Origin of the sequence: Trichocoleus sp. AS-A1, from assembly GCF_039962015.1 — a bacterium.
Taxonomy (GTDB): domain Bacteria; phylum Cyanobacteriota; class Cyanobacteriia; order Cyanobacteriales; family FACHB-T130; genus FACHB-T130.
On record NZ_JAMPKG010000003.1, the window covers coordinates 57,672 to 246,714 of the forward strand.

Consider the following 189,043-nt stretch of genomic DNA (forward strand, 5'->3'; position numbering starts at 1 on the left):
TGGTGCTAGATCCGACAACTGCCTGGATCGACCCATTTATGGCAGAGCCGACCTTAAGCGTCGTCTGTAGCATTATTGAACCCCGGACGGGCCAACCTTACAGCCGCGACCCCCGCACCATTGCTCAGAAGGCAGTAGACTACCTAATTTCTACCGGCATTGGCGATACAGCCTTCATTGGCCCGGAAGCTGAGTTCTTCATCTTTGATGATGTCCGCTTTGACCAAAACCAGCATGAAGGCTATTACCACGTAGACTCCGTCGAGGGACGTTGGAATTCTGGGAAAAAAGAAGAGGGTGGCAACCTCGGTTATAAACCCCGCTACAAAGAGGGTTATTTCCCAGTCGCGCCGACGGATACCTCCCAAGATATGCGGACAGAAATGCTGCTGACGATGGCGAAGTGCGGGGTGCCGATTGAAAAGCACCACCACGAAGTTGCTACCGGCGGACAGTGCGAACTGGGTTTCCGCTTCGCAACTTTGGTGCAAGCTGCTGACTATCTGATGACTTACAAGTACGTCATCAAGAACGTTGCCAAGAAATATGGCAAAACAGTCACCTTCATGCCGAAGCCACTGTTTAACGACAACGGTTCTGGGATGCATACCCACCAGTCGATTTGGAAGGATGGGCAGCCGCTATTCGCAGGCGATAAGTATGCTGGCTTAAGCCAAATGGCGTTGCACTACATCGGTGGCATCCTCAAGCACGCACCGGCGCTGTTGGCTTTGACCAATCCCACAACCAATTCTTACAAGCGCTTGGTGCCCGGTTTTGAAGCACCCGTGAACTTGGCTTACTCCCAAGGAAACCGTTCTGCCTCGATTCGGATTCCGCTATCTGGTACCAATCCTAAAGCGAAGCGCTTAGAGTTCCGTTGTCCGGATGCGACTTCTAACCCCTACTTGGCGTTTGCTGCCATGCTCTGTGCGGGTCTAGATGGTATCAAAAACCAAATTGACCCCGGTGAATCCCTGGATAAGGATATTTACGACCTAACCCCAGAGGAACTGGCGAATGTTCCTTCCACCCCAGGATCGCTCGAAGGTGCCCTGGAGGCGTTGGAAAACGATCACGCTTTCTTGACCGAGACGGGCGTGTTCACCCCAGACTTCATCCAGACTTGGATTTCATACAAGCTCGATAACGAAGTCAACCCGATGCGGCTGCGCCCCCATCCCTACGAGTTCGCTCTCTACTATGATTGCTAATTTCTTTTCTCGCTCATGGGAAGGCAAATTGTGTAGGAACAAAGCTTGACGTTTTTGCTAAGCATTCCTGCCAAATCTAGAGCTTGCCTTTCTTAAAGCGTTCTAAGCTGTGGGGTGGGGTATCCCCTTCCTGGAAAACAACTCATCCCTAGCCCGCCACCCATAAGGGTGGCGCTTTTTCTTGTCCCACTGGAGACAGATGGCAGTTGTCGAAACTGAGTTAACATAAGAAATATGTCTTAACAAAAAGACATATAACCGCGCAGCATTTTCATAGTCGTACTCAGTTTTCAGCACCCATCGTTAGCCTCTATGCAGTCAACCTCAAACCTTGACCCAGCAACTACTATTACTGAGACTTTAACCAAGCTGACCTATCAGACTTTTCAGCAAGGCAAAAATTACTTTGGTTTAGCTCATAAAATATTAAATTCTCAGTTGCTGAATTTAATTTCACCTCCACCGGAGGTGAAAACCAAGCCGATTCCGCCAGAGGTTATACAAAAACTGAAACAAAGGCACGATCGGATTATCGAAGCCGATTGGCAGGATGTTGAGCGAGGTGTATATCCCGCTAGCTTACTGTTTGATAACTCATGGAGCGATTTTTTCCGCTATTATCCGATGGTTTGGCTGGATACGCTGCAAGTGCATCAGCGGGCGAACCAAAAGCGGCATCAAGACTTTTCTCCAAACATTTCTACGGATGGTTATCCAAGCTACTACCTGCAAAACTTCCACCACCAAACTGATGGTTACTTAAGTGACTGGTCCGCGAATCTCTATGATTTGCAAGTAGAAATTCTTTTTGGTGGTACGGCAGATGCGATGCGGCGGCGGATTCTCGCGCCATTGAAACAAGGGCTGAAAGCTTTTGATTCTATTCCACCCAGACAAGTTCGCATTCTGGATGTGGCAAGTGGAACGGGGCGCACTTTGAAATTAATCCGCGGCGCTTTGCCGGAAGCATCTCTGTTTGGAATCGATTTGTCACCCGCTTACTTGCGGAAGGCGAATCAGCTGTTATCGGAAAATCCTGGAGAATTGCCCCAACTCCTACAAGCGAATGCTGAGAAAATCCCTTACGTGGATGAGCATTTCCATGCGGTTACTTGCGTGTTTCTCTTCCATGAGCTTCCAGCAGCCGTGCGTCAGCAGGTGATCGAACAGTGCTACCGAGTCACGAAACCGGGTGGAGTCTTTATTATCTGCGACTCGATTCAGGTCAGCGATGCTCCAGACTTGGTGCCACTGATGGAAAACTTCCCAGAAACATTCCACGAGCCATACTACAAACACTACATCACGGATGATTTGGTGAAACGGTTGGAGAAAGCAGGCTTCGAGAATATTTCAAGTGAAGTTCACTTTATGAGCAAGTATTTGATTGCTCATAAGCCGGGTTCTGAAAAGACAACGGCTTTAGATGGAGAACAAAGCGATCGCCAACTTATGGTTTGAAACACGGTGTCGAGAAGCAACAGACGGCATCAAGGCTAAGGCTCGTTACTAGGATGGATATAGCTGTCCTAGTAACGAGAATCAGAAGAAGCGGCTGAAGGCGATCGCTGTATAAGCGATGATTAAACTACTTAACACTTGAAAATAAAAAACTAATCTTTAGAGGTGTCCTCCAAATGTGCCTCTAGGCGATAGAGTTGGTCTAGGCAAACCGCAAAACGATAAGCAGAAGGTATTATGACCACCAACCAGCCTGCTGTGGAAAGTGTTTCCACCCAAGGACTGTCAACAGAGGATCTAGTTACCAATGAGCTGATTGAGGATGCAACGGTAGTCAACTATGTTGATGTAATTCAAACCGTTATCTCCAGCTTGGATCAGGACGATACGGCAATGGTAAGCCGTGGCGAAGACAGCAGCTATCTTTGGAAATTTAAGTACGGTAGCGTTGAGGTGTTTGTGCAACTCACGGGGATTACCGAGGAGGATACTTTCACCGTTTGGTCTTATGTTCTCAAGCTACCTGCCACGAACGAACCGCTGTTGATGCGGAAACTCCTGGAAATGAATTGGTCGGACACGTTTGAATCGCGTTTTGGCATTGTGGAGAACCAAGTGGCAGTGCTGACATCTCGCACTGTCGCCGAGCTTTCTCCCGGAGAAATTTCCCGCGCTGTCACCGTTGTCGCGACGATTGCAGATAATAACGACGAAGCTTTACAAGCTGAATTTGGTAGTTAGTTATTGGTCATTGGTCATTGATTTTAGGCAAATGACAAATGACCAATAACCGCTACTGGCGTTTGATTCCGCTGCTGGAAGCGTCAGGTCGCGTCCAGATGGCAATCGACCGATGGTTACTCGAGCAGCACCATCTGGGTTTGCATCCTCCAGCCTTACGGTTTTATACCTGGTCTCCACCGGCAATTTCGTTGGGATATCATCAACACCGCTTACCTGCATCTTGGCAGCAGCTGGCTGCGGCGGGTGTAGTGGATTTGGTGCGGCGTCCGACTGGCGGACGAGGGGTGCTGCACCAGGGCGATTTGACCTACATGGTGGTAACGTCAGGACTCGCTGGCAGTCGCATCCAAGCGTACCAGGAAATTTGTGAGTTTTTGATTCAGGGATGGCGATCGCTCGGTCTAGAATTGCACTATGGTTCGGCAGGACGGGGTTACATTCACAATCCCAATTGTTTTGGCACCTCGACGGGTGCCGATTTAGTTTTAGCGGATGGTTCTAAATTAATTGGGAGTGCCCAGATGAGGCGAGGCAATACCATCTTGCAGCACGGGTCGATACGTTTGTCACCAGATGCGACGCTGTTTGAACAAGTGTTTGGCGAGGCGGTAACGCCGGTTAAGCTAGGGATTAACCAGCCGGGAGAGGCGCTAGTTCCAACAGTTGTAGAAGCCTTAACGGTAGCAGCTAGCGATTGTTTTGGTATTGAGATGCTAGTGCAGCCTTTGTCAGAAGAGGAGTGGCAGGAAATTTTAGCGCAGCCAGAATTAACAATTCGCTCACAGAATCAAGATAGATAGTGCTAATGCAACTAACTCTAAGGTCGGATAACTCGGTGCATATCTAGAACTGGCGGGGCAATTTCAGTCTGCGTTAACAGATCGTGAACTTGTCCTCGGTGGTGGGTCTGGTGATTAAAAAAGTGTGCGATCAACAAATCAACTGGATCGATATAAATATTTCCTTGGTTATTGCGGTACTTGATCGTACCGCTCAAGAATTCGTCGTTTAAACTATCTGAGAAGGCTTCGATGCGCTCATCTTCTAATACACGCGCTTTGGTAAGCTTGTCGAAATCCTCATAGAGAATTGCGTCAAGTCCGGTTGAGGGGACTTCTTTGCCCTCAAACCGCGATAACCAGATGCGATCGCCTATCATGATGTGATTCAGCGTCCCGTGAATACTTTTGAAGAAGGCTGGTCTGGTACGTTTACGTTCTACATCGTCCAAACGAGTGCAAACTTCATAAAGTCTGCGATTTGCCAGCGTGTTGTAGCGTGCGAGCAACTGGAAGTGCTGTATGAGCATATTCAGACTCGTTTTCTAGTGTCAATTAATCAGTGGTTGATTTTGCGATCGCTTGTAACTGCAAACTCGGCGGATAGGTGCCCTCTGCCTTAACCCGCTTGATTTCTACTTCCGTAATCAGTAAATTCAGCTTCGATGCAACAGCGCGGACAACATCGCCCCGGTCGATAATACCGGCGACTGTCCCAGCCGGTGAGAGGACAGTAATCCAATTTAACTGCTTGGCTTCCATGCAGTTAATTACTTCTACCAAAGGCATTTTCTCTTCAACAGTGGCAATTTCCGTCAGGGGATGCACAATACTATGCAGATTTTGCGTTTCCCACAGACCGCGCTCTACGAAATGCAAATCTTCAACAGAGACTAAACCGCGATAGCGACCTTCACTCGCCGCAAAGTAAACCGGAAAGTGGGAAGCTTCCAAAATGTACTCATCGGCAAACTGGCGCAAGGTCTTGTTCGCATCCACCACCCGAAATTCTTGGGTCATGGCGTCTTTCGCCACGATCTGAAGCAAGGATTCTTGGAGGGTGGTCATCTGGTCGTAGGAACGGGCGTTGCGAATCCCAAACCAGCCGAGTAAGGAAATCCAGAAGCCACTGAACCACTGATCCTTGAACGTAATAATCGCCACTCCGACAGCGATCGCGCCCCAACCTAAAATTAAACCGCTTTTGGCTGCCCAACGGACGCCCTGAAAGCGGTCTCCGGTGAACTTCCACACGGCTGCTTTCACAACTTGTCCGCCATCTAAGGGGAGACCAGGAATCAGGTTGAATAATGCCAAGACTAGGTTAATCTTTGCCAAGTCTAATGCCATGACCTGCACGATACCGGAGATTGGCAGTCCATGAGCCACTAGGTAAAATAGCGAGTACAGCACTAGGCTGACCGCAGGGCCAGCGATCGCCACTTGAAAGGCTGCTTCTGGGGTTTTGGATTCCCGGTCAATTGCTGCTATCCCGCCAAATAGAAATAAAGTAATCGAATTTACTTCAATCCCTTGCGATCGCGCGACTAAACTGTGACCCAATTCGTGCAGTAAAACCGAACCAAACAGCAATAAAGCCATTAATAATCCCGCACCCCCGCCGAGGACTGGACCCAAGACGGGTGAGAAATCCAGGGCATTCGCAAAGGCGATCAAAGCTAAAATAAAAAACCACGAATAATCTATAAATAGCGGAATTCCGAATAGAGAGCCAACTCGCCAAGCTGCCTGCATCAAACTTTCCCATCTAAATCCTTGCACTTACCAGGATATACGACGGCTCTTGTAGAAGCATGAATGATGGAAAATGAAGCGTGAAGTAGGAGAGTGAGCCTTGCCGACCTTTGGGGTAATTGGTGAGCAGTGTCCACCCTACTAACTTCACTGAAAAGACAGTTATTATCGAGCGAGGGCTTCTAAAGGAGACCCGTATTGGTCAGTCCTAAGATGGCACCTGTTCCCAGGATGTGTCCAAAACTCAAACCCGCAATAAATTGAGCGGCGCTAAAGTTCTTACCAAAACCGGGCAGTGGGAAAGGCAGTTTAGGGCCAACTCCCGGCTTTTGGACAGCGTTGCGGGCCAGAAAAAGACCCAGAATGTTGAAAGCAGTCATGACAATGAATACACCAGGGCCGATTGTTGGTGTTGAAGGAACTGTCTGCTGCAATGCTGCAAGTAAACTTAAGTCAATCAATTTCTTTTCTCCTGCTTTGATAAAATCAGCAACGAAGGGATTATAAAACGCGGAGGGAACTGTTGATTCTTCCTGATGGATGAGCTAAATTTTTAAGTCACCCAAAGCAGAAACAATGGCCTTTTAAAGGGCACCTGCGTTGGTTAATCCGAGGATGACGCCTGTTCCAATAATGTGACCGAAGCTCATTGTCGCTAGGAGTTCAGGCACTGTAAAATTGCGTAACAAAGCGGGTTTAGCCAGGGGCAGGTCTGGCCCTACTCCTGGCTTCTGGATAGCGAAGCGACCGATGGCGATCGCCAACAGGTTGCACAGAATCATCACCAATCCGACCATTGGAGTCCACGATGGGGTCGCGGGAACGGTAGATTGTACGGCGGCGAGTATTGTCAAGTGAATCAAGTTCTTGTCTCCTGCTTGGACACAAATATCAAAACCCAAAGTATTATAGAAACCTCTTAGTAAAAAGTCGGAATTTGTTTTAACAGTTAACAGTTATATTAATTTTTGATACAAATCGAAAAAAATTTAATGCGAGTCAAGATTTGCGGGATTACCAAACCAGATCAAGGGCAAGCGATCGCGCAACTGGGAGCAACCGCCCTAGGATTTATTTGCGTGTCCTCCTCCCCGCGCTACGTGAGTGCAGTTCAAATCCGCTCCGTGATGGAACGCTTACCCGCTGACGTTGAGCGGATTGGCGTCTTTGCCAACACAACGCTAGAAGAAATCTATCAATGTGTCGCCATCGCTAACTTGACAGGCGTGCAGTTACATGGCGGAGAAACACCAGAATTTTGCCGTCAGTTGCGCCAATTGCTGCCCAGCGTGGAAATCATCAAAGCGCTGAGAGTGAAAACTCTAGAGGATTTAACTCAGGCAGATGTCTATGCAGAGTGTGCGAATACCTTGTTGCTGGACGCTTATCATCCCCAAATGTTGGGAGGTACTGGCAAAACGTTGGACTGGAAGAACCTCCAACAGTTCAATCCTAGCTGTCCCTGGTTGCTTGCCGGTGGCTTGACACCAGACAATATTTTGGATGCGATCGCTCAACTGCATCCAAGCGGAATTGATTTATCGAGTGGCGTCGAGCGATCGCCTGGAGATAAAGATTTAAATCGAGTTGCGGATTTGTTTGAGAAACTGCGGGGAACACGGTTCAAGTTGTAGGGAGCTTCGCTCTTTTGGCACGATCGCCTCCTGCTAATGGGTGAACAGATAGAACGAGAGCAAACCAATCCAGTTAGTTTACCCGACTGTGCGAAGTGACAAGCACTTTATTAAAAGTACTTTGGAGATGTAGAACACCAACAACTCCAAAGGAATCCACATCATGCTTGCTAACGAATCCAATCAAACCTTCACCAATCAAGCTCAGTTTAATAAACCCGTTCTAGGGTTAGGCAGCTCTGGATCGGTAGTTAGAGAATTACAACAAATATTAACTGATAGATGCGCTTATTTCGGAGCGATTCACGGAATTTTTAATCAAGAAGTAGAATATGCCGTCATTGTTTTTCAGAATTGGGTTTTCCTCAAAGAAGATGGTATTGTCGGGCCGTTGACTTGGCAAGCACTTTATACAGGCGCTCCAGTTAATATGCCCATGCTGAAGCGCGGAGCTAAAGGTGAAGCAGTAATCACACTTCAGCAGGTGCTATTTGTAGCCGGTGACTTTAATGATGAAATTAACGGTGTATTTGGGCCGCGCACCGATGCTGCTGTTAGATTCTTCCAAAAACGCAACGGTTTATTAGTAGATGGAATTGTTGGTGAAAAGACTTGGTATGCTCTTTCTCAAGTGCGTCAGCAAATGGGGGGATGCTGATTGTAAAACCATTTTGTTCTTTTGTTTGCAACATTTAGACTTCTTAGCCTCCCAATTTATCGGGGGTGGGGGAATTGTTAATGTAGCGCTTCATGAACCAAATGGTATAAAAACCCAATTCATTAACCGTTATAGGGACACGGCAAGGCCGTGTCCCTACTTTAAGAAATTAGGAGTTTTCTCTTTATGAGGAGCGAAATCTCCCTGCTATTACTGCCAACAACGCTTAAAAGAAAGCGGGTTGGTGACGAATTAAATTAAGGAACTCTTCACGAGTTTTTTGCTCGTCCTGAAATACGCCGACCATCGCACTGGTAACAGTCCAAGAACCGGGCTTCTGGACGCCTCGCATTACCATACACATATGGGTAGCTTCCATGACAACAGCGACTCCCTTCGGCTCAAGAATCGTCTGCACCGCTTCAGCAATCTGGCGCGTCAGCCGTTCCTGTACCTGCAAGCGGCGAGAATACATCTCAACAATCCGAGCAAGCTTGCTAAGACCTACCACTTTTTGGTTAGGGATATAGGCGACGTGCGCCTTACCCATAAATGGCAGCATATGGTGTTCGCAAAGACTAAAGACATTGATATCCCGGACAAGAACCATCTCGTTATGACCCTCATCAAAGATAGCTCCGTTGACAAGGTCTTCTAGCGACTGAGTATAGCCACTGGTGAGAAAGCGCATTGCTTCTGCTACTCGCTTAGGCGTTTTGAGTAAGCCTTCCCGTTCCGGGTCTTCACCCACTCCCAGTAGCAGCGTCCTTACAGCACTCATCATCTCATCGTTGAGTTCTTCCGGAGGCGGCTGCAAATTGGGTTCTCTACCATTCATTGTGTTGCGGTCAGGTCGCGGCGGAGCAATTTTGGCGCTCAAATCGCCTGATGGGTTAGAGCCATTAGAACCGTGGGAAGAAGCAGTAGTCATGATTCAGTCTTTGTTAGGGTTTGGAGTGGTTAACGGAGTGATGAGTTCGTTAGGGATTTTTTGAGACTGTTGAGTGATGAATTTAGGTTTAATTCGTCATTCAAAACTTACAACTCATAAAACGCCAGCGTTCGGCATTAAGGTTAATTCCTCAATCACTGCCTGTTCTGGCACGAGAGCCATGTGCAGAATCGACTGGGCAACGATTTCTGGTGTTAACATGGCTGAACGGTTCAGTTCGACTTGAACCGTTTCTGTGTCCCAAATTGGGGTATTGACAGCACCTGGAGAGATCGTCACAACGCGAATGCCTTTGGCACGTTCTTCTGCTGCGAGGGTTTTCGATAAGGCAATCAGAGCCGCTTTGCTAACGTTGTAGGCACCCCAGCCAGGAAAAGGTTGCTGACCGGCAATAGATGCCACATTAATAATTATCCCAGAGCCGCGATCGCGCATCGAGGGCAAAATTCCCTGAATACACTGAAACACGCTGGTGAGATTTAGGTCAATCACTTGTTGCCATTCAGATAAAGGTGTTGACATAATCTCGCCGGTGTAGCCCATCCCGGCATTGTTCACCAGAACATCAATCGAGCCAAAGGAGTCAGCGATCGCGGCGACCTTTTCTCTTACCTGCTCAATATCGGCTAGATCCAGGGCATACGCTTTTGCTGTCACCCCGGTCTTCCGAGCAGCTTCAGCGACAGCCTCTAATTTAGACTCAGAGCGGCTGACTAAAGCCACATGGAATCCTGCTTTCGCAAATGCCAAAGCTGTCGCCTTGCCAATCCCACTACTGGCCCCGGTAATCAAGGCACGCCGTTCGATTGGAGAAGTCATCAATTCTTCCCGTATTTTTTGATTAGGTAGCTATCAGCTCTTTGCTTACTTTTCCTACTTGGTTTGGCTACCCTGTAGGAAAGCAAAATAAGCTTAAGCGATCGCCTAGGAGAACGCTTACTACGTAAAGTTCTCATTGTTTGAGTCGTTGTCTACGATCGATTCGCTGTCGCCGTTAATTGCTTGCCAGCTCATCGCTAATTTCTTAGAAGGCAACTCCTCTCAACTGAGAACTTGTAATAATTTGTTACCTTGTTGATTATACCACTCGTCACAGCGTCTTCTAAGGTCAACCCTCGTTAGGCGGAGATTTCCGTATAAACGCCAATACTCCGAAACTTTTGATAACGTAGCTCCCGCCGCTGTTGAGAGGTCATCTGGGAGAGTTCTTCTAAGTTTTGCAACAGAGCATCTTTTAAGATGGCAGCGGCTTTTAGCGGCTCGCCATGAGCGCCGCCAACAGGTTCGGGCAACAGAACATCGAGAATGCCTAAGTTTTTCAAATCCCAAGCCGTAATTTTTAGTGCTGTGGCTGCTTGGGGAGCTTTGGAAGCATCTTTCCACAAAATTGCTGCACAAGCTTCGGGGGTCGCAACGGTATAAACGGCGTGTTCAAACATTAATAGTCGATCGCCGACGCCAATTCCCAACGCACCGCCAGAACCACCTTCCCCGATAACGGTGCAGAGGATCGGGACATCCAGGCGGAACATCTCCCGCAAATTATAGGCGATCGCTTCTCCTTGTCCCCGTTGCTCGGCTTCCACACCTGCCCAAGCTCCCGGCGTATCGATAAACGTGAGAATCGGCATTCCAAAGCGATTGGCGTGTTCCATTAACCGCATCGCCTTGCGGTAGCCTCCTGGAGCAGGCATCCCAAAATTCCGGGCGACATTATCCTTCGTATCGCGGCCCTTTTGATGACCCAGCATCACAACGGGACGCCCACCCAGACGAGCTACGCCGCCGACTAACGCTGGGTCGTCATTCCCACCGCGATCGCCGTGTAGTTCCATCCATTCATCGCTCATTGCCTGGATGTAGTCTAATGTACTGGGACGCCGAGGATGCCGAGCCAGTTGCAGCCGCTGGGACGGGGATAAACTATTGAAAATCTCCTCACGAAGTTGCACTGCTCGTGCCTCCAACTGACGAATCTGATCGGAGACATCGACGTCCTGATCTTCTGCAAGTTCGCGAATTTGGTCAATTCGTGCCTCTAGTTCGGACAGAGGCTTTTCAAAATCTAGAAGTAACGGCTTGCGCTCAGAAGAAGTTGACATAGTTCCTAGTCAGCGATCGGTGGTCAGTAGTGCAGCGACGAGCATAGGGGGTCGCCCTTACAATGCTCAGTAGTCAGTCAGTTGTCAGTAGTCAGCCGTCAGGAGTTAGGAGTCAAAGAAAGAAGTAACACTAGACAAAAAATAACTAGCCTTTTTCTATCAACTGACAACTGACTCCTGACTCCTGACTAATAAGTCAACAAAGGTCGGAATCCATGCCTTACGGAGGATTCACCGATTTGCTCCATCTTCTCCACGGTAATTTGATTGCGTCCCCAAGAAAAGTTGGTGTGCCACTTTTCAAATTCCAATAGCATCGATTCGGCAAAACAGGCGAATAACTGGCGTCCCGGAGCTTCCATCAAATTGACGATTTTCATAATCCGCCAGTCAATATCCAGGGAATGCTCAACAATCCCCCCATTGACGACATAGACGCCCGGATGCTGAATTTTTGTTGACAGGTTTTTCGGGTAGCCCCCATCAATCAGCAAACAAGGTTTTTTCAAAACCGTGGGATCAATTTCCATCCCTTTGGGCATACTGGCTACCCAAACTACAATATCAGCCAAAGGCAGCGCCTCTTCCAATCCCATGATTTTGCCTCTGCCGAGTTCCGCCTGCAAAGCTTGCAATCGCTCTTGCTTCCGGGCAATCAGCAACAGTTCTGGCACTTCAGTTCGAGCATCTAGCCAACGACAGACAGCGCTGCCAATATCGCCTGTAGCTCCACAAACCGCCACAGTTGCTTTACTGAGATCGATGCCCAGCTCTTTCGACACTTCTTCCAATTGGCGACAGATAATGTAAGCCGTATGGGTATTGCCGGTAGTGAACCGCTCAAATTCCAGTTTGATATTGCGAACCTGCTTACTTTCATGCAGGTTGAATTCTTCAAAAATAATCGAGGAAAAGCCGCCCAGCGCACTAATGTTAATGCCATGTTTTTGAGCATGAGCCATTGCGTTGAGAACTTTCCGGACTGCTGTCTTACCTCTCCCACTGGCCAGCATTTCTGGTACAAAGCAAGATTCCACATACCGACCTTCGATTTTTTGCCCGGTAATGCTGGTGACAGTGATGTGATCGACGATTTGAGGCGGAGCGCTACACCAAAAATCTAGCCCTTGATCGGCATATTCTGGGTAGCCAAGCTCTCTAGCCACAGATTGAGCGTGTTGCAAATTAGTAAGGTGACCGATTAAACCAAACATGAATGGTTCTAACTACGCCTCTGGATAGGAAAGGAAGGTGGAAGGGAAAAAATAGTTAAATACTCTTAACAATAGTACAAAAAATTGCCGCTCTTCTGAGCGGCAGGTTGATTTACATTGATAAATGGCTGTTTTCTTGCCTTCTAGCGAGCGAAAAGCTCGGATCAGACGTTTACAAGCGCGGGTTTTTGTTCGGTTGAGGCTGGCGTAGCGATCGGATCGTAGCCGAGCTGTTGGGTAATCCGTTCTCTGGCTAAAAGGCGGTACTCCCAAAAATGCTCTCCAGCGGCACATAAGCCGAGATACATATTTAGGAATTGAGGCTTTTGGCGTAAAATCAGCCAAAGCTGTCGCCAAAATTGACCGCGAATTTCAGGTCGCCGAATGCCCTGATGCCAAATTAACTGGGCGACTAGCCGCAGTCCTTTGCCAGCGGGGAAGTACATATTTTGCGTTCTTCCTGGCGGTGGAACGATGTTGAGGCATTGATTAAAACAGCGTCTGAGATAGTTCTGGGGTTCGTACATTGTCCAGAAGCCTTCTACATACTCTCTGGCAATGTCTGCTAGAGGTCGGCTGGGCGTAAAATTCATCAAGGAATTCTGATCGCCAACTTCGGTGATGCCAACTCCTTCTAATAAACGCTGCTCTTTTTGGAGCCGAGTCCACAAAGCCGTATTCGGCAAGGCCTGCAAAATGCCGAGCATGGGTTGAGGAATACTGGTTTCTTCGACAAAGGCTTGAATGCGATCGCCAGCACCCGCGCGTTCTCCATCGAAGCCGAGAATAAATCCTGCATAAATTAGCATTCCGGCTTCGTTGATCTTGCGACACGCTTCTAAAAGCGGGTTGCGGGTATTTTGAAGCTTTCGAGTGACTTGCAGGCTGTCTTGATCTGGGGTTTCAATACCGAGAAAGACGGCGTAAAAACCGGCTTTTTTCATCAACTGTAGTAGTTCATCATCCTCTGCTAAATTAACAGAGGCTTCGGTCATGAAGGTGAAGGGATAGTTGTGTTCCTGCATCCAAGGAATCAATTCTCGTAGCAGGCGCTTGACGTTGCGTTGATTGCCAATAAAATTGTCATCGACGATGAATAGGGAACCCCGCCAGCCTAAGTCATAGAGGCTTTGCAACTCTGCCAACACTTGACCCGGTTCTTTGGTACGCGGTTTGCGACCGTAGAGGCTGATAATGTCGCAGAATTCGCAGTTAAATGGGCAACCGCGAGAAAACTGAATTGCCATCATCAAGTAGGCATCTCGCTTCAGTAAATCAAAGCGAGGAAGGGGACTTAGGGTAACATCCGGCTTTTCGATGGAGCGAAAAACACCTTTTTCTTGACCCTGAGCGATCGCTTGCAGAAAGTCCGGTACTGTTAATTCCCCTTCATCCAAAATTAGATAATGTGCTCCAGAGGCGAGAGCGTCTTCAGGAACGGACGTTGGATAAGGCCCTCCAACTGCCACTTTTTTTCCTAACTCGACAGCCTTTTTGATCAAAAAGTGAAAATCTTCTCGTTGTGCCAGCATTGCCGATAGAACAACGATGTCGCACCACTCCCAATCGGCCTCCGTCTCAGTCTTCACATTGCGGTCATAAAACTTAATTTCCCAATCTTTTGGCAACAGTGCTGCAACTGTAATAATTCCCAAGGGAGGAATGACCGCTTTGAGTCCAGCGATTTCCATAAAACGGTCATATGACCAGAAAGACTGGGGAAAAGTGGGGGAGAGTAAAAGCGCCTTCATTGACTCCGTCCTCAAATAGATGACTTGGTTTCAGGCAATTCCCCACTCTTACTCTGCACTACCTGACTTGACATCCCCCACAAGTTATACTAAGCAACTATGCAGCGGCAAGCCCGTAGGCTGACATCCGCATGATATCGCGGGTAGTAAAGCCAATATTGCTCAGCGCTTCGCCGTATTGAATCATGAAGTCTTCAACTAAAGATTCTTTGTCCATTCCCAGAATACTGGCATCCTTTTCGACTTCGTTGAGCATCCGCCAGACGATGGGAAGGTTCTGACGATTGGCTGCTTCAAATTCTGCTTTGGATTCCTCGAAATGGTTTTTCAGCCACACTTCGCCGTAGTTAAGATGGCTGTATTCATCTTTAACAACACCCTCAGTAATTTTACGGGCGAAGTCATCGGCAACGGGGATATATATGTTGTAAGCAGCGATCGCAAAGCATTCGATAATTAATGCTTGAATCAGCAAACAGGTCACAATCCCGCCTTCTGCTGCCGCATCTTGGAAATTTTGGTGCAGTCCGGAGAAGAACTTGCGAGCAAATTCTAAATCTGGCGTCACTTCGAGATTCCGCCCGCAGGCTTCAAATCCTTTCTTGTGACGACTCTCCATTTTGGATAAACGGATCAACTGCTCCTTATCTTCTGGTAGCAATTCTGCTAACTTGATGTAATTCTCATGAGCCTCTTGTTCGCCTTCTATCACAATCGCATTGATGCGGCTGTAGGCGTCCTTGTAGGTTTCACTGTGGAAGTCAATTTCTAGGCTGGTTTCAAGCGACGGCATAAATCTCCTGTCTGCTCCTCACGAATAGGTCGATCCTAGACCGACCTAAATTTCTGTGGAATAGTAACGTAACTTAATCTAATAATTGTACTGTACCTATCCTGGAGCCAAACGGGATCAGTCAATTTAAGTAAGTATTCATGCCTAAGAAAAATCCACAGGGTCGATTGTCAGTCACTCAGCTTTCCCATCTGGCGAACCCGCTATTGCTGTTGCTAGGCGCTTGTGTCGTGCTATTACCGCTTGGGATTGTCTTCGTCACCTCTTTTGACAAAGTGGGTGCGACACCTGGAGGAAGCTTCTTTCCATCTCACCCCAGCTTTGCCAACTACCGCGAAGCTTGGAGGCGCGGTAACTTTTTATTAGCGTTTGCCAATTCAACCCTAGTGGCGCTAGCTGTAACGGGGTTTCAGACGATCACCGCTGCACTCGCCGGTTATGCGTTGGCGCGGCTGAAGTTTCAGGGGCGTCAGGCAATTCTGCTGATTGTCTTGGCTACGCTGGTAATTCCCTTTCAACTGTTGGTAATTCCAATTTTTTTGGTTTTAAAGTGGGGACACTTGATCAACACTTACTGGGCGCTGATTTTACCCACAGCGGCGAATGGATTTGGGATTTTTCTGTTGCGGCAGTATTTTCAAACGATTCCAGTGGAGTTGGAGGAAGCAGCGGCGCTGGATGGGGCAAACCGCCTACAAATTCTGTGGCGGGTGATGCTACCGTTGTCTCGTCCGGCATTGGTGACGCTGTTTCTGTTCACATTTATTGGGGAATGGAACGATTTGTTTAAGCCCCTGATTTTTACAACGCGACCGGAATTGAGGACGGTGCAGCTAGCGTTGGCAGAGTTTCAGGAGCAATTTACGAATAATTGGCCTTTGCTGATGGCGGCTGTTGCGATCGCTACGGTACCTGTCGTGTTACTGTTTCTCGTCGGACAGCGTCAGTTCATTCGGGGGATTGCGGCGACGGGGATTAAGAATTAATCTGACGCTTGCAGGGGATGTCTTCTAGATCCCTACAAGATATTGTGCATATATCCTGTCAATCTTGTTACAGTTTGTCACAATCAGGAGTATGCAGAAACTCGGTATATTTTTAATTGTTTTCTCTTTCCTGCCTTGGGTGGCAATCCTCTTAGTGGTGCCCTTGCTACCGCTAGCGATCGCCCAAAAAGCCATATTGGTTCCGATTCTTGCGGTTGTGGGAGAAATTGCCTTTTGGGTAGGTTTGGTGCTAGTCGGAAAAGAAGCCGCAACCAAATATCGGGCTTACTTGAATCCGGGCGCAATTTGGAGGAAGGTTAAAAAATTGATCCGCCCCAAGAAGAGATCGAATTGACCTATCTTGGGATATCTCTGGAGAACCGCGATTAATCGCCTCTGAAGAAAGCGTTTTAGGCGTTATCTGCGATGACTTTGAGGCGAATCGTGCGATCGCCTTCATCATCCAAACTTACCTCCACGACTTCACCCGCAAGGCGTTCCAGGCAAGAAAGGAGCGATCGCAAATGAGGGCTACTTGCGCCAGTGTCTACATACAGCCTATCGGTCAGACTGCCCAGCCGCTTCCAGGTCATGTAAAATTTGGCAATCGTCTGTTCCAGTTGCGCCGCCTGCTTCACCATATCGGCGGCGGTATTTAGACAACCCAGACGCAAAGCTTCCTCTAATGCCATTTCCACGTCAATAGAGGTGCGCTCAATTGCCTGAACTTGAGCGGCGGCGTCTAAGTATTTAGATAAATTCCGGGCATCTGATGTCACCTGTTTAACCGTATCGACATCGGGGTTCCCGGCGACTTCCTCTTTCAGGGCGCTGATGTGAGATTCTGGTAATTTCTCCATTTCCCGCACCAGAGGAGACAGAAATCGGGGGGGAAGAGAACCCGCAGCGGCCTTTTCCTTGACTTCATCTGGTAGCAATTCTGAATTCATGGCTGTCCATTCGTCGGAGAGTTGCCGCACTTCGCGCCTGGTAATGCGATCGCCTTTATTTGCCGCATCTGTCACCAGTTGTTGGATTTCTGGGGAAGCCTTAGAGGTTTCGATGAAGGCGCGTTTGCTGAAGCTACGAATCGCATCCGGGTCAAGATGCCCCTCTTCTAAAAGGGTATCAGCACTATTTGCCAGTTGAATTAAGGAATATGCTTGACTTTTACTGATTTCCCGTTCTTTCAGCCAATTGAGAAATCCGGTACCGCGTCCGTCACCGCCTTGTTTCTCTCGATCGCGCACGATTCGCAAAATCCGCCCCCGCCAGATTTCTGTCTGCAAGTCGAAGCGATCGCACACCAGCCAAGCATTCTCTACTAGCTTCTGAAACTCAAACTCTGGAATCTGCTCATCCTCTGGATCGGGCAGATCGAAATTTAGATCGACTGGGTTCTGAAGGGCAGCAGCCAGTTCGCTGGGAGATTCGGGTGATTGCACCATTAGTAGCGCTCTATGGGGGTCGATCGCCTTATTATGACACAACCCGTAGCCGCAGACTCTCTAGCACAAAAGCGCGATCGCTGCAACGTTAAAATATAAGCCAAGTCTTACAGAGGTAAATATGTCAACTATCACCGACATCGGGACATTAATTGTGCGTACTCCAGAAACCTGTGGAGGTCGTCCGCGAATTGCAGCGAGGAGAGTTTCTGTTTAAGCAATCGCCCTAATCCAACCAGAGCAACAGCATATTTTAAGTGCAGGTTGCTTGCAGCAAAATTCGCTCAATTGCTACCGTTGCATCTGTGGCTAAGATTCTGGCGTTTATTTTGATTCTTCAACCGGAGGTATAGGGGAAGCTTGAGAAATCACGGTAGCGCCTCGATATTTTAATCCCGATGTCGGTTGAGACACCGGCATATTTTCTGTTTTGCGGACTTTACAAACCTGACCCCGGTATTTTCCTGTAACTTCAACTTCTGCTACTTCAACAGTTGAAGAGGTGGATTCGTAGTTAATCCCGCGATAGCTGAGTTGAGTCTTGTCGTCTTCCTGAAATTCAGGTTGAGGCGCAATCTTAGGCTCAGATTGCGTGTCAAATTGAGCATCGACTACAGGCTGACATTGCTGCAAAAGTCGTCTTGCGCTTAGCAGTACGACCAATAGCAGCAATACCTGAATTTGCCAAGGCGCTACAACCAAACTTACAAATAAACCAACAAGAGAAATTGCGGCGGCGAGATAGGAAATTTCGTCAGCAGAATTTTGAAGGATATAAACAGCTAGCAAGGTAATCGCTAGCGGCATGATGAAAGACAAGGACATATTTATCACTTCTGAAGTTACCTCTGAAACTAGAGTGCGAAGTGTATTTAAAAATATAAGCGAATTATTACTAATCAGCCTACTACTGGTGGATTAATTTGGCTCATCCTTTTGGTTGAACAGTTGAATCCTAAATCGGTCGTATTTAAGAACTGGCTGAGGTTCCAAGCAGAGAAGAAACTATCATAACTGGCGGGAAAGCGATCGCAACCTAACAATACGGCGACACATCTCTCTCATCGCTTGCCTTTGGCGACGGCGCGGACTTTGTTTATATAAGCTAGTAGGTGCGGGATCTCCCTGCACCTAGTGGAGTTTGGAATTAAATGAACAATACTTAGCGTAACTTTACCGCTAAAAACGATACAAAGACTCTGAATTTAGAAAATCTGTATCGCGCATAAACTCAAGAATCTCGGACGCGATCGCATCTGCGTGACTTCCCGCCGCATCATGACCGCAGTTGGGAATAATCTTAAACTTAGAGCTGGGCATACAGGCATGAAGTTTTTTGCCATCAGCAACTGGGAACCATTGATCTTGATCGCCCCAGAGAATCAGAGTCGGACACGCGATCGCACTCAGGTTATCTTGTACGTTACGAATTAAATTCGGTTCATTCTTTACCAATCGCTGAATTTCTTGCGCTGCGTGTTGTAAATCTTCGGCAGTTTTTGTCAAAGCATTCGGAAATTCGACATACGGATAAGTAATCCAGTAAACTTCTTCGGGTGTAATTCGTGTCCAATCCACTACAACTTCCCGACGCCCGAAGGCTACAATTTGCCACAGTAGCGGTGCAAACAGTTGAGTCACGCGCAAGTGATCCGCTATCTTAACTAAATCTAACGGCAAATCTGCTAATAACTGCATCCCCCAAAACGGCAATCGTTTGAGGAAAATCGGTACATTAATTACAACTAATCTATCGAACAAATCTGGATGCGCTTGGGCGGTGGCGAGGGTCACTAATGCCCCCAAAGATAGGGCTACCACAACAGCCGGTTCATCGCATAACGCTCGCACGATCTGCTCTAGTTCGAGCGATTGATGACCGAGTATTTCCGGGTGTGATGGCATCTCGGAAAAACCGTGTCCTTTCGCATCGAAACAGATAACGCGAAAATGTTGTGACAATGGCTCAATCGCGTAACGCCAATTGTAGCTCCAGCTCGCCATTCCATGCACTAAAAATAGCGGTTTACCTGTACCTTTTTCGCCATAAGCAATTTTTACAGGATTCCCGTTAGCATCAGAAATGGTTATCGTTTGACGCCCGTTTGGAAATGTGGCTTCCCACCAGTCTTTCTTACTCATCTGTTGTACAATTCCCTTGAGAATCGAATTCAAGGGTTAGCCAATAAACTTTGCTTGCAAGGAATTAAAAATATCAGATTGGAAAGGAGAAACGAATTAAAGTTTTTAATTTTTAATTTTTATTTAGTTATCGTTTGCCACAGCAGATTCAGGATAAAAAGACTAAAAGCAGCAATGCAAATCACAAAGAGCATCAACCCACCCAACAGCAGAATGATAAACCACCAATCTGCCTTTTGACTCTGCCGAGGAGAAGCGAGATGAGCTTCTAGAAGCATCATGTTTTTAGCATTCGCTTTCCAGGTAGCGTCAAAGAAATCCCCCAACACCGGCACAGTGCCAACTAAAGTCTCAAAAATAATATTTAGCACCATCCGCACCAAAGCTTCTCGTGGTAGACCCAGCAGCGCTGCCTCCAGAACGATATAGCCTGACAAGGCACTTCCTAGTATATCCCCGCCTCCAGGGAGCAGTCCAAGTAGAGGATCGATGCCCACGCGGTAGGAAGTTCCCGGAATCGCGATCGCATTATCCAGAATATAAGTAAGCGATCGCAGGCGCTTAATTCTAGCTGACTTGGCGTCCGTCGATCTTATAGGAGGCTTGGGAGGAGGCTGAGACATCAGAATCGATAATGGGGGAGTGAGTAGCGGATAGGGAAAAAATCGTTACCACCTACTACTGACGGACAAGGAACAAAGCTTCGTCTTGCTATTGGAACGTCTTGCTGTTGGCATTAGTGTTCAACACCTCAAACCCATCCCTTCTGGAGGTACGGAAGACATTTCTTGCTCCATATCCGTTAGCGTTGTCAGCGTTGAGCTAGGAGTTGCAACTTGTTCGATTTGAGTCAACAGGGTTTGCGCTTGTGTCTCTCCCTTATCAGCCAGTTGCTCTAGGTAGAGCTTGAGTTCGTCGGCAAGGGCACTGGGAAGGTACATGGCTACCACTCCGTCTTCCGGTGTGAGCTTCTTTTATGCATCATAGCTTCGTCGGGCACTAGAATTCAGCCCCGATTCTTGCAAGTTAACAACTTGCAAGTTAAATGTTTAAACTAACCTAAAATTTCTCCTCCTTTCAAGCTTTAATCTTCTATTCCCAAAGACGGTTGACATCTATCAGTGTGTTTGATAGCACCTATCTATAGGTTGAGATTGTTTAATAGACGACAGACAGCTTAGAAGAACTCGCTAGAATTAAGAACAGAGGAGGTTCAAAATTTCCCCTCTTTTCACTGTTTCATTTGATCGTGTTGAGTTTGCAATTATCTTTTTATGGAATTAAGTAGCCAGTCCTCTAACTCTTCTGACCAACCTCCTCCGCAAAGGTGGGCAGAGTTACTAGGAACTGCAATTGCTTTGTTGACCTTGACCTTACCTGTGTTTGCGATCGCTCACTACTCTCCAAGCGGCGCTCAAAGCTTGCAGCAGCAAACCAGCTATTCAATCCCGATACCCGAAGACTGACCTTCAAGATACAACAAATGGATATCGCGTAATCCTGGAATCTGGGTAAACAGAAGATTCTGTGTTGACCTTCTTCCCGTAGAATGCTCACAAGGGCTATCTGAAAGGATGAAGGATGAAGGAGGAATATTCTGATTCCTCCTTCAACAACGGGTGCGATTCGTAGCGGCTGTAAAGTAACTACGTTAAGCCTCTACAGCCTTCAAACTGACATCAGGGCACCCCCAATACTTTGTGTTGCTTGGAGAAACTGGAGAAACGTTTTGGATTTAACACGCATTCCTGCTCAACCCAAACCAGGTCTCATTAACGTTCTGGTTGAAATTACCGCTGGTAGCAAAAATAAGTACGAGTACGATAAGGACTTACAAGCCTTTGCCCTAGACCGGGTGCTTTATTCTTCGGTGCAGTACCCCTATGACTACGGCTTCGTACCCAACACCCTAGCAGATGATGGCGATCCCCTGGATGGCATGGTGTTAATGGAAGAGCCAACATTTCCAGGGTGTGTTATTCAAGCGCGACCTATCGGAATGTTAGAGATGATTGACGGGGGAGATCGGGACGAAAAAATTCTGTGCGTTCCCGACAAAGATCCGCGCTATGCCCAAGTCAAATCTCTCAAAGACCTTGCGCCACACCGACTAGACGAAATCGCAGAATTTTTCAAGACCTACAAGAACTTAGAGAAAAAGGTCACAGAAATTCTGGGTTGGCAAGATGTCGATAAAGTGATGCCGCTGGTGGAACAATGTATTAAAGCTGGCAGCAAAGGGTAGGTCTACGAGCGCTAGGTGAGCAAACTAGGAAAAAATTGAGGGATGAAGTGGTTTGAGAACGTTAGAATCAGCTTTAGCTGAGAAAACTTTTCATGCGCCGAACCCTAGTGCTGATAGATACAACATGAGGAAAGTGCAGGCATAGCAGGAGAAGCAATCAGCGCCTTGCACTTTCTCAATGGTGTTAATTACCTTTCTTGTATGCAGCGATCGCTTCTTCTATCAAAAATTCATAGTTGCACGCTTACTAGGGCAAATCTTGACTATGTAGGGAGTATCAGTATTGATAGAACCCTGTTGGATGCCGCAGGTATACTACCTTATGAACAGGTACAAGTCGTGAATGTCTCGAATGGAGAGCGCTTGATTACTTATGCAATCGCGGCACCGGCAAATTCAGGGGCAGTCGAACTCAATGGTGCGGCGGCTCGTTTGGGCATGAAGGGCGATCGCTTAATCATCATGACCTACGGGCAATTTAGCCCAGAAGAACTGAAAACTTATCAACCTAAAGTTGTCCTCGTAGACGGGCAAAATCGGTTAATAGAAGTCCGCCGCTACGACGATCTGCTAAGCGTGCAGCTAACTTCTTGAGCGAATATATGTCTTCAAAAGAACCAGCGGCACCAAATCCTCAAATCTCCAATCCCACAGCAAGTCAGTCAACCCAAGCTGACGCAGAGTTTGTGGTGCAGTTTTGGGGTGTGCGGGGCAAAATTGCCGCCGCTGGCAAGGAGACGCTTCGCTACGGCGGCAATACTCCCTGTGTGGAAATGCGGGTAGGCTCCAAACGATTAATTTTTGATGGCGGCACCGGCTTGCGGTTACTGGGTAATCAATTACTGCGTCAAATGCCGGTGGAAGCTTACGTATTCTTTACCGACTCCCAAAGCGATCGCATTCAAGGCGTTCCTTTTTTCGTTCCTGCCTTTATTAAGGGCAATTGTTTTCATATTTATGGGGCAGCAGGATCTGATGGAGCATCGATTCAACAAAGTCTCAGCGACCAGATGACGCCTCCGAATTTTCCAGTCCCCATACAGGTCATGCAATCAGAACTACAGTTCTACGATCTAACTCCCGGCGAGACGCTCGCGGTAGACGATATCACGATTGAAACCTGTTTAACCAACAATTCCCTGCGGACAATAGGCTATCGAGTTACCTGGCAGGGACGCACGGCTGTTTACGCTACGGGTGCAGACAACGATCCGAATGCCCTTGATGAAAATCTGCTGCACTTAGCCCGTGAAGCCGATTTACTCATTTGCAATGCGACTTCCTCGGAACTAGACCAAGGTTTGGGGGCAAACGGTGAGTCTTCTCATGCAGGTGACTTTGCGATTCAACCCTGCGAAAATCCCTTCTGGCAAACCTGCGTTAAAGCCGCTGATGCGGCTAACGTCAAAAAATTGGTGATGTTTAGCTACGAACCAGACTACAGCGATGACTTTCTCGACCAAGTAGAAGGACAAATCCAGTCGGCGTTTCCGAATGGATTACTCGCCCGTGAAGGAATGATTTTAGCCGTTGAGTAATCGGTCATGAGAGTGTAGAGTTTTGAGCCACAAAAAAGTTCTTAAATTCAAAATTCAAAACTTTTTTCTGGTAATTCAGAGTTTTGATCCCTCTTTTGTTACTTTAGGAAAAGAGGGATGAGTGACAAAAGAGTTCTTAAATTCAAAACTCAAAACTCAAAACTCAAAACTTTTTCCTAATCCTCCTCCTACCGACTACTGAAGACTGAAGAACTTAAAGAAGAAATCACCCGACTAATCTCCTGTAGTTTCTGGGCAACTTGACCGCTACCCAATAAAGTTTCTGCCTGAGTCAAACCGGATGATAAATCTGGGGCGAGACCGCAGTGCCATAGGTAAAAACCACCGTTCCAGATAGCTGCTTGCATAAGTTCGCTCTTGTTACCTTGCAGCACGGCTTGCATTTCTTGTACCAATTCAGTTGCGGAGTCTAGGGCAACTTCCTTTCCCTCAAAGCCGTAGTCACGGGGATGAAGCAGGAGGCGTTGCGGAGACGAACCGGGTTGCCAAGTTCCAATAATCGCCGTGCGATCGCGCGGTAAATCGCAGCTACCTTCTAATCCTTTCACCGCTGTGAAATACTGGGGGTTGCCTCGCAATGCCGAAGAGTCTTGAAACATCCCTTCCGTGGGAGGATGGACAAACCCCGCCACAACGTGAGCTTCCCCTGCATAGGGACACCACATTAACTCCATCGTTGCAAAGGGTGGACGTTTGCCAATTTGGTCGCGGTAGGGAACCAGTCCTGCCGCTTGGGGGAAATGCTTGGGCAAATAAACAAATCCGAGTTGGGTTGCCTCAAACACCTGCTGGACGACAGGGAGGGATAACTCAGCCCAATTGACACCCAACGCCTGCCAAATCTCAATCAGTGGCAAGCCTTCCTTGGTAGGCATCCGGTCGCCCCCGTGCATCACCACCGCCTGTCCAGCGGTTGCCAAGATTAAAGCTGTCAGTGGCGTTATGGGTGCCGTGCGCGATCGCCCATCGTAGGGCGTCCCCAGAACGATAACCGGGCGTTCTGAGCCGATGGGTTGCAGTTTTGGCCCTAGTGCGTCGTAGGCGTCTAGCATCCCTGCCAATTCTTCGCCGATGGGACGCTTAATCCGATGGGCGATCATAAATGCTCCAATCTGCGCTGGTGTTGCTTCCTGTAGGAGCATCATCCGTGTCGCTTCCTCAGCTTCGGAGCGACTTATATTTTCGCCCGTATGGACGCCACTACCCACTTTTCGCAGAATTTCCCTGAACTCATTACTCATAGTATTTTGTCGTAGTCAATCGTTATCAGTTTTTGCGAATGGCTAATTCTCAAAAGATTTTTTGCAATAGCCATTAACCATTAGTTAACAGGTATAGAAGCATCCGAACAGATTATTGTGTTGCCAATCGCTCCTGCAAATTGCATCGGGACTAACTCGCGTACCATCTGGCAAAAGTGCTGAATGGGGGGAATCAGCAAGCGATCGCGCGTTGTTACCATCACGACCTGACGAGACAAGCTGGGATCTCCTAGCGAGTCGGCTAAGTTTGGCGTCCCCGGCGCGGGTGTGGAATCAATGACTCGAATCGCCAGCGTTGCATCCTGGCGAGCATCTACCAAAGCTGACTGGGGCAAAAGGGCAATCAATTCTCCTTGCCGCACGACACCGCGAAAGGCATCAAGCGTATTTAACTCCATCACCGCCTGAAGATTAGCGCCTTGCCGCAAAAATCGCTCTTGTACCAAGCGTTGCATCCCGTACCCATCCTTAAATACCACTTGCGGGTAGTGAACGAGTTCTGACCAGGGCACCTGTTGGTACTTAGTCAGAGGATGATTTGCCGCCATCAAGATTTCGATTCGTTCATTGTATAAGACATCGACCACCATATCCGGGCTAGCCGTTAAAAAGCGGTTATTCATCACGATCGCGACATCAACCATTCCGTCTCGCAAGACTTTGAGAGCGCGATCGCTTCCAAGCGAAGTCACTCGCAGCTGCACCGCCGGGTAATCTCGGCAAAACTGCTGCAACACGGACGGCAAGTATTGGGCGCAAACCGAGTGAATCGCTGCCACACAGAGTTCGGGTTGTTTTCCTGCCAACAAGTCTGCTAATTCTTGCGTGGCTTGTTGCCACTCTTGACAAATTTTGCGGGCGCGGGGCAAAAAGCGTTCGCCTCCGACTGTTAGCTTTGCCTGAGCCGTGCGATGAAACAGGGAAATACCGAGATCCGTTTCCAGAGACTGGATTTGCCTGCTAATAGTGGACTGAGTGAACCCACACTTTCGCGCCGCTTGCTGAAAACTGCCGGTTTCAGCAACTGCTAGAAAGGCTTGCAACTGCTCTAGTCGCATGATATGTAGCCTAAATTACATTTAAAGCCGATGAAATGAATTTAGCGGATTTGCTTAACTGTTTTGGTAGGGCTTGATACAGCAGCTTAGTCAGGGTGGCACAAGCGGGTCTTACCATAGCATGAACGGGAAAACCCTTGGAAATAAATACGATATACGCCAATCGTATACTCAGCGAAGCGATCGCCGACGGCATCGCATCAAAATGAGTGATGAAAAAGATACCCCTTAGCACTCTCTGATGAATCAGCATGAAGAAACAAACCTCGCTCCTAGTCGCCAGCCGAAACCACCACAACTTGCAACTGATCGCACAATTCTTGATTCAGGAAGGATATCCAATCCTCACCGCTGACAGCTTGGAGGAGTTTGAGCAAGCTTTGAGACATTCTGCACAAATCAGTCTCGCTATCGTAGATATCTGTAGTCTAGACAGTCGGATTTGCGAATGGCTGCGGCACGAGGCAATTCCCATTCTGATGCTTTCTAACCAGTCTGGCTCAACGGACTGGCAGTTTACACTGATCGCTGGCGCTGCCGATCATCGGATCAAACCCATCGGTAAAGCAGAACTACTGACGCGAGTTAGTTCGATTTTGAAACACAGATCTAAATTTGAGCTTGGGAAAGCCCGCGACAACCGGCTATTAAAAGCGGCACCCAATTTACAGAAGTCTAACCCAAAGGTAGATGACTTAGTTTTTAGAGACGCGCTGACAGGAATTGCGAATCGCCATCATTTTGAAGAAATTTTAGAACGGGAATGGAGACGTGCGGCTAGAGAGGCAAGGTTTCTGTCGTTGATTATGATTAATCTTGATTTTTTCAAAGCTTTTAAGGATACCTACGGACTTCAGCGAGGCGATTATTGTCTAAGAGAAGTTGCAAAAGCTTTAAGTGCTGCTGTGAAAAGATGTGGAGACGTTGTCGCCCGATATGGGGGTGAAGAATTTGTGACACTTCTCCCCGATACCAATCGCTCTGGGGCGATTGTCGTGGCAGAGGCAATGCGTTTAAATGTGGCAGATGTAAACATTTCCTACGCGAATTCTCCGATTGGCGACCGAGTAACTATAAGTTTAGGGGTTGCCACGTTAATTCCTGAGAGAAATTCCACCCCGCAAGCCTTGATTGCTGAGGCGCAAAAGATGCTATCTGTAGCAAAAGAGGAAGGAAGCGATCGCTTCAAAATTTATCCGATTTCAGGCTAACCTCAAGATCCAAATAACAGAATATTGAGCCATTGTGAGCCATATCACGGCACTTATGACTGAATTACGATAGCACTAGAGAGAACCCAAAACAAAGGGGGAAATTTGAAGGAGCAACCGTTGATTTTGGCGGCAGAGCGAAACCAGCGCCACCTGGAACTTGTGGTTCAATTCCTCGGCAAAGAAGGGGATTGTGTCAAAAGTGCTAACCTTTTAGAGGGACTCGATCTAGCCCTATGCCAGTCAAAAGCAATCGGTTTGGCGCTGGTGGACATAGACGGTTTTTACCGGCGTGTTTGGAAACGCTGCGAACGAATTCGGGATCGGCAAATACCCTTTCTAATACTCTTGCCTAAGCAAAGTGTCGCGATTGAGCAGCAAAACCTAGCTCACGGAATGCAAAGTACATTAGTTAAACCGCTAGTCGTCAAAAAGTTCCTAGGGATCGTTCGCAGTCTACTAAGAGATTAAGTATGAGCCGGATTTTGTTGCTTGTAGAGCAAAAAGAAAACCGCCGCCTGCTCTCAGAGTGGCTTGCTGGGCATCACGAAGTATTGCTACCTGACGAAAAAGAGACGGGGAGGCGAGGAGCTAAGGAGCAGGAACACAACAGAGAAATTTTACTCAATCCTCAGTCTTGTAGAAATGGGATAAATTGGCGTCTTCTCAGTTCTCAGCCGGAACGGGATTTCCCCACCCTGGCTGCGCTGCTCAGCACTCAGCACGGGCAGGGTACTGTTCTACCCTTACCGCTTAGCCCTCAGTCTTTAATCCTGAACACAGCTTTTGACCTATGCGTCTTAGATAGCGTGGCTCTAAAGCAGTTTTGGGAAGAGGTGCAAGCGAGAAAAGCCACTGAATTACCAGTTTTTCTGCCATTTCTGTTGATCGTTCCTCGTCAGGATGTGGGGTTGATGACTCGACACCCGTGGAAGAGTGTTGATGAGTTAGTCACTATCCCCATCGAGAAGATGGAGTTGCAGACGCGGGTGAAGATGTTGTTGCGGACGCGACAACTCTCGTGGGATCTCAAACAGCGCAATGCTGAGTTAAAGGAGACAAATGAGCGCTCGCAACAGGAAATAGTCAAGCATCAGCAAGCAGAAGCCCAACTCCGACAAAGCGAAGAAAAATTCCGGCAATTTCTAGAAGCAGCACCAGACGCGATCGCGATTGTTGGCGCAAGCGATCGCATCGTTCTCGTTAACACTCAAATTGAGAAAATGTTTGGCTATGAGCGCGATGAATTGCTTGGGAATACTCTGGAGATGTTGCTACCCGATTACATCCGGCGCGTACACGATCGAGAATGCACTGATTCCTGTTGTGAACCTCAAGTCCCACCGATGGGAGTGGGGTTTGAGCTATTTGCCCGACGCAAGGATGGCACTGAGTTCCCCGTAGATGTCAGCCTCAGCCACATCGAAACCCCGCAAGGATTTCTCGTTACTAGCATTATTCGCAACATCACCGTTCGCAAGCAAGCAGAAGAAGAAATTCACAAGGCGTTGGAACAAGAGCGACAATTGGGTGAATTGAAATCTCGCTTTGTGTCAATGGTTTCCCACGAGTTCCGCAATCCGCTGACCTCAATTTCTCTGTCTGCCCATATGTTAGAACATTGCTCTAATGAATGGTCTCAGGAGAAAAAAAGCAAATATTTGCTGCGGATTAAAGACATCGTTAGAAATATGACCGACCTGTTAGAAGATGTGCTTTTAATCGGCAGAGCAGATGCCGGGAAATCAGAATTTAATCCAGTCCCCCTCGATCTAACAGAATTCTGCCGTAATTTAGTAGAAGAAATCCAACTGAGTGCTAGCAATCAGCACGAGATAAATTTTGTCAGTAATCAAACGCAATTCAAACTTGAAAATTTCAATACTGATAATTACTCTCTTCAAGGTTATAATCTGGAATGTTTGACCGTCACTGAAAACGAATTTGAGACAATCGTTTCTATGGATGAAAAATTGCTGCGACAAATCCTGAATAATTTGTTATCAAATGCAATTAAATATTCCCCCGAAGGTGGCATCGTTCATTTTGGCTTGACTTGCCAGAACGGAGAGGCAACTTTCCAAATTAGAGATGAAGGAATTGGCATTCCTCCAGCAGATTTAGCGCGGCTCTTTGAAACATTTCATCGAGCCAAAAATGTTGGCAAAATTCCTGGAACTGGCTTAGGGCTGGCGATTGTAAAAAGGTGCGTAGAAATACACGGAGGCAAGATAGCGGTGGATAGCCAAGTTGGGTTAGGAACAACTTTTACCGTAACGCTTCCGTGTGAATAGTTAATAGCGAGTGGTTATTAACTATTCACTGTCCATTCTTTCAAAGCGATCGCGATTCCTTGTTTTAATTCTGGGGTGAGATTTTCGGTGGTAGCGAGTTGCTGTAATTGCTGATAAGCAATGGGAAATTTTTTGAGAGCAGCGATCGCGTGCAGTTTTACCCCTGCATCGGGATCTGCTAACAGTTCAATTAACTGGTTGATCGCAATGGCATCTCCTAACTGTCCCCATGCCATTGCCACCGCTTGTTTAACCTTGGGATCTTGAGCAGTTGAGCTTTCTGATTCAAGTGCTGTCACCAGGATTTTAGCAGCTGTTGGGACTAATTTTGGAGAATCCACTCGCCCCAAAACGGTGACAATTTCCTGCCATAGCACCGGAGACTCAACAGAAAGGGCTTGTTGCAAATACTCCAAGGCGGCTGCTGTTTGGGGGAGCGATCGCACGATGTCTACTTGCAAGCTAAGCGGCGTATTCGGGGAAGCGAGTACCTGAAACAAGGCAGCTGCGGCTTCATCTGTCCCCAGTCGTCCTAATGCGATCGCACTATGCTGACAAACTTCCAAATTAAAGTCAAATAGCAGGGGTTGTAGCTGAGTTACTAGATTCAATTGTTCTAGTAAATCGGAGCGCATCCCCAAGCCAATTACCGCTTCTTTTCTCACTTGTGCGGCTGGATCTTGCAAGGCATCCATCAATACTGGCGGAATCCGGCTGTCGTGAAAACTACCCAGTGCTTCAATCGCAGCGGCTCGAATCGCAGATTGAGGATCTTGAACCACGTTCAGGAGAGGCGCAATGGTTTCGGAACGGCGGATCTGAGCAAGCGATCGCACGGCTAACAGTCGTGTCTCTGACTCTGCTAATAGTTCGGTCAAAGCCTCCACAGCCGGAGAGCCGATATGCGCTAAAGCAGCCGCTGCTGCCACTGTAAGTTCTTCATCCTCAGATGTTCTCAGCAGCTCTACTAAGGCGGTGATGACGGCAGGATTGTCAAATTCTCCCAGAATGCGACCAGCAAACCAGCGCTCCTCCAAGTCGGCGTCTTCGTCTTTCAGAATGGAAATCAAAGGAGCGATCGCGCCTTCCCCTAATTTGGGTAACACCTTCGCCACTTCCCACCGTTCCTGAAAATCCCCTGCATCAAGTACATCTAAAGCCAGATTCAGTAATTGCTCTAAGTAAAGCGAGTTAGAATCTTCTCCTGTTAACGACTCTCCCTGCCTTCCCTCTGCTTTGTTAAGTGGCAGTTGCTGCAAGCATTGGTTTAGCAATGACCAGTTTTTTTGCTGTGCTGCAACCGTAGCCTGCTCTAAAACACTTAATAACATCATTTAAATCACTTTTACTGAATTTTTACCCGACACGCTTAGCCCACACTAGCTAACCTTGTTTCCTAAACTTGGATGCCTTTAAGCTTCACAAGCTAGTTTACCTAGAGTTTAGGTCAGATACCAGATTTGCCGATAAATCCCTATAGAGGCTGTGTTTGCTTTATTTTGACTAATAGAAATTTTCCTCAATCTACTCTTACCCTGGCTTCAAATGCGAATCAAGCATTAATTTAATGCATTAATTTCATTTCCGAATAATTCTATAATTAAAAACATAAATTCAGCCTTTCTCCTCTCTAACTAATTTTTCAAATCAAGATTTGCTAACCACACAGGCTTTTTGAAGGTAGATACTTTTATGAAATTGTTGCCACTCTCTACAATCAATATGGCAATAGATTTCTGCTCTGTTACGGAGCCTCAAAGTCGGCAACTAAACATTTTGGGTAGGATAAACTGATGCTGATAACGGTGGAACTACGTTGGTTTTATCCCGGCACAATCCCCACAGAGATTGAACGCTGGTTCAAGCAAGATAGTCTCGGTGGACAGATAAAGTCACTAGAAGACCGAGAAGACTGGTATTTATACTTACCTAAGAGTAACTACCTGGGTATCAAACTGCGGCAAGGAAAGCTGGAAATCAAGTGGCGTCAAGCCGAATTAAAGGTGCTGCATTTTGGGGAGTTAGCGGCGGGGAAGGCAGAGAAATGGGCAAAGTGGACGTGTGAAGATCCCACTTCAAAATGCTTTATTCCCGCAGAGGTGGCGGGAAAAGAGTCTTGGATGAGTGTGAAGAAGATGCGATCGCAGCGTGTTTACCAAGACTGTGCTGTTGAACTCACTCAGCTAAATATTAATGGCAAGGATTCGTGGAGTTTAGCTTTTGAAGCTACAGGCGAAGATGACAAGCTAATGGATAACCTTGAAACGGTAGCTAGCCAGGTATTTCAAACTTACCAAGGTTCAAAGTTGCAAGGTAAGGATTCTTTCGCTTATCCTAGTTGGCTGTCTGTAGTTGGGGAGTCACGCTAGGGCACTGACCCAATCTATAATCTTTGTTCACTTAACAGGATTAACCGTGGAATCGTAACGCGACGATTGGCAGTAAGCTATTTTACGGCGTTCGTGGCGATTCAACATGGCAACGATTAACGATAACTATCTCAAACTCAAAGCTGGCTACCTGTTTCCCGAAATTGCGCGGCGGGTGAATGCCTTCGCAGAGGCAAATGCTGACGCAAAAATTATTCGCCTGGGGATTGGCGATGTCACCGAACCCCTACCAGAAGCGTGTCGCACGGCGATGATTAAAGCCGTTGAAGATATGGGCGATCGCGGTTCCTTCAAAGGCTATGGCCCAGAACAGGGTTATGCTTGGTTGCGGGAGAAAATTGCCGCCCATGATTTCCAGGCGCGTGGATGCGAGGTTGATGCTTCCGAAATCTTCATCTCTGACGGTTCTAAGTGCGACACGGGTAACATTCTCGATATCTTTGGCGACAATAACGCGATCGCTGTCACCGATCCGGTTTATCCCGTGTATGTAGACACCAACGTGATGGCGGGACACACTGGCGCTGCTAACGATAAAGGCGAGTTTGGCGGCTTGGTGTACATACCCATCACCGCAGAGAACAACTTCACCGCCGAGATTCCTTCGCAGAAAGTTGACTTAATTTATCTCTGCTTCCCCAATAATCCTACGGGAGCAACCGCCACAAAGGAACACCTGAAAGCGTGGGTGGACTATGCAAAAGCTCATGGCTCAATCATTTTCTTCGATGCGGCTTACGAAGCTTTTATAACCGATCCAGAGCTTCCCCATTCCATCTACGAGATTGAAGGTGCAAGAGATTGTGCGATCGAGTTTCGCTCGTTTTCCAAGAATGCAGGCTTTACCGGAACCCGTTGTGCATTGACGGTTGTACCGAAAACGCTGAAAGCCCAAGCCGCCGATGGTTCCGATGTGGAACTGTGGAAGCTGTGGAACCGCCGCCAGTCTACCAAGTTTAATGGCGTGTCCTACATCGTGCAACGCGGTGCTGAGGCGGTTTACTCTGAGGAAGGACAAGCGCAAACGAAGGCGCTAGTCAATTTCTACATGGAAAATGCCAAAATTATCCGCGAACAACTGACGGCGGCTGGATTAGCGGTGTATGGCGGCGTGAATGCACCTTACGTCTGGGTGAAAACGCCTAATGGTTTATCGAGTTGGGATTTCTTCGATAAGTTGCTGCAAACGTGCAATGTTGTCGGAACTCCTGGTTCTGGTTTCGGTGCTGCGGGTGAAGGTTACTTCCGCATTTCGGCATTTAATAGCCGGGAAAATGTGAATGAGGCGATGAAGCGAATTACCGAGAAGTTTAAAGTGTAGGAAGAGCGGGTTTGATCGCTAATTCTTACTTTCTCCGTTAAACTTATCTGTAAGTTACAAAGATTGTGGTGGGCATTGCCCACCATACCCAGTAGCTTAAGATAGCTCTAAATGCTAGGAATTTTTATGCATTTATTACGAATTCAAGTGCCGGATTTTCGTATTTTAAGGGGTGTGGACATTACTTTTGAAAGCGAGTTTGTTCCTACTGTTTTCCCATTGGGTAGCCAAAATGGTGGTGGGAAAAGTACACTTTTACAGTTGATTTTTGTGTTGTTGCGATGTTCGAGTGAATCGAATAAAAAAGTTTTTTTGAATAATATGCTTTATGGATTCAAAATCAACAAGGATTCAAATCAAAAAGTATTAGCAATAATTGATATTCAGCATAATAATAAGACTATACAGCTTGAATTCTCCTGCAACAGAGATTCTTATCTTAAAGATATATTAAACTCGAATGATAAAGGTGAAACAAATGATGATGAATATCTAAGCTTTTCTGCTTCAACAAAATTAGAATCAGTTAAATATAAAATTGCACAAATAGAGAAAGAAATTCGTACTTTAGAGAAAATTATTACTAGATTAAGAACATTTAAAGGAATTCAAAATATTAATGACCGACGGGATCAGATCGTAAAATTAATGGAAGACCTTAATAAAGAGCTTTATTTTAAATTTGTTAGTATGGGAGATGTTAGCATACAATCTATTGAAAGAATTCAAGAAGATCTTCAAGCAACGTTAGATGTATTTAATCTAAATCTTAACAAATTCTCTGAAGAACGTAAAGGACTAGAACGTATTCTGCAAAAAGTTATAAAATATTTCCAATCTAAAAACTTAATCTACATATGTAATTATTCTGCTAATGCAAACGAGGTAGAAGAAGAGGTTTTACTTTGTCATATTAACAACATAGATATGACAGAAGTAGAAGGTTTCTTGAAGGAGCTATCCCAAAAAGTATTTCTTGCAGCTCCTAATAGTCAAGTTTTTCTTTTTCTTTCTCAGGAGTCCAGAAAACTCTTATTCAGAGATCAAAATAGTGGAAATGATTATTATTCACAACTTGAAGACGCGAAATCTGAAATCACAGGTTTTTTTACTTATGATTTTCTTGCTATAGATCTTCTGATCGAATCTTTTAAAGCTGCTCGAGATCGAGATTTTAAAGAAGCTATAGAAACAGGTAATTACGGGAATAGTTATCAAACACTAATAAGAGATTTAAATATGATATTAAATAATAAAAAAATTAATGTAGATACTAATCTATCAGGAGTAACATTTAAATTAGATAAAAATGGGGAAAATATAGAACTTTATCCTGAAGATTTAAGCCACGGGGAGCTAAAAAGGCTTAGTATTTATATGTGGATAAGATATTACAATATAGAAAACGCAATTGTTTTAATGGATGAAATTGAAATTGCTTTTCATCCTGATTGGCAGTATCAAGTAATTGCCGATCTTAAGCAATGGTCGCCAACAAATCAGTATATCCTTGCAACCCACTCATATGAATTATGCCAAGCTGTGACACCTGCTCACGTTAAGGAACTAGAGCCTAAACTCCTAAAACAAGAACCCTAATACCGCATATGAGTTTTAGTCCAGCAGAACTAGAGAAACACTGTCAAACCATTATTGAATCTCCTAGAATTAAGAATAAAATTGTTGTAATATGTGAAGGTGAGATTCAAAAAAATCAGGGTAGACTATCGCCTCAATCATATAAAAACATGGAGCATATGCCAGATGCAAACTTTTATAAGGCATGTGTTCCAAGATGGTGGAGTCAGCAGCGTCCCCAGTTTTTCAACTGTGGAGATCGTAAAGATGTAATAGACACTTATTTCACTCTCTTAAATTTACATACTCAAGACAGTAGTCGTTCCTATTTACATCCCGATAAACTTTTTGCAATTATAGATTTAGATCTACAAATACAAAATTTTGATGGTTACATTTTTGCAGATACAGAAGAAATTTTCCACAATCTTTATAATAAATTCAAAATAAACGATAAAAATGCAGCAGCTCATCGTATATGGGTTACAGGATTAATTCATAAAGAAGCATATTTTTTAATACCTGAACTTCAATCGTTATTCAATAATTTTCCTACTTCTCCACTCTATAAGAAAAGTTCTCTTCTACTTAACGATATATATGTTGATATGGCAGATGCAACTATTAGTGATATTGACTTAAGAAATAACTTAAGAAGAGCATTTGATCGTATTCGTTGTTGTCCTGAATTAGATTGTAGTGACATTGAAGAATTACAAAGTTTATGGAAACATAAGTTTGAAAATTCCAAAGATGAGGCTGAGAAAAATGAGTTAGTTCTGGCTTTATTAACAATTAAAAAAGCTAAGAGTTATTGGAACCAAGTTCAACCCTCTCCTGACTGGACTCGTCCCGCTGAAATATTTAGGGAGCAACTTTTGTTAGAAATAGGAAGATTTTATTCGGAAGAGAGTAGTGACCCCAAATACCACATTCCTTTTTTTTTGAAAACCCTATACGAGTTTGTTTAATTATGCACAGGATAAACAAAGCTCACGAAGCTTGATTTATTAGCTAATTTTAGAACTCCCTCATTCACATTAAGGATTGCAGGTAGCAATGCTGTCACGTAGAGTAAATGTAAACTTTAGTATGGTGCAGCCCTGAATCAAGTCGTCTGAAATTGCGGTAAATGCGATCGCATCTTTAGTGCGATTGCGCCCATAAATTAAAGTCAAGGCGCGATCGCTTAATTAAATGGCGATAAAGATGCGGGCAAACGTTGTCTGAATCAGACCTTGACAACTTTCCACAAGATGAAACCAACTACTGCAACTGCAATTCCACCCAGTTGTAGTACGTTATGCAACACCGCACCTGAAATTCCCAGGAAGACCAGTACAATTGATACTGCGAGCATTCCTAATCCAATAGCGACAAGGATTTTGCCCCATTGAGGAGCTTTGCTATTTTTCGGTTCGTTCATAAGTTAGGAGTGTATGAATATTTGCCTCGTCAAGAGCCTCTAAAAGTCTTGTAAATCTCTGAAAGTATTATATGAGAAAGTGATTCTGCTGCCCATAAATTTGCTACTTTTACTATCAAATTATGATAAGTAAAGCTCAATTAACTGCAAGCTTGAATTGCAACTAACATCCCCACACTACAAAAAGTCAAGACCAGCGCTGTGAGCTTGGAGTAAAGTTGTATGTAAGCGGGAATGCCCTCTCAGGAAGGGTAGGTTGGCAAAGCGTTGCATAACAAATCGCGCAAATGAATAAAGGGAAAAGTGCGATTGCCATTAGGTTGGAGCGAATAGTGACACTGTTTAGTACAGCTCTGAATGAAATTGTGTGCAAGCTGAACACATATAAACAGAATAAAGGTGCGATCGCTTCCGCACGACAACCCTAACCAATTAACTTCTCATTCTCAACCAGCCAAAAATTTGCTCTGCTGTCAATTCAAGCTCAACACCGTCTAACACAGCTAAGCGATCGCTCCCCTAAATTGACGGGATTAATTGTCGGGAAAGTGCGCTCGCAAACTATATCAGGGGGTAGAGCTTGGTGTGGCGGGGTGGTCTACCTTAAGGTTCTATCCAGTTCATGAGAAATTTCTTAGCCTGAACATATAGCCCAATCGTGCATAGAAAAAAAATTTGTATGACAACCGACGTTTCTACTGATATCAACAAGAACAAAGGTATTAATGGATCGCTTTTGACTGGCGCTCTACTGATTGTTTTGGGGATAGTTGCGATCGCTGTACCGAATGTCTCGACAATTGTCGCTGAGACTTGGATTGCTTTGATCTTAGCGAGTGCGGGAGCGACCAAGGCGGTCTATGCCTTTCAAACTCGCGAGCAAGGAGGTTTCATTTGGAAACTCCTGTTGAGCGCCCTCTACATTGCTACAGGCGTGATGCTATTTTTCTACCCCTTAACAGGTGTCCTGACGCTGACTCTGTTGCTAGGTAGCTTTTTGCTGACCGAAGGTGTATTTAACCTGATCCTGGCATTCCGGGTGCGTCCGCAACAGAATTGGACATGGGTGCTGACAGACGGCATCATTACGCTGGTGTTGGGCGCAATGATTTGGTTCCAGTGGCCCTTCAATGCCCCTTGGTTAATTGGAACCCTGGTGGGTGCCAGCGTTCTGTCCACGGGAGTTTCTCGCGTGATGCTATCGCTAAATAAGCGTTCTGCCTTGAATGAGTCTAACCAAGCTGCTTAAGCCTAAAGCGCTGTGGTCTGGTGTAAGGTGGGTAATGTCTTAAGAAAATTGCCCGCAAGTTCCCTAGAAGCGATCGCATCCTGATGGCGATCGCTTTTATCTCAGGAAAAGTGCGATCGCGTCCTTAATTAAAATAATTACTCAAGCGAATCCTGATACAAAGTTTGCAATAAATTTTCTAACTTCTCTTCAGGACAGCACTCAATCAACGCTTCAAAAACTTCTAACAATTTTGCAGCACTTTCTCCCAAAGTGGGACTCAATCCCCAAACATCTTGTACCCAATCTTTAGGACGTTCATCTTCAAAAATTAAGCGTTCTAGAAGTTGCTTTGATTCTGTCTTGGAGGTAGGCATCGGGTTTCGCTGATGGGTAAAAATATCATCAAAATCTCTCCATCATTAAACAGCATATAAGTGATTTGCTCGCCCGCATAGCATGAGCGGGCAGTACCAATCTACTGCTCAGATGATTTCAGTTTGTGCGCCGTTCTCAAAATTTGTCCAGCTAAGATAGCCGCACCGAAGCCATTATCAATATTCACTACGCCCACCCCTGCTGCACAAGAGTTTAGCATTGTCAGGAGTGGCGCAAGTCCGCCGAAACTCGCACCATAGCCGACACTGGTGGGAACTGCAATCACGGGACAATCAGCCAAACCAGCGACGACGCTGGGTAAAGCACCTTCCATCCCGGCAACGACGATTAGCACATTCGCCGATTCAATGACGTGACGGTTACTTAACAGGCGGTGGATACCCGCGACACCGACATCCCAGAGGCGCTGCACCCGGAAGCCACAGAGTTCTGCCGTAACCGCTGCTTCCTCAGCGACGGATAAGTCTGCTGTACCGGCACAGAGGATGCCAATGGTGCCCGAATACTGGGGTTCTAGGGTGGCAGGTGCAATGGCGCAGATTCGCGCCGAAGCGTAATATTGGAGACCTGCTACTTTTTCCTGCAACTGGGCATAGACTGCCGGTTCAATCCGCGTTGCCATAACGATAGGGTTGCGCGATCGCATCGCCTCCATAATCCCCGCAATCTGTTCGGGTGTCTTTCCTGGCCCCCAAATTACCTCTGGAAAACCCGTTCGCAAGGTGCGGTGATGGTCAATTTTGGCAAAATCGCCCACGGGTTCAAAGGCAAAATGCTTGAGTTTGTCTAACGCCGCTTCTGGGCTAACGTCACCAGCGGCAACCGCTGCTAATAAGGATTGCAAAGCTTCAGGTTGAGTCACGGCTTCAAATTAAGAATATAAAAATGCAAACAGAAGAATTGGCAATGTAAATTTTGCCTTTAATCGGTCACTTTCAGCTCATAAACATTCCAGAGGGCACCGCCCAGAGAAGAGTATTTGATCCCGGTAACGCGATCGCGCACGGCTGACATTGACAGCGGGTTGACTAGATAAATCATCGGCAAATATTCCTGCGTAATCCGTTGAGTTTGGGCATAGATTTCTTTGCGCTTGACCTCATCTAATTCTTGGGCAGCTTTAATGTACAGACGCCCAATTTCCGCCTCCCAAGCAGCCACCTCTCGACCCTGAATCGGCTTTGACCCCGATACGGCATCCTGATTGAAGCTGTGTAATCCGCCATCTGGCAACCAGACATTCGCACCATTATGGGGTTCAATGCCCCCGGTAAAGCCGAGCAAATAACATTCCCAATCTAAAGTGTTTGCGAGTTTATCTACAAGCGTGTTGAAGGCAATTGGGGTAAAATCTACTTGAATGCCAATTTTGCTCAAACTTTGCTTAATTTGCGCTCCCAGTGACACGCGGGTTTGATTTTCAGCATTCGTTATTAATGTAAACTGCACCCGATTTCCATCAGCGTCTAACAACTGACCTTGATTATTATATTTAAACCCTGCGCTTAATAGTAATTTCTTAGATTTTTCGGGATTATATTCGTATACTTTCAGACCTTCTGCCGAAGTTATATAGTAAGAGCTTTGTACAGAAATTGGTGAATTTTGCATTTCACCCAGACCGCGCAAAGTGTTGTTAATCATCGCTTGCCGATCGATGGCATAAGCAACCGCTTGTCTGAATGATAGATTATTGAACCAGCGAGATTTAACTGGATCGATCAAAGGGCGTCCGTTCCGGCGTCCTTTATTTAGATTAAAAGAAATAAAAGTCGTGCCCGATCGCGGTCCACCTGTATAAACTGTAAATTTTCCGCGCTTTTCTTCTTGCTTTAAAAGTGGAAAATCTTCTGGACGCAATCGCCCCCACCCGTCAGTCGTATCTAAACCATTAGAGCGGAACTGAAGCAGCTGAGTATCCATATTTTCCGTAATTTGCCACACGATCCGATCGATGTAAGGCAACTGATTGCCTTGTACATCTCGTCGCCAGTAATACGGGTTACGCCGAAATACGACCCGTTCGCTAGTGGTGTAACTTTCTATTTTATAAGGGCCATTAACAATTATTTCCGCTGGATTGGTATCCACTCCCCAGATAGACATCAACCTGGGTTTTCCCTCTGAGTTTTTCGACTTTACCGCGTCCTCAAGGGCGTGTTTTGGCAAAATCACGATCGCATCGTTTTTTGAGCCAGTTGTAGTTCGCAAAAAAGGAGCAAACGGTTCTGGCAGAATAAATTCAACCCGCCGTGCATCTAGCTTTCTGACTTGCGGAAAAGCACCAGATGTGCCAATTTTTAGGCTATCTCTGGCATCGGTAAGAATCTCTTTATTAAGAACCACATCTTCATACGTGAAGACAACATCATCCGCTGTCAGTGGCTGACCATCCGACCATTTCAATCCTTCTCGGAGGGTAAAAACGATTCGCCGTTTATCCTCTGATATTTCCCAAGATTCAGCTAATGCAGGCTCAATTTCACCCGTAACGCTATTTTCAGACGTTAATCCTTCGTAAGTGAATAGAAAAACATGGGGAAATTCTTGATTAAGTACCCAATTAAAAGTTTTGGGATCGCTTAATGTGGCTGTCACCAACTGGGATACTTTCTCATTTGCCTGAGTTTTGAGTAAAGTTGGGTGACAGCCAAATAAAGCAAAAGGAAAAAGCAAAAAGCAAAAAGATAGAAAAAGAGGAAGCAGGAAATTAATCTTTCTTTTCCCTGCGCCCAATTGTTTTTTGCCTTGTTTACGGAATGTTTTTGTTTTCTGCGACTTTGAGTTCATAAAGATTCCAGAAGGCTCCACCAAGGGCAGAGAATTTAACGCCCTGAACGCGATCGCGCACTGCCTCCATTGAAAGCGGATTTACCAGATAAATAAAGGGTAAATTTTCCTGGGTAATGCGTTGGCTTTCGACATATATTTCTCGCCGCTTACTTTCATCAAGTTCGCTGGCACCTTTAATGTAAAGGTTTTCGATTGCCAATTCCCAGTCATCAACCTCCCAACCCTTCAGCGGAGGTTCTCCAGCTTGCGGTCCTAGGTTAAAAGTGTGTAAACCCCCTTTAGTTGTCCAAGTGTTTGCCCCACCATTTGGCTCAATGCCGCCACCGCCAATTTTGCCAATATAGCTATCCCATTTCCGTTGGGTATAAACTTTTTCAATCAACGTATTGAAGTTAATCGCATTAAAGTCTACCTGAATCCCAACTGCGCCAAGGTCTTCTTTAATCTGAGCACCGATAGCCTCCCGCAGCTTATTCCCTGAATTGGTCAGCATACTAAAACGAACTCGATTGCCATCTGCATCGAAAAGTTGACCCTGTGGGTTATATTTAAATCCAGCTTTTCGCAGCAATTCTTTCGCTTTTTGTGGATTATAGTCGTAGACTTTAAGACCCTGTTCTGGGGATAAATAGTAAGGACTTTGCTTATAAATCGGTGAGTTTTGTGGTTCTCCCAGCCCTCGATAGAGATTGTTCAGCATTTTCTGACGGTCAATGGCGTGAGCAACCGCTTGGCGGAACTCACGCTGATTGAACCAGCGAGACTTAATGGGGTCTACGAGAGGCTGATTTTGAGAATTTTTGGCTTTATTTAAATTGAAAACCAAAAAAGTCGTACTGAGTTCGGGGCCACCCGTGTAAATTTTAAATTTTCCCCGGTTTTCTTCTTGCTTAAGGAGAGAATAATATTCTGGCGCGATCCCTAGAGTATCTAAACCGCCAGAACGATATTGGATAAAAGATGTGTCGGTATTTTCGACAATTTGCCAGACAATGCGATCGATATATGGCTGTTGATTACCCTGAGTATCCTTGCGCCAGTAATAGGGATTTCGTCGAAATGTCACCCGCTCGCTAGTTTGATAGTTTTCTAGCTGATACATTCCATTGACAATAATTTTTTTGGGATCGGTGTCGATTCCCCAGCTAGACAGAAACTTGGGTTTTCCATCTGAATCTGTAGTGACAATGGATTCTCGCAGCGCATGAGCAGGTAAAATTGCAAGTCCGGTGTAGCGCAAAAACGGGGCGAAAGGTTCTGGAACTGTAAATTCAACCCGTCGTTCATCAAGTTTACGGACAGTAGGCAGCAGGCGATCTTTGCCAATCTTTAGAATGTCTCTAATATCAGTAGGAATTTTTTCGTTGAAATAGAGTTCATTGTAAGTAAAGATGACATCATCAACGGTCAGTGGTTGACCATCAGACCATTTCAAGCCCTCCCGCATGGTAAAAACAATTCGCTTTTTGTCTGGGGCGACTTCCCAAGATTCAGCTAAGGCGGGTTCAAGTTCACCATTGCCGTTTTCAGTAATTAACCCTTCGTAAATTAAGCTAAAAACGTTGGGTGATTCTTGACTTAGAACATAGTTAAAAGTTTTTGGATCTTGCAGAATACTGTCCACCAACTGCGGCACCTGAGCGGCTTTTGTATTAAATTGATTCAGGCTACAGCTATGGAGCGCGATCGCGCTTATCATCGCCAGTATGAGAGCTAACAAACGACCCCAGATTAGGGGAATAGTAGCAGAGAATTTCATAATTTTTGTCTGTAAGAGTATTAATTAAAACTTAGGGAGTCTGTAGCCAACCGAAGAAATCTTGTGTGCAAGTTAAATACTTAACCACACCAGCATTCTGCAAAGCCGCTTGTACTTGCAGCAGTTTAAATTCTTTGACATTGGCGCTGAGAAACACTTTCCTATCTGTGGGATGCAGGCGTGCATGATTAAGAATGCAGTGCAAAATCAAGTTATCCGTAGGGTCTTTTTCGATCAAACGTGTATCCAAGCTTTCCTGAAGCATATCGCCAGTTAATGGAATCATCTCTGCTTTGGTGTTGAGATGATCGAGGACTTGGAAGAGACGATTTTCGACATCATTTAGTAACGCCTCATTCTCAATTAGGGACTGTTCTAAATGGGAAAGGAGAGACTTGGCGTGGGATGAGGTGACATCTCGACGTAACTGGCTGATTTGATTATTCAGTTCATTCATGAAACGATTGCGGCGCTTTATTTCGTCCTCTAACGCTGAGAGAGATTCCATACAGCAAATACTTGGTATCGCTATCTGGACTGATGCGGTCGGATTCTGTAGCAAAGTATTCGCTTGGGAGTCGCGTCCTGTGGCAATGCTCATCAAGAAATTAGTCTCAACGTAAAGTATCACCAAGAAGCGCCACCTTCAAAGTAAGTCTCTGCATCTTCCAGCGCCTGCAACAAACCGATAGCTGCCAATTCCTCTGATGCTGGCGGCTTTTCCAATTTCCAGTGATAGGCTAAGTCGCGCACCCAAGCTTGCACGAGTGTCGCCAAGTATCGCCCAAATATCCGTTTGCTACTAAATTCGGGGTCGTAATGATTAAGCACCGTAGCAGTCTTAAGTACGCTTACGGGTTCCGATAAATTAGCCCCGTCCCATTGAAAAATCTCAATGTTTTCAAGGTCAGCCAGCATAGCGAAAGGAATGTTCGCGTTTGCAGCTTGCAACTGAAATTTGAGTTGTGCAAGCGCCGATGGATTAGCTTTAACACGATTGCGTTGAGTAGCTTTGACTTCAACTAATAGAACGGTTTGCCCTTCACGGTTGCGGGCAATAATATCAGGACGATATTGCAAAGTGCGATCGCCCTGAGCAACTTCAAATCTTCCAGCTTCCATTGCCTTAATGCTCCCAGCGCGTTGAGAGTCCCTGTCTTATCCGTTTCTCGTTCATTCCTATCCTAGACATTTTCAACCTTTTGACTCGATAGGTTTGAGCCAAGTTAATCAGAAGCTACCAGTAAGGCTACCGCATAAGCTGCGATTCCCTCTTCTCGCCCAACTGAGTCTAACTTTTCATTTGTAGTGGCTTTGATGCCTACTTGGTCGGGTTTTAATTCTAGGACATCGGATAAGCGATCGCGCATCTTCTCAATATGCGGCTTCAGTTTCGGACGTTCTGCCACTACTACTGAGTCAATATTCTCAATTTGCCAACCTCGTTCCCGAATTAGCTGATGCACCTGCTTGAGCAGTTCCAGACTATCAGCCCCTGCCCACTGGGGATCTGTCGGGGGAAAATAATGACCAATATCGCCTAAACTCAGGGCACCGAGCATCGCATCCATAATCGCATGAGTCAGCACATCGGCATCGCTGTGCCCCAGCAACCCTAATTCATGCTCAATCTTCACTCCTCCCAGAATTAAAGGACGCCCAGTAACTAAGCGGTGAATATCGTAACCGTTTCCGATGCGAATCTTAGCCATTTATCCGTTTTCAGCAAAATTTCAGCAAAAATACTTGGCTTGGCGACTCGAAGCCGCAGCTACACAAACGAAGTCCGCGCAACGCGAGACTATAAAATTATTTCGGCTTGAAGCCTGGGTCGGCAGGCTTTGTTTGTATAGCCCCAAACTTACAGTCTGAGGGCATTGAAGGACTTTTGCAAGCGGTAGGACTAAACGCTGCGGCTATATCTGTGCCATCTCCGTGTATTCAGTTAATAGCTCATCGTAGGTAAGGCTATCGGTTTCCGCTTGAGGACTCCATAGCAGTTCAAACACCATCAAGTAGTCAGGGGAGATGGACGCTACTTTCTCTAAAGCTGACTTCAAAGCTTCAGCGGTGCGAATTTCTTCAAATAACGGCTTGTCATCCGCTGTTCCGACGAGCAACGTGACCACAATATAAGCTGCTGGGCCATCATCCAAGTCAGGCATCGCGGGTTTTTGTTGTCTGACTCTGCCACCCACATTTGTAAGGGTTTCCGCGCTAAATTTGCTGCGTTCTTGTATAGAAACTTGGTTGAAAATTGCCTCGGCGTCCTCTCGACTTTTCACCGTCTGCGAACTCGCTAAAACATGAGTCCAATCTTCAGGCGATCGCAATAGTGCCAAAGCTGATTCTTGTAGCAGCTGAATCAACCCCTCGGAAGTATCGGTATCGATATTCAGGCTCAGTTCCGTCAGCTGAGATTGAATGCTTCGAGCTTGAGCCAGCAGTGCCACCTGTATCTTGCTGACCGTAACCGTATCATTCTCTAGCTCTTGAGCCGCACTCCCACCCTTCTTCTTCAAAAAGATGAAATAAGCCCAAAGCCCAATACTCCCAACTGCCAACAACATCAATAAGAAAAGCCAAGGAAAGTCACTCGATGAGTTACTAGCGGTAGAAGAATAGCCAGAATTGGTTGGTACTTGAGCAGGAACAGAATTTGCAGTTCCCGGCGCAGTTTGAGGGTAGGTTGATTGATTCGCCGGAACGTTATTGGGATAATAATTCGGCGGAACGCTGTTGGGATAGGTATAGACGGGCGGCGGTGCAACAGGAACCGGCACGATGACAGTGCTTCCCGGTTGTCTATAGTAAGGTTCATTCCAAGACGAGTTCGGGCGCGTCGGTTGAGTTCTCACTGAGGACGGCGGGGGAGTGGTTCTTTGAAAAGAGCCGCCGCCTGCTCGCCCACCTGTACTGCCCCTACTGGACTGCGACGGTGTAGAGTTTCTGGGAGAGGAGCTACTACCGCTACTGGAGCGACTGGGGCTGGAACTAGAACGTGACGGTGAAGAGCGAAAAGAGCCGCCACCGCTTCGTCCACCACTACTTCTAGCCTCGGCTTCATTGCCAATCTTCAGCCCGGTTTCTTGATTGCCAATGGGCAGATGAATATTCACACTGTTGACTACCGTGAAACTCAGGACTGTAGCCCAAAGCAACTGAAGTTTTACGTTTCGTAGCATTTTCGCAGTTCCATTCTTCTCCTCCACGCTAGCTTTTCCTTGCCGCTATTGTCGAGGTGATAAGGTTGCAGTCAATCTGCTGATATCTTTACATTAATTCATTAAAAGAAGATTTTAGAATTAATTTAGGTTCGGAGTGCTAGATTAATGGCTAGATATCAGAATTCTGGGTGAGTGGACACTTACAATAAAGCGGAGATTATTATGTGAATAAAACCCGGCGGCAAGATTTTCACTGAGTCGAGAAAAAGCTCACGCTTAGGAAAAATAAATTATTTTTTAGTTTAGTTCATTGAAATCAAAGAATACTTAATAATTTATTAAATCTATACATCAAAAATAATTTTCACCTATTATCTTACCAATTCCTGAACTTTTCCTGATAGTCGGATTAGAGTCAGTAAATATTAAAAAATAATTATGATTTTTAAAATCAAGCAACCTCGGAAAATTTTTATTTTCTCTATTCTTGGTTTGGGTCTAGCGGTAGGAGCTTACTACGGCTGGTTTTTTCTCAGAGACTACCAGACCTTGAGGCAGGTGCAAGCAGATCAAAAAAAGATTGCTGCCTATCGCCAAAAGACTCAAGCGATGCCTACAGATCCTCAAGCCTTTCTTAACCTTGGCAATGCCTACATGACATTCTGGGAAAGTTCAGGTAAAGGCATTCGGATCGCTAGCCAGTTACAACAACAATCTTTGGCATGGGAGTGGCTATTCTCTAAACCGGAGATGCTCAGCGAAGCTGTATTAGCTTATAACAAAGCTCTGCAACTTGACCCAACGTTGGTTGATGCCCACTTTGGTCTGTGTTTCGCGTTAGTGGAACAAGGAGAAAGTGCAAAAGCGATCGCACCTTGTCGCAAAGCCGCTGAACAGCAACCCACAAAAGCTAAGAGTCATCTATGGTTGGGGCTTGCTCTCACTTACGAACGTCAATGGGTCGCAGCAGAGGCAAGTTTTCGCAAAACGCTTGAACTAGAACCGAAGAATGACGATGCATACTACCACTTAGGTAACGCCTTGCTGGCACAAGAAAAAACAAATGAGGCAGTAGCAGCTTATCGCCAATCGATTGAGTTAGACCCAAAGGCTAACCTGACATACCTGCGCTTAGGGGATGCTTTGGCTATACAGAAAAAACCAGAAGAAGCGATTGCTGCCTACCAAAAGTCTATTCAGGTTGTACCTAATTACCATCCACCTTACGAAGGGCTGGGGTGGATACTGGCTGAACAAAACCGATTAGATGAGGCGATTGCAGCTTACCGCAAAGCAATTGAAATCTATCCTTCTTATACAGATGCTTATCAAGGGTTGGGACAGGTTCTAGTTAAACAAAACAAATTAGATGAGGCAGTTGCTACTTACCGTAAAGGGATTGAATGGAAATCTAAAAAGAAAGATAAAAATGGTGACATCTATTACCTTTTGGGAATAGCTTTGATGAAACAGAAAAAGTTACCCGAAGCGATCGCAGCTTTTAAGCAAGCCCTAAAACTCAATCCAAATGATGCAGATGCGCGTCAGAGTCTGCGACAGGCAGAGAAACAATTAGCATCTACTCAAGGTAAAAAACAACGATGATTCTTCAATCCATCATCTGCAACGTTGAGAGATTTTGCTTATGAACAAAACATCTATACATTCCTTAAGTGGAGCTGTCCTATTTAGTGGATTCTTGCTCCTGTCCATAAGTCTCTATCCTCAAACTCAAGAAGCTTCCGCCGATGTAACAGATGAGCAGATGTTTGCAACCAAAGCAACTCTCAATCTGGCGATCGCTCCTCAGTTTGATGATGTCTACCCATTTTCTGATGGGCTGGCTAAGGTTGAAAAAGAGGGCAAAAAAGGCTTTATCGACAAAACTGGTAAGTTCATCATTCCTCCCAAATTTAGGGTTGGACCTGACAATGGCGAAGGAGAGGAAGCACCTGATATTGTTGGCTCGTTTTCTGAGGGACTGGTAGATGTGCAACTGGGCGGTTTTACTGGCAAATGTGGCTATTTCAGTAAAACAGGTAAAGTTGTCATCCCGTTACAGTTTGAGCGTTGTAGCGTATTTTCCGAAGGGCTGGCAGCCGTCCGGCAGGGTGGCAAAACTGGCTACATTGACAAAACTGGCAAGTTTATTATTCCTCCCCAGTTTGATGCCCAGATTTTACCCGCTATGCCTTTTTCTGAGGGATTGGCAGAGGTTCAGCAGGGCAAGAAATGGGGCTTTATTAATAAAACTGGCAAGTTTATTGTTCCACCCAAATTTGAGGCGACAGTCGCATATTCTCAGGGTTTAGCAGCCGTCAGACAAGTCAAGAAATGTGGCTATATTGACAGTAAAGGTAAGGTTGCTATCCCACTCCAGTTTAATGACTGTACTCCTTTTTCTGAAGGATTAGCTGCTGTCCAAAAACAGGGAAAATGGGGCTATGTTGATAAAGCAGGAAAGATGATTATCTCTCCTCAGTTTGACCAAGCGATAAATTTCTCTGAAGGACTGGCAGCCATCAATCAGGCGGGTAAATGGGGTTACATCGGTAAAACAGGGAAAATCCTTATTTCACCGCAGTTTGAAGAGACAGACCAATTTGTTCAGGGGCTGGCACCGGCTGCTCAGGGTGGTAAATGGGGTTTTATTGATAAAACTGGCAAGTTTATGATTACCCCTCAATTTGATGTAGCGACGAAGTTTTCTGAAGGTCTGGCAGCTGTTTATCAGGGCGGCAAATGGGGTTTTGTCGCCAATAATCTGCCCTTAAAATAAGCCACATTTGACAGAATAAATGACTTAAAGAGTGATTGAGCGTGACGATCGACAAATCTTTGGCATGGAAGAAACTTTTGTGGCAATGGTTAGTTGCCTGCGTCGTGGCTAAACTGCTGCAAATCATTGTGGACGGAGTTGCCGGAGCGGTTGCATCAGCGACAGGGGGAGGATTCACTGGGGGTAGCACTAGCCTTTTGTTGATCCTCATCGTGTTTAGACTGACCGGCGGTGCTTTAGGCGGAACTGCTCAATGGCTGGTTTTAAGGCAGTGGCTCCCATCTATTCGCTCTTGGGTTCTGGCAACCAGTTTGGGAAGTGCGATCGCCTTGGCGGTAATTAACGGGCTATGGGCAGTGACTCTTATGCCCCCAGCTTCCGGCTTGATAGGTGGCATGATGCCCACGATGTCCGTGCTGCCTCAGTTTTTGTTTGATGGTATCTACGGCATCTTGCTGGGGGTAGCTCAGTGGCTAGTGCTGAGAACAAAAGTGCCGCAAGCAGGTTGGTGGGTGATAATCAGTGGTGCTGGCGCGATCGCAAGTAGTATCGGTATCGATGTGCTGCAAAGGTTTGTCGGCCCGATGGGGATTGATGTCAGCCAGAGTGCTTGGAATCCATTCTTTTGGGCGATCGCATCTGTCAGCGTTGTGCTTTACGCTGCGATCTCAGGCGGGTTTCTGGTCTGGAGTTTGCGTCAGCGGTTCTAGCGAGTAGAAAAGGACTGCACAACACTCTGGACATTATTTTCTAGCCCGTTACTGCTTAAGAAGAAGCGATCGCCATTCAGAACAAATCGATAGATATGGCTTTCACGGAGGGTTGGAGTGTGCCAAAGCATCTGTCCGCTTGTGGCATCGAAGGCATTCACCCGACTATGGTTCTTAGCTGAACCATAGAAACCAAGAGCGCTGACACCTTCGATTTCCATATCAGCCGTGTAAATAATATTGTCTGCCAGAGCGATGGGTCTGGGTTCTTGCCGATCCTGGCGAGATAAGGTAAACTGCCGAAGCATAGCCCCAGTCTGCCGATCCAAAACGACAAATCGCGTACTCGTCTTGGCATCACCATCCCAGATGAAGACTTCGCGATCGCTCGCTAGCTTGGCTTCACCGCCCCGCATCGTATGAGTCCAGCGTTCCTTGCCCGTTTTTAAATCGAGTGCCTTGACCCAACCGGGTTCCTTTCCTGCACGGTCTTTGCTATACACTGCCGGATATACAGTGTCTCCTAAAACTGTGACATCCGTTAGCTCGGCTGAGGTGTTCCAAGTCCAGAGGACTTTTCCGGTAGCGGCATCCAACCCGGTGAGTTGGTATCCTCTTTGCGGTGTACTGGGATTAACTAAGATGGGCAAAAACACTATCCCATTTTGAACCACAGGCGATTTGGAGTCCACACTCTCAAAGGTAGAAACCATACTGTCTTTGGAGGTGACAAACTTCCAGAGCAGTTTATCTGGAGTACGGGCAGAAATTTCGTTGCGATCGCTCTCTACTCCCTGTCTGACATAGCTGTTGAGAATGAAGGCTCCCTGAGATACTCCAATCATTCCCGCAAAGTCTGAATTGTCAAGTGGCAATACTGCTTTTGTCTTGCCTGTGTTGGCATCAAGCGTCACCAGGTTTTTGGGATCGTCAACTAGTGGCAGTAGCCCGAAATCGCTGGCGTAGATAGTATTACCCTCTATAGCAAACACCCTGCCAATCGGCTGCTGGCTCCGCCATTGCACCTTCCCGGTTGCCGGATCGAGTGATTGAAGTGCTGAGGGCTTTGTATTCCCCGTTGGCACCAGCAATCGGTTCTCTGTTGCGATTGGTGCCGTACTAGCGTGTAGGTTTACTGACCACACAGGCTGACGAGTCGATGCCGCACTAATGGCAGAAGCGCTCGCGTGGTAGCCCAGCACCAGCACTACACCTACCAGTACATATTTGAAAAGCTTTTTTAACACCGGGACGACTCCACTTCAACCTGAGAAAATCATAATTTGGAACAAACTAAACCCGGCTGATTTTCTCCATAATTTAAGCTTTTTAGCCTGCAAGCAGTCAGTTGTAAAACTTGAGATTAAGCGATCTCTACCAGGTCACGGTACTCGCTCAAAAGTTCCTCTTGAGTAAGTGCATCAGTTTCTACCTGAGGACTCCAGAGTAGTTCAAACACCATTAGATAGTCGAGGCTGATGGCTGTAACTTTCTCTAAAGCAAGCTTTACAGTATGTGCAGAATTGAGGTTTTCAAATAATGGCTGATCGTCAGCCGTGCCGATTAGCAATGTTACGACGATGTATGCAGGTTGTTCTCCATCTGGATCGAGTTCAACTTGTTGCTGGGTAACTTTGCCATCTACGTTAGAGAGGGTTTCAGCCGTAAATTTGCTACGTTCTTGTAACGAAAGTTTGTTGAAGACTGTTTCAGCTTCCTCCCGACTAGAAACTGTCTGTGAACTCCCCAACACATGAGTCCAGCATTCGGAATTTTCTAGCAGTGCTTGCACAGATGCTTGTAGTAGCTGCATCAACCCTTCCTGGGTTTGAGTATTAGCCGTAAGACTTAATTCAGACAATTTTGATTGAATCGTACCCGCTTGGGCTGTTAGCGCGATTTGTAGTTGGCTAATGGTGACGATATCATTTTCAAGCTCATTCTGATTCATGGTTTTTGGTTTTTGGTTGGAACTGGAATCTTGCAACCAAGCAGCAAATAAATCGGGACGGCGATCGCGCGTTCTCTCGATTTGTCTGTCTCGCCGCCAGCGTTCAATCTCCGCATGATTCCCCGATAGTAAAACATCCGGCACCTTCCACCCGCGAAAGTCAGCAGGACGGGTGTATTGAGGATAATCTAACAACCCCGCCTCGAAACTTTCTGCTTTTAAAGACTCTTCCTTCCCCACCGTTCCCGGTAGTAGGCGAATGGTGCCGTTGAGTAGTGCCAGCGCCGGGATTTCTCCACAAGTCAAGACAAAATCCCCTAAAGATACCTCCCGTGTCACCAAATTCAGCACCCGCTCATCGACACCTTCATAATGACCGCAAATAATTACCAATTGGTCATAATTGGCTGCCAATTCTCGAAACAGCGGTTGCTTCATCGGTTCTCCCTGCGGCGTCATCAGGATCGTCTCGCGTCTGGCTAGAACTGGCAGTGACTCCACAGCACCAAATATCGGCTCTGGCTTCATCAACATCCCTACTCCGCCGCCGTAAGGCTCATCATCCACGCGGCGGTGTTTATCGGTGGCAAAGTTACGGGGATCGATCAGATGCACAGAAGCAATCTGTTTGGCTAAAGCTTTCCCTAACAGTCCCGAACTCAGAGGAGAGGAGAAAAAATCTGGAAAAAGAGTAACAATATCAAATCGCACAGCAGAAGTCGGTGATAGTTAAGTAGTAGGTTGATTTTACCCATTCCCTACGAATTCCTACCGATTACCCACTACCCGGTATCCCTAATCGCAAGATAATGTTAAATATTTTATAAAAAAAGTTGACTCGATCTGGCATTATGCATATAGGATTAAGCCCAAAAGCGACAAGCTATGGGCGATCTGTAACGTTTGTTACTCAACAACCTAGAAAAACAATTAAATTGTTTGGTGATGTTGATGGAACGCCTGCCAGAAAGATTGATAAGGAAATTGAGACGATTGACAAGCGTGAAAATAGAGATTGTCCTGGTGAGCAAGGGGGTTAGAGGGAGTTGAGCAAGAACCATGCATCAGGATAAATTGGCATTCCTATCAACTGGCAGAACGATAGTATTCGATATCACCCTATGCTCAAGAGCAACATGATGCTGCAGTTAGAACCTCAATCCTTAGTACAGAGGATGCCCCAATCAACGAAAACCGCCATCATGGTGATCGGCGGTGCGGAAGACAAAGTTCACGGACGAGAGATATTACAAACCTTTTTTAATCGTGCTGGCTCGACAGATGCCTGTATTGCGATTATTCCGTCAGCATCCAGAGAACCTGCGGTGATTGGCGATCGCTACCTCACCATCTTTCAAGAAATGGGTGCGAAAGTAGTGAAAGTGTTAGATATCCGCGAACGGGAGCAGAGTTACGATCCCTTGATGCAGGAGTACATTGAAGAGTGTACAGGGGTTTTCATGACTGGAGGCGATCAACTGCGACTCTGTGGACTGCTTGGCGAGACGCCATTTATGGAAAGAGTCCGATACCGCGCGCAACTGGGAGAGATTACGCTGGCAGGAACCAGTGCAGGAGCGGCGGTGATGGGACATCATATGATTGCGGGAGGCGGTAGCGGCGAGTCTCCCAATCGTTCCCTAGTCGATATGACGCTAGGGTTAGGGATTTTACCGGATGTGATCGTAGATCAACACTTTCACAATCGCAATCGCATGGCGCGTCTGATTAGTGCGATTTCGGCTCATCCAGACAAATTAGGGATTGGGATTGACGAAGATACTTGCGCCTTAGTGGAAGCGGATGGTCTTTTACAGGTAGTCGGCAAAGGCACCGTGTCTATCGTCGATCCTGGGGAGATATCTCACACGAATCAATCTTTAGTGGGAGCAACCGATCCGATTAGTATTTTCAATCTACGGTTGCATATTCTTAGTTATGGCGATCGCTACCATTTACACCAGCGAGTCATCCTGCTACCCGATGGCTGATGAGTGAATATTACTAGCGGTACTTCAATTCCAAATTTAAAACTTGTCATGATTGCCTTTTTGGCAAAAAACTGTTCGTGGAGAACAGTCTAGTGACTTTTTAAAGCTGGAAACTAGGGAATTGCTTAAAGTAGCAGCGGATTCAGTAAGGGCGAAGCCTTTCTGGCAAAGTTTTCTCTTAAAAGCAGCAGATGTGAAATCGCTTGCATCTTCGTCCCTACCCGCGATTCGACAGCCCACATCCTCTGAATCACCCGCAAAAGTAGCCATGAGAATTTTAAAAATCCAGACATTACGGGGTCCCAACTACTGGAGTATTCGACGGCAAAAATTGGTCGTCATGCGCCTAGATTTAGAAGAACTTGCAGAAAAGCCATCCAATCAGATTCCTGGCTTCTACGAGGGATTAATTCAGGTGCTACCAAGTCTGGAAGAACACTTCTGTTCCCCTGGCTGTCGAGGTGGTTTCTTGAGCCGAGTCAAAGAAGGCACGATGATGGGACACATCATCGAACACGTTGCCCTAGAACTCCAGGAACTCGCTGGGATGCCAGCTGGCTTTGGTCGTACCCGCGAAACAGCCACCCCAGGCATTTACCAGGTGGTCATTGAGTACCACGATGAACAAGCCGGTCGCTATGCCTCCAGAGCCGCCGTGCGCCTTTGTCAGAGTATTGTAGACACCGGCACCTACTCCGCCCAGGAGTTAGCACAGGATCTTAAAGACCTGAGGGATTTCGCACGGGCTGCTGCCCTCGGTCCCAGCACCGAAACCATTGTCAAAGAAGCCGAAGCGCGGGGAATTCCCTGGATGCCTTTAAGCGTTCGCGCCATGATTCAGATAGGGTATGGCGTCTACCAGAAGCGGATGCAGGCAACTTTGAGCAACCACTCTAGCATTTTGGGTGTCGAACTTGCCTCCGACAAAGAAGGCACCAAAAAAATGTTGCGCCAAGCCGGGGTGCCGGTTCCGCGCGGCACGGTAATTCACTACCTGGACGAACTTGAAGACGCCATTCAAGAGGTGGGGGGATACCCAATCGTCCTCAAGCCCCTCGACGGCAACCACGGACGGGGCATTACTATCAATATCACCGACTTCCAACAAGCAGAAGAAGCCTATGATGCTGCCAAGAGTGCTTCTAAAACTCGCTCGGTGATTGTTGAACGCTACTATACTGGAAGCGACCACCGAGTATTGGTGGTCAACGGCAAATTGGTGGCAGTTGCGGAACGAGTCCCCGCCCATGTGGTAGGAGATGGCACATCCAGCATCGAGCAATTGATTGAGCTAACCAATAGCGATCCCCATCGGGGTGAAGGGCACGATAACATCCTCACCAAAATTGAAGTAGATCGCACCACCTTCACGCTGTTGCAACGGCAGGGATATACCTTGGAGACCGTGCTACCCGCCGGAGAGATTTGTTATCTGCGGGCAACCGCCAACCTCAGCACTGGCGGGATTGCAGTTGACCGGACTGACGAAATTCATCCCGAAAATATCTGGCTTTGCGAACGAGTCGCCAAGATTATCGGGTTGGATATTGCTGGAATTGATGTGGTGACATCCGATATCAGCAAACCCTTGCGAGAAATGGATGGGGTGATTGTTGAGGTGAACGCCGCCCCCGGATTCCGGATGCACGTTTGTCCCAGCCAGGGTTTGCCGCGAAATGTAGCTGCCCCAGTGCTAGATATGCTCTTTCCGCCTGGAGCGCCCACTCGCGTTCCCATCATTTCCATTACTGGCACCAACGGTAAAACAACAACGACTCGTCTAATTGCCCACATCTTCAAGCAGACGGGGAAAACGATTGGCTACACGACCACCGATGGCACTTACATTGGGGATTATATGGTGGAACCGGGGGATAACACCGGCCCTCAAAGTGCCCAGCTGATTCTTTCAGATCCCACGGTAGAAGTGGCGGTGCTAGAAACGGCGCGGGGGGGAATTCTCCGCTCTGGTTTAGCTTTCAGTGCTTCTGATGTGGGTGTCGTCTTAAACGTGGCTGCCGACCACCTGGGAATTGGTGATATTGAAACGATCGAAGATATGGCTCATCTCAAGAGCGTCGTGGTGGAAGCGGTGATGCCAGAAGGCTATGCCGTCCTGAACGCCGACGATCCCTTGGTAGCAGCGATGGCGCGGCGGGTGCAGGGACAAGTGGCTTATTTCACCATGAATCCAGAAAATGAGCTGGTGCGAGAACATACCCGTCGGGGCGGTTTGGCAGCGGCTTATGAAAATGGCTATTTGTCGATTTTGAAGGGAGATTGGGTACTACGGATTGAACAAGCGGTGAATGTGCCGCTGACGATGGAGGCACGGGCACCTTTTCAGATTGCCAACGCGCTAGCGGCGAGTTTGGCGGCTTTTGCGGAAGGGGTGAAGATTGAGGAAATTCGTCAGGGCTTAAATACGTTCCGTGCTTCAACTGCTCAGACACCAGGACGGATGAATATGTTCGAGATGGGCAAATATAAGGCTCTGATCGATTATGCTCACAATGCAGCCAGCTATGAGGCGTTAGGTGGTTTTGTCCGCAACTGGCCTGGTGAGAGAATTGGTGTGGTAGGTGGCCCTGGCGATCGCCGCGACGAAGATTTCGTTACTCTGGGCATACTCTCGGCTAATATGTTTGACCGCATCATCATCAAGGAAGATGATGATACGCGGGGGCGTCCTCGCGGTGAGGCAGCTGCCTTAATCTCTCAGGGAATTCAGCAAGAAAAGCCAGATTGCCGGTATGAAACCATTCTGGATGAGACAACCGCCATAAATACGGCGCTGGATCAAGCACCAGAAGGCAGTTTGGTGGTCATTTTGCCAGAAAGCGTCACCCGTGCGATTAGCTTAATTGAGGCGCGTCGTCCTCAAGGGGAAAACGGACATCAGCCGGTTGCACCGTCGATAGAAAATCAAAATAGCTTGAAGGCGTCTGTAGCACAGACCCTTTAAACGCTCATCAGTTATGTATTTGTAGGGACACGGCAATGCCGTGTCCCTACCCGTTATTTGAGGTCTTGATTTTCATCTGATGGTTCCTCGTCCACGCCCCTTACTCCGTCCTTGAAGCCGCGTAAAGTCTTACCCAGCGAACTTCCCAGTTCGGGAATCTTCTTGGGACCGAAAATTAAAATCGCTGCGATCGCGATTACTCCCACTTCAGGCCATCCTAAACCAAACATACCCGTTTCCTGCGAACTATCCACAATCAACTATAGGAGACTATCGAGCGGCTGGAGGAAGATAATCTCTTGTAATGGGTATTTCTAACCATTCGCTAAGTTCTTGGGTTAACCATTCGAGTTCCGCTTCATGGATGCCGCCACTCTCAGCGTTAAGTTCATACTGCCTTAATCCTGCCTCAATAATGATTTTGCCTGGAACATCAACCCGGTTTCCTTCTGAGTCTTTTTTATGGTGTTTCGGGATGTATACCAACCTGTTAATATCCTGTCTCAATGCTGGACGAGGACGATGGAATTTAAATCCAAATATTTCCCATGTCAGTGAAATTTGCTTTTGATTGCTATAAAGCTGCGATCGTCCAAATAACGCAAAGAGAATCTGCCAGCTCATACTCACGCCAGCAAACCAAAAGGGTAGTGAAAACAACACCATAAACAAGTTGAAGCCTAGTGGTGCAAATAGGACAGAGCTTGTCCACACGAAGATGAATGAATTCCAAGCGATCGCAAAAAAGCACAACCCTATCGTAGAAGCAGTAAATCCCTTCGGAGGGATACTAATTTTAATAAAATTTGCATTTTTAGTCAGTGAAATTTTGCTACCAGTTGGTTTCTTGACAACTAGAGGAAAGCTATCTGCTGTTGGATGTTCTTGTTTTAATGCTTGTAGTGCTTCACTAGCAGAAGCCAAGCGTCGATTTAAGCTGGGGTGAGTCATCCGCTTTAACCAATTGATTAAAACAGGACTGAGATTGGCAGTTTTTTCAAATTTAATTTGCAGGTTATCTGTTTGAGGTAAATCAGCAGGATGTTGACCTGTTGCCAGATAAATTAAAGTTGCGCCTAGACTGTAAATATCGGATGCGGGAACTGCACGTCCGCCAAATTGTTCTGGCGGCATATAACCATAAGTTCCTACAACTGTAATTGTCCCGCCTTCCCTGGCGGCGAGAGTCTGCACCGCCCCAAAATCAACTAAATAAACTCCGCCAACATTATTACCAGAACGGCTGGTTAATAAAATATTGCTGGGTTTAATATCTCGGTGGATAACTGGAGGTTGACGACTATGCAAATAGTTGAGAATTTCGAGAATTGCAGTGCTAATTTGCTTGATATCTGCTTCGCTGAAAGTTCGTCCTCCTTTGAGATATTCCTCTAGAGATTTCCCTTCCACGTAGGTTTGGACGAGGGCAAATCCTTTGTAGTTCGGTGAATTTAGCTCAAAAAAATTAAGGTAGCGCGGAATCGCCGGATGTGTCAAAGATTTTAAAGTTTCCGCTTCCCGTTCAAATAATTTAAGGTCATCCCACTCAAAATTGCTGCCAAAAGTCAATAGTTTGATGATTACTAATTGTTGCGTTTTTTGGTCACGCGCTAGGAGTGTACGTCTTCCAGCGCGTTTTCCAAGCTGTTGTTCGATTTGGTAGCGATCGCCAAAGACTTCACCCTTCATACTTATCGCCTGCCCCTAGCTATTAGCTGTTGTTATAACTCTGGGTTATCGCGGGTGGCAAGCTGATATCCTTAACCTACCTGCCTTTATTACTGGATTCTTGTACGCTAAAGAAAACAAATTTTAAAAAAATGCTCGAAACTTCTAAGCCTTCCCTACGCGAACAACAACACCCTCTGATTCGCAATTTAGCGGACACTATCGAGGCAGTTTGGCACCGCCATCTCGACCTTTCTCCCTACCACCTGCCAGAAGAGTTGGGGTATGTGGAAGGGCGATTAGAAGGTGAAAAGCTAACGATTGAAAATCGCTGCTACCAGTCGCCGCAGTTCCGCAAAATGCACCTGGAATTGGCAAAAGTCGGCACAATGCTGGATATTTTGCATTGCGTGATGTTTCCGCGTCCAGAATACGCGCTGCCAATGTTTGGCTGCGATTTAGTCGGGGGACGGGGACAGATTAGTGCCGCGATCGCAGATCTTTCTCCTACAAGCAGCGACCGCACCTTACCGGCAAACTATACCGCTGAACTTCAGGCGCTACCAGCCCTTCAATTTTCCCAACCGCGCGAACTACCCGCTTGGGGCGCAATCTTTTCAGAATTCTGCATCTTTATTCGACCCAGTAATCCAGAGGAAGAAACCCAGTTTCTCTCTCGCGTCGAGGCGTTTTTAGACATTCATTGTGTTAATGCCAAAGCCGCCAAACCCGTTTCTGCCGAACAGCAAGCTGAAATTTTGCAGGGTCAACGCAACTACTGCACCCAACAGCAGCAAAACGACAAAACCCGTCGAGTGCTAGAAAAAGCTTTTGGCGAGGAGTGGGCAGAACATTATATGACGACAGTTCTGTTTGACTTACCGAGTGCTTAATCTGCTAGTAAGATTCCCTCGCCAGATTGATGCCTACCTCTTAAGATTAATTAATAAAAATAATTTCCTTAGAGGCTATGGCACAGGAATCTGGCTCCAAGAATCAACCATTCGTAAAACCTGTAGGGCGGTGGGCGATCGCGGTTGTCGTGGCTGGTGCTTTAGCAACCAGCGGTGTTACCGTTTACAACCTCTATGCCTTGCGAGAGGCTGCTCAGCAGCCGGTGCCAGCAGTAGAGCCGAGTACGCCTCCTAAGCTTGCTGTGACTGCCTTGGGGCGTCTGGAACCGCAAGGGGAAGTGATCAAACTCTCTGCTCCTATGTCGGTTCAGGGCGCTGCTCGCGTGGATCAACTTTTGGTCGGTGAGGGAGATAAGGTCACAAAAGGTCAAGTGGTGGCAATTCTCGACAATCGCGATCGCTTACAAGCAGCTTTGGACAAGGCAAAACAACAAGTCAAAGTCGCCCAAGCCGATCTCAATAAAGTTAAGGCTGGAGCGCAAACCGGGGAAATTACCGCTCAGAAGGCAGCGATCGCTCGCACCCAAGAGGAGTTACGCGGGAGAATTGCCACTCAACAGGCGACGGTAGCTCGCTTAGAAGCCGAACTGCAAGGGGAAAAAAATGCGTCTGTTGCCAAGATTGCCCGTCTGAGTGCCCAGATGGATAATGCGAAAAAGGAGTTTGATCGCTATGAGCAGCTATATCAACAAGGTGCAGTTGGAGCTTCTCTCTTTGACACCAAGCGCTTAGAAGTAGAAACGGCACTTCGGCAACTCAACGAAACTCAAGCCACTGCTAACCAGAAAGTAGCCACCCTGGAACAGCAAATTAACGAAGCCAAAGCCACTGCTAAAGAGACAATCGCCACTCTAGAACAGCAAATCAACGAAGCGAAAGCAACGTTAGAAAAAATTGCGGAAATTCGTCCCGTCGATGTCCAAGCAGCGCAAGCCGAAATTGAGAACGCGATCGCATCCGTCAAACAAGCGCAAGCCGACTTGGAATCAGCTTATGTCCGCGTACCCGTTGCCGGTCAAGTTTTGAAAGTTCATACCCGTCCTGGAGAAACCATTGGTAATAATGGAATCGTCGAAATTGGTCAAACCGATTTGATGGTTGCTGTCGCAGAAATCTATGAAAGTGATATCGGAAAAGTGCGGCTAGGGCAGCAAGCGACGATTAACAGCGAGGGCAATGCTTTTGCTGATGAACTCAAAGGAACGGTCAATCAAATTGGCTTGCAAATTGGGAAAAAAGATATTTTAAATACCGATCCAGCCGCAGATGTAGATGCCAGAGTGGTGGAAGTAAAAATTCGCCTAAATGCAGAGTCCAGCCGCCGCGTTGCCGGTCTAACTAACTCTAAAGTCACCGTCAAAATTCGTATTTAGCTATCTGTACTAATGGCTTTTGAACAATTAGCCATTAGCCCCTTGCCAACAAGTTTTGTAGAATCATGCCAAAAATTCCTCTAGCCTGGTTACAGCTTACCCGTGAAAAAATGCGGCTGCTGGTGGCACTTGCCGGTATTGGTTTTGCTGACATTTTGATGTTTGTGCAGTTAGGGTTTCGCGATGCCCTTTTTCAAAGCTCCGTAAGCTTGCATGAAAATATGCAGGGGGACGTTTTTTTGGTCAGTTCCCAGTCCACGGCTTTGATTGCCATGAAAAGTTTCCCACAGCGGCGACTGTATCAAGCTCTCAGCTTTGACGGAGTAGAATCGGTCAGTCCAGTATATCTTGGTTTTGGCTTGTGGAAAAATCCAGAAAATCGCCGCACTCGCCAATTGATGGTAATTGGATTTAATCCCGCAGCAGAAATTCTAAATTTACCCGAAGTTAAAAATAACCGAGATAAAATTAAACTTCCAGATGTTGTTTTATTTGATGAAGCGTCTCGTCCAGAATTTGGGGCAGTTGGTGATTGGTTTAAGCAGGGAAAAACTGTTGAAACAGAAGTAGAAAGCCGTCGGGTCAAAGTACAAGGCTTATTCACGCTAGGCGCATCATTTGGAGCCGATGGTAATCTGATAACGAGCGATTTGAACTTTTTTCGGATGTTCCCTAGACGACAGAGAGGATTGATTGATATTGGAGTGGTTAATTTAGAAGCCGGTGCGGATGTAAGTCAAGTTATTCAAAATATGAAGGAGTCCTTTAATTTAAAGAAGAATGATGCGAAATGCCAAGACTTAAAAAATATGGATAAAGATTGTACAGATGTACAAATTTTGTCCCATGAAGAATTTATTGAGTTTGAAAAGACATATTGGCAAACCAGTACATCAATTGGATTCATTTTTGGTTTAGGAACCTTAATGGGATTTGTTGTTGGTACAGTTATTGTCTACCAAATCCTATACACTGATGTTGCCGATCATCTAGCTGAATATGCTACGTTAAAAGCGATAGGCTATACGGATTTATACTTACTAATTGTTGTTTTTCAGGAAGCTTTAATTTTATCAGTTTTAGGTTATATTCCTGGCTTTTCGTTAGCGTCAGGGCTTTATATTTTTATAAAAGGCGGTACAAATTTACCGATTGCAATGACTGTTGTTCGAGCAACCGTAGTGTTGCTTTTAACTATTTTTATGTGCTTGATTTCAGGTGCGATCGCAGTCCGTAAGCTCCGAGCTGCCGACCCCGCTGATATTTTTTAAATGGTATTTTTTAACATAGCTAGTTGCTAATTTTAATGAAATAGAAAGATTATGCTGCAAGAACCGATTGTTGCAATTAAAAATCTCAATTATTACTTTGGCAAAGGTTCGCTCAGAAAACAAATTTTATTTGATATAAATCTGGAAATGCAACCGGGAGAAATTACAATCATGACCGGGCCATCAGGGTCAGGAAAAACCACATTATTGACTTTAATGGGCAGTTTAAGGTCTCCTCAAGAAGGTAGCCTGAAAGTATTAGGACAGGAACTAATTGGAGCTTCTAAAAGCCAAATGGTACAGGTGCGGCGGCACATAGGCTATATTTTTCAAGCTCACAATTTGCTGAAGTGCCTAACAGCGCGACAGAATGTACAAATGTCGGTGGAACTGCATCGGGATATTCCGTCACAGGAAGCTGCAACCAGGTCAGCCGCGATGTTGGAAGCGGTGGGGTTAGGCGATCGCATAAATTACTACCCGGAGAATCTTTCTGGGGGACAAAAACAACGGGTAGCGATCGCGCGTGCTTTAGTGAGTCATCCTAAATTAGTATTAGCTGACGAACCTACTGCTGCTTTAGATAGTAAGTCCGGTCGCGATGTTGTCGAGCTGATGCAGCGATTGGCAAAGGAACAAGGATGTACGATTTTGATGGTAACTCACGACAATCGTATTTTAGATGTTGCTGACCGAATTATTCACATGGAAGATGGGCGTCTAGTCCGCGATACAATTATTTCCGAAAAAACGCCTGCTTAAGTCAGATTTCTGAGTGGAAAATCCGATTAAAGTGGGTTGATTTCTCTTGATACACTAGATGGTTTTTGGCGAATGGCTCATTCTACAAAAGGCAATCTTTTCATTTGCCATCTACACTTCAAGAAAGCCTTTTGTTTAGAGATGATTGTAACTAAGCTCATATCTTGCATCAAGCTCTCAGAATAGAATGCTGGGACGATTGCATTCCAAATCTAAAAGCGCGGACTAACCGAAAACAAGGGTTTTGTAACCTGCTCTCGGCAGGTTTCGTTTGCGTGCTTCCTATCGCTGTGCGGTTTCAACTGCCCGGAGCAAGATGTCACTAAAGAATAACTAAGCAGAATCCACCCTGGTTGCTGATGGAAAAAAACTTATTCCTCAACATCCTAGCGCTTCGTGCGAATAGTGACATTGCCACCTTCACTTAATTGTTCTAGCACCAATAGTGGTGTCGGTTTGGCTTTTTGATCCCATTGTAGTTTTGCAAGGCGACCCTGAATTGTGGGTTGCCAAGTATCGTGGTCTTCCGCTGGACTGAGGAATGTTTCAATACAATCAATAATTTGGCTAATCGTAGCAGAAGTCGCTTGGGTAGGTAATTTCATTAACTTGATTTGAATGCGGAAAAGCACCCGCTTAGAGCGCTTCGTACCCTCTCCCGTCTCATAAATGACATCAAAAATCTCATCAACTTGGCGTCCCGCTGTACTGGCAATGCCCACTGAGGCTTGTGATGCTTGGGTAGGACGCAGGGCGATAGTGATTAAGTCTTTTACTCTGACTTTGATTTGATTAACAATGGCAAAGTGAAATACCTCTTCATCCATTCGCATTCTGAGGTAATCCAGGTTGAATTCGCGTGAGTTAACCAAGTCAGGATTGCTTTCCATTCTATGAATAGAGTCAAGCGCCAACTTTAACTTTTTCTGGAGGTCTTTGACTTTAAAATCCTGGATCTTGGCTTTCTTTGCCATCTCATCCTTTTTAAGCTTGACAAATACTGCTCCAGCAATGAGAAGTAACAGCAGTCCTCCGGAAGTGTACATCCAGATGGGCGCAGGTTGAGCGTTGGCGGCTGCGGCTGCTGGTTGGGCGGTTTGAGTTTTTTTGGCAGGGGCTTTAGGTTGAGCCTTCTTGGCAGGGGTTTGAGCCAATCGCAAGTCTACAATAAGGAACGGAGTGGACATAGTCGCTAGCCTAAAAAAATTCATGTCTATTTTCAGGATGCCCAAAAAAGCAGAAATTACAAAGTAAAAAGTATGAAAGATAAATAATCAAGTGTGAAATTCTGTCAAATCCTTTTTCGGAAAGCGGCTCGACTCTTAGTTTAGACCCAAATCACACTTCATTAGAGCTGACTTTAACGTGCTGTTAGCGCAACGGCGCGATCGCGCGGACTAGGCAAAACTACAGAGACTTTCATTGTTGGGTGTGAAGTGCGCTCAGGGGAGCTTTTGCAAAAATACCGATTGGCAAGACTCTCTAAAACTCTTGAAACCCTTGAAAAGTCGTCGCGATCGCCAAAACACCTTCCTCAAGGATCGGTAGCCGGAATTGTTTAGCGATCGCCAAACAGCAATCCCTGTGTTATTCAGTTGCTTCACTGGCAAGATATCAGCTAATAGGGAAAGCAGCCCCAGACTGGGGCTGCTTTCCCTATTGGCTAAGAATGAGAGTATCTAGATTCTGCCCGATCTTATCTTTGGGCGCTGCTGCCAAGCTGATTCCAGGTTTGGATCACCTTCTCTAAAGGTGCAGGCAAACTCCCTTGATTAATCTCGGTGTAGCGAACTGTACCCTTGCGGCTGCTAAGGGTGTAGGTGATGTGATCGGCAGCACCACTGGGTGCTGGGTAACTCAGGTTCTTAAATTGGGCAAATTGCTGCTGTTCTAGCAATTGCTGAAACTGTCGTACCTGTTGCACAGGAATGCGGAGAACGCTACGTTCGGAGTCATTAGCATCGCCGATGCGAACCCGCATCAAGCTTCCGTCATTGAGTAAAACAGTTTCGTAGGTTCTGCCAGCAAAACCGCCACTGGCGATCGCTCGAAACACCACATTTTTATCTAAGGATGGTGGTAGTTCGCTAGTCGGGATTGGCATTGGCTTGAGGATGCCAGCATCGCTTAGTTTACTTGCTGCTTGATTGAACTTAATAATGGAACCATCGCTGTTGGTGTGATAAACCAACAGTTGTAGCTTGCTTTGTACAGTTACCTGCCACCCAGGTATTGCATTAGTAAGACAACTCTCGTTAATACCGCCCAAACCCAGACAGCTATCCCAATTGTACTGTTGAGCTTGAACGATGCTGAGTTCGGTAGTGGGCACTTTGAACTGTCTGGAAGCTTCCCTTAAGACTGCATCTCGAACGGAATTCGGCAAACTCGCGAGTTGATCCACCTTCACGACAGAACCAGCTGCATTCGTGCGATAGACCAAGCGTTTTCCGCTTGCTTCTACCGTCACCTGCCACCCTTCTACTGTCGCTGGCGCACACAAAATATCAGGTGCGTAAATCCCTAGACACGCATCAGGCCAAGTCTTCTGTTCGGCCTGGACGACGCGAATCTGGTTTACCGGCAAACCCAGCTGCGTGGAGGCATCAGAAATCACAGCATTGGCAACAGATTTGGGGAAGTTTCCGGGGATGTTACTGCCAGGAGTATTCGACTTTTCTTGACGTAAAACTTGCCCTGTAGAATTGGTGCGATAGACCCAAGTTTTGTTATTGCTAGACACGACAACACGCCAACCGGGAACTAATGCTTGAGTACAAAATTCACCCGATTTCGGAAGTCCTAAACAGCCATCGTTCCAAGTTTCCTGACTAAACTGAGTAATTTTGAGCTTTCCTGGAGCGATGCCAGTTTGACGCGACAAATCTTGACGAACAGCGTTAGCAATTCGAGGCGGTAAGCGATTAGCTTGCTTACGGTCAAGATTTTGCCCCACTTTCTGGTCTTTAACCTTAACCAGTCTGGTGATAGACTCAGAAAGTCCGGCTGGGGCAGCAAATGCGGTTTGTAACAGTGTCAGACCTGCGCCTAAAGACAGGACGCCAGTTAGAACTAAAACGGCAAAAATTCGCTCGGACTGGTGAACTGTTTCACCGGGGTTTACGGGTTTGGAGTGATTTTTGAAAATCTGTCTCATAGAAACCTCAATAGAGTTGTTTTTGCAAGCGGAGAGCGTGTTAGGTGAGACGAGCGGCACTCCAACGCTCATCGAATGCATATAGCAGATAAAACGCTTGACGCTGCTATCGTGCGAGTTAGTTCCGCTGTTTCGTTCACCTGAATGGGTGATTTTTTACAAGTTTCAGATAGCGATCGCCAGCCAAAAAATTTAACTTCTGCAAAAACAGGTTTCTATAATCGTGTAGGCATTTATTTATTTCAGCAAGGGAGCGATCGCGATGACTGTGTTGGTAGTCGCTACGGGAAATCCAGGCAAGCTGCGAGAGATGCAGAAGTATTTAAGCGGATTTGGCTGGGAATTGACCCTGAAGCCAGAGGAACTGGAGATTGAGGAATCGGGTGACACCTTCATGGCTAACGCTTGTCTGAAGGCATCCCAGGTGGCAGAGGCGACTGGAGAGTGGGCGATCGCAGATGATTCTGGCTTGGAAGTAGACGCCTTAGAGGGCGCACCTGGTATTTATTCCGCTCGTTACGGCAAAACCGACCCCGATCGAATTGAACGCCTGTTGAATGAACTTGGCAACGAACTGAATCGGGAAGCCCAATTTGTGTGTGCGATCGCGATCGCTCGTCCCGATGGCGCGATCGCCCTGCAAGCCGAAGGAGTTTGCCACGGCGAAATTCTCCACGCCCCTCGCGGTACGGGAGGATTCGGCTACGATCCAATTTTTTACGTTCCCAAAGAGCAAATGACCTTTGCGGAAATGACTCCTGAGTTGAAGCGCCAGTGGAGCCATCGCGGTCAAGCTTTTAAAATTCTCTTACCCCAGCTACAGACTTTAAAGACTGAGGGTTAAGTCCAGAAGTTAGAAGTCCAGTAACCAGAAATCAGAATTTTGCGATCGCCAAAAATTCTAATTTCTGATTTTTAATGACTCCTGACCTCTAACCTTGATGACTCAGTCCTCAGTCCTCAGCCCTCAGTCCTCAGCCCTCAGTCCTCAGTCCTGACTTAGACAGCTTCCAGATTCTTTTCCCCCGTCCGAATTCTGATGACCTGCTCTACCGGGCTGACAAAAATCTTACCATCACCGATTTCACCCGTTCGGGCAGCGGCAATGATTTTCTCAATCACCATATCAACCTGGCTGTCTTCAACAACGATCTCTACTTTAAGTTTTTGCAGAAACTCAACCGTGTACTCGGAACCGCGATAACGTTCGGTTTGACCTTTCTGCCGCCCAAATCCTCGGACTTCAGAAACGGTCATTCCCACAATTCCCGCATTGACTAGCGCAATTTTAACTTCGTCGAGTTTAAAAGGCCGGATAATCGCTTCAACTTTTTTCAAGCTTCTAACTCCTCAGTTCGTTCTGGATTTGATCTGTACAATCAATTTGTACAACCAAAGGTACTCGTAAAGCGGCGGCTATGTTTTATCACTGCTCAAACAAAGATTTTTGTATTATATGATACATATTGCTCTTCACTCCCACCAGAGGCATCCATTATGCCAACCCTAACTAAGGGGTTTCTCTGGATATCGCTGACTCGTTACCTTGACAGCGTTTGACTAGACAGCGTTTGACTTGACAGTACAGTGAAGATGCGCGGGTTTGGAAATATTTTCCCCATTTGTATCAAAGCGGTTGTTCCAGGCAGATGCACCCGGTTCTTCCGACTCCTAGCAGAGTTAATCTTTCAGCCGTCAACCAGCAAGCTCAACGACTATTATTCAAAAGCGGACGCACAATCAAAAAGCCAGTGCCAAACGCTGTCGCCACAATCAAAAAGATGACGATGATTAACCACCAGCCACTCACATCTGCGGAACGCTCTGGCTGAGTTGGGCGACGATACCGACCTTCTTCTTGTTCGATTACCAAGCTTTCTGAAAAATCAGGTAGTGGTGCTGGTTCAGCTTTGGGAGGGGGAGGAGGTAGAACTTCCACTGGCGGAGCGATCGCAGCCGAACGAGGAGGACGAGGAGGCTGCGGAGGACGCCGCTTAGGTGTTGCGTTTGATCCAGTCCGAATTTCCGGTTCAATGGGGGGAGGGGGAACTTCAACTCGACCCCCGGACGGAAACGAAGTTACTACCTGTTGTGCGTGCAAAGCTGACTGAACAACTTTTTCGATTTCTTGGCGCAGCTGTTGATTTTCTTTGGCTAACTGCTGATTTTGGGAATTCAGCGAGTCCAGCATCGCTTGCGCTGTTTGTAACTCTGCTGAGAGTTCTTTGTAAACCGAAATTGGCACTGAGGGACGGTAGGTATTCATTGGGCTTTGGGGAGTCTGCTCAGAAATATAAGCATTTTGCATTGGCGAGCGGGTCGAGGGATTAGACATCATGGATTTAGTTTAAGTTTGGTAAGGCAACAATAATGGAAAGTGAGGCGACTCTGACAGCCATTTTTTAACAAATTTGCTATTTAATCAACTAGGAATGTGCCCCAATCGATCTTTACGGTGTCATTGCTATAACCTTTGTATTCTCCGATTGTTTTAATTCTCCGATTGTAGGAGGGGAAAAAAGTGTCCCACTGGCCCTTGACCCTGACCAATGGCTAAAGCGTATTTTAGAGCAGTGGTGACATAATCTTTGGCTTTTTGAACCGCAGACCACCGATCTTTGCCCAAGGCTAGATTAGCCGCGATCGCGCTACTGAGCGTACACCCCGTGCCATGAGTGTTTGTTGTCTCTACAGTAGCGGTCTTTAACGTTTCCAGATGGTGCCCATCAAACCAGATATCGATGCCGCGTAGATTCCCCTCCATTCCGCCTCCTTTCACTAATACAGCCGCACCACCTCCCAAATGATAAATCCGTTGGGCAGCAGAGCGCATATCATCCAAGGTATGAATCGGCAATCCGCTCAGTAATTGAGCTTCGTAGCGGTTGGGGGTCACAATCGCTGCTTTGGGGATTAAGACATCCCGCAACGTTGCCACAGCGTCATTGTCAATCAGTTGGGCACCCGTGCGCGATACCATAACGGGATCGACGACTAATTTGTCCAGTTTGAAAGCTTCCACAGCTTGCGCTACAGCCGCAATAATCTCCCCATTCAGCAACATCCCCGTTTTCGCTGCTTGGACGCCAATATCCGTCACCACAGCCTCAATCTGGGCGACAATTGCTGCTGTCGGTAAAGCATCCACCCGCGTGACTCCCAGCGTATTCTGCGCTGTCACGCAAGTAATAGCACTGGTGCCGTGAACGCAGTGAAAGGCAAATGTCCGTAAATCGGCCTGAATGCCAGCACCGCCGCCGCTATCAGAACCGGCAATTGTGAGAGCAACAGGTACGCTTGAAGGGTTTTTAACGGTCATAGGAATGAGGAATGGGTAAGCGAAATGGGTAATTAGTTAATACCCGCAAATGAAGGACTACTAACAATTACTTTTACTCTAAATTTTGATGAAACCAATCCCAATCTAAATTGAATTGAATGATTAGATTTTACAAATTGCTGCAAATCGAGTGCTGCTCAATTTACAATTTGCTGATCGTCGGCAAATTATTGCAATGCTGCCCTTGAGAAGCGGGTAGAACTGGGTTATGTGCCTAAAGACCTAATTAGAGGAAATATACGATGAGCCGCACTGATTTCCAGTTTAGGAGGGGAAATTCGTGCGGCGTGAGAGCATGGATGTAGCGATCGCTCCTGTAATCAGTCAAGTCTTCCCACTTTTGGGACAGGTAATCATTGAATTCGGAACTTCTACCGAATTCAATCGGCTTCGTGGAAGTTTAGAAGAATTTCGCACCCTGCTAACTAAGGCTGGATTGCCCACGCATCAATTAAAAATTAAAAAGGAAATGTTCCATTTTTAATTTTTAATTCTTCTAGCGTTGCGGACGCCGTCTTTGGAGAAATTCCGGAATATCCAATCCTCCACCTTGTTGTTGAGGTTTAGGCTCAAACGTGGGGGTAGAAGGAGGAACGGGTGACGGTGCAATGGGTCGCTGTGGCTGTCTGGAAGTGCGTGCCTCCCTCGCCGCCGGTGTAGACTGAGTTTCCCCGCTAAATCCAGTCGCAATGACGGTAATTCTTACCTCACCTTGCATCCGGTCATCGATCACTGCCCCGAAAATGATATTCGCATTCGGATCGACCACTTCATAGATTGTTTCGGCTGCGGCATTCACTTCGTGCAGCGTCAGGTCGCTACCGCCGGTAATGTTAAAGACAACCCCTCTGGCTCCTTCAATCGAAGACTCTAGCAACGGTGAGGAAATTGCGGCGACGGCGGCTTCTCTAGCTCTCGATTTCCCAGAACCCACGCCAATCCCCATCATTGCCGATCCCGCATCTGCCATCACGGCTCGGACATCTGCAAAGTCTACATTGACCAGTCCGGGAATCGTAATAATATCCGATATCCCTTGCACACCTTGACGCAGGATATCATCTGCTACTCGAAAAGCATCTTGAACCGGCATGGTTTCTGGAATCACTGCCAGCAGCTTATCGTTAGGGATGACGATGAGCGTATCTACCCGACCCTGCAAAGCGGCAATGCCTTCATCTGCCTGAGAAGTGCGACGGCGTCCCTCAAAGGTGAAAGGACGAGTGACAACGCCCACCGTTAAGGCTCCCATTTCTTTGGCAACTTCTGCCACAATCGGGGCTGCACCCGTACCCGTACCGCCTCCCATCCCAGCGGTAATAAATACGAGATCGGTATTTTCTAAGGCATGAGCGATCTCGTCGCGCGATTCTTCCGCTGCCTTTTGACCAATGGCAGGATTACCTCCAGCACCTAAACCTCGCGTTAACTTCTGTCCCATTTGCAAGCGTTTAGCAGCTGAGGAGTGAGACAGCGATTGGGCATCAGTATTGATTGACCAAAACTCTACGCCGCTGACATCACTGGCAATCATGCGGTTCACCGCATTGCCCCCACCCCCACCAACACCAATGACTTTAATTTTGGCGACGCTACCTAGCACGATGTTGTCACTCCTAGATTCTTCCCTGGGTGTTCCGTTAGCATCGTGATTATGGCCTAAATGTAACACGGTGTTATTAAAAGGATTCGCGCCGTCCACTGCGGGTGAACGACCTGCGTTCCCTGAGGGATTTGAGTTTTGGTGGGCAAGCCCTGGTTTACTATTGAGCGTCATTGCAATAGAAAGGGTCAATAAACAACTTTTTAGTTTAGGTAGCGATATGAGTCAACTATAGGGTAAGTTGACCCTTAAAACCAATGAGAGTCATAGTGCATTGACGTTCTTGAAGAGGTCTGGAGTCAACTGTCTGAAGGCTGATCCTACTAAAAGATGAAGGATATTCGTAAAGTAGATGCGCTCTTGGCAGGATGAAGAATGAATTTAGCTCAAAAGACGCCTTCTGCCTAAAGCCAGAACTCGCGTTCCTTCCAAGCTTATAAGGTTTTGGTTTTTTTGGAAGGGTTGCCTTTTTTCATTTGAATTGCTGGGGATTCGGGGTTTTTGAGGTCAATATAGGCAATTTCGCTGGTTGAAAAATGTGCTGGCAAATCTCGCATTCGATCGAGGACGGTGAGCTGATAGGCAAACCGAGAAGTGTAAGCACCACAATGTACCCATCCTTGCTCGGTTTTCAGAATTAAATTGGCTGGGTTTTGCCAATCAATTTCAAATACTTTGACCGGACTGCGGCTAACGGCTTGGTAAAGTGCCGACCAGTAGGGGCGATATTCATCCCGATAGCCAATGATTTTTAAGGTCGGCAAGGGAATGGTGCGCTCCAGTTCGGTGTAGCTTTCTAAGGGCATCCAGACGCCTTGTTCGTCCAACAATCCCAATCCTGGCTGCGATCGCGTTTTGCTATTTGAGGAGGTTTGGCTGGAAGCAGGAGTCTGGCGCGTGCGCGTGCGGAGGGCGATCGCGACTGGCTGTCGTTCCGTAACTTGTACGGTGAGTCCTGGCGGCAACATTTGCCGGGTAACGGTAGCTTCCTTGATGGCAGGTTGTAATTCCAACTTATCGGCGATGATTTGCGGCTGTAGCCGCAGCAAATACTGAGGGTAAGATAGAGGCAGCAGCGACCGAATCGCTTGGATTGAAAGCGTTTTATTGCCCTCAATCGCAATTTGATCGGGTTTGCGGATTACCCAAGCAGGTAAAGTTGTCACCCAAACTAAACTGCCTGCTAAACCGGCGACGAAGATCGCTCGCCACATCGCTTGAAAAGATTTTATCCGTCGTTGGCGACGTAGTTTTTGACGCCGTTGGCTCAATTCGGTTTGTGATACTGATGCGATGCTTGTCATCCTAACTTCTCAATCGGGAGTTTGTGGTGCTTGAGGTAGACTGCACTCAACACAGCTTGATGGTGGTTCGCCGTAAGTTTAGGCGCGTCCTTCTTTAACTTAAACAGAGCGCTTGGGAGTTCCGACTATCCCCTCCTGACGGGGCTATCGCCCTATGCTCGCCAATCCGCTGACCGGGGAGAAAGTCACGATCGGTTCGCTCGGCAATTTCATCTAACAGGACGTTAACAGAATCTCTTTCTCTTTTCAGTACGGCTCATCAGGAACTGTAGCGGGAAATTCTAACGTCTAAATATTAACGTGACCGGGTCATTATGAACTCTGTTTAGCCTACGGAAAAAGAATTTAAAATTGGGGATCGCTCTTCGCCGCCAAAATCTGGGCTTTTTCCATCGCTTTTTGGCTCACTCGGCACGATTCGGCGAGGCAATCATCGCAATTCGACCTGAATCGAAGCGCATCTGAGAACCAAGCTGAGAGCGATCGCGTTATAGCCGCAAAGTAGCCGGTGGTTATACGACTCAGGGCGAAGCATTCCTCTCAAATCCCCTCAACTCTACCAGGATGTATCTATCTCAGTGCAAGAGGGGTGCGCCCCTCCAGTCCGACTAGGGTCGCTTTAACGGAAGCTGTCTAGCAGTACAAAAATCAGTACAGGGATTGATCTGCATACTCAAGAGGTCGGCATGAAATTGGATTTGGAGAGATTCTATAAGGCTTGTAACCCTGCGAAGACGCTCATCTTCTCTAGGGCGGAAGATCGTCCCTACTATATCGATTTCTCAGCGGTGCGAGGTGGCAAAATTATTGAGGCGGTGGGGCGAACCATTGCCCGGATTTCACCCGACGATCCCACCAGTCAGCTATTTACCGGACACATCGGCTGTGGGAAGTCTACAGAGCTATTTCGCTTGAAAGCCGAGTTAGAACGGCAGCAATTTCATGTGGTTTATTTCGAGTCCAGTCAAGAATTAGACATGGCGAATATCGATATCAGCGATATTTTGCTGGCGATCGCGCGTCAAGTCAGTGAAAGCCTGGAAGAAATTCAAATTCGACTCAAACCGAGTTACTTTTCTAACCTCTTCAACGAGATCAAAGACATCTTGCAGACTCCGATTGATGTCTCCGCTGAAGCCCAATTGTCTGTGGGGATTGGCAAAATTACTGCCAAAACCAAAGATAGCCCTAAGCTGCGGGATCAGTTGCGGCAGTACCTAGAACCCCGCACCGAAGGCTTTTTAAAAGCGATCAATGAAGAAATCCTGAAACGGGCGAACGAAGAACTGAAGCGACGCGGTCAAAAAGGCTTGGTGGTGATTATCGATAACTTGGATCGGGTCGATCCTCGACCGATGCCTTCGGGAGGTACCCTGCCAGAATACCTGTTTATCGACCGGGGCGCACAGTTACGCCGCTTGAGTTGCCATGTCGTTTACACGATCCCCTTGTCCTTAATTTTCTCTAACGATTACGAAGCTTTGAAGAATCGTTTGGGGGGTGGGGTGGCTCCCAAAGTGTTGCCAATGGTGCCGGTGCGGAACCGCGATGGTCGGGATTGCGAGGCAGGAATGACGTTGCTGCGAAAGATGGTGATGGTACGAGCCTTCCCAGAAGCGAACGAACAGCAGCACCTAGAGCTATTGACCAAGGTTTTTGATGCTTCTGAAACGCTGGATCGGTTGTGCCGGGTCAGTGGCGGTCATGTGCGGAACTTACTGGGATTGCTTTACAGCTGTCTTCAGCAAGAAGATCCCCCCTTCTCCCGTGCTTGTTTGGAGAATGTAATCAAAGAATACCGCGATGATTTGGCGCTGGCGATTGACGAAGAAGAGTGGGACTTATTGTTTCGGGTGGTGCAGCAGCAAAATGTGAAGGGCGATAAAGAATATCAGACGCTACTCAGAAGTATGTTTGTGTTTGAATATCGGGATGAGAATGGGCGCTGGTTTGGGCTGAATCCGGCTTTGATGGAGACGCCAAAATTTAAGTCTTTAGTGGCTCTCCACCCCTTAGAAGCGTGAGGTATCGAAGTTTTGTCAGGATCGCGCTCCGATTGTTTTGCGTAGGGGCATGGCAGGGGCATTGCAATGCCATGCCCCTACAGAACGTGAATGCGTGAATGAGTGTAAGTTGATTTAATCCACGTTCCCGATCGGAGAGATCGACTTAAATCTGGGTACGGAGGAGGCGATCGCTTCCTCAACCTGATTACCAGTAGGGGCACGGTATTGCTGTGCCTCTACTCGACATCGTTTTAGATGCAGCCTGTCTGGATTCCCAGCGCGGTAAACTGTTTAAACTAACTGGTAACAGTCCGTCCAGCCCCTGAATCATTAAAAGACAGTGTTCTATGAGTACATTTTTATTGGAAGTCGGTACAGAAGAATTACCTGCAAGCTTTGTGAACGATGCGATCGCGCAATGGCGATCGCGCATTCCTGCCAGTCTTACCGAAAATAGCTTGGATCACGAGGCGATTGAAGTTTATGGCACACCTAGACGCCTCGCGGTGCTGATTAAAGGATTGCCGACTCAGCAACCAGATCGAGAAGAAGAAGTCAAAGGGCCACCCGCGCAGGCGGCGTTTAAAGATGGGCAACCAACAAAGGCAGCAGAAGGGTTTGCGCGGAAGTTGGGTGTGGAAGTCAACGCTTTAGAAATTCGCCCCACCGACAAAGGTGATTTTGTCTTTGTCCGCCAAACTATCCCCGGACGCCCAACTGCTGAAATTCTTACCCAGTTAGTTTCCCAGTGGATTTTTGGATTAGAAGGCAAGCGGTTGATGCGCTGGGGGGATGGGGACATCAAGTTTCCGCGACCGATTGAGTGGTTGGTGGCTTTATTAAATGATGCCGTACTGCCGATAGAGTTAGTCAATGGTTCGGAGACGATTAAGAGCGATCGCATTACACGCGCTCATCGGGTTTTGCACCCCGAATCTGTGACAATTTCTCAGGCAGATGATTATGTCGATTGCTTGCGTTCTGCTTCGGTAGAAGTGAATCCAGAATCGCGTCAAACCAAAATTCAAGAGCAAGTCCAGGCTGCGGCTCAAAAGATGGATGGATACACCGAAATCTATCGAGATTTGCTGCAAGAGGTCACTCATTTAGTAGAGTTTCCCACAGCAGTTGTCGGAAAATTTGATTCTGAGTTCTTGAGCCTTCCGACTGAAGTAATTACCACAGTGATGGTAACTCACCAGCGTTATTTCCCAGTTTTCAAAACTGAACAATCTAAAGAATTACTTCCCTATTTCATCACAATTTCTAATGGCGACCCGGCGAAGTCGGACATTATCGCCGAAGGAAATGCACGAGTAATTCGGGCACGATTAGCGGATGGTCAGTATTTTTATAAAGCTGACTTGTCCCAATCTTTAGAGAACTATTTACCTCAACTGGAAAAAGTAACCTTTCAGGAATCTTTAGGGTCAGTTCGGGAAAAAGTGGAACGGTTGGTTAAAATTGCTGGTCACATTAACGAGCAACTGCAATTAGGAGTGGATGAAAGGAACAACATCGAACGAGCTACCTTGCTATGTAAAGCGGATCTCGTAACTCAAATGGTGGGAGAATTCCCCGAATTGCAAGGCATCATGGGACAGAAATATGCTTTGGCAAGTGGCGAACCGGAGGCTGTGGCAAGGGCAATTATTGAGCATTATTTGCCGCGAGGTGCAGGGGATTCTTTACCCCAAACGATAACCGGGCAAGTTGTCGCTTTAGCGGATAGGTTGGATACTTTGGTCAGTATATTTGGGTTGGGAATGCTGCCCACAGGTTCTTCCGATCCTTTTGCTTTACGTCGTGCAGCGAATGCAGTGATTAATATCACTTGGACAGCAGATTTACCGATTAATTTGTATCAATTGCTGCAAATAGTTTGTGTTGAATTTGTTATTAAATATCCCAAGACGAAATCGAAGGAATTAGTAGGGCAATTGCTGGATTTCTTCTTACAACGCATCCGCAATCTCCTACAAGATGAGCAAAATACTGATTATGACTTGGTGAATGCAGTTCTGGGAGAAAACGATCCGGAGTATACAGAACGAGCGTTAAAGGATTTATTGGATGTACGCGATCGCGCTTTATTCCTCCAGACAATTCGCAATAATGGCAAGCTGAATGAAATCTACGAAACGGTCAACCGTTCGACTCGTTTAGCAGCCCAAGGGGATTTAGATAAAGCCCAGTTGGAACCAAAGACGGTGGTGCGCCCAGAACTATTCCAGAAAGCATCAGAGCAAGCTTTTTATGATGCTTTAGTGCAGATAGTTCCGCAAACTCAAGCATCTCAAGAACAGAGAAATTACCAGCTATTAGTGGATGGTTTGGCAAAAATTGCTCCGACTGTTAGCACTTTCTTTGATGGTGCTGAAAGTGTTTTGGTGATGGATGCCGATCCCAATATCAAGCGCAATCGGTTGAATATTCTGGGTTTGCTCCGGAATCATGCCCGCGTGTTGGCTGATTTTGGGGCGATTGTGAAGAGTTAGTCGGAAGTTAATGGGTTTGATTTTGGGGAGTAAGCAGAAATTAGGAAGAAAAAAAACTGCGAAGGCGCACTAGCGGAGCCATGCGCGTTAGCGCTATAGGGCGCGAAGGAAGAATCAGGAAGGAGGCTATTGGTAGGAAATGAGTTTTTAAATATCGTTATCGCGGTATGATACAGGATTGCTAAACCAGGGACTTTGCACTGCCATTGAGTTTATGCCCATCGCTCATATTATCGGTCTGGGAAAATCGGGAATTGCCGCTGCACGGTTGTTAAAACGGGACGGTTGGGCGGTGACGATTAGCGATCGCAACTCTTCCGAAAATCTCCGCCAAGAACAACAGCAGCTTGCAAACGAGGGAATTACCGTAAAGTTGGGTTATTCCTTGGAACTCAACGGTACCGATTTACCCCAGATGATAGTCGTCAGTCCCGGCGTTCCTTGGGATGCGCCGATATTAGTAGAAGCGAGGAAGCTAGGGATCGAGACAATTGGAGAAATAGAACTCGCGTGGCGACATCTCCAATCTTGTCCTTGGGTAGGCATTACTGGTACTAACGGCAAAACCACCACCACAGCTTTAGTGGCTGCGATTTTTCAAGCGGCTAATTTCCATGCTCCCGCCTGCGGCAATATCGGCTATGCTGCTGGGGAACTAGCGCTGGCGGAAAAGCCTCCAGATTGGGTAATTGCAGAACTCAGCAGCTATCAAATCGAGTCCTCTGCTACAGTTGCTCCGAAAATCGGGGTTTGGACAACCTTTACGCCGGATCACCTCAGCCGTCATAAAACCCTAGAAAACTACTACAACATTAAGGCACATCTACTGAGTCAGTCTCAGCAGCAAGTATTGAACGGAGACGATCCCGAACTGCGGAAAACTGCACGCGATCGCTTTCCCAATGCTTACTGGACAAGTGTGAATAAAGCCGATTTGATTGGGGAGAAAGGTTTCTACATCGAAGACGGTTGGGTTGTAGAGACGCAAATGGAATCTCCACAAGCTGAAAAACAAGGTGAAAAAATCGTGCAAGCATCGGCGTTGCGGATGGTGGGAGAACACAATCTGCAAAATCTGCTGATGGCGGTAGCGGCGGCGAGACTGGCGGGAATTGAGAAAGAGGCAATCCAAGAAGCGATCGCAAACTTCCCCGGCGTTCCCCATCGCCTGGAACACATCTGCACGCTGGCGGGGATTGACTTTATCAACGACAGCAAAGCCACCAACTACGACGCCGCCCAAGTTGGATTAGCTTCCGTTAACAGTCCCGCGATTTTAATTGCTGGTGGTGAAGCCAAAGCGGGTGATGACACCAGTTGGCTAGAGACGATTCAAACCAAAGCCACCGCCGTATTACTCATCGGTGACGCCGCCACTGTTTTTTCCCAGCGACTACAAGACGTTGGCTATTCCAGTTACGAAATTGTACAAACAATGGAGAAGGCTGTCTCTAGAGCGGCTGAATTAGCTCAAGCTCATGGCGCTAAAGTTGTCTTACTTTCTCCAGCCTGTGCCAGTTTCGATCAATACCAAAATTTTGAGCAACGCGGCGACCATTTCCGCCAACTTTGCCTTGAGTTATTGTAGCAATTAGAACTGTAGCATTTAGAACTGTAGCAATTAAACGAGTTCAGCTGTCAATTCTTGAATATATAGCTGATTGCAAGGGATTGTATCCGCTAGACTTGCATCGAATATCATACCCGTATGAATTTCTAGCTGAGCATCCGGTAACGCTTCAAAGAAAAAACGTTCTTTTGGAAAAACAATCCGCTCAAAGTACCAATTTGGGATATTCGCAATCCGAGCGATCTGAATTTGGCTGGTGGAATTGATATAACAGCAGAGAATTCTATCAGACGAATTTGGAGGAAGAGAATCAAGTATCTGAGTCATAACTATCCTACTTCTGTAAGGCTGATGATGAATGAATCTGGCTTTGCCGAAAACTCATACCAATTCGGTTGCTAATTTATAAAGCAGGGAATCGGTAATTTGTAATGTCTTTTCTTTACAGGATAGGGGTAATGCGAAAAGGCTGTCGGGTAAAATCCTGCCTTAACTGGGTGCTTATCCCATCAAGATTAAACTGAGCAACAGTCATTTTGTTATACTCATCTTGCATAAATTCATGCAGCATCCAAAACCATCTATCTCGATAGGGGGTTCCTTCAGTAAATCTTGAAGCAAGTTTGTAAGCATCTCTCATGGATACCAAGAACCCGTATTTATCGATGTCTTCTTCTTTTATACAATTTTTCTGCCAATAGACTGTAAGAGCATTCAGAGTTGCTTCATCAAGTAAATAAATTTCTTCTTTTTGACTCATTTTGTATTGTTCAACAGAATCTGTTGCCCTGAATAAACTGCTGTGAAAAATATCTTAATATTAACCAATTAGATAAATGAAGAAGCAGTATCGCAGATGATTTTTTGAGATCGTTCGCTCAATGTTGGTTGTTTAAGCTTCTTCCCATCTAACGGTCTATGTGAAACCCTGGTTTAGCTTTGACAAGAGTGATTAAATTTGGCATTTCCTGGTAACAATAGCTACAAAACCAGTAAACTTTCCCCAAAGCAGCATGGCGGACTAAGGGCTGGGAACAGCAAGGACAAGAAGGCATTTTTCTTTTCTATTCAAACGCTTTATCTAAAAGTTAACGCCTAAAAGTGAAGAAGTCGGGAAGAAGGAAAGTTAGATTTTGTCAGCGTAACCATGCTTAAGGTCGGGGCGGGCTGTTTTGGAGACGATAACCTACGCCATAAACGGTTTCAATTAAATCAGCGGGTGCGCCCACTGCTTGCAGTTTCCGCCGTAAATGCTTAATGTGAGCCTTGATGGTCTCTTCATGAGGCATTTCTTCAGGCTGCCAAAGGCGTTGGAGAATCTCATCTCGCTTTAATATGCAGCTACCCTTTTTCAAGAACAGTTCTAGTAAGCAACACTCTTTTGCAGTTAAATTCAGAGGTTGACCGGCATAGGTAGCTTCATGGGTAGCTGGATTGAAGTGTAAGTCTCCCCACTTCAACACCGACTGCAAAGCCGAACCCTCTGAGTCCATTACCGTTTTGGCAGAAGCCAATAGCCTTATCAGTTTTTCTCGCTCTTTTCTTAGTTTTCTTAGGCTATTTCGCTGAGTGATTAGGAGCTTTTGTTGCTCAGTTAGTGCTTTTTGTCGCTTTTCATGGTTATTTTGACATGTAATCAAGTTTTTTTGGCTCCTTATCCTCGCTTGTTGTTGTCTTTCACTGGCTTCTGATTGATTAAGAGAGTTATCTGTATCGCTACTATGTGTGAAATTCATTTGTTTTAGGTGTAAACAAAAACGACACTAGCAGAGTAAAAGTTGCATTACAGCTAGAAGATTTATGGCTGTATGGCTGTAACGAACTTCGATTTTTTTAACTTATCTACGATCTATGACATTAGTGCCAACTATGACGTTAGTGCCAAAAAGTGAAAATCTGAGGTCAGGGTAAGATTCAATCGATAGTTTGGGGGACTTCCCTTCCGATGAAGCGATCGCCCTCGTTTCACTGAACGCTACTTAAACCTGAGACTCTTGTTTCAAGCGATAGCCCAAACCATAAACAGTTTCAATCAAATCACTCGGGGCACCAATCGCTTGCAATTTCTGCCGTAAACGCTTGATGTGGGTCTTGATTGTTTCTTCTTGCGGGATTTCTTCAGTGGGCCAAAGGCGGTCGAGAATCGCACTCCGACTCCACACCCGGCGACCATTTCGCACGAACAGCTCGATTAAGCGATACTCTTTTGCCGTCAATTCCAGAGGATGACCGCCATAGGTGACTTCACAGGTAATCGTGTTACAGCACAAGCCTTCCCAGTTAAGGATGGGTGGTACCGTCAAACTACCCCGACGCAGTAAAGCACGGATGCGAGCAAGTAACTCTTGCTTGTCAAAAGGGTAAACAACATAATCATCTGCGCCTGCATCTAATACCATTACCTTCTGAGCAGCGCTATCCTGAGTAGCCACGATGAGGACAGGAGTGCGATCGCCCATGCACCGCAATTGTCGGCAAAAGTCGATACCGTTCAAGTTCGGCAAGCACAAATTCAAGATAATCAAGTCGTAGGGAAAGGTTTGCGATTGCTCCCATCCGGCTTGACCATCAGGGGAAAAATCAACTACATAATTTTGGTCAACGAGCGCTTGGTTCAGGGTTTTAGCAAGGTATTGCTCATCTTCCACTAGCAGAATTCTCATAGGAGCTTCACTGAAAAAGTGAAAAACTAGGGAAAAGTTGGGTGTTTCCCTAGAGTATCACCGAGAAGCTGATTAAAGCATTGCTCTTTAGCATAGGATATAAAAAACGTCAACTATTTTTGGGCAATGCCAGCCGTTATTGCCCGAAATTGCTGCCAGCAGATGGTGAGGAGGTGGATGGCTCCGATTCCAGGCGATCGCTTTCCAAAAGCCGAGCGATCGCGTTCGCAACGAGCTGGGCGGCTCCTTGGAAGAAGGGTCGATCTAAATTGGTCGGCGTATCGCTGGGCTGATGATAGTGGGGAGTCCGCAGATTCGCTGTATCGGTCAACAGCACTGCACCCACTCCCCGATACCAGAACGGCGCATGATCGCTACGCAACACATCGGGGGTCATGAGACCTTTTAAAGGCACGGGTACGGTGAGAACCAGGGGTAAACCGGGTTGAGCGGACTTTTTAAAAGCGTCTAGCAGTGGCAAGTGTTCGGTGTCCCCAACGACCGCTAGAAAGTCGCCTTTATCGCTGGGTGGAGTGATGGGCAAACCAGGGGGAAATTTCTGGCAGCCTGGGGTGTAGCAAGCATAGCCCACCATATCCATGACGATGACGCCGCGCAGGTTATCTAAATTTGTCTGCTTTGCGGCAAAGGCAAGACTGCCCCGGAGTCCCAATTCTTCTTGGTCAAAGAATGCTAATTGTAATGTCTGGGGAGTGGGGAGAGAACTGAAGAGACGAGCCATTTCCAGAATTACGGCAACGCCACTGCCATTGTCATCAGCACCAGGAGAACCGGAAACGGTGTCGTAATGAGCTGCGATGAGAACGGTTCCGGCTTTCTTATCGGTGCCTTTGCGAGTCGCAACGACATTGACGCCGCCCTCGAAAGGTTGTAGTTTGGGCGACCAGCCCGATTTTTTGAGGGATTGGGTGAGGTATTTGCGAGTGCGATCGCGTTCTGTCTGGGTGTAGCGCTGAAAGTTTAATGCGTTGACGTGCGCCATCAGCCGCTTCGGGTCTACATTCGGGGCATTGACGGGTTTCTCAGACGCCACTGCTACATCGAAATGCTGTACTGGAGGTGCTGGAGTGCTTTCTACCCGGCTTTCAATAACTGGTTGCGATCGCTGCTGGAAAAATTCATGGCTGCTGACAGCGACTGCGATCGCGACCAGTGCTAACACCGAGACTATCCATTTCCTCATGTTTCTACCTAAAATTACCGTTTGTTTATCGCCGCCCCCCTTCCAGACCTAGAATAACGACTGAGGGAGTTGGGTCTATTCCAGCTTTCGACCGAACAAGCCGCTGGGGAGGTTCCTAAGAAACAAACATAATGTTGGATTTGTTGCTAGTCATGGCTTTGGGATTTTTGGGGAGTTTTGGTCACTGTGTAGGAATGTGTGGCCCTCTCACCGTAGCGTTTTCCCTTTCCCATCAGCAAAATACCGCTCCCCGCTGGCAGCAGCAACTGTATTTTCACGGGCTATTAAATTTGGGGCGGATTGTTAGTTATACCCTCACGGGTATTGGACTTGGGGCGCTGGGTTCTCTATTAATTGCCGGAGGACAATTCGCTGGAATCGGAAGTGACTTGCGCCGCGCGATCGCTATTTTGACCGGACTGATGCTGATCTGGTTTGGCTTGGCACAGATTAAACCAGATTTCCTGCCTCGGCTCCCGATTTTACATCCCCTCAAGCAAGGCATCTGGCACAATCGTCTGAACGCCGCAATGGTCAAGCTGTCACTGAAATCGAGCCAGCCGCCGCCCGGAGGGGTATCTACAAGCGATCGCCAAAATCGCCTTTCCTTAACACCGGCTTTATTGGGGCTGGTTTGGGGCTTAATTCCCTGCGGATTCTTGTATGCAGCTCAACTCAAGGCAGCGGAAACGGGCAGTCTCTGGATGGGGGCAGCAACTATGCTCGCTTTTGGGCTGGGAACGCTACCGATGATGCTGGGCGTCGGAGTGTCGGCATCTAAATTAAGTGCTGACAAACGCAGCCAGTTGTTTCGGTTGGGCGGTTGGGTGACGCTGACGATTGGTATCCTCACCCTGATGCGAACCGGCGACACAATGGTAGATTACACGGGACACGCGGCGTTACTTTGTTTGATGCTGACTCTGATTGCCCGTCCGGTTAGCCGCTTCTGGGCACAATTGTTACATTACCGCCGCGCCTTGGGAGTGGGAGGTTATGTGCTGTCCCTTGCTCACATTTTTCACATGGTAGAGCATACGCTGAACTGGAATTTCAACGCGGTGTTTTTTATGCTGCCGGTGCATCAATGGGGAGTGGGCGCGGGAGCGATCGCTTTGGCGTTGATGACTCCCGCGGCACTAACCAGTTTTGACCGGATACAGAAATCTTTAGGCAAACGCTGGCGACAGATTCATCTACTGAGCATTCCAGCGTTTCTCCTGTGTGTAATTCATGCGGTGCTAATCGGTTCCCATTATCTCGGTACTTTAGGGGGGACTTGGGCGAATCAGCTGCGGGTAGTCTTACTGGGAATGGTGGCGTTGGCTGTATTGCTGGTGCGAGTTCGCTGGATTTGGTCACTTTTTTCACTTGAAAAGTTATATGTCCCTCCTTCCCAGTCTCGGTAAAAGCTCTTTACAAATTGACCAACCGTATCTTAATCAGAAGGGTTGGGGGAATCGCGGATATTTGTTGCAGACAATAGGTGAAACGGTGTTCTTCCTGACACTACTGGTTACACCCGCGACTGCCCATAAGGTACAGATTGCAGAAGATGTCGGCGGTACCCTGCACATTGAACCCAATGACAACCCCAAAGCTGGAGAACCTTCTCTTACCTGGTTTGCACTTACTCGCAAAGGCGGTCAAGTCATCCCCTTGCAGCAGTGTAATTGTCAGTTAACTGTCTACTCTGAACCCCGCACCCAAAACGCCTCGCCCATCTTGTCGCCCCCGCTAAAAGCCATTTCCGCAGAAGGGTATCAAGGCATTCCGGGTGCCGAGATTGTTTTCCCCAAGCCGGGGACTTATCAGGTGCAACTCAGTGGCACACCTGCATCGGGAGCGAATTTCCAGCCGTTTGAGCTAAAATTTCCCGTTACCGTAGCAGCCGGGACGGCGGTGCCAAAAGCCAGTCAATCTAGCCAGCCATCTAGCCAGGAGCCAGTTCCCGCCAATCGCTCGGCTAGCGCGAATAGCTTGGCATTTCCTAGCGCGATCGCTTTATTCGTCATTCTCGGGCTGGGAATCGCTTGGCTTGTCTGGCGGCGAAGAAAGTAAAGGTGCTGGGAGACATTGCGCCGTGCAATTTTCCTGAATGAAAATCCCACCAGATGCTTCTAAAGCAAGTTAGAAGCATCCGGTGGGACTGAAGATTGACTCTCTTAGTGCATACACTTGGAACCTCACCCCCAAACCCTCTCCGTGAACGGAGAGGGGAGAATATTGAACCCCTCCCCGTTTACGGGGAGGGGCTGGGGTGGGGTTCAACATTCACGGGGAGGGTCTGGAGTGGGGTTCACCTTAATAGGTGCCGTCTTCGTACTCCGGCGCTTTGGTTTTTTCAGGAATGTTTAGGCGGGGTGCTTTGTAAGGCTCTGGCTCCTCAGCATCTTCCCAAACATCTTTCTCCTCGTATGCGTCTTCTTCGTAGTCCTCTTCGTCGTCGTATGGCTCAGATTCCACGTAGGGTCGATCTTCATAGCGAACGCCCCGCGTTTCGGTTGTCGCCTCGCTCCAGTTATCCTCTTCGTCGTCTTCTTCGTAATAAATGGATTCGGCTTGGCGCTTCCGAACTGGCTCTGGTTCTGGTTCGTCCCACTCGTCCTCATCCCAGCGGTTGTCAACGACTGGGGTGGAAGTGCGGAGTGGCGTGACGGTCGGAGTGCGAATGGGGATGCCAGTTCCCAGCTGCTTGTCCGATGCAACCGTCGGCTGGAAGTAAGCTTCCTCGTCTTCCCGTTCCCAAGGCGCTCTGCCAATGCCCAGACGCTCTAAAACGCCCACCGTTAGCTGAACGAGACGCTCTTCGGAGCCTTCAAATACAATTAATCGATTCGGGCCACTGCTGACAATTTCCTCAATCGGCAACTCATAGGTGCTAATCACCTGGTCGGGAATTTGTGGCAGCCCCAAAGATGCCACGATCAATGAGTAAACTTTGCCACTGTCAGGATCGAACTTGAAACTCCGGACTCTCCCTAGAAGTTCGCCCGTTTCCGTAATCACTTCGCTGTTGATCAGGGTGCTGTAGGCATCAACGTCGATATCTTCAATAACGTCGTCATCTTCAACCAAGATCACATCGCCCATCTGACGGATGCTATCAAGGAGCATATACCGGGGCATTCCCGCAATCGAGAGCAGATTGTCTCGCAAACCGAGCGCCACAACCTTGCGCTGATCGATGTCTACCAATAGCTCCTTGACAACACCCACGCGCTTACCAGTGTCGCGGGTGATGACTTGGGTATTTAAAATGTCGGAGCGTTGACGGATTTGTTCAGATGTCATTGGAGGCCGAATCCCGATCTCGAATCCTATTAGTTACTAATACTAATTCAAATCATACAGACTCTTTTTGAGACTGCAATTTTAGTCCCAAAACTTGGGTGTAAGCTCCTCGCGCCTGAGTGACGCCGATCGTGCGTTCAGATGACTCAATCATAGGGCGTCGGAGACTCACAACAATAAACTGCGCCTGCATCGCTTGTTGTTTAATCATTCTAGCTAATCGCTCTACGTTTGCCCCATCCAAAAACATATCGACTTCATCAAAAGCATAGAATGGCGAGGGACGGTAGCGTTGCAGGGCAAAGATGAAACTCAGGGCGGTGAGGGATTTTTCGCCGCCGGACATGGAAGCAAGCCGCTGTACGGGTTTGCCTTTGGGGTGTGCAACGAGGTTTAAACCTCCAACGAAAGGATCTTCAGAATCGTCGAGTTGTAAGTAGCCATCGCCATCGGAAAGTTCGGCAAATATTGACTGAAAGTTTTGATTGACTGCGTCGAAGGCTTCTTGGAAGGCGCGGCGTCGGAGAGTGGTGAAATTTTCAATTCGCAATAACAATTCGGTGCGTTCTGCTTCTAATGTTGCTAATTTCTGAGTGAGCTCCTCTAATCGGGTGGTGGTACGTTCGTATTCTTCTAACGCCAGCATATTGACGGGTTCCATTGCTTGCAGGCGTTTGGCGATCGCTCGCATTTCTTTTTGCAATTGTTCGAGTTGAGCGATTAAGGAGTCAAAGGCGATCGCTTCCGTCTCAGTAGAACCCGGATTGACAAGCATGGGCACTTCTGGCAGCGGATCGGGTAATTCTGCCTGTTGTGCTTCTAGCTGCGGTTGTACGGTGGCTAAGGCTTCCCGGTGCTGTTGTTGGGTTTCTTGGAGTTTTTGCAGTTGCCATTCCAGCTGCTGTTGGGAAAGATGACGCGATCGCAATTCTTGTTCGGCGCGATCGCGTTGTTGTTTAATTTCCCCTAATTTCTCTTCTTGCTGTTTTAATCCGGCTTGGGTTTGGGCAATTTGCGTGCTAAGTTCTTCGGCTTTAGTGTTGAGGGCTGTTAGCTGATTTTGTTGTTCTACCTGTTGCGTGCGATATTCTTGCAAGCGCTGCTGACATTCTTGGATTTTTTCTTGCGATCGCTGTTGCTGATTTTCCAAATCTTTTAATCTTTGCTCAGCAGTACGAAGCGCTTTTTCCCGTTCTTGCAGCTGTTGTTCGCCGGTTTTAATCGTCGCCTGAATTTGTTGCCATTCGCTTGAAGTTTGAGATTGTTCTAATTCCGCTAAAGCTTGCCGCAATTGTTGCAGTTGCGCTTCCTGCGCGGGTAATTCCGTATCCAGAGAGGCTAAGCGAGATTCAGCAGTGTGGAATTCTTGGGTATTTTTAGAAAGAAGCGATCGCGCTTGTTCTGTTTGTGCAATTAAGTTCTTAATTTCCTTTTGCAACTGTTGGCATTGCAGTTCTTGTTCCCGCCGCTTCGCCTTCGCCTCCGTCAATTCTTGACTCAGATGCTTGGTTTTTGCAGTCAAAGAACTGATAATTTCACCACAGCGATCTAAAATTCGCTCAATTTCTTGCAAGCGATTTCTCAACGCCGCTGCTTCCGCTGATTCTGCCGCGTCAGCCGTCCCAAAATGCAGCCCAGAACGTTGATTGCTACTGCCACCCGTCATCGCCCCGCTGCTTTCCAACAGTTCTCCATCAACGGTGACAATCCGGTGCTGCCCCAAGTGACGACGCGCATCACTGAGCGTTTCAAAGACAACGGTGCTGCCGAAGACGTAGGCGAAGATATCCCGATACCGCGCCTCACAATCAATCAAATTCACCGCATAGTCAATAAATCCATTCGCATAACTCAGGGCGACGGTTTGGGAAAATCGCGGCGGCTGAATTTTATTCAGAGGTAAGAACGTGATCCGCCCTGCCCGTTTTTGTTTCAGCAGTTCGATTCCCGCTGCTGCCACGCCATCATCTTCTACTACAAGATTTCCCAGACGCCCACCAGCGGCGGTTTCCAGCGCCAGCTGATAGCGGGGTTCCACGCGCCCTAGCTGGGCAACTAAGCCACAAACGCCGGGTAATCCTGATTGCAGAATCACTTTGGTAGCGAAAGTGCCTTGCGCTTCTTGCTCGGCTTGGGCTTGCGCTTCAAGTTTATCGAGTTGGCGCTGTTTGTCCCGTTGCTCTTGTAGCAGTCGCTTCTGAGTTTCTTGCTGGATTTGTAACTCGTGTTCGGCGGCTGCCAGAGATTTCGCTAAGGATTGGATTTCTTGGGCATAATCATTGAGTTGTATTTCAAAATCAGCTAATCGAGACTGTTTTGTGGTTATTTCTGGCTCAATTGTTTTTAAAAGCTGGTTTTGCTCCTCGATTTGCCGCCCCAAGTTGGCATAACGCTCTCTCAGTTGCGCTTGCTCGGTTCGTTGCGGTTCGACCGTTTGCAGTAAAGTTTCGATTTGGCGATTTAGGGCGGTTTGTTGCTGCACCCAAGCTTCCGAGGCGGCAGCGATCGCGCTGGCGGATTCCCGTCTTTGCTCTAAAACTTGTTGCGCTTCATCCCGTGCGGCACGTAGAGAAAAGAGCGATCGCGTCTCTACATCGTGTTTCTCCTCAGTCAGCTGTTGCAGCGTTTGCTGGTGTTGTTGAAGACTTCGCTCCTCGTGTTCTATATTCGCTGTCGTCGTCCCAAGTGCTGTTTCTAACTCGCGCTGCTGGCGTTGAGCCGCACGCCGTTCCGCTTCCTGAGTGGCGAGAACCGATTGCAAAGCCAGGAGTTCTTCTTCCCCCAGCGCTTTCACTTGGGTATTCAGTTGGTCGAGTTCTGCCGTTGCTTGCTGGATTTGAGCGTAGAGGGCAGTCAGTTGGGTGGTTAACTCAACGGAAGTGCGATCGCCTGCGGCAATTTGCTCTTTGAGGCGTTGCTCTTGTTGTTGAAGACTGCGCCATTTTAGAACGACTTCCCACTGTTCTTTCTGCTGAAGTTCGGCGCGAAGTTTTTGGTATTTTTCAGCTTTGATGCGATCTTGAGATAAGCGATCGCGTTGGGCAACCAGTTCCGCCTCGACGATGCGACAGCTATCTTCCCGCTCTTTAACAGAATCTAGCGTGTTCTTCGCCTGCACAATTTTCCGGTCAAAGGTCGCCACTCCAGCCAATTCATCAATTATTTCCCGCCGTTCTCGCGGGTTCATCGAAATAATCCCAGTGACATCTCCTTGCAACACGACGTTGTAGCCTTCTGGATAAATCCGCAGGCGGTTCATTTGTTCGTGGAGTTCGGTGAGGTTGCAGGATGCACCGTTGATGTAGTAATTCGACGTGTACGTGCCTTGCTGAGTGACTCGCAGTTTCCGCGTCACACTCCATTCTGAGTTATCAATTCTCTCCCTCTTTTTAAGGGGGGGTAGGGGGGGATCGTCACCCACTTTTTCCAGGGTGGGATCGTCAGGATTTTCTCCTTGCCCATTGTGCGTTTCCTCCTCCTCATCTGCGAAAGCATCCGGTACATCAGACAAATCAAACGTCACTGTCACGCTGGTTTCTACCGTGCCGCGATGGGTTTGGTTGTGATTCACCAAATCCGGCAAGCGTTCCGCCCGCATTCCCTTGGAACTGGCAAGTCCGAGGCAAAACAGCAGCGCATCGAGAATATTCGACTTCCCCGAACCATTGGGGCCAGAAACCACGGTAAACCCCGGCAGCAACGGAATTGAGGTGGTGCCACCGAAGGATTTGAAGTTACTGAGTTCCACTCGCTTGACATAGACCATAGGTGCTGGTCAATTAGGCTGTTCGGGTAGGTACAAGTGTATCAGTGTAATGATTCTCAACAGGTTAGCACGGGGATATCGGTCGATGAAAGATGATCGAACCGCAGAGGACGCAGAGGAGGAGAGGGATAGAATAGCGACGAATTTATTTGTGTGAGTATAGTGCGATTATGCCCAGATTAAGCTTGCGATCGCTTGGCATCTAATCCTGGTTATCTCTAAATATGACAACTCCTGACTTGCTTCGGCTACTGCTTTTATTGCTGCTGGGATTACTTGCCGTTATTGGAGGACTTCTGCCTAGTGCATTTGATAAACAGAATTCCTTACGCGGCAAGTGCTTCATCTTTGGATTAGGAGTGTTGTGCGGAGTGCTAGCCCTCATCGGCGGCGGGTTCATCACTACGGCACAGGCAGAGCAAAACGCTGATTGGATTCAGAAGGTTTGCTGGACTTTGGGCTTTGGCTACGTCTTTGCGGTGCCAACGACGCTGTATTTGCTCAGAAGTCGGCAAGGTAATAACGCTGAAACTCCTAGCAGCACTCCAGAGGCAATTTCACAGCGACGGCGGCAGGAATTGCTGGAAATAATGCGAACTGATGTAACAGTGCGGAGGAAAGACTCTCTGCATGACGATCTGTTGATTTCGCTACTGATGGAAGACCAACGGGAAGAGGTAGGACGACCTCCAGAAGTAACGGTGAATGCTAAACCGTCTCCTGATTGGTGGGAGAAGCTACGGAAATTTACACGAGTAACCGCTAAGTCCGAACCGGGCAAAAAGATTATAGATGTCTTTGGGCAAGCTGGCAGATTGCTAATTTTAGGTGCGCCCGGATCGGGCAAAACTACGATGCTGCTGGAACTAGCGCAAGAGTTGATTTTAGTTGCTCAACAACAGCCAGAAAAGCCTATTCCGGTAATATTTGAACTTTCTAGCTGGAAAGATGATAAGCAACCTATTGCTGACTGGCTGGTTGCCGATCTCAAGTTTCGCAATAATATCCCAGAAACAATTTCTCGTGAGTGGTTAGAAACAGGTAAATTATTGCCATTGTTGGATGGTTTGGATGAATTGAAAACTCGCCAGGAAAAATGTATTGAAAGAATTAATAAATTTCTGCAAGCAAATTCTGGTCTTTCTCAGATTGTGGTCTGTTGTCGTGAGGAAGAGTATAAAACAGGCAAAGAAATTTTGACGCTACGGGGAGCAGTTTGTCTGAAGCCACTCGAAGAAAAGCAGATTCAAGGCTATCTGCAACGGTTGCACTGCGGACATCTCTGGCATGGTATCCAGAATGACCCAGATGGTTTGCTAGCGTTGGCAAAAATGCCGCTATTTTTGCATCTCATTCCGGTAGCTTATCCAAATGGTTTAGAAAGCAAAGCTAAACGCTTCAATTCTCCGGCTGAACTCGAAGCATACCAGGAGAAATGCCGCAAAGACTTGTTTGATGCTTACATTAAACGCCGCTTAGAACTGCCTCACGACTGTCAAGGATATGAACCAGAGGACAGTAAACGCTGGTTAATTTGGCTGGCTAAAAACCTAAAAGAGCAGAAGCAGACAGAGTTTATTATTGAAGAAACACAGCAAAATTTCTTAGATAACCATAAACAAAAGTTAGTTAGTGTACTGCTTATTGTTGGGCTATTTAGTGTGTTTAGATTGGAGATGATTAGCATACTTATCTCTTTACTAGTTGTTTATTTACTTGATAATTATATAGATATAAATGTTTTGGATCAAAAACTTATTTTTTGGCTATTTGAAAAAGATGCAAAAAATCAAACAAAATCCAATAAAAAGACTAAAAATTTATTTATAACCTCTGTAATTTTTATTTTAATTACTTTGCCTTTTGTGATGCTAATTGAGGCAGTATTGCTGCTAGCTAAAAGGCAGTTCGTTGAGCCTATAAATTTGGTAATTCATGGGATTGGTATAGTATTAACATGGAGCATTTTCTCTGCTGGTTTACCTGTCATTCAACACTTTGTGTCACGCTTAATCTTGTGGAAGAGTGGGGCGATTCCCTGGAACTATGCTCGTTTTCTCAGCTATGCAAATGAGCGTAGGTTGATTAAACAAGTCGGTGGACGCTATCGCTTCATTCACGACTTGCTAAGAGAACACTTTGCCAAAATGTAACTGTCTATAGCAATTTTATTTAAGTAGAAAGATGCCAACAGTTTATATACCCGAATTTTTGAAAAAGTCGGGTATCTTGCCTTCACGAATTATTTAGGATTACTATATGCCTCAGAATAACCATAGTTGTAAGAAGTGAGAGCGCGGCTTCACCGCAAACTGCGTCCTACGCATCTTCATATCCTCTTCAACTGAGCGCGATCACTTTACCTGTAACCAATTTATAATAATGCCTATAATCCTTATTAAAAATAAACAATAAATCGATGGCTACTAATCTAGATGCAAAAAATCTAACATTGAGAGATGTTCATCGTCTTTTAAAAATTGAGGAGCATTTTAATGCCTCAATTACATCATTACTCACACTGGAACCTTTAACCGAATTTGAACAGCAGGATCTTCTACAAATCCGCAATCTATTCCGCGATTACTACGCAGAAGGAAAAATTTCGGAGGGGCAAGTTAAATTTTTATTCGTCGCTCGGTTGATGTGGTTGGCTGGATTTTATCAGCCAAGCATTAAGATAACGTTAGAAGAGGGTATTGCTGATATTTCCATCGAAGATGAAGAAACCATCATCAAAGGACGGATGGATATCTTAGCAGTCAATAAAACTCAAGCAATAACAACAAATACACTTTTCTGGATTTTAGTGATTGAAGCTAAAAACAGTAGTGTTAACGCATTGGAGGGTTTACCTCAATTGCTCGCTTATGCCTATAAAAGTCTAGAACAGCAACAATCAGTTTGGGGACTGACAACGAATGGAATGGATTATCGTTTTGCGTATCTCCAGCAAGGAACTTCCCCAACTTATCAACTATTGCCAGCACTGAACTTGATTGACTCTGAACCTTCAATCAAGTTGCTGCAAGTTCTGAAAGCAATCTGTAAGTTACAAAACATTACTTCGCCAGTTCCAGCAGGATCTTGAACTATGCTAAACGCGATCGCATCTTTAGACCTCCACAATTTAACGCGATCGCTCCCAGTTATGATGCTTGTATAGAATAACCAGCAACCAGTAACAGCGTGAACTGAGATGACACCGACGCTCTTAAATAACCGCTATCGCATCATTCGGGCGTTGGGGACGGGTGGGTTTGGCGAAACCTTTTTGGCGGAAGACACCTATATGCCCTCCCGTCGTATTTGTGTCATCAAGCAACTGAAACCTGTAGCCAATAACCCCCAAGTTTATCAACTCGTTCAAGAGCGATTTCAGCGAGAAGCAGCCATTTTAGAGCAACTGGGTGAAGGGAACGAACAAATTCCTCGGTTGCACGCTTATTTTGAGGAAAAAGGGCAGTTTTACTTAGTTCAGGAATGGATTGAAGGATTCACCCTGAGTCAAAAATTGCAACAGCAGGGACTTCTGGGCGAAGATTTAGTCAAGGAAATGCTAGCAAGTCTCTTGCCAGTTTTGGATTATATCCACGTCAAAGGAATTATCCACCGAGATATTAAACCGAGCAATATTATTCTGCGACAACAGGATGACAAACCTGTTTTAATCGATTTTGGCATCGCCAAGGAAATCATCGATAGGGTGGTGGATGCCCAAGGCGACATCAGTCAATCAATTGCTGTCGGGACGCTGGGTTATATGCCCCCAGAACAAGCAGCGGGTAAACCTGTCTACGCAAGCGATATTTATAGTCTAGGATTGACTGCGATTTATCTGCTGACGGGCAAACGTCCTCAAGACTTCCAGATTAACCCTCAGACGGGCGAGATGATGTGGGATGCAGACGCCTTAGGATTCAGCCCCAATTTAGTAGAAGTTTTAGATAAAGCAGTGCGATGTCATTCGAGCGATCGCTATCCAGATGCCAAAACCATGCTATCAGCTTTGCAACCTCACGACCAAGCCTTGCCGCACGCCCAAAAGCTTTCCATATCTGATGTAAATACGATTAACTTTGCAGAGATACCAACCTCACCCCTTCCATCTGTTAGACAAGAGAAATCAGAACCTAGAATTCCCCACAGCCGTCAGGAGTATCGCCATCGCCAGATATTGATCAATAAGGTCAAAAATTACTGGATAAAAGGCGTTCTTGAAACTTCCTTACATGGCAAAGCGCTAATAGAACTCGGCTTAGAAAAACGCTTGGATGCAATCGATAGACCTTGGGGGATTGTCTGGGAAACTGCCGACCAACCCAGACAAACTTTATCTAAAAATACTAGAGTCATCGACCTTTTTAATCAGATGGGAGAAGGGCGAACTTTGCTAATTTTAGGCGAACCGGGTGCGGGAAAAACCACAACGCTTCTAGAACTTGCCCGCGATCTCATTGATTTTGCCGAAAAAGATGTCAATCAGCCAATTTCAGTAGTATTTAATCTTTCTGCCTGGACGAATGCCAAAGAAAAAATCGCTGACTGGCTGATTCGGGAACTCAATACTAAATATCAAGTTTCTAAAGAAATTGGGAAGAATTGGATTAAGGAGCAACAACTACTACTGTTACTAGATGGCTTAGATGAAGTCAGTGCCGAACGGCGGGAGTATTGTGTTGAAGCAATTAATCAATTTAGCCAGGAATACGGGCAAACTGAAATTATTGTTTGTAGCCGCATCAAAGATTATGAATTGTTATCAAACCGCCTCCGATTTCAAGGCGCAGTTTTTATCCAACCGCTCACTTTAGAACAAATTTACCAATATCTAAAAAGTACGGGAACAGAACTAGCAGCACTCAACACCGCACTGCAAGCAGATACGACACTGCAAGAATTAGCCAAATCCCCGCTAATACTCAGTATTATGACCCTCGCTTACCAAGGAATGTCAATTACTGACTTACCCGGTCTAAATTTAGAAGAACGCCGCCAACATTTATTTGATAAATATATTCAAAGAATGTTTGAGCGCAGAAGTGGGAATACTCAGTATTCAAAAGAACAAGCAATACATTGGCTAAGTTGGCTGGCACAAAGGTTAGTTGAAAAGTCACAAACGGTATTTTTAATTGAACGGATTCAGCCTAGTTGGTTGCCAACAAACGGGCAAAGAAGAATATATGCTGTTACGCTGGGTTTGCTGATTGGACTGAGTGCAGCATTGGGGGCTGGTATAATTTCTGGGCACGCGGCGGGACTGCAAGTTGGACTAATTGTTGGACTCATTAGTGGGCTATGTGGTTTTCTAGGTGCAGGATTGATTTTTGGGGTGATTAGTAATCAAATCAACCCAGTTGAAACGCTGAAGTGGTCAAGTGCAAAAGCAAAAGATAACCTGAAATCCGGGCTAGTTGTTGGGTTGATTGCTGGGCTAATTTTGGGGCTAAGTAGTGGGCTAGTTTCTGGATTAGTGGTTAATCTCCAGTCAGGGTTGACTGATAGTTTGATTTCCGGGCTACGAGGCGGTCTGGGTGCGTGGATAATTTTTATATTGATGCGTGGGTTGATGGGGCCAGGAATCGAAACCAGTACAGTTCCGAATCAAGGGATTTGGCAGTCAGCAAGAAATGCAACATTCTTTGCAATTGTAGGAATCTTGGGGTTAGAAATCATTGCTGGAGTAATGGGTATTCCCCTCTTTTGGGGACTAATTATTGGGTTATTTTTCGGAATGTTTGCAGCGGGTGAAGCTTGCGTGAAACACTTTACTTTACGAGTTATTCTTTACTCTAACGGTTACATACCTTGGAATTATGCTCGTTTCCTAGATTGGGCGACTGAGCGCATTTTATTACAAAAAGTGGGCGGCGGTTATATTTTTGTTCACCGATTGTTGTTAGAGCATTTTGCTCATAAATCTAACACTCTTAAATAACTTGTACAACCGAGATCCCGGACTTCTTTAAGAAGTCCGGGATCTGAACTGCTGGCGTTGTTTTTCGTTGTTAAAAGCTTAATTATAAAAGGATTAATTTTAAATCATTTATATCTTGACTTCGTAAATAGCGATCGCTTCGTCTTTTCCCTTCACCTTCACTGACTTATCTACCAATCCCAAGTAGAACGATTCTGGATGGTACAAACTATTCACCACTGACTCTGTTACCAAAATATTACAGTTATATTGCTTCGTTAAACCCTCCAGGCGAGAAGCTAGATTCACTGAATCGCCAACCACTGTAGAGTCAATACGGGAAGTAAATCCCACGGTACCCATCACCACCTCACCGCGATGGATACCAATACCGACAGCGATCGCTGGTAAACCTTTTTGCATCCGCGCCTCATTGAAGCGGGAAAGCGTCTGTTGCATCAAAATTGCCGCACGCACAGCGGAATCAGTTCCTTCATCATCGAACAATGCCATGATTGCATCGCCAATATATTTGTCAATAAAGCCACCACTCTCTTCAATCGGCAATCCCATGCATTCCAAGAAATCATTCAAAAACGAAAATGTTTGCTGTGGCGTCATTTGTTCCGCCATTGAGCTGTAACCTCGGATATCGCAAAACAAAATCGTCATCGTTCGCGTTGCCGATACACCCACTTGAATGTTTTCAATTCCCTCTGGTGCAATAACTGCAAGAAATTTGTCCGGTACGAAATGTTCAAACGATTTCAAAGTTTTCTGTAACTTACTAAACGATGTCTGCAATGCGACTGACATCTCGTTAAAAGACTTTGCTAAAGCACCAATTTCATCAGACAAGTTAATTTCCGCACGATGATGCAAATCCCCAGCAGCAATTCTGGCAGCACTTACCTGCAAACGCTGCACTGGATCGCTCAACCGCTTTGCCAAAATATATGCATACACTAAACCAACGAAAAGTCCCACCGTACCCACCAGCAACGCCTGATTTACCGCATAGACAACAGCGCGGTTAATTTGTCGTAGCGACATCCCAATCCGCAACGTGCCGATTTTTTCACCAGATACCATTTGGACATCCGAACTTACCTCTATAATTCGTTCGCCACGCTTCGCGCGTATGCTCTCCAAAAACTTGATATCCCGCAAAGCAAATGTTTCTACAGCAGAAGACTTTTGCGATAAATCTAGGGCGGCATTCGTCACTTTTACTGGCACAATATCTGGAATGTACTGGTTTTGGAAATCGCTAGGAGACGACGCGAGGATCTGATTTTTTTTCCGAACGTCAGAGACGAGAATGTATAGGAAATCCTGATTTTCTTTCATCAGCAAATCCAGATCCACGCGGATTTGACTCCAGTTATCTTCAGAAAGTTCGTTCGCTAAGGCATAAGCTGATAGCTTGACTAAGGACTTTGCTTGACTCTTCTGCTGCTGGCGGTAGAGGTTACTCTCGGTCTCTGCCCAAACCCAAACGATTGAGCCAACTAGCGTGACTATCAACAGCGTTGTCGCAGTCATAATCTGGGTGCGGATTGAGTGGAAAGCAAACACTTTCATGGTGCTTCAGCGCTCGTGATTCTCATTTTTATTACATCCCACTAGCGTCATCTAGCATCCGGTTTAAGTTTTAAAATTGGTAGGTCAGTTTGAGACACTGATATTCTTGGTGTCTGATGACTGTTAATAAGTTATTCTTTCTAGACTCAAGTAGGTTCGCTCTCTAAGTTAGTCTTCTTTTTAGGTTTATTCAACTCTTTGCACTTAGCTTGAGCCTCGTTATATGCCTCCAAATAGTTTTTCCCGCCCATCATCACATTGCCGTAATACTCATGCGGTAAAGCATCATAAACAGGTAGTGCGTCATCTTCTGGATAATCTTCCTGAGCTTCTTCTACCGCTGCAATCAGTTTTTTTATGGTTAAACGTTGTGCCGGAAAGTAGTAGAGTTCTTGAGGATTTTTATTGAAATGTGGCAGAGTTGGATCGACAATACAATTATCCAGCTCCAGCCAACCATGCTCAATTGGTTTGTATGGTTGGTCATCCCAAACTAAAAACCCTTGAACATACATACACTCTTCAGTTAACAAGGCTGCTTTATAGGCATTATCAAAAGGAGTTTTCGCTTTGCTTTTAATGCGTTTAGACAGTTCTACTGAAAGAGTTTCATCTAATGGTTTGCTCATATAAAATCCTTAAAAACAGTTGATATCTTCTGGGAATTTGGTTGTGATAGTTGTGTATTAATTTCTATCAAAAATTGGACAAAATTTCAACCACGAATGTCACCCATCTCTGTTTGCTCAAAGAGAAAGATTTCTCTTCCCTATCTTGACACTTAGAACCAAAAGCGAGTGTCAATGGGCCACCCATTTTTGCGGGGATAGATTCTTGGTTATCGCCCCATCTAGTTGCCAGCAAAATGTCGCAGTCGCGCAGGTCGGCGGCTGCCAAGCGGACTGGATTAGAGGGGTCACGGTAAATGGGTGCCTTCCCTTGAACTGAAATTTCGCCATTAACGGGCAACTGAACACCCGCGAAGGCTAAAACATCGCGCACGCGCACTCCGTGAAGTTTGACTTTGCCAGTAGGCCAGCCCATTCTATACCCAACATTGTCCGAAATTGTGACTTGGGGCAGTTTGTCAAGAGTCGCTAAATCTAGTTCGCGCTTTCCTACACGTAATCTTACGGGTTCAGTACCAATTATCATGTGGCTAACGTAAAATGCCCAAGATAATTCGTTATACTTCTGTTTCAATTCTGGGTATTGTGTATACGGCAATATTAAATAAATCGGACCGCCTTGAGCGCGAGGAATTGGTTTGCCATTTCTGGCGATCGCTAATGTAATCGGGTAGGCAAGCAAATCCTTGACGGCAATTGTCACTTGGTAGCCATCAAAGCAGACAAAGGTAACATCCCTGACATCGGAGGCGATCGCTAACTGTTTTAAGAGGCTAGAGACACGAATGCCGTGAAAGTCAAAAATCTCTTTTGGGTTGAGTACAAAATTCGGATCTGTGGTTTTTACACGCTCGGTTGCCAATGCTTGTAGCTGTTGCCAATTCAATTGCACAGATTCCCTCTGAGCAATTTGCCCCCCAATCTCTAGATTCCATTCAGTTTCCTGTGGCTCTTGGGAATTGGCTTTTACCTTCTGGGCATTGAGAGCGATCGCTTCCGTTCGCCATGTGTCCAATTGCTTGTTTGTTGGCTGATCTGTACAAGCTCCACAAAAGATACTCGCGATCGCTAGCGGCACTAAAGCCAAATTTTTCCCTAGGTTTGGATTCAACCGCATTTAAAAGAATACTTCTTTCGATACTTGGCTGATTAGCGATCGCTCTTACAGGTGCAGCGACTTAATTCTTTTTAACACAGTTAGATCCCTTCATCCGGGAAAATATTAGGTCGGGAAAATATCTAAAACTTATCCGGGGGTTCTCACTCTTAGTGAAATATATACACTCGGAACCTCACTTCCAGACCCTCGACCTCCACGGATTGGGGAGAACATTGATGGCAGGGAGTATTGTACCTTGGGGTGCGGTATGACCGGAAACATCACCTCCAACCCCTGCCTGCTCTTTAGGGAGGCGAGGAAATAGCACCCCATATCACCCAAGGAAATAGCCCCCTCTCCGCCTGCGGAGAAGGGTTGGGGGTGAGGTTCCCCTACTTAAAACTGCCGTAAAAAGCGCAAATCACTGCTGTACATCCGGCGCACATCATCAATTTGATGCAGTACCATCGCAAAGCGCTCAGCACCAAAGCCAGCAGCAAAGCCAGTATAAACTTCTGGGTCGTAACCTACTTTCTTGAGAACATTGGGATCGACCATCCCGCAGCCCATCACTTCTAGCCAACGCCCTTGCCACTGCACATCCACTTCCGCAGAAGGCTCAGTGAAGGGGAAATAACTCGTCCGGAAGCGAATTGGCAACTCTGCGCCGAACATCTCCTCCAAAAACACTTTAATCGTGCCCTTGAGGTCAGTGAAAGTCAGTCCTTCATCTACTGCCAAGATTTCGATCTGATGGAAGACTGCCGAATGGGTCGCATCGACCGTATCCCGACGGTAACAGCGTCCGGGGGCAACAATCCGAATCGGCGGCTCATTTTCTTCCATGTAGCGAATCTGCACCGAAGAAGTATGAGTCCGCAGCAGATTACCATCCGGCAGGTAAAAAGTATCCTGCATATCGCGGGCGGGGTGGTCGGCGGGAGTGTTCAGCGCTTCAAAGTTGTAGTAGTCTGTCTCCATCTCCGGCCCGTTGGCGACGGTGTAGCCGAGTCCGACGAAGATATCCACAACCCGGTCGATCGTGCTGTTGAGGGGGTGCTTACGACCGAGGGGACGGTAAACTCCTGGCATCGTGACATCCAGAGTTTCTGATTCTAGCTTTGCCTGGATTTGTGCTTCCTGTAAGTTTGTCCGCTTGCGATCCAAGTCTTGTTGTAGCGCTTCTTTAACTTCGTTTGCTAAAGCACCAATGCGGGGGCGATCGCTTGCGTCTAATTTGCCTAAACCCCCTAGTACCTTCGAGAGCTGCCCTTTCTTGCCCAGATAGCCAACTCTGAGTTCCTCTAGGCGTTCCAGGGTATCGGCGGCAGCGATCGCTTGAGTTGCTTCCTGTTTGAGCGCGGCTAATTGAGCCTCAAGCTCGTTGAGCATCGTGGTCATTTTAGAGAGGGTCATTTTTAGTGGCAGTAAGCTTGAGTTTAGCGTGATTTTGACTCATCCATCTGCCACAAGCTGCTACAGACTGCGATGCAAATTCATCCACAATAGAGTGAACTCCTCGATAGCACCCCTTGATTGAATTGATGAAATTGCTAATCAGCAACGATGATGGCATCTTCGCTCTGGGCATTCGCACCCTCGCCAATGCTCTCGCAGAAGCCGGTCACGATGTCACCGTAGTTTGTCCCGACCGAGAACGGTCAGCCACTGGTCACGGTCTTACCCTCCACGACCCCATTCGCGCCGAAGTCGTTGACTCGATTTTTCATCCCACAGTTAAAGCTTGGTCTTGTTCAGGAACCCCCTCCGACTGCGTGAAACTGGCGCTAGGTGCTTTGCTCGATGCCCCTCCGGATTTTGTCCTTTCTGGCATTAACCACGGTTCTAATCTCGGCACCGATATTCTCTACTCCGGCACAGTTTCGGCGGCGATGGAAGGCGTGATTGAAGGAATTCCCAGCATTGCTTTTAGCCTGACCAGTTACACTTTAAGAGAATTTCAACCCGCTGCCCGGTTTGCCACAATTCTGCTTTCTCAGTTATCGAAGCAGCCGCTACCAGAGGCAATGTTGCTCAACGTCAATGTGCCGCCTGTGAAGTGGGAAGAGATTGCTGGTGTTGCTCTGACTCGCCAAGGAATTCGTCGCTATTTTGATATCTTTCAAAAGCGAGTAGATCCTCGTGGCAAAACTTATTATTGGTTAGCAGGTGAGGCTTTGGAGGAGGTAGAACAACCAGAAAATCCCCTGTTACCCAGTCATATAGAAACGGATGTTCAGGCGATTCGCAAAAATTACATCACCGTGACACCTTTGCAATACAACCTGACCTATGCCGCGGGGATTAATAGCTTGCAGGAGTGGGGATTAAATTTCCATTTATAGCCATTCTCTATTGAATAGAGTACGGTTTAACCCTATCCCTGCCCTCCCGTAAACACCACTGGGTTCAATATTCTCCCCTCTCCGTTCACGGAGAGGGGTTGGGGGTGAGGTTCCGAGTGTATATATGAAGATTAAGGAATCCTCAATCTTCAACAAAAAGCGAATTATGGCTGCACTACATTTTTCCGCTTTAACGCTCTAGCAGCACCAGCAGCAACCAATCCTAAAGCCATTGCTGTACCAGGCTCAGGCACAGGCTTTGGTGGCTTAGGCTTGGGCTTGCCAGCTAGCTCGTAACTTCCATCCTGAGTTTGAAACTTGATGGGAAAAGAATCTAAAGTAGCAGCGTAATTTACGCCAAAATTTCCGGTAATGTTGACCTTAATCGTATCAGACTTACCGCCTGATTGTAGACCATTTTTAACATCGCCACCATTGCAACCATTTGCTGCGTAGATGCAAACATCAATGTCTTTAAAGCCCCCAGGAAACTGCTGATTACTAGAATTATCAGGCGGCTTACCAGACTTACCAGATTTATTGGCCTTAACAGTTTGAACCTCAGCCTTTTGAACCTCAGCATTGTCAAAAATGCTTCCTGGTTTAATCAATGACACAGAAGTTGCATCAGGAGTTACGCTAAACCCAGTACTGAGTATCGCTGCCTGGAAATTAGCAGAGGTTGTATTAGTGATTTTGACTTCCAAAGATAGCAAATTTTGAGTAAAGTCAAGCACCTTAAAGAGACCTGTGGCGCTTAAATCTACCGGAGTGCTTTTACCATCCGTGTTTTTAGTACCGCTGGCGAGGAACCAGTCAACTAAAAAGGAATTACCAATGTCATCTTTAGTAATACCCACATCGTATAGCTGTTGACCGGCTGGATTTCCCGCTGTACTATCGGCTCCCGTCTTTGTAGTGATTGTGAAGGCGCTAGCAGGGGAGAAGGTAGAAGATGCGGTGGCAATTCCTGCGGTAACTACAACCGAAGCGAAAATCGAAACAGAACGGCTACCAACAGCAGATAAAACAGGTAATCCGATATTTAGTTTTGAGAGGATTTTTGCCATTATATTGACTTCCTGTATTTTTGCCTGATTTATCTAACTAGCCGTAGACATTTTTATGGTGTGTAAATATATGTGTAAGTGATTTCGGTAGATAGTGTCTAGAGTACGGTAGTGGTTTTTACTGACTCTTTAAGAATATAGGGGCTTGCTTTATCAAAACTTCAAAAAGAAAATATGTAATTCTCCGCTAGAAAACAGAGCTAACGGAGAATTACGTAAGTTTTCACTTTTCGGAGAAGTTATTTTTAAGTGATTTACTCCTGTGCAACTGCATACTGAACCAGTTGACTCATGCGCTGACGCAAGGTTTCTAAGCCAAGGCGCTGACTCGCTGAAATAAACACCGCTTGCGGAAATTCTTCCTGTGCCAGAACCAACGTATCGCCATCAACTTCGTCGATTTTATTAAACACAACCAGCACTGGGCCGGGTGTTATAGGCATTTCCGACAAGATAGTCATCACAGAACGAATCTGACTTTGCCACGCCGGATGAGATAAATCCACGACATGAAGCAGCGCGTCAGCTTCCGTCACTTCTTCTAAAGTGGCGCGAAAGGCATCTACCAAAGAAGGCGGCAACTCGTGAATAAATCCCACCGTATCTGTCAGCACAATCTGCTGAGGTTCAGCCGTCACAGCGTCAGGAATCGTTAAGCGTCGCGTGGTGGGGTCGAGAGTCGCAAATAGTTGGTCAGCCGTGTAAACTTCGGCATTCGTCAGTACATTCAATAGGGTTGACTTCCCAGCATTCGTATACCCAACTAAAGCCAGAGAAGGAACTTCCTGATGTTGCCGCGAAAGTCGCAGCCGCGAACGGTGTGCTTGCAGCTGGTTCACTTCCTGTTGCAGTCGGGCAATGCGGCGCGCGATCGCACGGCGTTCGGTTTCCAATTTTGTTTCCCCTGGCCCTCTAGTGCCGATACCGCCGCCTAGTCGGGACATCGCTTGACCTCGACCTGTCAGGCGGGGCAGCATATATTCCAGCTGCGCCAGCTCTACTTGCAACTTACCAGCACCGGATTGGGCGCGTTGGGCAAAGATATCCAAAATCACCTCAGTGCGGTCTACCACTCGAATGCCTGTTTGGACTTCCAAGTTGCGAACCTGAGCGGGTGAAAGGTCGCGGTCAAAGACGATTAGGTTCACTCCGAGAGTCTGGGCGGTGAGGGCAATTTCCTGTACTTTTCCTTCACCCACGACTGTCTGAGGATGGGGACGGGGGCGCTTCTGCTGCATTGTCTCCAATACTTGTCCGCCAGCCGTATCCACTAACCGCGCTAATTCTTGCAACCCATCTTGGAATTGCTGGGGTGTCCTGTCACCCGTCATCAACCCAACCAGCAGCACCCGGTCGTGGTCGATGTCTACTTGCCGAGCAACAAATTCCCGTTGGAACTCGGCTTCTAGTCCATCGACCAGTTCCAGAAAATCCTGGTTCGCCAGCACATCTAGGCTCATCGGCGGCGACAGACTCCAGGGAGTTTCGGGGTGAGGAACTAGGTGAGCAATATAAGTTTCTTTAATATAACCTGTGGCTCCGCCGCCACGACGCTCAAAACCTGTCCCAGTAAGGGATATCACCACTAGCGCATCCAGACGTTGCATTGCCATTGCAGTTAAGGCAGCTTCATTGGGTGCTTCTGGTTTCAACTGGGTGGCGATGCAGCGAATGCCGCTAAGTCGTTCTGCACCGTAGCGAGGCAATTCTAGAGGGGGAATCTGCGTTTGCCTGGGGGTTCCCACTCCTACCCGAATCACCTGTCCCCGGCGATTGATGTAGGCGCACATTGGCTGATTAATTTCCGTGCTGATTGCTGCCAGCCTCTGGGCAAATTCTGGCGTAGTCAGACAATCGCCCGGTAGCCGCTGATGATACAGTCGCTGTAGCTGCTTCAGATGGCTGGACTTAAGACCTTGAAGATTGCCGTAGATAGTCTCGATAGGGATTTTATGCCAGTAAACTGGCTCCTGAATTCGATAACTCTATTTTACCGACTTCATCCCTGATGAAAAGGAGCGGGCAAAGGGACTCTGGAAAGCGGCAATTACGAATGAACAATGACCCATTACCGATGACCCATTACCCATTTCTGAATGAGTTTTCGCCATCGTGGTGTTTTTGGGTTTCCCAAAGCTTTGTCGTAACTAGCGTAAGTTTCTTTATACCGTCCCAACCCATGCAATGCTGCACCTCGGAACGTCCAAGCTTCTTTATCTTCTGGTGCAATTTCTAGCGCCTTGTCGCAGCTAGAGAGAGCTTCTTCATAGCGGTTTAAGTGAATTAGCACAACGCCTCGAAATACCCAAGCAGCGTGGTCTGATGGTGCAAGTTCTACAGTTCGCTCGAAGCAGACCAGTGCTTCTTGATAGCGACCTAAGTTCGCTAGCGCTTCGCCTCGGTTGTACCAGATTTTGTGGTCGCTGGAGTCAACTCCCAGTGCTTGATCGATACTCGCGATCGCTTGCTCGTAGCGCCCTAATCTACGCATAGGTATTTTTACTCTAGAAACTTAGCTTCTGAATGAGTGAATCTATTGTACAAAAATGTGCTTAGTCGTCGAGGGGATGAATGGGAGCGATCGCTAGATCATTCTCTTAGCAACTTGCACAACTTCTCAGCAATTTGAGCCTGTATCTCTAATGACAATATACCTATCTCACGCTGAATCACTGATTTGCGAACAGTCATCAGATGAGCCAACCTAATAGTTGAGGCTTTACGCAACCCACTAGCGGCAAAGTCTGGATGACTTGTATCCAAGAGAATATCAGTTTCTAGCAAATCAGTTGGAATCTGACTGGTGATGAAAGCCAGGATAATGTGATAATATAGCCCGACAGGGTTAGTGAGGCAGACAGCAGGACGCACTTTGGTAGCCGATAAATCATCAAAAGGAAAAGGCACCAAAACTACTTTACCCTTAGTCATTGAATGGCTTGCCATCGGCTAATGTATAAATATCTTCTTCGGCATCTTTTAGGAAATCAAACGCTGGATTAATTGTTGCGGCTCTAAGCCATTCACGCTCGTCTATCTCTCCTTCTTCCCAATCACTTTCTTCCTGAATCAAAGTTTGAAACCGAGCATCTTCTCGAATGCTGCCAAAATCTGAATCACTTTTTGACATTTCCCGGTATTTGTCAGGACTCAGATTAAGGGCTTGTTGCAAGTTTTCGACTGCCTGCTCAACATTTCCCTGTAAAGCATAACAACAAGCCTTGTTATAATAAGCGTCGGCATAGTCAGGTTTGAATTCTAGAGCTTTATCAAAGTTAGCGATCGCTTCGTCTAAGCGTCGCAATTTTAACAGTATAATACCTCGGTATTGCCAAGCCAGGTAAAGGTTGGATTGAATATTCAAGGCTTGGTCATAGCTGGCAAGTGCTTCGTCTAAGTGTTCTAATTGCAGTAATGCATTGCCCCGGTTGTACCAGACTTCTTGAGCGTTAGATTTGATTTGTATAGCTTTGTCGTAACTAACAATTACCTCTTCATATCGACCTAAGCAATATAAAACACTACCCAAGTTATACCAAGCCTCAAACCTATCAGGCTGGATTTCTAGAGCTTTGTTGAAGCTGGCAATTGCTTCTTCATAGTTGTCTATTTTACTCAACGCCACACCTAGGCTATACCAAATCCAGTCATTGTCAGGTTGAATCTCTAGGGCTTTGTTGAAGCTGGCAATTGCTTCCTCATAGCTACCTAGGTTAGTCAAAGTAACGCCCAGGTTATACCAGCTCCAGTAATCCTTAGGGTTGAACTGGATGGCTTTGTTGAAACTGACAAAAGCATCTTCCAAACGTCCTAAGTCAAATAGGGCAATACCTCTGTGATACCAGGCTTCGCTAAAGTCTGGCTGAATTTCCAGAGCTTTGTCCCAACTGACAATCGCTTCGTCAATCCGTCCTAACTCACTTAGCGCAATTCCCCGGTTAAACCAGGCTTCATAGAAGTCTGGTTTAATTGCCAGAGCTTTGTCCCAACTGACAATTGCTTCATCAATGCGTCCTAACTTTACCAGCACAACACCCCGGTTGTACCAGGCGTCGTAGGCATCACGTTTAATTTCTAGAGATTTGTGGTAACTAGCAATCGCTTCTTCAAAACGCTCTTGTTTAAACAGCGCATTGCCCTGGTTATACTGAGTTTCGTCTTTGTCGGGCTTGATGTCTAGAAGTTTTTCAAGTTTAGTGACCACTTCTAAAGGGCGTTCTAAGAGGTTTGTTCTCATTTGGGTATATTTTCTATTCAATTTTTTATAAATTGGTCATATGAGAGTTGATGCACTCGCTCCTAGTTTACCCTCTCTTCTAATAACGTAGCACTCCGCCATTGATTGACGGCACTTTGCAACCTATCTGATAACCAATCATCATACTGAGGATAAACTGGCAAACGCGGTACTAATTCCCAACCCGCAGGTTCTAAAATTTCTTTTAATTGATGATACTGAGGATGAGGATAATCCGGATTTACTTCATCTTTTGGGCCAATCCCTCCTAAATCTCTGGCACCGGCTTCTACACAGGCGAGTAACCAACTCGAATCTGTAACTAAATTGGGGGGAATTTGGATAGTAATGTCTGGGGGGAGGATTTGACGGGCTTTGGCAATAACTTCTGGTAACTGATGGGGGTCAAAAGGTGGGGCGTCAAAGGTTTGTTGAGTGCCGGGACTGTGGGGTTGGAGGATAACTTCTTGTATGTGATTGTAGCGTTGGTGGAGAAGCGCGATCGCTTCCAGTGTTTCCCACCAATCTTGCTCGGTTTCTCCAATTCCCAAAAGCAATCCGGTTGTAAAGGGAATCCGCAATTCTCCTGCCCACTCTAACTGTTGCAAACGTAATTCTGGGATTTTACTCGGAGCGTGTTTGTGGACGGTTTGTAAGAGCTGCGGCGTTAGCTGTTCTAACATCAGCCCCATCGAAACATTAACCTCCTTCAGCTTTTGCATTTCCTCAAAACTCAATGGTCCTGCATTGGTGTGGGGGAGAAATCCCATTGATAGAGCTAGTTCGCAAAGGTCATAAATGTGCTGAAACCATGCCTGACGGCGTGAGGAATGGGGATGCACTTCGCCGCTGAGGATGAGGATTTCGCAGACGTTTTGAGACGCAAGCGATCGCAAGATTCTCTGGGCATCTGATAGGGTGAGCCAAGGACTTTTACCAGGATCGGTGCGGAAGTTGCAGTAACTACAGCGATTAAAACACTCGTAGGTCGGGACAACTGTGTAAGCGGGGCTGTAGGTGACAATGCGGGAAGATGACATAAATTTAGATTTTTAGCGCAACGGTACGCGAAGGTAAGCGCAAAGAAGAGACGCCATAAATGGGCATTTCGACAACTTTGGGAACTTCTGTTGCTCTTTGCGTTGAGAAAGATTACTACAATTCATGTGTTGGTACTGCTACTCCCAGCCATGACTCTGACTCAAGTTTGGGGCGCTCTCCTCATTTTTATTGTCTGTCCTCTCTTGGGCGGATTGCCTCTTATTGCTTGGATTGTTCGCGCCCTGACTGGGCGGCGACTGGCAAGACTCGGCACGGGCAATGTCTCCGTCTCTGCTGCTTTTTACCACGGGGGACGCCTTGCAGGTATTTTGGCGGTGCTGTCGGAAGCTTCTAAGGGGATTGCTGCCGTTTTATTAGCGCGTAGTTTCTTTCCGACGAACCCCGAATGGGAGTTAATCGCGCTGATTGCGCTGGTGCTGGGACGTTATTGGATGGGGCGGGGTGCTGGCACAACCAATGTTGTTTGGGGTATGGTCGTTCATGCTCCGTTGGTGGCAGTCTTAGTATTTGTAATTGGGGGAGTTAGTTTTACACTGGTGCGGGAGAGGAAGCAAGGGCGCATTTTGGTTTTAATTTTGTTGCCCGTATTCATGGCGCTATTGCCCCATCACTCAACAGCGCAAGTTGTCGCCGCGATCGCTCTTAGTGGGATCATCGCCTGGATTTATCAGAAAATCCCCGATGATTTAGACCTTCCATCCGAACAAGCTCAAACTGGGAATAAAGCTGTGTTTCGTTTTTTCCGAGGTGATAAAGCGATTGTTTCTCTCGATCAAGCGCTAGAAGTCAGCAAGGTCGGACAAAAAGCCGCAACGCTATCTCAGCTCAAACGCTGGGGTTATCCGGTGCCGATGGGCTGGGTGCTGACGCCTGGAGACGATCCAGGGGTGATGATTGAGTTTCTCCAAGCTTCCGAACAACAACCCCTCGCGGTGCGTTCTTCTGCTGTGGGGGAAGATTCGGAACAGTCTTCGGCGGCGGGACAATACGCAACGATTTTGAATGTTACAAGTGCAGAAGCGTTGGAGGAGGCGATTACTCGCGTTCTGGCTTCTTACGATAACCCGGCGGCAAAAACTTATCGGCGCGATCGCAATCTCCCAGAAGCTTCGATGTCGGTGTTGATTCAAACACAAGTCCGGGGTGTCTTCTCTGGCGTTGCTTTTAGCCGAGATCCGATTGCCCAACAAGGTAATGCGGTGGTAATTGAGGCATTGCCGGGAGATGCAGCGCGAATTGTATCCGGGCAAGTGACGCCAGAGCAATATCGGGTGTTTGTGGACGATCTCCAGGCGCAGGATGTCGCGTCTTTACCCGTGGAAGGTAGCGGCGATGTCCCTCCGGCGTTGATTCAGCAAGTCGCTTACTTAGCGCGGCAGTTAGAAAGTCAGTATCACGGCATTCCCCAAGATGTTGAATGGAGTTACGACGGGCAAACCCTGTGGTTGTTGCAATCGCGGGCGATTACCACACTGCAACCCATCTGGACGCGCAAGATTGCTGCTGAGGTGATTCCGGGGTTAATTCGTCCGCTGACGTGGTCGATTAATCGTCCTCTGACTTGCGGTGTTTGGGGAGAAATTTTTACTTTAGTTTTGGGCAAAGAAGCCGCTGGGTTAGATTTTAATGAAATGGCGACGTTGCACGCCTCTCGCGCCTACTTTAATGCAACCTTGTTAGGACAAACTTTCCGTCGTATGGGTTTACCGCCGGAAAGTTTAGAGTTTTTAACCAGAGGTGCTAAGTTCTCAAAACCTCCTCTGGCTTCTACGCTGCGAAATGTGCCGGGGTTACTGCGATTATTGGGGCGCGAATTGAGTTTAGAAAAGGATTTTGCGCGGGATGAACGGCGCTTATTCACCCCGATTTTGGAACGGCGATCTGCTTATTTAGATGCGGGACTGGATGCTTCCACTCAAAAGTCTGACGCGATCGCCCTTGTCTCTAAAAATCAACCTGCGGCGCTGCTAGAACAGATAGATACTTTGCTAGAAGTGCTGAAACGGGCGACGTATTACAGTATTCTGGCTCCATTGAGTTTTGCGTTGCGGCAAGCGTTATTCAAGATAAAGGATTCACAATTAGATAACAGCCAAACTCCGGAAGTAGCTTCATTGCGATCGCTCGAAGATATCGCACTGGATGCTCGGAAGTTACTTCCTCATTCGCTACTATCACCTGAAAATTCATCCTCTTTATTTACTATGCTGGCTGAAATGCCAGATGGGCAAAGTATTCTAGAACAGTTCGAGCGATGGCTTGACCGTTATGGATACTTGAGCGATGTAGCAACAGATATTGCGGTTCCCACTTGGAAGGAAGATCCTCATGCGGTTCGGGAATTGCTGACGCAGTTTTTTGGGGAAATAGAACACTCCAAGCGCAGAGAACACAAAGAAAATCGGGGATGGAAAGTTGAGTTGGTGCAGCGACGGCTCAATTTGAAGGGTAAGGTTACAGATATCTATAGTCGCTTATTGGCAGAAGTGCGTTGGAATTTTGTAGCGTTAGAAAAGCTTTGGTTGAACTCAGGTTTACTATCTCAGTCAGGAGATATTTTCTTCTTAGAATTTCACGAAATTAGGCAAATCATTCAACAATCTGACCAACAATTAATCGACCGAGTACCGCAGTTGGTGAAACAAAGGCGATCGCAACTGGAACAAGATAGTCAGATGGCGAGTGCGTCGCCTTTAGTCTACGGTAATGCGCCACCTTCTACATATTTCAACACCGCCAACCGGCAAGTCAGTCAAAAGCGATTGCAAGGCATTGGTGCCAGTCCAGGGCTAGTAGAAGGGAAAGTAAAAGTTCTCCGCAGTCTGCAAGCAATTCCAGATATTGACCGCGACACTATTTTAGTCGTGCCTTACACGGATTCTGGTTGGGCGGCGCTGCTGTCTCGCGTGGGTGGGTTAATTGCAGAAGTGGGAGGGCGTCTTTCTCACGGTGCGATTGTTGCCCGCGAGTATGGCATCCCAGCGGTGATGGACATCCACAACGCCACTCAATTATTAAAAGATGGTCAGAGGGTGCGAATTGATGGTCAGCAGGGAACGGTGGAAATTTTGTAGATTATAAAAACAATAGTCATGAAAATTTATTGATGACAAAAATATAGCAATTCTAAATCATTTCTAAACTCTCTCTTTTTTTCTTTCCTTCGCGCTCTTTGCGTCTTCGCGGTTCGTTAGAAAAGTTTTAATCGCAAATCAAATAGGACTACTATGGTTAACTTCGGTATCAACTCAGCCAGCATTCTTGGGATTGTACTGACACTGTTTGGCCTATTCCTTATATCTTTAGGAATATTGCTTCGCAGACCTTTTCGAGTTGAAAATCTAATTCAAGATAGTGTTCTGGCTTCAGTTTATTTACTGTGCGGGTTAATTCTGTTTTTTCAGGGATGGCGACTCGATCCAATTTTACAGTTTGGTCAAATTCTACTAACCGTTTCCAGTATGTATTTGATTGCCAAAGATATATTCCGCCGTTCTTTAACTTCTAGAGGGTAAATTCATCTTTTATGAACAATCGCGCCAAATTCACTCTAGCCATCGTCCTGGGTTTTTCGTTTTCTGGCATCCAAACATTGTGCTTAGACCAACACCGCTTTGCTAGCGCTCAAGCAAATGCAACAAACTGTCCTTCTTTTGCAGGAAAATGGTTAGTTCGAGTTAAAAATTCTAATCGAACTGTTCTGCAACGGATAACTAGAGAATACCCAAGTATCCAAGTTCGCTCTTGTTACTGGAGAGACACGAATAATCGAGTCGATGGCATCCAAGTTGGCCCATTTCCGACTCCGCAATCAGCAGGGTTATTTTACCAGAAGCTCACTGCTTCTAGAGTTCGTTCGACCGATGTAACCATTGTTCCTCCTAAACAAGTTCCAATCGTTAGACCGAGGAATCGGTAGATATAATTCTTTCAAAACAGACTTAGCTGGGTAGGCGGTACCTCAATCCCATTCCAGGGAAGGGGTGGAACGGGTGCGTTATGTTGTTCCAGCAACTGCTGAAAGTGACGGGCATTTCCGGGCGATCGCTCTTCTAAGGGACAATGCATGAAAAAGTAGATTTTTGTTCCCTGACGCAACCATCCATCCAGCAAACTCACCCACTCTTCCATAAAAGGCTGATTCACCGACTGCTCTGGATGGCTGATAAACCGGATTAAGCTAAAGGAAGCCGTGACAATCGGTTGCACAGGCACGTTGGGTTTTCGCGATTCTGGACACTCTTGAGAATTCGCCGATCCCGTGTAAACAGGGCGAGTATCCAGCAGTACCCGTCCCACACCCAACTGCTGCAAAAGCGCCGTCAGATGGCTACTGTGAGGTTCTTTGAACCAGTCGGAATGACGAACTTCCAGCGCTAAAGGCGCTTCATTGCGAGGCCATGCTTCCAAAAAAGCGGTTAAGTCATCCAAATATGCCGGGGGATAGTTAGGCGGTAATTGGGCAAAAATGGGGCCAAGGCGACTCTCCTCAGGAGATGCTGCACCAACGCCTAAACCTTGCATCTGTTCTAAAAACTTTAATGCCCCTGGAATCGACGGTTGTAGCAAGCCATTGTGCGTCACAGTCCGAGGCAACTTTAGGCAGAATTTAAAACCTGCTGGTGTTTCTTGTGCCCAACGCGCTACAGTATCGGCGTCGGGTACAGCATAGAAAGTCGTATTGCCTTCAACGGCAGTGAAACGCTGACTGTATAAGCGCAGAAAATCTTTAGAACGGCTTCCAGGCGGAAAAAGGTCGCCTATCCAGCCTTTATAACCCCAAACTGCACATCCCAGAAGAAAGCTCATATCTTTAAGTTTCTTTACAATATTAAGGTGTGCTTGTTCTCCTCATGTGAGGAATCCGTTAATTGAGAACCACCTATGTCCTCTTCTAAGACTCCGTTCCCCGAATCGCTTGAAGCCTCTACTTCACCTCAGTCTTCTTCCCCATCATGGCAAATAGAGTTGCTGTATGACGGTGAATGTCCCTTGTGCGTGCGAGAAGTCAATTTTTTGAGGAGACGGGATGCGGGTCGAGGTTTGGTGGCGTTTGTGGACATCGCAGGCGATCGCTATACCCCAGAAGCGCATGGCGGTGTTGATTTTGAAACGGCAATGGGGCGAATTCATGCCGTGCTTCCTGATGGCACGGTCGTCAAGAATGTGGAAGTCTTCCGCCGCGTCTATGAGATTCTGGGGATGGGGTGGATCTATGCGGTGACTAAATTGCCGATTATCGGTTCTATTGCGGATATGCTGTATGAAATTTGGGCTGATTGGCGTCTTGCACTCACTGGACGACCCAATTTAGCCACGATTGTTAGCAAGCGCCAGAAGCGCATTGAATGCGAGATGCAGGGGCGCTGTCGGCTAAATGACGATAACCAACTTTAGTCAATCAGAATAACCCAACTAAAGGAAGTTAACGGCACAAATAGGTCAAGCTAACCTAAAACTAGACTACTTTCGCTAGTAGGGAAAAAAATGCAAGACTCAGCATATACTCTCTTCATTATCTTTGGTTGTATTTGGATACTCATGGGAGTCGCAGCAGTGATTGCACTCCTAAAATCCGAGAATCAAGAGCTTCGATTTGGCAAATGGGGACTAATCGTGGCTCTCCCAATCGTTATCCCGTTTATCCTGGCTCTGCTCTATCAAGTAGCAAGACCATTTATTCTTAAATACCTTTTTTGAAAATTTGCGCTAAATCCTAACATTAATCTTGTGTTAACTGGAAAAGTTGGGTGAAAATGAATAAGCGATCGCTTCTTTTTATGCCGAGTCACCTGTCATCAGATGGAGTGCCAGTTTAAGTCAATAGCAGGGTATGAGAAGCATGGGTTGAGGTTGTTGTCGAAGTGTCCCAGGTCGGCGCGAGGTTTAAGATTCCGGCATTGCAGGAGGATGGGTGTTGCGATAGCGAAGCATTGCTGCGTTAGCGGAGCGGCTCTGAAAAAGCTAGCGCAGATTGGTGCCTGTTGCTGTTTGGGGGGATGAGTACCTATCAGAAAGCTATTTGAGCAAAGTGTTTTTCTTGATTAACGTTCGTGTTCAGGGGCAGCTAGTAACCTTTGCATCCACTCTAAGACCCACATACTATACGCTGCAAGACGGTTGTTATGCGGCGTTTCTTCTTAAGTACTAATTGTTACTATCATCTTCGTCATTGCTTTGAGAATTGCTACCAGAATCAGGCTCATCTGTTTCACTCTCTGCTTTCATATTGTCTTCATCGTTATCTATTTTTTCTTGGCTAGTAGATAATTCGATTTCAGGCATTCGTCTTTTTAGAAGTTCGAGATCGATAGCTGACTGCATTGATTGCATTGTCTTTTTTAGAAGTTCGGGGTCGATAGCTGATTGCATTGCCTTCTTCAGAAGTTCAGAGTCGATAGCTGGTTGCATTGCCTTCTTTATAAATTCGGAGTCGATAGCTGGTTGCATCGCCTTCTTTAGAAGTTCGGGGTCGATACCTGACATCGCCTTCTTTCGAAGTTCGGAGCCGAGACCTGACATCGCCTTCTTTAGAAGTTCGGAGTCGATAGCTGGTTGCATTGCCTTCTTTATAAATTCGGGGTCGATACCTGACATCGCCTTCTTTAGAAGTTCGGGGTCAAGCTGAGGTTTTAATCCATCAATAATAATTTTGATGCTCGGTTGAATCTCTTCAAGTTCTACATCCGATAGCGTAGTTTTTGCTAAACTGAGTACACGTTTTACCTCATCTCTACATTCTTCTATTTTCCCCAATTCATAGCGACGCATCAAGCGATGATGCATTACTTTATTACGAATAGGTATTATTGATTTCTCAATATTTTCCTTAAGTTTAATCCAGGCTTCTTTATCATCAAAGTAATCTGAAAAAACACTATCCCAGAAAGATACAATTTTTCTACGGTTATTAACTTCTCGTTGTACATCTTCAATAGAATTACATACAGAAAGTAATTCAGACAAATCTGTAACAGTAACAGCTTGACTGTCAGACCAAGCTTGAAAGTTGGTCGTAACGATTACTATTAGATCATCAAAAAAAGTAAACTCAATTGGATGGTGAAATTTAACTTGATTTTTTCCTGCTTTTGCTTCAATGTCTCTGACTCTCTTTTGAATGTTCTCAGAAATGAAGGAGTTCCACCAATCGAATCCTAATACATCAATCATGGCTTGACTGATGAAGCTTCTAAGTCGTAATTCAATTTCTGCTAAAACAGGATATGCTTTTGCTCTTAATAAATTTCCTAGTTCATCCTTGGCTCGAAAAGACCATTCCCGCTCAAATTTTAGTTGGTCATGGCAAGTATCGATGATTTCTTCAGTTGAGACAATACGTAAAATTAAATAATTTGCCTTTTCTTGAATATCAAAATTGATATTTTCAAGAAACTTATCTAACGACTGTTTAACATGGTTTTCTAACTGCTCTTTAGAAAATCGCGTTATCTCTATCCAGTATTCAATCGTATAAGTTTTATCACTAGGCATAGGTTTGACTCATGCTATTTTAACTAGTCACATGGAGGCTAAAATAGCCACCTGACTATATATTAGGTGGATTTTGTGGCAGCTTCAACGCAAAATAAGGCATTGAGTGCCTTGCTATTTCTGTATCAAGACGTTCTCAAGGAGATTCTCTCGCAAGCGTTGATGGATGCGTGCGATCGCGGCGTGTGCGCCAAGCGCGATCGCACCTTTAGCAAGCTTCGACACATTCACATAGAGTAGTTGGTTCGGGAATGGGTAAACCCTCTTCTCGCAAACCATCCAAGTGAAAGGTGATCGCTTCTTTTATCTGCTGTTCCATCTCTTCAAGAGTTGCACCTGTCGCCACACATCCTGGTAAATCTGGAACATAAGCTGAATAGTTCCTCTCTAGCTTTTCAATCACAATCGCATAGCGCATTACTCTTCTTCTCCTGTTTCCTTGTCTTCCTTAAGTTGAGCTTGCGTCATTATGCTGTTTAACGTGCCAGGTGCTAGATCGTCAGACGGTTTCCCTGCAATTGTGACTAACCCAGACTTGGTAGATGCTTGAACTGATGATGACTGCTTCTAGTTCTTGCCAGATACCAACCATCTTCTTCTATTAGCTTAATCACTGCCTGAACTTTCATGCTAAGCCTCTAGCACCATTGCACCCTGTCATACTGCCAAAATGCGATCGCGCCAATACCCTTGACGAAAGCAACAATCTGTGGTTTGAAAATGGGGCGAAGGCGATTGCATCTTCCCAGTTAGACTCCACGAGAAAAGAGCGATCGCGTTGAATCTGCTGCCATCCTATACCATAGGCTCAAGTCGCTCAGCCTGTACCTAGAGATCCGTCTATAGTGATCTGCAAGAAAGATTTATGACTAAGTGTTTACAAAGTTTAATAAGATAATCACATACAGAAATAAGTATTTTTTCCTACTGCCATGATTGAGGATCAATTTCCTTGGCTTAGCGCGATTGTCCTGTTCCCACTCGTTGCTGCACTGCTGATCCCTTTTCTGCCGGATAAAGACGGCACGCGAGTGCGCTGGTATGCACTCGGCGTGGGGATCGCAGACTTTATATTGATGTGCTACGTCTTTTGGAAGCATTACGATCCAAGCAGCGCGACTTTTCAGCTTGTAGAGAAATATTCCTGGGTGCCTCATTTAGGCTTGAACTGGGCAGTTTCCATCGATGGAGTTTCAGCCCCGCTGGTGCTTCTGGCAGGATTAGTGACAACACTCTCCATGTTTGCGGCGTGGCAAGTCAATCTCAAACCCCACCTCTTCTATTTCCTGATGCTGGTGCTGTATTCCGCACAGGTAGGGGTATTCGTCGCTCAAGACGTGCTGCTGCTGTTCATTATGTGGGAAGTTGAACTAATTCCCGTCTACCTACTCGTCTCGATTTGGGGTGGGCAGAAGCGTCAGTACGCCGCGATGAAGTTCTTACTATATACCGCCGCCGCTTCCATCTTTATTCTGGTTGCTGGTTTGGCAATGGCATTTTACGGCGATAATCTGACCTTCGATATGGTCGAACTCGGCTTAAAAGATTACCCGCTTGCTTTAGAACTGCTGCTTTATGCAGGATTGCTTGTTGCCTTTGGTGTCAAATTAGCTGTTTTCCCCCTGCACACCTGGCTACCAGATGCACATGGCGAGGCATCTTCTCCCGTATCAATGGTACTCGCAGGCGTACTGCTGAAGATGGGTGGATACGGTTTGATTCGCCTCAACTTAGGACTTCTTCCTGATGCACACGTATACTTTGCACCTGTCTTAGCGATTCTGGGCGTTGTCAATATTATCTACGGTGCCTTTAACTCCTTTGCCCAGACGAATATGAAGCGTCGCCTCGCCTATTCGTCGGTTTCTCACATGGGATTTGTCCTATTGGGGATTGCGTCCTTCACCGACTTGGGAATCAACGGCGCAATGCTGCAAATGATTTCTCACGGTTTGATTGCATCATTACTATTCTTTTTAGCCGGGGTGACTTACGATCGCACTCACACGATGTCGATGAAAGAAATGGGCGGGATTGCTCAGGCAATGCCCACTGTGTTTGCCCTGTTTACAATGGGTGTGATGGCATCAGTGGCTCTACCGGGAATGAGCGGCTTTGCTAGCGAACTGTCGGTTTTCGTCGGTGTGACAACGAGCGATATCTACAGCTCAACTTTCCGCACCGTGACCGTCTTCCTAGCTGCCGTGGGTGTTATCCTGACGCCGATTTATCTGCTATCGATGCTGCGACAGGTGTTTTACAATTCTGGTGAAGTACCGACCTGCGACATTGCACCGACCTGCGACATTATGGATGCAGATTTGCAGAATCAGGGAAATCAGGAGCCGGTTTGCTTTGGTACAAACTGTAGCTTACCTATCGATGCAGCATTTATCGATGCCAGACCTCGTGAAGTGTTTATTGCTGCTTGCTTTCTGGTGCTGATTATCGGTCTTGGCGTATACCCGAATATGGGTATGCAAATGTACGATGTCAAAACTGTTGCAGTGAATGCTCAGGTTCGCCAATCTTATACCCAAATTGCAGCCATGAATCCCCAGATTTATGCGGGAGGATTTTTAGTTCCGAAGGTTGCAGAGTCGGAAGTAAAGCCTGTTTTGGGAATCGTGGAGCGCTATCCAAGGTAAGCGCCGCATGAATAATCCTTTGGTAGCCGATTGTAGGGGCGTTTTGCCTAACCGAGAGGGTTATCAGCTACCAAGGTGTTTTTTTTGGGTGCGCTTGTCGGCTCAAATGCGATCGCCTTTACCTCTGTAGTTCGTTAAAAGTGACACTAATTTGTTATTAGTGTCAAATAATGTGGCAATCGACAGCCTGTCATTTAAAGTTTGATTTTGCCGTAATTTAAAGCCAGGTTTTGCCGCTCCATTCTCTCAAACCCTCTTAAACCCGTTGTATGAATATTCTAGCAAGATAGCCTTTTAAAGTCTGATATTGCCGAACTAGTATTTTTAAAGTTTGATATTGCCGAAATAGACGGGGCTTGTTACGATATTTTTATCGTAAACTTGAAGCGATTTTAGGGAGGATAGCCATGCTCTCCGATGGTGAATTTCAAGCATGGTGCGATCACCTGCAACTCTCACAACAACAAAGAGATTGGGTTAACCAAATTCGCACATCTCCTCCCGTCCGTAAGGTCAAAGGGAGTTCAAGAAATGTTCATGGCCCTTACGCTAGTAAAAAAATGGGCAGAACGATTCAATTTGAATCCCACACCGTTGAATTACCTGCGATCATTCAATTTTATGAAAATGATGACTCAGTTTTAGAATACTGGGATCAACCGATTAAATTCACTATCAAATGCTCACCTCAAGGAAAACAAGCTACTACTATTTCTCATTACCCTGATTTCTTTGTAATGAGAAAGAATCGATGTGGGTTTGAAGAATGGAAAACAGAGAAAAAGCTTGGCAAACTAAGCAAGGAACAGGCTTATCGTTACCAAAACTTGGAAGGAAAATGGGTAGATATCATTGTTCAAGAATATGTAGAAAACTTAGGATATTATTACAGTCTTCGCTCAGATAGTGAAATTGATTGGGTCAAATATCGGAATCAGAAGTATTTACAACCCTACAACCAAGGATATTTAGATCAACAATACATCCTTGATGAACAGGTAGAATTTCATATTAAAGATATTATCATTAATAATCCGGGTATTAACCTGACAAATCTGCTTAAAAAAGCGCAAAATGCCACCATTGACGATATTAATACCTTAATTGCGCTTGAAAAAGTTTATGTCGATTTAAGTGCAGTCGCCTTAGTCGAACAAGATAGAGTACATCTATTCCGTGACCAAGCGACTGTCGAAGCATACATTACTGCTACTCATGATTATAGTGAACCTGTATCTAGCAGTGTGCAGATAGTCGATCTCAAAGTGGGTTCATCATTTCTTTTAGATGGAAAAAGCCTGACTATTGACCATATTGGAGAGAGTAAAATTATTCTCAAAGGAGAACAAGGAATTATTCGTTGGACTCATGCAGAATTTCAACAATTAGTTGAGTTAGGGGAAATTAGTCATCTTCAAACAAAAGAACAGAAAACCTTAGATGAGGAGGGATGGCAACAATACTTTAGAGAAGCCAGCCCTAAAGCTTTAGAAATTGCTAATCAGCGATATCAAGCAATTAAACCGCTTTTAGATGGGGAGTCTTATGATTCTCTGGGTTGTAATGTACCAGAACGAACCTTACGCCAGTGGAAAGCCAAATATCGCAAAGCGAAGCAAGAATATGGAGTTGGTTTGGTAGGTTTAATTCCCCAATATAAAGGTAATCCCACTCCTCGCTATTCTGATGAAGATTTAGAATTCATTGATAAGGTGATAGAAGAACACTATGAAAGCTTTAAACAAAAGAATGCTTGGCAAACTTATCTAATGCTAAGAGATAAATGGGAGGAATCAGGACTCATCTCTCCAATTCCTAGCCATACGTTTTACTATGAAAGGCTAAAGAAACGAAATTCTTATCAACAAACTAAAAGAAGAATGGGACCTCGTGCCGCTAATAGTCTTTTGGGGCCTTGGTTAATTAAACCCACTACCCCCCGTCATGGAGATCGTCCTCTTGAAATTGTTCATATTGACCATACCCAGCTTGATATTCAATGTGTATGTCCATACAGTAAGAAGAACTTAGGCAGACCTTGGGTAACAGGCATGATTGATGCTTACAGTCGCCGGATTTTAGCCTTATATCTAACTTTCGATCATCCGAGCTATCGGTCTTGTATGATGGCTATCCGCATCTGCGTGCAACGGTTTGGGCGATTCCCTGAATGGATTGTTGTAGATAACGGAAAAGAGTTTCAATCTACTTATTTTGAAACTTTATTAGCTCGATTTGAAGCTAGTAAAAAACATCGTCCCAAAGATGTTCCGAAATTTAGTTCGATTATTGAACGTTGGTTTGGGTCACAAAATACGGAATTTATCAATAATTTAAGGGGTAATACCCAAATTATGAAGCACGTCCGGCTCGTTAAGAAAGAAAATAATCCAAAAAATCTAGCAATTTGGAATTTAGAAGAATTATACGATTATTTGGCTTTTGGCTATGCTTATGGAGCTTACGATCGGGCAGAACATCCGGCTTTAGAAGGAATGTCTCCTCAACAAGCCTTTGAATTGGGATTAGCTAAAACGGGACATCGCCCTCATCAATATATCAAGTATGATGAGCAATTCAAAATTTTAACCTTGCCTACAAACAATAAGGGTACCGCCAAAGTTATTCCTGGTAAGGGAGTAAGGATTAACTATCAAGATTATTGGTCGGATGAATTTTACAGTGTGGAAAACCAATCGGTTCCCGTCCGCTATGATCCCCTTGATTATGGTGTTGCTTATGCCTATGTTAATAATCATTGGGTAAAGTGCTTATCTAATTATTATATTAAGTTTCAAGGTTATTCAGAAAAAGCGGTAGAGATAGCATCAACCGTTTGCAGAAGAAAACAACAAAAATATAACCAGAGCCAATATATAGGGTTTAAAGAGATTGTTGACTTGCTGAATAATGCAGAAGAACATGAAGAAATAATGCTACAAATCCGTCGAGATCAATCGGCTAAATTAGTTTATAATTTAATCGAAGGAACTCTTAGTAGCGCTGTTTTAAATCCAGTAGATATTAAACAGCCTTCCGAACCCAAGACTAAAGAGATTGAAGAGACTATTTTCGATAGGGAAGAAGCTGTTTTACAGCCTAGCCTGTCTAGAGAAATTAACCTTGAGAATATTGAAATTTTTCCTAATGAGGAATTATGGTGATGGCTAATAATCGTCAGTTTCCTTTAGAAATTCTTCAACAATCGACGGATAATAAACTTAAATACTTTAAAAATGTGATTATTCCTCATCGCAATATCAGGTTGCTTTTAGAACAGCTACTCAAAAATGCGATCGAACCGGATGATGCTTTAGTATATCTGGTGTTTGGAGTAACAGGCGTAGGTAAATCTCTCTTGAAAGCAGAATTTGAGAAACGATTACTTAAACATTTTGAAGATGAACTTATTTCCAATCCTGGCAGTTTAATTGTAGGGGGAATCGAGGTAGATAGCGCTGAAGGAGGGAAGTTTAACTATTCTGATTACTATATTCAAGTGTTGGAGTCTTTAAAGGAAGTTTTGATTGATTATAAGGAAAATTATGGGATTGATTTAGAAAATGATAACGAAGATAATTTAACAGGAGATCATGAAGGAAAGAACGCTAAGGCTTTGCGCCGAACAATGCAAAAAGTTTTTTTACACCGTCAGTTAAAAGCTTATACCCTCGATGAAGCACAGCACTTATTTGATGTGGCAGGGGGAAGACAAATTAATGTTCAAATGAACTGGCTTAAATCAATTGCTAATAAAACTCAAACAGTTCATATTTTATTTGGAACGTATGAGCTATTAAAATGTCAACAAGTGAACGGTCAGGTAGGAAGAAGAAGTGAAGATTATTATTTACCTCCCTATTATCTAAATAAAGTAGAAGACCAACAACATTTTACTAAGATTATTGGGACGCTACAGCAGCATTTTCCTGTGGAAAATGCGCCCCAATTAGGAGAACATTGGGAATACTTTATGGAATTCTCGATAGGATGTGTGGGAATTCTCAAAAGTTGGTGTTATCGCGCCCTCAAAAATGCGTTAGATGATAAAGCCAAAACAGTGAGAATGAAAGATTTTAAAGCGAGGGAGTTATCCGCAGGAAGACGAAATAAGATTAAAGAAGAGTTAGAAGCAGGAGAAAGACTTTTCGCCAGTTTATATAATGATGGAAACCTCAAGAAGACTGAATCTACTGACAGTTCATCACCCAAGAAAGGTGGAAGGGTTGGGGAGCGTAAGGTAGGTAGGGACTTAATAGGAATCAATCAAGAAGGATGAGTATTTACTCAGAGCTTTGGAGTCCAAAACCTCTAGAAATCCCCCAACGGAGTCGGTTATTTTCTCTTGAACCTGTGGCGGTGGGAACTCCCTACACAGAAAGTCTGAGTAGCTATCTGAATCGTTTAGCGCAAGAGCATTGTTTAACCTCTCAGAAGCTGATTATGGGAGAAATTGCTCCACTTATCCTTAAAGATGAGGATAAATCTGAGCTATTGACAAAAAATTTGAGTCACCTATTGGGAAATAGCGATGCTAAACCAGCCATCAACGGAATGCGGGAAATGACGGGAAAGTTGGTAGCTGTATTAGAAGAGTTAACTATGCGTCAGAATTTACGCTTTTTGACTCTTTTAAGCTGGAAAGGGATGATTTATGACCGAGGGTTATTTCGGAACTATCGCGCTTGGTGTCCTTGTTGTTGGAAAGAGTGGAAGCAGGAGAACAAAACTATCTATGAACCATTATTATGGTCATTTAAGGATGTAGAATTTTGTTTGATTCACAAACAACGATTAATAGAAGAATGTCTTCATTGTGGTTCGCGTTTACCTGTGATGGCTAGGTTTTCACCTGCGGGATTTTGCTCTCGTTGTTATAGGTGGTTAGGACAGGAAATTAAAGGCGAAGAAGAAATAGAGAAATATCGAGTTAATATTCAAGGAATTAGCGAATTAATTGCACTTACTCCCCAATTAGGTTATAAACCCATCCCAATCGAGTTAACCCGAAAATTACAATTAATTTTGTTAGCGTTTGAACAAGTAATTGGTAAGGATTTGAAGTTATTGGGAGATTTAGGGGGAATCATGGAATCGTTGAGGATAGCCTCAACAATAAATCAAAGTCAACCTTATCATTTGGTAAAGTTGATTATTCCTGTGTGCCAGAAAGCAAAGATTAGTGTATCCCAGTTGCTTGGGTCAGATTTTAAGGAATTGGGCAAGATATTGTTCGGGAATTTTAGTCTGGAATTAAAGTTGTAGAAGTTTAGTAAAAATAAGGATTTATGGTTAAAGGAGTTTGGAAGGGAAAAGATCATTGCTTTCCTAGATCCGGTTCCTGCTGATTATGCTTTATTTGTGCAAGGGCAACTTCTCGATATTATTGAAATGAAAAAAATCTCTATTGGCGCACAAAATGTTTTAGAACAAGCGAAACAATACTCAAAGAATGTTTTTGATATTTTATTGTTCTCAATTAGCAACGTCCAAACAATAGGTTGTTTAGGATTGAATACATGATTATGAGCGTGATCGCGCTTGTGAAGTAAAACTCTCGTCTTTTAGGTGGAGGAGAAAGAAAAGTTTTTGAAGGAATTAACTTAAATCGGACTTTTACTTTGGCGAGCGCACTGCAAAACCAGATGCCTATCCAAAGCTTGAGAGCGAGCGCACAGCAAAACCAGAGGCTGAGCTAAAGCTTGGGGACGATCACACCAATTAGAAAACAGTGATCGCGTTCCGAATCAGAAACTTATCCAAAGTGTGGGTGAGATCGTTCAATTCATCCTGGCTGTACACAAACAATAGAGTTCTTAAGTAGACAATAGAGTTCTTTACTAACTGGCACATAAGTATAAGTACTTGAAGCCTACCGCCAGATTAGCTAATTAGCGATCGCTCTTGAAAAGCGTGGACAAAGACTCAGCAATGGAATGCTGATCAGCTTTGTTCGCGTTTTCAGTTTTTAACTACTCTTTTTGGCACACGACTGGAAACCTTAGTCGAGTTGTATAGAATTCATCGGTAGTTGGAGAAGGGCTTTGGTGTTATTTATAGACTTTAACCGAGAATCAGTATGTATCCCTCTTCTGTCACTCTTCGGGAAGGCAATCTCCAGAAGCCTTATCAGCCAATCAATACAAGCTATCCTATTAGAAAAAGCTGGCGGCTGTATTTGTTGTTAGAAAAAAATCTGGCGAGCGCTTTCTATACATAGGCTCTAGAGTTCAAAAATGGCAAATGTTTTCGTAGAGTGACACAAGAGGGATACATCTGTCAGCACCTTTCAAGTGATAGCGTTCTTTGTTAAATTGAGTGATATTTCTCGTGTCCCTTCATAAATTCAGTTCCTATCAATTGAGCTAGCCACTCAGGTTTTAAGACTTGAGCATTTGAACCGTATTGCAGAATTCTTTGGCGGAACCAAAATAGGCAATCTTCTTGCGTCACAATATCAACAAATTTGCCTTGGGGATCTCGATGCTGTACAACCTCCTGGTTACGGCGAGGTTGGTAGGTCGAAAGAGGACCACTCATCCGGTAATAAACTTTCAATGTTGGAAAACTGGAAAAAACCCAACGGATATGAGATGCAGCCCCCACACTCGTGATTCGGTCTACTCGAAATGTAACGTTTTGCTCGATATTTGGTCTTGTCTGGATGTAGCGGCAAGGAAAATCAGGAACAAGAGCAAACAAATAGAGTACTCCGTTATGCAGCCGCAGTTCTGAACGATCCATATCCCAAGTTCGCTCATCCCCCTGGGGATTTTTATAGCGGATGGTGTAGCGGCACTGTTGCTTGAACCGTTCTTGGAGTTGACAAACAATAATATCGAGTTGGTTATCGCAATAATCGACGGGAGGACTGAAGTCTACTTTAACGTTGGGAGGCTGGTCGGTAGGAGATAGTTTGCCGATGCGAATAATCTGACTGGCTTGGGCGGAAAAACCCATGTCTGCTAAAAAGTAAGCCGCCATTGCCAGTGCCTGTCGCTGTTCGGTTGAGAGAATGACGGGGAAGTTAGATTCGAGTAGTTCGTAGGGATGATGAGGAGCGCTTTTGATTTCAAAGCCGCAGCCTCTCAATTGGCGGATGGTACGGGTGAGCTTTTGAACCACATCTCCCGACGCTTTGCCGTGATGTTCTAAAAATTCTGAGAGGAGGTTCCCTAACTCCTCGCGTTTTCTGGGTTGCTCTGCTAGAAGTTTGAGGATTTCTAGAGCGAAGGCAATTTGGTTGTAGTCAGAAGACATAAGTGAGAGGGAGAAAATTAGACGCTAGCCTACGGAAATATTTACTCCCTTAATTGAGATGTTGTCAAATTTTGACTATGACTTTTGAGAAGTGGGTATTACCTTAGGAATATCGAACACAGCTAATAATGAAAATTCAACTACGTCCCCTGTACTCCCAGCTTAATGCTGGCGTTGGGAGTTGCCCACTGGGATGCGATCGCGTTTGTCAGGTTCGCGAACAAGCTCCCAACCTCAGACCGCCTCCCGGTTGTACCTGTCCTCTCTCGTCTCATCAAGTACAGACTTATATTCAAGTTACGCAAGGTGAGGCAGACATCATCTTTAACAAGTCGGCAACGGGAGACGGGAAATCTTTAGGGGCTTCGCTACCCAGTTTACTAGACCCTAACTTTCGGTTCATGGGAAACTATCCCACGATTGAACTGGTGGAAGACCAGACTCAGCAACAACACCATTATCACTCACTCTTTAATTTAGATGCTGAAGAACGCATTGATCGCTTATTTGGCGGAGAGTTGAGCCGCAGAGTCAAAGAAGCAGAGAGTAATCGGTTTCAAGAACTGCTGTTGGCTATTCAACAAAAGCCAATTCTGCTCTCTAACCCTGACATTTTCCATCTAATTACCCACTTTCAGTATCGAGACTCTGCCTATGACAATGCTCTACTGCCACTAATGCTGGCACAGTGGCCGGACTTGTGGGTCTTTGACGAGTTTCACATTTTTGGTTCTCATCAGGAAGCAGCCGTTTTAAATAGTTTGACTCTCATTCGCCGGACACAGCAGCAGCCGAAGCGGTTTTTGTTCACCTCGGCTACACCAAAACCAGATTTTATTGAACAGTTAAAGCAAGCCGATTTCAAGGTTGCAGAAGTCGAAGGAGTCTATGCAAATGTTGACACTTCTGGCTATAGACCAATTCTGCAACCAGTGGAATTAGAGTTTGTGGAACTCAAAGACACTGATGCTTTGAGCTGGTTAACAGATATGGCTCCTCGCATCCAAAAAATGCTGGAGGCAGAATCAGATGGCAGAGGATTAATTATTCTCAATTCTGTTGCCCTTGCAGGTCGAGTTACTCGCCAGCTTCAGGAACTGCTGCCAGGAGTCATTGTTAGAGAAATTAGCGGACGGATTGACCGCCTATCCCGCCAGCAAATTCAAGCGGCTTTGAAGGAAGCCACACAACCCGTCCTTGTGGTAGGAACGTCAGCCGTCGATGTGGGTGTGGACTTTCGGATTCATCTGCTGATTTTTGAGAGTAGCGATTCGGCGACAGTGGTGCAGCGCTTGGGTCGCTTAGGTCGGCATCCTGGGTTTAACACCTACAAAGCCTTTGTCCTGCTTCCGGGTCACGCGCCTTGGGTAATGGCTCGGCTGCAAGAAAAACTGGAGTCCGGTCAAACGGTTGAGCGAAGTCTGTTACAAGATGCGATCGCTTATGCCTTTGATCCACCGCGAGAGTTCCAAGAATATCGTAACCGTTGGGGTGCATTGCAAGCTCAGGGAATGTTCTCGCGTATGGGTGAGGGGAATGCCAAAGTGATGCAATCGGTACGCGATCGCATGACGGAGGATTTGCAGCGTGTTTATTCTCAGAACTTAGAATCCGCTCGTAAGCAGTGGTACAAGCTTGGTAATGATGATGTAGGTAAGGAAGTTCAAAAAGAACTCTTACGCTTCCGGGGCGGCTCAACGCTTCAAGCTGCCGTTTGGGATGATAGTCGCTTCTACACCTATGACCTGCTGAGACTCTTACCTTATGCAACAGTTGAGGTTATTGAGCGAGAGACATTTTTAAATGCAGCTACAAGCACTGGACATGGTGAAGAGGCATTCCCAGACAAGTATATCCAAGTTTATCTTCGCATCCAAAAATGGACAGAAAAACGATTCGATATCAGCCTGCACTGCAACCGAGACAGTCACGAACTACAGCCTTGCCAACTTTCCCTCATTAGTCGCCTCAGCCTAGTAGCGGAACACCTCCAATCGGATGTAGTGACTTGTCTGAGTCGGAAAAATTTACTGACTTATTTAGTTCCCGTCAATCGCAATAACCTTAGTAGCCACTGGGATATCAGCCGTACCCTTCACCTCAGCCCAGTATTTGGATTGTACCGAGTTACGGACGGAGGAGGACAAACCTATGCCTGTGCGTTTAACCAAGATGCGTTGCTGCTAGAAGCGCTCAAGTGGCGTTTGAAAAAATTCTGTCGCACTCAACCCCAATCCTTAATCTTTTAGGGAAAAACTCATGGCAACGTTACTGCAAACACTGCTGGTTGAAACTCTGCCAGCAAATACCGACCCAATTTTGCGCTCGTACATCGAGACAGTACTGCCCGCAATGGAACGAGAATTTGCCTTAATTCCAGCCTTGGGAGGGTCTGAAGAAGCGCACTATCAGCTCTTGTCTAAACTTGGCGACTTCCATGCCAAAGCAAAGGCACAGCGATGGGCAAATCGTGCCGACCAGAATTTATTAGTTCACGTTCTCAATGCCTTACTAACTGCTTGGAACCTGACTCCTTACCTGAGCCAACCCCTATCGGATGTCGAGAAGTATCTGATTTGTTTGGGGCTAACTCTGCACGATTACAACAAATATTGCAGTGGTCAGGGAGAAGAAACTCCCCAGGCTTATGAAGTTCCAACGATTCTCGAACTGTGTCAAACGTTGGGAGAGAAGCTAAATTTTCAGTCCTTTTGGTCAGACTGGCAGCAGTACCTCCCAGAGATTGGCTATCTTGCTCAAAACACTCAATACAAGGCAGGTACTAACGCGATTCCTGCAAACTGGCCGACCTTTACTATTAAAGACCTCCGTCGCCTAGAACTTCCCCTACGCCGACTTCTCGCCTTTGGAGATATAGCGGTACATCTCCAAGACCCAGCAGACATCGTAACTCAGACTGGGGGCGATCGCCTGCGAGAACACCTGCGATTTTTGGGAATTAAGAAAAAGCTAGTCTATCACCGCCTCCGAGATTCATTGGGGATACTCACTAACGGGATTCACAACGCCACAGTCCGCTTTGCTCGTGAGTTGGAGTGGGAACCCATTTTGTTCTTTGCTCAAGGGGTTGTTTACCTGGCTCCCTTAGATACTGAAACACCAGATTGCTCCGAGCTGCAAGAGTTTATTTGGCAGCAAATCAGCCAACTTTTAGGGAGCAAAATGCTCGGTGGAGACATTGGTTTTAAGCGGGATGGGAAGGGGCTTAAGGTGGCTCCACAAACGTTAGAACTGTTTACTCCAGCTCAACTGATTCGCCAGCTTCCAGATGTCATTCAAGCCCGCGTAGCCAATGTCAAAGACCCAGCCACTCCTAAGCGTTTAGAAAAACTGCCCTTAAGTGAAGAGGACAAAAAGTCTCTCACTCGTGATGCCGATATTCGGGCTGACCGTTTAGCAGAATTTGTGTTTCTGACGCAAAAGGAATTCTTTGGCAATAACCCAGAATACATTAACTGGGTTTTAGAAGCGTTAGAACTCCAAGGCAAAATTTCTCCCGAACAAACGCAAGCCCAATCAGGAGGAGTTAATTACGGTTGGTATCATGCCGCTGCTTGTTATATTTCAGTTCATCGCAGTTTGACCCCTGACGAAGTTTCAGAAAAACTCTCCGAATTAGCAGAGAAATTAGCGATTTGGGCAGAAAAAAATGACCTTCTGCCAGAACATCACAGTCCTACTCGCGAAATCTTCTACAGTTATCTAACTGATTATCTAGAAGTCTACGGTTGGGAGAATCAAAACCAAGGGTTTCGGGATGAATTAGCCACTTATACGATTGCCAAAACTAAAGCGGCTAAACAGCCTATCTGTTCTTTGAGTTCTGGACAATTTGATTCTGAAGACCAAATGGATTCTGTTGTTCTGTTCAAACCTCAGCAGTACAGCAATAAAAATTCGTTGGGTGGGAGACAAATCAAACGGGGCATTTCCAAAATCTGGTCATTAGAAATGCTACTGCGTCAAGCACTTTGGTCGGCAAGCGCAGGCAAATTCGAGGAACAGCAACCTATTTTCCTTTATATCTTTCCCGCCTACGTTTATTCTCCTCAAACGGCTGCTGCTATCAGATTACTGGTCAATGACATGAAGCGGGTCAGCATACGGAAAGTGTGTAAGCAGTGGCTGGAAGCGGGGATGCACTACAGCGGATTGCGCTCGCTGGATTGGCGAAAAGCTGATGAGATAGAGGACGGACGTTATCCGAATCGATACTCCAGTGCTGATCTGCCTTTCATGGCTACAATTCCTAAAATTCCAAGAGACAAAACGCTAACAGATGCCTGGATAGAACCTGCTTTTCTCGCATTAGCACTGCCCATACTTTTGGGCGTAAAGGTTGTTGCTACTACCAGCTTTGTCCCACTTTACAACAGCGATAACGACTTTAGGGAATCACTCATTCTGGATGGACCAGCAGGATTTTGGAACTTGCTTTCTTTACCAACTTCCTTGCGGATTCAAGACTTATCTAATGCTCTAGAGCGGCTATTAATCGCCTATAGCCTGCATTTAGACAGCCGTAGTACACGTCAGGATGAGCGTTGGCGAGCGCTAATCGGAACTGTACGAGAAGTGACTACCAACGTGCTGAATGTGTTCGCATTAGCCAATGAAGGATTGCGTCGCGATAAGCGAGAGCGTCCGACTTCAGAAGAAGTTCAACGCTACTGGAAATATGCCCAACTCTGGTTAGGAGTAAATGATGAACATTCAACCGAAGAAACTCAAACCGAAGGAGGAATTTATCTAATGAAATTAATCGAGGGATTAGTTCAGCAATATCGCAGGTTTTACCAAGTCAGAGTTACTGAATCCAGCCATACAATTTTGCTGCCAATTTCTAAAGCTTTGGAAGTAATTCTAACGGTTCCTCAACAAGTTGATTATGAGGACTTGATTTTGCAAGGAGCCGGACAACTTAAAGATGCCTTAGACCGTAGAGAAGTCTACCGTCCTATTTTAATGGACAAATCGGTGGACTACCCTACTCGACAAGCGCAGGAATTAAGGGCAATTCATACCTTCATGAGTACCTGTGTACACGAGCTATTTGGCAAACTCTATAACTACGACCGCGCCCTCCTCCAAGAAAACCGCAATCGCATCAAATCTGGGGCTGAATTTGCCTACCGCTTGCTAGCTTTGCAAGAAAAGCAGTCTCAGTCTGAACAGACCGAATCCACTCAAACCAACAAAAAAGGAGAAGCTGCATGAGCATTTTAGAAACCTTAAAATCCCAATTCCAACCCGCTTTCCCCCGGTTAGCTTCTGGAAAGTACGTTCACTTTATCATGCTGCGTAACAGCCAATCGTTTCCCGTTTTTCAAACTGATGGGGTTCTTAACACAGCACGAACCCAAGCCGGGTTGGAAAACCACGATTATATTAGTCGGCTGGTAATGTTTAAGCGCAAGCAAACCACACCAGAGCGGTTGGCTGGACGAGAGTTACTGCGCTCATTAGATTTGACCAGTGCTAATGGCGAAGATAAGCAAAAGTATTGCGAATATAACGGCCAGGAGTCTTGTAAGAAATGCCCGGATTGCATCATTTATGGTTTTGCCATTGGTGATAGCGGTTCAGAACGCTCCAAAGTATATTCGGATTCAACCTTCTCTCTTTCGTCTTACGAACAATCCCATCGCAGTTTTACGTTCAATGCTCCCTTTGAAGGGGGAACCATGAGCGAGGGCGGTGAAATGCGTAGTGCCATCAACGAACTAGACCACGTTTTGCCAGAAGTGACATTTCCCTCCGTCGAAACCCTGCGTGACCCGACTTATGAAGGCTTCATTTATGTGCTGGGGAATCTGCTGCGGACTCGGCGTTACGGCGCACAAGAATCCCGCACGGGAACGATGAAAAATCACCTAATAGGCATTGTTATGTGCGATGGGGAAATCTTCAGCAATCTGCACTTTACTCAGGCACTTTACGATGCCTTAAAAGGCGACATCAATGCTCCTATCTCTGATATTCGGATTCGGGCGAGTGAGGTGGTAAACAATCTACTGAATGATGAACCCGTGCGTAAAAGTCAAGTCATTGTTGGTGAGCAGTTGGAAGAGTTGCTTGATGAAGCCAGTTCTCTCTATCAAGACGAAGCTCGTTTGCTGTCAACGATGAGTGCCCTCTACGAGCAGACCAAAACTTACTCCGAAACCTACGGAGCGCTCAAGAAAAAGGGCAAGAAATAGTTACCGCTTTTCAACTGGAGGGCAGACATCTCCGAAAAACGCGGGAGATGTCTCCCAGAGAATCCTTTCACAAGAAATGACCAATGACTCTCTACCACTGCACGCTAACGCTCCACGACAACGTGTTTTTTGCCACACGGGAGATGGGTATTCTCTACGAAACCGAAAAGTACCTGCACAATTGGGCAATTAGCTACGCGCTGTTTAAGGTGGAGTACATCCCCCAACCTTATCGCTTGCACGGACAAGCCGCGCAAAAACCTGGGTACTTAGATGCCAACGCTGAGCAAAATCTCCTGTATCTTAATCAGGCAGGAATCTATGTCTTTCCCGCCCAGCCACTGCATTGGTCTTATCAAGTTAATACCTTTAAAGCTGCTCAAGTCGCTTATTACGGCAAGTCCAAACAGTTTGGGGAGAAAGGAGCAGACCGCAATTATCCCATCAATTATGGACGGGCAAAAGAACTCGCAGTTGGCAGTCAATACCGAACCTATATCGTTGCACCTGAACAGCTAAAAATACCCCGTTGGATACGCCTGGGAAAATGGGCAGCGAAAGTTCAAGTTGAAGTGATACCAATTCCTGATTCAGTAATCTCTACCAAGTCCGGAGAGTACATTTGCTCTCATCCATTGAACCCGCTTGATTTACCTGCCAATACCAGACTACTGCTGCACAACCGCATTGTTATGCCACCCGTAAGTCTAGTGAGTCAGGCTCAATTGATGGGTGAGTATTGGGAATCGACGGAGGAAGCTTGGAAGTCACTGCGATCGCAGTGCCCCCAACTACCAGAGCGTATTCGTTTACCAAGGGGAGCATTCTATGGAGCCAGTAATGTCGCTACAGCCTCATAAGCTCGAAACTCTCTACTCCCTAGTTGTAGAGCTAGCGGCTGCCGATAGAGGACACATTCCGCCTACTCTCTCAAGAGCGCTTCACGGCTTGGTGATGAACTGGCTAAACCTGGGAAACCCTCAGATAGCTGAGGAGATTCACAGCAGCCAAGAATCACCTTTGAGTTTATCGAATTTGCTGGGTAGCCGTCGTCCAAGAGGAACGCAGCCAGGGGATAACTTTTACTTCCGAGTCTGCCTTCTTGATGGGAGCCTGATGGAACCGTTGTTGGTGGGCATGGAGAAATGGGGAACGCAACCATTGATTTTAGGTCAATTTGCTTTCGCGCTCCGCAGCATTTACATGCTACCAGGAACACATCGCTTAGCAGGTTCGGCTGACTACAGACTCCTTGCCCATACGCCCCAGACGACAACAGATATCGAATTAAACTTTCTCTCACCCACAAGTTTTAAGCAAAGTCGAGGTATCCAACCTTTTCCCTTACCTGAATTAGTATTTGGTAGCTTGCTTCGACGCTGGAATGCTTTTGCTCCGGAAGAACTGAACTTTCCAGCCGTTGAATGGGAAGGGCTAGTTTCTGCCTACGAATTGAAAACTTACGCTCTCAAAATGGAGGGTGGCTCGGAAATTGGCACTCAAGGATGGGTGCGCTATCGCTTTCCCAATCTAGAACAAGCCAAATTGGCGACAGTCTTAGCGCATTTTGCCTTTTTTTCAGGAGTGGGTCGCAAAACATCAATGGGAATGGGACAGACTCAGCTAGCTACTCATCCTCTTGACAAGGGAAGATAATTTCACGCCACTCAACATGAATGAACAATACAATCTCCCCCTGGCTTATTTGAATGCCTGGGAATATTGTCCGCGTCGCTTTTATCTGGAGTACCAGTTAGGGGAAACAGCCGATAACGAACATATTATTCTTGGTCGTCACCTTCATCGGAATGTGGACTGTGAAGGTCAATCTCTTGAGGGCGATACCCTAGTTTACCGCCAGCAGTGGGTGTGGAGCGATCGCTTGTTGGTCAACGGCATTATTGATGCGGTTGAAGAACGAGACGGTCAACTTGTCCCTCTGGAATACAAAAAGGGTCGGATGGCTCATCATCTCAGCGACCATTTTCAACTTTGTGGAGCGGCTTTGTGCTTGGAGGAGCGCACTGGGCGAACGATTACCTCTGGAGAAATTTTTTACTATGCCAACCGCCGCCGTCAAAAAGTTCCCTTTACGCCCCAGCTTCGTCACGCCACTGAACAAGCCATCCAAGCTGCCCACGCTGCTGTTATCAATTCTATGCCTGCACCGATTGACCATCCCCGAAAATGTCGGGACTGTAGTTTGCAAAATATTTGTCTTCCTAGAGAAATGAAACAACTACGTGCTTAAAGAGGGATTATGTCAGTTCTTTATGTTACCCAGCCTGATGCAGTTTTGAGCAAAACTCATGAAGCGTTCAATGTGGTGCTGAAACAGCCAGATGGTTCGTGGAAAAAACAACCCGTACCAGCTCAAACAGTAGAACAGATAGTCTTGATGGGCAATCCTCAAATTACTGGAGATGCTCTCGTCTATGCTTTGGAATTGGGGATGCCAGTTCATTATCTTTCGGCTTTTGGGAAGTATTTAGGTTCAGCTCTCCCCGGCTATTCTCGTAATGGTCAGCTCAGGCTGGCTCAGTATCAAGTTTATGGAGATGATGGGAGAAGACTAGATTTAGTTAAGGCTATTGTCACCACTAAAATTCACAATCAGTACCAGATTCTCTATCGCTACGGTCAAAAGGATAATCCACTCAAACAGCGCAAACAGTTAGTTAAGGAGCAAACAACCCTCAATGAAGTCCGAGGAATTGAGGGATTATCAGCAAGAGAATATTTCGCTTGTTGGTCAGCTATTTTGGGAGATAAGTGGACATTTACAGGTCGAAATCGTCGTCCACCGACAGACCCAGTTAATGCTCTGTTGAGTTTTGCCTATAGTTTATTGCAAGTCCAGGTAGTGGCAGCGGTACATGTAGCGGGATTAGACCCCTACATTGGCTATTTACACGAAACCACTCGCGGTCAACCAGCGATGGTTTTAGATTTGATGGAAGAATTTCGACCGCTGATTGCGGATAGTCTTATCTTTTCGGTGTTCAGTCACAAAGAGTTGAAGCCTAAAGATTTTACTGAAAGTTTGGGGGCTTACCGTTTGTCAGAGAACGGGCGCAAAACATTCCTTGAAGCCTTTGAGCGGAAGATGAACTCGGAGCTTAAGCATCCTGTTTTTGATTATCGCTGTACCTATCGCCGTGCTGTGGAATTACAAGCTCGGTTGTTGAGCCGCCATTTACAGGAAGGGGTGGTTTACAAACCACTGAGCTTGCGATGAGCAGCCAAACCCTATTTTATTTGGTCGTCTATGACTTACGTGACAATAAGGCAGCAAATAAACGGCGAAAGCGATTGCACGAGCTGCTCTGTGGTTATGGAACTTGGACTCAGTACAGTATTTTTGAGTGTTTTTTAACGGGGATGCAGTTTGCTAAACTCAAAGTCAAGATTGAGAAATTGATTAATCCAATAGAAGACTCCGTGCGGATTTATGTCTTAGATGCAGGTGCTGTGCGAAAGACAATCACCTATGGATCGCAGAAACCTCGACAGGCTGAAACGATCATCTTATGATCGTAGTCAGCGTCAAATCTGACGGGTCAAAGCGGGGGCGAAAATCCTGGGGAGCCGTCAAAACGCTCAGAACCTTGAAAATTAAAGAATTGAGCTTTTTAGGAAATTCCTAACTGTTGCTCGTTACCCCATTTGACAGTTCCAATTTTGGGAGCCGTCAGAATCAGTCCTAGAAATCCCTCCCAGACTGGATTTTAGAGCGCGGGCCTTTCAAATTAATGAACCCCGGCAACGGGATTGAAACACAAAAGGCTTTCTCCTCTCTTGAAGCCAATCTTGACTTTCAAATTAATGAACCCCGGCAACGGGATTGAAACATCAAATGGCAGGCAACCCCATCGGTCGGGCTGTCGCTTTCAAATTAATGAACCCCGGCAACGGGATTGAAACATTAGAGCGCCAGATACTGTAGAGGCTGACACTCTCGCTTTCAAATTAATGAACCCCGGCAACGGGATTGAAACTAGGATTTATCCAATAAATGAATGATAACCGTTTGCCATTCTTTCAAATTAATGAACCCCGGCAACGGGATTGAAACAGTTTTTCGTAAGCTTCATTCAGCTTTTGCATCTTCTTTCAAATTAATGAACCCCGGCAACGGGATTGAAACTCCCCGGCGCTGTAGCTGGAGCGGTTGCCGGGGCAACTTTCAAATTAATGAACCCCGGCAACGGGATTGAAACGTAATTAGCTACTTGCTCCAAGTCAATTCCCTTGGGACTTTCAAATTAATGAACCCCGGCAACGGGATTGAAACCATTTTGATATGTTGTCTTCAGACAAGAATAGGTTTCTTTCAAATTAATGAACCCCGGCAACGGGATTGAAACTGTGCAGATAAACTGCTTTGGGCTGCTGACTTTAAACTTTCAAATTAATGAACCCCGGCAACGGGATTGAAACTTGCGATATTCTTCTCTCTTCCCGATGGCAGCAACACTTTCAAATTAATGAACCCCGGCAACGGGATTGAAACATGCCAGAGTTGTCGCAGATGGCAAGTTTGGAACAGCTTTCAAATTAATGAACCCCGGCAACGGGATTGAAACATTCGGAGAGCCGCCCCTCGCGATAAAAGCCATAAACTTTCAAATTAATGAACCCCGGCAACGGGATTGAAACAACCTCCAATCAAGTTCCCTGAATTCTGGGGCACCTCTTTCAAATTAATGAACCCCGGCAACGGGATTGAAACTATCGGCTTGTATGCTGATGAAAACGCATACCTGACTTTCAAATTAATGAACCCCGGCAACGGGATTGAAACATGGCGACGGCCCCGGTGATGGCGACGGCCCCGGTGCTTTCAAATTAATGAACCCCGGCAACGGGATTGAAACACCCTTGAGCGTTTTCTGGCTCGTAAGTCATCAAGCTTTCAAATTAATGAACCCCGGCAACGGGATTGAAACTTATGGATTATGGGATCGAGATTACATTCAGCCCAGCTTTCAAATTAATGAACCCCGGCAACGGGATTGAAACTTCTCCAGGCTTAGCCTAAAAGAGTTTGCCCTTGGCTTTCAAATTAATGAACCCCGGCAACGGGATTGAAACTTTGCAGTTGCCATTGTTGTTGCCTCTTGGTTTTAAACTTTCAAATTAATGAACCCCGGCAACGGGATTGAAACAAGCCCCGACGAGCATAGAGCTTGCGGCGTGTGTCTCCCACTTTCAAATTAATGAACCCCGGCAACGGGATTGAAACATGACAACAACTGAAAGCGTGAACATCCGGAGAACTTTCAAATTAATGAACCCCGGCAACGGGATTGAAACAGGTTTGGGTAGCGCACGTCGCTGAAGCGCTGGGAGGACTTTCAAATTAATGAACCCCGGCAACGGGATTGAAACATGAGCAAGCTCAACCGTAAGGGCGTCAGTGGGAGGCTTTCAAATTAATGAACCCCGGCAACGGGATTGAAACTAACTGGCTTCTAAGCAGCTATCCGAAAAATTCTCTACTTTCAAATTAATGAACCCCGGCAACGGGATTGAAACACGCTAGGGCCTGACACATAGGAGCCAGTCCAAAGCTTTCAAATTAATGAACCCCGGCAACGGGATTGAAACCTTTTTCAAGCACCCTTTTGTATGGTTACGGGTTTGCTTTCAAATTAATGAACCCCGGCAACGGGATTGAAACTTTAATTTGCGACAAAGTAGCTCAGATCCTCCCCTACTTTCAAATTAATGAACCCCGGCAACGGGATTGAAACAGGAAGCTTTTGGTAGTAGTTTGCTACCTGCTCTACTTTCAAATTAATGAACCCCGGCAACGGGATTGAAACATTGTATTTCCCCGTGGCTCAAAAGGAGCAGGGTCCTTTCAAATTAATGAACCCCGGCAACGGGATTGAAACAGCATCAATGTGGGGGCTGCTGCCTTGCCTGCTGCGCTTTCAAATTAATGAACCCCGGCAACGGGATTGAAACTTAGTGCAAACAGTTATTAATAAGAGGGAAAGGGTTAGCTTTCAAATTAATGAACCCCGGCAACGGGATTGAAACAACCAATACCCATCGGCGGTTATCGATTGCAACGAGCGCTTTCAAATTAATGAACCCCGGCAACGGGATTGAAACCTGAAAACAGCACCACTTGAAAACCACAATGATTGCTTTCAAATTAATGAACCCCGGCAACGGGATTGAAACCCACTTGTGAGCAGGGTGCAGGCTCCGGTTTCATCGGGCTTTCAAATTAATGAACCCCGGCAACGGGATTGAAACGCGCATGGTGACATGGAAGCGATCGCGCCCAGTGTTCTTTCAAATTAATGAACCCCGGCAACGGGATTGAAACCAAATTGTTTCTGGTGCCGTTCCCGCGCTTCTCCAGCTTTCAAATTAATGAACCCCGGCAACGGGATTGAAACTTCCCCCCCTTGATTAGGAGCGATTCCAAGTAATCGGCTTTCAAATTAATGAACCCCGGCAACGGGATTGAAACAAATAATTTCAATTCAGTTAGACGGACGAGGCGAGGGCTTTCAAATTAATGAACCCCGGCAACGGGATTGAAACAAACCTTAGAAGCTTGTCGCGCCAAACTCTTAGAACTTTCAAATTAATGAACCCCGGCAACGGGATTGAAACAAGCTTACTCATCCCGACTTAGGCGGAAACAGTGCCTTTCAAATTAATGAACCCCGGCAACGGGATTGAAACTCGGGCAATTCCGGCACATTGTTTGGCAGTGCGAATTGGCTTTCAAATTAATGAACCCCGGCAACGGGATTGAAACTCCCATGAATTTAACAATGAAGTCCAAAATCACTGCTTTCAAATTAATGAACCCCGGCAACGGGATTGAAACCAGCTCGTTAGCTGTGCTGACAAATTGGATAATCTGCTTTCAAATTAATGAACCCCGGCAACGGGATTGAAACATTTCCAAGCGATATCGCCCGTCGATTACTTGATTTTCTTTCAAATTAATGAACCCCGGCAACGGGATTGAAACAGACTTCTATTCCTGGTAAAAAGAACAAAAAGCAAGTCTTTCAAATTAATGAACCCCGGCAACGGGATTGAAACTGTTGAACATCTGCCAGACCGCTGTAAGAGAGCTGAACTTTCAAATTAATGAACCCCGGCAACGGGATTGAAACTCGCCCTCCCCGACCTCCACAGTCTGCCCTTCCTGACTTTCAAATTAATGAACCCCGGCAACGGGATTGAAACACTCCTCCCTGATTGCAGGCGTAACAAGCCGCATTCAACTTTCAAATTAATGAACCCCGGCAACGGGATTGAAACTTTTCGGAGGAGGGACGACAAATGGCGTCTCGCACTTTCAAATTAATGAACCCCGGCAACGGGATTGAAACATACCCAGTTTTTAAGGAGCGTTTTGACCCTGGAAACTTTCAAATTAATGAACCCCGGCAACGGGATTGAAACTTTTCCCATCCTTGCTTGTACTCTTTGAGCGAAGGTCTTTCAAATTAATGAACCCCGGCAACGGGATTGAAACCAAGGCACGGCTCAATCACCTCGCTGAAAGTTTGCTGCCTTTCAAATTAATGAACCCCGGCAACGGGATTGAAACATATCTAATGATGCTGAAGCAGCACCAGCCAGAACTTTCAAATTAATGAACCCCGGCAACGGGATTGAAACCGATCGCAGTACTGAGTTTCGCCGGGGCATTCGTCGGCTTTCAAATTAATGAACCCCGGCAACGGGATTGAAACAAGCGATAAGCATAAGACTGACACCACAAACAACCCGACTTTCAAATTAATGAACCCCGGCAACGGGATTGAAACACAAGAGAAAGCGATCGCCCCTCGTTGGCTTCTGTCTTTCAAATTAATGAACCCCGGCAACGGGATTGAAACGCCAAAGAGCAGCTCTTGAGCTATCGGAAACCCAAAACTTTCAAATTAATGAACCCCGGCAACGGGATTGAAACAGCGATATCAGGAGTGTTATTCTGCATCCTCATGATCCTTTCAAATGGCGTTGCTGATTTGGTAATGCTATAGCTATTTCACAAGCAGATTCCTTCGTGGAAAAATCATTACTTTTCAGCAACGCCTTTCAAATTAATGAACCCCGGCAACGGGATTGAAACATCGCTCGACTGCGGAAGGAAATCCAAGGCTTGGAGGCTTTCAAATTAATGAACCCCGGCAACGGGATTGAAACAATTCCTCCACATCGCAACCCATAAGGGATCGCATTACTTTCAAATTAATGAACCCCGGCAACGGGATTGAAACGTACTCGTTGCTAGGAGCGGCGCGTGAAATATTTAACCTTTCAAATTAATGAACCCCGGCAACGGGATTGAAACCCTTCCAAGCTTGTAAGTGAAATTTCCAGTACCTCAGCTTTCAAATTAATGAACCCCGGCAACGGGATTGAAACTCTCTTATTCCTCTTTATCCGGCTTGTGTGGTTCTAGCTTTCAAATTAATGAACCCCGGCAACGGGATTGAAACTCTCTTATTCCTCTTTATCCGGCTTGTGTGGTTCTACTTTCAAATTAATGAACCCCGGCAACGGGATTGAAACTCGTCCGCCCCGCCCCCCTCTTGCCCCTAAGCCTGAAGCTTTCAAATTAATGAACCCCGGCAACGGGATTGAAACCTTTCTAATACTTGATGGCTACCTCTATGATCCAAGCTTTCAAATTAATGAACCCCGGCAACGGGATTGAAACCTTTCTAATACTTGATGGCTACCTCTATGATCCAACTTTCAAATTAATGAACCCCGGCAACGGGATTGAAACTTACTATGGCTTTCAACCTTCTGGATGGATGCAAACTTTCAAATTAATGAACCCCGGCAACGGGATTGAAACGCTCCTGCGATGGGGAAAAATATGATGGCAGTTCTAGACTTTCAAATTAATGAACCCCGGCAACGGGATTGAAACGATTGATAAGCGAGGAATAAAGCTAAGGTCATCTGACTTTCAAATTAATGAACCCCGGCAACGGGATTGAAACATGTACTCTAGTCCAGGATCAGGAACATACATTACAACTTTCAAATTAATGAACCCCGGCAACGGGATTGAAACAATGCTTTTATGTCTCGAAAATTGGCAGAAGTACAACTTTCAAATTAATGAACCCCGGCAACGGGATTGAAACATAATAACTTGTAGAGTTGCATATCATTAACCTTATAACTTTCAAATTAATGAACCCCGGCAACGGGATTGAAACATGGCTATAACTCGAAAGATACGGATCTGGAGAGAACTTTCAAATTAATGAACCCCGGCAACGGGATTGAAACACTTGAACTTTTTCATCTTCGTTTAAATTAGAAGTACTTTCAAATTAATGAACCCCGGCAACGGGATTGAAACCATCCCAACTGCTGGCTCAATTGCCAGTAGATACTAACTTTCAAATTAATGAACCCCGGCAACGGGATTGAAACAGTCTCTCGCAAGTAAAGCCACGGCGAATCTCAGAGCTTTCAAATTAATGAACCCCGGCAACGGGATTGAAACGAGTCAAGGGGATGAGCAATCGCGATCGCGGGATTCTAGCTTTCAAATTAATGAACCCCGGCAACGGGATTGAAACAAAAATTTGGCACTGCGCCACGGAAACACCCACTTACTTTCAAATTAATGAACCCCGGCAACGGGATTGAAACTTAAATGGAAATTAATTGGCATTACTGCGCGATGTACTTTCAAATTAATGAACCCCGGCAACGGGATTGAAACATTGTAGGGCTATTCCCCGATTCCAACCTCTTCCTAGACTTTCAAATTAATGAACCCCGGCAACGGGATTGAAACAAGCACTTGACGCTGTTCCTCAACTAATTCTTAACTTTCAAATTAATGAACCCCGGCAACGGGATTGAAACAGAACCCAGGCTCACCTAGTACACTTGTACGCGGTCGCTTTCAAATTAATGAACCCCGGCAACGGGATTGAAACAAGCATTGGATGGGATTCCATCCCTCGTTTTATCGTTTGCTTTCAAATTAATGAACCCCGGCAACGGGATTGAAACTCTTATCTAAAGAGCAATAGTTTTTTAGTAGTCAACTTTCAAATTAATGAACCCCGGCAACGGGATTGAAACTAATTCAAATGACAGGATTTATGCAAGGTACTGGCTTTCAAATTAATGAACCCCGGCAACGGGATTGAAACACTGTAGAGGGAATTACATATAGACCTAAGTAACCTTACTTTCAAATTAATGAACCCCGGCAACGGGATTGAAACGAACCCATCAGCATCACTCCCACCATCACCTCTGCTCTTTCAAATTAATGAACCCCGGCAACGGGATTGAAACCCTGTCAAGGTCTATGTGTTCGCCAAGCGCCAGAGCTTTCAAATTAATGAACCCCGGCAACGGGATTGAAACACATCGAGAACGCCAAGATCGTGACGACCTGGAATCGCTTTCAAATTAATGAACCCCGGCAACGGGATTGAAACCTTACTTTGGTCGGGAGTTCCAACAGCTTGCCAGGCTTTCAAATTAATGAACCCCGGCAACGGGATTGAAACACCCCAAAAAGAAGCCAGTTAAAGTTAGTTATAAGGGCTTTCAAATTAATGAACCCCGGCAACGGGATTGAAACGTGTAAGAGGTGCCAGGATTCCCCACTACCACGAGTAACTTTCAAATTAATGAACCCCGGCAACGGGATTGAAACCAGTTGCATTGCCTGCTTCTTCGGCGGCAGCTTCTCGCTTTCAAATTAATGAACCCCGGCAACGGGATTGAAACTCAACATTATTTTTCAATCCCGTTCAACATGAAGACTTTCAAATTAATGAACCCCGGCAACGGGATTGAAACACGACAGTAGATTAAGTGACAGTAGAAATCCTACAGCTTTCAAATTAATGAACCCCGGCAACGGGATTGAAACCGCTCATAGCAATGCATTAATTGTTCGCCAGTTGCCTTTCAAATTAATGAACCCCGGCAACGGGATTGAAACAGCAGACTCAATGCTCTAAACAGCGCATCTCCAAAACTTTCAAATTAATGAACCCCGGCAACGGGATTGAAACCAGCCAGCGACAGATTGCAAAACGGATCGACGTAAACTTTCAAATTAATGAACCCCGGCAACGGGATTGAAACCTCACTCAAACTACCGCGCAGGTTTTAAGAGCTGCAACTTTCAAATTAATGAACCCCGGCAACGGGATTGAAACGAAACAGACTTTGACGTTATCACCGAATCTATCGCAGAACTTTCAAATTAATGAACCCCGGCAACGGGATTGAAACTTGATGAAGATATTCTTATGGATATCATTGAAGGATACTTTCAAATTAATGAACCCCGGCAACGGGATTGAAACTTACCATGCCTCCCAGTTCTGATGCTTTTACCTGGACTTTCAAATTAATGAACCCCGGCAACGGGATTGAAACCTTGAAAGATGCAAAGCATGGCTCTGAATATTACCCTGACTTTCAAATTAATGAACCCCGGCAACGGGATTGAAACTTCATGAGGCGGTCTGAATTGGTTCCAGGTTTTGAACTTTCAAATTAATGAACCCCGGCAACGGGATTGAAACGCTCTATGGGACTTTTTAAACCGAAGATTCAAGATGCTAACTTTCAAATTAATGAACCCCGGCAACGGGATTGAAACTTGCTTTGCACTGGGATACTGGGGCGGAACTGGCAAGCTTTCAAATTAATGAACCCCGGCAACGGGATTGAAACTTACAGCAACGATCCGAGTAGGTTTTGGGATGTCCTTTCAAATTAATGAACCCCGGCAACGGGATTGAAACTTTGTCATGTGCTTGATTCAAAATCAAATAATCTAATCTTTCAAATTAATGAACCCCGGCAACGGGATTGAAACAGTAGCGATACCCCAAGTCTTCGGCAGCTTGACGGTTGCTTTCAAATTAATGAACCCCGGCAACGGGATTGAAACTGGCAGCGTATGCAATATTCGCCTGCTACGGTGTGCACTTTCAAATTAATGAACCCCGGCAACGGGATTGAAACAATTTCAGCAGTACATCAGGGCGTCCACCATACCTTACTTTCAAATTAATGAACCCCGGCAACGGGATTGAAACAATGAAACAAAAATACGGACGTTTTTAGCGTACATACTTTCAAATTAATGAACCCCGGCAACGGGATTGAAACTTTGCGACGAGCAAGGGCTTGGTTGATTACGTCTTCTTTCAAATTAATGAACCCCGGCAACGGGATTGAAACTTTGCGACGAGCAAGGGCTTGGTTGATTACGTCTTCTTTCAAATTAATGAACCCCGGCAACGGGATTGAAACCAGTATGACGACATCACCTTAGAAGCACCCTACGACCTTTCAAATTAATGAACCCCGGCAACGGGATTGAAACTAGCAATGTTTAAGGTCAGTTTCACCGTTAGCGATCTGGAGCTTTCAAATTAATGAACCCCGGCAACGGGATTGAAACCTCATAATATCCGTAATCCATATCTGCAATCCATTACACTTTCAAATTAATGAACCCCGGCAACGGGATTGAAACACGTAGGCTCGTCCATACACAAGCCGGGTTTCTGTTCTTTCAAATCAATGAATCCTGGCAACGGGATTGAAACTAATTCCCTTCCCTCGTTTTTTCAGCCATTTTTTACTTTCAAATCAATGAATCCTGGCAACGGGATTGAAACAATCGCCAGAGCGGATAAAACTGACCACTCAACCAGCTTTCAAATCAATGAATCCTGGCAACGGGATTGAAACCTTTGTCTACACTCTTGGGGGATTTTGCTTACAACTTTCAAATCAATGAATCCTGGCAACGGGATTGAAACTTTCCAGTACCTTGAGATCGCGCTTTTATGGGTCAATCTTTCAAATCAATGAATCCTGGCAACGGGATTGAAATAGGAGTGAGAGGGCGAGCGCTCACTTCAATGACCTGACAACGTTTCGCTTAGCAATGGAATGATGTAGTTGAGCCAACACCTCTCATGCAGAAAATGTAGAAGTCTGACCGTCAGCAGCTAATCAAGATTTTATAACCACTGCTATCACTCCCCTGAAGCTTCTCGACATTCAAACAGACTCCACCCAGCCAGTTCATCCTATGCTTGGGCGAGCGCCTGCACCCAAGACCCCTAAATAATCAAGAACTGCTCTCTGGTTCATCCTCTACCTCAACACCGTAGTCGGTGAACAGACGAGCCATAGAGATGCCCAGCGCATTAGCTAGCTTCTCAACGTTCTCCAGAGAGGGATTTCGCCCACCTCTCTCAATATCCGAAATGTAGGTTTGATGAAGCTCAGCTCGTTCGGCAAGTTCCTCTTGAGACAAATCCAATTCTCGCCGACGCCGCCTGATGGCTTTCCCAAAGCGATGGTTAATCTCTGATTGTTTTTTTCGACTCACTGCACGATTTTCAAGGAGTGCAGGTTATGAGTCCATAGACAATGAGTATTATTTTATAGACTTTAAGTTATAAAATAAATGCAGCCAGTTCTTGAGGAACTTATCTATGCCTAACATCCCTTCCCAAATCCCACCCTTCGCCGTACCAGAGGACATTCCCGAAATCCTACCTGAGCAACAGTTTCAGCTCGGTGATTCAGTACGCTGGCGTCAAGTTCCTCATCCAGACTTTGGTCGCATCCTCGGCGTTATCTACACCCACTCCTCCAGTTGTATTGCTACTGGACTGCATTACCTAGTTTTACTCGACGAGCAAAGCCCCCCACCATATCACCAGCTACGACTTCGCTTTTGAGCAAGACATCGAACGGCTCAATCAGTCATCTGTAGTTTGAATCAGAGGTCATCATGTCTTCTCAACCGACACGTCAACAAGTTCTAGAGCTGCACAATCAGATGTTTATCTCCCCCCAAGACTTCAGCTACCGTTGGGGATTAGGGTATGAACAATTAGCTCACATCTGCTGTCTTTCCAAATCCACCACTTACCACTGGCTCGGTGGACAAGCAAGCCGTCGAGAAGCTGGTCTTCCATACCAACGAATCATGGCGATGGCTGATTTTCTCCTCACCAATGCCGAACGAGTTCAGCCATTTTTGGAACGCTGGCACACAAGGCAGTAATCCGACAAACTGTTATGGCTTTGCAAATTGACAAAACTTTCTTGACCATCTGAAAAACCAGAGAGTACGGTGCAGTCAGTGTAATCTAGACACCGATTGTTTTATGACCTTTTTCTCCACCCGTAACGGCAATCAACCTTCCTCCACTATCGAGATTATTGGCGACCATATTGTGATTCGCGACTTAGAAATCCGTCACCCAGAGGCAGCTAACTACTTGAGACAATTGCCCCAGTCCCAACAAGAATCTACTCTCCTGAGTTGTGTGGAAATGGGTTTTGCCTGCATCCAATTCGCTCATGCCCGTCAGGATACAGCCTTTGTTGAGCAACGGATGCAAGCTCTACTTTCTGAATTCCAAACAGCCGTAAGCCGCATTGTCCAGTCTTTTGAAGAGGAGTTGGTCAGTCAAATTGGTACGGAAAATGGTCAAGTTTTGGCACCGCTCAAAGGACAAATTAATCAAACCGCAGCAGTGCTTACCGCTCAAGTGGATGGCGTCCGAACTCTGCTAGCACGGGATATTGACCCGCATAAGGAAACTTCCGTTATTGGCAGCGTTCTCAAAACCCTCACCAACCTTCTCAACCCCAAATTATCAGATTCCATCCAGGGGTCGTTTAAGGCAGCACTAGCGAATGTTACAGCAGACAACGGAACTCTAGCCAAAGCTGTAAAGAGTGTAGTCAGTGAAGCAGTAAAGCCCTTAGCGTCGGAAGTAGACAAGCTCCGCCAGGAAATTCGAGACAAACAGGTAACGCAAGCAGCACTTGAGCAGACAACAGCTAAGGGTGCTGCCTATGAAGAAATAGTTTTGGTAGAACTACAGGATTGGTCAAAGATTTGTGGCGCTGAGATTCACCACGTCGCCAAAGAAAATGAGCCAGGTGACATCCTCATCAAGCTCACTCCCAACTCAGTAGCGGCAACTGAAATTTCTATCATCATTGAGGCAAGAAACCGACCTTCTCAACCTTGGGGTCGCAAAATGATTTCCCAGCGATTGACCAAAGCACTAGCAAAGTATGAAGCGAATGCTGGAATTTTCTTGAGTCATTCCCGCCAGGGATTAGCACAAGAAATTGGGGAATGGACACAAGGAACCTGTGAATACGGATTGTGGGTTGCCACCACTCATGAGTTGCTCACGGTTGCCCTTCAGTTTCTAATTGTGCGGCAGCAATTAGCGACTCAACAAAGCTTTAACCCTAAGCTTGACTATGGTGTTATTGAAGCTCAGATTCAGCGCATTCAATCTTCCCTAAATTACATTAGCCAAATTAACTCTCACCTGACGTACTTACAAGAAAACACAGAGGGGATTCGCACAAAAGCCAAGGTGATGAAAGCAGAAATTCACAGTGCCCTTGGCTCAATCAGTGAAAGTCTTCGTGTTGTTTCTCGTGAAACATGAGGGTAAAATCAGCCGCAATTATCTCAACGCCAGCCGAAAAAACGTGCCTGAGCCTAATAGGTTTGAGCTGGTGTCAAATCGCGTGGTAAGAAATTGTATGAAATTAAGATGAAATAGAAGTGGAATGTAACACAAGTTCAGGCGAACGGGAAAAAGTTGATGAGTTGACCGCAAAAGAAATTGAGAAACCCAAGGTTCGAGGACACTGCTTATTCCAAAGAAATTTGGACTTGCACTGAGTACCCTAACCGGATAAATATTTTGATATGCTCTGAGCTGCTTTAGGTGAACTTTTGCTGTTGAAGTTTTGATTTAAAGTTGCTGAGCAACGTCTATAGACATGAAGCCACGAATCACATCAGCACATATCCACTAGCAAAAACGGCTGCAACTGAGCAACGCCTAACGGCATAAAGCCACGAATCACCGCCAGATGGTGTACTTTCTGCCCTCAGAAGATACTGAGCAACGCCTAACGGCATAAAGCCACGAATCACCAAAGTTCCCTTTAACTTTTACGCAAGGAACTAAATACTGAGCAACGCCTAACGGCATAAAGCCACGAATCACCTCTTTCACTGCAATCATCGTTGTTCCGTTATCATCCTGAGCAACGCCTAACGGCATAAAGCCACGAATCACAAAGAGAATGTCGGAAAGAAGTGTCAAATAGGTAATTCTGAGCAACGCCTAACGGCATAAAGCCACGAATCACTCCTTTACATGGTTTAGCGTCTGACAGAGCTGGGAACTGAGCAACGCCTAACGGCATAAAGCCACGAATCACAGCAAAAGGGAAACCCTTTGACTGATAAAGGCTCATTTACAATCTTACAAGCACCTTTGGGATAGAGAACCCAAAAACACAAAACTTACAAAATATCCTTTACCTTCAGCCCCTCAAACCCAGTCCCTATAAACTTTTCCAGAAATAGCAAGCAGGTTTCTCCTTGACTAAATTGCCATACCCCTCACCCTGTAACCCTGTGGGCTATTTTTTTACTTTAAATTCCCTTTTCCATCAGAGATACTTGTCAAATCGGAGATTGAATCATCGTCCACGCCAAATCAGGAGGTGGTGAGCTTGCCATTTCCTCCATCCGATACCTCAAAAATCGGGTATTTCTTGACCCTACATGGTCAACCCAATAGGGTAAGGTTAAACTGCCTTGATTATCCCTAATCGCCCACTGTTTGACTCCCTCTAGATAATCTTCCCTTGCAAGTTTGATCGTTTTAATCAACTGGTCGCTTTCTCCCAAAAACAAACAACCAAACCGTCTTACTAGCTCAGGATGGTCAAACGCGAACTGTATCCTCTCCCTTAAACTTGGTTGTATCTTCTCCCCGTCAGAACGAACCCAAATCAAACACTTCAGATTAGACAAAATTTCTTGATAACAGGGAATAACATTCTCTGGATGGCTAAAATCAGCATTCTTAAACCGTCTCATTTGACGCAAAATTCGTGATTTTTTGGGGGTAGATAACATAGCGATCGCCAATTCTACCCCACAGTGGCGATAGACATCCGTTTCCCCTACCAAAGATAACAACATCCCATACACTGTCGCTGGAGGAGGGACAGGATAGCTTTTTCCCATTTCCCTTGCATGGGACTCCCGAAAAGTCGCAAATGGAACATCCAAATAGAGAATTAATGGTGCAATCATTTTGATTCTTATAATCCCAAATCTCTTTTAATCACTGCTTTCAAAGCTTCAATCAGTTCATTCCGATTACGATAAATATGCGCGTTCTTAAAAGGAGAATTATCAAAATTATCCAATTGCTGTAACTCCTTAACGATTGTTCCCCCAACCCACAATTGATTAGGGTCAATCTGTCCACATTCCACTTCATCTATAAACTCTTCTGTGAATTTTGCTTTCTTACTCTTAGGATCGCAATATTCAAAGCAATAGGAAATATATGAAGCAAAATTAGTTGTCCATTGAAATACTAAACTATCGGGGCAGAAAGGATAATTAAAAATATTACTACTCCCTCCTACTTTAGGCAAATTTATAATTCCATCTATTAGAGGTAAAATCCGCGAAACATCTTTGAGATGAGTAGCATTAATTCCAAAATAATATTGATATCGAGTGGCATGATATTCTGTAAAGTGAAGCGATGTACTATCCTTTTCTCTACCACTTTTTGCCCCTAACTTGACTGCACCATCATAAGGCGTTAACGAAACAGCCATATTCATCCCTAAAGCACCCAGTCGCTGATTAGGAGTGCTGATTTTTGTTGGTTTCTTTTTTCTCTTTGTTGTTGAAGTCTCCTCCTCTGTTTCAGCAGACTCTAATAAAGCAAACCCAAAAATATCATCATCATAAAATTGTTTTGGATCGAAATCTTCACTCGTTAACCGATTAATATGTTCGTCTTCATTCCAAACTCGATTAACTGAATAACCTTGCTTTTGAAGATAAAAACGTAACGCCCAACGAATCGCACTTGAACCTACAAAAGAATGAATATTCCCATTCCAATAGCCTTTTTGCAAAGTAGTCTTATTTCCTCGTCTAATGTCATGATTTAAGGATGCTAAACCGTAACGAGTGAGGACTGTTCCGTAAAGATAATAATTGGGGATATTATTGTTATTCTTCTTCTGACTCATCATTCATTTCTCCTGGTTTTTGATTGTTTGGGAATGAACTATCATCCCCATTTTCGGGTTTATCTTTAGGTTTATAACTGGCAATCGCGAACAATGACCAAATTCTTAGTTTTTGCCAAGGTGAATTTTTAATTAGTAGTAAAATCTCTTCTTGATGCTCATTAAAATACTTATTTATTCCCCCTCTTACTAAAAAGTCGGACAAATATTCCTGAAACGACAATTCATCATAGCAATAGTTTATCTCTGCCCTTAATCGTTCAACTTTCTTCTTAATTGGAGACTCTTTTCCTTCTTCTGCTTTGACATCCTCTGTTTTGGCATACGTTTTAGCAAAGTTGCCCCTCATCGCTTGCTGAAATACCTTAGTAAAAATAAGATACTGCTTGTCTTCTTCACTCTTTTCTGCCATTATTGTAAATCCTTCTCGATTGAAAAATAACTGGTTAAATAAATATCCTTTTGAATCCTCTATCACCAATTTTTCCCAAAAGTTAGACCACCAATGGATTTCTTTTACTAAATTATCAGCAATTAGGGAGCGAATCAAATTCACCTTAATAAAAATTTGCTTGGGTTTAATCTTCTGATAATTGGTTTGAAAGTATTTTTGAACCTGTTGATAAGTGATTAAAGTATTCTGATAAATTTTAATTTCTTCTATACTCATTAATGTCCTTTGACGAGAAGTTTGATTCATTTTTTCATATAACCAAACTTGACAAGCTTGATAGTAGTCGCCTTCAGGCTGAATATCGTCTAAGCTGTAATAAAGTAATCCTGCTTCACCAAGGCTACCAACATGAAGCTGTTTAGCTTCTAATTGCTGTAATCGCCATCTTCTTTGAGAAGCATCTTCAAAATCCTTGATTTCTGGGATCACCACTAGGTAGCGATGGGGTTTCTTTTCCTTCAAGTCTTCTGATGGAATATGAAGTAAGCAATAATGGCAAACTACTGGTACAAATAGTAATGCTAAGGCGTATTCAGGTTTCTCTTCCAGTTTTGTAGTATTCTGCGTCCTAGCATGGCGGACAATTCCCCCTAAATACAACCAACTGGTTATTTGAACATAATCCTGTCTGAGTTGTTGGGTATTTGCCTCACATAACTTCTCTGCAAAAGTTTGATGTGCGTACCAATTTAGGGATTTGTATTGATACTCAACTTTTTTTTCTTCAACCTTTAGTTCAGTGTTAACTATCTCTCCCGCTTGATAAAACTTATTAAGACGCAGGAAAACAGCGCATATTCCCTCATGAATATGGATTTTCTGCCTTAAATCTATTCCATCATTGTCTAATCCTCTTAAATTAATTAAACCTGTATCATCTAATTGAAAAGACTCCTTAATTAACCAAGATAGGGCGACAAAATCACTTCCTTGCCAGAATAATTCAATCGTATCAACAGTCAAAAACCATGATATGTGTCCTCCACGTTGATGAGATGAGGGATATTGCTTTTCTAATCGCTTTAAAGTCATGTAAAGTCCCGTCATTCCAGCGCGGTGCATTATTGTCGTATCCGCAGCTTCGAGAGATAGGGAAATTTTGGGTTGGGTAGTAACCACGATCAGGTTTCCTCTTCTTCCTTGCTGCGAGTCGCTGGAACAAATATTCCACACATCATCTTTCGTTTCCCGCCAATGCCCTGTTCTTGCAACGTTAAGGAATCTTCTGAGTTGAGTTCGCTGATTTTTACGCCAAATCCTCTAACTTTAAACTGTTTCCCTTCTTTATTGATGGTTAATTGCCTTCGTTGAGGTGTTCCATCTTGTCGGGTAAGAAGTTCAATTTTCCCTTGTATTTCTAAATTATCCAGTTGCCGTTGAACAGCTTCAATAAAGTTAGTAGGGTCTTGAAACCCTTTAATTATCACTAATCTGGAATAAACGCTTTCTGAAGAAGTTAACAGTTTGTAGTCGGGAATATCTAGTTGATAACAATGTTGACCTATTTGAAAAGCTTGACCAGCTAAATAAGCATAAATCAAAGGAATTTGTTGATGATGAATCCGAATTTTTAGGCGAGATTGAGCAGTGAGTTCAAGGAAATTGTTGCTGGTCGGTATTCCGGCAATCGGATGAATTCCAATAGAGTCTAGTTCATGAAGGGGAGGACAAATACGGGACAAAGCAGAATAGATAGGATAACCATTATCAAGAGGGATGGGTGAGCCTCTTAGTTTAAACGTTAGGTCTACATATTCTTCGCTGTTAATGAATTTGGCTGTCATAGATATTTCATTAAAATAATAATGATGAGTATTGTATAATTTACTAATGTTTTAAGTATTCTAGTAGATAATGATTTATTTTAAGATTTAGAAATATCTTCTATCTCAATCTTAAAGCAAATTTAATAATTTTTAACCAAAAATCAATGGTGATGGATATTAATGTAATAGAAATTAAACCCTACACTAATCATGAGCTATGGAGTCCGGAGAAGTTTCTTATGCCTCCCCGAAGTCCTTTGCATCATTTAGAACCGATTGGTGTGGGAACTCCTACAGTTGAGAGTTTAACCAGCTATGTGACACGGTTAGCTCAATCTCATGGAGTTTTTGTCAGTACATTACTATCGAGAATAGTTAATCCCCTCTTGCAGCGAACCTTTATCAAGGATTCTACCAGTAGAGGATTAGAACCGTTTTTTAACCGTTCTCATGTTTTAAATGGATATGGAACGATAGCTACTGATTTTGTTGAGGTTCTTAACCAATTAACCTTGTCTAATAAGTTAAAGTTTTTAACATTGATATCCTTTTCAAATATTTTAGTTGCAAAAGGCTTATTACGTCCTTATAAAGCTTGGTGCCCAATATGCTACGAACACTGGAAAAAAAATCTAGAAGTTATTTATGAACCCCTTCTATGGTCACTCAATGATGTCAAGGTTTGTTTAATACATCAACATCCTCTTGTGCAAGATTGTCCTCATTGTTATCGCCAATCACCTTGGTTAAACTGGAAATCCAGTTTAGGCTATTGTTCACAATGTTCTCAGTGGTTAGGAGGAGGTTCTAATACTTCAGTAGTTACTCAGGAGAGATGGATAGCCGAAACTTTAGGAGAATTAGTTGCGAATGCAGAGCAGTTATCTTCTGTACTTACTCAAGAGCATATACAAAAATCTTTTACTCATGTAGTGCATCAAGTTACCGAGGGTAATATAGCTGCTTTTGCTGCAATGCACAAAATTCCTAAAAATACTTTTTGGGGTTGGTATTGCGGGAAAAACTGTCCCCCTTTATCTGCTTTAATACAAATTTGCTATAATTTTAAAATTTCTCTATCTCAGTTCTTTACGCAAGATTTCAATCTATCAACTATCCATGCTCAAAAGCTGAAGGTTGAGATGGAATATTCTAAGAAAACGCGCTCATCTCCGAGAACGCTAGATTTAAATCATATTGAAAATACCCTGAGCATCATTTTGTCCCAAGTAGAAGAGCCACTACCAACAATTACAGAGATAGCGGAACAGTTGAAAATTAATAGACGAGTTCTTTCAAGGCATTTCCCTGTACTATGCCACAAAATCGTCACGAAACGCCGCAATTATATGCGTATGATTCACTTAGCTGCTATTGAGCAGTGTTGTCAAGAAATTAAAGAGGCGATTGTCTCACTCCAGCGATCAGGAGAATACCCAAGCGAGTCCCGCGTGTGTGAACTGATTAGTAACCCCGGCTATTTTCGTTATCAGCAGGTTCGGCTACTCTATAAGCAAGAGCTTCAAGCTACTTAAAGTAGCTTGTGAGCTTTCAGTATGAATGAGGAGAGGATAGTCGATCGTCTACATCTTTCTCGTCATTTTTTTCAGGCATAGTTTTGCCGCTATGGTTTTCAGGCATAGCTTTGCCGGAGCGGCAAAATCAAACTTTAAATGACACAGCCACCTATAGCGGCACCAAAAAAAATAATGGACACAACTGGATTCGAACCAGTGACCCCCACGATGTCAACGTGGTGCTCTAACCAACTGAGCTATGCGTCCGTCCGACGATTTATAAATGTAGCATAGCTTTTTATAAAAGTGCAAATAATTCTCGCTAAGCAATGGAACTTAGAACTCGGCAACTAAGATGCAGAAACTCCATCGCTGTTGTCATCCGGGTCTGATAAAATAGCGAGGTTGTTCAGACAGAAATCGTCATTGAGCCAATCCATTGACATTCCTAAGCTTGATGCCTTAGCGCAAGAACTGGCGACTATCCAGCAAACAGGTTCCAAACGGATTGCCCTGCTGGGGTCGCGTCACGTTCCGATCACCCATCAAAATCTCATTGAGATGATGAGCTATGCCTTGGTTTTAACCGGGAATCGACTCATCACCTCTGGTGCTACCGGAACCAATTTTGCCGCCATCCGAGGGGCGATGCGAGCCGATTCTAGCCTGCTGACTGTAATTTTGCCCCAAAGCTTAGAGCGTCAGCCACGGGAATCGCGGGAGCAGTTGGAACAGGTAATGCATTTGGTAGAAAATCCCGAAAACGACAATTTATCGCTGGCTGAAGCCAGCGCTCTATGCAATCAAGAGATAGTTTCTCGGTGTCAGCAGCTAATCTGTTTTGCGTTTCACGACAGCCACACCCTGCTCAAAACTTGTCAGGATGCGGAAGAACAACGCAAAGTGGTGACTCTGTTCTACTTTGATTAAAAAGACGCGATGCATTAAGAGCGCTACCGCTGGCGTCTCTACAATAAAGCTATGATCCCAGTACCTGCTATTCTGCTCGACTGCATTGCCGCAGCCGCTGTTCTGATTTATATCCCCTTTTTGGTGGTGGGTTACGCCCGTGTGACTGTGGGGTATGACACGGCGGCTCCGCGAGCCATGTTTGATAAGCTGCCTCCCTACGGACAACGAGCCACTTGGGCGCACCAAAACTCGTTTGAAGCATTTATGATATTTGCGGCGGCAGCCCTGATGGCTTATGTGACAGGTGTAGATTCGCCCTTGGCAGCGATCGCAGCGATCGCCTTCGTTGTTGCCCGGTCATTATACTCCGTTTTTTATATTCTCAATGTCCCAATCGCGCGATCGCTGATGTTCGGCATCGGTACCCTGAGCAGCGGCACCTTATTTGCCCTCAGCCTACTTTCTGCCAATAGCAATTAGCGATTTTTCTAATATCAATTTAGCCAACCACTAACGATTCTTTATGGCTTCTACATACTCTTTTGATATTGTCAGCGATTTTGACCGGCAAGAATTGGTCAATGCCGTAGACCAAACTGAGCGGGAAATAAAAAGCCGCTTCGACCTCAAAGACACTAAAACTACCCTTGAATTAGGCGACGACGTTATTACAATTAGCACCGATAGCGAATTTACCTTGGATGCTGTTCATACCATCCTGCAAATTAAATCTGCCAAGCGCAACCTTAGCTTGAAAATCTTTGATTATGGCAAACCTGAATCAGCGGGTGGTAGTCGCATTCGGCAGGAAATCAAACTGCGTAAAGGACTCAGCCAGGAAATCGCTAAACAAATCACCAAACTAATTCGGGACGAAATTAAAAAAGTGCAACCCTCAATTCAAGGTGATGCCGTGCGAGTTTCTGCTAAATCCAAAGATGACTTGCAACTGGTAATTCAACGCTTGAAGCAGGAAGATTATCCGGTTGCTTTGCAATTTAATAACTATCGCTAAACGGTTTTTAAACGCAAATAACGCGGAGGTTTTGCAAAAATACGCAAAATTTTGGTTGTTCTCTGCATTTTTGGAGTGGTTAAAACTTAGGGTGAACAGTGCCCTTGAGTTAACATCATTCTAAAAATAAAAGCCCAATTTCTTTGTGAAAATATCCCAGCAAGACAATACAGATGAAGTTATTCCTTGCTGCTCTTGGTGCAGTCATCATTGGTTACGTGCTGGGATACTCTGTCAAAATTATCCGTCAAAGTAATGAAGCCTTAGTAGAGCGCTTGGGTCGATACCATCGAACGCTGAAACCAGGTATCCACTTTATCTTGCCTTGGCTCGATACGATTGTCTATCAGAATACAACCCGCGAACAGGTTTTGGAAATTGAGCGCCAGCCAGCGATCGCAAAAGATAATGTGTCCCTAGAAGTCGATGCAATTGTGTATTGGCGCATCCTAAATTTAGAACGCACTTATTACACTGTTGAAAATATTGAGATAGCGTTAAAAAACTTGGTTATCTCTATCCTGCGCTCTGAAATTGGTCGAATTAAGCTAGAGCAAGCGGTTCATTCTAGAAGCGAAATCGCTCAAACTTTATTGCAGCAATTAAATGAGGCGGTTGCGAATTGGGGGATCAAGATTACCCGTGTCCAATAGGATATTGCTTTTTTAGAAAAATACTGGAGCCTCTGAAATTGGGAAAGCTGCTGAAATTAAGACTAGAACCTGCTAATGTCTGAGCCAGAGGAGAAATGGATAAACAACCAAAAATCGACCGCCAGCGAGAGCATCAAGCCAATGAGCGGACATTTCTCGCTTGGTTGCGTACCTCGATTGCATTGATTGGATTTGGGTTTGCTTTAGCTCGCTTTGGTTTATTTCTACAGCAACTGCAAACCGCCGTCACAGGTCAGGATAGCACTTCTCACTCGTTCATCAGTTCCCAGAGCCTTGGCATCAGTCTGGTGGTTGCTGGCATTGTCCTAATTGCCTTTGCTGCATGGCGCTACAACCAGGTTTTTTGGCAAATTGAGCGTAGCGATTATCAGGCAAATCGTCTGTTTGTCTGGATAACGGCTGGAGTGGTGATGATTTTAGGTGTCCTCAGTATCCCTGTCCTCCTCTGGCGACAGCTACCCGTTCCTCATACTCCCTCTTCTAGCAAAAGTGGTAAAGTTTATCGCCAGCTTAAGCAGCCTGCTGCCTCTTTTGCACAAACTGTAAAGCATCAAAATTTTTAGAAAAAGTGCCTTTCTTTTTATTTGCATCAAAAAAGTGAATCAAAATTATTTGAAAATCGTAAAGTTTGTTTTTGAAAGTCTAAAAAACTTTACTTTGAATTAAGGGGTTTGAAAATCAGGGTTGGTGAAATCCTGCGATTTTATTTATGTGTTTTATAATTTTAAGGATATCAATCTGAAAACTTAATTAAGTTTTCAGCATTCAATAGATGTGATGGGATATTTAACTACGAGTTTGGATTATTTTTAAGTCGGTGATTCAAATCACATATAGGCATACAAGAACCAGATGAGATGCGGGTTTAAAACTCTTGATTTAACGTGATTTGGTGCAGGAAAGCTTAGTTTGCATCGCTGCGAATTCTATTTGAACCGGCTCTGGTGCAAGATGTAAATTGAAGCAACAAATATTTAACAATACAGCTAAATTTCTTGGGACGGAAACGAACTTTGGCAAGGTTTATTTTTCAGTAAATGAGAACAATATTAAAAGATGTTTCGGTGAAAATACTGAGGCTTTTTGAGCGGGAATAGACTCAGATAGAATCGAGTTAACAATAAATACTTGTGAGGGTTGCGATGTCGAGAGTATTAGTCGTCGATGATGTGCCGACTGAACTAGAGATGATTTGCCGAATTTTACAAGAAGCGGGGATGGAAGTGGTGAGAGCGAGTGATGGAGAGGAAGCGATCGCTCGCATCCAGGAGAAGCCACCCGACCTCGTGATATTGGATGTGGTCATGCCACGAATGAACGGATTTGAAGTGGTGCGGGAGTTACGAGAGAACGAGGAAACCAAACACTTACCTGTCGTGTTTTGTACGCAAAAAAATACAGAGATTGATAAAGCTTGGGGAATCGAGCTGGGAGCCGATGCTTATGTAAGTAAGCCACTTGAGGCGAAACAGTTTATTAATCTGGTGCGACGCCTTCTCTAAGAATTAAAAATTAAAAATTAAAAATTAATCAATAATTATAATTTTTAATTTTACATTTTTAATTGTTTATGCCTCGCCAATTCGTTCTCTTTGGTCAAGACAAGAGCCTGTTTGCAGTCGAACTAACAGCAGTCAGAGAAGTGCTGGTTTTGGGCGATCAGACCATTACCGCTGTTCCGAATACGCTTCCTTTTTTATTGGGTTTAACCAATCTGCGAGGGGAAATTCTGGCAGTAGCAGATTTTGGTCGGTTCATGGGTGCCGACCCTGTGGAAAGTCACGAAGCTCGGAGTCGGATTTTAGTCGTAGAAGCGCCCGACCCGCGCGATATCAATCTCCCATCGATGCGGATGGGATTAGCAGTTTCTCATGTCGAGGGTGTGCTATCTCTCGATCCCGATCAAATTGTCTCGGCAGCAGAGGTGAGTGAGGAACTGGCTCCTTTTTTGCGAGGCTTATATGACTGTCAGGGACGCTTACTCATGATTGTGGATGTAGAAGCGATCGCGCATTCGGATCGCTGGTAAATCATAGATTGCCGGAGCCATAAGATGGAAAGTTCATATCAGCCGATAGAGGTGCCTCAGTCTTCCGACCTCATCGGGACACTTCAATCCTTATCTAAAAAAGCCACTATAGCAGTCATTGCAATCGGTTGTGCGGTACTACTAGGTTGGATGTTTAACATTCCCATCCTGAAAAGCATCTTGCCAGGTCTGGTAACGATGAAAGCAAACGCAGCGGTGTGTTTTATCCTCAGCGGTACATCGTTGTGGTTGTGGCACCGTTATCCCGCTGACGAGTCGAAGCGCCGCTGGGGACAATGGTTTGCGGGGATCGTTGCGATCGTCGGTTTGCTGACACTGATGCAGTATGTTCTGGGGTGGGATTTCGGCATTGACCAACTTCTGTTCAAGGCGTCGTCAGACACCTTTGGCACTTCCTCCCCTGGTCGGATGGCTCCCAATACTGCCCTTAATTTTTTGATGTTGGGGGTGGCTCTACTGCTGTTTCTCGGCCCCTATATTAATTATCAAGCCGCTCAAATTCTTAGCTTAGCGGCATTCTCAGTCGCCTTGCTGGGGGTACTGGGCTACCTTTATGGTGTGAAATCCCTTTATGGGATTAGCTCTTACACCCAGATGGCATTGCACGCAGCAGTGGGATTTGCGCTTCTTAGCACCGGCATTCTGTTTGCTCGTCCAGATCGAGGGGTGATGGCAGTTGTCACCAGCCAGAATGCAGGGGGTATGATGGCGAGGCGGATGTCACCGGCTGTACTTGGGATTCCGCCACTTTTAGGTTGGATAATCTTAGCCGGGTACCGGGCGAAGTCTTTGGAAACCGAGATCGCCATCTCGGTTTTAGGTAGCTTGAATATTATTGTTTTTGCCGTTCTGATTTGGTGGAATTCTCGAAACCTGAATGGCATTGATATCAAACGCCAGCGGGCAGAAGCAGAACTTCGCAATCTGAATCAAGAACTCGAACAACGCATCGATGAGCGCACGGCAGAATTAACGGAAGCGAATCAAGAACGCGATCGCTTCTTTACTCTCTCTCTTGACCTGCTGTGTATTATCGGATTTGACGGCACCTTTAAGCGCCTCAATCCTTCATGGACAAGAATCCTGGGCTTCGCGGTCGAGGAACTTTTGGCTCAACCGTTTATTGAGTTTATCCATCCAGATGACCGAGACAAGAGCTTAGCCGAAGCCGAAAAACTGACTATTGGTTCGCAAGTACTGTATTTTGAAAATCGCTACAGGTGTAAAGATGGCTCCTACCGATGGTTAGCGTGGACTGCGAACGCGGCTGCTGAAAATCAAGTGATGTACTGCATTGCCCGTGACATCACCTCAAGCAAGCAAGCAGAAGCAGCGCTTCGGGAAAGTCAAGAACGCCTAGAGGCAATCATCGACAATTACACAGCCGTCATCTATCTCAAAGACTTGGAAGGTCGTTACATTCTGGTTAATCGCCAGTACGAACGCCTCTTCCACACGACCAAAGAGCAGGTTATTGGCAAGACTGACTACGATTTCTTCTCGAAAGAAATCGCTGATGCTTATGGTGCCAACGATCGCCAGGTACTTGAAACCGGAACTTCTTTAGAAATGGAAGAGGTTGCACCTCAAGATGACGGACTCCACACCTACCTTTCCACGAAGTTTCTCTTAAGAAATTCGACAGGAACTACTTACGCCCTCTGTGGGATTTCCACCGACATCAGCGATCGCAAGCGGACAGAAGAAGCATTGCAGCAACAGGTGCAGATGCTGGATTTAGCCAATGACACCATAATGCTTCGGGATCTCGACGATCGCATCGCTTATTGGAATCAAGGCGCAGAAAGACTATACGGCTGGACAAAGGAAGAAACCGTAGGGCAATACATCCACGCATTTTTAAAAACCATCTTTCCCCAACCCGTCGAGGAAATTAAAGCCGCGTGCCTGCGGGATGGACGCTGGGAAGGTGAACTCATCCACACCAAGCGCGATGGGACACAGATCGTTGTCGCGAGTCGCTGGACATTGCAACGGGAGGAATCCGGTCAGCCTAAAGCGATCCTAGAAATCAACAATGACATTACTGAGCGCAAAGCTGCTGAGGAAACCATCCGTCAGAACGAGGAAAGGTATCGCTCATTGATCGCCGCCACCTCGCAGATAGTCTGGGCGACAGATGCCCAAGGACAAGTGGTTGATATGCCAGCTTGGAGAGCGCTTACAGGTCAAAGCAAGGAACAAGTGAAAGGCTGGGGATGGATGGACGCCGTGCATCCAGAAGATCGCGATCGCACTGCCCAGATTTGGTCTAAAGCCCTTGAAACGAAAAGTCTCTATCAGGTTGAGTATCGTATCCGAGCCGCAGATGGCAGCTATGGATACTTCTGGGTTCGCGGGATTCCCGTCTTGGCAGAAGATGGTAGTATCCGCGAGTGGATTGGCGTCTGCACCGACATTAGCGATCGCAAACAAGCGGAAGCAGATTTACAGCGAACAGCAGCAGATTTGGCTCGTTCCTCGGCTGAACTTCGGCAGCAAACCAGTATCTTGCAATTAGTACTCAACAGTATGGGTGAGGCAGTCATCGTCGCCGATGAAACCGGAAAGTTTTTACTGTTCAACCCCGCTGCGGAGAAAATGTTCGGATTGGGTTCAGGAGATGCCCCCCCCGATCGATGGTCAACGCAGTATGGCTTGTTTTTGCCCGATACCGTGACCGTTTACCCAACCGCAGATTTACCGATGACAAAAGCGATCCGAGGCGAAGCCGTTGACGACGTAGAGATGTTTACTCGTCATCCTGGTATACCAGAAGGTTTGTGGGCAAAAATTAACGGCAGACCGCTGAAGGACGACAACGGTGTCCTCAAAGGCGGGGCGATTGTTTGTCGCAACATCACCAGCGACAAGCAAGCCCAAGAACGTTTACAACAACTCGCCAAGGAGCAGGAACGCCTGCTGCAAGAACTGAAAAACCGGCAAAATGCCCTTGATGAATCGGCGATTGTCAGCGAAACCGACTTAAAAGGAACCATTACCTATGCTAACGAGCGGTTCTGCCAAATCTCTGGATACACCCAGGAAGAACTAATGGGGCAAAACCATCGCATCGTTAACTCTGGCTACCACCCGAAATCCTTTTTCCAAGACTTCTGGGCTACGGTTTATCGGGGCGGTGTATGGAAAGGAGAAATCAAAAATAAGCGCAAAGATGGTTCTTTGTATTGGGTTGACACTACAGTGTCCCCAATCTTTGACACTAATGGCAATATCATCAAATATATCGGGATTCGCTTCGACATTACCCAGCAAAAAGAAGCGGCTGATAGACTTATCAAATTAGCAGAAGAGCGAAAAATTGAGGCAGATTCTCTAACTCAACAAGTCGTCAAGCTTTTGGGTGAAATTAAGGGTGCAGCCAAGGGAGATTTAACGGTTAAAGCTCAAGTCACCAATGACATCTTAGGAGCATTAGCAGACTCTTTCAACTACCTTGTCACCTCTTTACGGAAAGTGGTCATTAATATCCAAGATGCAGCGGCACAAGCTAATCAAGCTACAACGGCATCGATTGGTAACACTAACGAACTCGCACAGCAAGCGCGTACCCAAGCCTTGCAAATTGAGTCCACCTTAAAACAAATTGAGCGGATGCTCAACTCGATTAAAGATGTCTCAGATGCTGCAAAACGAGCCGAACAAGTGGCACAGCAAGCTGCTACCACAGCAGAAATGGGAGGACAAGCTGTAGACCGTACAGTTGATGGAATTAACGAACTCCGCCAAACGATTGCCGAAACTTCAAAAATGATGAAACGTCTAGGCGAAGGGTCGCAACAAATTGGCAAAATTGTAACATCTATTTCTCAAATTGCTTCTCAAACAAACTTGCTGGCATTGAATGCCACAATTGAGGCAGCACGCGCCGGAGAACAAGGGCAAGGCTTCGCAGTCGTAGCGGAGGAAGTTCGCAAGCTCGCAGAACGCTCTGCCTCAGCAACCGAAGAAATATCAGAGATTGTGAAAACAATTCAAGATGAAATTAGTCGGGTGATGAGGGCAATGGAATCCGGTACTCAACAAGTTGTTGAAGGAACGCACATTGCCGCAGCTGCCAAGACGAATCTGATTGCGATTATTGAAGTCAGCCGCGAAATTAATGCTTTGGTACAAAACATTACTCGTGCTGCTCAAAAACAGACAATTTCGGCAGAAGAAATTGCAGGCAGCGTGAAGCAGGTGAACGCTATTTCTACCAACACTGCCCAAAAAGCTGAAGACGTAACGAATTCACTTGGTGGGTTAGCTGTTGTCGTGAATAAACTCCAAAGTTCAGTGACAAACTTCCGCTCGCAATAAGCAGTCAAAGATTCAGAACCTCACTCCGGCATCCCTTATCGCTTTTTAGCGAGGGGTGCCGGAGGGAAACAGAAAAATGCCAGACCAATCAAATGGAGTAATTAAAATTAATAACTTCATTTTTTTATTTAATACCATTCCGATTTATGTTTACACTAGGCAAGTTTTTTAACTAACAATTAAGCAATAATTAGCATATTTGATATATAGCATTGTCACAAAGATGGGGATGAATTAAATAAAATCCAAAGTTACGTCTAAAGGCTGACTTATTTAAAGGAAAAAAGTATGAATTCGGATGATTTCAATGAGCTAATCGGTATCTTTGTAACTGAAACTCAAGAATTCCTGCAATCCCTAGAAGCCAATCTTTTATTGATAGAAAGCAGCAGTGAAGTTGAAGCGCGATCGCAAGCGGTTCAAAACCTATTTCGAGCTGCCCACTCGATAAAAGGTTCGGCTTTGATGTTTGGTTTTGAAACCTTATCGACAGCGGCTCATTGCCTGGAAGATAGCTTTGCAATTCTGCGCGATCGCGCTGATTTATCCCAAATCAATCCAACGACGATTACCGCTTTGCTGCAAGGGGTCGATCTCCTGAGAACCATCGCCAACCAAGTCTGTCAGCCGGAAGGCAAGGATAATGGAGCAACAATGCAGGCAACCTCTGTAGCTGAAGTGGAAGCGATCGCCCAAATTCTAGCCCAGCTAGAAAATCAGTATGCTAAGCCCGCTGCTTCCAGTAATGGCTCTAGCCTTAACAATCGGGCAAACCTGCAAACTATTAAAAGGATTTTTGAACAAGATTTACTTCCGGTTTTTAACCATTTGGAAACGGAACTTTCTCAAGTTAAATTAGAAACTTTAGAGCAAACAATAGCGACACTTAACCAAGTTTATTACCAACTTTCAGGGGTAGCTGGGATGCTGCAACTGGCAGAATTTGGGCAAATTGTTGAGTATTTGAGAACTTTGATCGATACCCCTCATCTGAGTGTAGAACTCCTCCAAAAACAGGGATGGGAAATTGCCCAAAACTTGCAATCTGCCCGCACTCAGCTATTGCAGGGAGAAGCCATTACTATACAGCCTTTGAATGGGACTGAGCCAAAAGGACTGAGGACTGAGGAACCAATACTCTCCACTCCAGAATCACCAGTTGATGATTCCTCGACACCCTTCAGTAATAGGACTGAGGTGACAGGACTCAGGACTGAGGAACCAGCCATCTCCACTCCAGAATTACCAGTTGAGGATTCCTCGACACCAGCCTCAGCCCTCAGTCCTCAGTCCTCACTCAGTCCTCTCTCCTCAGCCCTCAGTCCTCACTCAGTCCTCTCTCCTCAGTCCTCAGTCCTCTCTCCTCCGTCCTCAGTCCTCTCTCCTCAGCCCTCACCCAGCCCTCAAGCCTCACCTGTTTCTTCCCCCACAGGTTGGCAACGCCCGACGATTCGCGTAGATCTAGAACGCTTAAGCGAATTAGTGAATTTGGTGGGCGAATTAGTGATTAACCGGACAAATTTGGAACTACAAGAAACTCAACTACGCACTGAAGCGAAGCGCATTCGGAAGAGTATTGTAGCTTTAAATCAATTTGGAACGCAGCTCCGAGAAGAATATGACCGCCTTAGCACTGAAAATAGCAAAAGCGATCGCGTAAAAACCACAACTGCTTTTACTAAATCTTTGCCTTCGACTTTCGATTTATTGGAACTAGATCAATATACAGAATTTCACTCCACCGCTCAATCTGTGATTGAAACGACCGAAGCGATCGCGCTATCGGGAACGAAGATTGACGAAATCGCGGTGAAATTTGAACGCAGCACCGATCAACTCCGGCGGATCACCGACCAGTTGCGATCGCGCGTCATGCAACTGCGAGTCGTCCCCTTCAGTCGGGCGGTCGATCACCTCCCTCGCGCTTTGCGAGATTTGTGTCGCCTCCACAACAAAGAAGTTAATCTCCTCCTCCTGGGACGAGACACCACCATTGATGAAAGCCTGCTAGACGCCCTGCGCGACCCCCTAGTGCATCTGGTGCGAAATGCCTTCGATCACGGCATCGAAACGCTCCAAGCCCGCCTCGCCCTGGGGAAACCCCCCAGCGGTCAAATCGAAATTGAAGCCTTTCACCAAGGCGGACAAACCATCATTACCATTACTGATGATGGACGGGGAATTGACCCAGAAGCCATCCGCGCCAAAGTCGTAGCAGGCGGCTTTGTGGCAGCCGAACAAGCAGACGAACTATCAATTGCCGACCTCTACGAATTCCTCTTCTGGCCTGGTTTCAGCACCACTAAAGAGGTCACGGAACTTTCTGGTCGGGGGGTGGGGCTGGATGTGGTTCGCACCAATCTGCGGCAGGTACGGGGGACGGTCAAAGTAGATTCACGACCGGGCAAGGGTACTAGCTTTATCCTGAAGTTACCACTCATGCTATCGATCAGCGATGCCTTAATGGTTAAGGCAGATCGTAATACGGTGGCAATCCCTCTAGACGCCGTAGAGGAAATTCTCCACATTCAAGGGCATCAGATTCAAATGGCTGGGACGCAGACCATGTTGTGGTGGCGAGAAGAATTTATCCGCTTGGTGCGTTTGCAAGAATTACTCCACTATAGTGTCCCCCATCCCGACGGCCCCTCTCCCGACCCAATTGCCCAAGACTATATCCCGGTAATGGTTTTAGCTTCCAGTGAAGGTGTTCTCGCTGTAGTCGTGGAACGTCTCATTGGTCAACAAGAAGTCGTGGTAAAAGCCCTTCCGCTTCCCCTCTCAAAGCCTCGCGGGATCGTTGGTTGCACGATTATGGGAGATGGTCAGGTCGTGACGATTTTAGATGTGGACGATCTCATCGGGCAATTTTATACTCAAAGCGGCACCACAATTTCAGTTGATAATAAATCAGATTTAGGGACACGACATAGCACGCCACTCCTTGCCCCGACAGGAAGTTCTCAACCCCAAATTTTGGTCGTCGATGACTCTTACACGATTCGGCAGTTACTCTCGCTAACGCTAATTCGCGCCCGTTACCGAGTCGCGCAAGCCAAAGATGGTCAAGACGCTTTATCTAAATTAGAGGAAGGCTTAAACTGCGATTTAATCATTGCCGATATAGAAATGCCCCGGATGGACGGATTTGAACTGTTGCGAAATCTGAAATCTCAACCTCAATTTGCCTCAATTCCCGTTGCCATGTTGACTTCCCGGAGTGGGTTCAAACATCGCCAGATGGCATTAGAGTTAGGAGCGATTCAATACTTTACTAAACCCTACAACGAGGTTCAGTTATTAGAAGCGATCGCTAAATTAATTAAACATTAAAGAACTTATGAATCGCCGATTCCGGACTAAAGCCCTCGTCTCAACTCGGATTGCCAAGCGGAAACTGGTTTCGTTTCAGATGGGAAACGAACAGTACGCGATCGCAATTGACCGAGTACAGCGCGTTCTCAAAGCATTTACACCCCATGCTGCCCTAACCAATGGTCGCCGGTTAATGGAATATGAACAGGAAGCGATCGCGCTTATCGATCTATCAGCGCTATTTCTAAAATCCCACGAAACAGACTACCAGTATCTAATTGTTTGCACCATCAAGCAAAAAGAAAAATTAGGCATTCCCGTCTCTGAAATGCCTAAAATATTAGAAGTATCAGAAGAAAAATTTGAGAAAATTCCAGCTTTTTATCAACCCGAAGATTTACCCGTCGCTATTGAACAAATTATCCACGCACCTGAGGGTGGTCTCGTATTCTATCTCAATTTAGATCGCCTATAAGTAGGCAGAATTAAGTATTTTTAGATGGATAAGCGATAGCGTAAACTATGCAGATGTTAGGTTTTCTCGCGTTTTAAATTACTGTCTAGATAGCAATCCTAATTCATTTATTAAGTCTTGGATCTCTGCGCTTACTTTTCCCTGGCGCTCTATATAGCGCTAACGTGCATGGCTGATGAAAATCAAGTTCCTGGCTAATCGCAAAATTCAGGTTTATCCAACTCAAATTTAATTTTCCCAGTCCGTTAAAACGGGCTTGAGCGATTAGCCAGGAACTTAAGTTCCTGGCGGGATGAAAGCGTAGCGAGACTAACTTACAGCCCAGACATTACTTCTCTCGCTGCTGCCAAAGTGCGGTCAATATCTTCATCTGTGTGCGCCAGAGAAGTAAATCCAGCCTCAAACTGAGAAGGTGCCAGATACACACCCCGCTCTAACATTCCGCGATGGAAGCGGCTAAACTTGTTCGAGTCAGACTTTTTAGCATCTTCGTAGTTATGGACTGGCCCTTGAGTGAAGAACAAGCCAAACATCGCGCTGATGCTACCGCCGCAAGCCGCATGACCTGTTTCCTTAGCAATTTGCAGCAAGCCATCACTGAGCTTCTTTGTCATCTTGTCTAACTGCTCGTAGCTGCCTGGTTTTCGCAGCAATTCCAGCGTTTTGATTCCGGCAGTCATCGCCAGAGGATTCCCCGAAAGCGTCCCGGCTTGATACACTGGCCCGGCTGGAGCAATCATCGACATAATATCGCGGCGTCCACCGTAAGCACCCACCGGCAAGCCACCGCCGATTACTTTACCCAGCGTTGTCAAGTCAGGGGTAATCCCAAATCTCTCCTGTGCCCCACCGTAGGCAATCCGGAAGCCGGTCATGACTTCGTCAAATACGAGTAACGCGCCATTTTCTTGCGTAATCATTCGCAAACCTTCCAGGAAACCCGCGTCCGGCGTAATAAAGCCAGCATTGCCCACCACTGGCTCTAGAATCACCCCAGCAATCTGATCGGGGTTTGCGTCAAATAAAGCTTTGACGGCTTCCAGGTCATTGTAGGGGGCAGTGAGCGTGTTGCTGGTTGTCGTCTTGGGAACGCCTGGAGAATCCGGCAAGCCGAGGGTAGCGACGCCGGAACCAGCTTTCACCAGGAACATATCAGCGTGACCGTGATAGCAGCCTTCAAATTTAATTAACTTGTCGCGTCCGGTGAAAGCTCGCATCAGGCGCAGAACTGCCATGCACGCCTCGGTTCCGGAGTTGACAAAGCGCACCATTTCAATGCTGGGTACGGCGTCAATCACCATCTCTGCCAGCACATTTTCCAACACGGAGGGGGCACCAAAGCTGGTGCCTTTTTCCAGGGCTTCGTGCAAGGCACTAATCACTTCTGGATGGGCATGACCGCAAATCGCGGGTCCCCAGGTGCCAACGTAGTCGATATATTGGTTGCCATCGACATCCCAGATATAGGCACCTTTGACGTGGTCAAAGACGATAGGTTGTCCTCCCACCGATTTAAACGCCCGGACTGGTGAACTGACACCTCCTGGCATCAAATGTTGAGCAGCGGCGAATATTTCTTCTGACTTGGTGGTTTTCAAATTTGTAGAAGTAATCAATGTTATCTCCTCGTTTTGATGATAAAATCTCTGCCTCAAGATAGGCGGAAGCTGCGATCGCAGAGATTACGCTGTTCAATTATCCTACTGAGGGTAATGCCAATCATGTCCTACCAAACGAATCAGAATTTACCTGTGAGTGTTTGCTCTTGTTTCTGGAAGGCAGCCTAGGAGTTCCGATCGGGTAGCATTCAACTTGGTAGTTCGATTCAGCGATTCAGTTCGACGGTTCAATGGTAGCTTCGATGGTAGACAGAGGACTTCAAGGCTCACAAGGTTCTCATTTACGCTGTCAGAAGTCAATCAGCCAGCCTGGTTAGCCAGCTTAAATAGCATCTTTGGCAAATGCCTGGAACTGCTTCTTGCAACCTCTTATTCACTTTAGCGAACAACCCGGAAGAATATCTGAGGCATCTAGAACGGGTGCTGAGCAGTTGGTGGTAAGGAGTGATATCTTGTACAAGTGAGTCATTTGTACTGAAAATGCCAGCTGCTGAACCCTCTGCTTTAAGCCAATCCATCCCTGTCGATCGAATCCGCTACAACGAGCAGGGACTGGTGCCAGCGATCGCGCAAGATTATCTGGATGGTACGGTCTTGATGATGGCTTGGATGAATCGGGAGTCGTTACAGAAAACGCTGGAAACGGGACAAGCTTGGTATTGGAGCCGTTCTCGTGGGGAGTTGTGGCATAAAGGGGCGACTTCGGGGCATTTACAAAATGTGCGAAGTCTCCGTTATGACTGCGATAGCGATGCGCTGCTGGTTACTGTGGAACAGGTGGGAGAAATTGCCTGTCACACCGGAGAACGCAGCTGTTTTCATCAAGTAGATGGGGAAAAAGCGCCGCCTCCCGCAGATACCTTGTCGGATTTGTTTGCGACGATTTGCGATCGCCGAGATAATCCTAGCGAAAGTTCTTACACCAGCAAGCTATTTGCCGGTGGAGATAACAAGATTTTGAAAAAAGTTGGCGAAGAATCTGCTGAAGTGGTGATGGCTTGCAAGGATGACGACAAGGACGCGATCGCGGGTGAGGTTGCTGATTTGTTCTATCACACCCTGGTTGCTTTAGCTCACCATCATGTTGATGTTAGAGATGTTTATCGCAAGTTGCAGGAACGCCGTCGATAATTGATTGGCGACCGATCTAGCCTAGCCATTGTTGGCGCAAAAACAACGATTGTTCACAGAACTAGCAACAAGCAAATCTATCTCAAAGCGTTTTGCTTGTTTACTGCAATAGGTACTGTCAAAATAGATTATTTCACGAGCATAAAGAATGTGCGGTAAACAAGGGCGATGTCCTCAAAGGACGACCTTCGGTTCGCTTCGACTTTAGTTGAATTGTAGAAGTGTAGTTTTCTGCAAAAATGAGATATTCCCGCAAAACTACCACAAGTGGCGATTGATGAATAAAAAGTGTAACCGGATTAAACGATTCACAAGTTTCTTAGCCTTCACCTATCTTTTGCTACTTGTACATTCTCCCCAGGTTAAAGCGCAGGATTCCTCAAATAATCTGGAAACTGCACCTGAGTTACTAAAAACACCGCCTAATCAAAAAAAGCCGACTGAAGTCTCAATTGGTATTTATATTACTAACTTCGCTAATATCGATCAAGCAAATGAAAGTTCTGAGATAGTTGGCTACCTATTTGCTACTTGGAAAGATCCACGCTTGGCATTTAAACCAAAAAAGGATGAAGAAAACACAAAATATTATAATATTGAAGATATCTGGCAACCCGGTCTAGAAATTATTAACTCTAAAGAATTTCGCGAACAAACTAACAATGATGTTCGTGTAGAAACAAATGGCACCGTTCATTATCAAGAAACTTTTAAAATAAATTTGTCCTCTGGGTTAGATTTAAAAAGATTCCCATTCGATTCTCAAAAAGTCAATATTCTACTTGAATCTTTTAAATATGATATCAACAAAGTGAAATTAGTTTCACAGAATTCGTTAAGTGGACTCAGTAAAGACAGCTACGTTTCCTTGGCAGAATGGGACATTCAAGGAGTAACCACACGAGTAGAACAGAAAAAGTTTGAGCCTGAAAACACTTACTATTCTCGATTGATATTTGAAATTAATATTAAACGAAACTATGGCTTTTATATCTGGAAAGTAGGTATTCCACTGTTACTACTAACAATCATTTCGTGGATGGTATTTTGGATTGAACCAAAAGAATTTGGCACACAGGTGTCGATAAGCATTACAAGTATGCTTTCTGTAATTGCATTTAGCTTTACAGTGAATGATGCCTTGCCACGGGTGGCATATTTAACGTTTATAGATGGATTCATTTTTTTGTGTTATGTCTTTGTGTTCCTATCTCTCTTTATAGTAATCCTGGTACATTACCTGAGTACAACAGGAAAAGAAAAAAAAGGATTCATGGTTCAAAACAATTCTCGCTGGTTTTTCCCAACTACATTTAGTATCAGTAATCTCCTATTGATAATTTTGATTATGCTGACATAAGGGTTAAAGTTTTATGAAAAATAGCATTCTAAGGCGGCTTTCTATTAGCGAGACAAAATTCGATTCAGGTACTGCAAAATGGCAATGGTGATGGCTACGCTGAATGCGAAACCTAGCCACAAACCATCCGCCACCACTGGCGGTTGATCTAATGCCCAACCACCCACTGTAGGGCCAATGAAATAGCCGATTGCCCAACAAAGAGAATTGATTGAAAAATATACGCCACGTTGAGATTCGGGGGCTAAGACTGTAATCAGAGAAGATGCTGAGGGAGTGTAGGAGACAAGGGCGATCGCAAAAACTCCCATTGCTAAAATTGCCCACAATAACTGACTTGATGCTGCTACTCCTGTAAACCAAATTAAGCTAAATCCTAATCCCCAAAATAGGGCGGAAATGCACAAGGCGTAGGGATGGCTCAAACGTTTAAATATTCTGACAACTGGCAGCTGTAAGAGAATGGCTAAGACAAGGTGCCAGGTAAATAAAGCACTAATGGTTGTGGGGGAAAATCCTTTTCCAGATTCTTCTATACGCAAGAAATTGCTGAAGTACAGGGGCATTGTACTTTGGGTTTGCGAGATATAGGTGGTGAAGATGATGTTCACTAAGCAAAAAATCAACAGACTGCGATCGCGCAGTGCCGTTGCCCAACTGCTAAATGCTTGTTGTTGGCGTTCTCCTGGTTTGTAAGTTTCTGCGATCGCTGCATAGACGACCCCAAAGAACACCACAAATGAAATCGCATCAAGCACAAATAGCTCTCGATAAGCCCCCGTGGTGCCAATTAATACACCTCCCAATACAATTCCGATCCCCATCCCCAAATTGTCTGCCAGTCGCGTTAGGGCATAAGCTTCATTGCGCTGCTCTCCCTCTGTCAAATCTGCTACTACGGCTTCTGTGGCAGGCCAATATAAACCGATGCCCATGCCCATCAGCAAATTACCAACCACGAAAATGTGAAAATTGTTGCTAATCGCCAAGACTACGGAAGCAACTGCCGAAACCGCTGCTGAGAGTAACAGGGTGCGTCTGCGTCCCCAAAACGGCGAATCTGCAAACGAACCGCCCAAAATACGCCCAACTACGCCAGAAATGGAGGCGCTGCCTAAGCCAATCCCGACTTGCGTGGCGGAGAGTCCCACTTGATTGACAAAAAAAATCGGGGCGTAAAACAAAGTAAACCCAGTGCCAATCCCGGATAAGAATCGACCAGCGGCAAGAATCCAAACTTGGGAATTTAGCTGAGGCAACCAGGACGTGGCTTTGCGGAAAAATGTCATGGGGGAGAGGAATTAGAGGGATTTCTGAAGGCAATTCTGCGGGTAAACGGACTTGTCGCGTATCCACTTCAATACAGAATTGCTTGAATTGAGCAGAATCGGTTTTTCTCACGTGATAAAGAAAGATAGTGAAAGCAAAAACGCGATCGCGCGATTCCTCTCAAGCTTTCGGTTCAAGCTTTCGGTGCGATCGCTCATAGCTCTAACCTCAGATAGAGACCACCCTAGCTTCTTATCGTTACATTTAGTTACATAAGCTAAACATTGCTTAACAAACGTAGCGATAAACCCGGAGTTCCCACCATGCAAGAGACACAGAAAGTAACCACTCCCGTCATGGACGATCGTAACGCTTGGAGATACGGCTTCACTCCTCAAGCAGAAATTTGGAACGGGCGTCTAGCGATGATTGGCTTTTTAGCCGCTGCGCTGATTGAAATCTTCTCAGGTCAAGGCTTCCTGCACTTCTGGGGTCTGATCTAGAATTAATTCCCTCCCATTCTCGTCATCATGTCACCTCAAGTAATCCGCCTGGGAGTTATCAAAACGCTCCCAGGTTTTTTTTATCTTCAATTGTCGCTAAGGAGTGATGGGAAGCGATCGCTCTCTATCCCCCTAATGAACTCTCATATAGGAAAATAATCCAGTAGCCAAATCCCAAGCAATGAGCAACGTGAAGCCATTTCTCTTCTTGACCGATTTAGACAATACCTTAGTAGGCGATGACGAGGCTCTAGAAGAACTCAAGCGCCACCTGAGCCAGCATCGGCAACAATACGGGACAAAGATTGTTTATGTAACAGGTCGTTCCCCCGTCCTCTACCAAGAACTGAAGACCGAACAGGAGCTATTAGAACCCGATGTCCTCGTTCTTTCTGTCGGGACGGAAATTTACCGAGATGGCAGCGATACACCAGATCCAGCTTGGGTAGAGCAACTTTCTCACAACTGGGATCGCGATTTGATCGTCGCCACAACCGCTCATTTTTCTGACCTCGTTCCCCAACCGCCATCCGAACAACGCCCTTTTAAAGTTAGCTACTTCCTCGCCGAAGAAGCCGCCGTTGAAGTTCTCCCTCAGCTAGAAGATTTGTTGGAAGAACGCAAGCTAGATGTCAAGTTGGTCTATAGCAGTGGCAAAGACTTGGACATCCTACCTCGCGGTGGCAATAAAGGAACTGCAACCACGTTTCTGCGACAGCAATTTCAGATGCCTCCCGAACAAACCGTTGTTTGTGGTGATTCTGGCAACGATGTAGCTTTCTTTCAGTCCGGTGAGGAACGGGGAATCATTGTCGGGAATGCCCAGCCAGAACTCCTAAAGTGGCATTACGCCAATCCTTCGATTAATCGCTATTTAGCAAAAGCGGATTGCGCTGGAGGTATTCTAGAAGGTCTGAAGCATTTCGGCTTTTTAGAATGAACTTATCCTACATCCTCAACATCTTTGCATGATCGGCTATCTCAAAGGGACGGTAGCTGGCATCCAGAAAAGCACCGCCAATCGCGTCATCCTGATTCTGGAAGTTAATCAGATTGGGTACGAACTGCATATCCCGCCGCGCCTGGAGGCTGAGCTACCGGCGGCGGGAGAAATGGTGCAAGTTTTTACACACCAACAAGTTCGGGAAGATCAAGTCCTCCTGTATGGCTTTGGCTCCGCCGCTGAGCGGGATTTATTTCGCGCCCTCGTCAGCGTCAGCGGGATTGGTGCTAGAGGTGCGATCGCCCTCTTAGACACCTTAGGGCTATCAGATTTAGTTCAAGCAATCGTTACAGGCAACACCCGCACCTTAGCAAAAACTCCAGGCATCGGTAGCAAAACCGCCGAACGTCTGGCGCTGGAACTGAAAACTAAACTTGCAGAATGGCGACACTCGGCAGGGGTCACTAGCACCGCGACTGGTCCTTCTGCCGCGATTTTAGAAGATGTGGAGATGACACTACTGGCTTTGGGATATAGCAATAGTGAAGTTGCCCAGGCGATCGCTGTCGTCAGACAAGATGCCCTGTTAGCGAAAAGCACGAATGCAGAAGATTGGATTCGAGGTGCGATCGCTTGGTTGAGTCATTGACCTCCTCCCAGCACTCTCGTTGGAGTCCCGATTTAACTCAGGTTTCTAAATTCACAATCGAAATTCCCATCTGTAAGGAATCGGCACTTCAACTTAAACAGATCAGAGCCAACCTTTAATTTCTACATCAGTGAGCGATCGCTCTAACTTGACATATTCACTTTTGGTCGCTTGTAGAATATGTTTCATCATCACCGGCTCTCCGGCATTGGCTGCTAGAAAAGCGGCATTCAAGGAAATATTGCGGATATTTCCTCCCGCTACATTCAGCTTTGCCAGCTTGCTCATATCTAGCCCTTCAGTCGGGGTCTTTTTGGGGAAGATACGCTGCCAAATTTCCGCCCGTTGGCTGGCATCGGGGAAGGGAAACTGCACAATAAATCGGATGCGGCGTAGGAAAGCTTGGTCTAACGAACCTTTCAAGTTAGTCGTCAAAATCGCTAAACCCTGATAAGCTTCCATGCGCTGTAGCAAATAGCTAACTTCGACATTAGCGTGGCGGTCGTGGCTATCTTTCACCTCAGTGCGTTTCCCAAATAAGGCGTCAGCTTCATCGAATAGCAAAATAGCACCGCCTGCTTCAGCAGTATCAAATATCCGCCGCAAGTTCTTTTCGGTTTCTCCAATATATTTGCTAACGACTGCACTCAAGTCGATGCGATACAGGTCTAACCGCAATTCCTTGGCCAGTACATCTGCTGCCATTGTTTTACCTGTACCGGAACCCCCTGCAAATAAGGCGCTGATACCTAAACCCCGATTGCTCTTACCAGCAAATCCCCAGACTTCGTAAACTTTAGCGCGTTGCCGAAGATGAGCGGAGATATCGCGCAGAATCTGGCGTTGTGCTTCTGGCAGCACCAAGTCGTCCCAAGTAGAATTTGAATCAATGCGTTGAGCTAAATCATCTAGGCGTGGACGTGCTTGGACGCGACAGAAATCCCATAACTGATTTTGAATTGGAGAATCTACTTCAATTTCTAATTTTTCACTTTTAATTTTTAATTGTTCGCAGGCAGATTGAATGGCGGGACTGCTGAGATTGAATTGAGAGACTAGCTCCTCTACGTGTCCGTTTAGTTCAGCAGCGACTGAGCCTAGATTAGTTTTCCAGATAGCAAGTTGTTCGCTGCGGGTAAGTTTGGGAACGTCGAAGGCAATTAGGGGGCGTTGTGGTGAATGCAGCCGTTCTTCTGTAGTAATCATTAGTGGGGTCGTGGTGCCTTGAATGAGCTGCAAAATTGCGGTTTCTCGGACTGAATCACCTGCATTGAAGCGATCGCAATCCAGCAACAGAACACTACCTGTCAAAGCGACTTCGCGTTCCCAGCGTCGGAACAGATGAATCAGGTCGTCCGGATCGGTTGGTAAGCGATGGGCGGATATGAGTTTTAAGGGATGCCCCATGAGGGCGCAGGCAGCGACAGCGATTGCCCATTTGTCGCCTACGTCTAAACCACACAGTTGCGGGATAGAGAAAGTAGAAGAATTTCCCGCTTCAGACAAGATAGCTGCTAGCCTGTCTGCTAACTGCTGGTGGGACGGTTGTAGGGGTGTATGGCAATACGCTTCTACAGGCAAGGGCTGAATTAGACTCATCAGGCGATCGTCCTGATACGGTTCGCCAAAGAGATAGTGCAGCACGCTCTCATCAATCTGCAAAGAACAGAAGGTAATGACTTGACCTGTACCAACTTGCAGTAATTGCCAGTGACGCAGAGGTGCTTGGGGGGTAAAAGCACTCCAATGACTTTGGGGAAACACTTCCAAAGCTAAACCAAAGGTCGGATAAGCCATTTCCCGATTTCCTTGAGCGTTAGCGCACAGGGCTGAGAAATTTGGAAAAATTGCCATACCGACGCACAACAGCAGAATATTACGCTCGAAGGGGGACAGGTTGAAGGTAGTGCAGAGTTGCTCTAATGCTGGAGGGGCTGACATAGAGGCAGCGATCGCATCTAAATTCAATTGCTCGTCCGCAACTGCTTCAACTGCTCGATTCTGCTGGCGATCGATGTACTGCTCTAATCTCCGATGCACTCCCGCTACTGCGGTCATCAGATAGTGGGAATTGCTTTTATACCAGCGGTCGGTGGTTGTGATATTCATTAGTTTTCTGACTTCAAACCGCCATGAGGAAATTACGAATTTATCCTCTAGAACTAAACACCTTCAAATTTCTCTGGATTGATGAATATATTTAGTGGCAAATTCAAATCGTAAAGTTAAGTATTTAAGCTTAAAAAATCATTAATTTATTTTGTAGCAAATTCGGTTATTCTAAGCCCCTTTTCATGACAGCCCGCGTAGGCAAGCTTTGTTTGTGTGGTTCCGCTCCTTTTCATAGCAGCCTGCGTAGGCAGGCTTTGTTTGTACATTCGCGACTTTAGTCGTTTGGCTAAAGTTTCGGGATAAGGGAAAAAGGCTTTTAGAACCAGCTTGGCTATCAAAGCACAACAGCAAATTTACGATTTTTATTTTTTCATACTTCTCAGTAATTCTCCGGGAAAGATGGAAAGAAGCTGTAACTATTAGGTCTCTAATGCTCGATGTATCCCTGCCACTGCGGTCATCACATAGTGAGGGTTGGCTTTGTGCCAGTTAGAAGTGGCTGCTATATCCATTGATTTTTCCACCTTTACCCGAAATCGCCTAATTTACAGATTTTATCTATCTAGAGGAGTATCTATTTTATTAAAATTTATTCCCATGCGTCCTTGACGATTTAAGCAAAGATATGATCTAAAGGCTTAAAAATTTCCCACGCTGGCACGAGAGGCTCAATATGACCTACCAAAGAGTGCAAAAATCTTCCTCTTGGACTCCGCAAACCCAGGCGAAAGCCTCTCGCTTTGCCCCACCTCCAATGACCGTGCAGGCAAAACAACCTGTTGACGAGCATCAGTCAGAGTCGCAAATGCCCAGCTACACCCCCTTGCCAGCAGACTACGTTCATCCTTTGATGAGAAGTTTGAATTCGGCTGAGCCAATGCAGGAGCGAGCAGAAGCACTACAATCTGAGTCTGAGTCCACTGTTGAAGACAATATCCAGATGTCAGACGGGGCGGAGGCTATCCAGCGCCAGCAAGAGCTGGAAGACGAAGGCGAGGAAAAACTGTCGGTTCAGACGAAGCTTACGATAGGGCAGCCAGGAGATAAATATGAGCAGGAAGCTGACCAGATGGCAGCGCAGATAGTGCAGCAGATAAATGCGCCCTCTCCTCAGTCGTCAGGTCAGAGTAACCCAGTCCAGCGGCAAGAGATGCCTCCTGAGGAAGACGAACTTCAGATGAAGCCAATGGTGCAGCGTCTGCAAGCCAGCGGAGGAACGGTTACGCAAGATGTGGAAGCCTCAATTCAAGGGGCGCGGGGTAGCGGACAGCCACTGGCAGATAGCATCCGTGTACCGATGGAAGGGGCGTTTGGAGCTGATTTTAGTAGCGTTAAAGTCCACACCGATTCTCAATCTGACCAGCTCAACCAATCAATTCAGGCGAAAGCTTTTACCACAGGACAAGATATCTTCTTTCGTCAGGGAGCTTACGAACCTGGAAATCGGGAGGGACAAGAGTTAATTGCCCACGAGTTAACTCATGTGGTACAGCAGAGTGGCGGTACGCTATCCGGAGCAGTGCAAGGTAGGTTAATTCAGCGCACGCCGGATGACCTTTGGAACAGGGTAAATAGCGAGCAGGACGTTGACACTATTAGTCAGGAAAAAGCCAAACAAATATTAAAGAATGATTTCTACTCAAACTGGTTTCTTGTGAGAGATTACTTGGTAGAGGGTAAATGGAAAGGCAAGGAGCAAGCAGAGATTGAGAGAAAGCAGCCTTGGTTCAAAAAGCTAATGCGAGAGAGTTTCATCAAACTGCGTCAGACGGAGACTGACAAGCTTCTAACACATATACGAGATAATGAACTCGCAACTGGTGAATTCGAGAACTTAGAACCGGAAGATCGCCTGAAGTGGGGTAGCGCAGGCAGCCAAACACTAACTTCAGACATTGATGTCAATCTCAAAGGTGCAGGCTCAATCGCAGCCGTCACGCTGTTCAATCAACTGTTCAAGACAGAACTCAAATGGCCTAACGAACCTGGCACAGTCTTTGATGTCAACGTCTATGCTCAAGACTTCATGGAAAAGACGCCATTCACGCTTGAGAAGAAAGAAAACGAGAACACCGCAAAAATTATTCCGCAACAGGAAGTCGAGCTAAAAGGTGATGTCTTTACTAAGTTTGCTGCCGATCAAGATATGTGGTCGATCTTAAAGATGCGAATCCACATGACCCAAGGAGAATGGGAAAAATACCAAACCTCTATTGTAGGAGATACCTTAAAGCCATACGACGAAGGCGCTCAGTACCAAGAAAGGATGGACGTAGAAACATACCATAAGCAACAAAAACTCCGCACACGATTTGCAGAAGCTGAAGGTTACTACAACGAGTATCAGTGTTTACTTCAGGAGAAGATTCTCCAAATAAACACCAGCACTGATGAGGTTTATGTCACCCTGCGGAAGAATCTCGAAGCTGGTAAACAGTATCTCTCCAAGCATCAAGCTGCTGATACGAAGAAGATGGCAGCAGCTAACCTAATTTACCAGGAACAACTGGATGAAGTTGCAGCAATTCGTCTGTATTTGCAAGACCTTAAAAATTCTAGCAAAAGCAAAAATACTATAGGTCTTCAGAAAGAAATTGATCAATACTCCGTGCGTCTTAAAACAGCACTCTCACACTCGATTGTTTATGCCAATGAAGCCTATTTTACTCAGGGTGCAGTTCACTTCTCCGTAATTGGTCAGCAGATTGGCAACAGCATTAAAAAAGATAAAAAAATTGATAAGGTCGAACTTCAATTATCTGACGAAGAATATCTCCACTCCTTCCGAGAACAAGTAGGAGACACGCTTAAGGTATTGCACGAGTACAGTGAAGCAGAAATTTGGAAAGCTGCATATAAAGCTGGTAAATATATAGACCGTATGCTCAAATCTGCTGCTCCTTTAGTAGGTTCGTCTCAAGTGGCACGGTTTAATGATTTGTCAGAGGTAGGTAGCATCGCGATCGCGCTCAAGGATGAAGGCGCAAATAGTGAAACGCAACAGAGTAGGCTCAATCCGGTTGCTGGAGTAATGGCAGATAGCGTATCCGGTTTCCGCAATCTGATCCTTCAGTTTGGGGTAGATGTTGAAAAAACCTATCAAAATAACCAGGAAGCGAAAAAAGCAGCCGAGAAGAATAAAGTCGAGGAACAACCTAATCTTGATGAAATTCAACGACCAAAAGTAGATAGCAGTAATCCTGTAGGGGCGGAAATGCAACAAAATATTGAACAAGCAGAAGACAAATTTGCTGGTTTGGTCGAACTAGCTCGTCAGATGTGGGGGATGTAATGGCTATTGTTTTCACTGCAATTGTCTTGCGCGATGTGCCGAAGTTGTCTGCTCAGATTGACTTATTTAAATATCCGCTTAAAGGAGGTTTTCGGGGGTTTTCTTTGGTTCCGCCTGGAGTTCATTATGTAAGCGTTCAGGCTGAGGCAACACATCCAGGATTTTGGTGCTATCTGCATCCAGATGAGGTAGTTGTTAAAGTTTTTGACTATACTTTACAACAGTTTGTGGATGACAATTCCGAATCTGTCGCTACCTATCAACAATTAGCCATCAACGGTTCTATGGGAACAGCACTCTTTCCTTATCCCCAAGAACAGTGGGAAAAGTGGAGGAAATTGACCCGATATATTAATGCCAGCGATTTTCCTCCGCAACTTCATCAAGAGATAGTTAGCGAACCACCAGTCAATCTGCCAATACCAGAATTATCTGATTGGATGGAACACCATCACAAATCTCGCTTTGAACTAGCTCTATTTGATACCCATAAAGGCGATCGGGAAGCGTTTTTGGGGGAACTTCAGTTTTCTTTTGTGCGCTGGCTGGTTAATTCCGAAAATAATGGAGATGCAGAAGCTTTTAACCGCTGGCAGCACTTACTTCTATCCATCTATAATGCAGGTGAAAGAATAATCTCTCAAAATTCTAATTGTTTTGTGGCTGTAATCGATACCCTGATAGCACAGTTTGAATGCTTGCCCGATAGTATGTTTGAACCAAATAGCTTTGTTAACCACGATGCTAGTTATCTGGTTGAAGATATGCTGGATACGGATATCGAGGAATTGGGGGCGAAAGGTCGAGAATTTGCTGCTTATTTGGAAAAACGGAGGACGAATGGGTAGCATGGCATTCTATCAAGAGATAGCCAGCACCAAGGCGATCGCAAACTCGGCAGATTAATTAGATAAACGAACTTTATGCCTCAATGACCGAAATTTCCTCAGAACTGCTTTAGGATGCGATCGCGCTAACGAAAACGCAAATACAGGAAATGCGATCGCGTCTCTAAAATAAGTTTGCGTAAATTGGCACAATCCCGCCTCTGCGTTCGTGTAGTCCCAGCGAGATAGGTCGGATAAACTCTAAACATAATATAGAAAACTAGAGTTTCCATTTTCTTCTGCCATGAAACCTGTCTGGAATTCCTTGGCTTTTACGCTTGTGCTATTGTCCGCCTCCCCCGCAGCAGTGCTAGCAGAACCGACATCGCCTCCTACGGTGATCGTGACTCCAGTTCCCAAGAAAACTGAAACCCCAACGCCTCAACCAGAGGATACCAGCACAGCACCGGAATCACCTCCGGCGGTAATCGTCACTCCAGTTCCGACGACGCCGAAAGCAGAAGAACCCAGCACCCCTGAAGTCAAACCCTCTGCTGAGGAAACCAAAACCGAACCCAGTCCAGAAGCGACTGAAAAGCCGGATACCAAACCAGAATCCGATGCAGATAAGGCGGAGGAGGAGGAGAAACCGACTCCAGAAGAAATTGCTCAACAAGAGAAATTAATTGAAGCGGACAAGCTTTATCTGGGGGGACAATTTGCTGCCGCTGATAAGCTTTACCGCGAAGCAAAAGCTCCTTTTGCGAATGCAACCGAGAAAACTGAGCGAAAAGAAGCCATTACTGACGCGGATAAGTTAGCACCTGCGGGGAGGGTGTATTGGCGCGAGGCTCAAGCGGGTATACAACAAAAACTGGAAAGCAAAATTTTTGTGCCGCTGCAATTTTTAGTAGAGCAGTATCCTGAATTTATTCCCGGTCAGGTAGAGTATGCAAAAGCGCTGCGAGATTACAATCAGGTAGAAAAATCTTTACAAGTTTTGGAACGGGCAAGCACTCTTTATCCCGCCGAACCGATGTTGCTCAAAGCAAAAATTGCAGCATACGGTCAAAATAAAAAATGGTTGGAAGCTTCGCTGTCAGCACGTCAATTTGCGTTGCTTAACCCGAATCATCCAGAGGCGACGGAGTTTGCAACGCTAGCGGAAGAGAATCTAAAACGTTATCAATCGCATTTACGCGCGGAGTTGAGAGGGAATGCGATCGCTAATGTAATTACGGGTGCTTTAAGCTATGCCTTCACTGGCAGTTTGTTCGGCCCTCTGACTGCCGTTGAAAGCGCTGCACTGATGCTGCGGGGAGAATCTGCGATTGGTCAATCGGTGGCAAAACAAGCAAAACGCGAACTGCCACTGGTTGAAGATGAAGAGGTGTTGAATTACGTTCGGGAGATAGGAAATAAATTAGCAACGGTAGCGGGACGCCAAGATTTTGAGTATGAATTTTTTGTGGTTCTAGATGACGATCTCAATGCTTTTGCGCTACCAGGAGGCAAGGTTTTTGTCAATGCGGGGGCGATCGCTCGCACTCATTCTGAGGCAGAATTAGCCGGTTTATTAGCTCATGAATTATCTCATGCCGTCCTCTCTCATGGGTTTCAATTAGTCACGCAAGGAAATCTGACGGCTAGCGTGACCGGATTTATTCCTTATGCTGGGAATACCGTCACCAATCTGATTGTTTTTGACTACAGCCGCGACATGGAACGTCAGGCGGATATTCTCGGAACTCGTATTCTCAGTGCTACCGGCTATGCGGCGGATGGGATGCGGAATCTGATGGTGACGCTAAGCAAGCAAGATCGCGATCGCCCGATCTTCAGTTGGCTTTCCACGCACCCGATCACCGATGAGCGGACTCGCTATTTAGAAAGTTTAATTCAGACTAACGGCTACAACCGCTATGCCTATGAAGGAGTAGCGCGACACAACGAAATCAAGGCAAAAGTGAAAAATATTCTAGCCGAGGCAAAGAAGAAGGAAAAAGAACGGAAACAAAAGCGCGATCGCAATTAGCAATTCAGCGGGTAGACACGATCAACCTAAACATCAGATGTAGGCTAGATTCAGGAACGAAACCCAACATTGACAACGCTTTGATGGGGTACTATCCCTAGAAGGCTGAAGCCTTACGGCATGAACGCGCCTCCGCATCTGCTCGATCTATCCGACAAATACGAGATCCATCTACTTAGCCATTAAGCCATGCAAAGAGTATTAGAACCCGAAGTCATGGACAGTTTGGAAGAAGCTGTTGAATATGACTCGATGGACTTTACAGAAATCAACGGGGCATTTGCTCAACGGGCAATTGAGATAGGAGCAACAAATGCAACTGTTCTAGATGCCGGAACCGGAACCGCTCGAATTCCTATCTTAATTGCACAGCAACGCCCTAAATGGCAAATTTTCGGCATCGATATGGCAGAATCAATGCTGCAACTTGGTAGAGAAAATGTAGAAAAAGCTGGGTTGCAAAAACAAATCATTCTGGAATTTGTTGATGCCAAGAAGTTACCTTATCAAGACGGAAAATTTGATATGGTAATTTCCAATAGCCTGTTTCACCACCTACCCAATCCACTGCCATTCTTGCAAGAAGTGAAACGAGTGGTAAAGCCGCAGGGTGCTATTCTCATCCGAGATTTAATTCGTCCTCCTAGCGAGGAAATAATGAATAATTTGGTGGAAAGTATCGGTACAAATTACAACAAACATCAAAAGATGTTATTTCACGACTCTCTCCACGCTGCGTTTACCTTGGATGAAGTGCAGGACTTCTTGCAACAAGCTGGTTTGGAGGGTGTTACAGTTTATCGATCGAGCGATCGCCATTGGACAGCCGAACGAGCCTGGGTTGATCCCTCTTAAATCCGCTTGAATCGCCGTTATCCTTCCTGAACCTCATTCCCAACCCTCTTTACGCTGAGGAGTGTTGCAGACGGCGTGAGGTTCTTCAGCAACAAGAATTAGAGAGGTCAAAGCAATCGTGAAAGCAGGATTTTTAGGAACTGGGTTGATGGGACAGCCGATGGCTAAAAGGCTGTTAGACGCTAAAATTCCAGTAGTTGCATACAATCGTACTCAGTCAAAATTAGCACCTTTGCAGGACGCTGGCGCTAAAATTGCTGATACCCCACAAGAGGCAATTCGTGAGTCTGAGTGCGTAATTTTGATGCTGACAAACGCTACAGCAATTGATGAAGTTCTGTTGTCGGAGGCTTCCCGACCAGAGTTAAAAGGGCGTACAGTCATTCAAATGGGAACGATCTCATCTACAGAAAGTAAAGCGATCGCTTCCCAAATTGTTGCAGCGGGTGCAGAGTATATTGAAGCACCCGTGTTGGGCAGTATTTCGGAAGCAGAAGCCGGTAAATTAATTGTCATGGTAGGTGCTTCCGATGAGCAATTTCAACAGTGGTCGGATTTTCTAAAACATTTTAGCCCTGAACCCCTACATATTGGTTCAGTCGGTGCTGCCGCTGCTGTCAAATTAGCATTAAATCAATTAATCGCTTCCCTTACCAGTGCTTTTGCCCTTAGTTTAGGTTTTGTTCAACGTCAAGGTGCCGACGTTGAGCTGTTTATGCAAATCTTACGGCAAAGCGCCCTTTTTGCTCCCACTTTTGATAAGAAATTGCAGCGGATGTTAGATAGGAATTATGAAAATCCCAATTTCCCAACTAAACATCTGCTCAAAGATACTAACTTATTTCTCAATGAAGCTAAGTTAAATGGCTTGAATGTCAGCAGTTTGGAAGGTATTCGCCAAATTTTAGAAATGGCACAGGACATGGGTTTAGCGGATGAGGATTATTCGGCGCTATTTTCTGCAATTAATCCTGAAGATGAATGAGTGTTTTAACGCAAAGCTACGCTAAGCTAAGCGCAAAGGTTCGCGAAGATTCTTAGCGTACTTCTACGTTCATAATTTTTTAGTAAAAACGGAATAAACTAGGCAAGCAATAATATTTTCTGAATAAAAAATTAACCAAGCCTTAATCAAAGCTTTGCCGAAGGTTGATGAACGCCAATTAAGCTGTTCAACGCATAAACGCGGAGAACACCATGTCTTTATCACGGCGGCAATTCTTCACCCTGGCAGGCGCGAGTGCTGCGGGTGCTGTATTAATGTCCCCTCTAGAAGCGCTCTATACCAAAGCAGCCAGGGGTCAATTAGTGAGTGGGGGAGGTTATGGCCCGCTGATTCCAGATCCCAATGGTTTATTGGATTTACCACGCGGATTTCAATATCGCGCTATCTCTCGGACTGGAGACATGATGAACGATGGCAATCCAGTACCGGGTGGTCACGATGGGATGGGTGCTTTTCCCGGTCCTAATAACACAACTATCTTAATTCGCAATCACGAATTAAGCCCGAATTCTACCACGCAAGTTGTCGGACTCAAATACGATAATCTCTGTAAAGGTGGCACAACAACTCTAATTGTAGGGGCGAATCGCCAAATACAAAGTCATTTTGCTTCCCTAGCAGGAACCTACCGCAACTGTGCAGGTGGCACGACTCCTTGGGGTTCGTGGATTAGCTCTGAAGAAAATACATCAACTCCCGCTACAAACGATCCAGTTAATATTACGGGAAATGTCAACCAACGTCACGGTTATAACTTTGAAGTTCCGGCGAATGCAAAAACAACTGTGACTCCCGTGCCTTTGAAAGCAATGGGGCGTTTTAACCACGAAGCGGTTGCAATCGATCCAAAAACTGGAATTGTTTATGAAACTGAAGATAGAGGCAATGGTCTCTTCTATCGCTTCATTCCAAATCAACCGGGCAAACTTGTAGAAGGCGGTGTTTTGGAAGCTCTGAAAATTAAAGGAATGCCCCAAGCAATTACTAAAACTAACTTCCCGGTGCGTCAACCAATGCAAGTTGAATGGGTTCGCATCGACAATCCCGACCCGGATACAGATACTGTCCGCGTCGAAGGCTTTAGTAAGGGTGCAGCCCAATTTACACGCGGGGAAGGCATCTGGTACGGCAACGGTGAATTTTACTTTTGTTGCACAGATGGTGGCGCTGCCGGACTCGGTCAAGTTTGGCGCTACGTTCCTGGGAAAACAGCACAAGAAGGCGGCACTCTTGAACTTTTTGTTGAACCAAATGATGTAAATGTATTAGATAGTCCTGATAACATTGTTGTGGCTCCTTTTGGCGATTTGATCATCTGTGAAGATGGTGACGACGAGCAATTTGTAGTCGGCGTCACTCAAAAGGGCGAACTCTACCAATTTGCTCGGAATGCTATCAATGATAATGAGTTCGCTGGTGCTTGTTTTTCGCCCGATGGTCAGACCATGTTCGTGAATATCCAAACTCCTGGCATTACTTTTGCTATTTGGGGACCTTGGGCGAAAGGATAATAAGGGGTAATAGGTAATAGGTAATGGGTAATGGATAATGGGTGATTCTTGCAAAGATAGGGAATTTCGCATCTTTACAGTTACTCTTTCTGATTACCCATTATCTGCAAGGTAAACATTCGTGGTATAGGTTAAATATACATAGCCGCGCTCATTGCAAGCGCTTGCATACAGTTCTTGCAAATCTGTCACAAGTTGCTGGTACGCCTCACCTTCTTTGGGGATGTAAGATACACTATTTACCCTGCCAATTAGTCCCTCTAAATCTAGCTGCTGCTGGTACTCAAAAGTATGGCACCGGACATCTGGAAAATGGGGGCTGCTTAGTAGAGGAGCGACTGAAACCATCCGCTTCTCTGCTGGATGATTGTTTGATGCAATCTCAACTAAGCGGCTGTAATTTGCTGTGAATTCATCGTTTTGATCGCGGTCGTTCCATACTACCGCTAGTCGTCCGCTTGGCCTGAGAAGGCGGCGAAATTCTAGCAATGTTGGTTCGGGATTAAACCAATGGAAAGATTGGAAGCAAGTCACTAAATCAACAGATGCGTTGGGTAAATTCGTGGCTTCTGCTGTTCCGTCACGAAACTCTACCAAGGAATGCGGTGATGCGGCGTCTCTCATTGCGGCGTTTGGCTCGATAGCGATCGCATTCACTCCCCGTTGAGCTAACAAACGCGAGGAAATTCCCGTCCCTGCACCAATATCTGCGGCGACCAGTTGTGAAGGATTTCCTAATCCCTTCAGGATAATATCAATAGCGGCGTCTGGATAGTTCGGTCGATACTTGGCGTAATCCTCTGCGCGGTTGGAAAATCGGCTCAGTGGATTCATTGCGTGCAACGGCGTGTCTTTTGAGTTACTTTCTTTCACCAGCGTCACTCACTAATAAATTTTGACTATTTTCGGTATAAGGCCAGAAAAAAAGAATAAAAGTTTCTTTCTTTACTCTAGTTTATTTTTTTCACGTAAAAGGTCTGATTAACAATAAAATTAGCATTTTTTTAGGAGTTCTAATTATAAAATAATGACTCCTTTACCTACACCTTTGTTGATTTTTCCCTAAATGTTTATTAGTGGAATGGAAACAAAGTTATTTCTTCAAGATAAAGAGAAACTTTTTATCTTGAAATCTAGACTTTACTCAAGTTCTTATAATATTATAAATTTTGATAAGGAAGAACCATCCTTAAATATTTATTTAGGATATATTTCGATTATTCAAATAATAGCGCTAAGCCTAAGAATTTGTAGTAACCGCAATACGATTTCCTAAATTTCAGTTAAGAGCGATCGCGATAAACTCACGCGATCGCTCTTAACTGGTTTGGGAAATATCAGCGATCGCAAATGCAATAGCCGTTGAGATAAGCCCCAGGATGGGAGCCTGGGGCTTATATTTGCTTTAGACGATTAAAGCTCTCAGCGGGTTTTTTTTCCGGTTCGTCGCCGCAGCTTCTGTGCCAGCGACGAAGCTTCCCGTTCGGCTTTGTAGAGATCGATGGATCGAGCCGTCAGCACTAACGATCCATCAAGCTTTTGCCCGACGTAGGGGAGACTGGTTGCTTTATACTCGCAAATGTCAGCTTTACCCCGAAGGGATTTCAAGTCTGTATTAACTTGAGCTGAGATTGCCTTGAGTTCCTGTATTGCTGCCTCTAGCTCCGCTGAAAGCCGATTGACTTGGGTTGCTTGCGCCTCTAGGTGTTTTAACTTTTCATTCAGATGTTCCTGTAGCAGTTCCTGATAGGTTTTCACCCGTAGTGACGGAATTAACCTTCTGGAATCGCCTGTCTTTCGAGGTCGTCTTTCAGTATTGGCGATCGCTGGCGATGGAACGCGCTTGTGTTTGGCATCACCTTTTACGGGTTGGCGGTCTTCGCCACGTTTCATCTGGACTACTTTGAGGCTGGCTTGCAGTTTTGTCATGTCGATGGCTGGATGGCTACCTAACGACTTGGATGCGGACGCAATCAGTACAATTGTACTATAACGGGAGGCGATCGCTACTTACTCTGGTTTTTTTTTCAGTGGTAGAGCAATATAAGTGGGAGCGCAGTCTACCAAAACCTAAGGAGTGCATACAATGGTGCGAACCGCCTCAACCATGTTGGCGCTGGGCACTACAGCCCCAGATTTCCAATTGCCGGATGTGGTATCTGGTCAAACCGTTTCCCTTGCCACCTTTGCCGATAAGCAGGCATTGCTGGTCATGTTCATCTGCAAGCATTGCCCTTTTGTGAAACACATCCAGGGAGAACTGGTGCAGCTTGGCAAGGATTACGTCGGAGAAGAGATTGGAATTGTGGCAATTAGCGCCAACGATGCCAGCAACTATCCAGATGATGCCCCTAACTCACTCAAAGCAATGGCGAATGAGCTGGGATTCACCTTTCCTTTGTGCTACGACGAAACTCAAGAAACTGCTAAAGCTTATACCGCTGCTTGTACCCCAGACTTTTTCCTCTTTGATGCCAACCAAAGTTTGGTTTATCGCGGTCAATTAGATGACAGTCGCCCCGGTAACGATCGACCCGTCAACGGCAAAGATTTACGAGCCGCAATAGATGCAGTGTTAGCCGGTCAATCAATCCCCTCAGACCAGAAGCCTAGCATCGGCTGCAACATCAAGTGGAAGCCGGGGAATGAACCGACATATTTTCCTCATTAATCGCAGCAACAGGGACTTGTGGAAGGGTGCAGAATCAAGCTTGAAGGTTATAAAGATGACATGAAATCTTCCCGGCTCCCTCTTTCCAGCTGCCTCTTCCTGCTTGTCTTCATGAGCGGATGTCAAAATCAGAAACCAACGAATGCCGAGATGGAGGCGTGGAGAAATGAGGCGATGCAAAAAAACGCCGCAATGGTTGCTGCTCATACGAACAATCGACAGCGGCAACAGTGGAATCTAGAAATTCAGGGGAAAACGGCGGCGGGAAAATCCGTGCGGTTGACTATGCAAGAACTAGACGCGATCGCAACCACCCATATACGGACGCGATCGCCCCATAATACCAGCAACAACCCCGATCGGATTTTTGACTTTCGGGGTGTTGCTATCTCTAAACTGCTCGACAAGTTCGGCATCACTAATAGTAAGGAAGTAACGCTTGTCGCTTTCGATTCCTACCGTGCCACCGTCAGCATTGCAGACTTGCGTGCGTACCCGATTATCATTGCTTTAGAGCGCGATGGAATGCCCATTTCCCGCAGCGAAGGCGGCCCGCTTTCTCTGGTATTTCCTTACACCGAGTACCCGCAGCTTGAGCAAAAGTATCCCGACCGTTTTTGGGCATTTTACGTGACCAACCTAATCGTCGGTACCGAGCCAGTGCAACTGCGCGTTGGCGAAACCCCGCTTGATGCCAGAACCATCAGCCAACTGCCACAAGTCACCATTGAAGAAGCTGTTGGCTACCCGATTGGATGGCCGATTGGTAAAGTCAAGCTCACGGGCGTGCGCGTGCGGGACGTTCTTGCGGCTGCCGGTGATACCCTGCCAGAAAACGGTATGGTTATCATTCGGGGAAAAGCGCCCGTCTCTCGCAATGCCCTGAATCCAATTCGTTTGGCAGCTAACGAGGTGCGAGACTGCGATATTTTGTTTGCCACGCACTGGGGTAACGAACGCAATCCGATTCCTGCCAAAATGGGTGGTCCGATAACGCTGGCTTTCCCCAGCAATTGTCAAGCGAGATCCGAGAATCAGCGCTGGCTCACTTTTGTGGAACAACTGGAGGTTAGTAAATAATGGCGAATGGTTAATCTGAGTTTTGAGTTTTGAGTTTTGAGTTTTGAGTTCCAAGAAAATTATTTTATTCAAAAGTTTTAACTTTTGAGAGTTTTGTGTTTCAAGAAGATTTTTTCGTTCAAAACTAAAAATTTAAAATTTCAAACTTTTTAGAAATTACCAAGTAACCATTACCAATTAACCCTGATGAAAGTTGCCGCGTTCCGTTCAATTCATACACGAATTATGACCGCCACGACACTCTTGATTGTGGCGATTGTTGGTTCTGTGGTATGGCTGTGGGCGAAAAATGAGAGACAACTCTACCGGGAACAGAAGCGGCGTGAAGTCCAGCAGCTAGCGATCGCTTTATCCAATACCTGGACAAACGAACTTGAAGACCAAAATTGGGGTCAGATTCGGCTCGGTTTCAATCTGCTACTGAAGCGCAACCCAGATTTCGTTTACATTCTGATCTCCGATGTGCGCCTGTCTAATCAAATCGTTGCCGCCAGCGAAAGCGAACTTCAGGAACAGTATGTTCCCGATATTGTGCCTGTGTGGGTAACGGACTCAGCGCTGGCAGTATATGACGATACCCGTGTTGTCGAGACATTTCTCCTGCGCGACATTACTTTCAACCGCAAAGTGCGGGCACGCCAAGGTGAAACTGCCATCGAAGTTGCCGCCGCGATTCGCAACTCTTCGGGGCAAAAAATTGGGACGTTGCGGATTGGGATGTCACTGCGGCAGGTCAATCAAGCGGTCGCGATCGCTGTCGAAAAAGCGCTGTTTGTGGGTGTTTTTGCCCTCTCCTTGGGTCTTTTCGGTTCCTACCTGTTGGCAACAGAACTCAGCAGTCCCGTGCGGCGATTGCAAGTGAGTGCTGCCAAAATTGCCGCAGGCGATTTACACCATCGGGCTGAAATTTACCGCAAAGATGAAATCGGCGCTTTAGCGATCGCGTTCAATGATATGTCGGCGGCGCTACAAGGTTTGTTTAGCCGACTACAGAAAACTATCGAGTCTTTTCATCGATTCGTACCAGAGAAATTTCTTCTGGTGATTGCACCCGACGGCATCGAGAACATCCAAGTCGGCTTTGCCTCGACGCGCACGATTACGATCCTATTTGCCGATATTCGGGGCTACACGGCAATGTCAGAACAAATGACGCCCTTAGAAACCTTTTCATTTTTGAATGACTACCTCGCCTGCATGGGACAAGTGATTGACAAGTCCGGCGGTTTCATAGACAAGTATATCGGCGACGCGATTATGGCGCTCTTCGATGATGAAGCGACGGACAACGCTCTGCACGCAGCGTTAGCAATGCGACAGCGACTTAAAATCTTGAATGAAGAGCGATCGCACCAAGGTTTGCCAACCATCGATATCGGTATTGGCATTCATCGAGGCGAGGTCGTCATGGGTACCGTTGGATTTAGCTCCCGTATCGAGTCTACAGTTGTTGGGGATGCCGTAAACGTAGCCGCTCGTGTCGAAAGCCTCACCAAAAACTACGACAGCACCATCCTCGTCACCAAGCCAATCGTCGAAGCGCTGCGCCACCCCGACACTTTCCCCCTGCGCTTAGTCGATAAGTTTGTTCGGGTGAAAGGTAAGGAAGAGCTAGTAGCGATTTACGAACTTGATGCAGTGTAGGTTATTTACCGAGTCTATTTCCTCGATAAGCTCCTCTCTTCTCTTCCTCTGCGCTCTCTGCGTCCTCTGCGGTTCGTTTTTCCCAAATTAAAGAAGACTGTTATATAGCGGTTCTCAGTTGGATGGCATACAGTAAGGGAGTAGCCCAGCCTGCCAGACAATCGCCGATCATGAAAGCCTACTCGCTTGACCTACGCCAAAAAGTGATTGATGCCT

At 45.9% G+C, this 189,043-nt stretch carries 156 protein-coding genes, 1 tRNA gene, 3 pseudogenes and 3 CRISPR repeat arrays (1 of these 163 running past the window's edge); of the genes and pseudogenes, 88 read left to right on the forward strand and 72 right to left on the reverse strand.

Annotation, left to right across the window (positions count from 1 at the left end; all coding sequences use genetic code 11):
* The 4 genes from glnA to NC994_RS03600 form a co-directional block, all read left to right on the forward strand.
* Positions 1 to 1,214 carry the 3' portion of a type I glutamate--ammonia ligase gene (gene glnA, locus NC994_RS03585; RefSeq protein ID WP_190412373.1) on the forward strand. It extends 208 nt beyond the left edge of the window, so only the last 1,214 of its 1,422 coding nucleotides appear in the window; its start codon lies beyond the left edge, outside the window; the stop codon is at positions 1,212 to 1,214.
* Positions 1,215 to 1,562: 348 nt separating this feature from the next.
* Positions 1,563 to 2,675, forward strand: a complete 1,113-nt coding sequence (locus NC994_RS03590) for a methyltransferase domain-containing protein (RefSeq protein WP_190434531.1) — start codon at positions 1,563 to 1,565, stop codon at positions 2,673 to 2,675.
* A 237-nt stretch (positions 2,676 to 2,912) separates the two neighbouring features.
* A complete protein-coding gene (locus NC994_RS03595; protein WP_190430709.1) occupies positions 2,913 to 3,416 on the forward strand; it encodes a YbjN domain-containing protein in 504 nt (167 codons plus the stop codon).
* Between the two features lie 38 nt (positions 3,417 to 3,454).
* Complete coding sequence (locus tag NC994_RS03600) at positions 3,455 to 4,219, forward strand: biotin/lipoate A/B protein ligase family protein (protein WP_190434293.1); 765 nt, start codon at positions 3,455 to 3,457, stop codon at positions 4,217 to 4,219.
* 17 nt (positions 4,220 to 4,236) lie between these two features.
* Here the strand turns inward: NC994_RS03600 and NC994_RS03605 are convergent, their stop codons facing one another.
* From NC994_RS03605 to psaK (NC994_RS03620), 4 genes are all read right to left on the reverse strand, one after another.
* Positions 4,237 to 4,728, reverse strand: coding sequence for a DinB family protein (locus tag NC994_RS03605; RefSeq protein WP_190434295.1), 492 nt, complete (start codon positions 4,726 to 4,728; stop codon positions 4,237 to 4,239).
* Between the two features lie 25 nt (positions 4,729 to 4,753).
* The gene (locus NC994_RS03610; RefSeq protein ID WP_190434297.1) at positions 4,754 to 5,953 is read right to left on the reverse strand and encodes a site-2 protease family protein; all 1,200 of its coding nucleotides are present in this window, start codon (positions 5,951 to 5,953) and stop codon (positions 4,754 to 4,756) included.
* Between the two features lie 182 nt (positions 5,954 to 6,135).
* Entirely contained in the window at positions 6,136 to 6,414 is a 279-nt protein-coding gene (gene psaK / locus NC994_RS03615) for a photosystem I reaction center subunit PsaK (protein WP_190412368.1), read from the reverse strand.
* A 123-nt stretch (positions 6,415 to 6,537) separates the two neighbouring features.
* Positions 6,538 to 6,816 carry a photosystem I reaction center subunit PsaK gene (psaK, locus tag NC994_RS03620; protein ID WP_190412367.1) on the reverse strand — a complete coding sequence of 93 codons (279 nt, stop codon included), beginning with the start codon at positions 6,814 to 6,816 and terminating at the stop codon, positions 6,538 to 6,540.
* 129 nt (positions 6,817 to 6,945) lie between these two features.
* On the opposite strand from psaK (NC994_RS03620), the gene NC994_RS03625 reads away from it, so the two are divergent.
* Together NC994_RS03625 and NC994_RS03630 are read left to right on the forward strand one after the other, a co-directional pair.
* Positions 6,946 to 7,587, forward strand: a complete 642-nt coding sequence (locus NC994_RS03625; RefSeq protein ID WP_190434299.1) for a phosphoribosylanthranilate isomerase — start codon at positions 6,946 to 6,948, stop codon at positions 7,585 to 7,587.
* A gap of 163 nt (positions 7,588 to 7,750) precedes the next feature.
* Entirely contained in the window at positions 7,751 to 8,245 is a 495-nt protein-coding gene (locus NC994_RS03630) for a peptidoglycan-binding protein (RefSeq protein WP_190412365.1), read from the forward strand.
* 226 nt (positions 8,246 to 8,471) lie between these two features.
* Here the strand turns inward: NC994_RS03630 and folE are convergent, their stop codons facing one another.
* From folE to NC994_RS03660, 6 genes are all read right to left on the reverse strand, one after another.
* Positions 8,472 to 9,176 carry a GTP cyclohydrolase I FolE gene (gene folE / locus NC994_RS03635; protein WP_190412364.1) on the reverse strand — a complete coding sequence of 235 codons (705 nt, stop codon included), beginning with the start codon at positions 9,174 to 9,176 and terminating at the stop codon, positions 8,472 to 8,474.
* Positions 9,177 to 9,290: 114 nt separating this feature from the next.
* A complete protein-coding gene (locus tag NC994_RS03640; RefSeq protein WP_190412363.1) occupies positions 9,291 to 10,016 on the reverse strand; it encodes an SDR family oxidoreductase in 726 nt (241 codons plus the stop codon).
* A gap of 299 nt (positions 10,017 to 10,315) precedes the next feature.
* Positions 10,316 to 11,299, reverse strand: coding sequence for an acetyl-CoA carboxylase carboxyl transferase subunit alpha (gene accA / locus NC994_RS03645; RefSeq protein WP_190434300.1), 984 nt, complete (start codon positions 11,297 to 11,299; stop codon positions 10,316 to 10,318).
* Positions 11,300 to 11,487: 188 nt separating this feature from the next.
* Positions 11,488 to 12,513, reverse strand: coding sequence for a long-chain acyl-[acyl-carrier-protein] reductase (locus NC994_RS03650; protein WP_190412361.1), 1,026 nt, complete (start codon positions 12,511 to 12,513; stop codon positions 11,488 to 11,490).
* A 164-nt stretch (positions 12,514 to 12,677) separates the two neighbouring features.
* Positions 12,678 to 14,264: a B12-binding domain-containing radical SAM protein gene (locus NC994_RS03655; RefSeq protein ID WP_190434302.1), complete on the reverse strand. Its 1,587-nt coding sequence runs from the start codon at positions 14,262 to 14,264 to the stop codon at positions 12,678 to 12,680.
* Between the two features lie 97 nt (positions 14,265 to 14,361).
* Positions 14,362 to 15,057 carry an aldehyde oxygenase (deformylating) gene (locus NC994_RS03660; protein ID WP_190430702.1) on the reverse strand — a complete coding sequence of 232 codons (696 nt, stop codon included), beginning with the start codon at positions 15,055 to 15,057 and terminating at the stop codon, positions 14,362 to 14,364.
* Positions 15,058 to 15,197: 140 nt separating this feature from the next.
* On the opposite strand from NC994_RS03660, the gene NC994_RS03665 reads away from it, so the two are divergent.
* Complete coding sequence (locus NC994_RS03665) at positions 15,198 to 16,043, forward strand: carbohydrate ABC transporter permease (RefSeq protein WP_190430701.1); 846 nt, start codon at positions 15,198 to 15,200, stop codon at positions 16,041 to 16,043.
* 91 nt (positions 16,044 to 16,134) lie between these two features.
* A complete protein-coding gene (locus NC994_RS03670) occupies positions 16,135 to 16,398 on the forward strand; it encodes a transporter suffix domain-containing protein (RefSeq protein ID WP_190430700.1) in 264 nt (87 codons plus the stop codon).
* Between the two features lie 55 nt (positions 16,399 to 16,453).
* Here NC994_RS03670 and NC994_RS03675 read toward each other — a convergent pair whose 3' ends face one another.
* The gene (locus NC994_RS03675) at positions 16,454 to 17,491 is read right to left on the reverse strand and encodes a hypothetical protein (protein ID WP_190434304.1); all 1,038 of its coding nucleotides are present in this window, start codon (positions 17,489 to 17,491) and stop codon (positions 16,454 to 16,456) included.
* Positions 17,492 to 17,612: 121 nt separating this feature from the next.
* Between NC994_RS03675 and NC994_RS03680 the strand changes: the two are divergent.
* A pseudogene (locus NC994_RS03680) lies at positions 17,613 to 17,705 on the forward strand (DUF433 domain-containing protein); the annotation flags it as partial.
* Between the two features lie 110 nt (positions 17,706 to 17,815).
* On the opposite strand, the gene NC994_RS03685 reads toward NC994_RS03680, so the two are convergent.
* The 4 genes from NC994_RS03685 to NC994_RS03700 all read right to left on the reverse strand — a co-directional run bounded on the left by NC994_RS03685 (position 17,816) and on the right by NC994_RS03700 (position 20,574).
* Positions 17,816 to 18,316, reverse strand: coding sequence for a DUF4278 domain-containing protein (locus NC994_RS03685; protein WP_190430698.1), 501 nt, complete (start codon positions 18,314 to 18,316; stop codon positions 17,816 to 17,818).
* A 354-nt stretch (positions 18,317 to 18,670) separates the two neighbouring features.
* A complete protein-coding gene (locus NC994_RS03690; RefSeq protein ID WP_190412353.1) occupies positions 18,671 to 19,633 on the reverse strand; it encodes an alpha/beta hydrolase in 963 nt (320 codons plus the stop codon).
* A gap of 119 nt (positions 19,634 to 19,752) precedes the next feature.
* The gene (locus tag NC994_RS03695) at positions 19,753 to 20,256 is read right to left on the reverse strand and encodes a DUF4112 domain-containing protein (protein WP_190412352.1); all 504 of its coding nucleotides are present in this window, start codon (positions 20,254 to 20,256) and stop codon (positions 19,753 to 19,755) included.
* Positions 20,257 to 20,376: 120 nt separating this feature from the next.
* Positions 20,377 to 20,574 (reverse strand): hypothetical protein, encoded by a 198-nt coding sequence (locus NC994_RS03700; protein ID WP_190434305.1) that lies wholly within the window; start codon positions 20,572 to 20,574, stop codon positions 20,377 to 20,379.
* Between the two features lie 333 nt (positions 20,575 to 20,907).
* Here NC994_RS03700 and NC994_RS03705 point away from each other — a divergent pair, with 333 nt between their 5' ends.
* From NC994_RS03705 to NC994_RS03720, 4 genes are all read left to right on the forward strand, one after another.
* On the forward strand, positions 20,908 to 21,099 hold the full coding sequence (locus NC994_RS03705) for a hypothetical protein (protein ID WP_190412350.1): 192 nt from the start codon (positions 20,908 to 20,910) through the stop codon (positions 21,097 to 21,099).
* 263 nt (positions 21,100 to 21,362) lie between these two features.
* Positions 21,363 to 21,878: an inorganic diphosphatase gene (locus NC994_RS03710; protein WP_190412349.1), complete on the forward strand. Its 516-nt coding sequence runs from the start codon at positions 21,363 to 21,365 to the stop codon at positions 21,876 to 21,878.
* Between the two features lie 201 nt (positions 21,879 to 22,079).
* On the forward strand, positions 22,080 to 22,472 hold the full coding sequence (gene panD / locus NC994_RS03715) for an aspartate 1-decarboxylase (protein ID WP_190412855.1): 393 nt from the start codon (positions 22,080 to 22,082) through the stop codon (positions 22,470 to 22,472).
* Positions 22,473 to 22,480: 8 nt separating this feature from the next.
* Positions 22,481 to 23,416: an MBL fold metallo-hydrolase gene (locus NC994_RS03720; protein ID WP_190434307.1), complete on the forward strand. Its 936-nt coding sequence runs from the start codon at positions 22,481 to 22,483 to the stop codon at positions 23,414 to 23,416.
* Positions 23,417 to 23,604: 188 nt separating this feature from the next.
* Here the strand turns inward: NC994_RS03720 and NC994_RS03725 are convergent, their stop codons facing one another.
* Both NC994_RS03725 and NC994_RS03730 read right to left on the reverse strand, forming a co-directional pair.
* Entirely contained in the window at positions 23,605 to 24,678 is a 1,074-nt protein-coding gene (locus tag NC994_RS03725) for an anthranilate phosphoribosyltransferase family protein (RefSeq protein ID WP_190434310.1), read from the reverse strand.
* Between the two features lie 80 nt (positions 24,679 to 24,758).
* A complete protein-coding gene (locus NC994_RS03730; RefSeq protein ID WP_190434311.1) occupies positions 24,759 to 25,757 on the reverse strand; it encodes a LysR family transcriptional regulator in 999 nt (332 codons plus the stop codon).
* Positions 25,758 to 26,008: 251 nt separating this feature from the next.
* Between NC994_RS03730 and NC994_RS03735 the strand changes: the two genes are divergently transcribed.
* The 3 genes from NC994_RS03735 to NC994_RS03745 all read left to right on the forward strand — a co-directional run bounded on the left by NC994_RS03735 (position 26,009) and on the right by NC994_RS03745 (position 29,262).
* On the forward strand, positions 26,009 to 26,968 hold the full coding sequence (locus NC994_RS03735) for a diguanylate cyclase (protein ID WP_190434320.1): 960 nt from the start codon (positions 26,009 to 26,011) through the stop codon (positions 26,966 to 26,968).
* A gap of 105 nt (positions 26,969 to 27,073) precedes the next feature.
* Positions 27,074 to 27,439 (forward strand): response regulator, encoded by a 366-nt coding sequence (locus NC994_RS03740; protein ID WP_190434323.1) that lies wholly within the window; start codon positions 27,074 to 27,076, stop codon positions 27,437 to 27,439.
* 2 nt (positions 27,440 to 27,441) lie between these two features.
* Positions 27,442 to 29,262 (forward strand): ATP-binding protein, encoded by a 1,821-nt coding sequence (locus NC994_RS03745; RefSeq protein ID WP_190434325.1) that lies wholly within the window; start codon positions 27,442 to 27,444, stop codon positions 29,260 to 29,262.
* 17 nt (positions 29,263 to 29,279) lie between these two features.
* On the opposite strand, the gene NC994_RS03750 is transcribed toward NC994_RS03745, so the two are convergent.
* Positions 29,280 to 30,596 carry a HEAT repeat domain-containing protein gene (locus NC994_RS03750; protein WP_347276551.1) on the reverse strand — a complete coding sequence of 439 codons (1,317 nt, stop codon included), beginning with the start codon at positions 30,594 to 30,596 and terminating at the stop codon, positions 29,280 to 29,282.
* 459 nt (positions 30,597 to 31,055) lie between these two features.
* Between NC994_RS03750 and NC994_RS03755 the strand changes: the two genes are divergently transcribed.
* From NC994_RS03755 to NC994_RS03770, 4 genes are all read left to right on the forward strand, one after another.
* Positions 31,056 to 31,631 (forward strand): hypothetical protein, encoded by a 576-nt coding sequence (locus tag NC994_RS03755; RefSeq protein ID WP_190434326.1) that lies wholly within the window; start codon positions 31,056 to 31,058, stop codon positions 31,629 to 31,631.
* A gap of 106 nt (positions 31,632 to 31,737) precedes the next feature.
* Complete coding sequence (locus tag NC994_RS03760) at positions 31,738 to 32,973, forward strand: LL-diaminopimelate aminotransferase (protein WP_190434328.1); 1,236 nt, start codon at positions 31,738 to 31,740, stop codon at positions 32,971 to 32,973.
* Positions 32,974 to 33,099: 126 nt separating this feature from the next.
* Complete coding sequence (locus NC994_RS03765; RefSeq protein ID WP_190434537.1) at positions 33,100 to 34,572, forward strand: AAA family ATPase; 1,473 nt, start codon at positions 33,100 to 33,102, stop codon at positions 34,570 to 34,572.
* Positions 34,573 to 34,580: 8 nt separating this feature from the next.
* The gene (locus tag NC994_RS03770; protein WP_190434330.1) at positions 34,581 to 35,522 is read left to right on the forward strand and encodes a hypothetical protein; all 942 of its coding nucleotides are present in this window, start codon (positions 34,581 to 34,583) and stop codon (positions 35,520 to 35,522) included.
* A gap of 260 nt (positions 35,523 to 35,782) precedes the next feature.
* Here NC994_RS03770 and NC994_RS03775 read toward each other — a convergent pair whose 3' ends face one another.
* Positions 35,783 to 35,977 carry a hypothetical protein gene (locus NC994_RS03775; protein ID WP_190434332.1) on the reverse strand — a complete coding sequence of 65 codons (195 nt, stop codon included), beginning with the start codon at positions 35,975 to 35,977 and terminating at the stop codon, positions 35,783 to 35,785.
* A 679-nt stretch (positions 35,978 to 36,656) separates the two neighbouring features.
* Between NC994_RS03775 and NC994_RS03780 the strand changes: the two genes are divergently transcribed.
* On the forward strand, positions 36,657 to 37,226 hold the full coding sequence (locus tag NC994_RS03780; RefSeq protein ID WP_190430537.1) for an HdeD family acid-resistance protein: 570 nt from the start codon (positions 36,657 to 36,659) through the stop codon (positions 37,224 to 37,226).
* A 137-nt stretch (positions 37,227 to 37,363) separates the two neighbouring features.
* Here the strand turns inward: NC994_RS03780 and NC994_RS03785 are convergent, their stop codons facing one another.
* From NC994_RS03785 to NC994_RS03820, 8 genes are all read right to left on the reverse strand, one after another.
* Positions 37,364 to 37,582, reverse strand: coding sequence for a hypothetical protein (locus NC994_RS03785; RefSeq protein WP_190434334.1), 219 nt, complete (start codon positions 37,580 to 37,582; stop codon positions 37,364 to 37,366).
* A 101-nt stretch (positions 37,583 to 37,683) separates the two neighbouring features.
* A complete protein-coding gene (gene larB, locus NC994_RS03790) occupies positions 37,684 to 38,466 on the reverse strand; it encodes a nickel pincer cofactor biosynthesis protein LarB (protein WP_190434342.1) in 783 nt (260 codons plus the stop codon).
* A gap of 59 nt (positions 38,467 to 38,525) precedes the next feature.
* Positions 38,526 to 40,394 (reverse strand): ABC transporter substrate-binding protein, encoded by a 1,869-nt coding sequence (locus NC994_RS03795; RefSeq protein ID WP_190434344.1) that lies wholly within the window; start codon positions 40,392 to 40,394, stop codon positions 38,526 to 38,528.
* Positions 40,357 to 42,156, reverse strand: coding sequence for an ABC transporter substrate-binding protein (locus tag NC994_RS03800; RefSeq protein ID WP_190434346.1), 1,800 nt, complete (start codon positions 42,154 to 42,156; stop codon positions 40,357 to 40,359). The genes NC994_RS03795 and NC994_RS03800 overlap by 38 nt, the downstream gene beginning before the upstream one ends.
* A 31-nt stretch (positions 42,157 to 42,187) precedes the next feature.
* On the reverse strand, positions 42,188 to 42,787 hold the full coding sequence (locus NC994_RS03805; RefSeq protein WP_190434540.1) for a PIN domain-containing protein: 600 nt from the start codon (positions 42,785 to 42,787) through the stop codon (positions 42,188 to 42,190).
* Positions 42,784 to 43,278: a hypothetical protein gene (locus NC994_RS03810; protein WP_190434349.1), complete on the reverse strand. Its 495-nt coding sequence runs from the start codon at positions 43,276 to 43,278 to the stop codon at positions 42,784 to 42,786. Before NC994_RS03810 ends, NC994_RS03805 begins: the two co-directional genes overlap by 4 nt.
* A gap of 104 nt (positions 43,279 to 43,382) precedes the next feature.
* The gene (gene ispF / locus NC994_RS03815; protein ID WP_190412330.1) at positions 43,383 to 43,868 is read right to left on the reverse strand and encodes a 2-C-methyl-D-erythritol 2,4-cyclodiphosphate synthase; all 486 of its coding nucleotides are present in this window, start codon (positions 43,866 to 43,868) and stop codon (positions 43,383 to 43,385) included.
* Positions 43,869 to 44,072: 204 nt separating this feature from the next.
* On the reverse strand, positions 44,073 to 45,341 hold the full coding sequence (locus NC994_RS03820) for a DUF1517 domain-containing protein (RefSeq protein WP_190434351.1): 1,269 nt from the start codon (positions 45,339 to 45,341) through the stop codon (positions 44,073 to 44,075).
* A gap of 420 nt (positions 45,342 to 45,761) precedes the next feature.
* Between NC994_RS03820 and NC994_RS03825 the strand changes: the two genes are divergently transcribed.
* From NC994_RS03825 to NC994_RS03835, 3 genes are read left to right on the forward strand one after another with little or no spacing between them, the layout of a single operon-like run.
* Positions 45,762 to 46,928, forward strand: a complete 1,167-nt coding sequence (locus tag NC994_RS03825; protein ID WP_190434353.1) for a tetratricopeptide repeat protein — start codon at positions 45,762 to 45,764, stop codon at positions 46,926 to 46,928.
* Positions 46,929 to 46,968: 40 nt separating this feature from the next.
* On the forward strand, positions 46,969 to 48,102 hold the full coding sequence (locus NC994_RS03830; protein WP_190434355.1) for a WG repeat-containing protein: 1,134 nt from the start codon (positions 46,969 to 46,971) through the stop codon (positions 48,100 to 48,102).
* Positions 48,103 to 48,143: 41 nt separating this feature from the next.
* On the forward strand, positions 48,144 to 48,812 hold the full coding sequence (locus tag NC994_RS03835; protein ID WP_190434357.1) for a hypothetical protein: 669 nt from the start codon (positions 48,144 to 48,146) through the stop codon (positions 48,810 to 48,812).
* Here NC994_RS03835 and NC994_RS03840 read toward each other — a convergent pair.
* From NC994_RS03840 to trmD, 3 genes and pseudogenes are all read right to left on the reverse strand, one after another.
* On the reverse strand, positions 48,809 to 50,059 hold the full coding sequence (locus tag NC994_RS03840; RefSeq protein WP_190434358.1) for a PQQ-binding-like beta-propeller repeat protein: 1,251 nt from the start codon (positions 50,057 to 50,059) through the stop codon (positions 48,809 to 48,811). The genes NC994_RS03835 and NC994_RS03840 overlap by 4 nt on opposite strands.
* A gap of 116 nt (positions 50,060 to 50,175) precedes the next feature.
* Positions 50,176 to 50,763 carry a DUF1517 domain-containing protein gene (locus tag NC994_RS03845; RefSeq protein WP_242030411.1) on the reverse strand — a complete coding sequence of 196 codons (588 nt, stop codon included), beginning with the start codon at positions 50,761 to 50,763 and terminating at the stop codon, positions 50,176 to 50,178.
* A gap of 27 nt (positions 50,764 to 50,790) precedes the next feature.
* Positions 50,791 to 51,474: pseudogene (gene trmD, locus NC994_RS03850) on the reverse strand (tRNA (guanosine(37)-N1)-methyltransferase TrmD); the annotation flags it as partial.
* Between the two features lie 140 nt (positions 51,475 to 51,614).
* On the opposite strand from trmD, the gene NC994_RS03855 reads away from it, so the two are divergent.
* The 3 genes from NC994_RS03855 to cphA all read left to right on the forward strand — a co-directional run bounded on the left by NC994_RS03855 (position 51,615) and on the right by cphA (position 55,719).
* Positions 51,615 to 51,803 (forward strand): hypothetical protein, encoded by a 189-nt coding sequence (locus NC994_RS03855; RefSeq protein WP_190434362.1) that lies wholly within the window; start codon positions 51,615 to 51,617, stop codon positions 51,801 to 51,803.
* Positions 51,804 to 51,902: 99 nt separating this feature from the next.
* Positions 51,903 to 52,754, forward strand: coding sequence for a cyanophycinase (locus NC994_RS03860; protein WP_190412853.1), 852 nt, complete (start codon positions 51,903 to 51,905; stop codon positions 52,752 to 52,754).
* 268 nt (positions 52,755 to 53,022) lie between these two features.
* The gene (gene cphA / locus NC994_RS03865; protein WP_190434364.1) at positions 53,023 to 55,719 is read left to right on the forward strand and encodes a cyanophycin synthetase; all 2,697 of its coding nucleotides are present in this window, start codon (positions 53,023 to 53,025) and stop codon (positions 55,717 to 55,719) included.
* A gap of 53 nt (positions 55,720 to 55,772) precedes the next feature.
* Here cphA and tatA read toward each other — a convergent pair whose 3' ends face one another.
* Together tatA and NC994_RS03875 are read right to left on the reverse strand one after the other, a co-directional pair.
* A complete protein-coding gene (gene tatA / locus NC994_RS03870; protein WP_190412322.1) occupies positions 55,773 to 55,949 on the reverse strand; it encodes a twin-arginine translocase TatA/TatE family subunit in 177 nt (58 codons plus the stop codon).
* A gap of 40 nt (positions 55,950 to 55,989) precedes the next feature.
* On the reverse strand, positions 55,990 to 57,408 hold the full coding sequence (locus tag NC994_RS03875) for a serine/threonine-protein kinase (protein ID WP_190434366.1): 1,419 nt from the start codon (positions 57,406 to 57,408) through the stop codon (positions 55,990 to 55,992).
* 131 nt (positions 57,409 to 57,539) lie between these two features.
* On the opposite strand from NC994_RS03875, the gene NC994_RS03880 reads away from it, so the two are divergent.
* The 4 genes from NC994_RS03880 (at position 57,540) to NC994_RS03895 (ending at position 61,707) form a co-directional block, all read left to right on the forward strand.
* Positions 57,540 to 58,280: a phycocyanobilin:ferredoxin oxidoreductase gene (locus tag NC994_RS03880; RefSeq protein ID WP_190412320.1), complete on the forward strand. Its 741-nt coding sequence runs from the start codon at positions 57,540 to 57,542 to the stop codon at positions 58,278 to 58,280.
* A 77-nt stretch (positions 58,281 to 58,357) separates the two neighbouring features.
* The gene (locus NC994_RS03885) at positions 58,358 to 59,674 is read left to right on the forward strand and encodes an ABC exporter membrane fusion protein (protein WP_190434368.1); all 1,317 of its coding nucleotides are present in this window, start codon (positions 58,358 to 58,360) and stop codon (positions 59,672 to 59,674) included.
* A gap of 65 nt (positions 59,675 to 59,739) precedes the next feature.
* Positions 59,740 to 60,945 carry an ABC transporter permease DevC gene (gene devC, locus NC994_RS03890; protein WP_190434370.1) on the forward strand — a complete coding sequence of 402 codons (1,206 nt, stop codon included), beginning with the start codon at positions 59,740 to 59,742 and terminating at the stop codon, positions 60,943 to 60,945.
* A gap of 51 nt (positions 60,946 to 60,996) precedes the next feature.
* Positions 60,997 to 61,707, forward strand: a complete 711-nt coding sequence (locus NC994_RS03895) for a DevA family ABC transporter ATP-binding protein (protein WP_190434372.1) — start codon at positions 60,997 to 60,999, stop codon at positions 61,705 to 61,707.
* A 386-nt stretch (positions 61,708 to 62,093) separates the two neighbouring features.
* On the opposite strand, the gene NC994_RS03900 is transcribed toward NC994_RS03895, so the two are convergent.
* Positions 62,094 to 62,894, reverse strand: a complete 801-nt coding sequence (locus tag NC994_RS03900; protein ID WP_190412316.1) for a hypothetical protein — start codon at positions 62,892 to 62,894, stop codon at positions 62,094 to 62,096.
* Positions 62,895 to 63,403: 509 nt separating this feature from the next.
* Positions 63,404 to 64,864 (reverse strand): hypothetical protein, encoded by a 1,461-nt coding sequence (locus NC994_RS03905; protein ID WP_199299553.1) that lies wholly within the window; start codon positions 64,862 to 64,864, stop codon positions 63,404 to 63,406.
* Positions 64,865 to 65,126: 262 nt separating this feature from the next.
* On the opposite strand from NC994_RS03905, the gene rdgB reads away from it, so the two are divergent.
* Complete coding sequence (rdgB, locus tag NC994_RS03910) at positions 65,127 to 65,708, forward strand: RdgB/HAM1 family non-canonical purine NTP pyrophosphatase (RefSeq protein WP_190434374.1); 582 nt, start codon at positions 65,127 to 65,129, stop codon at positions 65,706 to 65,708.
* A gap of 155 nt (positions 65,709 to 65,863) precedes the next feature.
* Here the strand turns inward: rdgB and NC994_RS03915 are convergent, their stop codons facing one another.
* The 3 genes from NC994_RS03915 to thiD all read right to left on the reverse strand — a co-directional run bounded on the left by NC994_RS03915 (position 65,864) and on the right by thiD (position 68,183).
* Positions 65,864 to 66,202: a P-II family nitrogen regulator gene (locus NC994_RS03915; RefSeq protein ID WP_190412314.1), complete on the reverse strand. Its 339-nt coding sequence runs from the start codon at positions 66,200 to 66,202 to the stop codon at positions 65,864 to 65,866.
* Between the two features lie 370 nt (positions 66,203 to 66,572).
* Entirely contained in the window at positions 66,573 to 67,202 is a 630-nt protein-coding gene (locus NC994_RS03920) for a hypothetical protein (protein ID WP_242030402.1), read from the reverse strand.
* Positions 67,203 to 67,355: 153 nt separating this feature from the next.
* Positions 67,356 to 68,183 (reverse strand): bifunctional hydroxymethylpyrimidine kinase/phosphomethylpyrimidine kinase, encoded by an 828-nt coding sequence (thiD, locus tag NC994_RS03925; RefSeq protein ID WP_190429434.1) that lies wholly within the window; start codon positions 68,181 to 68,183, stop codon positions 67,356 to 67,358.
* 301 nt (positions 68,184 to 68,484) lie between these two features.
* Between thiD and NC994_RS03930 the strand changes: the two genes are divergently transcribed.
* Positions 68,485 to 68,688: a hypothetical protein gene (locus tag NC994_RS03930; protein ID WP_190412312.1), complete on the forward strand. Its 204-nt coding sequence runs from the start codon at positions 68,485 to 68,487 to the stop codon at positions 68,686 to 68,688.
* A gap of 12 nt (positions 68,689 to 68,700) precedes the next feature.
* Here NC994_RS03930 and ftsZ read toward each other — a convergent pair whose 3' ends face one another.
* Together ftsZ and NC994_RS03940 are read right to left on the reverse strand one after the other, a co-directional pair.
* Entirely contained in the window at positions 68,701 to 69,981 is a 1,281-nt protein-coding gene (gene ftsZ / locus NC994_RS03935) for a cell division protein FtsZ (protein WP_190412850.1), read from the reverse strand.
* Between the two features lie 260 nt (positions 69,982 to 70,241).
* Positions 70,242 to 71,111, reverse strand: a complete 870-nt coding sequence (locus NC994_RS03940) for an FtsQ-type POTRA domain-containing protein (RefSeq protein WP_190434376.1) — start codon at positions 71,109 to 71,111, stop codon at positions 70,242 to 70,244.
* A 686-nt stretch (positions 71,112 to 71,797) separates the two neighbouring features.
* On the opposite strand from NC994_RS03940, the gene NC994_RS03945 reads away from it, so the two are divergent.
* The 3 genes from NC994_RS03945 to murD all read left to right on the forward strand — a co-directional run bounded on the left by NC994_RS03945 (position 71,798) and on the right by murD (position 77,203).
* Positions 71,798 to 73,135 carry a P-loop NTPase fold protein gene (locus tag NC994_RS03945; protein ID WP_190412310.1) on the forward strand — a complete coding sequence of 446 codons (1,338 nt, stop codon included), beginning with the start codon at positions 71,798 to 71,800 and terminating at the stop codon, positions 73,133 to 73,135.
* A 329-nt stretch (positions 73,136 to 73,464) separates the two neighbouring features.
* Positions 73,465 to 75,615: a glycine--tRNA ligase subunit beta gene (gene glyS, locus NC994_RS03950; protein ID WP_190434378.1), complete on the forward strand. Its 2,151-nt coding sequence runs from the start codon at positions 73,465 to 73,467 to the stop codon at positions 75,613 to 75,615.
* Positions 75,616 to 75,829: 214 nt separating this feature from the next.
* Entirely contained in the window at positions 75,830 to 77,203 is a 1,374-nt protein-coding gene (murD, locus tag NC994_RS03955; protein ID WP_190434380.1) for a UDP-N-acetylmuramoyl-L-alanine--D-glutamate ligase, read from the forward strand.
* Positions 77,204 to 77,236: 33 nt separating this feature from the next.
* Here murD and NC994_RS03960 read toward each other — a convergent pair whose 3' ends face one another.
* The 5 genes from NC994_RS03960 to NC994_RS03980 all read right to left on the reverse strand — a co-directional run bounded on the left by NC994_RS03960 (position 77,237) and on the right by NC994_RS03980 (position 81,052).
* Positions 77,237 to 77,512, reverse strand: a complete 276-nt coding sequence (locus NC994_RS03960) for a DUF1830 domain-containing protein (protein ID WP_190412307.1) — start codon at positions 77,510 to 77,512, stop codon at positions 77,237 to 77,239.
* A 115-nt stretch (positions 77,513 to 77,627) separates the two neighbouring features.
* Complete coding sequence (locus tag NC994_RS03965) at positions 77,628 to 77,945, reverse strand: hypothetical protein (RefSeq protein ID WP_190412306.1); 318 nt, start codon at positions 77,943 to 77,945, stop codon at positions 77,628 to 77,630.
* Positions 77,946 to 78,336: 391 nt separating this feature from the next.
* Entirely contained in the window at positions 78,337 to 78,678 is a 342-nt protein-coding gene (locus tag NC994_RS03970; protein ID WP_199299554.1) for a winged helix-turn-helix domain-containing protein, read from the reverse strand.
* 486 nt (positions 78,679 to 79,164) lie between these two features.
* Positions 79,165 to 79,848, reverse strand: coding sequence for a response regulator transcription factor (locus tag NC994_RS03975; protein WP_190434382.1), 684 nt, complete (start codon positions 79,846 to 79,848; stop codon positions 79,165 to 79,167).
* A gap of 136 nt (positions 79,849 to 79,984) precedes the next feature.
* Positions 79,985 to 81,052 carry a M28 family peptidase gene (locus NC994_RS03980; protein ID WP_190434384.1) on the reverse strand — a complete coding sequence of 356 codons (1,068 nt, stop codon included), beginning with the start codon at positions 81,050 to 81,052 and terminating at the stop codon, positions 79,985 to 79,987.
* Between the two features lie 131 nt (positions 81,053 to 81,183).
* On the opposite strand from NC994_RS03980, the gene NC994_RS03985 reads away from it, so the two are divergent.
* Together NC994_RS03985 and NC994_RS03990 are read left to right on the forward strand one after the other, a co-directional pair.
* Entirely contained in the window at positions 81,184 to 82,461 is a 1,278-nt protein-coding gene (locus tag NC994_RS03985) for a sulfite exporter TauE/SafE family protein (protein WP_190434386.1), read from the forward strand.
* Positions 82,436 to 83,113 (forward strand): hypothetical protein, encoded by a 678-nt coding sequence (locus tag NC994_RS03990; protein WP_199299555.1) that lies wholly within the window; start codon positions 82,436 to 82,438, stop codon positions 83,111 to 83,113. The genes NC994_RS03985 and NC994_RS03990 overlap by 26 nt, the downstream gene beginning before the upstream one ends.
* 243 nt (positions 83,114 to 83,356) lie before the next feature.
* On the opposite strand, the gene NC994_RS03995 is transcribed toward NC994_RS03990, so the two are convergent.
* Together NC994_RS03995 and smc are read right to left on the reverse strand one after the other, a co-directional pair.
* Entirely contained in the window at positions 83,357 to 84,346 is a 990-nt protein-coding gene (locus tag NC994_RS03995) for a PRC-barrel domain-containing protein (protein WP_190434388.1), read from the reverse strand.
* Positions 84,347 to 84,398: 52 nt separating this feature from the next.
* Positions 84,399 to 88,112 (reverse strand): chromosome segregation protein SMC, encoded by a 3,714-nt coding sequence (gene smc, locus NC994_RS04000; protein ID WP_190434390.1) that lies wholly within the window; start codon positions 88,110 to 88,112, stop codon positions 84,399 to 84,401.
* A gap of 224 nt (positions 88,113 to 88,336) precedes the next feature.
* Between smc and NC994_RS04005 the strand changes: the two genes are divergently transcribed.
* From NC994_RS04005 to NC994_RS04015, 3 genes are all read left to right on the forward strand, one after another.
* Positions 88,337 to 90,265, forward strand: a complete 1,929-nt coding sequence (locus NC994_RS04005; protein WP_190434391.1) for an NACHT domain-containing protein — start codon at positions 88,337 to 88,339, stop codon at positions 90,263 to 90,265.
* Between the two features lie 266 nt (positions 90,266 to 90,531).
* Positions 90,532 to 91,203 (forward strand): restriction endonuclease subunit R, encoded by a 672-nt coding sequence (locus NC994_RS04010; protein WP_190434393.1) that lies wholly within the window; start codon positions 90,532 to 90,534, stop codon positions 91,201 to 91,203.
* A 108-nt stretch (positions 91,204 to 91,311) separates the two neighbouring features.
* Complete coding sequence (locus NC994_RS04015) at positions 91,312 to 94,053, forward strand: protein kinase (protein WP_190434394.1); 2,742 nt, start codon at positions 91,312 to 91,314, stop codon at positions 94,051 to 94,053.
* Positions 94,054 to 94,161: 108 nt separating this feature from the next.
* On the opposite strand, the gene NC994_RS04020 is transcribed toward NC994_RS04015, so the two are convergent.
* The 4 genes from NC994_RS04020 to pheS form a co-directional block, all read right to left on the reverse strand.
* Entirely contained in the window at positions 94,162 to 95,616 is a 1,455-nt protein-coding gene (locus tag NC994_RS04020) for an adenylate/guanylate cyclase domain-containing protein (RefSeq protein ID WP_190434398.1), read from the reverse strand.
* 146 nt (positions 95,617 to 95,762) lie between these two features.
* Positions 95,763 to 96,245 (reverse strand): hypothetical protein, encoded by a 483-nt coding sequence (locus NC994_RS04025; protein ID WP_190434399.1) that lies wholly within the window; start codon positions 96,243 to 96,245, stop codon positions 95,763 to 95,765.
* 67 nt (positions 96,246 to 96,312) lie between these two features.
* Complete coding sequence (locus NC994_RS04030; protein ID WP_190434401.1) at positions 96,313 to 97,362, reverse strand: molybdopterin-dependent oxidoreductase; 1,050 nt, start codon at positions 97,360 to 97,362, stop codon at positions 96,313 to 96,315.
* A 378-nt stretch (positions 97,363 to 97,740) separates the two neighbouring features.
* Positions 97,741 to 98,736, reverse strand: coding sequence for a phenylalanine--tRNA ligase subunit alpha (gene pheS, locus NC994_RS04035; RefSeq protein ID WP_190415893.1), 996 nt, complete (start codon positions 98,734 to 98,736; stop codon positions 97,741 to 97,743).
* Between the two features lie 152 nt (positions 98,737 to 98,888).
* On the opposite strand from pheS, the gene surE reads away from it, so the two are divergent.
* Positions 98,889 to 99,689: a 5'/3'-nucleotidase SurE gene (gene surE / locus NC994_RS04040; RefSeq protein ID WP_190415809.1), complete on the forward strand. Its 801-nt coding sequence runs from the start codon at positions 98,889 to 98,891 to the stop codon at positions 99,687 to 99,689.
* A gap of 164 nt (positions 99,690 to 99,853) precedes the next feature.
* Here the strand turns inward: surE and NC994_RS04045 are convergent, their stop codons facing one another.
* The 6 genes from NC994_RS04045 to cofG all read right to left on the reverse strand — a co-directional run bounded on the left by NC994_RS04045 (position 99,854) and on the right by cofG (position 106,036).
* Positions 99,854 to 100,759 (reverse strand): cistern family PEP-CTERM protein, encoded by a 906-nt coding sequence (locus NC994_RS04045; protein WP_190434403.1) that lies wholly within the window; start codon positions 100,757 to 100,759, stop codon positions 99,854 to 99,856.
* Between the two features lie 254 nt (positions 100,760 to 101,013).
* Positions 101,014 to 102,702 carry a GTPase HflX gene (gene hflX, locus NC994_RS04050; RefSeq protein WP_190430163.1) on the reverse strand — a complete coding sequence of 563 codons (1,689 nt, stop codon included), beginning with the start codon at positions 102,700 to 102,702 and terminating at the stop codon, positions 101,014 to 101,016.
* A 125-nt stretch (positions 102,703 to 102,827) separates the two neighbouring features.
* Positions 102,828 to 103,250 (reverse strand): tetratricopeptide repeat protein, encoded by a 423-nt coding sequence (locus tag NC994_RS04055; protein WP_190434405.1) that lies wholly within the window; start codon positions 103,248 to 103,250, stop codon positions 102,828 to 102,830.
* Between the two features lie 98 nt (positions 103,251 to 103,348).
* A complete protein-coding gene (locus tag NC994_RS04060) occupies positions 103,349 to 103,705 on the reverse strand; it encodes a type II toxin-antitoxin system PemK/MazF family toxin (RefSeq protein WP_242030403.1) in 357 nt (118 codons plus the stop codon).
* Entirely contained in the window at positions 103,683 to 104,996 is a 1,314-nt protein-coding gene (locus NC994_RS04065; RefSeq protein WP_190434408.1) for a tetratricopeptide repeat protein, read from the reverse strand. The genes NC994_RS04060 and NC994_RS04065 overlap by 23 nt, the downstream gene beginning before the upstream one ends.
* 62 nt (positions 104,997 to 105,058) lie before the next feature.
* Positions 105,059 to 106,036, reverse strand: a complete 978-nt coding sequence (cofG, locus tag NC994_RS04070) for a 7,8-didemethyl-8-hydroxy-5-deazariboflavin synthase subunit CofG (protein ID WP_190434410.1) — start codon at positions 106,034 to 106,036, stop codon at positions 105,059 to 105,061.
* A gap of 150 nt (positions 106,037 to 106,186) precedes the next feature.
* Here cofG and NC994_RS04075 point away from each other — a divergent pair, with 150 nt between their 5' ends.
* The 3 genes from NC994_RS04075 to NC994_RS04085 all read left to right on the forward strand — a co-directional run bounded on the left by NC994_RS04075 (position 106,187) and on the right by NC994_RS04085 (position 109,977).
* Positions 106,187 to 109,132 (forward strand): glycerol-3-phosphate acyltransferase, encoded by a 2,946-nt coding sequence (locus NC994_RS04075; protein ID WP_190434551.1) that lies wholly within the window; start codon positions 106,187 to 106,189, stop codon positions 109,130 to 109,132.
* A gap of 153 nt (positions 109,133 to 109,285) precedes the next feature.
* Positions 109,286 to 109,573 (forward strand): Ycf66 family protein, encoded by a 288-nt coding sequence (locus NC994_RS04080; protein ID WP_190415816.1) that lies wholly within the window; start codon positions 109,286 to 109,288, stop codon positions 109,571 to 109,573.
* 11 nt (positions 109,574 to 109,584) lie between these two features.
* Positions 109,585 to 109,977, forward strand: a complete 393-nt coding sequence (locus NC994_RS04085; RefSeq protein WP_190415819.1) for a hypothetical protein — start codon at positions 109,585 to 109,587, stop codon at positions 109,975 to 109,977.
* 11 nt (positions 109,978 to 109,988) lie between these two features.
* On the opposite strand, the gene NC994_RS04090 is transcribed toward NC994_RS04085, so the two are convergent.
* Complete coding sequence (locus tag NC994_RS04090; protein WP_190434412.1) at positions 109,989 to 110,867, reverse strand: DUF72 domain-containing protein; 879 nt, start codon at positions 110,865 to 110,867, stop codon at positions 109,989 to 109,991.
* 75 nt (positions 110,868 to 110,942) lie between these two features.
* On the opposite strand from NC994_RS04090, the gene NC994_RS04095 reads away from it, so the two are divergent.
* Positions 110,943 to 111,455, forward strand: coding sequence for a DUF393 domain-containing protein (locus NC994_RS04095; protein WP_190434414.1), 513 nt, complete (start codon positions 110,943 to 110,945; stop codon positions 111,453 to 111,455).
* Positions 111,456 to 112,205: 750 nt separating this feature from the next.
* On the opposite strand, the gene NC994_RS04100 is transcribed toward NC994_RS04095, so the two are convergent.
* On the reverse strand, positions 112,206 to 113,552 hold the full coding sequence (locus NC994_RS04100; protein WP_190434416.1) for a hypothetical protein: 1,347 nt from the start codon (positions 113,550 to 113,552) through the stop codon (positions 112,206 to 112,208).
* A gap of 75 nt (positions 113,553 to 113,627) precedes the next feature.
* Here NC994_RS04100 and NC994_RS04105 point away from each other — a divergent pair, with 75 nt between their 5' ends.
* On the forward strand, positions 113,628 to 113,792 hold the full coding sequence (locus NC994_RS04105; RefSeq protein WP_190434417.1) for a hypothetical protein: 165 nt from the start codon (positions 113,628 to 113,630) through the stop codon (positions 113,790 to 113,792).
* On the opposite strand, the gene NC994_RS04110 is transcribed toward NC994_RS04105, so the two are convergent.
* Together NC994_RS04110 and NC994_RS04115 are read right to left on the reverse strand one after the other, a co-directional pair.
* On the reverse strand, positions 113,761 to 113,970 hold the full coding sequence (locus NC994_RS04110) for a type II toxin-antitoxin system HicB family antitoxin (RefSeq protein WP_190434419.1): 210 nt from the start codon (positions 113,968 to 113,970) through the stop codon (positions 113,761 to 113,763). The genes NC994_RS04105 and NC994_RS04110 overlap by 32 nt on opposite strands.
* Positions 113,970 to 114,181: pseudogene (locus NC994_RS04115) on the reverse strand (type II toxin-antitoxin system HicA family toxin). The gene NC994_RS04110 and the pseudogene NC994_RS04115 overlap by 1 nt, the downstream one beginning before the upstream one ends.
* Before the next feature lie 18 nt (positions 114,182 to 114,199).
* On the opposite strand from NC994_RS04115, the gene NC994_RS04120 reads away from it, so the two are divergent.
* The 5 genes from NC994_RS04120 to NC994_RS04140 all read left to right on the forward strand — a co-directional run bounded on the left by NC994_RS04120 (position 114,200) and on the right by NC994_RS04140 (position 121,465).
* The gene (locus NC994_RS04120; protein ID WP_277879673.1) at positions 114,200 to 114,334 is read left to right on the forward strand and encodes a hypothetical protein; all 135 of its coding nucleotides are present in this window, start codon (positions 114,200 to 114,202) and stop codon (positions 114,332 to 114,334) included.
* A gap of 150 nt (positions 114,335 to 114,484) precedes the next feature.
* Positions 114,485 to 116,200, forward strand: a complete 1,716-nt coding sequence (locus tag NC994_RS04125; protein ID WP_190434421.1) for an NAD(P)H-quinone oxidoreductase subunit 4 — start codon at positions 114,485 to 114,487, stop codon at positions 116,198 to 116,200.
* Positions 116,201 to 116,607: 407 nt separating this feature from the next.
* Complete coding sequence (locus NC994_RS04130) at positions 116,608 to 119,364, forward strand: DDE-type integrase/transposase/recombinase (RefSeq protein ID WP_190434424.1); 2,757 nt, start codon at positions 116,608 to 116,610, stop codon at positions 119,362 to 119,364.
* A complete protein-coding gene (locus tag NC994_RS04135) occupies positions 119,364 to 120,479 on the forward strand; it encodes an ATP-binding protein (RefSeq protein ID WP_199299556.1) in 1,116 nt (371 codons plus the stop codon). Before NC994_RS04130 ends, NC994_RS04135 begins: the two co-directional genes overlap by 1 nt.
* The gene (locus tag NC994_RS04140; protein ID WP_190434429.1) at positions 120,476 to 121,465 is read left to right on the forward strand and encodes a TniQ family protein; all 990 of its coding nucleotides are present in this window, start codon (positions 120,476 to 120,478) and stop codon (positions 121,463 to 121,465) included. The genes NC994_RS04135 and NC994_RS04140 overlap by 4 nt, the downstream gene beginning before the upstream one ends.
* Positions 121,466 to 122,509: 1,044 nt before the next feature.
* Here the strand turns inward: NC994_RS04140 and NC994_RS04145 are convergent.
* Entirely contained in the window at positions 122,510 to 123,460 is a 951-nt protein-coding gene (locus NC994_RS04145; RefSeq protein ID WP_190434431.1) for a WYL domain-containing protein, read from the reverse strand.
* Positions 123,461 to 123,588: 128 nt separating this feature from the next.
* Between NC994_RS04145 and cas3 the strand changes: the two genes are divergently transcribed.
* The 8 genes from cas3 to cas2 all read left to right on the forward strand — a co-directional run bounded on the left by cas3 (position 123,589) and on the right by cas2 (position 133,215).
* Positions 123,589 to 125,709, forward strand: a complete 2,121-nt coding sequence (cas3, locus tag NC994_RS04150) for a type I-D CRISPR-associated helicase Cas3' (RefSeq protein WP_190434433.1) — start codon at positions 123,589 to 123,591, stop codon at positions 125,707 to 125,709.
* A gap of 10 nt (positions 125,710 to 125,719) precedes the next feature.
* Positions 125,720 to 128,698 carry a type I-D CRISPR-associated protein Cas10d/Csc3 gene (gene cas10d / locus NC994_RS04155; protein WP_190434436.1) on the forward strand — a complete coding sequence of 993 codons (2,979 nt, stop codon included), beginning with the start codon at positions 125,720 to 125,722 and terminating at the stop codon, positions 128,696 to 128,698.
* A complete protein-coding gene (gene cas7d / locus NC994_RS04160) occupies positions 128,695 to 129,681 on the forward strand; it encodes a type I-D CRISPR-associated protein Cas7/Csc2 (RefSeq protein ID WP_190434439.1) in 987 nt (328 codons plus the stop codon). Before cas10d ends, cas7d begins: the two co-directional genes overlap by 4 nt.
* A gap of 83 nt (positions 129,682 to 129,764) precedes the next feature.
* Positions 129,765 to 130,541, forward strand: a complete 777-nt coding sequence (cas5d, locus tag NC994_RS04165; protein WP_190434441.1) for a type I-D CRISPR-associated protein Cas5/Csc1 — start codon at positions 129,765 to 129,767, stop codon at positions 130,539 to 130,541.
* Positions 130,510 to 131,337: a CRISPR system precrRNA processing endoribonuclease RAMP protein Cas6 gene (gene cas6, locus NC994_RS04170; protein ID WP_190434443.1), complete on the forward strand. Its 828-nt coding sequence runs from the start codon at positions 130,510 to 130,512 to the stop codon at positions 131,335 to 131,337. Before cas5d ends, cas6 (NC994_RS04170) begins: the two co-directional genes overlap by 32 nt.
* 16 nt (positions 131,338 to 131,353) lie before the next feature.
* The gene (gene cas4 / locus NC994_RS04175) at positions 131,354 to 131,932 is read left to right on the forward strand and encodes a CRISPR-associated protein Cas4 (protein WP_190434445.1); all 579 of its coding nucleotides are present in this window, start codon (positions 131,354 to 131,356) and stop codon (positions 131,930 to 131,932) included.
* Between the two features lie 9 nt (positions 131,933 to 131,941).
* Positions 131,942 to 132,919 carry a type I-D CRISPR-associated endonuclease Cas1d gene (gene cas1d / locus NC994_RS04180; protein WP_190434447.1) on the forward strand — a complete coding sequence of 326 codons (978 nt, stop codon included), beginning with the start codon at positions 131,942 to 131,944 and terminating at the stop codon, positions 132,917 to 132,919.
* Positions 132,916 to 133,215 carry a CRISPR-associated endonuclease Cas2 gene (gene cas2 / locus NC994_RS04185; protein ID WP_190434449.1) on the forward strand — a complete coding sequence of 100 codons (300 nt, stop codon included), beginning with the start codon at positions 132,916 to 132,918 and terminating at the stop codon, positions 133,213 to 133,215. The genes cas1d and cas2 overlap by 4 nt, the downstream gene beginning before the upstream one ends.
* A 207-nt stretch (positions 133,216 to 133,422) precedes the next feature.
* A CRISPR array of direct repeats spans positions 133,423 to 137,638; the repeat unit is 37 nt; unit sequence CTTTCAAATTAATGAACCCCGGCAACGGGATTGAAAC.
* A 125-nt stretch (positions 137,639 to 137,763) separates the two neighbouring features.
* A CRISPR array of direct repeats spans positions 137,764 to 142,582; the repeat unit is 37 nt; unit sequence CTTTCAAATTAATGAACCCCGGCAACGGGATTGAAAC.
* A gap of 240 nt (positions 142,583 to 142,822) precedes the next feature.
* On the opposite strand, the gene NC994_RS04190 is transcribed toward cas2, so the two are convergent.
* Complete coding sequence (locus NC994_RS04190) at positions 142,823 to 143,086, reverse strand: helix-turn-helix domain-containing protein (RefSeq protein WP_190434451.1); 264 nt, start codon at positions 143,084 to 143,086, stop codon at positions 142,823 to 142,825.
* A gap of 106 nt (positions 143,087 to 143,192) precedes the next feature.
* On the opposite strand from NC994_RS04190, the gene NC994_RS04195 reads away from it, so the two are divergent.
* The 3 genes from NC994_RS04195 (at position 143,193) to NC994_RS04205 (ending at position 145,184) form a co-directional block, all read left to right on the forward strand.
* Positions 143,193 to 143,441 carry a hypothetical protein gene (locus NC994_RS04195; protein WP_190434453.1) on the forward strand — a complete coding sequence of 83 codons (249 nt, stop codon included), beginning with the start codon at positions 143,193 to 143,195 and terminating at the stop codon, positions 143,439 to 143,441.
* 53 nt (positions 143,442 to 143,494) lie between these two features.
* Positions 143,495 to 143,770, forward strand: coding sequence for a helix-turn-helix domain-containing protein (locus tag NC994_RS04200; protein WP_190434455.1), 276 nt, complete (start codon positions 143,495 to 143,497; stop codon positions 143,768 to 143,770).
* A gap of 103 nt (positions 143,771 to 143,873) precedes the next feature.
* On the forward strand, positions 143,874 to 145,184 hold the full coding sequence (locus tag NC994_RS04205; protein WP_190434458.1) for a hypothetical protein: 1,311 nt from the start codon (positions 143,874 to 143,876) through the stop codon (positions 145,182 to 145,184).
* Positions 145,185 to 145,505: 321 nt separating this feature from the next.
* Positions 145,506 to 145,971: direct repeats of the CRISPR family, unit length 36 nt; unit sequence CTGAGCAACGCCTAACGGCATAAAGCCACGAATCAC.
* Positions 145,972 to 146,218: 247 nt separating this feature from the next.
* Here NC994_RS04205 and cas5 read toward each other — a convergent pair.
* Genes cas5 through cas6 (NC994_RS04225) form a run of 4 tightly spaced genes read right to left on the reverse strand, consistent with a single transcriptional unit; the run spans position 146,219 to position 150,057 of the window.
* On the reverse strand, positions 146,219 to 146,857 hold the full coding sequence (gene cas5, locus NC994_RS04210; protein ID WP_190434461.1) for a type I-MYXAN CRISPR-associated protein Cas5/Cmx5/DevS: 639 nt from the start codon (positions 146,855 to 146,857) through the stop codon (positions 146,219 to 146,221).
* Positions 146,858 to 146,865: 8 nt separating this feature from the next.
* A complete protein-coding gene (locus NC994_RS04215) occupies positions 146,866 to 147,822 on the reverse strand; it encodes a CRISPR-associated protein (RefSeq protein WP_190434464.1) in 957 nt (318 codons plus the stop codon).
* A complete protein-coding gene (gene cas8a1, locus NC994_RS04220; protein WP_190434466.1) occupies positions 147,800 to 149,392 on the reverse strand; it encodes a type I-MYXAN CRISPR-associated Cas8a1/Cmx1 in 1,593 nt (530 codons plus the stop codon). Before cas8a1 ends, NC994_RS04215 begins: the two co-directional genes overlap by 23 nt.
* Before the next feature lie 2 nt (positions 149,393 to 149,394).
* The gene (gene cas6, locus NC994_RS04225; protein ID WP_190434468.1) at positions 149,395 to 150,057 is read right to left on the reverse strand and encodes a type I-MYXAN CRISPR-associated protein Cas6/Cmx6; all 663 of its coding nucleotides are present in this window, start codon (positions 150,055 to 150,057) and stop codon (positions 149,395 to 149,397) included.
* Between the two features lie 146 nt (positions 150,058 to 150,203).
* Between cas6 (NC994_RS04225) and NC994_RS04230 the strand changes: the two genes are divergently transcribed.
* A complete protein-coding gene (locus NC994_RS04230; RefSeq protein WP_206753525.1) occupies positions 150,204 to 151,574 on the forward strand; it encodes a TniQ family protein in 1,371 nt (456 codons plus the stop codon).
* A gap of 175 nt (positions 151,575 to 151,749) precedes the next feature.
* On the opposite strand, the gene NC994_RS04235 is transcribed toward NC994_RS04230, so the two are convergent.
* Positions 151,750 to 151,823, reverse strand: a tRNA-Val gene (locus tag NC994_RS04235).
* A 159-nt stretch (positions 151,824 to 151,982) separates the two neighbouring features.
* On the opposite strand from NC994_RS04235, the gene NC994_RS04240 reads away from it, so the two are divergent.
* The 10 genes from NC994_RS04240 (at position 151,983) to NC994_RS04285 (ending at position 164,320) form a co-directional block, all read left to right on the forward strand.
* Positions 151,983 to 152,486 carry a DNA recombination-mediator protein A gene (locus NC994_RS04240; RefSeq protein WP_190415828.1) on the forward strand — a complete coding sequence of 168 codons (504 nt, stop codon included), beginning with the start codon at positions 151,983 to 151,985 and terminating at the stop codon, positions 152,484 to 152,486.
* A gap of 51 nt (positions 152,487 to 152,537) precedes the next feature.
* Entirely contained in the window at positions 152,538 to 152,948 is a 411-nt protein-coding gene (locus NC994_RS04245; protein WP_190434474.1) for an MAPEG family protein, read from the forward strand.
* Positions 152,949 to 152,991: 43 nt separating this feature from the next.
* A complete protein-coding gene (locus tag NC994_RS04250; RefSeq protein WP_190415832.1) occupies positions 152,992 to 153,483 on the forward strand; it encodes a YajQ family cyclic di-GMP-binding protein in 492 nt (163 codons plus the stop codon).
* 173 nt (positions 153,484 to 153,656) lie between these two features.
* Positions 153,657 to 154,136, forward strand: a complete 480-nt coding sequence (locus tag NC994_RS04255) for a paraslipin (protein ID WP_190434478.1) — start codon at positions 153,657 to 153,659, stop codon at positions 154,134 to 154,136.
* 95 nt (positions 154,137 to 154,231) lie between these two features.
* A complete protein-coding gene (locus tag NC994_RS04260; RefSeq protein WP_190434480.1) occupies positions 154,232 to 154,720 on the forward strand; it encodes a DUF202 domain-containing protein in 489 nt (162 codons plus the stop codon).
* 579 nt (positions 154,721 to 155,299) lie between these two features.
* A complete protein-coding gene (locus NC994_RS04265) occupies positions 155,300 to 155,659 on the forward strand; it encodes a response regulator (protein ID WP_190415835.1) in 360 nt (119 codons plus the stop codon).
* A gap of 68 nt (positions 155,660 to 155,727) precedes the next feature.
* On the forward strand, positions 155,728 to 156,186 hold the full coding sequence (locus NC994_RS04270) for a chemotaxis protein CheW (protein ID WP_190415837.1): 459 nt from the start codon (positions 155,728 to 155,730) through the stop codon (positions 156,184 to 156,186).
* Positions 156,187 to 156,210: 24 nt separating this feature from the next.
* Positions 156,211 to 160,530 carry a PAS domain S-box protein gene (locus NC994_RS04275; protein ID WP_190434483.1) on the forward strand — a complete coding sequence of 1,440 codons (4,320 nt, stop codon included), beginning with the start codon at positions 156,211 to 156,213 and terminating at the stop codon, positions 160,528 to 160,530.
* Between the two features lie 288 nt (positions 160,531 to 160,818).
* Entirely contained in the window at positions 160,819 to 163,863 is a 3,045-nt protein-coding gene (locus tag NC994_RS04280; RefSeq protein WP_190434486.1) for a hybrid sensor histidine kinase/response regulator, read from the forward strand.
* Positions 163,864 to 163,870: 7 nt separating this feature from the next.
* A complete protein-coding gene (locus tag NC994_RS04285; protein ID WP_190434491.1) occupies positions 163,871 to 164,320 on the forward strand; it encodes a chemotaxis protein CheW in 450 nt (149 codons plus the stop codon).
* Positions 164,321 to 164,634: 314 nt separating this feature from the next.
* Here NC994_RS04285 and hemL read toward each other — a convergent pair whose 3' ends face one another.
* Positions 164,635 to 165,933 (reverse strand): glutamate-1-semialdehyde 2,1-aminomutase, encoded by a 1,299-nt coding sequence (gene hemL, locus NC994_RS04290; protein WP_190415898.1) that lies wholly within the window; start codon positions 165,931 to 165,933, stop codon positions 164,635 to 164,637.
* Positions 165,934 to 166,419: 486 nt separating this feature from the next.
* Here hemL and hisIE point away from each other — a divergent pair, with 486 nt between their 5' ends.
* Together hisIE and NC994_RS04300 are read left to right on the forward strand one after the other, a co-directional pair.
* The gene (hisIE, locus tag NC994_RS04295; protein ID WP_190415845.1) at positions 166,420 to 167,070 is read left to right on the forward strand and encodes a bifunctional phosphoribosyl-AMP cyclohydrolase/phosphoribosyl-ATP diphosphatase HisIE; all 651 of its coding nucleotides are present in this window, start codon (positions 166,420 to 166,422) and stop codon (positions 167,068 to 167,070) included.
* A 277-nt stretch (positions 167,071 to 167,347) separates the two neighbouring features.
* Positions 167,348 to 168,430, forward strand: a complete 1,083-nt coding sequence (locus tag NC994_RS04300; protein WP_190434494.1) for a hypothetical protein — start codon at positions 167,348 to 167,350, stop codon at positions 168,428 to 168,430.
* A gap of 44 nt (positions 168,431 to 168,474) precedes the next feature.
* Here the strand turns inward: NC994_RS04300 and NC994_RS04305 are convergent, their stop codons facing one another.
* Positions 168,475 to 169,719: an MFS transporter gene (locus NC994_RS04305; protein ID WP_190434497.1), complete on the reverse strand. Its 1,245-nt coding sequence runs from the start codon at positions 169,717 to 169,719 to the stop codon at positions 168,475 to 168,477.
* Positions 169,720 to 170,022: 303 nt separating this feature from the next.
* Here NC994_RS04305 and NC994_RS04310 point away from each other — a divergent pair, with 303 nt between their 5' ends.
* The 3 genes from NC994_RS04310 to ruvA all read left to right on the forward strand — a co-directional run bounded on the left by NC994_RS04310 (position 170,023) and on the right by ruvA (position 171,794).
* Positions 170,023 to 170,202, forward strand: a complete 180-nt coding sequence (locus NC994_RS04310; RefSeq protein ID WP_190415851.1) for a chlorophyll a/b-binding protein — start codon at positions 170,023 to 170,025, stop codon at positions 170,200 to 170,202.
* Positions 170,203 to 170,392: 190 nt separating this feature from the next.
* Positions 170,393 to 171,142: a sucrose-phosphate phosphatase gene (locus NC994_RS04315; protein ID WP_190415900.1), complete on the forward strand. Its 750-nt coding sequence runs from the start codon at positions 170,393 to 170,395 to the stop codon at positions 171,140 to 171,142.
* Positions 171,143 to 171,170: 28 nt separating this feature from the next.
* Positions 171,171 to 171,794 carry a Holliday junction branch migration protein RuvA gene (gene ruvA / locus NC994_RS04320; RefSeq protein WP_190434499.1) on the forward strand — a complete coding sequence of 208 codons (624 nt, stop codon included), beginning with the start codon at positions 171,171 to 171,173 and terminating at the stop codon, positions 171,792 to 171,794.
* A 102-nt stretch (positions 171,795 to 171,896) separates the two neighbouring features.
* Here the strand turns inward: ruvA and NC994_RS04325 are convergent, their stop codons facing one another.
* A complete protein-coding gene (locus tag NC994_RS04325) occupies positions 171,897 to 173,903 on the reverse strand; it encodes an AAA family ATPase (protein ID WP_190434502.1) in 2,007 nt (668 codons plus the stop codon).
* Between the two features lie 676 nt (positions 173,904 to 174,579).
* On the opposite strand from NC994_RS04325, the gene NC994_RS04330 reads away from it, so the two are divergent.
* The 6 genes from NC994_RS04330 (at position 174,580) to NC994_RS04355 (ending at position 183,432) form a co-directional block, all read left to right on the forward strand.
* Positions 174,580 to 177,198, forward strand: coding sequence for a DUF4157 domain-containing protein (locus tag NC994_RS04330; protein ID WP_242030405.1), 2,619 nt, complete (start codon positions 174,580 to 174,582; stop codon positions 177,196 to 177,198).
* Complete coding sequence (locus NC994_RS04335; protein WP_190434505.1) at positions 177,198 to 178,046, forward strand: AAR2 pre-mRNA splicing protein; 849 nt, start codon at positions 177,198 to 177,200, stop codon at positions 178,044 to 178,046. Before NC994_RS04330 ends, NC994_RS04335 begins: the two co-directional genes overlap by 1 nt.
* Positions 178,047 to 178,329: 283 nt before the next feature.
* Positions 178,330 to 180,060 carry a M48 family metallopeptidase gene (locus tag NC994_RS04340; protein WP_190434509.1) on the forward strand — a complete coding sequence of 577 codons (1,731 nt, stop codon included), beginning with the start codon at positions 178,330 to 178,332 and terminating at the stop codon, positions 180,058 to 180,060.
* A gap of 189 nt (positions 180,061 to 180,249) precedes the next feature.
* Complete coding sequence (locus NC994_RS04345) at positions 180,250 to 180,915, forward strand: class I SAM-dependent methyltransferase (RefSeq protein WP_190434511.1); 666 nt, start codon at positions 180,250 to 180,252, stop codon at positions 180,913 to 180,915.
* Between the two features lie 118 nt (positions 180,916 to 181,033).
* The gene (locus tag NC994_RS04350) at positions 181,034 to 181,900 is read left to right on the forward strand and encodes an NAD(P)-binding domain-containing protein (protein ID WP_190434514.1); all 867 of its coding nucleotides are present in this window, start codon (positions 181,034 to 181,036) and stop codon (positions 181,898 to 181,900) included.
* Positions 181,901 to 182,112: 212 nt separating this feature from the next.
* The gene (locus tag NC994_RS04355) at positions 182,113 to 183,432 is read left to right on the forward strand and encodes an alkaline phosphatase PhoX (RefSeq protein WP_190429334.1); all 1,320 of its coding nucleotides are present in this window, start codon (positions 182,113 to 182,115) and stop codon (positions 183,430 to 183,432) included.
* 93 nt (positions 183,433 to 183,525) lie between these two features.
* On the opposite strand, the gene NC994_RS04360 is transcribed toward NC994_RS04355, so the two are convergent.
* Positions 183,526 to 184,266 (reverse strand): class I SAM-dependent methyltransferase, encoded by a 741-nt coding sequence (locus NC994_RS04360; protein WP_190429338.1) that lies wholly within the window; start codon positions 184,264 to 184,266, stop codon positions 183,526 to 183,528.
* 588 nt (positions 184,267 to 184,854) lie between these two features.
* Positions 184,855 to 185,361: a hypothetical protein gene (locus tag NC994_RS04365; protein ID WP_190434516.1), complete on the reverse strand. Its 507-nt coding sequence runs from the start codon at positions 185,359 to 185,361 to the stop codon at positions 184,855 to 184,857.
* Between the two features lie 157 nt (positions 185,362 to 185,518).
* On the opposite strand from NC994_RS04365, the gene NC994_RS04370 reads away from it, so the two are divergent.
* From NC994_RS04370 to NC994_RS04380, 3 genes are all read left to right on the forward strand, one after another.
* Positions 185,519 to 186,103 (forward strand): thioredoxin family protein, encoded by a 585-nt coding sequence (locus NC994_RS04370; RefSeq protein WP_190434519.1) that lies wholly within the window; start codon positions 185,519 to 185,521, stop codon positions 186,101 to 186,103.
* 111 nt (positions 186,104 to 186,214) lie between these two features.
* Entirely contained in the window at positions 186,215 to 187,183 is a 969-nt protein-coding gene (locus NC994_RS04375; protein ID WP_242030406.1) for a molybdopterin-dependent oxidoreductase, read from the forward strand.
* 186 nt (positions 187,184 to 187,369) lie between these two features.
* The gene (locus NC994_RS04380; RefSeq protein ID WP_190434523.1) at positions 187,370 to 188,827 is read left to right on the forward strand and encodes an adenylate/guanylate cyclase domain-containing protein; all 1,458 of its coding nucleotides are present in this window, start codon (positions 187,370 to 187,372) and stop codon (positions 188,825 to 188,827) included.
* Positions 188,828 to 189,043: the final 216 nt, after the last annotated feature.

Bases quoted from the DNA above. Each gene is read 5' to 3' on its own strand.
- NC994_RS03595 (WP_190430709.1), top strand. From the start codon at position 2,913: ATGACCACCAACCAGCCTGCTGTGGAAAGTGTTTCCACCCAAGGACTG.
- NC994_RS03600 (WP_190434293.1), top strand. From the start codon at position 3,455: ATGACCAATAACCGCTACTGGCGTTTGATTCCGCTGCTGGAAGCGTCA.
- NC994_RS03605 (WP_190434295.1), bottom strand. From the start codon at position 4,728: ATGCTCATACAGCACTTCCAGTTGCTCGCACGCTACAACACGCTGGCA.
- NC994_RS03610 (WP_190434297.1), bottom strand. From the start codon at position 5,953: ATGCAGGCAGCTTGGCGAGTTGGCTCTCTATTCGGAATTCCGCTATTT.
- NC994_RS03625 (WP_190434299.1), top strand. From the start codon at position 6,946: ATGCGAGTCAAGATTTGCGGGATTACCAAACCAGATCAAGGGCAAGCG.
- NC994_RS03630 (WP_190412365.1), top strand. From the start codon at position 7,751: ATGCTTGCTAACGAATCCAATCAAACCTTCACCAATCAAGCTCAGTTT.
- folE (WP_190412364.1), bottom strand. From the start codon at position 9,176: ATGACTACTGCTTCTTCCCACGGTTCTAATGGCTCTAACCCATCAGGC.
- NC994_RS03640 (WP_190412363.1), bottom strand. From the start codon at position 10,016: ATGACTTCTCCAATCGAACGGCGTGCCTTGATTACCGGGGCCAGTAGT.
- accA (WP_190434300.1), bottom strand. From the start codon at position 11,299: ATGTCAACTTCTTCTGAGCGCAAGCCGTTACTTCTAGATTTTGAAAAG.
- NC994_RS03650 (WP_190412361.1), bottom strand. From the start codon at position 12,513: ATGTTTGGTTTAATCGGTCACCTTACTAATTTGCAACACGCTCAATCT.
- NC994_RS03655 (WP_190434302.1), bottom strand. From the start codon at position 14,264: ATGAAGGCGCTTTTACTCTCCCCCACTTTTCCCCAGTCTTTCTGGTCA.
- NC994_RS03660 (WP_190430702.1), bottom strand. From the start codon at position 15,057: ATGCCGTCGCTTGAAACCAGCCTAGAAATTGACTTCCACAGTGAAACC.
- NC994_RS03665 (WP_190430701.1), top strand. From the start codon at position 15,198: ATGCCTAAGAAAAATCCACAGGGTCGATTGTCAGTCACTCAGCTTTCC.
- NC994_RS03670 (WP_190430700.1), top strand. From the start codon at position 16,135: ATGCAGAAACTCGGTATATTTTTAATTGTTTTCTCTTTCCTGCCTTGG.
- NC994_RS03675 (WP_190434304.1), bottom strand. From the start codon at position 17,491: ATGGTGCAATCACCCGAATCTCCCAGCGAACTGGCTGCTGCCCTTCAG.
- NC994_RS03685 (WP_190430698.1), bottom strand. From the start codon at position 18,316: ATGTCCTTGTCTTTCATCATGCCGCTAGCGATTACCTTGCTAGCTGTT.
- NC994_RS03690 (WP_190412353.1), bottom strand. From the start codon at position 19,633: ATGAGTAAGAAAGACTGGTGGGAAGCCACATTTCCAAACGGGCGTCAA.
- NC994_RS03695 (WP_190412352.1), bottom strand. From the start codon at position 20,256: ATGTCTCAGCCTCCTCCCAAGCCTCCTATAAGATCGACGGACGCCAAG.
- NC994_RS03700 (WP_190434305.1), bottom strand. From the start codon at position 20,574: ATGTACCTTCCCAGTGCCCTTGCCGACGAACTCAAGCTCTACCTAGAG.
- NC994_RS03705 (WP_190412350.1), top strand. From the start codon at position 20,908: ATGGAATTAAGTAGCCAGTCCTCTAACTCTTCTGACCAACCTCCTCCG.
- panD (WP_190412855.1), top strand. From the start codon at position 22,080: ATGCAGCGATCGCTTCTTCTATCAAAAATTCATAGTTGCACGCTTACT.
- NC994_RS03720 (WP_190434307.1), top strand. From the start codon at position 22,481: ATGTCTTCAAAAGAACCAGCGGCACCAAATCCTCAAATCTCCAATCCC.
- NC994_RS03725 (WP_190434310.1), bottom strand. From the start codon at position 24,678: ATGAGTAATGAGTTCAGGGAAATTCTGCGAAAAGTGGGTAGTGGCGTC.
- NC994_RS03730 (WP_190434311.1), bottom strand. From the start codon at position 25,757: ATGCGACTAGAGCAGTTGCAAGCCTTTCTAGCAGTTGCTGAAACCGGC.
- NC994_RS03735 (WP_190434320.1), top strand. From the start codon at position 26,009: ATGAAGAAACAAACCTCGCTCCTAGTCGCCAGCCGAAACCACCACAAC.
- NC994_RS03745 (WP_190434325.1), top strand. From the start codon at position 27,442: ATGAGCCGGATTTTGTTGCTTGTAGAGCAAAAAGAAAACCGCCGCCTG.
- NC994_RS03750 (WP_347276551.1), bottom strand. From the start codon at position 30,596: ATGATGTTATTAAGTGTTTTAGAGCAGGCTACGGTTGCAGCACAGCAA.
- NC994_RS03755 (WP_190434326.1), top strand. From the start codon at position 31,056: ATGCTGATAACGGTGGAACTACGTTGGTTTTATCCCGGCACAATCCCC.
- NC994_RS03760 (WP_190434328.1), top strand. From the start codon at position 31,738: ATGGCAACGATTAACGATAACTATCTCAAACTCAAAGCTGGCTACCTG.
- NC994_RS03765 (WP_190434537.1), top strand. From the start codon at position 33,100: ATGCATTTATTACGAATTCAAGTGCCGGATTTTCGTATTTTAAGGGGT.
- NC994_RS03770 (WP_190434330.1), top strand. From the start codon at position 34,581: ATGAGTTTTAGTCCAGCAGAACTAGAGAAACACTGTCAAACCATTATT.
- NC994_RS03775 (WP_190434332.1), bottom strand. From the start codon at position 35,977: ATGAACGAACCGAAAAATAGCAAAGCTCCTCAATGGGGCAAAATCCTT.
- NC994_RS03780 (WP_190430537.1), top strand. From the start codon at position 36,657: ATGACAACCGACGTTTCTACTGATATCAACAAGAACAAAGGTATTAAT.
- NC994_RS03785 (WP_190434334.1), bottom strand. From the start codon at position 37,582: ATGCCTACCTCCAAGACAGAATCAAAGCAACTTCTAGAACGCTTAATT.
- NC994_RS03795 (WP_190434344.1), bottom strand. From the start codon at position 40,394: ATGAACTCAAAGTCGCAGAAAACAAAAACATTCCGTAAACAAGGCAAA.
- NC994_RS03800 (WP_190434346.1), bottom strand. From the start codon at position 42,156: ATGAAATTCTCTGCTACTATTCCCCTAATCTGGGGTCGTTTGTTAGCT.
- NC994_RS03810 (WP_190434349.1), bottom strand. From the start codon at position 43,278: ATGGAAGCTGGAAGATTTGAAGTTGCTCAGGGCGATCGCACTTTGCAA.
- ispF (WP_190412330.1), bottom strand. From the start codon at position 43,868: ATGGCTAAGATTCGCATCGGAAACGGTTACGATATTCACCGCTTAGTT.
- NC994_RS03820 (WP_190434351.1), bottom strand. From the start codon at position 45,341: ATGCTACGAAACGTAAAACTTCAGTTGCTTTGGGCTACAGTCCTGAGT.
- NC994_RS03825 (WP_190434353.1), top strand. From the start codon at position 45,762: ATGATTTTTAAAATCAAGCAACCTCGGAAAATTTTTATTTTCTCTATT.
- NC994_RS03830 (WP_190434355.1), top strand. From the start codon at position 46,969: ATGAACAAAACATCTATACATTCCTTAAGTGGAGCTGTCCTATTTAGT.
- NC994_RS03845 (WP_242030411.1), bottom strand. From the start codon at position 50,763: ATGAATCAGAATGAGCTTGAAAATGATATCGTCACCATTAGCCAACTA.
- NC994_RS03855 (WP_190434362.1), top strand. From the start codon at position 51,615: ATGCATATAGGATTAAGCCCAAAAGCGACAAGCTATGGGCGATCTGTA.
- NC994_RS03860 (WP_190412853.1), top strand. From the start codon at position 51,903: ATGCTGCAGTTAGAACCTCAATCCTTAGTACAGAGGATGCCCCAATCA.
- cphA (WP_190434364.1), top strand. From the start codon at position 53,023: ATGAGAATTTTAAAAATCCAGACATTACGGGGTCCCAACTACTGGAGT.
- tatA (WP_190412322.1), bottom strand. From the start codon at position 55,949: ATGTTTGGTTTAGGATGGCCTGAAGTGGGAGTAATCGCGATCGCAGCG.
- NC994_RS03875 (WP_190434366.1), bottom strand. From the start codon at position 57,408: ATGAAGGGTGAAGTCTTTGGCGATCGCTACCAAATCGAACAACAGCTT.
- NC994_RS03880 (WP_190412320.1), top strand. From the start codon at position 57,540: ATGCTCGAAACTTCTAAGCCTTCCCTACGCGAACAACAACACCCTCTG.
- NC994_RS03885 (WP_190434368.1), top strand. From the start codon at position 58,358: ATGGCACAGGAATCTGGCTCCAAGAATCAACCATTCGTAAAACCTGTA.
- devC (WP_190434370.1), top strand. From the start codon at position 59,740: ATGCCAAAAATTCCTCTAGCCTGGTTACAGCTTACCCGTGAAAAAATG.
- NC994_RS03895 (WP_190434372.1), top strand. From the start codon at position 60,997: ATGCTGCAAGAACCGATTGTTGCAATTAAAAATCTCAATTATTACTTT.
- NC994_RS03900 (WP_190412316.1), bottom strand. From the start codon at position 62,894: ATGTCCACTCCGTTCCTTATTGTAGACTTGCGATTGGCTCAAACCCCT.
- NC994_RS03905 (WP_199299553.1), bottom strand. From the start codon at position 64,864: ATGAGACAGATTTTCAAAAATCACTCCAAACCCGTAAACCCCGGTGAA.
- rdgB (WP_190434374.1), top strand. From the start codon at position 65,127: ATGACTGTGTTGGTAGTCGCTACGGGAAATCCAGGCAAGCTGCGAGAG.
- NC994_RS03920 (WP_242030402.1), bottom strand. From the start codon at position 67,202: ATGATGTCTAATCCCTCGACCCGCTCGCCAATGCAAAATGCTTATATT.
- thiD (WP_190429434.1), bottom strand. From the start codon at position 68,183: ATGACCGTTAAAAACCCTTCAAGCGTACCTGTTGCTCTCACAATTGCC.
- ftsZ (WP_190412850.1), bottom strand. From the start codon at position 69,981: ATGACGCTCAATAGTAAACCAGGGCTTGCCCACCAAAACTCAAATCCC.
- NC994_RS03940 (WP_190434376.1), bottom strand. From the start codon at position 71,111: ATGACAAGCATCGCATCAGTATCACAAACCGAATTGAGCCAACGGCGT.
- NC994_RS03945 (WP_190412310.1), top strand. From the start codon at position 71,798: ATGAAATTGGATTTGGAGAGATTCTATAAGGCTTGTAACCCTGCGAAG.
- glyS (WP_190434378.1), top strand. From the start codon at position 73,465: ATGAGTACATTTTTATTGGAAGTCGGTACAGAAGAATTACCTGCAAGC.
- murD (WP_190434380.1), top strand. From the start codon at position 75,830: ATGCCCATCGCTCATATTATCGGTCTGGGAAAATCGGGAATTGCCGCT.
- NC994_RS03960 (WP_190412307.1), bottom strand. From the start codon at position 77,512: ATGACTCAGATACTTGATTCTCTTCCTCCAAATTCGTCTGATAGAATT.
- NC994_RS03965 (WP_190412306.1), bottom strand. From the start codon at position 77,945: ATGAGTCAAAAAGAAGAAATTTATTTACTTGATGAAGCAACTCTGAAT.
- NC994_RS03970 (WP_199299554.1), bottom strand. From the start codon at position 78,678: ATGGACTCAGAGGGTTCGGCTTTGCAGTCGGTGTTGAAGTGGGGAGAC.
- NC994_RS03975 (WP_190434382.1), bottom strand. From the start codon at position 79,848: ATGAGAATTCTGCTAGTGGAAGATGAGCAATACCTTGCTAAAACCCTG.
- NC994_RS03980 (WP_190434384.1), bottom strand. From the start codon at position 81,052: ATGAGGAAATGGATAGTCTCGGTGTTAGCACTGGTCGCGATCGCAGTC.
- NC994_RS03985 (WP_190434386.1), top strand. From the start codon at position 81,184: ATGTTGGATTTGTTGCTAGTCATGGCTTTGGGATTTTTGGGGAGTTTT.
- NC994_RS03990 (WP_199299555.1), top strand. From the start codon at position 82,436: ATGTCCCTCCTTCCCAGTCTCGGTAAAAGCTCTTTACAAATTGACCAA.
- NC994_RS03995 (WP_190434388.1), bottom strand. From the start codon at position 84,346: ATGACATCTGAACAAATCCGTCAACGCTCCGACATTTTAAATACCCAA.
- smc (WP_190434390.1), bottom strand. From the start codon at position 88,112: ATGGTCTATGTCAAGCGAGTGGAACTCAGTAACTTCAAATCCTTCGGT.
- NC994_RS04005 (WP_190434391.1), top strand. From the start codon at position 88,337: ATGACAACTCCTGACTTGCTTCGGCTACTGCTTTTATTGCTGCTGGGA.
- NC994_RS04010 (WP_190434393.1), top strand. From the start codon at position 90,532: ATGGCTACTAATCTAGATGCAAAAAATCTAACATTGAGAGATGTTCAT.
- NC994_RS04015 (WP_190434394.1), top strand. From the start codon at position 91,312: ATGACACCGACGCTCTTAAATAACCGCTATCGCATCATTCGGGCGTTG.
- NC994_RS04020 (WP_190434398.1), bottom strand. From the start codon at position 95,616: ATGAAAGTGTTTGCTTTCCACTCAATCCGCACCCAGATTATGACTGCG.
- NC994_RS04025 (WP_190434399.1), bottom strand. From the start codon at position 96,245: ATGAGCAAACCATTAGATGAAACTCTTTCAGTAGAACTGTCTAAACGC.
- NC994_RS04030 (WP_190434401.1), bottom strand. From the start codon at position 97,362: ATGCGGTTGAATCCAAACCTAGGGAAAAATTTGGCTTTAGTGCCGCTA.
- pheS (WP_190415893.1), bottom strand. From the start codon at position 98,736: ATGCTCAACGAGCTTGAGGCTCAATTAGCCGCGCTCAAACAGGAAGCA.
- surE (WP_190415809.1), top strand. From the start codon at position 98,889: ATGAAATTGCTAATCAGCAACGATGATGGCATCTTCGCTCTGGGCATT.
- NC994_RS04045 (WP_190434403.1), bottom strand. From the start codon at position 100,759: ATGGCAAAAATCCTCTCAAAACTAAATATCGGATTACCTGTTTTATCT.
- NC994_RS04055 (WP_190434405.1), bottom strand. From the start codon at position 103,250: ATGCGTAGATTAGGGCGCTACGAGCAAGCGATCGCGAGTATCGATCAA.
- NC994_RS04060 (WP_242030403.1), bottom strand. From the start codon at position 103,705: ATGGCAAGCCATTCAATGACTAAGGGTAAAGTAGTTTTGGTGCCTTTT.
- NC994_RS04065 (WP_190434408.1), bottom strand. From the start codon at position 104,996: ATGAGAACAAACCTCTTAGAACGCCCTTTAGAAGTGGTCACTAAACTT.
- cofG (WP_190434410.1), bottom strand. From the start codon at position 106,036: ATGTCATCTTCCCGCATTGTCACCTACAGCCCCGCTTACACAGTTGTC.
- NC994_RS04075 (WP_190434551.1), top strand. From the start codon at position 106,187: ATGACTCTGACTCAAGTTTGGGGCGCTCTCCTCATTTTTATTGTCTGT.
- NC994_RS04080 (WP_190415816.1), top strand. From the start codon at position 109,286: ATGGTTAACTTCGGTATCAACTCAGCCAGCATTCTTGGGATTGTACTG.
- NC994_RS04085 (WP_190415819.1), top strand. From the start codon at position 109,585: ATGAACAATCGCGCCAAATTCACTCTAGCCATCGTCCTGGGTTTTTCG.
- NC994_RS04090 (WP_190434412.1), bottom strand. From the start codon at position 110,867: ATGAGCTTTCTTCTGGGATGTGCAGTTTGGGGTTATAAAGGCTGGATA.
- NC994_RS04095 (WP_190434414.1), top strand. From the start codon at position 110,943: ATGTCCTCTTCTAAGACTCCGTTCCCCGAATCGCTTGAAGCCTCTACT.
- NC994_RS04100 (WP_190434416.1), bottom strand. From the start codon at position 113,552: ATGCCTAGTGATAAAACTTATACGATTGAATACTGGATAGAGATAACG.
- NC994_RS04110 (WP_190434419.1), bottom strand. From the start codon at position 113,970: ATGCGCTATGCGATTGTGATTGAAAAGCTAGAGAGGAACTATTCAGCT.
- NC994_RS04125 (WP_190434421.1), top strand. From the start codon at position 114,485: ATGATTGAGGATCAATTTCCTTGGCTTAGCGCGATTGTCCTGTTCCCA.
- NC994_RS04130 (WP_190434424.1), top strand. From the start codon at position 116,608: ATGCTCTCCGATGGTGAATTTCAAGCATGGTGCGATCACCTGCAACTC.
- NC994_RS04135 (WP_199299556.1), top strand. From the start codon at position 119,364: ATGGCTAATAATCGTCAGTTTCCTTTAGAAATTCTTCAACAATCGACG.
- NC994_RS04140 (WP_190434429.1), top strand. From the start codon at position 120,476: ATGAGTATTTACTCAGAGCTTTGGAGTCCAAAACCTCTAGAAATCCCC.
- NC994_RS04145 (WP_190434431.1), bottom strand. From the start codon at position 123,460: ATGTCTTCTGACTACAACCAAATTGCCTTCGCTCTAGAAATCCTCAAA.
- cas3 (WP_190434433.1), top strand. From the start codon at position 123,589: ATGAAAATTCAACTACGTCCCCTGTACTCCCAGCTTAATGCTGGCGTT.
- cas10d (WP_190434436.1), top strand. From the start codon at position 125,720: ATGGCAACGTTACTGCAAACACTGCTGGTTGAAACTCTGCCAGCAAAT.
- cas7d (WP_190434439.1), top strand. From the start codon at position 128,695: ATGAGCATTTTAGAAACCTTAAAATCCCAATTCCAACCCGCTTTCCCC.
- cas5d (WP_190434441.1), top strand. From the start codon at position 129,765: ATGACTCTCTACCACTGCACGCTAACGCTCCACGACAACGTGTTTTTT.
- cas6 (WP_190434443.1), top strand. From the start codon at position 130,510: ATGGAGCCAGTAATGTCGCTACAGCCTCATAAGCTCGAAACTCTCTAC.
- cas4 (WP_190434445.1), top strand. From the start codon at position 131,354: ATGAATGAACAATACAATCTCCCCCTGGCTTATTTGAATGCCTGGGAA.
- cas1d (WP_190434447.1), top strand. From the start codon at position 131,942: ATGTCAGTTCTTTATGTTACCCAGCCTGATGCAGTTTTGAGCAAAACT.
- cas2 (WP_190434449.1), top strand. From the start codon at position 132,916: ATGAGCAGCCAAACCCTATTTTATTTGGTCGTCTATGACTTACGTGAC.
- NC994_RS04195 (WP_190434453.1), top strand. From the start codon at position 143,193: ATGCCTAACATCCCTTCCCAAATCCCACCCTTCGCCGTACCAGAGGAC.
- NC994_RS04200 (WP_190434455.1), top strand. From the start codon at position 143,495: ATGTCTTCTCAACCGACACGTCAACAAGTTCTAGAGCTGCACAATCAG.
- NC994_RS04205 (WP_190434458.1), top strand. From the start codon at position 143,874: ATGACCTTTTTCTCCACCCGTAACGGCAATCAACCTTCCTCCACTATC.
- cas5 (WP_190434461.1), bottom strand. From the start codon at position 146,857: ATGATTGCACCATTAATTCTCTATTTGGATGTTCCATTTGCGACTTTT.
- NC994_RS04215 (WP_190434464.1), bottom strand. From the start codon at position 147,822: ATGATGAGTCAGAAGAAGAATAACAATAATATCCCCAATTATTATCTT.
- cas6 (WP_190434468.1), bottom strand. From the start codon at position 150,057: ATGACAGCCAAATTCATTAACAGCGAAGAATATGTAGACCTAACGTTT.
- NC994_RS04230 (WP_206753525.1), top strand. From the start codon at position 150,204: ATGGTGATGGATATTAATGTAATAGAAATTAAACCCTACACTAATCAT.
- NC994_RS04245 (WP_190434474.1), top strand. From the start codon at position 152,538: ATGATCCCAGTACCTGCTATTCTGCTCGACTGCATTGCCGCAGCCGCT.
- NC994_RS04250 (WP_190415832.1), top strand. From the start codon at position 152,992: ATGGCTTCTACATACTCTTTTGATATTGTCAGCGATTTTGACCGGCAA.
- NC994_RS04255 (WP_190434478.1), top strand. From the start codon at position 153,657: ATGAAGTTATTCCTTGCTGCTCTTGGTGCAGTCATCATTGGTTACGTG.
- NC994_RS04260 (WP_190434480.1), top strand. From the start codon at position 154,232: ATGGATAAACAACCAAAAATCGACCGCCAGCGAGAGCATCAAGCCAAT.
- NC994_RS04265 (WP_190415835.1), top strand. From the start codon at position 155,300: ATGTCGAGAGTATTAGTCGTCGATGATGTGCCGACTGAACTAGAGATG.
- NC994_RS04270 (WP_190415837.1), top strand. From the start codon at position 155,728: ATGCCTCGCCAATTCGTTCTCTTTGGTCAAGACAAGAGCCTGTTTGCA.
- NC994_RS04275 (WP_190434483.1), top strand. From the start codon at position 156,211: ATGGAAAGTTCATATCAGCCGATAGAGGTGCCTCAGTCTTCCGACCTC.
- NC994_RS04280 (WP_190434486.1), top strand. From the start codon at position 160,819: ATGAATTCGGATGATTTCAATGAGCTAATCGGTATCTTTGTAACTGAA.
- NC994_RS04285 (WP_190434491.1), top strand. From the start codon at position 163,871: ATGAATCGCCGATTCCGGACTAAAGCCCTCGTCTCAACTCGGATTGCC.
- hisIE (WP_190415845.1), top strand. From the start codon at position 166,420: ATGCCAGCTGCTGAACCCTCTGCTTTAAGCCAATCCATCCCTGTCGAT.
- NC994_RS04300 (WP_190434494.1), top strand. From the start codon at position 167,348: ATGAATAAAAAGTGTAACCGGATTAAACGATTCACAAGTTTCTTAGCC.
- NC994_RS04305 (WP_190434497.1), bottom strand. From the start codon at position 169,719: ATGACATTTTTCCGCAAAGCCACGTCCTGGTTGCCTCAGCTAAATTCC.
- NC994_RS04310 (WP_190415851.1), top strand. From the start codon at position 170,023: ATGCAAGAGACACAGAAAGTAACCACTCCCGTCATGGACGATCGTAAC.
- ruvA (WP_190434499.1), top strand. From the start codon at position 171,171: ATGATCGGCTATCTCAAAGGGACGGTAGCTGGCATCCAGAAAAGCACC.
- NC994_RS04325 (WP_190434502.1), bottom strand. From the start codon at position 173,903: ATGAATATCACAACCACCGACCGCTGGTATAAAAGCAATTCCCACTAT.
- NC994_RS04330 (WP_242030405.1), top strand. From the start codon at position 174,580: ATGACCTACCAAAGAGTGCAAAAATCTTCCTCTTGGACTCCGCAAACC.
- NC994_RS04335 (WP_190434505.1), top strand. From the start codon at position 177,198: ATGGCTATTGTTTTCACTGCAATTGTCTTGCGCGATGTGCCGAAGTTG.
- NC994_RS04340 (WP_190434509.1), top strand. From the start codon at position 178,330: ATGAAACCTGTCTGGAATTCCTTGGCTTTTACGCTTGTGCTATTGTCC.
- NC994_RS04345 (WP_190434511.1), top strand. From the start codon at position 180,250: ATGCAAAGAGTATTAGAACCCGAAGTCATGGACAGTTTGGAAGAAGCT.
- NC994_RS04355 (WP_190429334.1), top strand. From the start codon at position 182,113: ATGTCTTTATCACGGCGGCAATTCTTCACCCTGGCAGGCGCGAGTGCT.
- NC994_RS04360 (WP_190429338.1), bottom strand. From the start codon at position 184,266: ATGAATCCACTGAGCCGATTTTCCAACCGCGCAGAGGATTACGCCAAG.
- NC994_RS04365 (WP_190434516.1), bottom strand. From the start codon at position 185,361: ATGACAAAACTGCAAGCCAGCCTCAAAGTAGTCCAGATGAAACGTGGC.
- NC994_RS04370 (WP_190434519.1), top strand. From the start codon at position 185,519: ATGGTGCGAACCGCCTCAACCATGTTGGCGCTGGGCACTACAGCCCCA.
- NC994_RS04375 (WP_242030406.1), top strand. From the start codon at position 186,215: ATGAGCGGATGTCAAAATCAGAAACCAACGAATGCCGAGATGGAGGCG.
- NC994_RS04380 (WP_190434523.1), top strand. From the start codon at position 187,370: ATGAAAGTTGCCGCGTTCCGTTCAATTCATACACGAATTATGACCGCC.